Below are 181,033 nucleotides of genomic sequence, written 5' to 3'. Positions count from 1 at the left end.
CGACCGGTCAGGCCCAGGGTCTCCACGAGGGTGTTCAGCCACGCACGGTCCAGGGTCGCGCCGGCGAGCTCGACGGGCAGCGTGATGTTCTGCTCCGCGGTGAACATCGGCAGCAGGTTGAACTGCTGGAACACGAACCCGATCCGGTCGCGCCGCAGCCTCGTGAGGGCCTTGTCGTTCAGGCCGGTGATCTCGGTCTCGCCGAGGAACGCCTGTCCGCCGGTGGCGGAGTCCAGGCCGGCCAGCAGGTGCATCAGGGTCGACTTGCCGGATCCGGACGGGCCCATGATCGCGGTGAACCGGCCCTGCTCGAAGTCGACGTCCACGCCGTCCAGGGCGCGCACGATCGCCTCACCCTTGCCGTACGTCTTCGTCAGGGAACGGGCGCGCACTGCGGGCGACGACCCGGGCGCGTACACGGTGGTGTCCATGGGAAGGACGCTACGGACCGGGGGCACCCGACGGCGTCCGGCTCCGGGCTGGTCTTGGTCGGCCCCTGGGTCATACCCAGGTCGTACGACCCACCCTGACCAGCCCGGGGGCGTGCGTCAGTCCACGGCGTCGAGCTCGATGACGATGCCGTGCGCGGGGTGCAGCAGCGGGAGCCGCAGCCCGACTGCGCCCAGCGCCGCGCCGGGCACCTCGGCCGGCGCCTCACCCGGCGCCGCGAACAGTGGCGGGGCGTTGCGGGGCGGGTCGGCGGCCAGCGGCAGCGACACGCGGTACCGGCGTGCCGGGTCCAGGCCCGGCACGCGCAGCAGCGCGGGCAGCGACCGGTCGCCGGTCACCGACCGCACCACGCGCACCACCGCCCTGCTCCGGTCGGGCGCGACGACGACGGTCGCGCTCGTCCCCGTGTCGCCGGTCGGCGGGTGGTGCACGTCGCCGGCGTGCAGCAGCGGCCGCAGCCGCCGGTACGCGGCGATGCCGTCGCGCAGCCGCTCCAGCTCGTCCGGCGTGCCCGCCGTCAGGTCCCACTCGATGCCGAAGTGCCCGGTCAGCGCCACGGCGATCCGCAGGTCGAGCCCCGTGGCGCGCCGGGTCGTGTGGGCCACCGGCGGGCCGACGTGCGTGCCCACGAGCTCCGGGGGCAGCAGCAGCTCGGTCCAGCGCTGGATGGCCAGCCGCTCGACCGGGTCGTTCGTGTCCGAGGCCCACACCCGGTCCGTGTGCTCCAGCACGCCGAGGTCCACGCGCGCCCCGCCCGAGGCGCACGCCTCGATCTCCAGCCCGGGGTGCCGCGCCCGGAGCGCCGCCAGCAGCCGGTAGACCGCCGCCGTGTGCCGGTGCACGTTCGCCCGGCCGGCGGTCACGGCCTCGATGAGGTCCCGGTTCTGGTCCCACTTGACGTAGTCGAGCCGGTACTCCGTCACGAGCGCCGAGACCGCCTCCAGCAGGTGGTCGAACACCTCCGGCCGCGACACGTCGAGCACGAACTGGTTGCGCCAGGGCCGCACCTCGTTCTCCACCGGCTGCAGCAGCCAGTCCGGGTGCTCCCGCGCGAGCTGCGAGTCGAGGTTCACCATCTCCGGTTCGAGCCACAGCCCGAACTCCATGCCCTCGTCGCGCACGACGTCGACCAGCGGGTGCAGCCCGTCCGGCCACGGCTCGGGGTCGACGCGCCAGTCGCCCAGGCCGGCCGAGTCGTCGCGGCGGCCGAGGAACCAGCCGTCGTCGAGCACGAACCGCTCCACGCCGAGGTCGGCGGCGAGGCGGGCGAGCCGCTGGAGCTTGCCCAGGTCGTGGTCGAAGTAGACGGCCTCCCAGGTGTTCAGCGTCACCGGGCGGGGCGTGCGCGGGTGCCCCGGGCGGCCGCGCACGAACCGGTGGAACCGCTGCCCGACGCCGTCCAGACCCCCGTCGCTCCACACGAACAGGGCGGCCGGGGTGCGGAACGAGGCACCGGGCCCGACCGTGATCTCGCCCGGCCGCAGCAGCGGCCCGGCGCCGAGCACCGTGCGGCTCTCGGGCAGCGCGTCGACCCGGTGCACCGAGTCGCCGCTCCACGCGAGGTGCACCGCCCACACCTCGCCCCGGCCGTCGTCGAACCCGGGGGTCCCGAGCGCGAGCACGAGCGGGGAGTCGTGCCCGGTGCGGCCGCGGCGCGACTCGCGCGCGTGGCTGCCCTGCGCGAGCGGACGGCGCTGCGGCGTGCGCTCGCGCGTCCAGCGCCCGGAGAAGTCCAGGACCTCCGCCGCGAGGTCGCCGACCGGCAGCGTCGCCTCCAGGATCGCGAGGTCGACCGGCTCGGCGCCCGTGTTGTGGAGCTCGTGCGCCACGGCGAGCACCCCCGACGGATCGAGGGCGAGGTCGACGACGACGCGCAGCCCCACAGCCTCGGCGGTGACGCGCAGGTGCCGCTCGTCGCCGTCGGCCGCGGTGCGCCGCCAGCGCGGCAGCAGCGCCCGGCGGCCCACGTGCCCGGCGAGGCCCGGGCGGCCCTCCCAGCCGTCGTGCTCGCCGGGGAGCACCGTGAGTGGCCACGGCGCATCGAGCGCGCTGGGCGACGCCGGGCGCGCCACCGACCGCAGCAGCCGCCGGGCGTCGTCCGCGCCGAACGGGCCGACGTCCCGGCCCCAGTGCACCACCTCCGGCAGCCCGTCCCGCGGCAGGGCGACGACGACGCCGACGCCGGCCGCGCGCAGCACGTGCACGCGCGGGCCGGCGCCGGGGTCGGCGCCGGTCAGCTCGGTGCCGGCAGGGCCGGTCACCTCGGTCGCGTCGAGCGTCACTCGGCGGCGCTCTCGCGCAGCACGACCACGCGGCCCGCGGGCACGAGCGCCGCGCCGTCGAACGTCGTGTCGTCCAGGAGCGAGCGGCCGGACACGGCCACCGTCTCGTCGGCGTCGGAGTGGTTGACGAGGAACAGGACGTCGCCGTCCGGCGTCCGCCGTCGGACCGCCTCGATCCCCGTGCCCGCCTCGACCGCGCGGGGCAGGCCGAGCTCGTCGATGAGCCGGTCGGCGATCCGCGTGGCCGAGTCGAGCGGGAGCTGCGCCGACACGTACCAGGCGGCGCCGTCGCCGACGGCGTTGCGGGTCACGGCCGCCCGGCCGGCGGAGTCCCCGTCGGCGTAGGTCACGACCGCCTCGGCACCGTGCAGGTTGGTGTCCTCGCTCCAGTCGGTGACCTCGCCGCCGTCGGACAGGCGCACCGTCTCGTCCGCCTGCAGCGGGCGGAACTCCTCGGTCGTGACGCCGAGCAGGTCGCGGAACGCGCCGGGGTAGCCACCGCCGCGCACGCGGCTGGTCTCGTCGACGACGCCCGAGAGGTACGTGACGAGCGCCGTGCCGCCGCCGCGCACGAACGCGTCGACCCGCGCCGCCTGCGCGTCGGAGACCACGAGCAGCGTGGGCAGGACCACGAGGTCGTAGCCGTCGAGGTCGGCGTCGACAGGAAGCACGTCGACCAGCACCTGCCGCTGCCAGAAGACCCGGTGCCAGAGCCGGGTCTCGCGGGAGTACCGCAGGGCGCGGTGCGGCTTGAGCCCCTGCTGCAGCGCCCAGGCCGACTCCTCGTCGACCAGGAGCGCCACCTTGGCCGGCTCCACCGGCGAGCCCGCGATGCTCCGGAGCCGCCGCAGCGCGTCGCCGAGCCGCACGACCTCGCGCCACACGCGGCTCTCCGTTCCGGCGTGGGGCAGCATCGCGGAGTGGAACTGCTCGGTCCCCGCGGTCGAGGCCCGCCACTGGAAGAACATCGCGCCGTCCGAGCCGCGGGCCACGTGGGCGAGCGCGTTCCGGAGGATCTCGCCGGGTGCCTTGGCGCGGTTGCGCTGCTGCCAGCTCGGCGCCCCGGTGGAGTGCTCCATGAGCAGCCACGGCGTGCGGTCGGCGGCCAGGCCGCGCATCCGGTCGGCCGCGAAGGCGAGGTCCTGCTCGCGCACCGGGTCGTCCACGATCGTGTAGTGGTCGTTCGCCACGACGTCGACATGCGCGGCCCAGTCGGAGTAGTCGACCACATGGCGGCCGGAGCCGACCATGAAGTTGGTGGTGACGGGCGCTTCGCTGTGCGCACGGAGCACGGCCGCCTCGGCGAGGTAGTGCTCGAGCAGCTCGTCGGAGGAGAACCGCTCGTAGGCGAGGAACAGCCCCGGGTTCACCTTGTGCTGCTCGCTCCGGGGCGGCTCGATGTGGTCGATGTCCGCGAAGGTGTGGCCCCAGAACGCCGTGCCCCACGCGGCGTTGACCGCCTCGACGGTGCCGTACTCCGCCCGCAGCCACTCCCGGAACCGGGCCGCCGACACGTCGCACCAGCACCGCCCGTTGCCGCCGCCGAGCTCGTTGCTCACGTGCCACAGGCGCACCGCGGGGTGGTCGCCGTAGCGCTCGGCCAGCGCGGTGGTGATCCGCAGCGCGTGCTCCCGGAAGACTGGTGAGCTCGCGCACCAGCCGAGCCGCCCGCCGGGTTGCTCCCGCACGCCGTAGGCGTCGACCGGCAGCACCTCCGGGTGCGCGTGCAGCAGCCAGCTCGGCGGCGCGGCGGTCGGGGTGGCGAGGTCGACGGCGATGCCGGACTCGTGCAGCAGCCCGATGATCTCGTCGAACCAGCCCCAGTCGTACTCGCCCTCGCGCGGTTCGAGCAGCCCCCAGGAGAACACGCCGAGAGTGACGATGTTGACGCCCGCCTCGCGCATGAGCCGCACGTCCTCGCGCCACACCTCGGGCGCCCACTGCTCGGGGTTGTAGTCGCCGCCGTAGCTCAGGCCGTCGGTCGGCCAGCCGGTCAGGGCGTGGCGGGTGGGGGGTCGTTCGGTAGCGCGGCGGGCCATGGGGCATCCCCTTCGATGTCGGCGAGGAGGCAGTCGCCTCCTCGCTCAGACTTGTCGAGAACCCGGGCGTTTGTCAATCTGTGAAACAAACATGAGGCGGCGGACTCAGAACTGGAGCATCGTGCGGATGCCCAGCACGGCCCCTCCGCGCGCCCACTCGTCGAACTGGAACGGCTGGATGTCCAGGGACAGCGGGGGGATGCCGGGGGCGCGTACCTGTTCGATCGTCGCGTACACCTCGTCGCCGGCGAGCTCCATGACGACCAGCCCGTCGCCGGCGAGCACGATCTTCTCGGGGTCCAGGGCGTTGGCCACCGTGCCGATGAGCACGCCGAGCGCATGGCCCGCGTCGGTGAAGGCGCGCCGGGCGCCCGCATGGCCGTCGCGCGCGAGCTCGACGGCGCCGGCGAAGTCGAGGCCGGGGACCCGGAGCGCGTCGACGATCGCAGCGTTCGGCAGCAGTGCGCTCACGCAGCCGCGGTGTCCCTGGCCGCAGATGGGCCCGGCGGAGTCGACGGGCAGGTGGTCGAGCCTGCCGGCGCGCCCGTGGTGGCCGGTGACGACGCGGTCGTCGACGACGAAGCCGGTGCCGACACCGGCGCCGACGGTGATGAGTGCGAGCGAGCTGCAGCCCACGCCCGCACCGAACCAGTGCTCGGTGGCAGTGAGCGCGCGCACATCGTTCTCCGCGCTCGCCGGGATGCGGAGCCGGGCGGTCAGCCGCTCGGCGAGATACACGTCGACCCAGCCCAGGAACTGGGACTTCTTGACGACCTGCCGGCCGTCCAGCAGGGTCAGGTCGCCCGCGAGAGCGACGCCGCAGGCGACGATCGTGCCGTACTCCTCGACGAACCGGGCGTGGATGACGGCGATCTGGTCGATCACCGCGTCGGGTTCGCGCGAGCTGATGGGCTCCTCGTGGACGGCCACGATGCGCGCGCCGAGGTCGGTGACGACTGCGAACACGGTGTCCCCGGTGAGCTTCACCCCGAGGAAGTGCCGCGCGTCGTGCCGCACGACGAGCAGCTCGCTCGGGCGCCCGGTCGCGCCGCGCAGCTCGACGGCGCCCTCGGCGACGAGCCCGTGGTCCATGAGGGCCCGGGTGGCCCGGGTCAGGCTCGCCCGCGACACACCGAGCCGCCGTGCGATCTCGGCACGGGGCAGGGGTCCGTGGATGAGCAGCTCGCGCAGCACGCCGCGCTCGGCGTCGGCCAGCACCGGCCACACAGCCGCGCTCGACGGCACCTCGGACTGGGCTCGCGACATCCCGCACCTCGTCTCCTCGCCCCGGATCCTAACCATCTTCCGAGGTCGAACGGGCCGCATCGCCTCCAGCGGCGAAAAGCGTCTTTGTTTCACTGATTGACAAAGCATGCCCCCGCCGCCATGCTTTGGTCCAGTTGGCGCATGATCGCCGACTCGCACCCGTCAAAGGAGACCCCCATGCGAATCAGACCCCTCGTGGCGTCCGCGACCGCCGCCGTCAGTGCTGCCGCCGTCCTGACCGGCTGCGGCGCCGCCGGCGGTGCCGGTACCGACGGGCCCGTCACCCTGGAGCTCTGGTCCTGGACCGCCGAGGGCCAGAGCGTCGTCGACCAGTGGAACAGCGAGAACCCGGACATCCAGGTGAAGCTGACCGATGCCGGTGGCGGGGACGAGTCGTCCCAGAAGCTGCTGACCGCGTCGCGTGCCGGGAACGCCCCCGACCTCGCGCTCGTCGAGTACACGACCCTCCCGTCCCTGATCGTCGCCGACGTCCCGCAGGAGATCACGGACTATGTGGGCGACGTGCAGGACGCCTTCACCGAGGGCACCTGGGCCCAGACGACGTTCGACGGCGCCGTGTTCGGCGTGCCGCAGGACGTCGGCCCGATGGCGTTCGTCTACCGGACCGACCGCTTCGAGGAGCTCGGCGTCCCCGTGCCCACGACGTGGGAGGAGTTCCGCACGGCGGCGGCCGCCGTCAAGGAGGCCGACCCGGACGCCGTCATCACGAGCCTGCCACCCACGGAGTTCGGCTTCTTCGCCGGCGTCGCCACGCAGGCCGGCGGCGAGTGGTGGTCGGTGGACGGCGACGAGTGGACGGTCGGGATCGCCGACGAGGCGTCGCTCGAGGTGGCCGACTACTTCGAGGAGCTCGCCACCGACGGCCTCATCCAGACCGAGCCGCTGCTGACCCCGGAGTACAACGCCATGGTCAACGCCGGCACGATGCTCTCCTGGCCCTCGGCCGTCTGGGCGCCGAGCGTGATCGAGTCCGTCGCCCCCGACACCGCCGGCAAGTGGGCGATGGCGCCGCTGCCGCAGTGGACGCCCGGCGACAAGGCGGTCGCCTACCAGGGTGGCTCAGCCCTCGTCGTGACGAAGGACAGCGAGCACCCCGAGGAAGCGGCCAAGTTCGCCACCTGGCTCAATGCCAGCGAGGAGGGCAACGGCCTGCTCCTGGACACGCAGAGCCTTTACCCGGCCTCGGACGAGGGCCAGGAGATGGCGGAGAGCAACGACCCGCCGAGCCTCATGCCGCAGCAGAAGGACTTCTACTCGGTCGCCGCTGACATCTCGTCCGACACCGTCCCGGTGACCTGGGGGCCGGACGTGAACCTCGCCAAGTCGGTGTTCGAGGACGAGCTGGGCAAGGCCATCAAGAACGGCACACCCTGGCGTGACGCGTTCGTCGCCACGCAGGACGCGGTGGTGGCCGACATGAAGGAGACCGGGTTCACTGTGAGCAACGGCTGAGGACGGCAACGATGTCGACCACCGTGCAGGCCCCACGCCGCCGTCCCCGACGGTGGCAGGTCGCGCCCTACCTGTTCACCGCCCCCGCGGTGATCCTCTATATCGCCTTCATGCTCGTCCCGGTCGGCTACGCCGTCTGGCTGAGCCTGCGTGCCTACCGCATCGAGGGGGCGCTCCTGGGGCGCAAGACCGACGTGTTCGTCGGCCTCGAGAACTATGCCGCCGTGCTGACCAACCCCGACTTCGCCGCCGGGTTCGGTCGGCTCGCGGTCTACGGCATCATCGCGGTGCCCCTCACGCTCGGGCTGGCGCTCCTGTTCGCGCTCGTGCTGGACACCCCGGCCGCGCGGCTCAAGCGGTTCGGGCGCACGGCGATCTTCATCCCCTATGCGGTACCCGGCGTCGTCGCCGCGCTGCTGTGGGGCTTCATGTACCTGCCGAGCACGAGCCCGTTCTCGTACCTCACGCGGGCGGCCGGGCTGGGCACCATCCCGTTCCTCGAGGAGCCGGGGCTGTTCGGCTCGCTGGCGAACATCGCGGTCTGGGGCGGCGTCGGGTTCAACATGATCATCATCTACACGTCGCTGCGGAGCATCCCGAGCGAGATCTACGAGTCCGCCCGTCTCGACGGCGCCAGCGAGACACAGATCGCGCTGCGGATCAAGGTGCCGCTCGTGGTGCCGGCCCTCGTGCTCACCGGCGTGTTCTCGCTGATCGGCACCCTGCAGCTGTACAGCGAGCCCGCGACCCTGCAGCCGATGACGAGCGCCATCTCGAACACCTGGGTCCCCCTGATGACCATCTACCGCGACGCCTTCGGGACCGACGACCTGCCCCAGGCCGCCGCCGCGTCCACCGTGCTCGCCGTCGGGACCGTGCTCGTCTCGGTGATCATCCTGCGGATCGTCAACCGCAAGCGCATGGGAGTCGAACGATGACCACCACCACCACCGCCCGCCCGGGACCGGCGGCGACCGCCGGACGGCGTCCGTCCGACCGCGCACGCACCCGCAGGCGCCAGGGAGGCTGGGGCGTGCTGCCCACGATCGTGCTGCTGGTCGGCGCGATCTACTGCCTCATCCCCGTGATCTGGGTGTACGTGGCCGCGAGCAAGACCCGCGGCGAGCTGTTCACCACGTTCACCTTCGCCCCCGGCACCGGGCTGTGGGAGAACCTGGTCGCGCTGTTCGCCTACGAGGGCGGGCAGTACCTCCTGTGGTGCCTCAACTCGCTGGTCTACTCCGGCGTCGGGTCGCTGCTGTCCGTGCTCGTCTCGACCATGGCCGGGTACGGCCTCGCGAAGTACGAGTTCCGCGGCCGCTCGTTCCTGTTCCTGTCGATCCTCGCCGGCGTGCTCATCCCGGGGATCGTGCTCGCGGTGCCGCAGTACCTGCTGCTGTCGCAGCTCGGGCTCGTCGGCACCCACTGGTCGGTGCTGCTGCCGAGCATCATCAGCCCCTTCGGCATCTACCTCTCGCGCGTGTACGCGATGTCGGCGGTGCCGCAGGAGACCCTGGAGGCCGCGCGCATCGACGGCGCGGGGGAGTGGCGCATCTTCCAGACCATCGTGCTGCCGCTCATGGTGCCCGGCATGGTCACCGTGTTCCTGCTGCAGTTCATCGGCACCTGGAACAACTTCCTGCTGCCCTACATCATGCTGTCGGACCAGGACCTGTACCCGCTCACCGTCGGCCTGTTCACCCTGCTCGCGAAGGGATCGGGCTCGCCCGCGCTCTACTCGGTGGCGATCACCGGCGCCGCGGTGTCGATCATCCCGCTGCTCGCGCTCGTGCTGTTCCTGCAGCGCTACTGGCGCCTGGACCTCGTGTCCGGCGGGCTCAAGGGGTAGCGCCGCCCTCTCCACCTTCTCTGTTCGACCTGAAGTGTTCGACCTGAAACGAGGACCATGCAGATCCATGACCTGGGCGGCGACGCCTGGACCGTTCGAGCCCTGTCCGGACCCGTGCCCGAGCAGCTGCGCGAACGGCTCACGACCGGCGTCCCGGCGACCGTGCCCGGCGTGGTGCATCTCGACCTGCTCGCCGCACAGCTCGTCCCCGACCCGTACGACGGGGAGAACGAGGCGGCCCTGCAGTGGATCGGGCTGACCGACTGGGAGTACTCGCGCACCTTCGAGTGGGCGGGCACCGGCGAGGCGCGCACGCAGCTCGCGGCCGACGGTCTCGACACCGTCGCGACGGTCACCCTCAACGGCGTCGAGGTCGGCCGGACGGCGAACCAGCATCGCAGCTATCGCTTCGACGTCGCCTCCGCGCTGCGCGAGGGGCAGAACGAGCTGCGTGCCACGTTCCGCTCGCCCGTCGAGTACGCCCGCGAGCAGGAGCTGGTGCTCGGCGAACGGCCGCACGTGAACCACCACCCCTACAACGCCATCCGCAAGACGGCGGCGAACTTCGGCTGGGACTGGGGCCCCGACGTCGCGACCTCCGGTATCTGGAAGGCGCTGCGGATCGAGAGCTGGTCGGGGGCGCGGATCGCGAGCGTACGCCCGCTCGTCACCCTGGACGGATCGACGGGGCGGCTGACGGCGCACGTCGCGCTGGACTGGGCCGGCTCCGACCCTGCCGGCTCCGACCCCGTCGACGTGTCGCTCGACCTCGAGGGCAACGCCCTGTCGGCCCAGGCGCGGCCCGGAGCGGCCGAGGTCGTGCTCGAGCTCGAGGTGCCCGACGTCGAGCCGTGGTGGCCGCGCGGCTACGGCAAGCAGCGGCTCTACCCGCTGACGGTCACCGTTCCCGGGCAGCAGTGGGAGTCGCGTGTCGGCTTCCGGGACGTCGCGCTCGACACGACGCCGGACGCCGACGGCACGCCCTTCACGATCGTCGTCAACGGTCAGCCGGTGTACGCGAAGGGCGTCAACTGGATCCCGGACGACACGTTCTTCCCCCGCATCACGCGGGCCTCCCTCGGACGCTCGCTGACCGACGCGGTCGAGGCGAACGTGAACCTCGTCCGCGTGTGGGGCGGCGGCATCTACGAGAGTGAGGAGTTCTACGACCTCTGCGACGAGCTCGGGCTGCTGGTCTGGCAGGACTTCCTCCTGGCCTGTGCCGCGTACTCCGAGGACGAGCCGCTGTGGAGCGAGTTCGAGGCCGAGGCGCGCGAGGCCGTGACCAGGCTCACCGCGCACCCGAGCCTCGCGCTCTGGAACGGGAGCAACGAGAACATCGTGGGCTGGGTCGACTGGGGCTGGCGCCCGCGGCTCGCCGGCGCGACCTGGGGCGACGGCTACTACACGGAGCTGTTCCCGCAGATCGTCGCCGAGCTCGCCCCCGGCACGCCCTACTCGGCCGGCAGCCCGTTCGGCTTCTCGAAGTACGTGCACCCCAACGACCCGGCTCACGGCACCGTGCACATCTGGGACATCTGGAACCAGGTCGACTACACGCACTACCGCGGCTACCGGCCCCGGTTCGTCTCCGAGTTCGGGTTCCAGGGCCCGCCTGCCTGGTCGACCCTCACCGCCGTCGTGCACGACGAGCCCCTCGATCCGTTCGGCCCCCAGATGTTGGTGCACCAGAAGGCGAACGACGGCAACGGCAAGCTCGAACGCGGCCTGGGCACGCACCTGCCGCGACCGGGCGACATCGACACCTGGCACGCGACCACCCAGCTCAACCAGGCCCGGGCCGTCGCCTACGGGATCGAGTGGTTCCGGTCGCTGTTCCCGCTGAACACCGGAGCGATCGTCTGGCAGCTCAACGACTGCTGGCCCGTCGTCTCGTGGGCCGCCGTCGACGGGCTCGGCCGCCGCAAGCCGCTCTGGTACGCGCTGCGCAAGGCTTTCGCCGACCGGCTGGCGACGATCCAGCCGGCCGGCGAGGGCGCCACCCTGGCGCTGCACAACGACACCACCGAGCCGTGGAGCGCCCACGTCGTGCTGTGCCGGATCACCCTCGACGGCACCGAGCTCGCCCGTCACGAGACGGAGGTGCTGGTCGAACCGCGCACCCTGGAGCGACTCGAGCTCGGTGCCGACCTGCTCGCGCCCTCCGATCCCGGTGGAGAGCTCGTCGTCGCCGAGCTGTCGACAGGCGAGCGTGCGCTGCACTACTTCGTCGAGGACACCGAGCTCGCTCTGCGCGACGACGCCCTCACCGTCGAGACCGCGCGCGACGGGGACGAGGTGGTGCTGCGACTCAGCGCCACGTCCGTGGTCAAGGACGTCGTCGTGCACGCCGACCGGGTCGACCCGGAGGCAACAGCGGACGAGTCCCTCGTCACGGTGCTGCCCGGCGAGACGCGCGAGGTGCGCATCCGCACCTCCGCCGAGCCCGAGGCACTCACCTCGGCCCCGGTCCTGCGCTCGGTCAACGACCTCGTCTGAGACGACTACCTGGTGCAGAACGCGTCTCGCTGCTGATTCCCATGTCGAACGTAGGGTCGGTCGCTGCACGTGGGCGCACGCAGCGACCAGCCCTACGTTCGGCCACCCTGGTCGAGGTCGCCGGCCGGCGGGCGGTCTCAGGCGTCCCAGGCGATCGTGAACTCGGCCAGGTCGATCTTGCCGTCCTGGTCGTGGTCGGCCTTGCCGAAGATCTGGTCGAGGTCCTTGTCCGTGGTCTCCTCGCCGCGCGTGGCCATGGCCTGGCGGAACTCGTCCGCGGTGATGCGGCCGTCGCCGTCGGAGTCGAACTCGACGAAGGTCCGGGTGAGCTCGTCGGCAGCCATGCTGATACCTCGCAAAGTCGGAAACGATTCGGAGAGTATGCAACCACATATCGGTTTGATCGGTCGTTGAATTGCTGGGCGGTAAGTCCGATACGGTGCGGCGTGCCGAACGTCGAGACCCGGAGGTCCGGACCATGAGGTTGTACGCCGCCGCGCCCGCCAGGGGCGCCCGCCAGGTGCTCGGTGACCTGCTGCTGCTCGCCTGGATCGGGGCCTGGGCGTGGGCCGGCCGCGAGGTCTGGGCGGCGACCCTGGAGCTCGGCCGGCCCGGCCGCGCGACGGCCGGCGCCGCCGACGACATGGCCGCCCGGTTCCACGACGTCGAGGGCCGCATCGACGGCATCCCCGGCGTGGGCGACGACCTGGCCGCGCCCTTCGGCGGCGCCGCGGACGCCGCCGAGAGCCTGGCTGAGGCGGGCCGCTCCCAGGCCGAGACGGTGGCCGACGTCGCGCTGCTCGCCGGGCTCGCGGTGTTCCTCGTCCCGGTGCTGCTGGTGGCCGTGCTCTACGTGCCGCTGCGGGTGCGGTTCGTGCGGCGGGCGAGCGCGGGCCGCCGGCTGGTCGGGGCCGACCCGGCGCTGCTGGCGCTGCGCGCCCTGACGAACCAGCCGCTGCGGGCCCTGACCAGGATCTCCGACGACCCGGTGCGCGCGTGGCGGGACGACGACCCCGACGTCGTGCGGCGGCTGGCCGACCTGGAGCTGCGGGCGCTCGGTCTGAAGCGGTAGCCGGGCTCAGGAGGCGGGCGCGGTCCGCGTCGCTCGCAGCCGGTCCGTCCCGGCGAGCAGGTCGCTGAGCCCGCCGCGGGCGTCCTCGATCACGAGGGCCTCGGCGGCCGCGGCGTCGCCCGCGCGCAGCGCGGTGACGAGCGCCCGGTGGGTGGCCCAGCGCTCCATGCCGAACTCGTCGTCGTGCGCGACGCGCTCCAGGCGCCGCGCGCGCTGCTCGGGGCGCGAGAAGACCCGGGTCTGGTCGAGCAGCCGCACCAGCACGGGGTTGCCCGCGCAGGCGTCGACGGTGTCGTTGAACTGCTGCATGACGTCCAGGAGCTGGTGGAGCTGCCGGGTGACGTCCTCGCCGGACCGGTGCCGCTGCCGGGCGACGATCAGCAGGTCGTCGGCCTGGTCGAGGAGGGCGTCGAGCCGGTCGAGCCGGTCCGGCGTCGCGTGCCGCGCGGCGAACCGCGCGACCATGCCGCGCAGCGCCACCTCGACCTCGGCCAGGTCCTGGACGGCGGTGTCCCCGATGGGCGAGACCTTGACCGTGCGGGGCCCGGTCCGCTCCAGCAGGCCGTCCTGCTCGAGCCGCCGGATCGCCTCGCGCACCGGCGTGGGGCTCACCGAGAGCCGTTCGGCCAGCCCGCGCTCGGTCACCTTCTGGCCCGGGCGGAGCTCGCCGGTCGTGATCGCGTCGCGGATGGCGCGGTAGGACCGGTCGGCGAGCGTGTTGCCGGCCAGGGCTGCCAGGGCTTCGGAGGTCACAGCCCCATCCTAGGCCCGTGCTATCGCAGCCCGCTTTTGCAACCGTTGACAGTTTTGCTATAGCAAAAGTACGGTGAGCCCGACACGCCGACGTGGCCACGACGAGGTGGCAGAGGGAGAAGGTTCCATGTCCACCACCGCGCCGCCGGTGCGGCACGCGCAGACCAGGATCACGTTGCTGGTGGCGCTGGCCGTCTTCGCCCAGGAGTCCACCTGGAACTTCTACGACGCCCAGGTGCCGCCGCTGCTGCGGGAGCACATCACCAGCGCGGCGCTGGTCGGCTTCCTGATGGGCATGGACAACCTGCTCGGCGTCTTCGTCCAGCCCTGGCTCGGCAACCGCTCCGACGGCACGCGCACGTCGTGGGGCCGCCGCATGCCGTACCTCGTGGTCGGCATGCCGGTCGCCGCCCTGCTCTTCCTGGTGCTCCCGCACGTCGCCGCGTCGCTGCCGCTGCTGGTGGCGGTCATGTTCTGCTACGCGCTGGTCGCCAACGCGTTCAAGCCGATCGCCGAGTCGCTGGTGCCCGACTTCGTGGCGCCCGAGAAGCGGAGCCGGGCCAACGCCGCCGTCAAGATCGCCTCCAGCCTGACCGTGATCGTCGCCGCGCTGATCAGCATCCTCGTCGTCGACGAGCACCCCGGGATCGCGTTCGCCATCCCGTCGGCGCTCATGCTCGTCTCGATCGTGGTGCTCGGCCTCACGGTGCGCGACAGCCGTTCGCCCGGCTACCAGGCGGCCCTGGCCGAGGACGCCGCGGACGCCGCCGCACCCGCACGGCCGGGCGTGCGCCGGGTCGTGCTCGACATCGTCCGCGACCCGGACCGCAGCCGGCTGCTGATGATGGTCGCGATCCTGCTCTTCGGCAGCGCCTGGTCGGCGTCGCGCGCCCTGGCCACGCCCTACGGCATGGAGGCGCTCGGCCTCTCCCGCGGCGACGCCGGCGGTCTGCTCCTGCCGAGCGGCGTCGCGTTCCTGCTCGCCGCCTACCCGACCGCGCTGCTCGCCGAACGCATCGGCCGGCTGCGGACCATGATGATCGGGATGTCGCTCTTCGCCGCGGCGATGGTGGTGGGCACCGTGGCGCAGACCCCGGCGGGCACCGTCGTCGCCTTCTGCGTCGGTGCCGCGGGCGCCGCCGCCTTCCTGGTCAACGCCGTGGTGGTGCTCTGGAACCTGGCCCCCTCGGCGCGCGTCATGGGCACCTACGCCGGGCTCTACGCCGTCGGCTGGGCCGGCGGCGGGTTCGTGGGCCCGGCGCTGGTGGGCGGCATGGTCGACCTGACCGGCTGGACGCTGATGCTCCTCGACGTCGCCGTCGTCGCGGTGCTCGGTGTGCTCGCCGTCGCCCGGGTCGAAGCCCTGCAGCGGCGCACCGACACCGCGAAGGCGGTGTGAGCGATGACCCGCGTGCTGATCACCACCGACTACCTGCGCCCCGGCGACGACGTCGACCGTTACCTGCGGTCCGCCGGCCTGGAGACGGCGCACCGGCCGCTCGTGGGGCGCCGCGACCCGGAGGATCTGGTCGCCGCGCTCGACGGCGTCGAGGCGGCCCTGGTGGCCAACGAGCCGATGACGGCCGACGTGCTGTCGCGGGCCCCGCGCCTGCGCGTCGTGGTGCGCACCGGCGTGGGTTACGACTCGGTCGACGTCGCGGCCGCCGCCCGCCGGGGCGTCACGGTCAGCAACCTGCCCGGGATCAACGCCAACGCCGTGGCGGAGTACACGCTCGGCCTGCTCCTGGCCGCGGCCCGGCGCCTGGTCCAGAGCGCACGGGGCGTGGCGGACGGCGGCTGGCCACGCGTGGACGGGCACGAGCTGCGCGGCGCCACCCTCGGGCTGATCGGCTACGGCGCGGCCGCCCGCGCCGTCGTGCCCCTCGCGCGTGCGTTCGGCATGACCGTGCTCTGCACCACCCGCGTGCCGGAGCCGGAGCGCATCGCGGTGCCCGCGGAGCCCGTCGAGTTCGTCGACCTGGCAGAACTGCTGGCCCGGTCCGACTACGTGTCCGTCCACACCGCCCTCACCGACCGGACCCGCGGCCTGATCGGACCCGCCGAGCTGCGGCAGATGAAGCCCACCGCCGTGCTCGTGAACACCGCCCGCGGCGCCGTCGTCCAGGAGCGGGCCCTCGTGGACGCCGTCCGCGACGGGGAGATCGCCGGGGCCGCGCTCGACGTCGTCACCGAGGAGCCGCTCCCCGCGGACGACCCGCTGCGGGGCGTGGACGGCATCGTCGTCTACTCCCACATGGCCGGGCAGACCGCGCAGGCGCGCGCCGCCGCGGGCCTGGAGGGCGCGGCCGAGCTCGTCGCGGCGCTCGCGGGCCGCCCCCGGTACGCCGTCAACGCCCACCTGCTCGCCGTCCCGGCGACGACCCCCGAGGAGACCGCATGACCAGCAGCCCACCCGAGTTCCGCATCGCGGTGATCCCCGGGGACGGGATCGGGACCGAGGTGATCCCGCCCGCCCTCCAGACCCTCGACCTGGTGGCCGCCCGGCACGGGTTCGTGCTGCGCTACGACCACCTCGACTGGTCGTGCACCCGTTACCTGGTCACCGGCGCGATGATGCCGGACGACGGGCTCGACCGGATCGCCGGGCACGACGCCGTGCTGCTCGGGGCGGTGGGGTGGCCCGGCGTGCCCGACCACGTCTCGCTGTGGGGGCTGCTCATCCCGATCCGGCGGCGGTTCCGCCAGTACGTCAACCTGCGGCCCATCCGGGTCCTGCCCGGGCTGCCGGGCCCGCTGCGGGACGCGGGCGCCGTCGACCTCGTCGTGGTGCGCGAGAACGTCGAGGGGGAGTACAGCGAGATCGGCGGGCGCCTGAACCGCGGCCTGCCCGACGAGATGGCCGTCCAGGAGTCGGTCTTCACGCGCCCGGGGGTCACCCGCATCGTGGACCACGCCTTCGAGCTCGCGGCGACCCGGCGCGGCGACGTCACGTCGGCGACCAAGTCGAACGGCATCGTGCACACCATGCCGTTCTGGGACGAGATCGTCCGCGAGCGCGCCGCCCGGTACCCCGGGGTCACGTGGCGGCAGGAGCACATCGACGCCCTGGCCGCTAAGCTCGTGCTGCGCCCGTCGGCGTACGACGTGATCGTGGCGTCCAACCTGTTCGGCGACATCCTCAGCGACCTCGCCGCCGCCGTCGCGGGCAGCATCGGCATCGCCCCGGCCGGCAACATCGACCCCTCCCGGCAGTTCCCGTCGATGTTCGAGCCCGTGCACGGCTCGGCCCCCGACATCGCCGGCCAGGGCATCGCCAACCCGGTGGGCGCACTGTGGTCCGCCTCGATGATGCTCGACCACCTGGGGCAGCCCGGCGCCGCGCGGGACGTCATGGCGGGGATCGAGACCGCGCTCGCCGACGGCGGCGTGCGCACCCCCGACCTCGGGGGCACCGCGACCACCCGGGAGATGACCGACGCCGTCCTGGCCGCGATCACCGCAGCGCCCACCGGCGCGTGACAGAGATGAGAACCATGGACAACGCACCCGCCGGCTCCGTCCGGATCCTCACGCCGAGCGGCATGCTCGGCGCGGGCTGGGACGAGTCGACGATCGAGCGCGGCCTCGCGCTCGGCGTCGACGTGATCACCCTGGACGGCGGCTCCACCGACTCCGGCCCCTACTACCTGGGGTCGTCGACCCCCAAGACCGCCGCCCAGGCCGTGGCCCGCGACCTGCGCAGCCTGCTCAAGGCCGCGGCCCGCGCCGACGTGCCGCTGATCATCGGCTCGTGCGGCACCAGCGGCACCGACTCCGGCGTCGACTGGGTGGCCGGGCTCGCGGCCGGGGTGATGGCCGAGGAGGGGCTGGACCTCAAGGTCGCCCGCATCTACAGCGAGCAGGACGCCGCGGACCTCAAGGAGCACCTCGACGCCGGCCGGATCCACGCCCTGCCGCCCCTGGGGGAGCTGAGCGCGGAGACCCTGGAGAGCTGCACCCACGTCGTGGGCATGATGGGCCACGAGCCGATCGTCGAGGCGCTCGAGGCCGGAGCGCAGGTGATCCTCGCGGGCCGGGCCACCGACACGGCGCTCGCCGCGGCGTACCCGCTGCTCAAGGGGATGCCGGCCGGCCCCACCTGGCACGCCGCGAAGATCGTCGAGTGCGGCGGGCAGGCCACGACCAACCCGCGCACGGGCGGGGTCCACACGACGATCGACGCCACCGGGTTCACCATCGAGCCGCTGGACCCGGAGACCGCGTGCACACCGCGGACGGTCGCGGCCCACATGCTCTACGAGACCGTCGACCCGTTCCAGATGCGCGAGCCCGACGGCACGCTCGACGTCCGCGACGCCGTCTACACGGCGCTCGACGAGCGGACCGTCCGGGTCGAGGGCTCGCGGTTCCACGTCGCCGACCAGCACACCGTCAAGCTGGAGGGCGCCCGGATCACGGGCTACGAGACCATGTCGTTCTCGGCGATCCGGGACCCGCTGATCCTGCGGGACATCGACGCCTGGGCGGACCTGATGCGCACGATGATCCGGCAGTGGGTGAGCGGCACGCTGGGCCTGGCCGACGACGAGTACGCGTTCGACCTGCGCCTGTACGGCCACGACGCGGTGCTGGACGACCTGGAGCCCGAGAGCGGGCCGCCGCGCGAGGTGGGCGTGATGCTGCTGGTCGACGCGGCCGACCAGGCCACGGCGACGGCGGTCGCCAAGCTCGTCAACCCGCTGATGCTGCACCTGCCGACGCCCGCCATGGGCTACCTGCCCAGCCTCGCGTTCCCGACCTCGCCCGCGGAGGTCGAGCGCGGCGCCGCCTACGAGTTCGTGCTCAACCACGTGGTGGACAGTCCCACCCCGACCAGCCTGTTCCGCATCGAGTACGGAGTGCAGCGATGACCGACCCCCTGACCAGACCCACCAGCCCCACCGTCGCCGACCTCGCCCACGAGGTGCGGTCCAAGAACGCCGGCCCGTTCTGGGTCACCATGGAGCTCTTCATGCGCGACGCCGCCGGCTACCGCGTCGTGGCCGACGAGGAGTTCATCAACGAGGACGTGGTCGCCGGCCTGTACGGGGTCGAGGCGAGCGCGGTGCGGATCTTCCGGATCCCGTCCCTCGACGTCGTCAAGATCTCCTTTCCCCGGCCGGTCTCGCAGGGCTCGCTCCGGGACCGGGACGTGCATGCGGGGCAGCACCACGTCCCGCTCGCGCTGCTGCGGGTTCCGGAGGGCGCCCCGGCGCGTGGATAGGCTTGCGGCGTGGATCACTCAGCGGCTCAGGGCGTCCGACGTGTCGACTTTCTCCCCTGGGAGTACGACCCCGCCTCGGCGGAGGGCGCGGCGCAGGCGGCCCGGCAGCGCGAGCTGGTCGACGCCGGGGCGCAGCTCGGGGCGGGCGTCTTCGTCGCCCCGAACGCCGCGGTCTACTGCGACCGGCTCGCTCTCGGCGACCGCACCTACGTCGCGGCGCTCGCCTACCTCTCGGGCGACCTGACGATCGGGGCGGACTGCTCGGTCAACCCGTTCGCCGTCGTGCGCGGGGAGATCCGGATGGGGGACGGCGTGCGGATCGGCGCGCACACCTCGATCCTCGGGTTCAACCACCAGATGGCCAACGACCGGCCGGTCTTCCAGCAGGGCACCTGGAGCAAGGGCATCACCATCGGCGACGACGTCTGGATCGGCTCGAACGCCACGATCCTGGACGGCGTGACCGTGGGCGACCACGTCGTCGTCGCGGCCGGCGCCGTCGTCACCAAGAACGTGCCCGACTGGGCCGTGGTCGCGGGCAACCCCGCGCGCGTGCTGCGCGACCGCCGCGCGGAGACGAAGGGCGCGACCGCCGGTGACCTCGCCGCCCGGCTGGCGGCCTTCGGCGACCGCGCCCGGGAGCAGGCCGGCGACGTGCTGGCCCGCTGCTTCGAGGACGGGCGGTTCGTCGACCGCCCGTCCGCCGCCGCGGGACCGCTGCCCCTGGCCGTCCGCCCGTGGGCGGACGCCGTCGAGATCGCCGACCTGCTGCTCGGCACCCCGCCGCCCGGGTTCGACGCCGCCGACCTGGTCCGGCGGCTCACCGCCCGCCAGGACCCCGCGACCGGGCTGATCCCGGAGGGCGACCTCTCCGACCGGGGTCTGTCGGCCGGGACCGCCGAGCAGCCGGACGCCGCGGACGAGCCGCTCTCGCCCACGGACGGCGCCGCGGCCTACCACGTGCTCAGCGTCGGCTACGCGGTGCGGCTGCTCGGCGCACGCCTGCCGCACCCGGTCCGCGCGGTGCACGCGCTGGGCGACCGCGACGTCGTCGCCGCCCTGGAGGCGCGCGACTGGGGCGCCCAGGCCTGGGGGAGCGGCGCCGCCGTCGACTCGCTGGCCACGGCCTGCGCCCTCAACATGGCCGACTTCTCCGAGGAGCTGCCCGACGGCGGCGTCGGCCCCCTCCACGGGCTGCTCGGCTGGCTGACCGCGCGGGCGAACCCCGCCACGGGCCTGTGGGGCGCGCCGCAGCCCGTGCCGCGCTGGCTCCAGGCGGTCAACGGGTTCTACCGCCTGACCCGCGGCTCGTACGCCCAGTTCGGGCTGCCGCTGCCCTACCCCGAGGCGGCGGTCGACACGGTGCTGGAGCACGCGGCCGACCCCGTGCTCGCGACTCCTGACGGCTACACGGCCTGCAACGTCCTCGACATCGTGCACCCGCTCTGGCTCGCGGCGAAGCAGACCGCGCACCGGCGCGCCGAGGGCGAGGCCTGGGCGCGCGACCAGCTCGACCGGGCGCTGGAGAACTGGGCCGACGGCGCGGGCATCGCGTTCGCCCCGCGCGGCGACGGCCCCGACGGCGTCCCCGGTCTGCAGGGCACCGAGATGTGGCTGAGCATCGTCTGGTACCTGGCCGACCACCTCGGCGTCGCGGACTCCCTCGGCTACAGGCCGCGGGGCGTGCACAACCCCGACCCGCTGGTGCGGCTGACGCCGGTCGACGAGGCGGGCTGACCGGGCCGGACCGCGGCGAGGTCAGGTGTTCTGGACGGCCGCGATCGCGATGGCCGCGCTCGCGGTGGTGACCGCGATGGTGGTCCTGAGCACGGCCTCGCCGGCGGCGGCCGCGCCCCAGTCGCCCTGCTCCAGCTCCTTGCCGCGCGTGTAGACGGCGCCGGACCAGGGGATGTCGCGGTGCAGCGTCGGCAGGCTGCCGCTGGCCGAGAGCAGGGCCGCGAGCACCGCGGTGCGCGGGTCGGGGTCGGCGCCGTCGGCCAGCACGGGACGCACCGCGGCGACGAGCTCCGCGCGGCGGGGCGTGCCGCCGTCGGTCAGGGCGGTGGTGGGGATGAACCCGAGCGCCTTGCGCTTCTCGCGGCCGACGTGGCCGCGCTCGACGAGCCGGTCGAGCAGCGGCTCGCGCAGCCGCGGGCCGGCCTCGGCGAGGAACGTCTGCGCGCCGCGTGGCTTCTCGACGAGCAGCTCCCAGCGTTCGCGCAGCAGCGGGTCGGCGGGTGGGCTGCCGGCGTTCGCGGTGATCCGGGGCCCGGTCAGGCCGGGCTTGCCGTCGATCTCGACGTGGTCGCCCACCGCGAGCTCGGTGAGCACCGCGCCCGCCAGCGTGTAGAAGAGCGTGTTCTCCCCGGCGATGGTGCCCGACCGGGGGTCGAACAGCAGCAGGAGCAGGTCCTCGGCGATCAGCGCGGTGTCGGGCGTGGTCGGTGCGGTCAACGTCTCGTCCGTTCGTCGGGGTCGGCTGGTCGGGGCGTCCGGTCCACGACGAGCTCCTCGTCGTCGAGCCGTTCGTCAGTCTGTCCGGTGACGATCAGGTGCGCGCGGTAGAGCACCTCGAGCTGCGCCGGGTTGTAGAACTCGCGCAGCGCCTGCACGACGGCGCTCCCCGTCAGGCCGGGGCCGTGCAGCGAGTGCGAATCGGCGTCGCCGAGCGCGGGGTAGGTCGCAAGCTGCTGCCGCATGATGGGCGCGATCCGCTCGGCGAGCGCCTGCCGGGTCGCGCGGTCCGCGTCGGCGGGCAGCGTCTCGAACTGGTCGTCCGCGTCCGTGTGCGGCTGGTCGTGCATCAGGTCGCGCAGCGCGTCCATGGCGTCGTCGTCGAACACCTGGGCGTAGATCATCAGCATGGAGCGGTCCACGTCGGTCAGGTCGCGCGCAACGGCGCTGAACCCCACCGGCAGGTCCGCCGGGGCGCGATGGCGCAGGATGACCGCCAGCTCCGCCCGGACGCGCTGGAGCCGGGTGATCGTCGCCTCCAGCTCGGAGTCGAGCACGCGGAGCGCCTCGTCGGGATCCTGGTCGGCGCGGCTCATCGTGGCGATCTGCGCGAGCGGCACGCCGAGGTCGCTCAGCCGCTTGATCTGCAGCAGCCGCACCAGGTGCGCGGTCTCGTACTGCTTGTACCCGTTCGAGCGGCGGGCGGGCTCCTCCAGCAGGCCGATCTCGTGGTAGTGGCGGACGGCCTTGATCGTGGTCCCCGCGATCTCCGCGAGCTGGCGGGTGCTCCAGGCCACTGTCCGCTCCTCTCGGTCCGCCGGCGGACCGCCGGCAGACACCAGTCCAAACCATGCCCCCGGGGCACAGTCAAGCGGAGCGGATGTCGTCCGGCGGGCCGCCGCCGACGTCAGAACTGGCCGGGCACGTAGTCCCCGGCGGGCTGCCGGTTGATGACGTTGATCCGGTTGTAGGCGTTGATGATCGCGATCAGGGAGATCAGCGCGGCGAGCTGGTCCTCGTCGTAGTGCGCGGCGGCCCGGGCCCAGGTCTCGTCGGAGACGCCGCCCGAGGCGTCGGCCAGGCGCGACCCCTCCTCGGTCAGCTCCAGGGCGGCCCGCTCGGGCTCGGTGAACACGGTGGCCTCCCGCCAGACGGCGACCAGGTTCAGCCGGAGCTGCGTCTCCCCGGCGGCCGCGGCGTCCTTGGTGTGCATGTCGGTGCAGAAGCCGCAGCCGTTGATCTGGCTCGCCCGGATCTTCACGAGCTCCTGCGTGACGGCGGGCAGGGTCGAGTCCACGACGAGCTTGTTCGCGGAGTTGATGTGCCGCAGGACCTTTCCGGCGAAGGGGTTACCGAAGAAGTCGATCCTGGCGTCCATGTGTGTGCTCTCCTTGGTGAGGGTGACGGCCCGCGTCGCGGGTCCGCACACCTGACCGGGACCGGCCCACGAATGTGACCGGCCGCCCACGACACCTTGTCTGCCCCTGGCGAATCTCCTCCCGGCATGCCCGTCGCGCGGTGTCTGATGGGACCTATGGACGATCAGGAGGCACTGGACGCCTACTCGGCGGCGATCGTGCGCGTGGTCGACGCCGTGCTGCCGTCGGTCGCGGCGGTCTCGGTGCGGACGGCACGCGGGGCCGGGGCCGGCAGCGCCTCGGTCGTCCCGGGCGAGCGGCTGCTGCTCACGAGCGCGCACGTCGTCGAGTCGGCCACCGACGTCCGGGCTTCGTTCTCCGACGGCTCGGAGGTCGCCGCGCGGGTGATCGGCCGGGACCCGCTCTCCGACCTCGCCGTGCTGCGTGCGGACGACGACGTGCCGCCCGCCCTCCCGCTGGGGGACGCGGCCGGCCTGCGGGTGGGGCAGCTCGTCGTCGCCCTCGGCAACCCGCTCGGCCTGGCGGGCAGCGTCACGGCCGGGATCGTGTCCGCGCTCGGCCGGTCGCTGCCCACCGGGGCCGGCCGGATCATCGACGAGGTGGTGCAGACCGACGCGGCGCTCAACCCGGGCAACAGCGGCGGAGCGCTCGCGGACACGTCAGGCCGGCTCGTCGGCGTCAACACCGCCGTGGCGGGCATCGGCCTGGGTCTCGCGGTGCCGGTCAACGCCACGACCCGGGCCATCATCGACACCCTGGTCCGGGACGGGCGGGTGCGGCGCGCGTGGCTGGGCATCGCCGGCGCGCAGGTGGTGCTGCCCGAGCCGGTCGCCGAACGGGTCGGCTCCCGGACCGGCATGCAGGTGGCGCAGGTCATCGCGCGGTCCCCGGCCGACCTCGCGGGGATCCGGCGCGGCGACATCCTCGTGGCGATCGACGGCTCGACCGTCGTGACGACCACGGCCGTGCAGCGCCTCATGGTGGGCGACGCGATCGGGCGGCGCACCGAGGTGACGGTGTGGCGCAACGGCGCCCTCGTCGACGCGGTGGTGCTCCCGCAGGAGCTCGTCACCTCGCCGTGAGGGCACCGGGCGCCGTCGTCACACCGCCGCGGCCGCGTCCGCCAGGAGCCGGGCGAGCTCCGCCGGGCGCGTGAACATGGGCCAGTGGCCCGAGTCGATGTCGACCAGGTCGACGCGCTTGGCGCGCGCGAGCTCGGGCACGTCGCCGGCGTCGATCCACTCCCGCGCCTGGGCGGGCGTGAACTCGGGGCACACGACCACCACGGGCACGTCGAACCGGCGCTCGTCGCTCAGGTGCACCACGCCGCGGGCGACCCCCTCGGGGACCGGGACGGCCTTGGCCGCGAAGGTGCTCCGGGCCGCCTCGTCCAGGTCGTCGGAGTCGGGCCCCGCGAACGGCTCCCAGCCGGGGAACGGCATCACGCCGTCCGTGACGGGGAACAGGTCGGCGTAGGGCTTGCCGTCGTCCCACGGGAAGCCGCCGATCTGGACCACGCCGGCCACCGCCTCCGGGCGGGCGTCGGCCGCGAGCCACGCCAGGGTGCACGCCGCTGAGTGCCCCACGACGAGCGGCCCGCCGGACGCCGCGTCGACGGCCGCGACCACGGTGGCGACCTGGTCCGCGAGCGTGGCGTCCGCCCGGCCGTCGCCCTGGCCGGGCAGCGTGACCGGCACGGGCCGGTGGCCCAGCGCCTCGAGCTGCGGGACGACGTCGTCCCAGGCCGAACCGTCGAGCCAGAGGCCGCCGATGAGCAGGATGTCCATGATTCTCGTCTCCCGGGCTGATCCCGTGCTGGGTGGTGGATACGGTGCGGTGCGATCCCCGCGAACACCACGTTAGGACCGGTTCCGGACGTTCCGCTTCCGGATCGAAAATCCCGCGCGAAGCCGATGAGTTTGCCGCCACGCTCCCGTCCAACCCGTAGAACCCACCCCACACACCCCGCCCGCAGGACGCCGCACCGCGCGGCCACCACGACAGGAGATCCACCGCATGCGCACCATCGTCGCCACGCACTTCGTCTCGCTCGACGGCAAGGTCGACCCGACCGGGGGCGACCCCGAGCTGCACGACACCGCGTGGACCTTCAAGACCGTCGACATGGTCCCCGAGGCCTACGAGCTCAAGGGCCGCGAGCAGGAGGAGGCCGGGGCGCTGCTGCTCGGCCGCACCAGCTACCAGATGTTCGCGCCGGTCTGGCCGGACATGGCCGAGTTCACGCGCTACAACGAGCTGCCCAAGTACGTCGTCTCGACGACCCTCACCGACGCGGACCTCACCGACAACTGGGGTGAGACCACCATCCTGCGCTCGCTGGACGACGTCGCCCGGCTCAAGGAGACCGACGGCGGCGAGATCCAGGTGCACGGCAGCGTGTCGCTCACCCGGGCGCTCGCGGACGCGGGCCTCGTCGACTCCTACCACCTGCTGGTCTTCCCGGTGCTCCTGGGCCAGGGCAAGCCGCTGTTCAGCGACACCGACAAGCCCGCGCAGAAGCTCCGGCTGGTCGAGCACGAGGCGTACAGGAACGGCGTCCAGAAGCAGGTCTTCGACGTCGTGCGCTGACGGCATAGCCTGCAGGGGTGCCGTCCGAGACCAGCCCCACCGCCCGCGCCCTGCGCGCCCTGGAGATCCTGCAGACGCGCCCGGGCACGACGGCGGACGAGCTCGGGGACCGGCTCGGCGTCACGGAGCGGGCCGCCCGCCGGTACGTCGAGATCCTGCGTGAGGCGGGGATCCCCGTCACCTCGGCCCGGGGGCCGCACGGTGGCTACCGGCTCGGGCGGGGCACCCGGCTCCCGCCGGTCACGTTCACGCAGACCGAGGCGCTCGGCCTGGTTATGGCCGTGCTCGACAGCCACCCCGAGGCCGACGACCTCGTCAGCACCGCGCTCGGCAAGGTCATCCGCGCGCTGCCCGAGGACGTCGGCCGGCAGGCCGCCACCCTGCGCGAGCACGCCTCCGCGGCCCCGGACCGGTACGCGGCCCGCCCCGACACCGCCGTCACCAGCGAGCTCGTCGCCGCCGTCGCCGCCCGACGGCGCGTGCTGGTCACCTACCGCGGCGAGTCCGGCAGCGAGTGGGTCGCCGAGGTGGACCCCTGGGCCGTCGTCGTGCGCTACGGGCGCTGGTACCTGCTGTGCCACTCGCACCGCGCCGACGCCGTGCGCACCTACCGCGTGGACCGGGTCATCGCCGTCGAGCACACGGACCGGCCCTTCGAGCCGCCCGCCGACCTCGACCCCGTCGCGGCGCTGGAGGAGCACCTCGGCACCGGCTGGCAGTTCACCACGCGCGTCGTGTTCGACGCCCCGCTCGCCGACGTCGCCCCCTGGGTCGGCGCGCAGATGGGCCGCCTCGAAGCCGTGGGGGAGGACCGGTGCGTCCTGACGGGCACCACCCGCAACCCGGCCATGTACGCGCAGGAGTGGCTGGCGAGCGTGCCGTTCGCCTTCCGGGTCGAGGACGGCCCCGAGCTGCGGGCCGCGGTCGCGACGCTCGCGGAGCGGCTGGCGGCCGCGGTCCGGGACTCGTAGCACCTGCGGTCCCCCTGGTCAGTGGTGGGCCCGGCGCTCCAGGTCGCCCAGGGTGGCCGGGAGGTCCGCCAGGGCGGACAGGGCCCGGCCCTGGCACAGGTCCACCACGCCGTCGTAGGCGCGGGCGTCGTCCGTGTGCGCGCGGGCGTGGTCGCGGACGTGCTCGGCGAGGAGCAGCGCGTCGCGGTGGTCGCCCAGCACGGACTGGATCCGGTGGCCGACGGCGCCCAGGTCCTTGGTCCTGCCGCCCAGCAGCCCGACCGGCTCGCGGGTGACGGCGTCGCAGGTGTGCCGCAGCCTCCGCGCCGCCTTGCGCAGCTCGTGGGCGGCCTCCGGGTCCGCGAGCCGGGGCGCGGCGTCGAGGGTGCGCGCCGCCTGCCGCCGCACTGTCCGGCGGGCCGCCTTCCTGGCCGGCCGCCCCGCCCGGTCGCCGAGCCGGGGCAGGGCCGCCCACTCGGCCAGCAGCCGGTCCAGGTCGCGGCTCTGCTCCGACCGGATCCAGCGCACCGCCTCCGCGTGGGCGTGCAGATGGGCCGTCCGCAGCGGGTCGACGAGAGCGGAGCGGGCGGCGTCGTCCAGTCCCGCGGTGTCGGACGCCGCGGCGGCCTGCTGCGCCCGGACCTCCAGGTCGCGGGCCTTCCCCAGCACGTCGCCGAGCTCCTTGAGCCGGGACCGGAGCACGGCCGCGGCGTCCCGGTCGAGGTACCTGCGGAACGCGGCCAGCACGTTGCGCAGGCGCCGTACCGACGTGCGCAGGCGGTGCACGGCGTCGGGCTCGTCGGCCAGCGCCGCGGGGACGTCGTCGTGGATCCGGCGCACCAGGTCGCCGACCGCGAGGGTCAGCAGCTCGCCCGCGGTCCCGGGGCGCGTCGTGCCGGCGTCAGAGGTGGCGATCCCGCCAGGCTACCGCGCGTCATGCGACGGGGGCCCGGACGACACCATCTGGGGCCGTCGATGGTGATCATCGGCCCGGTCGTCACGCTGCTGACGATGGTCGTGCCCTTCCTCTGGGCCGGTACCGCAGCTCAGGGCAGGATCGAGTCCACGTAGCCGCCGTCCACCCGGACGGCGGCTCCCGTGGTCGCGGAGGCGAGCGGCGAGCTGAGGTAGGCGACCATGTTCGCGATCTCCTCCGGCTCGATGAGCCGCTGGAGCAGCGACTGCGGGCGGTACAGCCGCATGAACACCCGCTGCGCCTCCTCCCAGGGCAGGGTCTCGTCCACGAGCTCGTAGACGAAGTTCTCGACGCCGCCGGTGTGGGTGGGGCCGGCGATGACGGAGTTGACCGTCACGCCGGTGCCCGCCGCCTCCTTGGCGAAGCCGCGGGAGACGCCCAGCAGCGCCGTCTTCGAGACGCCGTAATGGATCATCTCGGCCGGGATCACGATGGCCGAGTCGCTGGCGATGTTCAGCACGCGTCCCCAGCCGCGCGCCGTCATGCCGGGCAGCGTCTCGCGGATCAGGCGGACGGCCGCCAGGACGTTGACCTCGAAGTACCGGCGCCACTGGTCGTCGTCGATGTCCAGCGGCGGCACGCTGCCGAAGATGCCCAGGTTGTTGACCAGCACGTCGACGTCGCCCACGGCCGCGAGCACCTGCGCGGCACCTGCCGCGTCGGTGACGTCGCCGGTCGCCGCGACGAGCTCGCGGTCCGCCGACTCCTCGAGCAGCTCGTCGATCGTGGCGACGACGCCGTCCGGGCGGCGTCCGTTGATCGCCACCCGGGCGCCCGCGTCGGCGAGCTTCGCGGCGATCGCCCGCCCGATGCCCTGGGTCGAGCCGGTCACCAGTGCGGTCCTGCCGGTCAGATCGATCTGCATGCTTCCCCCTGCTGTGTCGTGACGGCTCTACCCGGTGCACCCAGACTGAACCATCCGGCACGGCGCGCAAGCGCGGTGTCTGCGTCCATATGGAAGGTTTTGTAGTGCGTGACCTCGCGGGTGCCGTTGGCCCTGGGTGGGTCAGGTGGGGTGGGTCCAGGAGAGGTCGGGGTGTCGGGACCGGGTGCGGGCTCGAGCAGGTGACCGGCTGGGTCGATTCGCCGGGCGTGGTTGGTGGGGTGGTGGGCTGGGTCGGTAGGCGATCGCGCTGTGGGTGGGGGTGGTGTGGCAGCCGATCTGGTAGCGGCTGCGTGGGGTGTGGCCGGGTGCGGGGCCGGTCATGCCGACGGCGGGGGTCCAGGCTGGTGTCGTGGTGCGGTCACGGGCTGCGGCTGGGCTTGGAGTGTGGTCGGTCTCGTTGGCTGCTGGTCCGTTTTCGGGCGCACTGGGGTGCTGGCCGGGGTCCGTGGCGCTGGTTCTGGCTGGTGTTGGTGGTGGGGGCGCGATCGAGACATAGGTGTGCCCCGTGGGTGTGATGGTCTCGACGGCGTGCCGGCCGTGGAGCTGGGTGGTTTTCTGTGACCAGCCGGGTGCCTGCTTGGCGTGGTTGCATCTGGCGCATAGGCCCTGGCCGTTGTCGAGGCTGGTCGGGCCGCCCTCAGCGTGCGGGGTGATGTGGTCCAGGTGTCTGATCGGGGCGTCGCACCAGGTGGTGGCGCAGATCCCCTGCTCCCGGGCGCGGAGAAGGGCGGCCAGGCCGTGGGGGTGGAACCGGGACGTGGAGGTCGTGGCCAGCAGCCGGCCGTGGGGGTTGACGTAGATCGAGCGCAGCCACGCGGTGTCGGTGTCGATCGCGTGCGCTGCCAGGTGGCGGGCGACCGGAGCCGGGACGACGCCCACACCCGCCGGGGCTCCCTCGACCACCACGGCGGGCTGGTCACCGTTAGCCAGGAGGGTGTCGTCCGAGACCAGGAGGTTGATCGTGACTGGCACGTCCTGGGCGTGTCCGGACTCGCGTCCGGTGGTGCGTTCGATGAGGGTGTCGGCCATGATCTGCCCCGCACTCCGCTCATCACCCGCCGCTTTGACAGCGTCTGCGTGGGCCTTGAGCTGGGCGTAGGCCTGCACGCCCTCAGCCATCGGGACCAGGGCGGTCAGGTAGACCATCAGGTCGGGTGCGGGCCGCACCGACACCCGCCGCTCCGACACGGCCTTGGCGTTGCGCTTGACGCACGCGTGCACGTCCAACTGGGCGGCCAGTTCCTTGATGCGTGCGATCAGGCGGCGTGTGCCCATCCGGGCCAGCTCGGCCAGATGCGCTGGGCCGCAGATCTCCTCGTCGATCAGGGCGCGGTGTTCCAGGGTCAGGTGGGAGGTCTCGCGGACCAGGAGCGTGGCGCGCCACGGGGAGAGCACCCCGGACTGCAACGCGGCGAAGGTGCGGGGCATCTGGGTGACCCAGACCCGGGACGTGCTCACGAACCCGGCCCCGGCGTGCGGGCTCACCCGCAGCGCGGCACCGACCTGGTTCGGGACACCGCGTCCGCGCCGCTCGGACCGGATGCTCTGCCGGGCCTCCTCGGTCCGGGTTGCCTCGTCCAACACGACCGCCAGCCGGGCCTGCGTCGCGGTGATCGTGTTCTTGACGGCCTCCAGCTCACCGAGCAGGTCGACCCACTCGGCCTGTACCGCACCGGAAACAAGAGCACCTGGCCCGGTGTCAGTGGCACCGGGCAGGATCATGCCTGCCAGTAGTTCCCGCACCGCCCGCACGCCCGCCACGTCAACGACCCCGCCGGGCGCGGACGCGGGCGCACCGGACGGCACGGCACCACCGCGCTGCGGAGCACCACCGTGCTGCGGAGCGCCGTCGGGCAGCACCGAGCGCGCAGGCTGCTCGCCTGCCGCCGTCAGCATCTCACCCGTTCGCGTCATGCCATCAACATATGGCACACCCGTTCGCATCGCTCGTCGAACCAACCCGATCTGCCAACAGCAGAACTGGCAGTTCGTCTTGTGGACAAGTCTTGGAACTCGGCGGCCGGCGGCCCCGAACGGGCGGGCCGTCTCGTCGATCACGCCAGACGCTCGTCGCGGGGACGGAAACCTCAGGAACACCCGCGCCGGCCACAGCACAGGACCGCGCAGCACAGGACCAGGCAGCGCAGGACCAGGCAGCGCGGAGCGACGCAGTGCCGAGCCGGGCAACAGTCCCGTTCGGTTGAAGACCGCACGGCACAGAGCCGGGCAGTGCAAGGTCGAGACGAGTGCGCCTATCACCGGTGAGGCGAGCAGCCTCCAACACCGCTCCGAGCCGCGTTCCTGCGCGGTCCCCGCCGCCCCGCCGCCCCGGGACGCCAGGCGACCGGGGTACCGGACTGCCGAAAATCGTGAGTTCGACACTCCCAAGTCGCAGCACGTTCAGACGTAGGGCATCAAACTTCGCTGCATCAGCGTCAGCGTCAGCACTTCACTTGCCGCCGGAGCCTGACCCCTTCGACCACCGACCCCTGTAATCAACCCTCTAGTCGTCCGCGCGGGACCAGCGGTCCCAGAGCCAGAGCAGGAAGACCAGTAGCAGGAACGCGGGGATGCCCGCGATGCCGAGCCGCGTGAACCAGTCCGACAGCTCCGCGCCGAAGCCCGGTCTTGCGCCGTCCGCGCTGCTGGGTCCGTCGGAGCCGGAGTCGACGGCGCCGCCGCCGGTGCCTCCGCCGTTGTTGTCGCTACTGCCGCCGTCTTCCTCGGCACCGTCGGCGGTGCTGTCGGGACCGGCGGGGGAGTCGGCGGGCGCGCCGTCACCTGTCGCGGTGTCGACGCCGTCGTCGGACGAGTCGCTCAGCGTGCCGAGGTTGTCGAGCCACGTCGACACAGTGCCGGCGATATCGCGGGCCGAGTCCTCGACAGCGGTCAAGCCGTTGTCGTCCGCTCCGTCACCGCTGCCCGCGCCGCCCCCGCCACCCGCGCCGCCCCCGCCTCCCGCGCTGCCCGCGCCGCCCCCGCCGCCCCCGCCACCAGGGTTGGCGACCGACTCCGCGGCCGGCGGGTCGTCCGGCTGGTTGGCCACGAGCGCCGCCGCACCGCCACCGAACGCGAGCGCGGCGAGCACGCCCGCCACGATCGCGGCCTCCTTCTTGCCGAACGACGGCTTCGCGCCGCCCGCAGCCCCGGCCGCCCCCGCACCGGCTCCGGCACCCGCGCCCGCCGCACCGGCCACCGCGGCGCCCAGCGCACCCGTGGCCACGGCGCCCGCGACGAGGTGTTGTCCCAGGTCGCGCAGCATCCACGACACCTCGCGCACGTCCGTGAACGCGCGCGTGCACTCGGCGCAGCCGTCCATGTGTGCCTCGACCCGGGCGCGACGCCGGGGGAGCAGCCGCTCCTTGAGGTAGTCGTGCATGGCGGCGCGGGTGGTGCGGCACTCGGGTTCGTTGACGGTTTGTGCGTGGGCGGCGGCGAAGGCGCCGGCGAGGCGTTCCTCGGCACGGCGCAGCCGCATGGTCACCGCGTGCGGACGCACGCCGAGGTCGCCGGCGATGTCCGCGACGGCCATGTCGTGGACGTGGCGGTCCAGGAGGATCTTGCGGTCGTCGTCGGCCAGGTCGGACAGCGCGGTGCGCAGCATGGAGACGTCCGCCTCGCGTTCGGCGTCCAGCTCGGCGCCGGCCACCGGCGGTGTCAGGGCATCGAGGGTGTCGTCCTCGACCGGGCGTGCCCGCCCGGCCTCGCGGGTCATGGAGATGGCCTCGTTGACCGCGGCCCTGCGCCAGTAGGGGGCGGGGTCGTCGATGGTGCCGCCGGTGGAGACGATGCGGACCATCTTCTCCAGCGCGCGGCTGGTCGCTTCTTCGGCGTCGATGCCGGGTACGCGTGCTGCGACGGAGCGCACGACGTTGGGCCGGTGCACCACCCAGTCGTCAAGCTGCATCGCGCGTGCGGCAGTCATACCGGTCCATCCCCTCCCGTTCGGGGACCATTCCACCGAGGCCGGGCACCGGCCGCGCGACGAAAAGCAGAATGTGCGTCAACGCACGATCGCCTTGACGGGCGGCGTACGGGCATCTAGTTTGAGTGAAACTTCACGTAAATCTGGAGGGGTGCCATGTCGGATCCGAGGCTCGAGAAGCTGATGCGCGCCAACCTGCTGGAGGTCTTCGGCGAGCGTGACCCCGCTCGCCGGGTGGAGGCGATCCGCCGCACGTACACCCAGGACGTGGTCTTCGCCGACGCGGAGGGTCAGGTGGAGGGGCACGAGGCGCTCGACACGAAGGTGCGGGAGATCCAGGACGGAGCGCCGGGTCTCGTGTTCCGCACGGACGGGGACTTCTACCAGGTGCAGGACATGGGCTACCTGGCGTGGGCGCTCGGACCCGAGGGGGCGCCGCCGGTCGTCCGCGGGACGGACATGGGCTTCGTCCGCGACGGACTGCTCGCGAAGGTCTACACCGTCCTGTTCCGCTGAACCGCATGGGCGGGTACGAAGTCCCTCCTGAGTCGCCCTTCGCCTTCCTCGACGACGACCAGGCGCGCGCCTGGTACGCCTACATGAAGGTGCACCTGCGCCTGCGGTACGAGATGAACCACCAGCTCCAGGCCGACGCCGACGTCTCCCTGGCGGACTACGACGTCCTGGTCGCGCTCACCAGTGACCAGGACGGGAGGATGACGGTCTCCGACCTGGCCACGCGGATCGGTGCCGAACGAAGCCGGGTGTCCCACCAGGTGCTGCGCATGGCTCGCCGAACCCTGGTCGAGGTCACCCCGAGCGTGCACGACCGCAGGGCGACGGACGTCACCCTGACCGACGAGGGGCGTGCCCTGCTCGGACGGGCCTCGCCGGGGCACGTCGCGTTCGTGCGCTCCGTCTTCCTCGACGCGCTGTCAGGCGCGCAGACCCGGCAGCTGGCGAGCGCGTTCGAGGGCATCTACGACCACCTGATCGCGCACGGGTCGCTTCCGCGCCCCGCGGATCATCCCTGAGCGACGGCCTGGCATCCGGGACCGAAGTACGGCAGGTCGGGCGCGACCGCCCCGGCCCCGATCGCGGCCGCGCTGAACGGATGGCACAGCAGGGGCAGCACCGCGGCGGGGTGCGAGAGCGTGAACGGCATCAGCTCGTCAGCGACGGCGGAGCACGAGCCCGCGCACGTACGACGCCTGGCCCGCGTGCTGCAGGTCGTCGTTCACGACGCTGACCAGCCGGACGCCGAGCGTCACCGGCGGGTCCCACCGCGTGTCGACCACGCGGTCGAGGTCCTCGTCGGACAGCCGGTTCAGGTACCGCACCGTCTGGTCGTGCACGGCGTCGTGGTACGCCGTCAGCAGGTCGCCGGAGGGGACGCGGACCGCGGCGACCTGGTCGGCGTCGTGCCGGTATCCGGTCTCCTCTGCCGGGAAGGGCAGCCCGAACCGGCGGTCCCAGCCGTCGTCCGACCAGATCTGGCTGGTGCCCGCGGCGTCGGCGACGTGGTCGTCCTGGACCCGGGTCAGGTGCCAGACGAGCCACGCGACGGAGTTGGACCCGTCGTCGGGCCGGAAGGCGAGCTCGTCCGCGGTCAGTCCCCGGACCGCGCCGTGCACCGTCTCCTTGATCCGGCCGAACGCGTCCACCAGCAGATCCGTACCCCGCATCGTTCCCCCTCAGGCCTCGACGTCGCGTGCGGTGCCACGATGCCACAGCGCCGCCGACGGCGGCTGCCCAGCCCCACCGACGGCGGCTGCTCAGCCCCGCCGACGCCGCACGCTCAGCCCGCCGAGAGCCGGATCATCACCTTGCTGCTGTCCCGGCCCGCGGCGGCCGCCAGCGCCGCGCCGGCCTCCTCGATGCCGAACCGGTGGGTGATCACGCCGGACACGTCCAGCCCGTCGCGCAGCGCGTCGAGCGCGTCGCTGATCTCCTCGACGAACCGGTAGGCGCCGATCCACGTGATCTCGCGGGTCACGAGGTCGCCCAGGGCGGCGGGCGCCGCGGTGCCGGGCAGGTTGCCGACCTGCACGAGGGTGCCGCCGCGGGCCGTGGCCCGCAGCACGCCGCCGAGCGCCGCGGGGGCGCCGGAGGCCTCGAAGACGAGCTCGCTGTCCGGCGGCAGCAGGTCACCGCCCGCCACGTTGAGGACGTGGTCGGCGCCGAGCTCCTTGGCCACGGCCAGGGAGGCGTCGGAGACGTCGGCCGCGGTCACGGAGGCGGCGCCGGCGTGCTTCGCGGCGGCCACGACCAGGCACCCGATGGGGCCGGCGCCGTTGACCACCACGTCGCGCCCGACGACGGCGCCGGCCCGGCGTACCGCGTGCATCGCCACGGCGAGCGGCTCGGCCAGCGCGCCCAGCTCCGTGCCGACGCCGTCGGGCAGACGGCGGAGCTGAGCCGCGGGGACGGCCCGCAGCTCGCTGAACCCGCCGTCGGTGTGGGGGTGGAAGGCGGCAGACCCGAAGTACCGGACCTGCGAGTGCAGGTTGGTGCGTCCGGCCAGCCGCTCGGGCAGCACGGACTCGGCAGTGGCCTGCGCCGGGTGCACCGTGACCGCGGTGCCCGGCGTCCAGCCGGTGACGCCGGGGCCGCTCGCGACCACGCGCCCGGCCACCTCGTGGCCCAGCACGAGCGGGTCGCGCAGCACGGCCGTGCCCGAGGCGCCGTTCTTCCAGTAGGCGACGTCGGACCCGCAGACGCCGCCCCACTCCATGGCCACGACGACCTCGCCGGGCCCGGCCACGGGGTCGGGACGCTCCTCGACCCGCAGGTCACCGGCGCCGTGGACGACGACGGCCCTCATGCCGCGTCCTCGAGCTGGACCAGGTCGCGCCCCTGGGTCTCGGGCGCGAGGCGCGCCGCGACCAGGGTGATGGTCGAGTAGACGATGAGCATCGCGGCGATGGGCCACCAGCTCCCGGTCGCGGCGGTCAGCGACGCCGCGATGACCGGCCCGATCGCGGTGGCGAGGATGCCGCCGATCTCCTTGGACAGGGCGAGCTGCGTGAACCGGGTGCGGGCGCCGAACAGCTCCGCCATCGTCACGCTCTCCAGGGCGAACAGGCCCAGCACGCCGAGGTTCAGGCCGGCGATCATGCCGAACAGGAGCGCGGCGGTGCTGCCGCTCGTGATGAGCAGCATCATCGGGAACGCGAACGCGATGGTCAGCAGGGAGAGCGCGGTGTAGATGGCGCGGCGGCCGAACCGGTCGCCGAGCATGCCGACCAGCGGCACGGTCGCGAAGCCCGCGATGGAGCCCCACATGATGGCCTCGGTGGGCAGCGCCCGGTCCGTGGCCAGGCTGGTGGCGATGTAGCCCACCAGGAAGGTCTGCACCAGGCCGGAGTTGCCGGCCTGGCCGAACCGCAGGGCCAGGGCCAGGAAGAACGCCTTGCCCTTGCGCTGCGCCAGGGCGGCCTCCAGCACGGGCGCGGTCTCGGTCTCCTTGACCTCGGCACGGGTCAGGGCGACGCCGTCGACGACGTCGGGGCGGGCCTCGAAGACCGGGCTCTCCTTGACGTTCCGGCGGATCCAGACGGCGAAGATCATCAGCACGAAGCTGAGCAGGAACGGCAGGCGCCAGCCCCACGACAGGAGCTGTTCCTCGCTGAGCACGACCAGCAGCAGGGCCCAGAGGGCGGAGGCCGCCAGGGTGCCCGAATTGGTGCCGAGCGAGACCAGCGAGGCGACCAGGCCGCGCCGCTTGACCGGCGCGTACTCGGCGAGCATCACCGTGGCGCCTGCGATCTCCGCGCCGGCACCGAAGCCCTGGACGAGCCGCAGCGCGACCAGCAGGATCGGCGCGGCGATCCCGATCATCTGGTAGGTCGGCAGCACGCCGATCAGCGTGGTGGACACGCCCATGAGCGCGATGGTCAGGAACAGCACCTTGCGGCGTCCGATCCGGTCGCCCATGCGGCCGAAGTAGACGGCGCCCGCGAGCCGCGCGACGTACCCCACGCCGTAGGTGGCCATCGCGGCGATCAGCGCGATGGCGGGGCTGACCCCGGGGAAGAAGATCTGGTTGAAGACGATCGCGGCCGCCAGCGAGTAGAGCTGGAAGTCCATGAACTCCATGGCCGTGCCGAGCCAGCCGGACACGGCGGCCCGGGTCAGGTCCTTGGTCGACCGGGTCACTGCGTTGCCCGGCGAGGTGTTCCCCGGTGAGGTGTCGCCCGGTGAGGTCATAGCGGTGTCCGCCATGGGAGGTGCTCCTTGACTTCTTTGACTGACGTCATTGTCCGAACGGCCGCGTCGGCCGATGTGTGGCAGGCCTTGTATGTAAGCAGCGTCCACAAGCCTGTGTCAACCGTCGGTGGCGTGGAAGAGCGCGTCGTCTCGTCTAGACTCCGGGCATGGGGCAAGCCTCGACCCGATCCAACCGGAGCGTCGTCTACGAGACGCTGCGGCGCAAGGTGCTCACGCTGGAGCTCGCTCCGGGTGCCTCCCTGTCGGAGAACGAGCTCGCCGCGTCGCTCGGCGTGAGCCGTACGCCGGTGCGGGAGAGCCTGATCCTGCTCGGTGAGGAGGGCCTGGTCCGGGTCTTCCCCAAGGTCGGGTCCTTCGTCTCCCGGGTCGACGCCGAGCGGGTCGCGGACGCGCAGTTTCTCCGCGAGGCGGTCGAGCTGGCGGCGTTCGACGACATCCCCGAAACCCTCGACCCCGACCTGCTCGCGGAGCTCCGGGCCAACCTGGAGCAGCAGCGCGAGCCCGGGCTCGACATCGAGCGGTTCTTCGCGCTCGACGAGGCGTTCCACCACGGTCTGCTGCGGCTGAGCGGGCACGGCAGGGCCTGGTCGACGGTCGTGGCGGCCAAGGGGCACCTGGACCGCGCACGCCGCCTCGGCCTGCACGAGACCAACGGCGTCGGCCGGTTCGTGGACGAGCACCATGCCATCCTCGACGCCGTGGTCGCCGGTGACATCTCCAGCGCCCGCGCCAGCCTCCGGGCGCACCTGCGCGCCGTCTTCGACGACATCGAGAAGACCCGGCAGCGCTCGCCCGAGCTGTTCGCCGCGGACGACGGGACCGTGCCCGTGCGCCGCAGCATCGCGGTCTGGGAGTAGCCCCTCCCTGCCGCCCGGGCGAGCGGTCCGGCGACCCCGTGTACTACCAGGGGGGTACACAGGAGTCATCGCTGGGACGATTCGCGGGCGCCCGTGGTGGACCAGAGTCGGTCACGTCAACATCTCCGGCACCACGAGAGAGGCGGCCGACGTGGCCTCCCCATTGATCACCGTCAGCAACCTGCGCAAGACCTACGGGTCCGGCCCCAGCGCCTTCGAGGCGCTCAAGGGCCTCGACCTGGACATCGCCGAGGGCGAGTCCCTGGCGATCGTCGGCAAGAGCGGCTCGGGCAAGTCGACCCTGATGCACCTGCTCGCCCTGCTCGACCGGCCCACCGCGGGCACCATCACCCTCGACGGCACCGACACCTCGCGGCTGTCCGCGCGGCAGCTCAACCACACCCGCAACAGCGCCTTCGGGTTCGTCTTCCAGCAGTTCTTCCTCAACGCCCAGGCCAGCGTGCTGGACAACGTGACGCTCCCGCTCAAGATCGCCGGCGTGCCGCGCCGCGAGCGCACCGCCCGCGGGATGGCGGCGCTGGCCCAGCTCGAGCTCGACGACAAGGCGGGCAACCGGGCCAACGACCTGTCCGGCGGGCAGAAGCAGCGCGTGGTCATCGCCCGGGCGCTGATCAACACGCCGCGCGTGATCTTCGCCGACGAGCCGACCGGCAACCTCGACACCGCCACGGGGACGGTCGTGGAGGACATCCTCTTCGACCTGAACCGGCGCCAGGGAATCAACCTGGTGGTCGTCACGCACGACGAGGAGCTCGCCTCCCGCTGCGACCGCAGCGTCTACATCCGCGACGGCCGCGTGGCCGCGCACGCGGAGGTGGCGGCATGAGGGCGCTCGACGTCGTCACCACGGCGTTCCGCAACGCGTTCCGGTCCCGGTTGCGGACCGGCCTGACCGTCCTGGCCATCTTCATCGGCGCGTTCACGCTGTCGGTGACCAACGGCCTGGGTACCGGCATCAACCGGTACATCGACGACACGGTGGCCTCGGTGGGCGTCGACGACGTCATGACCGTCACCGCGACGAACGAGGACGCCCCGGCCGACGGCGGTCCCGCCGAGTACGACCCCGACCAGATCGCGGTCGAGGGGCCGCCGGGGGCCACGACGACCGCCCTGACCGACGACGACATCGACACGATCGCCGGCATCGACGGCGTGCTGTCCGTGGAGCCGGTCAAGAACGTCACCACCGACTACGTGCAGCACGACGGCGGCGACAAGCTCCAGCTCTCGATCTCCCAGTTCGTGCCGGGGATGAAGGTCGAGCTCGCGTCCGGCACCCAGGTCGACCTCGACGCCGCCGACCCGCAGGTCGTGCTGCCCGAGAGCTACCTGGAGCCGCTGGGCCTGGGCACCGCGGCCGACGCCGTCGGGCAGACCGTCGTGCTGGCCGTCACCGACGGCACCGGCACGCAGGTGACCACCGAGGCGGACGTCGTGGGCATCGCCGAGCCCGGTGTCATCAGCATGGCCGGGGCGATCCCCAACGACACGCTCGCCGAGACGCTCTACGACCTGCAGACCACGGGGGCGCCGGAGGCGGAGACCGCGCGGTACGCCCAGGCGTCCGTCTCGTTCGACGCCGCGGCGGGCGACGAGGCGACGCAGGCACTCAAGGACCGGCTGGAGGACGCCGGCTACACCGCCAGCACCCTGGAGGACCAGCTCGGCACGATCACCTCCGTGATCGACGCCATCGTGCTCGTGCTCAACGGGTTCGCGGTGATCGCGCTGGTCGCGGCCGCCATCGGCATCGTCAACACGCTCTTCATGGCGGTCCAGGAGCGCACCCGCGAGGTGGGGCTCATGAAGGCGATGGGGCTGTCCAGCCCGCGCGTCTTCGCCCTGTTCAGCATCGAGGCGGTGGTCATCGGCCTGGTCGGCAGCGCCCTGGGCGTGCTCGCCGCGATCGGCGTCGGGCAGCTCGTGGGCGGCGTGTCCGGGGACCTCCTGGCGAACCTCCCGGGGCTCACCCTCATCGCGTTCGACCCGGTGACGGTCGCCGCCGTGGTGCTGGGCGTCATGGCCATCGCGTTCGTCGCCGGCACGCTGCCCGCCCTGCGGGCCGCCCGGCAGGACCCGATCTCCTCGCTGCGCTACGAGTGACCGGACGGCGGGCGGCGCCTTCGCCGGGCGGCGGAGCAGGCGTGCGGCTACTTTTCAGGTCATGGACTTCTGGGACGACGGCGGCGTCCTGACCGGCCCGGCCCGATGCTCGTAGCCGCGCTGTGGGGTGCGGTCGGTGCGGCGGCGCTGCTCGTCGGCGCCCTCGTCGCCTACGCCGGGGCGCCGAGCCGCCGGTTCATCGCCGTCGTCATGGCGCTCGGCGCCGGCCTGCTCATCGGGTCGGTCGCCTTCGAGCTGGTCGACGAGGCGGTCGAGACCGCGTCCGTCGCCCTGGTGGGGCTCTGCACGCTGGTGGGCGCCGCCACCTTCACCGTGGGGGACTGGTGGCTGGGGCGCAAGGGCGGCGGCGGACGCAAGGACGCGGGCGGGGCCCAGGCCGACGGCGCCCCGCTCGCGATCGTCTTCGGCTCGGTGCTCGACGGCGTCCCGGAGTCGTTCGTGCTGGGCCTGACGGTCCTGGAGGGCAACGTGAGCGTCGCCCTCCTGGCGGGCATCGTGCTGAGCAACTTCCCCGAGGGCCTGTCGTCGTCCAGCGGGCTGCGCGCCACGGGCTGGGCGCGGTCAAGGGTGCTGTGGATGTGGTCCGTCGTCGTGCTGGTCTCGGCGGTGAGCGCCGCGCTCGGCTATCTGCTGCTCGACCCGGCCAGCGGGCGCACCGGGGCGGCCGCCCAGGGCTTCGCGGCCGGCGCGCTCCTCGCGATGGTCTCGAACACCCTCCTGCCCGAGTCGTACAAGGTGGAGGGCGTGGCGACCGGTTCCCTGGTGGCGATCGGTTTCGCTGTCTCCCTGATGCTGTCCGCACTCTGACGGCGCGGCCGGGCGCCCCCGCCGTCACGCAGCTCACCCGTTCTGGGGGAGTCCGGCCGGCGACGCCGCGGCGAGCATGGGGTCACCCGAGCAGACCGCGGCCCGTGCCGCCGACCCGAAGGAGGCAGCGTGGCTGACGCACCGAACATCCTTGTGATCTGGGGCGACGACATCGGGATCACCAACATCAGCGCCTACTCCGACGGCGTGATGGGGTACCGCACGGAGAACATCGACCGGATCGCCGCCGAGGGCGCGCGGTTCACCGACTACTACGGGGAGCAGAGCTGCACCGCGGGCCGGGCGGCGTTCATCACCGGGCAGAACCCGTACCGGACGGGGCTGACGAAGGTCGGCATGCCGGGCGCGAAGGTCGGTCTGCAGCCCGAGGACCCGACGATCGCCACGGCGCTCAAGGAGCAGGGCTACGTGACCGCCCAGTTCGGCAAGAACCATCTCGGCGACCGGGACGAGCACCTGCCGACCATGCACGGGTTCGACGAGTTCTTCGGCAACCTCTACCACCTGAACGCGGAGGAGGAACCGGAGCTGGACGACTACCCGAGGCCCGAGGAGTTTCCCGACTTCCGCAAGAACTTCGGTCCGCGCGGGGTCCTCCACTCGTGGGCGAACGGCGACGGTACGCAGCGCATCGAGGACACCGGGCCGCTGACCCGCGAGCGCATGCGGACGGTCGACGAGGAGTTCCGTGACGCGGCGCTCGGCTTCATCCGGGACAAGGCCGGCGGAGACCGGCCGTTCTTCGTGTGGTTCAACTCCACCCACATGCACTTCCGCACCCACGGCAAGCCCGAGAGCAAGGGCCGGGCCGGACGGTGGCAGTCGGAGTACCACGACACGATGCTCGACCACGACGACGTCGTCGGCAGCCTGCTGGACGAGCTGGACCAGCTCGGCATCGCCGAGGACACGATAGTCATCTACGCCACGGACAACGGCCCGCACATGAACAGTTGGCCCGACGCCGGGATGACGCCGTTCCGCAACGAGAAGAACTCCAACTGGGAGGGTGCCTACCGCGTGCCGGCGATGGTGCGCTGGCCCGGCAGGATCGAACCCGGCACCGTGCTGAACGGGCTCTTCAGCCACAACGACTGGTTCGTGACCCTGCTCGCCGCGGCCGGGGAGCCGACGATCGCCGACAAGCTGCGGGAGGGGACCGAGCTCGCCGGCACCCGGTACAAGGTGCACCTCGACGGCCACGACCAGCTCCCCTACCTGACCGGCGCCGCCGAGGAGTCGCCGCGCCGGCACTTCTTCTACGTGTCCGACGACGGCGACCTGACCGGGCTGCGCTTCGACAACTGGAAGATCGTGTTCCTGGAGCAGCGCGCGGCCGGGACGCTCGACATCTGGCTCGAGCCGTACGTCGAGCTGCGTGCGCCGAAGATCTTCAACCTGCGCACCGACCCGTTCGAGCGCGCCGACATCACGTCGAACTCCTACTTCGACTGGATGCTCGACCATGCGTGGCTGCTCGTACCCGCCCAGGCGTACGTGGCCAGGATGCTGACCACGCTGGCCGAGTTCCCTGCCCGTCAGGAGCCCGCGAGCTTCAACATCGACCAGGTGCTGGCCAAGCTCCAGGCCGGTCTACCGAACACGTGACGGCCCCGGTGGACGGCGCCCGGACCGCCGAGGACGTGCGGCTCGGCGGCGGGCTGTTCCGGATGGGCTCCGACGACCACTACCCGGAGGAGGCGCCTGCGCACCCCGTGCGCGTCGACGGGTTCCGGATCGACCGGTTCGCCGTCACGAACGCCCGGTTCGACGCGTTCGTCGCGGCCACGGGGTACGTGACGGTGGCCGAGCGGCCGCTGGACCCGGCGCTCTACCCGGGCGCGCCGCCCGAGAACCTCGCGCCCGGGTCCATGGTGTTCACCCCGACCCCCGGACCGGTGGACCTGCGCCACCTCAGCCAGTGGTGGGCCTGGGTACCCGGGGCGTCGTGGCGCCGGCCGGAGGGGCCCGGCTCCGGGATCGACGAGCGTGGCGACCACCCCGTGGTCCAGGTCGCCCACGAGGACGCCGCCGCGTACGCCGCGTGGGCCGGGGCGGGCCTGCCGACGGAGGCCCAGTGGGAGTACGCCGCCCGGGGCGGCCTGGACGGCGCCGGCTTCACCTGGGGTGACGAGGCCCGGCCCGGCGGACGCGTCCTGGCGAACACCTGGGACGGGCCGGACTTCCCGTGGCGGTCGACCGGAGGGTCCGGCTTCACACGGACGGCCCCGGTGGGGTCGTTCCCGCCGAACGGGTACGGCCTGTTCGACATGGCGGGGAACGTCTGGGAGTGGACGGCGGACTGGTGGACCGGCCGCCACCCCGCGGCGGCACCCGACGCGTGCTGCGCGCCCGTGAACCCGCGCGGCGGGGACGCCGACGCCAGCCGGGACCCGCGTCAGCCGCAGTTCGCCGTGCCCCGCAAGGTCATCAAGGGCGGGTCCTTTCTCTGCGCCGACACCTACTGCCGCCGCTACCGGCCCGCCGCGCGCCGGCCGCAGGCCGTCGACACCGGGATGAGCCACATCGGCTTCCGCTGCGTCCGTGACGACGCGGCCCCCGCTGTTCCGCCAGGCACCACTCTCCTTGGAGTCGCACCATGACCGACGTCGGCCAGCTCCCCTCGTGGCGTCCCGGCGGCACCCGGGACGCCCTCCTCGGGTTCCTCGACCAGGCCCGCTCGATCCCGCGCGACGAACGGGTCGCCTACTTCGACAACGACGGCACGCTGTGGTGCGAGCGCCCCACCTACGTCCAGTACGAGTTCTACGTCGACGCGCTGCGGCGGCGGGTGCGGGAGGATCCGGCGCTCGCCGGCGAGGCCGAGTTTCGCGCGGTGCTCGCGGGCGACACCGCCGCGGTCGGGGAGATCGGGCTCGAACGCGTGGCGCTGGCACTGGCCGGCCTCTTCCAGGGGCTCGACCCGCGGGCGTTCACACGCGAGGCCCGGACCTTCCTCGACACCGGCGCCCATCCCACCCTGGGCCGGTCGCTGAGCGCCGTCCGCTACCGCCCGATGCTCGAGCTCCTCGACGCGCTGCGGGCGCTGGACTTCACCGTCGGGGTCGTCACGGGCGGCGGCACCGAGTTCGTCCGTGCGGTCAGCCAGGAGCTGTACGGTGTGCCGCCTGAGCTGGTCGTCGGGACGATGATCGCGTACGACCTCGGGCAGGACGCCGACGGCCGGCCCGCCCTGCGGCGCACCGCCCGGGTGCTGGGCGACGTCAACGAGGGCGCCGCCAAGGTGACGAACATCCAGACCCAGCTCGGCAGGCCCCCGGTGCTCGCGGCCGGCAACTCGGCCGGGGACCACGAGCTCCTCGAGTGGGCGGCGGCCGCCGACGGGCCGCACCTCTCGCTCCTGGTCGACCACGACGACCCCGAGCGGGAGTTTTCCTACGCCAGCCAGGCCCAGACCTTCGAGGCGACGGAGCCCGTCACGGCGACGGCCGACCGCCTCGGCTGGACGACCGTGAGCATGAAGGACGACTGGGTCTCGGTGTTCGTCGAGGACGAGCCACCGCGCTGACACCCCGGACCGACGCCGGGCGCCAGGACTCACCCGACGCGGGTGAGGCCGGACGGCGCCGCCGGAGGGACCGTGCAGACAAGGCTCACGGGGCGACCCGTACCAACGGCAGAAGGGCGTGGACATGAGGCGGACAGCAGGGGTCCTGGTCGGACTGATCCTCCTGGGAACGGCCGCGTGCTCCAGCGAGACACCGGAGGAGAACACGGCGCAGGCCTGCAGCGCGGCCGAGGAGCTCTCGACGGCGCTGGACAACTTCGACACGACGCTGACCCCCGACGCCACCGTCGCCGAGGTGCAGTCCGCGCGGGACGAGGTGCGCCAGGCGTGGCAGGCCTTCGACTCGGCCGCGTCCGACGTCGCGCAGGACCGCGGCCAGGCCCTCGACGACGCGTGGGAGAGCTTCAACGGGGCCGTCAACGACATCGAGGGGGACGCGACGGTCTCCGAAGCGGTGGACTCCCTCAAGGACGATGCCACGGCGGTGAAGGACGCGCGCGACTCGATCACGGAGGAGCTCGGCTGCTGAGCTAGTTCTGCTGCCGGCGGCGACGGCGGCGCGCGGCGTCGTCGTCCTCGACCGTGTGCCACCTGCTCGGGTCCCGCAGCATGCTCGACTCGATGAGTGCGTGCCGCCGGAGATAGGTGTTGGCGGTCGCCTGGATCGTCGCGGCGACGGGCAGCGCCAGGAACGCGCCCAGCGCCCCGAAGACGGCGCCGAACCCGAGCACCACGAGGAAGCTCACGGCGGGGTTCATCTCCAGGGCCCGCGCGGAGACCTTCGGGGAGAAGTACAGGTTCTCCAGCTGCTGGTAGCCGATGATGAAGGCGAGCACCGCGAGCGCCTGGGGCAGGCCCTGGGACGTCAGCGCCACGGCGACCGGCAGCGCGCCGCCCAGGTACGTGCCGATCGTCGGGACGAACTGCGACACCACGCCCACGAAGACCGCGAGCGGCAGGGCGTACGGGGTGCGCATGACGAGCAGGAAGACGAGCGTGAAGGCGCTGGAGAGCGCGGCGAGCACGACGCGCGAGCTGATGAAGTCCGAGACCTTCACCTGCGTGATCTCCCACAGCGTCAGGACCTCCTGCTGGCGCGCGGGCGTGAGCCAGCGGCAGACCGCCACACGCAGCCGTGGACCTGCCGCGAGCAGGTAGTAGGTCACCAGCAGGATGGTCAGCGCGGCGAACACGCCACCGACCAGGGTGGTGCCCACCAGCAGGGCGCCGGAGGCGACGTCGTCGCCGAACTGAGTCAGGACGTCGCGGAGGAGGTCGTCGGAGTCCGGCATGACGACGTCGAACTGCTCCGCGACCCGGTCCTGGAGGCCGGCGTAGATGTCGGGCACGGTCTCCAGGAGCTGGAGGAGCTGCTGGACGAAGAGGTTGCCGAACAGTGCCAGGACCACCGCGACCAGGAGCAGGGACCCCAGCAGCGCGACGGCCGCGGCCGCTCCCCGGCGCCAGCCGTGCCGGACGCACCAGACCACCGGGGGTTCGAGGGCCAGCGCGACGAAGAACGCGATCAGCACGTCGACCGCCAGCCCGCGCAGGGCGCCGATCGCGTACCAGCCGAAGGCCCCGAGGTAGACGGCCGCGACCACCATGAGCAGCGCCCGGGGGAGCCACCGCGGGGGACGGCGCGAGGCGGGGTCTCCTCGCCGTGGGCCGGTGCCGGGGCGGTCGGCCGGATCCGTCATGTCCTCGCCTCCCGGTCCGTGCTCGCGGTGCTCGTCCCGTTGGTGTCGTTCGCCTCGTTCGCCGCGGCCACCGCGGCGTCGACGGTCGGCAGGACGCGGCCGTCCTGGTCCGCGCCCGCCCACCAGCGGGAGGCGAGCGCCCGCCGGTGCACCTCCGGCGGGAACGCCGCCAGCAGGAGCGTCGTCCCCTCGCGGGCGAGGTCGGCGTCCAGCCCTTCGAGGGCGTCGAGCAGCGGGATCGTCACCTGGCGGACGGCGGAGCCCTCCAGGACCACCGCGCGCGGAGCCGGCTTCGCGCCGAGGACGGCCGCGAGGACGGCGTCCTGGGTGGGCCGTGCGTTGCCGGTGTAGATCGTCACGTCGAGGTGCAGCAGCACCAGCCCCGGGAGCGGGTGCGCGGCGCCGCCGGGTGGCGGGTTGGGGGTCCAGCCGCCGCCGGGTTTCGGGTAGAGGGGGCGTGCGGCGTTCTGGCTCAGCCCCCGCAGGACCAGCCCGAGGGTCAGCACGACGCCGGCCCCGACTGCCGGGAGCAGGCCGGCGGTGAGCCCGATCGCCGTGGTGACCACGGCCACCCAGAACTCCGTCGGGTCGATCCGGAACAGCCGCACGTACTCGGCCGGCGACACGAGCCCGACGACCGCGACCAGGACCAGGGCGCTCAGCGTCGCGGCCGGCAGGTCGTCCAGGACCGGCCCCAGGAAGAGGGCGACGAGCACGGCCAGCGCGGCCGTGGTGAGACCGGCCACCTGGGTGCGGGCGCCCGCGCCGAGGTTGACCGCGCTCTGCGAGAACCCGCCCGCCGGAGGGAGGCTCTGGCTGAGGCCGCCGCCGAGCGCCGCGACGCCGGCGGCGAGGAGCTCCTGGTCGCTGTCGATCGCGGGCTCGGACCGCTGCCGCTGGGCACGGGCGACCAGGACGGTCTCCAGGAAGGCCATGACGGCGATGGCCAGGGCGGCGGGGACCAGGCCGGCCACCTCGCCCCAGACGGGCAGGCTCACGCCGGGCAGGCCGTCCGGCACGGACTCGATGAGCGCGAGCCCGCGCTCCTCGACGTCCGTCCACGCCACCAGCATGATCGAGGCCGCCACCACGACCAGGGCGCCGGGGACGCGGGGTGCCCAGCGCCGCAGGACGACGAGGGTGGCGACCGCGCCGACGGAGACGGCTGCGGTCAGGACGTGCGTCTCGGGCAGGGCCGAGACGGTCTCGGCGAGCCGGCCGAAGAACCCGGTGGCCTCGGACTCTCCCGTCAGGCCGAGGAGCGTCGGGAGCTGTGTCACGGCGACGGTGAGCCCGACGCCCGTCTTCACCCCGGTCAGCGTCGCGGGGCTGATCTGCTCCACGAGCGGGCCGAGCCGGAACAGCCGCATGGCCAGCAGGCACACGCCGACCAGGGCCGTCAGGGTGAAGGCGGCCCCGAGCAGCGCGTCCGGTGCCGTCGTCGCGAGCGCCGACGCCGTCAGCACGGCGATCGTCGACGTGGTGGACACGCTCAGCGTCCGGGAGCCGCCGAGGAGCCCGTACAGGAGGGCCGGGACCATGCAGGTGTACAGCCCGACGGAGACCGGCAGGCCGGCGATGGTCGCGTAGGCCATGGCCTGCGGCACGACGACGACCCCGGCGGCGAGCCCCGCGACGACGTCCGCGCGGAGCCATACCCGGCGGTACCCGCGGAGCGACGGGACGAGCCAGCGGGGCGGTGCCGAGGTCGCTTCCACACGGGTCAGCCAAGCGGGGGACTCGTGCGGTGTGTTCACCTGCTTCGGGTGAGGTGACGGGCCGGGCCGCGTGCGGATGATCCACGCAGGTGACGCGGCGACGAGGAGACCGACATGGCACGGGAGTTCCGGGGCAGGATCGAGCTGGACGTCCGCGACTCGCAGGGGGACTGGGAGGCATTCCTCCCGCAGAAGGCGCCGGCGGGCGCTCCGAACGTGCTGGTCGTGCTGTACGACGACACCGGCCAGGCCGCCTGGTCACCCTACGGCGGGCGGATCCGGATGCCCACGATGGACCGCCTGGCGGCCGGCGGCCTGACCTACTCGCAGTGGCACACGACCGCGCTGTGCTCGCCGACCCGGTCGACGTTCCTCACGGGGCGCAACCACCATCTCAACGGGTTCGCGACCATCTCGGAGAGCTCGACGGGGTTCCCCGGCTACAGCTCGCACATCCCGGCGTCGAACGCGACCATGGCGAACGTCCTGCGCGACGCGGGCTGGAGCACGTTCTGGGTGGGCAAGAACCACAACGTCCCCATCGACGAGTGGACCTCGGGCGCCTCGAAGAAGAACTGGCCGCTCGCCCAGGGGTACGACCGCTTCTACGGGTTCATCGGCGGCGAGACCAACAACTGGTACCCCTCGCTGGCCGAGGACAACCACTACGTCGACCAGCCCTACGGCCCGGAGGAGGGTTACCATCTCTCCAAGGACCTCGCCGACCAGGCGCTCCGGATGATCCGGGACGTCAGGCAGACCGAGCCGGACAAGCCCTGGTACCTGTGGTTCTGCCCGGGCGCCAACCACGCCCCGCACCATGCCCCGCAGGAGTACGTCGACAGGTACAAGGGTGCGTTCGACGACGGCTACGAGGCCTACCGCGAGTGGGTGCTGCCGCGGATGATCGAGCGCGGCATCCTTCCGGAGGGCACCGAGCTCACCGACGTCAACCCGATGCCCGACGGCACCTTCACCCAGACCGACCTCGTGCGGCCGTGGGCGGAGCTGTCCGCCGAGGAGCGGGCGATGTTCTGCCGCATGGCGGAGGTCTACGCGGGGTTCTCGGAGTACACCGACGCCCAGGTCGGTCGCATCGTCGACTACCTCGAGGAGTCGGGGCAGCTCGAGAACACGATCATCCTGTACTGCGCCGACAACGGGGCCTCGGGCGAGGGCAGCCCCGACGGATCGGTCAACGAGGGCAAGATCTTCGGCGGCTACCCCGACGACGAGGCGCAGAACCTCACGATGGTCGACGAGCTCGGCACGCCGAACACCTACAACCACTACCCGACCGGCTGGGCGATGGCTTTCTCGACCCCCTACCGGATGTTCAAGCGCTACACCTACCAGGGCGGCGTCTGCGACCCGCTCGTGATCCACTGGCCGGCCGGCATCCGGGCGCGGGGCGAGGTGCGCAACCAGTACCACCACTCGACCGACATCGTCCCGACCATCCTCGACCTGTGCGGCGTCGAGATGCCCCACACGTACGACGGCGTCGAGCAGAACCCGCTGTCCGGCGTGTCCATGGCCTACACCTTCGACGCCGAGCCCGACGCGCCGACGCGCAAGCGGACCCAGTACTACGAGATGCTCGGCAGCCGTGGCATCTGGCACGAGGGCTGGAAGGCCGTCACGGTGCATGGTCCCATGTCCGGGATGAGCGGGTTCGAGAACGACACGTGGCAGCTCTTCCACACCGACGTCGACCGGGCCGAGGCGCACGACCTCGCGGCCGAGCACCCCAACAGGCTCAAGGCGCTCAAGGCGCTCTGGATGGACGAGGCGCGCGCGAACGACGTGCTGCCGCTGAACGACCTGCAGATCATCGGCAGCCCGAAGGACTTCGAGACGTTCGTGCAGATGGAGTTCCACATCCCCGTGCCGCCCAGCGGCCGGTACGTCTACTACCCCGGGACGTCGGAGGTCCCGGAGCGCTCGGCGGCGAACGTCCACGGCGTCTCGTACAAGGTGCTGGCCGAGCTGGACCTCACCCCGGGCGCCGAGGGCGTGGTCTTCGCCCACGGCTCTCGGTTCGGCGGCCACGCGCTCTTCCTCAAGGACGGCGCCGTGACGTACGCCTACAACTTCCTCGGGATACCGCCCGAGACCCATGTCTCCGCGCCGCTGCCGGGCGGCGGCAGGCACATCATCGGCGTGGACTTCGCCAAGGAGCGGACGGGGGAGTACCGGGAGGCGATCGGCCCGCTGCGGCTCTGGATCGACGACGAGATGGTCGCCGAGCAGGAGATCAGGACCGTGCTGGGCCACTTCTCGCTGTGCGGCGAGGGCCTGTGCATCGGCTACGACAGCGGGGACGCCGTCTCCAGCGCGTACGCCGGCTCGCGGTTCGAGCTCACGGGCGGGACCATCCACAAGGTCGTCTTCGACATCGCCGACGACGCCTACGTGGACGCCGAGGCGCACCTCCGGGCGGCGATGGCCCGCGACTGACGCCGGTCGTCAGAGCAGGTGGAAGCTGCGCGCTATCTTGAGCGCCTCGCTCCGGCGGGACGCCGCGAGCTTGGTGTACAGGCTGGACACGTGCGTCTTGACGGTGTTCTCCGAGACGAACAGCGCGGCGGCGATGTCGGCGTAGGTCGCGCCGCGGGCCAGCTCGTTGAGCACCTCGCGCTCGCGCGGGCTCAGGGCCGGCGGGGCGAGGGCCTGGCTCACCTCGCCGAGCTCGCGCGGCGTCGCGGTCGTCGAGGCGTAAGCGGCCGTCACGTCCGGCCGTCCGGCCGCCGTGGCCGCGAGCTCGTGCACCCAGGGCGTGGCGGGCCCCTCGACCCGGCGGCGCAGCAGAGTCGCGATGGGTGTGCCCTGGCGGGCCCAGCCGAAGAAGGGTGAGGCGTTCCGGCGGGCCTCGGTGGCGGAGATCGCTTCCGCCAGGCAGTCCTGGGAGCGCGCCGGGTCACCCAGCGCGTCGAGCAGCTGGGCCTCGCACGCCAGCGCCAGCGCGCGGGTGGGCGGCTGGGAGTAGGTGGCGTCCGCCGAGGCGGCCTCGAACGCGACCGCCGCTCCCCGGCGGTTGCCGTCGCGGTCGGCGCGCAGCCCCTGCACGAGCGCCGCCTCGCCGACGGCGCCGAGGGACTCGAGAGTGGCGTGCAGCGACTTGAGCGTCTCGCGGTCGCTCGCGAGCGTCGCCACGAACGCGCGCTCCACGAGCAGCGCGACCCGGAGATGCTCGGGGAGCTGGTCGTCGGTCAGGTGCGGGCTCTCCCCGGGAGTGGCGAGGATCCGCTGCGCCTCGACGACGTCGCCCGCCAGCACCGCCTGGCGGGCGTCCCAGATGCGGAACCAGAAGCGGGTGCACAGGTCGGCGCCATGGCAGCACGTGTCGATGACCGGCGCCTCGGCCGGTCCGGTCGCGGACGGGACGTCGAGCAGCCGCGCGAGCAGCCGGGCGAGACCCGCCCGCACCGTGACGAACCGCGACGTCCGGGCCCCCGGGCCGTCCGCGGCCACGAGCACCTCGTTGGCGAGCTCGACGCACGCGCTCTCGCGGCCGCGCATGTACTGGGTGAAGGCGAGGTGGCTCAGGGCGCTGACCCCGAGCGGCGCGAGGCCCTGGCTGCGCGACAGGCTGACCGCCAGGGTCAGGCTGGTCTCGGCCTCGGTGAGCTCGCCGAGCCAGTTCTGCGTGGCGCCCAGCTCGGCCGCCAGCACCGGCAGGACGTCGGCGTTGGCCTCGCGCACGGTCGGCCGGGTCTGGGAGGCGACCACCACGCGCTTCGCGTGGCCGACGGCGGCGTAGGCCGGTTCGAGCCCGAGCGCGACCCGCCACAGCCGCACGCACGCGATCGACGCGTCCAGGCCGTCCGGCCCGCCCGCCAGCCAGGACGGCGACCAGCGTCGCTGGGCCGCCAGCAGGCGGTCGCCCCAGTGCCGCGCACCCTCCAGGTCGTCCCGGATCCAGCAGTCGAGCGCGATGGCGAACCAGATGTCCGGCCGGTGGTCGACGATCTCGGGCTGGGTCCGGACGAACTCGCCCACGTCGTCGTGCTCGCACTGGTTCAGCACCATGCGCACCCCGTCCTGGGCCAGCACGTCGGCGGCCTCGGTGGGTGCCCCGACCCGGACGAGCCGGGCGAAGGCCTCGGCGAGGTTGCCCCGGGCGATGTCGAGCTTGACGGCACGGATCACGGTGGCGCGGGCCCGGGCGGCGTCGACGCCGCCGACGGCGAGCCGCCGCTGGACCACGTCCGCCAGGAGCGGGTGGACCCGGAAGCCGCCGGTCGCCGGCGACTCCGCGGCCGGGGCGGCCGGCGGGCACCGGTAGTCCTCGCGCATCACCAGCAGGCCGGTGTCCTCCAGCTCGCTGAGGATCTCGCCCGCGTGCTGGTCGTGGGACAGGTGGGCCGCCGCGGGCACGCTGATCACGCCGTCGCCGGCGATGCACAGCAGGAGGTGCCGCTGCCGCGGCGTCAGGGTGCTGAAGACCTCGCCCGCCACCCGGGTCGCGATCGGCGTCACGTCCTGGGCGAGCTGGCGGGCGGCGGCCACCGGGTCCGGTGCGGCGCTCAGGTCGCGGGCGGTGAGCACGGCAGCGGCGCACCAGCCGTCGGCGTGCCGCGTCACGGCCTCGACCACCCGCGGGTCGTCGGTCCGGGCGTGCGCCGAGACGAGCGAGGCGCTCTCGGCGTCGCTCAGCCGCAGCAGGTCGCCCCGCAGGAACGTGAAGTTGCCGAGGAGCTCCGGGACGAGCCGGGTCAGCGGCAGGAACCAGTGGCTCAGGAGGAGGACGCGCATGGACTCAGGGGCGACGTTCAGCCGCTCGTCGATGCGGCGCAGTGCCGCGGGCGGTAGCTGGTGGGCGTCGTCGATCACGACCAGCGGCAGCATCCCGCCCTGCTCGTCGGGAGCGGCCGTGCCGTCGAGGGTCGCGTCGAGTCGTTCGGCCGTCCACGAGTCGTCGGCGCAGATCCAGACGGCGTCGCCCGCGCGCGCCGATCCCGAGCGCTGCAGCCACCCGGCCACCCCCAGCGTCTTGCCGGCTCCCGACGGTGCGACGAGCACCGTCACCGAGCCCTCGACGGCCTCGTCGAGCCGCTGCCACAGCCGCAGCCGGGGGACGTAGATCCGTGGCAGGTGAGGCGTGGCGCGGTCCCCGGCCGGGCGGTAGGCCCGGTCCGAGGACCGCGGGGCGTGGGCCGGGCGGGGCACCCGCGGTGCGAAGGCCCCGCTGCGCGGGGTGACCGTGCTCGGTTTCGAAGGCATTCCGCGGCGTCCTTCACTCGAATGTGAAGTGGCGGCCGCCCCCCAGCCGCCGATCCGGGACGGAGGAACGCCCCAGACCTCATGTCCGCGCATTTCCGGAGATCACGAACTTCGGTTCATTGTCCGTAACGCGCTTACCGACAATGATGCTCGACGTCGCCCCGCGGCGCATGAGGAATGGTTATTTCACCCGATGGGGCGTGCTAATTGCCTCGTGCGAGGAGAGTGCTCAGCGCCCAGATCACGGCAATGTTGAACGCGAGAATTACCAGGCTCCATATGGGGTAATAGGGTATGAATGCAAAATTCGTGAAGCTCGCGACAACGGCCAGGATGATTCCGACAAAATAGGCCCACTTCTGTGCGGCGAGCACTCCGATCCCGGTGGCCACGGCGATGGCGCCGATGACGATGTGGATCCAGCCCCAGCTCGTCATGTCGAGCTTGTAGACGTACTCGACGCCCGACACGTACACGGTGTTCGAGGCGAGCGCGGCGATCCCCTGGAGAACCTGGAACGCACCCACGATCAGGAGCATCGTCCCGGCGAACGCCGCGGTGGTCATCGCGGCGGACCCCGAGGTCCCGGGGTCGTACTGTGCCCCGGGATAGGTTCCGGGGGGATAGTACGACCCCGGGATCGGGTCGGGCCCGGCTTCGTGTGCACTGGTCATGATCGCTCCTTGGTCCGTCAGTCGGCCTCGCCGAAGACCTCGCGCAGCGCGGCCTCCTGCTCGGTGTTGAGGTTGGTGAAGATGAGCTCGGGGGCTTCCTGGCCGGCGAACGCGTCACGGATCTTGTCCACGACGGCGTCCGTGGACATGATGAAGAGCGCCGATGTCCCCGGCGTGATCTCGTCCCGTACCCGGTTGATGAAGCCGTCGTCGATCCCCACGTCCGTGAGGGAGCCGCTCAGGGCGCCCGTGGCGGCGCCGATGGCGGCGCCGAGCAGCGGGACGAAGAACAGGAGGCCGAACAGCATCCCCCAGAAGGCGCCGCCGAGGGCACCCTTGCCGGTGAGTGACTCGAGCTGCTGGGTCTTGGGCTTCTTGGCCCCGGGCTCCCAGTACACGGTCGCCGCGTCGCGGACCGTGATGAGGTTCTCCTTGGCGAGCTGCTGGATGGTCCTCGATGCGGTGTCCGCCCCCCCGCTGGTCCTGAACTTCCAGACGGTGAGTGTGGCCTGGGACATGTGAGGCTCCTTCGGGCTGGCGTGCGCGTGGGCTGGCCCTTGCTACTCCACTGCTCGCGCGAGCCCCTGACCTCACCCGTTCCCGGTGAACCTGCTCACGCGGGCCCGTGGTCGGCGCGGCCGGCCCGGACGGCGTCGTCGAGCGTGGTGTAGAGGTGTGGCTCGCCCTTCGCGCCGATCCGGGCGAGGACGTCGCGTACCTGGCCGATGCCCTCGGCGAGCGCCAGGTCGCACCCGTCGCCCTGGAGGTCGGAGCGGAGCTGGACGAGCATCGCGGCTGCCGTCACGTCGATCGACGGCGTGGCGCGGCCGTCCAGGACCACGAGCCGCAGGCCCGGGGTCTGCGCCGCCAGCTCCCGCACGCGGAACCGCACGTACTCGGCGTTCGCGAACAGCAGGGGTGCCTCGACGCGGACGGCGAGGATCCCGGGCACGGCCGGGTAGCGCGGGTTGCGGGCGGCGTCCACCCAGGGCCGGCCGGGCTCGTCGCCGACGGGCGCCAGGGTCGCGATGCGGGGCCGCGAGGTCCGGGCGAGCAGCAGGATCAGGGACACGGCGATGCCGATGACGAGCCCGGGCAGCGTCTCGAAGACCAGGACGCCCAGCAGGGCGGCCGCCGCCCCCATGAAGTCGGCCCGGGCGGTGACCTGGTAGACGCGCGCCATGCGGCTCGTCCGGACGCGCCACAGGCGGCGCAGCGACCGCACGTCGACCAGCTCGACGACGGCGGCCACCACGACGGCGGCCAGCGTCGCCTCGGGCAGCCGCTCGAAGAGGCCGGTCAGGAACAGGAGGGTGACGACGGTCAGCGCCGCGGCCGTCAGGGCCGAGAACTGGGAGCGGGCGCCGGCGCCGGCGCTCACCGCGGTCTTCGACAGGCTCCCGTTGACGACCATGCCGGACAGGAACCCGGAGCCGAGGTTGGACAGCCCCAGGCCGACGAGCTCGCGGTTGGGGTCGATGTCGTAGCCCTGGCCCGCGGCATAGGTCTTGGCCGCCCCGAGGCCCTCGGCGAAGCCGACCAGCATCAGGCCCACGGCGCCGCCCAGTATCTCCGCGAACTCCGGTCCCGTCACGTCGGGGATCCCGGCCTGCGGCAGACCGGCGTCGATGTGCCCGACGACGGCCAGGCCGCGGTCGTCGAGCCCGAACAGGACGGTGGCGCCGATCGCCAGGAGCACCACGACGAGCGAGCCGGGCAGCAGCGGCATCGTGCGGCGCAGGACGACGAGGGCGGCGAGGCTCGCCAGGCCGACGACGATGGTGAGCGCGTCGATGTCGCCGAGCTGCCCCAGCACGGCCCACGTCTTCTGGAAGAAGTTGCCGGAGCCGCCGTCGACCCCGATCAGGTCGGGGACCTGGCCGATCATGATCGTCAGCGCGAGGCCGATGATGAAGCCCTTGAGCACGGGCTCGGAGATGAAGGCGGCGAGGAAGCCCAGGCGGAGCAGGCCCGCGAGGACCGCCACGATCCCGGTGGCCAGGGCGAGCGCGGTGGTCAGCGCCACGGGGTCGCCGTCGCCCGCGATGCCCGCCACGATCCCGGCCGAGAGCGCGGCCGTGGCCGACATCGGCGACACGACGAGCTGGCGGGAGGTGCCGGCGAGGGCGTAGAGCGCCAGGGCGGGCACCGCGGCGTAGAGGCCGACCACCGGGGGCACACCGGCGATCGCGGCGTAGGCGAGCGACTCGGGGACCAGCACCGCCCAGACCGCGAGGCCGGCCAGGAGGTCCGGGCGCACCGACGTGCGCCGGTAGCCCGAGAACGACGGTGCGAGGAATCTGGTCACGGACGGTTCCCCTCTCCGTGGTGCCGGGTCTGGGCAGACCGTAGGCAAGGGCGGTGGCGCCCCAGGTCACCCGGAAGGGGTGACGCCCCTGGTGGTGCCCCGGTGGGCGCTAGGAACCCGCCTGACCGTTCGCGGACCCCGTCGAGCCGCGCCGCTGGACGGTGCGTCCGACGACCGCGAGCGCGGCCCAGACCGCCAGGGACAGGACGACGCCCGCCGTCGAGTCGGGCCGCCAGAGCTCGCCCGCGGCGTCGGCCCAGAGGCGCCCCACGCCCGAGAGCACCAGCGCCGCGCCGCCGATCGCCGTCGCCCAGACGAGGAACGGCCGCTGGTAGCGGCGGGCGAGCAGCGCGCACACGAACGCCACCGCGGGCACGACGATCACGGCCAGGAGCACGTCGGCGCTGCCACCCTGGACGAGCACGAACAGCTTGGCGCCGATCACCGCGCCGACGCACAGGCCGCCGACGAAGAAGAGGAACCGGGCGGCGATCAGCGTGAGCGTGAACGCCAGCACCCCGCCGCCCAGGGCGACCAGCAGCACGGTGCCCGTGTCGGCGTTCATCGCCTCGGCGAGGGTCCAGGCCACGCCGAAGCCCGCCGTGAACACGGCGAGGCGGACCGAGCGGGTTCCCGCCAGGCACAGGACCAGCCCGACGAGGATGGCGGCAAGGGCGGACATCAGGTGCCCGCACCAGGATCGGGTGGCGGCACGGCGCCCTCCCGCCTCGCCCGCGTTCCGGCGGCCCGGCGTGCCCGCGACGCGGGGAGCGCAGGGAGATCGTTGTCGGTCACACCTCATCGTCGGCGGCCGGCGCGCCCGGGTGGTCACCCTGTTCGGGTGACCGCGCCCTCGTCGCCGGAACCTAGCCTCGGCCGCACGGCCGGTCGGTCCGGTCCCGGACGGAGGTGGTCTCGTGGGTGCCGCGATCGGTCAGTCGCTGCCCGTCGCCGTGGGTGTGCTCGTCAGCCCCCTGCCGATCGTCGCGGTGGTGCTGATGCTCGTCAGCGATCGGGCGCGCGCCAACGCGCTGGCCTTCGTCGTCGCCTGGTTCCTGGCGGTCCTCGTCCTGGTCGGCGTCGTCGCGCTGCTCACGGGCTCCGCCACGTCCGACGACGACGGGCCGGCCGCCTGGACCGGCTGGCTCAAGATCGTCCTCGGCGTGCTGCTGCTCCTGGTGAGCGTCCGCCAGTGGCGCGGCCGGCCCCGTGGCGACGCCGAGCCGCCGGCGCCGAGGTGGATGTCCGCGATCGAGCAGTTCACGCCGGTGCGCTCCGCGGGGCTCGCCGTGCTGCTCGGCACGGTCAACCCGAAGAACCTGCTCCTGGTCGTCTCCGGCGGCGCCGCCATCGCCGCCGCGGCACCCGACGACACGAGCGCGACCCTCGTCGCGGCGCTCGTGTTCGCCGTGGTGGCCAGCGCCGGCGTCGTCACGCCCGTCGTCATCTACTTCGCCATGGGTGACCGGGCCGCGGCGGTCCTCGACGAGCTGAAGACGTGGATGATCCACAACAACGCGGCGATCATGGCCGTCCTTCTGCTGGTTATCGGTGCGAAGATGCTGGGTGACGGGATTTCCGTCCTATGAAATCCGCATTCTCTGAGGTGGTAGCCCGGGGAACCCATTCGTAGCGTCGGGCGCATCCGCTGACTCGTTCGACCTGAACTCCGAGGGGTCCTTGCATGATCGGCAGGCGAGCATTCCTGGCAGCTCTGGCGGCTGTCTCCCTGGCGGGCGCGGTCGTGGTGCCCGTCCTGGCCCCGGCGCGTGCCGTCGCCGCGACGCTGCAGCCGTCCGGCCTGCAGACCGGGATGGTGCTCGACGGCACCACCGCCCCGGCGAGCCCGCCCGACACGTTCCGCTGGGGTGACTTCATCACCGACGTGCAGCCGGACAGCAGCTTCACGTTCGAGCCGACAGGGCCGTACGTCACCGCCCAGGGGAACAGCTCGACGGGGATCGTCCAGGCCGGCTTCCGCTGGGACAACGGCTCCGCCACCAACGCGTGCGACGCCGATCCGGACGAGACCGGCGCGCCGCCGAGCCAGAACCCGGCCACCAATCCGTGGAGTCCCGGGTCGGCCAACCCGAACGACAAGGGCGACCTGTGCTCGACCGGGTACGGCGTGGAGGTCGTCACCGACCCGTCGGGCGCCCCGCACACGATCCTCTACGGGTACTGGACGCGCCACGTGGGCAACGGCGAGGTCAGCATCTTCCAGAACCTCGAGGGGCCGCAGCCCGGCCGGTGCGACGACGTGCTCCTGGAGTTCGACTACGCGTCCGGGGGTACGACGGCCGTCGTCCGCCGGTGGACCCCGGCGGCCGGCGACGGCTGCGCGAACGTCCTCGGTGCGGGGACCTGGACGGCCCAGCCCGGCACCGTCGACTTCGACTGGGCCGTCGGGGTGCGCAGCGAGGGTCCGCCGCTGACCAACCAGCCGTTGGAGACGTTCGGCGAGTTCGCGATCGACCTGAACACCGCCGGCCTGTTCTCGCCGGCGCAGTGCGCCAGCTTCGAGGTCTCCGAGATGTTCACGCGGACGGGCAACTCGCCCCAGGCGAACATCCAGGACTTCGCCGACCACGGCCCGGACCGCCTGAGCATCGCCAACTGCGGTTCCCTCACCGTCACCAAGGAGACCACCCCGGCGATCACCGGCAGCGACGACGAGTTCGGGTTCACCGTGGACAGCGACACCGGGCCGGTGCTTCCCGGCCCGCCGGTGGTCGAGACCCTGACCGGCACCGTCGCGAGCGGGGAGACCGCCACGTACACCGGGGTGCTGGCCGGGTCGGCCTTCTCGCTCGCGGAGACCGACATCCCGCCGCCCTGGACCCTGCAGTCGCTCGTGTGCACCGTGATCCCGGCGGCGGGCGGGCCACCCGAGCAGTACGTGCTCGACGACCCGTCGGACCGGTTCCCTGTCACCCCGGGGAACACGACGGACTGCGTGATCAGCAACTCCGCCGCCGTCGTGACGGTCACCAAGCAGACCGAGCCCGACGGCGCCGCCGGAGACTTCTCGTTCGACGTCACCGGTCAGGACCCGGTGACGCTGAGCGACGGCGAGAGCGCCTCGTTCCCGGTGCCGACGGGCCAGCCCGTGACGCTGGCGGAGGCCGAGGCGGCGGGGTGGCTGCCGCCGGAGATCGACTGCACGTCCGCGTTCACCCAGGACGAGCGGTCGGCGACGGTCGTTCCCGTGGCCGGCGAGAACATCGAGTGCACGTTCACGAACACGCAGCTCGGCACGGTGATCGTCTCCAAGGAGGCGCACGGCGTGGACGGGCGGACGTTCGACTTCACCAGCGACATCCCGGGCGGCGAGGAGTTCTCCATCGACGTCGAGCAGGGGGACGGGACGCTGTACGAGGAGGTCATCACCGACGTCCCGGCGGGGACGTACACGATCGAGGAGCTGGCCGACGACGGCGACCCGGCGACGCTGCTGGCGGACCTCTCCTGCACCTACGGCGGCGCCGACCACTCGGGCGACCCGGCGACGCGCGCCATCGACCTCACGGTCCTGCCCGGCGAGACCGTACGGTGTTTCTTCACCAACACGCTGCCCGGCTCCGTCACGGTGATCAAACGGACCGTGCCCGTCGAGTTCGACCAGGAGTTCGACTTCGTCTTCACGCCGCCCGACGGCGACCCCACACCGTTCACCCTCAACGGGAACTCCGAGCCGCCGAACGTCGCGCTGCAGTCGTTCCAGGGGCTGACCGAGGGCGTCTACACGGTCACCGAGCCCGCGGACGAACCCGGCTGGGCGCTGACGGACCTGGACTGCAACGACGAGTTCTGGACGCCCACGGACGACGGGCGCGGTGTCGAGATCGACCTGCCCGAGAGCGGCGTCATCGTCTGCTTCGTGACCAACACGGCCGCCCCGGCCTCGGTGTCGCTCACCAAGACGGTGGCCGGCGCGGGCACCGGCCTCGAGTGGTCCTTCGACTTCGAGCTGGTCGACGCCCAGGGCACCGTCGTGACCAGGTCGGCGACGGCGCAGGCGCCGACCGTCGACTGGGCGGACGTCGTGCCGGGCGCGGTGTACACGCTGCGGGAGGCAGGCGAGACGCCCGCCGGCTGGACCCGGGGCGAGATCGCCTGCGACGGGCTCACCGACCTCGACGGCGCGCCGGGGTTCCAGGTCCAGCTCACGCCGGGCCAGGCGCTGACGTGCGGGGCCGAGAACACCGTGACGCCGTCGTCCGTCAGCGTGGCCAAGGTGGCGACGGCGATCGGGGGCGAGCTGCCGTGGGAGTTCGACCTCGGCATCGACCCGCTCCCCGAGGGCGGGACCTCGCCCCAGACGGTCTCGGGCACGGGGCAGTCCGGGGGGATCGTGAGCTGGTCCGGGCTGCTGCCGGGGCAGACCTACTCCATCACCGAGGCGCAGGTCCCGGGATGGACGGCGCAGACCGACTGCGCCGGGATCACCGACATCGAGCCGGACAGTCCTGGCCTGCAGTTCGTCGCCCCGGTCGGCCAGGACCTGACGTGCACGTTCGTCAACAGCGCGGTGCAGGGGAGCGGAACGCTGACCAAGACCGCAGTGGGCGGCGACGGGTCGTTCGAGTACGTGCTCACGGACCTCGACGGCGCGGTCGACCTGGCGACGGTGCCGGTCACGACGACCGACGGCACCGTGACGGTCGAGCTGCCCCAGATCGTCCCCGGGGTGCGGTACTCGCTGGTCGAGTCCGACGCCGACGGATGGATCGAGGGCGACCTGACCTGCACGATCACCCCGGCTGACGGCGGTGGTCCGGTCGTGATCGAGGACCTGAGCGAGTTCTCGGTGAACCCGGGAGACGTCGGGGACTGCCGCGGCGAGAACACCCGGACGGGCACGATCGTGGTGGCCAAGGCCGTCACGGACGGCGACGGCGAGTTCGACTTCACGGGTGACTGGCAGGACCCGCCGGAGTTCTCGATCGTGACCGAGGACGGAGTGGGCACGCAGACGTTCGCCGACGTGGACCCCGGCTCCTACACGGTGACCGAGGTGCCGCAGGACGGGTTCGAGACCACCGACCTGACCTGTGTGGACGGTGACCCGGACGGCGTCGCCTCGGGCGCGGCCGGGCTGGTGGGTTCGATCGAGCTGGACCCGGGCGAGACGGTGACGTGCACGTACACGAACGCGCCGTGGGGGATGCTCCTGGTCGACAAGCAGACGAGCCCGGCGGGTTCGCCGCAGGAGTTCGGCTTCACCTGGGGGCCGGCCGGGGACGCCGGCGAGGCCTTCGCCCTCACCGACACGGACGAGCCGTTCGCGACCGGGCCGGTGGAGCCGGGGGCCTACCAGGTCGGCGAGGACCCTGTGCCCGGGTGGACGCTGACCGACATCACCTGCACGGGTTCGGGCGGGGACGTGGTGGTCGACGTCCCGGACGTCACGGTCGACGTGGGCCTGGGCGAGACCGTGCTGTGCACGTTCGCGAACACCGCCGTGCCCGGCAGCATCACCGTCGGCAAGACGGTCGCGGGCTGGGCCGAGGGCGCCCCGTGGGCGTTCGACCTGGTGCTGACCGGTCCGGACGGGCCCGACACCGCGACGGTGAGCGACCAGGAGCCCACGGCGACCTGGGCGGACCTGGAGACGGGTGCGTCCTACAGCCTGGACGAACCTGGACCGGGCGCCGGCTGGACGGCGGAGCTGACGTGCTCCGGTACGGCCGACGAGGACCTCGGGACCGCCGGGTTCCAGTTCACGGTGACGCCGGGGCTGGTCGTGTCGTGCGAGGCGGTCAACACCGCGGCCCCGGCGGACGTGTCCGTGACCAAGACGGTCGAGGGCGCAGGTCCGCTCCTGGAGTGGTCGTTCGACCTGACGATCTCGCCGGACGACGCCGCCGAGCCCGCGACGCAGACCGTCACGGGCAGCGGCACGGGAGCGGGGTCGGTGTCGTGGTCGGAGCTGGTGCCCGGCACCGAGTACACGATCACGGAGGTGGAACCGGGCGCCGGGTGGACGCCGGGCGCCGTGACCTGCACGGGTGCGGAGGACGCCGATCCCGACGCGGACGGGTTCCAGCTCGTGGCCCGGCCGGGGGCGTCAGCGGGGTGCGCGGTGACCAACACCGCCGACGCCGTGACCGGCACGCTGACCAAGACCACCGTCGGCGGTGACGGCACGTTCGACCTCGTCGTGACCCCGCTGCCGGACGGCGATCCCGTGACGATCCCGGTGACCACGTCCGGCGGGACCGGCACCGTGGACCTCCCGGAGCTCGAGCCGGGCCGGTCGTACTCGATCACCGAGGTGCAGGCGGACGGCTGGCAGCTCACCGCCGCGGGGTGCACGGGTGCCGACGGGCAGGCGGACACCGACGGGGGCGTGACCGTGGAGGTCGGCCTGAGCAATGTTCTGACCTGCACGTTCGAGAACGGGGTGCCGGCCCCGACTCCGACGCCGACCCCCACTCCAGCGCCGACCCCGACGCCTGTTCCTCCGCCGGACGACGACCCGGCTGCTCCGCCGGCGGGTGCCCCGGGGGCGGGGCTCTCACCGACCGGGGCCGACCTGGGCGGCGTGCTGTCGGCGATGGTGGTGTTCCTGACGCTGGGCGTCGCCCTCCTGCTCGGGGCGCGGGCGCGCCGGAGGTCCCAGCCCGGCTCGTGACGGCGTCGAACGGCGCACCGCGTGCTTCGCCGGACCGGTGTTCCCGTATGACACCCGACGCATGCGGAATGCGGCATCCCGGGTGAATATGTGCCGGTGCCGAATGTGACTGTGGAGCAGGGTGGGGCAAAGGGCCTCGAAGTGGACGCTCGGGTGGTAGGCGTGGACATCGGCGGCACGGGTTCCCGCCTCCGGTTCAGCTCCGGGCGGGGCGGCGTGTCCTACGAGGTCACCGGGCCGCCCGCCACCGTCGTGGGCGGGCGGTCGACCGTGCCCGAGGTGGTGCGCGAGCTGTGCCGCGGCTTCGCCGCCCGGTTCGGCGGGCGTCCGCGGGTGTCGGCCGCCGCCGTCGGGATGCGCGGGTTCCGCTCCCAGACGCAGTCCGGGACCCTCGACCCCAACCGGGTGCACGACATCCTGTCCGAGGAGCTGCGGACCAGCTCGACCGCCGTCTCGAGCGACGCGGTCACGGCGCACCTGGGCGCCATCGGCACCGGGTCGGGCGCCACGCTCGCCGTCGGCACGGGTGCGGTGGCCGTGGCGTGCGACGACGTCGGCCGATGGCATCTCGCCGACGGGATGGGGCCGCACGTGGGCGACAACGGCGGCGGCGCCTGGATCGGACGGCGTGGCCTGGACGCCGCGGCCCGGTCGATGGACGGCCGCCGCATGGGGGCGTCGCCGGGCCTGGTCCGGGCCGCCGAGGAGCACTTCGGACGACGGGAGCGGTGGGCGGCCGTCAACGACGTGTCGTTGTTCGCCGGGTTCGCGCCCCAGGTCATCACGGCGGCGGACTACGGCGACCTGGCGTGCCGCGAGATCCTCGACGAGGCCGCCCGGTCCCTGGCGGACGGGCTGTGCGCGGTGCTGAGCCATCCCGGCGTCGTGCCGGTGGCGGTCACCACGGGAAAGCTGCTGATGCACGCGCCGACGCTGCGGTCGATGGTGATCCAGCACCTCCTGGAGAAGCGGGACGACGTGCGCGTGCAGCCCAGCGCCGGCCTGCCGCTCGACGGCGCGCTCGCCCTGGCGCGCATGATGGCCGCGCACCCGAACGTCGTCCAGGAGCACGTGCCGCTGCTGGCGGTCCGGATCGGCGTCGCGCCCCGGCCGGACGACTCCGTCACGCTCCCGCGAGTGGTCCTCCCCGCCGTGCGGCCGCTGCGGGAGGCCAGTGAGCCCACCGCCTGGGCGGTCGAGGTCCGGTCGGACTACGAGTGGTCGGCCGAGCAGGCTCCGGAGGACGGCCTGACCCCGACCGCCCGGACGGCCCGGACGTCTCCGGCCTCGGCGGCCTCCGCCGTCTCGGCCGCCTCCGTGACCGACGCCGTGGTGCCGCTCACGGGCGAACGGCTCGTGGTCGGCCGTGCCTCGCGCAGTCGTGGCGTGGTGCCGGACATCGTGTGCGAGGACACCGGCGTCTCGCGCCGGCACTGCGAGATCGCCTGGTCGGAGGGCGGCTGGAGCGTCGTCGACCTCGGGTCGGCCAACGGGACCTATGTCGCGGCGCGCGGTGACGCGCTGCCCACCGAACCCCTGCGTCCGGGGGAGCGCCGCTGGCTGGCCGACGGCGACCGCATCTACGTGGGCGGCTGGACCTGCCTCACGGCGCGCGCCGTGACCGCGAGCGTGCGCTGAGCTCGTCGGCGCACTGGAGCGCCGGCGGACGGTGGGTGGTTGCCGGCTCCGACGGTGGGTGTCGTCCCCGCGGGAATCACCTGGACCCGTCGTGTCGCGGCTCCTAGGTTGACCGCATGTCCGGAACCGAGCTCGCCCGCGCGTACTGGGCCGACGTCGTCCGCCCGATCCTGGACCGGAAGCTGCCGGACGTTCCGCGTGCGGCCGCCCGGCTCGGCTCCGGCTCGGACGTGCTGGGCCTGGACGACGACACCTCGCGGGACCACGACTGGGGCCTGCGGCTGACCCTGCTGGTCCCCGCCGGACGGGTCGGTGACGTCGACGAGGCCCTCGCGACGGCACTCCCGGCGTCGTACCGGGACCTGCCCACGGCGTTCCCGGTCACCTGGGACCCGACCGTCCGGCACCGGGTCGAGGTGGCCGCGCCCGTCGACTTCGTCCGCTCGCGCACGGGGCTCGACGTCGGCGACGGCCTTGGGGTCACCGACTGGCTGTCGCTGACCGGGCAGGCCGCGCTGGAGGTGACGGCGGGGCCGGTGTTCGAGGACGTGCCGGGGGAGCTGACCACGCTGCGCGAGCGGCTCGCGTGGTACCCGCACGACGTCTGGCTGCACGTGCTGGCCGCCGAGTGGACGCGCGTCGAGCAGGAGCTGCCGTTCGTGGGGCGCACCGGGCAGCGCGGGGACGACCTCGGCTCCCGGATCGTCACCGGGCGTCTGGTGACGGCCCTGGTCCGGCTCGGGTTCCTCCTGGAGCGGGTCTGGCCGCCGTACCCCAAGTGGGCGGGCACGCTGTTCGGGCGGCTGCCCGTGGCGTCGTCGGTCGGCGGCGAGCTCGCCCGCGCGCTCGCGGCCGCGACCTGGCAGGAGCGGGACTCCGCCCTGCGCGCGGCGTGCGAGGCGCTGCACGCGCGACAGCGCACCGTCGGGCTGCCCGCGCTGGACGGCCCGGTGTGCGAGGACTTCTACGACCGGCCCTTCACGGGCCTGCGCGGCGTGGCGGGCGCACTGCGCGCCGCCGTCACCGACCCGGAGGTGCGGGCGCTGCCGCACCGCGGCGGCGTCGAGCAGTGGGTGGACGACGTCGGGACGCTCACCGACGCGGGTGCGCGCGGGCGCCTGGCCCGGGCCGCGCGGGCCTGAGCGGCGCGGTCCCGCACGGGCCGAACTCATCCGCCGGCGTTCTCCTGCAGCGCGGGGCAGGCGCCGCCGGGCTCGGTCAGCAGCTCGAAGTGCCAGATCTCGTTGGAGTACACCTGGCACAGCCCGTACTCGGTGCCGTGCTGGATGAGCCAGTAGGCCCCCTCGGTCGGGCCGATGTCGATGGCCTTGCCGCTCACGTGCTCGGACAGCTCGGGCGTGCTGACCCGCTCGCGGGCGGCCTCCAGGCTGCCGTACTCCCGGACGGCGTCGTCGAGCAGCTGCTGCTGGTAGGCGGGGCTGCGCCAGCCGCTCGTGACCCAGAAGTCGATGCCGTCGTCCGCGGCGTCGGCAGCGGCCTCGCGGACGGCGGCGTCGAGGTCGGCGTCGAGGTTGGTGACCGCCGGGAGGTCGTCGTCGAGCGTCGCCGCGCCGTCCGGGATGTCGCCGCCGGCCAGGCCGGTCGACCCGGCGCCGTCCGACCCGGGCCGGCCCCGGTCGAGCACCTGGTCGACGGCCTGCACGACCGGCGCGTCGCCCCGGTCGAGCAGGGGATAGACGCCGAACACCGCGGTGAGCCCCACGGCGGCGACCACGAGGGTGAACGCGACCGGGCGGCGGGTGCGCCGCGGCCGGGGGACGTGCCGGGGCGGGCCGCCGACGCGCGCCGGCGGGTGGGCCAGTTCGTATCGAGTCATGTGCCCAGCCCACCGGGGCCGACGTTGCCAGGGCGTCTCCGCTTTTCGATACGCCCCGGATATGTGCTCGCCGGTAGCGTGTGCTGACATGCGCGTCTTGGTGGTGGAGGACGAGCCCTATCTCGCCGAGGCGATCCGCGACGGGCTCCGGCTGGAGGCGATCGCCGCCGACGTCGCGAACGACGGCGCCGCCGCGCTCGACCTGGTGGCCGCCAACTCCTACGACGCCGTGGTGCTCGACCGGGACGTCCCCGTGGTGCACGGGGACGAGGTGGCCCGCCGGGTCGTCGCGGAGCATCCCGTGGTCCGGATCATCATGCTGACCGCGGCCGGCGAGCTGACCGACAAGGTGAGCGGCTTCGAGCTCGGCGCGGACGACTACCTGACCAAGCCGTTCGCGATGCGCGAGCTGGTGCTCCGGCTGCGCGCGCTGGCCCGGCGGCCGGAGGCGACCACCCCGCCCGTCGTCGAGCTCGGGCCGGTGCGGCTGGACCCCTACCGCCGCGAGGTCTACCGCGACGGCCGGTACGTCGCGCTCACCCGCAAGCAGTTCGCCGTGGTGCAGGTGCTCATCGACGCCGGCGGCGGCGTGGTGAGCGCCGAGGAGCTGCTCGAACGCGCCTGGGACGAGAACGCCGACCCGTTCACCAACGCCGTGCGCATCACCATCTCGACGCTGCGCAAGCGCCTGGGCGACCCCTGGTTGATCCACACGGTGCCCGGCGTCGGGTACCGGTTCGGGGAACAGTGACCACGCCCGCCGTCGGGCAGCGACGCGCCGGGCTGTCGGTGCGCCTGCGGCTCACGTTGAGCTACGCGGGGTTCCTCGTCCTGGCGGGCGCGGCCCTGTTCGCCGCGCTCCTGCTGGTGCTGCGGTACGTGCCCGACGAGAACCTCATGGTCCAGGACGGCGGGGGGTTCGCACCCAGCCGCTCCGACCTCCTCGACGTCGCCGTCCCGCTGTCGGTGGCGGCGGTCGGCTTCCTCGCGCTCGTCGGCCTGGTCGGCGGCTGGATCCTGGCGGGCCGGATGCTCCGGCCCCTCGACCGGATCAGCGAGGCCGCGGCGCTCGCGGCGGACGGTTCCCTCGCCCACCGGATCGTCCTGGAGGGGCCCGACGACGAGCTGCGCCGGCTCGCCGACACCTTCGACATGATGCTCGCCCGGCTGGAGCGCTCCTTCGAGGAGCAGCGGCGGTTCACCGCCAACGCGTCGCACGAGCTGCGCACGCCCAACACCGTGGTCAAGGCGCTGCTGGAGGTGGCGCAGGCGGATCCGGCGGGCCGGGACGTGGATCGCCTGCTGAGCCGGCTGCACGAGACCAACGAGCGCTCGATCGTGATGGTCGAGTCCCTGCTCCAGCTCGCCCGGCTCGATCACGAGAGCCTCCGGACCGAGCCCGTCGACCTGGCCGACGTCGTCCGCGAGGCCGTCCGGGCGTGGCCGGAGCTGGGCGCCGCGCCGGAGCTGGTCGTGACGCTCGACGACGCACCGGTCCACGGCAACCGGGTGCTGCTCGGGCAGCTCGCGGGCAACCTGCTGGGCAACGCCGTGCGGCACAACCTCGCCGCGGGCGGCCAGGCCTGGGTCGGCACCCGGCTCGACGACCGCCGTCGTCCGACGCTGGTGGTGGAGAACACCGGGGCGCCGCTCGACCCCGCGGTGGTCGCGACCCTGGCGGAGCCGTTCGTGCGCGCGGACGCCCGGACGCGCCGTCCGGACCGCGCCGGGGGCAGCGGGCTCGGGCTGTCGATCGTCGCGTCGATCGCCCGGGCCCACCACGCCGAGCTGACGCTCCGGGCCCGCCGGGACGGCGGTCTGGTCGCCACGGTCACCTTCCCGCCGACCTGAAGCACGTGTCAGACGTACAGGTCACCCGGGTGACCTGTACGTCTGACACGTGGCACTACGCGCTCTGGAGCTGCGGGTAGAGGTCGCTCAGCGGGCCGGACAGGGCGGCCTTGACCCGGCGGCTGGTGTCGTCGGCGAGCACCTCGGGCTCGCCGGCCTCCAGCCCGTCGAAGATCGCGGCCACGATGTCGCGCGGGTCCTCCTTCGGCACGTCCAGCCGCTCGATCATGGGCGTGTCCGTGTACCCGAGGTGGGCACCGAGCAGGTGCGTCCCCTGGCCCAGCAGCTCCACCCGCAGCGCGTTGCTGAACGACCAGAAGGCGGCCTTGGTCGCCGAGTACGTGCCCATGGCGAGCCAGCTCAGCGCGGAGTGCATGTTGATGATCGCGCCGCCGCCGTTGCGGGCCAGGACCGGCGCGAACGCCTGGGTGACGCCGAGCTGGGCGAACACGTTGGTCTCGAACACCGCGCGGACGTCGTCGAGCGGCGTGGTCAGCGTGGGCCGTCCGCCGTCGGAGATCCCGGCGTTGTTGATCAGGACCGTCGTGTCGGCGGCGAGCTCGGCCGCGGCCGCGACCGACTCGGGGGAGTTGATGTCCAGCGGCAGCGGCACGACGCGTGGGTCGGTCCACTCCCGGGGCGTGCGGGCGCTGGCGTACACCTTGGTGGCGCCACGCAGGAGGGCCTCGGCGACGAACGCGCGGCCGAGGCCGCCGTTCGCGCCGGTGACCAGGACGACGGCGTTCTTCAGATCAGTCATCACGAGCTCGCTTTCATGAGGATGTTCGATGTGGTGCTGGTCGGGGCGGTGTCGAGCGGGGCGGGGAGCGGTTCGGGCGCCACGGCCCGTGCCCGCACGGTGAGGACGGCGGCCAGCGCGAGAGCGATGACGGTCGCGCTGCCCACGACGAGCGCGATCTGCAGCCCGTTCGCGGTGGCCAGGCGGCCGACGGCGAGGGCCGTGCCCGCCTGCACGAGGTAGGCGACCAGGTAGGCCGACGACGTCGTCGCGGCGCGGTGCTCCGCGGGCGCGCTGCGGGTGACCAGGGTGACGCCGCCGGAGAACAGGAGGCTGTAGCCGGCGCCGCCGATCAGGGAGTACAGGACCAGCGCGGTCATCGAGTGGGTGGCGCCCGCGACGATCATCAGGCTCTGTGCGGCCAGCGCGGCGACGGCGCCGAGCCGCAGCGCCGTCGGGGCGCGCAGCCGCCCGGTGAGCAGCGCGACCACGCCGATGGCGGCGGCGGAGATCGCCAGGACCACGCCGTTGACGAAGGCGTCGTCGGACCGCACGGTGTCCCGCGCGAACTGGGCGCCGATGCCGAGGAAGATCGCGCCGAGCGCGTAGGCGGCGCTGACGCCGAGCGCACCCGCCACGAACGGCAGCCGGTGGCGCGGTACGGCCAACGGCCGGGGACGCCAGCCGTGCGCGGCGGTGCGCAGCCGGCGCGGCAGGTACCACGCGGCCACCACGGCGACGACGACGCCGGCGAGCAGCACCCCGTAGCCCGCGTGCAGCGGGTTGGTGCTGAACTGCACGGTCGCGCCGCCCACGAGCAGCGCGGTGATGAGGCCCACCGAGGACGCGCCGGCGGTGATCGCGCCGGTGCGGTCGCGGGTGTCGTCCGCCCCGGCGGAGGCGATCACGCTCGTGGCCGGGCCGAGGCTCAGCCCCACCCCGACGCCCATGAGCGCGCGGCCCACGAGCAGCAGCGCCAGGTTCGGCGCGAGCAGGAACGTGAGCCCGCCGAGTCCGAGGAACCCGAGGCCGGCCAGGATCGCGCCCCGGTTGCCCACGGTCTCCGAGACGCCGCCGAGCAGGAGGAGCGTCGCGATCAGGGCGACGGGGTAGGCGGCGAACACGGTGGTGGTGACCGCCGTGGTCAGATGCCACTCGGCCGCGTAGACCGGGTAGATCAGCGTCGGTGCCGCCGACGCCCAGAGCGCGAGGGCCACTGCGGCCGCCGCCGCCCAGCGGCTGCCGCGTGACGCCCAGGTGAAAGTCATCGAGGTTCCTATCTGAGTTGGGAATCACAACCTAGCACCTGGATTGGAAATGACAACCTAGATAGGATGTGGGCATGAGCACAACGCCCCGCGAACGCAACGCCCGCTGCTCCGTGGCCCGGAGCCTGGAGATCCTGGGGGAGAAGTGGACCCTGCTCGTGGTCCGCGAGGCCTTCTTCGGCTACACGCGGTTCGCCGACTTCCGCGCGCGGCTCGGCATCGCGCCCGACGTGCTCACGGCTCGCCTGGAGACTCTGGTCGAGGGCGGCGTGCTGGAGCGCCGGCCGTACCGAGACGCGGGTCAGCGGCAGCGCGACGAGTACGTGCTCACCGAGGCGGGGGCGGAGCTCAAGACCGTCCTGGCGGCGTTCGCGGCGTGGGGCGACGTGCACCGGCCCTCGGGCTTCGGGCCGTCGGTCGTGTACGTCGAGGAGGCCACGGAGCAGCCCGTCCGGGTCGCCTTCCTGACCGAGGACGGGCGGGAGCTCGCGCCCGACGCCGTCTCGGTGGTGCCGGGTCCGGGCTCGCTGACGACGGCGGCCTGAGCGGCCGCCGCGTCAGGCTCCCCCCGGGGTCAGCCCGCCTGGGTCTCGTGCAGGGTCGCGTACCTGCCGCCGTGGGCGACCAGGTGGTCGTGCGTACCCTGCTCGACGATCCGGCCGTGCTCCAGCACGATGATCCGGTCGGCCTGCCGGATCGTGGAGAGCCGGTGCGCGACGACCAGCGTCGTCCGCCCGCGCATGAGGCGGCCCAGCGCCTCCTTGACCAGGGTCTCCGACTCGGTGTCCAGCGCGCTGGTGGCCTCGTCCAGCAGCAGCACGCGCGGGTCGCGGACCAGCGCGCGGGCGATCGCGATGCGCTGCCGCTGCCCGCCGGACAGCCGCGCCCCGCGCTCGCCCACCACGGTGTCCCAGCCGTCGGGCTGCGCCTGCACGAAGTCCAGCGCGTTGGCGTCCCGCAGCGCGGCGCGCACGACGTCGTCGGACGCGTCCGGCAGGCCGTAGGTGACGTTGTCGCGGATGGTGCCCTCGAAGAGCACCGACTCCTGCGGCACCACCGAGACGTGGCGGCGCACCGTGCGCAGGTCCAGCTCCTGCGCGTCGACGCCGTCCACGAGCACACGGCCCGACGTCGGCCGGATGAAGCCGAGCACGAGGTTGAGCAGCGTGGACTTGCCCGAGCCGGACGAGCCCACGAACGCCACCGTCTGGCCCGCGGGGATCGTGAGGGTCACGTCGTCCAGGGCGTCGTCGTCGGCGCCGGGGTAGCGGTGGTGCACGTGGTCGAGGGTCAGCTCGCCGCCGACGGCGTCCACGGTGCGGCGGCCCTCGTTCTCCTCCAGGTCGGGCTCCTCCAGCACCTCGGCGACGGAGCGCACCGACTCCATGCCGCGCGCCGTGACCGGGAGGAGCATGAGGAGCTGGGTGAGCCCCTGCGTCAGCAGCGTGAAGTAGCTGGAGAGCAGCACCACCTCGCCGGCCGTGATCGGCAGCAGCCCGGTGAGCGAGAAGACGGCGGCGAGCGCGAGGCACGTGACGCCGAGCAGCTGCATGGTCACCCAGGACAGCGACGCGACGCGGCCGTTGAGCATGTCGAGGTGCAGGCCCGCGCGGCGCACGCCGTCGGCGCCGGCGGCCAGGCGCGTGACCGCCGTCTGCTCCAGGCCGTGGGCCCGGGTGATCGGGATGAGCGAGGCCATCTCGCCCACGCGCGAGGCGAAGCCCTCGACCTCCCGGCGGAACCGTTCGTTGCGGTCCCGCGAGCGCCGGGCCGTGAACCAGCGCAGCCCGAGCGCGAGCGGTACGGCCAGCAGGTAGACGGGCAGGAACTGCGGCACCTTGAGCGCCGTCATCGTCACGGCGCCCACCAGCACCATCAGCGAGGAGAGCAGGGGATGGGTGACCTGCTGGAGCATCACCTCGATGTTCTCGACGTCGCGCACCACCTTGGACTGCACCACGGACGAGCTGGCGCGCGAGTGGTACCCGATCGACAGGCTCTGCAGGCGGGCGGCGAGCGCGTTGCGCAGCCCGGCGCCGGTGTCGCGCACCACCGTCATGAAGCTGCGCGTGTAGACCAGGTGGTTGGGGAAGTTCTGCAGCAGCAGGACGGCGGCCACGGCGAACCAGACCAGCACGTCGCGGACGTCGCCGCCCGTGGCCACGATGTCGATGACGGCCGCCGTGACCACCGGCAGGAACCACATCGGGATCTCCTTGACGGTGAACGCCGCGACGGCCACGGTCATGCGGCCGGGACGCCGGGCGAGCAGCCGCAGGATCGACCGTGCGGGCTTGGTGCTGTCGATCAGGATCGGGGTGGTAAGCGCTTTCTCGGCAGCCATGCCGCCCATCGTAATCCTTGGCGTCAGGGCGAGGTTGGGGGCAAGTGTGCCGCTGACGGTTGTGTGTACCGTGCACCGTCAACTGTGTGACATCGGGGATGCGCGTCCTGGCGGAGTATCGGAATTGACGGCGCTAAAGTAGAGCGGGCGTGCCGCCTGCGGCTCTGCTCGGCGTGTGCTTGTTCGTTCGGCGCAGACCGCTTCGCGTTTGGTTTTTGGTGCGCCGACCAACGGGCCGCCTGGTCTGCATGACTGGCCGTCCTAGGACTTGCGGCGCGGCAGTATGATCCGGTAGACGTGGCGAGCAACCTCCTGGCCATTCCGAACCAAGCGGAGAAGTGAATGCTAACTCATTTAGAAGTCGACGGGTTTAAGAACCTGCTTGACTTCTCCGTGGACTTTGGCCCATTTACCTGCATTGCGGGGCCTAACGCAATCGGCAAATCGAATGTATTTGATGCTATACAGTTTCTATCTCTGCTGGCAGATAAGACATTCGTCGAGGCGGCTGCGGAGCTTAGGACACCGGGAACCCCCGCGGCCGATCTCGCCAGCCTCTTCTGGGCAGGGGCGAATCCCGGAGCGAGAATGCGCCTTGGTGCCGAATTTATTGTTGACAGGCATGTTCAGGACGACTTTGGCCGCGACGCTAGTCCTACAGCCACGTTTCTGCGATACGATCTAGAACTGGAATACGTAGCGGCTGCAGACGGTATCGGTGTGGGTGGAGACCGCATGCGGTTGATTGCGGAGGAGCTGGGCTACATCACCCTCGGAGATGCCGCCAAGAGAATTCCCTGGGAGCATAGTAAACAGGCCTTTCGTGATGCGGTCCTGATGAACCGCCGAAGGGGCAGCGCGTACATCTCAACGACCGAAGACGATGGTGCACGAATCATCAACGTTCATCAGGATGGGGGCAGCCGCGGGCAAACACGCAAATCCCCGGCCGCGCGGGCGCCTAGGACCGTAATGAGCACGACGACGACCAGTGATGACCCTACAGTTCTCGCTGCTCGCCGTGAAATGCAGGGTTGGCGCAATCTCGCGCTTGAGCCCTCGGCGCTACGGAGACCGGACAATGTGACCGATCCCGACGTGATGACTGAGAATGGCGAGCATATGCCTGCTGCGCTCCGCCGAATTGCTGCGCGAAGGGGCCCCGACGCGCTTGCGGCCGTAACTGCGAGCGCTGCTGCTTTGACCGATGTGCGTAGCGTTGATGTGGACATCGACCCCCAGAGGCAAACGCTCACTCTTAGGGCTTCGATCCGTTCTGGGCCAGACCTACCGGCTCGGAGCCTGTCGGACGGGACGCTGCGCTTCTTGGCATTATCCATCATGGCGAATGATCCAGACTACACTGGTCTGATTTGTATGGAAGAGCCCGAGAACGGAATCCATCCCGCACGAATTGAAGTGATGGCCGATTTGGTACGGGGCATTGCGGTCGATCCGAATGAAGCCCCCGGTGATGATAACCCAATGCGTCAAGTGATCGTCAATACGCATTCACCGCGATATGTGGAAGCGCAGCACGCTGCAGACCTGCTTTTTGCTGAGAATGCAACTGTTCTACGAGACGGGCGAAGAGCGACCACTCTCCGGTTGCTTCCATTGCGGGGCACTTGGAGAGACGTGAAGAACCAGGCGGCGCTCACGCAGAAGGATATTCAAGTCTTCCTCGAGTCTGACGAGGAAACGCAACTTAGGCTGGATCTCGGGCTGGTGGAGCAGTGAGCACGAGCCTGACTTTTTTCTTCTTGTGTGAGGGCACGTCGGACGAAGCGCTAGTTGAGCACTTGGAGACGCTCATTTTGCGGGAAGGCGTCAGCGAGGCTTTGGGAATCCCTCGCTCGGGCAGTGCGCCAGTCTTGGAGAAGTTGAAGGCGTTGCGAGATGAAGAAAATACCTTCGACCTTGTTCTTGTGCATCGTGATGCGGATGGTCGGGACTCGAGCATGAGGATTACTGAGATCGAATCTGCATTGAATGAGACAGGTCTTGCAGGTTGTCCTGTCGTTCCCGTGCAGATGACTGAAGCATGGCTTCTAGTTGACGAGCAGGCAGTTCGGGATGCGGTCGGACGCCCGTCGGGTAAGGAGCCGCTGGGGCTGCCGAAGCTCAAAGGGATTGAAAACACACACGATCCGAAGGCAGTCCTGAAGTCGGCTCTCATGGCTGCAACCGGCACGACCGGCCGTAAACACCGACGCGCGGTGACTCAGTGGTCGACAAGTCGGCGGATCCTTCTTCAGCGACTCGACGTGGACGGGCCGGTCCGCGAACTTGAGTCTTGGCAGCGCCTGGAGCGTGACCTATCGGCGGCTGTCAGGGAGTTAGTCACTGGCGAGGTCGATAGTTAGTCCGCCCTACCGGCCACACTGGTGCCTTCTTGCCGCGTAGCGGCGAGGGTTGGTGTTGCAGAAGGACCTAGGCAGCCTCTTGCTGGGACAACTAGGACGGGCCACCCGGTCGCCGGTGGCCCGTCCGGCCTTTTGATCGCGTCGGCGCTTACCGGGTCATGAGGCGGTACTGCGCCGCCACCTCTCTCGACGTGATGGCGCGGTCCAGGAGCTGGATCGTGTCCATGCGGCAGTTGCAGGGGTTCCGTTCCTGCGTGTCCTGCGGAAAGCTGCCGCCGATCTTGATGCCGCGGGGCGTCGTGGCCGACGTGCCGGTGCCGTCCACCTGCCACGGGTCGCCGTCCACCACGTAGAAGCCCGGCACCCGCTCACCGTTGCGGTACAGCGCCATCTTCCCGGTGGTGTAGTCGAACGTCGCGGCCAGGTGCACCCACTCGTCCTGCGGCAGCAGGGTGCGCCAGTCCTCGCTCGCGGCGAAGGTCTGCGACGCGCCGCCGTCGAGCCGCCGGCCCAGGGCGACCAGCCGCAGCTCGCCGTCCACCTGGATGATCTCCAGCAGCGCACGCACGCCGTGCCCGTCGGAGTCGCCGCTGAGCAGACCCGCCAGGCCCACGGCGTTGTAGTAGTCGTCCGGGTTGGCGGTGGTGGTGTTCGGGCTCGGGTTCTGGCCGGTCATCTTGACCCAGCCCGCCACGGTGATCCCGTCCACCCCATTGAACGCCGCCAGGGTGCTCACCCCGTTGGCGTTGAAGACGCCCGCCTTCCAGTCGTCGTTGCCCGCCGTCAGCGGGTTGATCTGGCCGAGCTGGATCGAGTTGTTGCTGCCCGGGTAGGCGCCGTCCGCCACCCGCATGTCCTCCCCGCCGTTGATCAGGTTGAGGTAGGTGCGCGACAGGCCGCGGTCGATCTCCACGGCCCCGTCCTGCTGGAACGGGTGCTCGAAGTCGTAGAAGCTCACGGAGTTCTTCTCCAGCGAGCGCGGCACGTCCTGGGGCACGGGCGCGTGCACGGTGTCCACGATCTTCCAGATCTTGCCGTTCGCCTTGGCCACCAGGTACAGGTCGCCCGACGCGTCGCGGCCCATCCGCAGGTCGGCGCGCTCGTCACCCGTGAAGTCGGGCATCCTCTTGCGGGTGCCGTCGGTGTCGTAGAGCGCGAGCTCGTACATCTGCGCCTCGGGGCGCCCGCGCCGCATCTGCGACTCCTTGGCGTAGAACACCCGCCCCTCGACCAGGTCGGTGAACAGGTACTTGCCGTTCAGCGCCGGCAGGTCGCGCCCGCGGTAGACGAACCCGCCGCTGATCGCGTACCCGCTGTCCGCCGTGCACGACCAGCCGGGCGGCGGGTCGTGGTCGTAGGCCACCACGGGATAGGTGAAGCCGAGCTCGTCGTCGTTCTCCGGCAGCGGGTAGAGGTTGCACCGGTCGGCGGCGTCGAACACGTACCTGCCCTCCCGGTCGCCCCAGCCGAAGTTGTCACCGGCCTCGACGTCGTACACGGCCTCGATCGCGTGCTCGCCGATGTGCCCCAGGAACATGCGGCCGGTCTTCGTGTCCCAGCTGAACCGGTGCGGGTCGCGCATGCCGATCGCGTAGATCTCGCCGAGCGTGCCCGGCGTGTCCACGAACGGGTTCGACTCCGGGATGCCGTACGTGCCGCCCGGCCCGTTGGTCCCCGCCGGGTCGATGCGCAGGATCTTGCCGGCAGGCGTGTCCCGCTCCTGCGGCACGCCCGTGCCGACGCCGATACCGCCGTCGCCCACCGCGAGGTAGAGCAGGCCGTAGTCCTCGTCCCCGGGTTCAGCGGTCGGGTTGAAGTCGATCTGCTGGATCGCGTGCACCTGACCCGCGAAGCCCAGGCGCATCACCTCCCGGCTCGTCCCGGAGAACACGTCGGCGTCCGGGTCGTCCGCCACCCACTCCGTGACCACCGCGTGCAGGAACGTCGGGGTCTGCGCCGGGTACGTGGTGGGGTCCGACGGCGGCCCGGCATTGCCGGGGCGCTCGCTGTGCACCGTGTAGAACGTGCCGTTGTGCTCGAAGTCCGGGTGGAACGCCGCGAACCCGAACCCGCTGCCCATGCCGCGTCCCGAGAAGAACTCCGGCGCGAACCGGGCCGCCACGTCCAGGTAGACACGCGGCTCGCCGTCCTCGACGAGGTACAGCGGGCCGTTGAGGTCCGGCACGTACAGGCGGCCCGAACCGTCCGGCAGCTCCCCGATGCCGTTGATGCGGGCGTGCCGCATCAGGCGCCGGTCGACGGGCGCCGGGATCGGCTCCGTCTTGGGGAACTGCGCGTACTCCTGGAGCACGAGGCCGATCGTCGACTGCTTCTCCTCGGGGGCCGGGTCCTCGATCGGGTCGCCGACCGGGGCCGCCGCCGTGGCGTCAGCGGCGGGAGCCGCCGCCGTGGCCAGCGTCGCCGTGGTCAGGCCGGTCAGCGCGGTAGCGGTGATCGCCACCGCGGCGACCGCCGACCGCCATCGTTGTCTGGTGCGCATGGTGCCTCCTGAATGTCGTCGTCGTCATTGCGGAGTGCTGTGCGTGACGTGGTGCGATGACCTACCGGCAGAACGGCCGTTCGCCGGCCGCGCTGAGGATGCCGCCCACCACGTGGGTCTTGAACGAGTCGGCGCCCGGGAGCGTCGAGTCCTCGGTCCACGCGGCCGGGTCGTGGCCGAGCGAGGTGACCCACGCGCGACCGCCGTCGTAGTACTGGCACCACGAGACCGGGTGCTCGCCCGCGTGCCCGGGGTGCCCGTTGAAGCCGGTGCCGGAGCCGATCGTGCCGGTGTCGACCTCGGCGAGGAACCGCACGCCCGTGGGGAACGGTTCGAGGTTGTACCACTCGTCCCGGAAGTCCCACCGGCGGGGCAGGTCCTTCGTGGAGGCGTCGCGGCGGTCCACGGTGAGCACCTGCCCGTCGCGGTGCGGCCCGTGGTCGTAGAAGTTGGCGCCGCCGAGCAACCCCTGGAACCACGGCCAGTGGTACATCGCGCCGAGCGTGTTGTGCACGGCCACGAAGCCGCCGCCCGAGCGGACGTACTGCAGCAGGGCCGTCTGGGACGCGTCGTCGAGCATGGTGCGCGAGTTGCTGAGGAACACCACGGCGTCGTACGGCGCGAGCTTGGCCGGGGCGTCGAGCTGGCGCACGTCCTCGGTCCAGTCCACCTCGAACCCGTACTCCCGCCCCCAGCGGACCACGGCGTTCTGTGCGACGTGCGCCGAGGTGAGCGGCGGGTTCATCCCGGCGGGCAGCAGCGGTCCGAGGTGGGCGTGCCGCGAGACACCGGTCGCGGTGAACACCAGCACGCGCACCCGCCCGTCGCTGGTGCGGGGCAGGTCCCAGTCGTTGTAGCAGGCCGGGTCCGTGCCCCGGCAGACGCCGTAGTCGGCGATCTTGTCCTGGTAGGGGTCCTGGCGGCCCGCGGACGACGGCGGCCCGCCGCCCGCCGCGCCGGACGACGCGGTCCCGCCGGACGTGGCCGGCGCGAGGTGCAGGCCGGCGAGCAGCGCGGCCAGGATCGCCAGGCCGAGCACGACCTGTCCCGCACCGCCGAGCGACTTTCCGAGCATGGTTCTGAGCGACATGACGGTTCTCCTTTGAACAGCCAGCAGTCAGTCCTCACGGGGAGGGGTGGGGCTTACGAGACCTCCTTCGGACGGCCGCCCAGGTAGAGCTGGGCCAGGCGGGGGTCCGCGAGGAGGTCGGGGGCGGGGCCCGTGATGTGCACGCGGCCCAGGTCGAGCACGCAGCCCACGTCGGCGGACTCCAGCGCCCGCCGCGCGTTCTGCTCCACGAGCAGCACGGCCGTGCCGGCGTCGCGCATGCGCCGCACCTGCTCGAACACGACCGCCGTCGCCTTGGGGTCCAGCCCCATCGACGGCTCGTCCAGCAGCACCACCTTGGGCCGCACCATGAGCGAGCGGGCGAACTCGACCTGCTTCTGCTGCCCGCCCGACAGTGCGCCCGCCAGGGCCGACCACCGCTCGCCGACCAGCGGGAACAGCCCGGTCACGAAGTCCGTGCGGGCCTCGACCTCGGACCGGTCGCGCACGGTGTAGGCGCCGAGCAGCACGTTCTCGGCCACGGTCATCTCGGGGAACACGCTGTGCCCCTGCGGCACGTGCGACAGCCCGGCGGCCAGGAGCTGCTGCGGCGAGCGCCCGGTGACGTCCACGCCGTCGACCACCACCTGCCCGGCGCGCGGCTTGAGCAGGCCGCTGGCGACCTTGAGCGCCGTCGACTTGCCGGCGCCGTTCGGCCCCACGAGGCAGACCACGCTGCCGGGCGCCACCGTGACGGACAGCCCGCGCAGCACGAGGGCGGCGCGGCCGTAGCCGGCCTGCACGTCGGTCAGGCGCAGGAGGGGTTCGGCCGCGGGGCCGGGTTCGGCGGCCTGGCCTGCGGTCGCCTGGGGTGCGAGTTCGGACTCCAGCTCAGACTCCAAGGTAGGCCTCCAGCACCTGCGGGTCGTCCTGCACGACGGCGGGGGTGCCCTGCGCGATCGGGCGGCCCCGGTCGAAGACCACCACGTGGTCGCTCAGGCCCATGACCAGCTCCATGTTGTGCTCCACGATGATGAAGGTGCGGCCCTCGGCGTTGAGCTCGCGCACCAGGTCGGCGATGCGGTCCACGAGCGCGGGGTTCACGCCGCCGGCCGGCTCGTCGAGCATGATCGTGTGCGGGTCGCCCATGAGCACCCCGGCCAGTTCCAGCAGCTTCTGCTGCCCGTAGGAGATGTCGCGGGCCTCGGCGTGCTCCAGGTGGTCGATGCCCACGCGGGCCAGCAGCTCGCGGGCCCGGGCGACGTCGTCCGGGTTGCGCATGCCGCGCAGCCGCTCCAGCAGGCCGTGCGGCTGCACCGCGACCAGCACGTTCTCCAGCACCGTGAGCCGCGGGAAGACGCGGCAGAGCTGGAAGCTGCGACCGATCCCGGACCGGGCGATCCGGTGCGGGGCGAGCCCGGTCACGTCGCGGTCCCGGTAGGTCACCGTCCCGGCGTCGGGCCGGATCATGCCGGTGACGCAGTTGAAGAACGTGGTCTTCCCGGAGCCGTTGGGCCCGATCAGGGCGTTGATCTCGCCGTCGTGGAACGCCACGGAGGCGCCGTCGACGGCGCGGACGCCGCCGAACGACTTGGTCAGGCCCTCGGTGGTGACGGAGCCGATGGTCGGGGGGCTGGTGCTCATCGTGTTGCCTCCTCGCGCTGCCGGGCCAGCTCCTCGGCGCTCACCTCGCGGATCGACGCGGCGCGGCGCCGCCGGTTGAGGAACGAGGTCAGGGCCGGGATGACGCCGTCGGGCATGAACAGGACGACCAGGCCCAGCAGGATGCCGGTGGCGACCAGGTGGAACTGCGTGTCGCCGTACTGCGACTTGAACACCTCGACCGCGTACCCGACGACCACGGCGCCGAGCAGCGGGCCGAACAGGCTGCGCACCCCGCCGAGCAGCGACATGAGCACCATGTAGGTGCCGACCAGGATCGAGAACTGGAAGATCGGGTCGAGGTAGCCGAACCAGAGCGCGTACAGACCGCCGCCCAGGGCGGTGAAGAACGCGCTGGTCACCAGGGCGGTGAGCTTGTAGGCGAAGGTGGGCACGCCGAGGGCCTGCGCCTTGTCCTCGTCCTCGCGGATGGCCTTGAGTCCGGCGCCGAGCCGGGAGCGCTCGATGGCCCACCAGGTCAGCAGGGCCAGCGCCAGGAGCACGGCGTGCAGGTAGAAGAACCGCTCGTGCTGCTCGGGCCGCAGCACGTCCGGGCCGAACGGCCGGGGCACGCGCAGCCCGCCCGAGCCGCCGGTGAACGTGTGCCAGCTCTGGAACGTGAGCTGCAGGATGAGCACCAGGGCGATCGACACGATCACGAACGAGGCGCCGCGCACCCGTAGAGAGGCGATGCCGACCGGGATGGCGATCAGGGCCACGATCAGTGCCCCGACCACGAGCGCGAGCCACGGGTTCAGCCCGGACCGCAGGATCAGCAGCGCTGTGGCGTACCCGCCGAGGCCCGAGTAGGCGGCGTGGCCGAGCGAGATGTAGCCGGTGAACCCGCCCACCAGGTTCCAGGACGTGGCGAGCACGGCGTAGCTCAGGATCACCACGCCCACGGACAGGATGAACGGGTCGGGGGCCAGCGACGGGAACAGGAGCACGACCACCACGAGGGCGAGCAGGGCGGCGATCCGGACCACGCGCGCCGTCGTCGGGCCGGAGGCTCTGGTACCGCTAGAAGCGTTGGGCAAGGCGACCTCCGAAGAATCCCTGCGGGCGGATCATGAGGGTCACGAACAGGGCCAGGTAGAACACGGTCTGCGCCCAGGTGGTGCCGAGCGGCACCTGCAGCAGGCTCGCGGCCACACCGAGCAGCAGGGCCGCGATGGCTGCCCCGGGGATGCTGCCCAGCCCGCCCACGACGATGATCGCCATGAGCGGCCCGATCCAGTGCCAGTGCAGCGACGGGTAGATCGTGTAGTCCAGCGCGAGCGCCGTCCCGCCGACGGCGGCCGTGGCCAGCCCCAGCCCGAAGCCGAGCCCGGCCACGCGGTCGGTGTCGATGCCGATCAGGCGCGCGGCCTCCGGGTGCTGGGTGGTGGCCCGCAGCGCCCGGCCGAACGACGTCCGGCGCAGGATCAGGTACAGCGCGCCGAGCGACAGCGCCGCCAGGCCGAACGCGATGAGCTTGACCACGGCGATGCTGACGCCCGCCACCTCGATGCTCGTGCCCGAGTAGCCGAGCTGGATGCGGCGCTGCGTGCCGGTCCAGACGAACCCGAGCAGGCCCTCGATCGTCAGCGCCACGGCGAACGTGAGGAGCACCGACATGGTGGTCAGCGTGATGGGCCGCAGCCGGGACACCAGGAACCGCTGCATCCCGTACCCGACCACGAAGAACAGCGGCACGGTGACGACCAGGGACAGGAGCGGGTCGATGCCCGTGCGCTCGTGGAAGTACCAGGCGAGGTAGGCGGCCAGGATCAGGAACGCCGAGTGGGCGATCATGACCACCCGCATCACGCCGAAGTACAGGGTCAGGCCGGCGGCGAGGAGGGCGTAGAGCCCACCCAGGAGGACGCCGAGCACCAGGCTCTGCGCGAACAGGGCACCGGTCATCGGGTCACCACGCGGGCTTCGGGTGCACGAGGTCGGCTTCCTTGACGTCGTCCGGCAGCACGATCTTGATCTCGCCGTCCACGTACTGCTGGATCAGGTGGGCGCTCTGCGGCCGGCCCTGCGCGTCCCAGCTCAGCGGCCCGACGACGGTCTCGACCTCGTTCTCCTTGAGCCACCCGATGAGCTGCTCCTGGCACTCGGGGCTCGGGTCGGCGCAGCCCACGGCCTCGACCGCCGCGGCGACGACCTGGCCCGTGGTCCAGGCGTTCGCCTCGTCCTCGGCGGGCGGGGCGTCGTGCTCGGCCGTGTAGAACTCCACGAACTCCTGGTTCGACGGGTAGGGCGCCGTGGGCGTGTACCCGGTGGGGGCGAGGATGCCCGCGGTCTTGTCGCCGATCGCCGCCGGGAACTCCGCGTTCGTCGGCGCGCCGGAGATCGCCGCCATCTGCGGCTGGTAGTCCTGCTGCTGGAGCGCGACCACCAGGTTCACGCCGTCCTGGTACTGCGAACCCACGATCAGCAGGTCCGCCTTCGAGTCCGCGATCTTCGCGGCGATGCCGCTGAAGTCGGTGGTGTTCGGCGGGTACACCTCGTCGACCAGCACCTCGATCCCGGCCTCCGCGAGCTGGTCGCGCAGGCCGTACGCGGTGCCCTGGGCGAACGGGTCGTCCATCGAGGCCACGGCGATCGTCTTCGGCCGCTCGTCCTCGGGCAGCGCCAGGATGTACTCGGCCAGGTGGTCGTAGTGGTCGTCGGCGATGGCCGGCGCCGCGTAGAACAGGTTGTCGAAGCCCTGCTCGAAGACCTCCGCGGCGGCGCCCGCCGGCTCCACGAACAGGAAGCCGTAGTCCTGGGCGACCTGCGCCGCGGGCACCACGAGCCGGGTCGAGAACGGCCCGAAGACCAGGTCCACGCCGTCCTGGTTGATGAGCCGCTCGTAGTCCGAGGCGACCCGGTCCGCGTTCGACTGGTCGTCGACGATGACCAGCTCGACCTGGCGGCCCAGCAAGCCGCCGTTCTCGTTGACATGCTTGGCCCAGGCCTCGTAGCCGCGCTGCACCCCCTTGCCCGGCTCGGCGAAGTCGCCCGTCAGGGGGAGCGAGACGCCGACGACGATCGGGTCGTCGGGGCCGGCGGCCTCACCGCCCTGCTCCGGGCTCGCCAGGCAGGCGGACAGGGACAGTGCCGAGGCCGCGGCGATTGCCGCTACCGTCAGGCGTCGGGTTGCTCTCATGGTCCACTCCCTTGTGGGTCCACATCATCGTGGGCAAGCGCTTCCGTAACCGCTTACGGCACTCTAGGAACTGGGACGCTGTGTGACAAGGGTGTTGGCACCATCCATTACCTGTCGCTTTACCTGTGGCGAGGAGATTCGATGCGCAAGCACACCGCCGGGCTCCGCCTGGTCGACGTCGCAGAGCACGCCGGCGTGTCCATCGCGACCGCCTCCCGGGCCCTGTCCGGGGCAGCGGGGGTGTCCGAGGCCCTCGCCGAACGGGTGCGCGCGGTCGCGGCCGAGCTGGGTTACGTCGCGAACGTGCACGCGCGCTCCCTGGCGAGCGGCGCCAGCCCGTCCGTGGGGCTCGTGGTCCACGAGATCGGCGACCCGTACTTCGCCGAGATCGCCAGCGGCGTGCTGGAGGTGGCCGGCGCCCACGGCCGCATGGTGCAGATCTGCCACACCGGACGCGACCCGCATGCCGAGGTGGCCCAGCTGCGGGCGCTCGCGGGCGCGGGCGTGGGGATCATCGTCGTGGCCGGCTCCGGGCACCTCGACCGCGACGTCCAGGCGCAGATGAAGGCGCAGGTGCAGACCTTCGAGGCGTCCGGCGGGCGGGTCGCCGTCATCGGCCGGCACCCCCAGCTCGGCGTCGACGCGGTGGTGCCGGCCAACGTCGCGGGCGGCCGGGCCATCGCCGAGCACCTGCTCCAGCTCGGGCACCGGAACATCGCCGTGGCGGCCGGGTCGCGGCGGCTGGCCACCATGGCGGACCGGCTCGCCGGCGTCGAGCAGGCGCTCGGCGCCCACGGCCTGCGGCTCGCGGACCTGCTCGTGGTCGAGGCCGCGTTCACGCTCGACGGCGGCAAGGACGCCGCCCGCCGCATCCTCGACACCCGCCCGGACGTCACGGCGATCCTCGCCCTCAACGACGACATGGCCGTCGGCGTGCTGTCGGTGCTGGGGGAGCGGGGTGTCGCGGTGCCGGGCGACGTCTCGGTGACCGGGTTCGACGACGTGTCCGTGGCCGGCCACCTGTCGCCCGCCCTGACGACGGTGCACCTGCCGATGAAGGAGATGGGGCGGCAGGCGCTGGAGCTCGCCCTCCTGCCGCGGGCCGCCCGCGCCCGCCGTCGCACGGCGGAGCAGCGGCTGATGGTCCGGGCGTCGACGGCGCCGGTCCGGGGCTGAGGCTGCTCTCCGGGGAGAGCACGATGCGGACGGAGGGGTAACGGAGAGGTAGCACTGTTCCCTCTCCGTTACCTCTCCGTCCGCGTGTTGCTTCACCGACGCCGGCGAACGGCCGGACTGCGGCCCGTCAGGCCGGGCGCCGGCCGGCCGGTCAGGTGGCCGGGACGAGCCAGCTCGGGTCGAACCGGCGGAGCACCACGGCGCACGGCGAGTCGTTCAGCTGGGCGATCGTCGGGTTGGCGGTCTGCACCCGGCGTGCCTCGACGAGCGCGAGGACGATGCCGCTACCCGTCGAGGTCAGCGCGGAGTAGCCACCCTCGCGCAGGTCGCCGACCTGGTTTCCCTCGCTCGCCAGAGGGTCGGTGCTCAGGAACCGCTCGTAGGCGTTGGGCCACGTCTCGCCGTTGTCGGCGCTCGCCCGGAGCTTCATCTGGTAACGGTTGCCCACCGTCTGGCTCGCGGAGTTGAGGTGGATGAGGAAGTGGTTGCCGTTGATCGTGTGCGAGATCTGGGCCGCGTGGGCTCCGGGGTCGATGATCTGGGCACGCCAGTACTCGCTGCCGAACTGCTGCCAGCTTCCCGGGTTGCCGATCGCGATCCGGCGCGTGTGGGGGAACGTGCCGCCGTCCGTGATCTCCGAGTCCAGGGCCCGGTAGTTCAGGATCAGCTGTCCGTCCGAGCGCTCCGCCACCGTTCCCTCGCCGTACGGGAGGTTGGCCAGCCCCTGGGGGAGGCCGCTGCTCGCCCAGTCACCGCCCGGAGCCTTGATGAGCAGGCGTCCGCGGGCCGGGACCACGAGGGTGCCGTCCGGGCGCTGGATCCCCTTGCCGGGGCCGATGAAGTCGTTGCCGCCCGCGGTGCGGTTCAGGTCCGCCCGCAGGACCGGGCTGGTCCAGGTTGCGCCGTCGTCGTTCGACGTCGCGATGTAGACGTCGGGGTCGACCTGGTAGTCCGCGCTGTCCTGCCGCCGCAGCATGAAGCACGTCAGCTGCCCCGTCGTCCGGTCGTGGACCAGGGTCGGGTTGGTCCAGCTGCGCGACCCCGCGCCCGCCAGCGCCGTCGCGACGCTCCAGCTCACACCCGAGTCCGTGGACCGCCGCAGCAGCAGGTTGAAGTTACCGCTGGCGTCGAGGTTCCCGTCCGGGCGACCCTCCACGATCGCGATCACCACGCTCGTCCCCGGGACCGCGAAGATCGCGGGGATCCGGCACGAGTGGTAGTTGCCGTTGCCGCTCTCCTTGGGGATCGACGCGGCTCCGGCCTCCGCGTCCCCGAAGAGCATCTTGCTCTCCATGCCGTCCGGGTCCAGGGCGAACGCCCGCTGTGGGGACGCCACCCCCACTCCCGTGAGTCCGAGCGCGGCCACACCGGCCGCTCCACCGAGAAACATCCGACGCGAAAGCGTCATGCCCCATCCCTCACAGACCTCGTTGGAAGACGCCGGCCGGGCAGATCGTGCTCGGCCGACCGGGCACAACGTTGCATTCCGAACCAACGGGGCGTCAAGGAAAGGTGCAGAACGATGAAAGCACCATCCAGGTGGCGCAGGTCTTGACGCATGCCGATATGGGTATATGTTTGAGCCATGGCACGAGCAGCGACCACGACCGACGCGTTCAACGCGGTGGCCGAGCCGCGCCGCCGCGAGATCCTCGACGCCCTGGCCGGCGGCGAGCTCGCGGTGGGCGACCTGGTCGAACTGCTCGGGCTCGCCCAGCCGCAGGTGTCCAAGCACCTGCGGGTGCTGCGGGAGGTGGGGCTGGTGGACGTGCGCGACGACGGGCGCCGCCGGCTGTACCGGGTCAACGGCGCGCCGTTGCAGGCCGTCCACGACTGGGTCGCCCGGTACGAGCGGCTCTGGAACGAGCGCTTCGACCTGGTCGACGACGTGCTGGGCGAGCTCGAGGACGCAGCTGACGAAGCAGGAACCGGACAAGGAGACTGACATGACCACCACGACCAAGGGCAGCGCCGTCCTGACGCTCCCGACCGAAACCGAGATCCTGGTCACCCGGGAGTTCAACGCACCGCGCCGTCAGGTGTGGCGGGTGCTCACCGAGCCGGAGCTGATCAGGCGCTGGTGGGCCGGGCAGCGCGGCACCGTGACCGAGGCGACCGTCGACCTGCGGGTCGGCGGGTCGTGGCGGTACGTGATGACCGCGAACGAGGGCTTCGAGGTCGCGTTCCACGGCGAGTACCGCGAGATCGAGGCCCCGGAGCGCATGACGCACACGGAGGTGTTCGAGGGGATGCCCGACGGGGACTCCGAGCCCAGCCTGAACCACTACACGCTCACCGAGCACGACGGACGGACCACCCTGACCGTCCGCACGATCGTCTCCAGCAAGGAGATCCGCGACATGATCATCGCCACGGGCATGGAGGGCGGCATGCAGGAGGGCTACGACCTGGTCGAGGAGCTCGCCGTCGAGCTCGCAGCCGCCTGACCACGCCGCTGACCCACGCCGTCGGCCGGGCGCTCACCGTCCGCGACCGCATCACCTTCGAGGCCCGAGTTTCTTCGCTTTGACCGGTGTCAAAGCGAAGAAACTCGGGCCTCGAAGGTGAGCAGGCCTACGCCGGACGCCGGCCCGAGCGCAGCAGGGCCGACGCCGCGGCGAGCAGCACGAGCATCAGCACCCCGAAGGCGAGCACGGCGGCCGACGTCGGGACCACGCGCAGGAGGACCGCGAGCAGCACGACCGGCAGCGACATGCCGGCGTAGGCCGCGAGGAAGAGCCCGGCGAGGGCCTCGGCGCGCGACCCGCCGGCCGCGACCGAGACCACCGTGCCGACCCCCGCCTTGAACAGCGTGCCCGCACCGGCCCCGGTGACGATCCCGCCGACCACGAGCACCGGGAAGATCGCCGTGAGCATCGCTCCGACGATGAGCACGAGACCCGCGGCCAGCAGCGTCACCCCGAGCGTGTGCTGCGCCCGGGTGCTGCGCCGGCCCGTCGCGATCTGGGCCAGGGCGGCGGAGCCGAACACGGCGAACGCGACGAGCCCCGTCACGGTGTGGGACGTGACGTGCAGGTCGTGGGCGAGGAACGACGGCGCCAGCGAGGTGAACAGCCCGAACATCGCGAAGCTGACGAAGCCGGCCATGAGGGCGCCCGTGTACAGGCCGCGGGACTCGGCCGGCACCGTCACGCGCTGCGGCCGGTAGTGCCAGGGCTCGCCCACGGCGTCGACGGTCTCGGGGACGAGTGTCATCAGCAGCAGCCCGACGACCAGCGCGAACAGCAGGACCAGGTACGGGGTGCGCAGGGGAGCGGGGGCGACGTCGGCCAGGAGGCCGGCGACGAGCGGACCGAGGCCGATGCCGCCCAGGTTGGCCGCCGTCGAGATCATCTCGGCGTGCCGGCCGGCGGGCCTGCCCGCCGCGGCGCGCGAGGCGGCGTGCAGCTCCGTCATGTGGGCCGTCGCGGTGGCGGTCAGGAGGCCGATGCCGAAGCCCGAGACGAGGCGGGCGAGCAGGAGCGGCGTGAGGTCCGTCGACGTCAGGAAGACCAGCCCGGCGAGCACGTTCAGCAGCACCGCGGGGGCGATCAGGCGCAGGCGTCCGAACCGGTCGGACAGGTGGCCCGCGAGGAACAGCGCGGCGATGACGCCGACCGCGTACGCGGCGAAGACGAACGTGACCGCCAGCGGACCGAAGCCTTCCCGCTCCTGGTAGATCACGTACAGCGGGGCCGGGGCGCCGGCGAAGGCCATCGTCACGGCGAAGACGTAGGCGATGATCCAGAACCCGCGGGCGTGGTGCCGGCGCGGGCGGGTGTCACCCGCGGGGAGCGAGGGCTGGGTGCGGGCCGCCCGTGCCGGCTCGGGCCGGGCCTGCGTGCCGGACGGCGGTGTGGTGCTGGTCGAGAGTGTCACGCCTCGATCGTGCCGAGCCCGACTGATCGTGTCCAACGAATCTTTGCGAAGCCAGTTATCGCGATCTGCGATAGTGAGTTGGTGCAGCCTCATCAGCTCCGGTACTTCGTGGCGATCGCCGAGACGGGCAGCTTCACCGCCGGTGCGCAGCGCGCCCGGGTGGTGCAGTCCGCGGCGTCCACCGCCGTCAGACAGCTCGAGCGCGAGCTGGGCTGTGCCCTGTTCACCCGGGGCCGCCGCATCGCGCTCACCCCCGAGGGCGAGGCGCTGCTGCCCCGGGCACGGGACGTGCTCGCGGCGCTGGACGCCGCCCGGGCCGCCGTCGCCGCCACGCGCGGGCAGGTCGCCGGGACGGTGAGCCTCGGCATGATGAACCACCTCGCCGGCTTCGACCTGGCGAGCCTGCTGGCCGCCTTCGGGCGCGCGCACCCCGCCGTGGTGGTGCACGCCCGGCAGACGGCGACCGGCTCCCGGGGCAGCCTCGACGCCGTGCGCAGCGGCGACCTCGACCTCGCGCTCGTCTCCACGGCCGGCGAGACCGTCCCCGGGATGCGCCTGCGCTACCTGGACAGCGAGCCGATCCGGTTCGTCTGCCACCGCTCCCACCCGCTGGCGGGAGCGGGTTCGGTGCGGCTCGCGCAGATCGCGGACGAGGCCTTCATCGACTCGCCCGTGGGCTGGGGCAACCGCGCGGTGGTCGACGGCGCCTTCGCGGCCGCCGGCCTGCGCCGCGCGATCCAGACCGAGGCGACCGACTTCGAGCTCGGCCAGGCGCTGGTGCGCGAGCGGCTCGGCGTCATGTTCGTCCCGGCGTCCGCCGTGTCGCCGGACCCGCAGCTCGTCGCGCTCGACGTCGAGCCGGCGCTGACGTGGACGGTGCGCCTGGCCCACTCGGCGAGCCGTCCGCTGTCGGCGGCCGCGGCGGCGCTCGCCGCCGAGCTGGAGCGCGGTGGGCGCGGCGAGCCGGCTGCCGGCTAGCGCACGGGAGCGCTGCTGCGGCCCTGCTCGCGGCCGCTCAGCTCGGCGTCGAGCGTGGCCTGCGCCACGCGCATGCCCTCGGCGTAGACCGGGTCCTGCAACCGCTGCCACATCACGTCCTCCGGGACGTCCTCGACGTGGCTGACCACCCACCAGATGTTGCCGAAGGGGTCCCTGACCCGTCCGCCGCGCTGGCCGAAGGCGTTGTCGTCCAGCGCGGTGACGACGGCGGCGCCCGCGGTGACCGCGCGGTCGAACGCCGCGTCGGCGTCCGGCACGAACACGCGCAGCAGGCTCGGCATGACGGGCCACTCGGGGCGCCGGTCGAACGCCAACACAACCGTGTCGCCGACCCTGATCTCGCCGTGGCCGATCAGCCCGTCCTCGGTCGCGACGCGCGCCAGCTCCTCGCCGTCGAACGCCTGCGTGACGAAGTCGAGGAACGCCCCGGTGTCGTCGGTGACGACCCACGGGGCGACGGACGTGTATCCGGCGGGGGCGGCGCTGGTCTGCTCGGGCATGACTGGTCCTCTCGGGGCGGTTTGCTTGATACGACGACGGTAGGCCGGGAAGAGGTCAGTTCCTGTCCTGCACCGGAGACGAGGCGCCGGACCGCGTGGTTCGCGCGGGCAACTATGTAAGGTGCAGGTATCCCCCTCGCGCCGCGCGGAGCCCGTGCTGCGGGCTACCCACGCGCGCCGAGCACGTCCCCTCGTCGAAGGATCGTCTGCCCCACATGAGATTCCGCTTTCCCCCTGGCGACCGCTCCCGGCTCACCCGCATGCCGAGGCCGGGTGTGGTCATCGCGGTGCTCGCGTTCGCCGGCATGGGGGCGTCGTTCATGCAGACGATCCTGCTGCCGATCCAGGCGGAGCTGCCGGTGCTCCTGGGCGTCTCGCGTGACGTCACCGCCTGGGTGATCACCGTGACCCTGCTGGTGGCGGCCATCTGCACGCCCATCTCGGGGCGGCTCGGTGACATGTACGGCAAGAAGACGGTCGCGCTCGCGCTGCTCGGCCTGCTGGCGCTGGGCTCGGTGGTCGCGGCGCTGTCGCCGTCCGTGGTGCTGCTGATCGTCGGGCGAGCACTGCAGGGCATGGGCATGGGCGTGGTGCCGCTCGGCATCTCGATCCTGCGCGACGTTCTGCACCGCGACCGGCTCGGGTCGGGGATCGCGCTGGTCAGCGCGACGCTGGGCGTCGGCGGCGCGCTCGGCCTGCCGATCAGTGCGTTCGTCACCGAGCGCTACGACTGGCACGTGGTGTTCTGGGTGGCGGCCGGCATCGGCCTGCTCGCGCTGGTGCTGGTCGCGTGGGTCGTGCCCGTCAGCACGCTGCGCACGGGCGGCAGGCTCGACGTCGTCGGCGTGCTCGGCCTCGCCGTGGGCTTGACCGGGGTGCTGCTGGCGGTCTCGCGCGGCAACGACTGGGGCTGGGGATCGCCGCGCACGCTCGGGCTCCTGCTCGGCGGTCTCGTGGTCCTGCTGGTGTGGGGCTGGTACGAGCTGCGTATCGAGGAGCCGCTCGTGGACCTGCGGGTGACGGCGCGCGGCACGGTGCTGTTCACCAACCTGGCCTCGATCGCGATGGGCTTCGCGCTGTTCGCCTCCAACGTGGTGTTCCCGCAGCTCCTGGAGCTGCCGACGGCGGCGGGCGGCCTGGGGCTGACCCTGATGCAGGCCAGCCTGATCCTCATGCCGTCCGGCCTGGTGATGCTCGCGATGTCGCCGGTCTCGGGGCGGCTCGCGCACCGCTTCGGGGCCAAGCCGCTGCTCGCGTCCGGGGCCGCCGTCATCGCGGTCTCCTACGTGATCGCCGTCGTGGTCGACCTCGACGTGTGGCACGTGCTGGTCGTCAACATCGTGGTCGGCGTCGGCATCGGCCTGGGGTTCGCGGCGATGCCCGCCCTGATCATGCAGGTCGTGCCGTCGCACGAGACCGGCGCCGCGAACGGGCTGAACACCCTGATGCGATCCCTGGGCACGACGTCGGCCGCCGCCGTCGTGGGCGGGGTGCTCGCCGCGGGCGGCGCGCAGTACGACGGCGTCCCGGTGCCGTCCGGCGACGCGTTCCGCACGGCCCTGCTGCTCGGCCTCCTCGCGGCGCTCGTGTGCACGGTCCTGGCGCTGCTGATTCCGCGGCCGAAGCCGCCCGTCGACGAGCACCCGGCCCTGCCGGACGGGGTGCTGTAGCGGGGCAACGCCCTGCGGATCAGCGCTCTCCGGCAGGCCGCCGCGTCGTCGGCATGGCAGGCTGTGCGCCATGTTGAGAACGACTCTCGTTCGCGTTCGCACGCACGGAGCGTGCTGACGTGGCGAACCTGTTGATGATCGAGAGCTGGCTCCAGTCGACCGGCCTGATGCTCCCGCCCCTCCTGCGCGACGCCGGCCACGTGTACGTGCTGATCACCCGCGACCCCGGCCTCTACCGGCTGCCCGACGGCGCACCCCACCCGGTCCTGGCGCTCGCGGCCGAGGTGGTCGTCGCCGAGACCAACGACGAGGACGCCCTGCTCGCTGCGGCGCGCGAGCTCGCCGCGCGCCGGCCGGTCGACGGCGTGCTGACGACCTGCGACTACTACCTGCCCGCCGTCGCCCACGTCGCGGAGGGCCTGGGCCTGCCCGGGGCGCCCGCCGACGTGCTGCGCACCGCGACGCGCAAGCACCTGGTGCGGCACGCGCTCGCGGCCGGGGGAGTGCCCGACGTCCCGTTCGCCGTGGCGGCCACGTGGGACCAGGCGCGCAAGGAGGCCGCGAGCCTCGGCTACCCGCTCGTGGTCAAGCCGGTCGACATGAACTCCGGCACGTCGGTGCGCAAGGTGGTCGACGAGGCCGGGCTGGCCGTGGCCTTCGCCGAGGCGACCGGTCCCGAGCACAACACCCGGGACCAGCCGCTGGAGCGGCTGGCGCTGCTCGAACGGGTCCTCGAGGGCCCGGAGTACAGCGTCGAGTCGGTGACCCGCGACGGCGTGACGCGGGTGCTCGGCATCACCGCCAAGTCCGTCGCCGAACCCGGCGTCGAGGCGGGGTCGGGCTTCGTCGAGTCGGGGCACCTGTTCCCGGCCCCGCTGGCGCCCGGCGAGCAGCAGGCGATCGAGGCGCACGTCGTCGCGGTGCTCGACGCCGTCGGGCTGACGCACGGCATCAGCCACACCGAGGTGCGGCTCACCGCGGCCGGACCCCGGCTGATCGAGCTCAACCCGCGCCAGGGCGGCGGGTACATCTTCGAGCTGGTGCGTCTCGTGACGGGATTCAACCCGCTGCGGGTGCTGGTGGACCTGGCGCTCGGGCGCGAGCCGGTGCCCGGCCCGTCGGCCGCGACCAGCGCGGCGGTGACGTTCCTGCTCGCGCCGGCGGACGGCGTCGTGCGCGAGGTCCGGGGCGCCCAGCGGCTGGCGGACGACGAGCGCGTGCTCGGCCACGAGACGCCGGCACCCGGCCGCGAGGTGCGGCCGGGCGACAACAACGAGCGGATCGGGCACGTGCTGGTCGCGGACCCGACCGGGCACGCGGCCAAGGGCTGGGCCGACGAGCTCGCGGCCGGGGTCGACGTCCGGGTCGAGGCGGGCGCGCTCGCGCGCTGACCCGCGGCCGTGCCGCCCTCATGTACGACGAACGCCCCGGCGCCGGGAGGCGCTGGGGCGTTCGTGGTTCCGCGGGATGCGTGCGGACCGTGATCAGTCGTGGGTGATCAGTCGTGCGCGATCAGTCGGGGACGATCAGGCCGCGCCGGACCGCGGGCACCAGCCGCGCGGGGATGCGCACCTGGCGCCCGTCCGCGGTCACCGCGACCAGGTCGGGCACCTGGGCCGTCCACTGCGCCCGCCGCGACCGGGTCCGCGACCGGGACATCTTCCGCTTGGGGACCGTCATCGATCAGCGCTCCTCGCGGAAGTCCACGTGCTGCCGCGCGACGGGGTCGAACTTGCGCAGCACGAGCCGGTCGGGGTCGTTGCGCCGGTTCTTGCGGGTCACGTAGGTGAACCCGGTGCCCGCCGTCGAGCGGAGCTTGATCACGGGTCGCAGGTCGGTACGCGAGGCCATCAGTTACCACCCTTGCTGTCGCTGCTCTTGTTGTGCTTGGCGTAGCGCTGCCGGAACTTCTCGACGCGTCCGGCGGTGTCGACCACGCGGGCCGAACCGGTCCAGAACGGGTGGCTGGCGCTGCTGATCTCGACGTCGACCACGGGGTAGGTCTGGCCGTCGGACCACTCGATGGTCGCCGTGGGGCGGCCCGGACCGGAGTCCGTGCTGCCGGCGAGCGTCGAACGCGTCAGGAACGTGAAACCGGCGCTCGCGTCCCGGAAGACCACGGGGCCGTAGGTGGGGTGAAGGTTCTGCTTCATGGCTTGTCTCCTTGTCCTCAGCCCTGGCGCGCCTTCCAGCGCGGGTTGAGCTTGTTGATCACGAACGTCTTGCCGTGCCGGCGCACGACCTTGGCGCCGGGCTTGTCCTTCAGGGACCGCAGTGATGCGCGAACCTTCATGTGTCACTCCTTCGTAGCGGGTGGGCGACGGCGGGGCCGTCGGGGGTGCCGGCCGGTCTCACCAGCTCGACTTGGTCACCCCGGGCAGCTCGTCCCGGTGGGCCATCTCGCGCAGGCGGATCCGGGACAGCCCGAACTTCCGCGAGTACGCGCGGGGCCGTCCGTCGACGGCGTCGCGGTTGCGCAGCCGGGTCGGGCTGGCGTCACGCGGCTGACCTGACAGCTCCGCGGCGGCAGCCTGGCGCTCCTCGGCCGGCAGGTCCAGCCTGCGGAGGGTGCGGCGTAGCTCCGCGCGGCGCTCGGCGTACCGGGCGACGAGCTCGCGCCGCCGTTCGTCGGCGGCGATCTTCGACTTCTTGGCCATCAGACCTTCTCCCCTCTGGCCAGGATCTGGGCGACGACGACGTCGATGCCCTTGCGATCGATGGTCTTGATGCCCTTGGTGCTCACCCGCAGCGTGACGTTGCGGCCGAGCGACGGGACCCAGTAGCGCTTCTTCTGGATGTTGGGGTCGAACCGCCGCTTGGTCCGCACGTGGGAGTGCGAAATCGAGTGGCCGAACCCCGGCACGGTGCCCAGCACCTGGCATCTGGCTGACACATGACCTCCTGTCGCGACGGACTGGCCGCCGCTGGTGAGAACCGTTCTCATATCGCGCTACAGTGAACCAGAACTGAGAACGGTTATCAATTATTCCGGGGGCAGCCCCCCGGGCGAGGAGGCAGCATGTACCGAACCGGAGACGGCCGCGGAATCATCCCGGTGAGCGTCCTGGCCACCATCGACCCCGTGCTGCGCGACTCCGCGCTGTTCGGGTTGCTCACCGACACACCCGGCGTCGTCGCCGCCCGGCACGACATCTACGAGGACCACCTGCGGCGCGTCGTCCTCGACGCCACCGGCGTCATCGAGGACGTGCTGGTGCCGCTGGAGCACGCCTGCCTGTCCTGCGCCGTCCGCGAGGACGCCGTCCCCACCATCGCGCGCCTCGCCCGCGACGGCCGCTGGTCCCACGTGCTGCTCGCGCTCCCCATCAGCGCCGAACCCCTGCCCGCGGCCCGCTCGCTGGCGGCCGTGGCCGCACCCGGTGGCGCGCTCGACCACACGCGCATCGCCACGTCCTTCACCGTGGTCGACGCCGACACCCTCCAGCACGACCTGCTCGGCGACGACACCCTGCTCGAACGCGGCATCGGCCTCACCAGCGGCGACGAGCGCTCGGTGGGGGAGGCGCTCGCGGCTCAGATCGAGCAGGCGGACCTCGTGGTGGCGCACGGCTCGCCGGCCGGGCTCGCCGGCGTCTCGCTGCCGCCCACGGCGTCGGGCCTGCTGGACCGGCTGCGCGGCGCCGGGACGCGCCGCGTGAACGGGCTGCACGCCCTCACGGCCGCCGGGCTCGCCGCCGCCACGCACTCGCCGGCTCGCGCAGAGCACCGGGCGCACCCGCTCGGGGCGGTCGTCGTCACCGGTCCGGGCGGCGTGCCCGACGACCGGAGCTGGACGCTGGAGCTGCGCTCACCCCTGCCGTTCCACCCGGAGCGGCTGCTGGAGCACATCGAGTCGCTCGGCGCGGGCGGGCTGCGGGCCCGCGGTGTCTTCCACGTGGCCGACCGGCCCGGGCTCGCCTGCCTGTGGGACGGTGCGGGCGGTCAGCTCGCGGTCGGCGACCTGGGCCCGTGGTCGGAGGTCTGCGCGGGTACGCCGCCGCACACCCGGATCGTGGTGGTCGGGGTCGCTGACTCCGGGCCGGACGACGAGCGGCGCCGCCTGCGGGAGGCGTTCCACGCGGCTCTGTGCACGCCCGAGGAGGCCGCCGCCGGCGTCGAGTGGCTGTGGCGCGAGGACCACCTGGCCCCCTGGCTGGGCGCCCGCACCGCCTGACCCGCCCGCCCGCCGCCCGCCCGCCCCGTTGAGTGCTGGATATTCGCCCTTCCGGAGGCGCTGGAGGGGCGAATACCCAGCACTCAACGGGTCTGTGCGGGGCGGTGGTCAGCGGGGGCAGAGGTAGGCGGCCGTCCGCGGGCGGACGCCGTCGGGGCCGGTCCAGGCGGCCGGACCCGACGCGACCCGCACCCAGCCGAGGCGTTCGTACAGGCGGACGGCCGGCCCGCAGTCGTCCACGACGTCGAGCACGAGCCGCCGTCCGCGCCGCGTGGGCGTGTCCTCGACGCGCTCCAGCAGGGCAGAGGCGATACGGGAGCCGCGCGCCTTCGGCGTCACGAACAGGCGGCTCACGCCGGCGAGCCCGGTCACGGACGTCCGCGCGGCGGCCGCGAGCTCCTCAATGTGCTCGACGCCGTCCGCGGCGACGAGCATGACGTGGCCGACCACGACGCCGTCGGCCAGCGCGACCCATGCCCCGATCCACCCCGCCGGAGTGAGCCACGCGACCGGGTCGTCGGGCCAGACCATGGGGTAGCCGTCGCTCTCGTGCACCTGCCGCAGCGCCTCGACGACCCGGTCGAGATGAGCCGAGTGGCGCTGGGCGATCAGGAGGTCGGGCACGGGCTCAAGGTATCCGACGCCCGGTGGGACCGGCGCCCGGGCGTCGGACCGCGGCCGTCGTCCTCACCGGAAGTGTCCCCGCTTGACGGCCAGCCGGATCGCCGTCCGGTAGCCGGAGGGCAGGTTCAGGGCGTCGGCCTCGCCGGGCGTGACGAGGACCAGTTCCTTGTGCTCGTCGCTGAAGGTGGGCGCGGCGTCGCCGTCGTACTCGGCGAGGAGCGTCAGGACGAAGACGTGGCGGTGCGGGAACACGCGGTAGACCCAGCTGTGGACGGGGTCGCCGACCGTGACGTCCCAGGCGAGCTCCTCCTGGATCTCGCGGGCCAGGCACTGCGCCGGATCCTCGCCGAGGTCGAGCTTGCCGCCGGGCAGCTCCCATTCGTCGCGTTCGTTGCGCAGGAGGGGGAGCCGACCACGCCAGCCGATCACCGCCTTGACCGAGACCGGGAGCTGGTACTCGAAGTACCCCGGATTGCGTTCGACCAGGTAGGGCTCCTCGGGGGAGCGGGTGTTGAGCATGGGACCGTCCTACCGCACCGGCCGCTCACGCACGATCTCGGCGCGTCCGTCCGGCGCGCCGGCGGATGCTTCTCCGGACGATTGTTCAACCTTTCTGGACGATTGTTCAAAATGCGGTGAGGCCCTTTCCCGGAACTCCGGAAAAGGGCCTCACCGTGTATCTCAGTCGTTTCTCACGGCGCTGGCGTCAGCGTCATGTTCATCCGGCCGGGAGCGGGACGGGGAGCGGGACGGGCAGCCCGCCGCCGAGGGCGCCCAGCAGGGTGCTGAGCAGGCCGCCGACCGCGTCCAGCAGCGAGCTCAGGAGGCCGCCGGTCGGCAGGGGGACCGGGAGCTCCGGGATCGGGAGGTCGTCGACCGGAAGGTCCGGCACGGGGAGGTCGTCGACCGGGAGGTCCGGAACCGGGAGGTCGTCGATCGGGGCGTCGACCGGGAGGTCGGGCACCGGTGCGTCGACGGGCAGATCCGGCACGGGTGCGTCGACCGGCAGGTCAGGCACCGGAGCATCGACGGGAAGGTCGGGGACGGGCGCGTCCACGGGAACGTCGGGCACCGGTGCGTCGACCGGTACGTCAGGGACCGGTGCGTCCACAGGAACGTCCGGCACGGGTGCGTCGACGGGAACGTCGGGCACCGGTGCGTCGACCGGGGTGTCGGCTGCTGGGGCGTCGACGGGAGCGTCGGCTGCCGGGGCGTCGACCGGATCGGTCGCGCCGATGAGGTGGGCCGCGGGCAGGTAGGCCCCCGGCTGCACCATCGCGCTCGCACCTGTTGCTGCCGTGCAGACCAGGCCGGCCGAGATGGCCAGCACCGTTCCCGCCCGACTGATGACACGGAATCCTCGGATCATTGTGTTTCCCCTCGAATCGCTCCGCCGGAACAATGGTGTTGCACGCAGGCGTGGGTTCACCGCGAAATAGCGTCAGACGGGGTTTTCATCCTGTCAATCGGAACGTGACCTGGAACACCCGGAATGAAACAAGACATTCCAGGACCGAACTCTGCGACAGGTCGTCATTAATAGCCGTAACCCCGACATCACAACGGTGATATCTCGTGGTTGCCTGGAAGCCGCCCGGGTGGTTCCGGGGCAGGACAATTGCCTTGGCTCGACGCCGCCCGGGTGCGTACCGTCGCCGCCGATGAGCACTCCGAAGCGACAGGTGCGGGCCGTCCACGACGCCGACACGATCACCGTCTATCAGGCCTACCCGCCCGCGATCGCCGACGCCGCCCTGCGGGCCGGCCTGTTCGTGCCGCCGTTCAAGCGCGAGCGGATGACCTGGGTCAAGCCGTCGTTCTGCTGGATGATGTACCGCTGCGGCTGGGCGACGAAGCCCGGCCAGGAGCGGGTCCTCGCGGTGCGCATGTCGCGCACCGGCTTCGAGCAGGCTCTCCGCACGGCCGCCCTGAGCCACTTCGACCGCTCGCTGCACGACGACGCCGCGGCCTGGGCCGCGCAGAAGGCGTCCAGCCCGGTGCGGGTGCAGTGGGACCCGGAGCGGACGCCGTCGGGCCGTGCGCTGGAGCACCGGTCCCTGCAGGTCGGGATCGGCGGCGTGGCCGTGGACGCCTACGTGGACGAGTGGGTGGTCGGCCTGGAGGACGTCACCGACCAGGTCCGCGCCTGGCGCGCCGAGCTGATGGCGGGCGGCTCGCCCGCGTTGCCGCAGGAGACGCCGTACACGTTGCCGGCGGACGTGGCGGCACGGATCGGGGCGGACGGATAAAGCCCTCGGTGCGCAGGGGCCCGCCGTGCCACGATCCCGCCCATGACGACGACGACCTTGTGGCGACCGACCGGGCCGCGTGAGCTGGCCCTGGTCGAGGAGTCGGGCTGGCGCGCCTGGCCGCCGCGGCTGCCGGACCAGCCGATCTTCTACCCGGTGCTGAACGAGGGCTACGCCACGCGCATCGCGCGCGACTGGAACGTCCGAGCCAGCGGTGTGGGCTACGTGACGCGGTTCGACGTCGCCACGGAGTTCCTCGACCGCTACGAGGTCCAGCAGGTCGGCGGGCGGACGATCCTCGAGTACTGGATCCCCGCGGCGGACCTGGGCGAGCTGAACGCCAACATCGTGGGGCGGATCGAGGTCGTGGCGGAGTTCCGCTGACGCCCGCTGTTCCGGGCGTGCGGCGCTAGACCTGCGGGCGGAGCGTCGCGAAGCTGCGGTCGAGCAGCTCGCTCGCGGTGGTGCCGTCGTCGGCGTTCGCCCAGGTGGTGAGGGCGACGTCGAAGCAGGCGAGCGCCGACTGGACGATGATCTCGGCGCGGAACGCGGCGTCGTCGTCGGGCAGGCGGGCCGCGACGAGCGGTGTGAGCATGCGCGCCCACAGGAGGTGCTTCTCCAGGCTGCGGGCGCGCAGCGACGCTGCGCTGACGAGCACGCGCATGGCGAGCTTGCCGCGGTCGTCGTCGCCGCCCCGGTGGGGCGCCTGGCTGACCAGCGCCTCGAAGGCGATGCGGAGCGAGTCCCAGACGGGCTCGTCCTGGGGGCGGCCGGCCAGGACGTCGCGCACGAACTCGCCGCCGCGCGCCGGGTCGCCGATGACGACGTCCTCCTTGGCGGGGAAGTAGCGGTGGAAGGTGCGCGCGGACATGCCCGCCGCAGCGGCGATCTGCTCGACGGTCACCTGCTCGAAGCCGCGCTCGGCGAACAGCTCGAGCGCGATCTCGGTGATGCGCGCGCGCACGGCGTCGCGGCTGATCTCGCGCAGGCTCTGGCCGCTGCTCGGTCTGCTGCTCGTCGTGCTCGACATGCCCTCAGAGTAGCGCTGATGTCACTTGTGTCAGGCTCTGACAGAAGCGGCGTATGCTGACACTCGGGTTCGAGCCGGGTTCTCGGACCCGAACCTCGACCAAGGAGTGGGAACCATGGAGCAACGCACGCTGGGCACGCAGGGTCTGACTGTCTCCGCACTGGGCTACGGCGCGATGGGGACGGCGATGGCCTACGGGCCGACGGACGACACCGAGTCGATCGCGGCGATCCGTCGCGCCCACGACGAGGGTGTGAACTTCTTCGACACCGCGGAGCTGTACGGCTGGGGGGTGGGGGAGAAGCTGCTCGGCCACGCGCTCGCGCCGATCCGGGACGAGGTGGTGATCGCGACGAAGTTCGGCTTCACGTCGACGTACGGCTCCGACTCGCGTCCCGAGCACATCCGCGAGGTGGTCGACAACAGCCTGAAGAACCTCGGCGTCGACACGATCGACGTGCTCTACCAGCACGTCCCCGACCCGGCCGTTCCGATCGAGGACGTCGTGGGCGTGATGCAGGAGTACGTGGAGGCCGGCAAGGTCAAGTACCTCGGGCTCTCGAACGCCGACGAGGACACGATCCGCCGGGCGCACGCCGTGCATCCGATCTCGGTGCTGCAGAACGAGTACTCGATCTTCGCCCGCGACTCGGAGCCGCTGCTGCCGGTGCTGGAGGAGCTTGGCATCGGGTTCGTCGCCTTCTCGCCGCTGGCCCGCGGCTTCCTCAGTGGCGCTGTCCGGCCCCGGAACGAGCTCGACGCGAGCGACGTGCGTCAGATGATCGGCTGGTGGGCGCCGGAGAACTTCGGCACCAACGTGGAGATCGCACGCCGGCTGACCGAGGTCGCAGCGGACAAGGGGATCACGCTCTCGCAGCTCGCGCTCGGCTGGCTGCTGGCGCAGCGGGACTACGTGGTGCCGATCCCGGGCTCCCGCGATGCCGGCCGGGTCAGCCAGAACAACGCCTCCGCGCAGGTGCGGCTCACCGCTGAGGACCTCGCGCGCATCGCGGAGATCGCGCCCGACGGCGGGGCGGGCAGCCGGGGGCGCTGATCTCGTGCTGGCGCCTGCGGCGGGCGGCGCCTCGTGGTGCCCGCCCCGACCCGTGGTGGGACGGGGCGGGCGCCGTCACATCCGGTCGGGCGCGGCGAGACCCAGCAGGTCGAGCCCGGTCGCCAGGGTGCGGCCCGTCAGCTCGCACAGGGCCAGACGGCCTGCGCGGACGGCGTCGTCGTCGGCCCGGAGGACCGGGCACCGGTCGTAGAACTCGGTGTACGCGCGGGCCAGGTCGAACAGGTAGCCGGCGAGGCGGTGCGGTTCGAGCGTGACGGCGACGTCGTCGAGCGTCGCCGCGAGCTCGTCCAGCGTGAGGGCCAGCGCCCGTTCGGCCGGGTGCAGGGGGAGGGTCGGGTCGACCGGCCGGCCGAGCTCGACCCCGGCGTCGGCCGCCTTGCGCAGGATCGAGCGGACGCGCGCGTACGCGTACTGGAGGTAGACGCCGGTGTTGCCGTTCAGCGCCACCATGCGGTCGACGTCGAAGACGTAGTCCTTGGTGCGCGTGTTCGACAGGTCGGCGTACTTCACCGCGCCGATGCCCGCCGCCTGCGCCACACGCTCGAACTCCTCCGGCGTGAGCCCGTGGTCCTTCTCGGCCAGCTCCGCGCGGGCCCGCTCGACGGCCTGGTCCAGCAGGTCGTCGAGGCGCACCGTCCCGCCGTCGCGCGTCTTGAACGGCTTGCCGTCAGCGCCCAGCACGGTGCCGAACGGGACGTGGGTCGCGGCGACGTCGTCGGGCAGCCAGCCGGCGCGGCGGGCGACGTCGAAGACCATCCGGAAGTGCAGCGCCTGCCGCGCGTCGACGACGTAGAGGATGCGGGTGGCGTGGTACTCCTCGACGCGCAGGCGCACCGTGGCGAGGTCGGTGGCGGCGTAGCCGAATCCGCCGTCCTTCTTGCGCACGATGAGCGGGACGGGATCGCCGTCGGGTCCGACGACGCCGTCGGTGAAGGCGCACAGGGCGCCGTCGGAGTCGACGGCGATGCCCTGGGCCACGAGCTCGTCGACGACGCCCCGGAGGTCGGCGTTGTAGCGGGACTCGCCGTCGGCGTCGGCCGGGGTGAGCAGGATGCCGAGGCGGTCGTAGACGGCCTGGAAGGCGGCCTCGGACTCGGCGACGAGCTCGCGCCAGGTCGAGAGCGTGGCTTCGTCACCGGACTGGAGCAGGACGACACGGGCCCGGGCGCGGTCGGCGAAGCCAGGGTCTGTGTCGAACGCGGCCCGGGCCGCGCGGTAGAGCGCGTCCAGGGCGGACATGGAGGCCTCGCCCTGCCAGGTCCGCTCGGGGTGCTCGTCGATGAACTGGATGAGCATGCCGAACTGGGTACCCCAGTCGCCCACGTGGTTCTGGCGGATCACGGTCGCGCCGAGGTGCGCCAGGACGCGGGCCAGGGTGTCGCCGATGATCGTGGAGCGCAGGTGGCCCACGTGCATCTCCTTGGCCACGTTGGGCGCGGAGTAGTCGATGACGGTGCGCTCGCCGTCGTGCGTCGTGGCGATGCCCAGACTCTCGTCGGCGAGGCGCGCGGCGACCTGCCGCCAGAGGGTGGCGGCCGGGACGGTGAGGTTGAGGAAGCCGGGGCCGGAGACCTCGGCGGTGACGGCGGCGTTGGCGACGCCCTCGGCCTTGGCCTCGGCGACGGAGCCGCCGAGGCGGTCGGCCGTGGCCGTGGCGAGGTCGCGCGGGGCGCGTCCCACGCGCTTGGCGACGGCGAGCGGTCCGTTCGCCTGGAAGTCGGCGCGGTCGGATCGTCGGACCACCGGGTCGGTGCCGGCCAGCTCGGCCGGGAGCACCTCGGTCAGGGCGGCCCGGACGGCCGCCTCCACCTGGTCCTTGATCGCGACGACGTGGGACACGCGGGGCTTCTCCTCGTGGGGTGTGTGGGGTGGTGGGCCCGGCCCTGGGGTGGGCGGGTCGGGTCAGTCTAGGGATCGCCGACGGCGTCGTCCCGATGTATTACGCGGGCCGGATGGCGGGGGTGCGACCTGGTGTGGGCGACGGCATGGATGGACGCCGCGAACGACGTGATCTCGCCCCTGCTCGGCCTGCCGCGTCTACCGGTCGCAGAACTGCCCGCCTACTCCGGTGACATCGGGGACGACAGCTTGCAGTGGAAGACGAGGGCGCTGGTCCGGAGCGCGGCCGGGCGGCCGTTCGTGTGGGTGGATGACGTGATCGGGGACGCCGACCGGTTGTGGGTCGCGGACGAGCACCCGGGAGCGGCGCTCCTGCACCGGGTGGACTCGGCGTACGGAGTTGCTGCTGCCGACCTGGCCGTGATCGCGGAGTGGTTGCGCACGACACGGACTGACCCGTGACGGGTCAGCAGGCGCTCCGCCAGGGCTCGGCGACGACCTGGGCGTCGTCCGCGTACAGGATGCGGCCTGGATCGATGGTCCGGATCTCGCGCCAGCCGACGCCGTACCGGTCGAGCAGGTCCAGGTAACCACGAGTGAGGTCGAGCAGCTCGAGCGCGTCGGCGCGGAAGAACGCGCGCGCACCGGGGTGCCGGTCGCGGTCGTAGACGCTCGGGGTGACGGATGCCGGGTCCGCGTAAGCCGCGTTCATGAGGTCGTTGTGCGTGCGCCACCAGGCACGGTCCGCCGCCGACAGCCGCCCGGAGTGCGCGAGGCCGTTCGCCAGTGCGAAGACACCCGGGTAGGACATACGGCGGTTCGGTTCGCTCGCCTGGAAGCGGACGTAGTCCACGAGCGGCTGCAGGTCGTCCAGCCTGCCGGTGATGTCGGCCCAGTCGTCATCCGGGGTCGCGGTGAGGTCCTGGTACCGGGCGCCCAGCACGAAGTCGTCGACGAACGTGGCGAGATCGTCGGTGAGCCGGCGGAACGCGGTCCCGTCACTCCAGTGGCCGCCGGGTTCGCCGTCGACCAGCCACACGGAGCTGTCGTCGTCGTTCACGACGAGCAGGTCGACGTCGTTCACGTCGCCGACCACGTGCCAGGTACCCGGCGGCGGGTCCTGCCCCAGGGCGAGTCCGGCGAACGGGTCGTACCCCGACAGCAAAGGCCCCTCGTTCAGCCGGACGACGCCGAGCACGAAGCCGTTGGCGACCCGGAGCAGGTCGGCGTGATCGGGGTGAACGCCGGTTGGCAGGTCGACTGCTGGTCCCCAGACCTGGTGGTTCATCGCCAGGCCATCGTCGCGCTCCAGCAGGAGGCGCACCTGGACCAGGCGCCGGGCTACGGTCTCGGGCAGGGGCACGAGGCGAGGATAGGGCCTAGCCCTCCAGCCGCTCCTGAAGCACGACGGTCACGTCATCGCCCTCCTCCTTGCCGATCGCCCTGCGCACGTCGGCCTTCACGGGCAGCTTGTGGGTGCCGTCGCCCAACGCCATGAACGAGCTCCGGAACGGGTGGCCGTCGATCGTGCCCCGTACCTTGACCAGGCCGCGCGTGCCGAAGAAGTCGACGGACCCCGGCCACACGACGTAGGTCCAGCCGCCCTTGTCCGGGCCCTTCTGCAGGGTCGCGGTGAACTGCTCGTGCATCCCGGTACCGTCCGTTCGCCAGCCGTCGATGAGGTTCCACGATGGCACGGCGTCGCGAGACCGCCAGCGGTCACGACTCCAGCCACCGCAGGATCGCCAGCACCCGCCGGTTGTACCCGTCCGCCGCCACCAGCTCGAGCTTGTCGAAGATAGCGTTCGAGTGCTTCTCCACCGCCGAGGTCGAGATGAACAGCGCTCGGGCGATCCCCGCGTTGGTCCGCCCCTCGGCCATCAGTGCCAGCACCTCCCGCTCTCGCTCGCTCAGCATCCCGAGCCGGTGCGACGTGTCCCGGAACAGCTGCCCCACCACCTCGGGGTCCAGCACCAGGCCCCCGGACCGCACCCGGTCGAGAGCCTCCAGGAAGTCGTCCACGCCCATCACGCGGTCCTTGAGCAGGTAGCCGACGGCGCGTGCGTCCTCGCCCAGCAGCACCTGCGTGAACTGCCGCTCGACATACTGCGAGAGCACGAGGATGCCGACGTCCGGCCAGCGCTCCCGGATCGTGGCCGCCGCTCGCACGCCCTCGTCGGTGTGGGTCGGCGGCATGCGGACGTCCAGCACGACGACGTCGGGTCGCTCGGCCGCCAGCCGGTTCAGCAGGCCCTCCGCGGAGCCGTAGGCAGCGACGACGTCGTGGCCCTCGTCCGCCAGGAGGCTGCGGATACCTTCCCGCAGCAGGGTGGAGTCCTCGGCCAGCATCACGCGCACGGCAGCGTCACCTCGATCCGTGTGGGGCCGCCCACCGGGCTTTCGATGGTCAGTGCGCCACCCGCGGCGGCCGCACGGCCGGCCAGCCCGGCGAGCCCGTGGCCAGGGCGGGGTGCTGCGCCGCCCCCGCCGTCGTCGCTGATCACCACGCGCACGATGTCGGCCTCCGGGTTCGTGTCGTCGGCGAGGCGCACCGTCACCCGTGCCCCCGCGGCCCCCGAGTGCTTCGCCACGTTCGTCAGCGCCTCCGCCACCACGTAGTACACCGTCGTCTCCACCGCGGCCGGCAGCCGCACCGGGACCGCCCAGTCCAATGCCGTCGGCACCGCGGTGTGCGACACGAGCTGTCGCAGCACCGGCTCCAGCCCGTGCGTGTCCAGCGTGGTGGGTCGTACCCGCCAGGCGACGTCGCGCAGGTCGGTCACCAGCTGCTCCGCCTCGCGCCCCGCCTGCTCCAGCAGCAGGGAGCCCGCCGAACCGGGCCCGGCCAGCCGCCGTGCCCGGTTGACCAGCAGCCCGAGGGCCACGGCGCGCTGCTGCACGCCGTCGTGCAGGTCCCGCTCGATACGGCCGCGTTCCGCGTCGAGCGCCGACAGCAGGTCCGCGCGACTGACCGTCAGCTCCTCGACCTGTGCCGCCAGGCGTTCGCTGCGGCTCGGCGACAACCACCGGGCGGCGGTCCACCGGTCCAGCAGGCCCACCCCGAACAGTCCCATGAGGTCCAGGTACAGCAGGATCGCGCCGATGGGCACCAGGACGATCACGTCCCACGTGGAGAGACCGTCGCCCTGGACCGCCGCGTCCACGGTGAGGCGCACGTCGAACAGCCAGGACGCCAGGCTCACGACCACACCGAACACGCCGTACGCCAGCAGCCCCAGCACCAGCAGGCTCAGCGAGCTCATGCCGACGCGCAGCGCGAGGTACGCGGGGGCGCGCCAGGAGGTGAGCGGGGCGCCGTCGTCGGACCAGTCGAAGAACCGGACCGCGCGCCGGCGGTGCCACGCGACCACGGCACGAACCGGCCCGGGTGGCGCCGGGCGGCCGGCCGTCACGAGCGCCAGCACCGCGCAGAACAGGTCGGCCGGCCAGGTGACGGCGCCGAGGGCAGCACCCCACATCACCCGTGCGGGGGTGCTGTGTCGAGCGGCGGGGGCTGGGTTCACCTCGCCAGGATAGGGACGGCGGCGGCCGGGCGGACTGCGGAAAACCACACGTCACCTGCGGCATACCCCCACGCTGTGACGGACTACCACAGTCCGCCGACCCTCCGCGGCCGAATAGCGTAGGGGCATGACGACACAAAGCTTCGCCACGACCGTCGCCGACTGGGCCGTCGGGCTCATGGAGACCCTCGGCGCACCGGGCGCAGGCGTAGCGATCGCCCTCGAGAACCTCTTCCCGCCCCTTCCGAGCGAGGTGATCCTGCCGCTGGCAGGCTTTACAGCGGCGCAGGGCACCCTCGTGCTGTGGCACGTGCTCGTCTGGACCACGGCGGGGTCGGTGGTCGGTGCGCTCCTCCTGTACGGGCTCGGCGCGTGGCTCGGGCGGGACCGCCTGCGCAGCATCGTCGACCGGATGCCGCTCGTGAAGCTGGAGGACGTCGACAAGGCGGAGACCTGGTTCAACCGGCACGGCGACTGGGCGGTGCTCATCGGCCGCGTCATCCCGATCGTGCGCAGCCTCATCTCCATCCCGGCCGGTGTGGAGCGCATGCCGTTGTCACGCTTCCTGCTGTTCACGACGCTCGGCTCGGGCGTGTGGAACACCCTGCTGGTCGGCGCCGGCTACCTGCTGGGGGACCAGTGGCACATCGTCGAGGAGAGCGTCGGCGTGTTCCAGAAGGTCGTCATCGTCGTGGCCGTCCTGCTGATCGTGTGGTGGCTGGTCAAGACGCTGCGCAACCCGGACCGGCCGCGCCATGCCCGCCAGCGCTGATCGGGCATGATGCAACCGTGACTGACGACCGCACCGCCCAGACCCTCCGCTCCATCGCCCCCTACCTCGCCGACTGGGCCTCGTTCCAGGCCGCGTACCACGGCATCCCCGGCCTGCAGCTCGCCGTCGGACGCCGCGGCGAGGTGTTCGTCGACCTCGCCTGGGGCAAGGCCGACGTCGAGACGGGGGAGGACCTCACCAGCGACCACCTGTTCCGTGTCGCGTCGCACTCCAAGACGTTCACCGGCGTCATGGTGATGCAGCTCGTGGAGCGCGGCGAGCTGCGGCTCGACGACCGGGTGGGCGACCTCGTGCCGGAGCTGGACGGCTCGCGCGCCGCCGGCGTCACCGTCCGGGAGCTGCTCGGCCACCAGGCCGGGATCATCCGCGACTCCTCCGACGGCGACTTCTGGCAGCACCACCGGCCCTTCCTCGACCGCGCCGAGGTGCTGGAGTGCGTGCGCGCCGAGGGCGTCGTGTTCGAGCCGAACGAGCACTTCAAGTACACGAACATCGGGTACAGCCTGCTCGGGATCATCATCGAGCAGGTCACGGGCAAGACGTACGACGAGGTGGCACGCGTCGCCGTCGTCGAGCCGCTGGGCCTGACGCGGACCGGGACCGAGCTGGACCCCGCCCGTGCCGCCGAGTACGCCGCCGGCCACACCGGGCGGATCGCCCACGGCGACGCACGCCGGGTCATCCCGCACGTCGACACCCGTGCGATGGCCGCGGCGACCGGCTGGTACTCCACGGCGACGGAGATGGTCCGCTACGGCGCCGCGCACGTGTACGGCGACACGACCCTGATCAGCGACGCCAGCAAGCGCATCATGCAGCGCGACGAGTCCCGGGTCGCGGTGCGCGGCAAGGAGCTCGGCCGCTACGGCGTCGGCATCGAGGTCGGCAAGGTCGGGGACCGCGAGGTCGTCGGCCACTCCGGCGGCTACCCGGGGCACATCACCCGCACCTGGATCGACCCCGTGGACGGGATCGTGGTCTCCGCCCTGACCAACGCCGTCGACGGCACCGCCGGGCAGATCGCCAACGGCGTGATCCAGCTGATCAACCTGGCGCTCGCGGCGGCGGACGAGGTGGCGGCCGGCGGGGTCGTCGCGGGTGCCTCCGGCAAGGGCGGCGACCCGGCGCCGGGAGTCCCTGCGGACGCGCCCGTCGGGCGGTTCGCCAACCTGTGGGGCGTGGCCGACGTCGTGGACCTCGGCGGGATCCTGCACACGATCAACGTGCGCGCCGCCGAGCCCGCCGAGGTCGCGCAGCGGCTGGTCGTGTCCGACGGCCGGCTGGTGCAGGAGCCGGTCGCCGGGTTCGGCACGGTGGGCGAGCCGGTCCAGACGGACCGCGACGCCGACGGAGAGATCGTCTCGGTCCGCATCGGCGCGATGACGTCCTGGCCGATCGAGCAGTACCGGAGCCGCACGGCCGGGTAGCGCCGGACGACGGGGTGGTGACCCCCGCCTCGCGGTAGCGTTGTCAGGTGACTTTCAGCGAGGGCGGGCAGTTCGAGGGCGGCCGGGTCCGCAAGGGCGGCGGGCGCCGGGGCGCCGTCGGCGCGGGTGTCGGCGGCGGTGCGGCGCTCGTCATCGCGCTCCTGTACATGGTGCTGACCGGCAACAGTCCGGCCGACATCCTCGGGACCACCACCGACAGCGGGGGCGGCGGCGAGCAGGGCTACATCGGCGCGTGCACCGCCGAGCAGGCGAACGCCGACCCCGAGTGCCGGCTCAACGCCGCCGTGGACTCGCTGGACGTCTACTGGGCCGAGACGCTCCCGGAGCAGGGCGGCGTGGAGTACGAGCTGCCCGAGGTCGTCAGCTTCACCGGTGCGGTCGACACCGGCTGCGGTTCCGCGACGTCGGCCACGGGGCCGTTCTACTGCCCGGCCGACACGACCGTGTACGAGGACCTCTCGTTCTACGACCAGCTCTCCAGCCAGTTCGGCGCCGAGGGCGGGCCGCTGGCGGAGATGTACGTGACGGCGCACGAGTTCGGGCACCACATCGAGAACCAGCTCGGGCTGTTCGAGCGGGCCGACCGGTCGGGCACCGGCCCCGAGTCGGACTCCGTGCGCATCGAGCTCATGGCGGACTGCCTCGCCGGGATGTGGGCCGGCAACGCCGCGACCACCGAGGACCCGGACACGGGCGTTCCGTTCCTTCAGCCCATCTCGCAGGCGGAGCTGGAGCAGGCGCTGTCCGCCGCCGCGGCCGTGGGCGACGACAACATCCAGCGCCGCTCCGGCGGCGACGTGAACCCCGAGGCGTTCTCGCACGGCTCCAGCCAGCAGCGCGTGCGGTGGTTCTCGATCGGCTACGACGGCGGCACGATCCAGGACTGCAACGCCCTGGACGCGCGCACCCTCTGAGGTTACGGTGGGCGGCATGCACCTCAGCGCACGCACGACGACGCCGGACCCCTCCGGCGCGCGCTGACCTGCTTTCAGCACCCAGGCCCCGGAGCTCGCTCCGGGGCCTTTGCCGTGCACGACGACGGCACCGGGGCGGCTCCACCATCGAAGGAGCACCGTCATGAACGCCCCCGCACCGAACCAGCGGTCTCAGGCACCCGCCGTCCTCGACCACCGTGCCCTCGGCCGCGACATGCGGATCTTCGACACCAGCCCGCTGGTCGGGCCCGGCCTGCCGCTGTGGCTGCCCGCCGGCGCGGCGATCCGGTACGAGCTGGAGCAGTACGCGCGCGAGGTCGCGCTGCGCACCGGCTGCGAACCCGTGTACTCGCCGGTGCTCGGCAAGCGGTCGCTGTACGAGCGCTCGGGCCACTGGGCCAAGTTCGCGGACGACATGTTCCCGCCGATGTACCTGGGCGGGAACGCTGACAGCTCGGGCTCGGCTCCCGACCTCGACGGCAGCCCGGACGCGGACGCCGACCCCCTCGTGCTGCGCCCCGCCAACTGCCCGCACCACGCGCAGATCTATGCGTCCGAGCCGCGCTCGTACCGCGACCTGCCCGTGCGGTACTCGGAGCTCGCGTCGATGTTCCGCGCCGAGCGGTCGGGGGTGCTGTCGGGGCTGAGCCGGGTACGGCAGATCAACCTGGACGACGCACACGTCTTCTGCCGTCCCGACCAGGTCGGGGCCGAGGTGCGCACCGCGCTGGCCGCCGTCCTGGAGGTGCTCGACACCCTGGGCATCGAGGTGGCGTACCTGCGCCTGTCCGGCCGGGACACCTCCGAGCGGTGGCTCGGCGCGCCCGAGCGGTGGGCCGCGGCAGAGGAGGCGCTGCGCGCGGTGCTCGACGACGTCGCCTCGCCCGCCGGCCTGCCGTGGCACGCCGAGGCCGGTGAGGCGGCGTTCTACGGCCCCAAGATCGACGTCCAGGTGCTCGACGCGCGCGGCCACGAGGAGACCCTCGCCACCGTCCAGCTCGACTTCAACCAGCCCGAGCGGTTCGACCTGACCTACGTCGCGGCGTCCGGCGAGCGCGAGCGGGTCGTGATGATCCACCGCGGCACCGTCGGCGCGATGGAGCGGATGGTCGCGTTCCTCCTGGAACGGCACGGCGGACGGCTCCCGTTCTGGCTCGCGCCCGTGCAGGTCTGCCTGCTGCCACTGCCGGACGCCCCCGACCAGCTCGTCGACGATCTCGCCGCGGACCTGAGGGCCCGCGGCCTGCGGGTCCGGGTGGAGCGGGAGGGGTCGCTGGGCAGCCGGATCCGCAAGGCCCGGCAGCGGCGGGACGCGCTGCTCGGCGTGCTGGGCGCGCGCGAGGTGGCGGCGGGTGCGCTGGCGGTGACCGATCCGGCGTCGGGCGCCAGGGCCTCGGTGCCGCTCGCCGAGCTGGGCGACCGCCTGGCCGAGGCGGCCCGCAGGCGCGTGCCGCGGGTCAGCCTGTGAGCGTCGCCGGGCCCGCGGTCCCGGCGGCGCGTCGCCGGCCTGTCACCGCGCCCAGGTCCGCCGGTCGCGTGCCGCCAGGTGGACGATCTCCAGCTCGCGGTCGGTGAGCACCGGCCGGTGCTTCTCGAGCCAGGGCACGAGCTCCCGGGCCGTCAGCACCTCGACGCCCTCGCGCGAGCCCTCGACACGGGGTTCCTTGGTGCGCACGAACACGATGACCGGCTGCACCGTGATCGGCACGCGCGTGGCCCGGCGCAGGATCTCCTGGGCGCGGCGCGCCTCGTTCCAGGCGGCCTCGGCGGTGACCTCGTGCGCGGGCCGGTAGATCGTGTGGATGGTGAAGACGCCCCCGGGCCCGATGACGAGCTGGTCGAGCTCCAGGGCGCCGCCGTCGGACTGGACGGACTGCAGCACCCGCCAGACCGGGCGCCGGGCCACGAGCTTCCAGAGCTCGTCCGCGGCGGCGCGGGCCCCGGTGATCCGGTGCCGCATCTCGCGGTGGTGGGCGTCGGGGTTGCGGGTCAGCCGGCCTCGCAGCACGGCCACGGCGTGCTGCCGGAAGTACGTGCGGCGCCGCGCGATCAGGTGCTTCGCCGGCCGGTTGGCCGTGAGGTCGTCACCGCCCGTCAGACGGCCCGCGCGCAGGTGCGGCAGAGCGTCGGCGACGGTGACTGGAACGCTGGAGGTCTCAGTGCCCATGGGGCGGACGTTACGTCCGCGTTGCCGTACGCGCGCGTCCTGGCGGTGAAGCGATCACTCGTCCTTGGTCTCGCCCCTGCTCCCGTGCCGGGCGTCCTCGGCGTCGGCCGCCGCACCTCCCGGGAACGCCTTGCGCGCCACCAGCACCACGACCAGCGCGGCGACCACGAGCACCGCACCGGTGTAGGGGACGGCGGCGACGCCCGCGCCGTCGAGCACGAGCGCGCCGAGCGCCGCGCCGCCGCCGATGCCGATGTTCGCCGTCGCGTTCACCAGCGCCCCGACGACGTCGGGCGAGGCCCCGCGCGTCCGGATCGCCGCGGTCTGGAAGACGGCGGCGACGGCGCCGAAGCCGATGCTCCACACGGCCGCGGCGACGAGCGTGCCCACCGTCGCCGGGAACACGATCCCGAGGGCGAGCACACCGCACGCGACGACGGACAGGGTGATCACCGTGGTCTGCCGGGGCCGGACGTCGAGCCGCGTGGCGGCGAACGCGGCCCCGATGAGCCCGAGCGCCCCGATCAGCAGCAGCGCGGGGCCGAGCGCCGCGGTGGCGAGCCCGGCGGCCAGGAGCAGCACGGACACGTAGGTGTAGACGGTGAAGTGGCCGAGGTAGGCCAGCGCGTTGGCCGTGGTGACCTGGGCGAGCGCGGTACGCCGGGCGCCGCGGGCGGCGTCGTCCGGGGGAGCGCCGCCGCCTGGGACGGAGGGCAGCAGGAGGGCCGTGAGCACGCCCGCGACGGCGCACACGCCCGTCAGGACGAGGAACGCGTCGCGCCAGCCGACGGCGGTGCCCAGCGACGTCGACAGCGGGACGCCCAGGATGAACCCGGCCGACGCGCCCAGGGTGACGAGCGCCAGGGCCCGTCCCGCGAGGTGCGGCCGCACCAGGCGCGACGCGTACCCGATGCTCACCGAGAAGAAGACGGCGTGCGCCGCCCCGCCGAGCGCCCGGGCCCCGGCGACGACCGCGAAGGTGGGGGCGAGCGCGACGATCACGTTGCTCGCCGTGTAGACGGCGAGGGTGCCGAGCAGCACGGTCTTGCGCGGCAGCCGGCGCGTCGCCGACGTCAGCGGCAGGGCGAGCGCCGCGACCATGAACGCGTACGCGGTGACCAGGAGGCCCGCCACCGACTCGGAGACGGCGAGGTCGTCGCTGATCAGGGGGAGCAGGCCTACCGGGACCAGCTCGGTGGTGACGGCGACGAACGTGGCGAGGGCCAGCGCGAACAGGCCGCCGGCCGCGTCGCGGACGTCGCCGGGCTGCCAGGCGGCGGGCCGGGAGCTGGGTGCGGGCATGGGCTCCATGGTGACATTCGTCGCGACCTGCCCGTTGCCGGACCCGCACCCCCTAGACTGGTCCGGCCCCCGCCGCCGTGGGCCGATCCACCCTGCCACCATCCCCCTGACCGTGAGGAACACCTGCGTGATCACTGCCCATGGCGTCGAGCTGCGCGTCGGCGCGCGCGTGCTGCTGAGCGAGGCCACCTTCCGGGTCGCCTCGGGCGACCGGATCGGCCTGGTCGGCCGCAACGGCGCCGGCAAGACCACGCTGACCAAGACCCTCGCGGGCGAGACCCAGCCCACGGGCGGGCAGATCGTGCGCGGCACCGACATCGGCTACCTGCCCCAGGACCCGCGCACGGGCGACCTCGAGGTCCTCGCGATGAACCGCGTGCTCTCGGCGCGCAACCTCGACCGGGTCATCACGCAGATGCGCGAGACCGAGGGCGAGATGGCGTCGGCCGACCCGGACACGCAGGCGGCAGCGCTGGAGCGGTACCCCAAGCTGGAGGCGCGGTTCCTCGCGGCCGGCGGGTACGCCGCCGAGTCCGAGGCGCAGATCATCACGGCCAACCTCGGCCTGGACGAGCGCGTGCTGGGCCAGCCCCTGAGCACCCTCTCCGGCGGTCAGCGCCGCCGGATCGAGCTGGCGCGCATCCTGTTCAGCGGCGTCGAGACGCTGCTGCTGGACGAGCCCACCAACCACCTCGACGCCGACTCGATCATCTGGCTGCGCGACTACCTCAGGGCGTACAACGGCGGGTTCATCGTGATCAGCCACGACGTCGACCTGCTGCGCGCCACGGTGAACAAGGTGTTCCACCTGGACGCCAACCGGGGTGAGCTCGACCAGTACAACATGGGCTGGGACACCTACCTGGAGCAGCGCGAGACGGACGAGCGGCGTCGTCGGCGCGAGCGGGCCAACGCCGAGAAGAAGGCGGGCACGCTGCTCGCCCAGGCCGAGAAGATGCGCGCCAAGGCGACCAAGGCGACCGCCGCGCAGAACATGATCAAGCGCGCCGAGAAGATGCTCGGCGGCCTGGAGAACGAGCGCGCCGCCGACCGCGTGGCCAAGCTCCGGTTCCCGACGCCGGCGCCCTGCGGGCGCACGCCGCTCACCGCGAGCGGGCTGTCCAAGGCGTACGGCTCCCAGGAGGTGTTCGCAGGCGTGGACCTGGCGATCGACCGTGGGTCGCGCGTCGTGGTGCTCGGTTTCAACGGTGCCGGCAAGACGACGCTGCTGCGCATCCTCGCGGGCGTCGAGGCCCCGGACACCGGCGAGGTCGAGCCCGGGCACGGGCTCAAGCTCGGCTACTACGCCCAGGAGCACGACACGCTCGACATGGACGCGACCGTCGTCGAGAACCTGCGGCACGCCGCGCCCGACCTGACGGACACGCAGGTCCGCTCGGTGCTCGGCTCGTTCCTGTTCAGCGGGGACGACGCCGAGAAACCCGCCCACGTGCTGTCCGGCGGCGAGAAGACGCGTCTGGCGCTGGCGACGATCGTGGTCTCCGGCGCGAACGTCCTGCTGCTCGACGAGCCGACGAACAACCTCGACCCCGCCTCCCGGGCCGAGATCCTCGGGGCACTCAAGACGTACGAGGGCGCGGTCGTGATGGTGACCCACGACGACGGCGCCGTCGAGGCCCTGGAGCCCGAGCGCGTGCTGCTGCTGCCCGACGGCGACGAGGACCTCTGGAACGACAGCTACCAGGAGCTCGTCTCCCTGGCCTGACGCTGCCCCCCGGGGAGGGCTCCGGCGCACGGGACGGCGTCCGCCGTCGCGCCTCGTCGACCGCCCTCAGCGCAGCTGTGACTCGATCAGCGCGTCTTCCTCGTCCTCGGCGGTCGGACGGCGCTCGCGGGCCGGCCTGCGCGCCCGCACGCCCTCGCCGTCGGACGCCTCGCCGGAGGCCAGCAGCAGGTCGCCCGCGGACACGTTCTCGCCGCGCAGCGCCCCGCGCTCACGGCGCCACAGCACCACGTACCCACCCACGGCGCCGAGCGCGAAGATGGCCCACTGGAACGCGTACGAGAGGTGCGACCCCGGGTCGGTGTCCGGCTTGGGCAGGCTCGCCAGCGCCACGTCGGCAGCGGGTTGCTCCGACCGGAGCGCGCCGTACGCCCCGACGGTGCGGCCCTCGGCCCAGCCGGGTCCGTCGGGCCCGGCGTCGAGCACCTGGGCCGTCGAGATCGCCTGGACCTGGCCCGGCTGCGCGCCACGGTCCGACGGCGGCTCGTCGGCGCGCAGGGACACCACGACGGTCACCGTGCCCGAGGGCGGGTCGGGGACGGCGTCCGGGCCTCTCGCGTCACGGCCGAGCGGCACCGTGCCGCGGTTGACGACCATCACTATGTCCTGGCCGTTCGGCAGGCGCGCCTCGAACGGCACCAGCACGTGATACCCGTTGCGGCCCGCGACCGGCCGGTTGCGCAGCAGCACGGTCGCGTCCGTGACGTAGTGGCCCTCGAGCTCGACCGGGCGCCAGACGTCGGAGTCCGGCACCACCGCACCCGGTCCGGGCAGGATCTCGTCCGCGGGCACCGCGGGCGCCGACCAGTTGTTCTCGATGAGGTCGATCTCGACCTCGCGGGACTCGTAGCGGTTCCATTGCCAGCGTCCGGCGACCAGGCACAGTGCGGCCAGCACCACGGCGGCCACCGCCAGGATCACCCACTGGCGGGTCGTGCGCGGTCCGCGCGGGTCGTCGGGCGACTGGGGGCGCTCGGCCACGGACGCCTGGCTCACGAGGCCCGGTCCAGTTCCGTCACCGGAACGGTCTGCTTCCAGAAGGACCGCGCCCCCAGGAACTGCTCGAGGTGCTCCCGGTGCTCGTCGCACGCGAGCCACACCTTGCGCCGCTGCGGCGTGTGCAGCTTCGGGTTGTTCCAGAGCAGGCCCCACACGGCCTCGTCGCGGCAGCCCTTGGCGCTGCAGATCAGCTCGCCGTCGGGAACGGCGTCGGGCGTCGCGCCCGTCAGTCCCAGCACGTCCATCAGTCGTCCACGTGGTTGATCACGCGGCCCGAGCCGTAGCTCAGCCGTCCGGTCCCGTCGTCGGTGCCCTTGTCGTCGGGACGGTCGTCCGCCGGGCCGCCCTGCCCGCCCTGGCGTGCGGCCGGGGGCGCGTCCTCGGGCAGCTCCTCGAGCATCGGGGCCGCCTGCGGCGTGACGGGGGAGGTGTCGTGCGTCGTGTGGTCCCGCCCGGCGTTGGCGATCAGCACCGCGGAGTACGGAAGCACCACCGCGGCGGCCACCAGGGCCCAGCGGATCCAGCCGTCGACCAGCACGGCGCCGATGATGCAGACCACACGGATGGACATCTGGATGAGGTAGCTGCGCGTGCGGCGCGCCTGGTCCACCGCCAGCGGCTCGGGGGCCGAGGTGATGGAGGGAACCGGCTCGCTCATCCTGCCAGTCTACGTGCGTCGGACGCCGTCGGACACGATGCCGACGCACCTCACACGACCCGGCTCGCGCCGGATACGCTCGGAGTTGTTGTAGAAAACCGACAAGGTCCGGTCCATCCCTGTGGCCCGGCGCGCGCGGCGCCCGTGCGACGCGCGGGGTAGCGTCGCAGCGGACCCGGATCGACCCAGGTACCGGCCGCGGCCCCAGCCTCGCGCGGCCCTTTTGCGCAAAGCCCAGCATCGAGGAGCTTCAGGTGACCACCATGCCCGCCACTCAGAGCATTGCCGCAGGTCCGACCGGCCGTGTCGTCGTCGTGACGGGTGCCGCACGCGGCATCGGCCGCGCCATCGCGGAGCGGTTCGTCGCCGACGGCGACCGCGTCGCCACGATCTACCGCGGCGGCGAGCTGCCCAAGGGCGTGGAGCCCTACGTGGCGGACGTCACCGACACCGCGGCCGTCGACGCCGCGTTCGCCGCCATCGAGGCCGACATGGGCCCGGTCGAGGTGCTCGTGGCCAACGCCGGCGTGACCAAGGACCAGCTCCTCATGCGCATGAGCGACGAGGAGTTCGAGACCGTCATCGACGTGAACCTCAAGGGCACGTTCCGCTGCGTGCGCCGCGCGTCGAAGGGCATGATCCGGGCCCGGAAGGGCCGCATCGTGCTGCTCGGCTCGATCGTGGGCCTGTCCGGCGGCCCCGGCCAGGTCAACTACTCGTCGTCGAAGGCGGCCCTGGTCGGCATGGCCCGCTCGATCACCCGCGAGCTCGGGACGCGCGGCATCACCGCGAACGTCGTCGCCCCCGGGTACGTCGAGACCGACATGACGGCCGCGCTGTCCGAGGACGTGCGCAACGGCTACCTGAAGTCGATCCCGGCCGGCCGGTTCGCCACGCCGGACGAGGTGGCCTCCGTGGTCTCCTTCGTCGCGTCCGACTCCGCCGGCTACGTCACGGGTGCCGTCATCCCCGTCGACGGTGGCCTCGGCATGGGGCACTGACCCGTAGTCTGACGCCGCTGCCTGCGGTTTCGCCCGTACATATCCAACACTCTCGGCATCGAGAACGGCGCGGAGTTTCGTCCCGCGCAGCAATCCGCATTACGCTCGCACCCAGCACAGGGGTTGCTCCGGCACGCCTGCGCCTGATCGGAAGGACAACATGGGTCTCCTCGAAGGTAAGAAGCTGCTCGTCACGGGCGTGCTGACGGACTCGTCGATCGCATTCCACGCCGCCCGGCTCGCCCAGGAGGAGGGCGCGGAGGTCGTGCTCTCGTCCTTCGGACGGCAGATGAAGCTGACCCAGGCCTTCTCCAAGCGTCTCCCCGTCGAGGCGCCGGTCGTGGAGCTGGACGCCACCAGCCAGGAGAACCTCGACGCGCTCGCGGACGCCGTGCGCGCGGAGGGCTTCGAGCGGCTCGACGGCGTGGTGCACTCGATCGGGTTCGCGCCGCAGTCCGTCATGGGCGGCAACTTCCTGTCGGGCACCTGGGAGGACGTCGCCACCGCGCTGCACGTCTCCACATTCTCGTACAAGTCGATCGCGGTGGCCGCCAAGCCGCTGATGACCGACGGCGGCGCCGTCGTCGGCCTGACGTTCGACGCGCAGTTCGCCTGGCCCGTCTACGACTGGATGGGCGTGGCCAAGGCCGGTCTGGAGTCCGCGAACCGCTACCTGGCGCGCGACCTCGGCCCTGAGGGAATCCGCTGCAACCTCGTCTCGGCTGGGCCCATCCGGACCACCGCCGCCAAGTCCATCCCGGGCTTCGCGACGATGGAGGACGCCTGGCCGACGCGAGCCCCGCTCGGCTGGGACCAGACCACCGCAGAGCCGGCCGCGCGCGCCGTGGCCGCCCTGCTGTCCGACTGGTTCCCGGCAACGACAGGCGAGATCGTGCACGTCGACGGCGGCGTGCACGCCATGGGCCAATAGATGGGCAGGAGGCACTGATGGGCAGAGCGTCGGGCGCGGAGCCCACCACGACGCCGTCACGGCGTCTGGTGTTGCTCCGGCACGCGAAGGCGGAGCCGGCGTCGGAACTTCCCGACGAGTCGCGGCCACTCGCCCTGCGTGGCCGGGACCAGGCAGGGAAGGTCGGCGCGGCGCTGGTCGCGTCCGGCCTCGTGCCCGACGCCGTCCTCGTCTCCGGGGCGCTGCGGACGCGGCAGACCTGGGACCTCGTGCGCAAGCACCTGGGCGAGCCGTCGGTGGCCTTCACCGACGACCTGCTCGGTGCCATGCCGCGCGGCGTCCTCGCGCTGGTGCGTGAGCTGGACCCGGCGGCGCGGACCGTCCTGGTGATCGGTCACGAGCCCGCGATGGCGGGCACGGCCGAGCTCCTGGCCGGTCCCGGCTCGGAGGACGGCGCCCTCGCGCAGGTGCGCGTCGGCGTCCCGACGGCGACCTACTCGGTGCTGGAGGCCGACCTGGCCTGGGCGGACTGGGACCGCAAGACGGCCCGCCTGACGGAGGTCACGCGCCCGGCCTGACCCGCCGCACTCGCCCCACCTGCCCCACCCGAAAGCCCCCGTTGAGTGCGGGATATTCGCCCTTTTCTGTGTGCCAGAAGGGCGAATATCCCGCACTCAACGGGGGCTTCGGTGGTCTCAGAGGAGGGCCAGCAGGTTGTCCAGGCGGTCCTCGATCACGTGGGGGGCCTGGTCGCGGACGACCGGCTTGGCGTTGAAGGCCACACCGACGCCGGCGACGCCGATCATGTCGAGATCGTTCGCGCCGTCGCCCACGGCGACCGTCTGCTCCAGCGGAACACCGACCTGCGCGGCCCACTCGCGCAGCGTCGCGGCCTTGGCGGCCCGGTCGATGACGGGGCCCACGGTGCGGCCGGTCAGCACACCGTCGGCGACCTCGAGCCGGTTGGCCCGCACGAGCTCGATCCCGAGCTCCCGTGCGATCGGCCCGGCGACCTCCTCGAACCCGCCCGAGACCAGCCCGAACGCCCAGCCGCGCGCCTGGCACTCGGCCACGAGCTCCCGGGCGCCAGGCATCAGCTCGACCGCCGCGCGCACCTTCTCCAGCGCCTCGACGGGCACGCCGGCCAGCGTCGCCACCCGCTCCCGCAGCGACCCGGCGAAGTCGAGCTCGCCCCGCATCGCACGCTCGGTCACGGCCGCCACCTCGTCGCGGGTGCCCGCGTGCTCGGCGATGAGCTCGATGACCTCCTGGCGAAAGAACGTGGAGTCGGCGTCGGACACGATGAGTCGCTTCACGCTCACCAGTGTGCCGGAGGCCCGGGTCTCCCCGGGCCGCCGTCGCACATGGTGAACACGGTCAGTCCACGACCGTGCCCTTCGGGACCACCACCAGCCCCGACTCCGTCACCGTGAAGCCGCGCGCCCGGTCCTCGTCGTGGTCGACGCCCACGCGGGCCCGCTCGTTGATGATCACGTTCTTGTCGACGATCGCCCGGTGCACGTGCGCGTAGCGGTGCACCTGGACGTCGTCCATCAGCACCGAGTTGGACACGTTCGACCACGAGTGGAGGTGCACGCCGGGGGACAGGACCGACCCGGCCGCCTGCGCCCCCGAGATGAGCACGCCCGGCGACACGATCGACTCCGCCGCGTGCCCCATCCGGCCCGGGCCCGCGTGCACGAACTTGGCCGGCGGCAGCCCCGTGTAGCCCGTGTACAGCGGCCACTCCATGTTGTAGAGGTTGAAGACCGGGTGCACGGCGATCAGGTCCGTGTGGGCGTCGTAGAACGAGTCGATGGTGCCTACGTCGCGCCAGTAGTCGCGGTCCCGGTCGGTGGAGCCGGGCACGTCGTTGCGGATGAAGTCGTAGACGCCCGCCTCACCCTGGGCCACGAACGCCGGGATGATGTCGCCGCCCATGTCGTGCCGCGAGTCCGGGTCGGCGGCGTCCCGCGTCACGGCCTCGACCAGCGCGTCGGCGTCGAACACGTAGTTGCCCATGGAGGCCAGGACCTCGCGGGGCGAGTCCGGCAGGCCCGTGGGGTCGGTCGGCTTCTCCAGGAACTCGCGGATCTTCGTGGGGTCGCCCGGGTCCACGTCGATGACGCCGAACTGGTCGGCCATGTCGATCGGCTGCCGGATCGCGGCGACCGTCGCACGCGCCCCCGACTCGATGTGCGCGTCCACCATCTGCGAGAAGTCCATGCGGTAGACGTGGTCGGCGCCCACCACGACCACGATGTCCGGACGCTCGTCGTCGATGATGTTCAGGCACTGGTAGATCGCGTCGGCGCTGCCGAGGTACCAGTGCTTGCCCACGCGCTGCTGCGCGGGGACCGGCGCCACGAAGTTGCCCAGCAGCGGCGACATGCGCCACGTCTTGGAGATGTGGCGGTCCAGCGAGTGCGACTTATACTGCGTCAGCACCACGACGTGCAGGTACCGCGAGTTGACGATGTTGGACAGGGCGAAGTCGACCAGGCGGTAGATACCGCCGAAGGGCACGGCGGGCTTGGCGCGGGCGGCGGTCAGCGGCATCAGCCGCTTTCCCTCGCCGCCGGCGAGGACGATCGCAAGGACGCGGGGGGCGGAGGCCATACGGTGAGATTAGGGCCTTTCCGGCCGTAACGTCAGGTGGCACGCTGAGACTTCGCGCACGCTAGGTTGGCACTGTGCCCGACGTTCCCGCCGCCCCCCGCCCCGCCCCCGCCCCGGCCACCACCGGCCGGCCCGCTCGTGCGCTCCGCGTGGACCTGCTCACCCGCGAGTTCCCGCCGCACGTCTACGGCGGCGCCGGCGTGCACGTCGCCGAGCTGGCCGCGGTCCTGGCCCAGCACGCCGACGTCCGCGTGCGCTGCTTCGACGGCCCGCGCGACGCCGCGACCGAGGCGTCCGGCGTCACCGGCTACACGACGCCGACCGCGCTCGCGGACGCCAACGCGGCCCTGGCCACCCTGGGCACGGACCTCGTGATGGCCGACGACGTCGCGGGCGCCGACCTGCTCCACTCCCACACCTGGTACGCCAACATGGCGGGACATCTCGGCGGCCTCCTGCACGGCGTGCCGCACGTCGTCACGGCGCACTCCCTGGAGCCCCTGCGGCCCTGGAAGGCCGAGCAGCTCGGCGGCGGCTACGCGCTCTCCTCGTGGGCCGAGCGCACCGCGTACCTCGGCGCCGCCGGCGTCATCGCGGTCTCGGCGGGCATGCGCGCCGACATCCTGCGCGTCTACCCGGAGCTCGACCCCGAGCGCGTGCACGTGGTGCACAACGGCATCGACCTGTCGGGCTGGCGGCGGCCCGACGCCGACGACGCGACGGCGCAGGCCGACGCCGCCGCGACCGTGCGCCGCCACGGCATCGACCCCGACCGGCCCGCGGTCGTCTTCGTGGGCCGGATCACCCGGCAGAAGGGCCTGCCGTACCTGCTGCGCGCGGCCGCCGAGCTGCCGCCCGAGGTGCAGCTCGTGCTGTGCGCGGGCGCGCCCGACACCCCGGAGATCATGGCCGAGGTGCTGGTCCTGGTCGAGCGCCTGCGCGAGACCCGTACCGGCGTGGTCTGGATCGAGGAGATGCTCCCGCGGCCCGACCTGATCGCGGTCCTGGGCGCGTGCACCGTCTTCGTCTGCCCGAGCGTCTACGAGCCGCTCGGCATCGTGAACCTGGAGGCCATGGCCGTGGGCCTGCCCGTGGTCGGCACGGCCACGGGCGGCATCCCCGAGGTGGTCGACGACGGGGTGACAGGCCTGCTGGTGCCCATCGAGCAGTCCGACGACGGCACGGGCACCCCGCTCGACCCCGACCGGTTCGTGGCCGACCTCGCGGACGCGCTGACCCGCGTCGCGACCGACCCGGCGACCGCGGCGGCGATGGGGGCCGCCGGCCGCCGTCGGGCGGAGGAGCACTTCACCTGGTCCGCGATCGCGGACCGCACCATGGACGTCTACGAGCGGGTGCTGGCGGGCGCGTAGCGGTCGGGCGACGCCCGGCGGTCAGGCGATCTGGCCGTAGGTCGCCGCGCTCATCGCGTGGCGGGCCGTGCGGTCCACCTCGCGCAGCGCCGTGGACCGCTGGTCGACCTGGAAGACGTTCACCGCGCCGCCGTCGTCCACCGTGCCCAGCGCGACGATCGCGCGCAGCCGGCTCGCGAGGTCCAGCACGCGGGCGCGCCGCCCGTCCAGGTGCGGCACCGGCCACGACGACGTGCTCGCCGAGCGGATCCGTTCGATCGCGTCGGCCGCGTCGTCGCGCCAGCGGGCGACGTCGAGCTGGTCCAGGGCGTCCGTGGCCGTCATCAGGCTCGTGCGCAGCTCGCGCTCGGCGTCGGCGACCGAGCCGATGGTGCCGTGCACCAGCGTGGTCCACGTGGGGACCGGCACCACGTGCCACGTCACCATGTGCCCGGGCTCGATGTGGCTGCCGAACGCCTGCACCCGCGGCACGGCGGCCCAGCTCCCGGCGGGTGTCGTGACCACCACGCACTCGCCGGCCTCGGTGGCCTCGTGGTTCGCGGCGGCCGGGACGCCCGCGGCGTCACCCGGCGCGGGCAGGAGCGCGCAGACCTCGCGCGGCCCCTCCGTCCACGCGGTGAAGAGGGTGTCGAGGTCTGTTCCGTCGGCAAAGCCTGCTAGCCCCTCCACGGTGTGCGGCTCGTCGTCGCCCACCACGGACTTCACGGCGTCCGAGGTGTCGCCTATGCCCTGCAGCCACAGGGCGAGCAGCACGCTCCGGGGGAGGTCCTGATCGGTGTCCACCGCAGCACTGTAAATGACGGTCGACCAGGTAGGGTCGGTGCCCATGAGCTCGGTTCTCCATCTTGCGGGCGTCACCGTCCGTCGCGGCACCTCGACCATCCTCGATTCCGTGGACTGGCAGGTGAACGAGGGGGAGCGCTGGATCGTTCTCGGGCCCAACGGCGCCGGCAAGACGACCCTGCTCCAGATCGTCGCCGCGCGCCTGCACCCGACGTCGGGCACGGCGAGGATCCTGGACGCGACCCTCGGCCGGGTCGACGTGTTCGAGCTGCGCCCGCGCATCGGCATCTCCAGCGCGGCGCTCGCCGAGCGGCTGCCGACGGCGGAGACCGTCCGCGACGTGGTGCTCACCGCCGCCTACGGCGTGACGGGGCGCTGGCGCGAGAGCTACGACGAGCTCGACGAGCAGCGGGCGAAGGACCTGCTCTCGGCGTTCGACGTCGACCACCTGGCCGAGCGCACCTACGGCACCCTCTCGGAGGGCGAGCGCAAGCGCGTGCAGATCGCCCGGGCCCTGATGACCGACCCCGAGCTGCTGCTGCTCGACGAGCCCGGCGCGGGTCTCGACCTGGGCGGCCGCGAGGAGCTGGTGGCCACGCTGGCCGGGCTGGCGAGCGACCCGGCCTCCCCGGTGCTGGTGCACGTGACGCACCACGTCGAGGAGATCCCGCCGGGCTTCACGCACCTGCTGCTCATGAAGAAGGCCGGGATCCAGGCCGCCGGCCCCATCGAGGAGGTCCTCACCGCGGACAACCTCTCGGCGGCCTTCGGGCTGCCGCTGGTCGTGGCCCACGGCGGCGGTCGCTGGCTGGCGCGCGCCGCCCGCTGACCGCATCTCCCGGCGTCTCGAACCTGCAGTGTTCAGGGCCCTCAGGAAAAGAGTTTGAAACGGCGATTTCACTACCGCTGTGTCAGTGGTCCTTGGTAAAGTCCGGGCAAAGGTCCGAGGTAGCGGTAATTTCACCGCGAGGGCCCGCCGTCGGAGAGGTTCCGGCGGCGCCCGGTCGCCAACCGGTGTGGACGCTCGGAGGGAGCAACCCATGGCGTGGTTGTGGTGGGTAGGGGCGGCGCTGGTCTTCGCGCTGATCGAGCTCTTGTCGTTGGACTTCGTCTTCATCATGTTCGCCGGCGGGGCGCTGGCCGCGGCCGTCGCGAACGGCGCGGGCGCGCCGCTGTGGGTCCAGGCCATCGTGTTCGTGGTGGCGTCGGTGGTGCTGCTCGTGACGCTGCGCCCCACGCTGATCCGGCACCTGCGCAACAACACGCCCAAGTCGCCCACCAACGCCGAGGCGAACGTCGGCCGTACGGCGTCGGTGGTCCAGGAGGTCAGCACCGCGTCCGGGCTGATCAAGCTGAGCGGTGAGGTGTGGAGCGCGCGGTCCGTGCCCGGGTCGCCGCTGCTGCCCGCCGGCACTAGCGTTCGTGTGGTCCAGATCGACGGCGCCACCGCCGTCGTCGAGCCGGCGTAACCGCCTGGCGCCTGGGCGCCCTTTTGTGTTGTCCCCAGACAGTCCAAGTCAGAAGCGTGTAATTCGCCTGCGGGCCAAGGCGCCCGCGTAAGGAGACGTCGTGGAGTCATTCGGGCAAGTCCTGCTCTATCTGATCATCGCCCTGGTGGTGATCGTCGGTATCGTCGCGGTGATCCGCGCCGTGCGGATCGTTCCTCAGTCGGTGGCGCTCGTGGTCGAGCGCCTGGGTCGGTACTCGAAGACGCTCGACCCGGGCCTGCACGTGCTGGTGCCGTTCGTGGACCGGGTTCGCGCCGGCGTGGACCTGCGTGAGCAGGTCGTCTCGTTCCCGCCCCAGCCCGTGATCACCAGCGACAACCTGGTGGTCGAGATCGACACCGTCATCTACTTCCAGGTGACGGACGCCAAGTCCGCGGTCTACGAGATCGCGAACTACATCACCGCCATCGAGCAGCTCACCGTGACCACGCTGCGTAACGTGATCGGCTCGATGGACCTCGAGCAGACGCTGACCAGCCGTGACCAGATCAACGGCCAGCTGCGCGGTGTGCTCGACGAGGCGACCGGTCGATGGGGCATCCGCGTCAACCGGGTCGAGCTCAAGTCGATCGACCCGCCGCCCTCGGTGCAGGGCTCCATGGAGCAGCAGATGCGTGCCGAGCGTGACCGCCGCGCCGCGATCCTCACCGCGGAGGGTGTCAAGCAGTCGGCCATCCTCACGGCCGAGGGCCAGAAGCAGTCCGAGATCCTGAAGGCCGAGGGTGACGCCCAGGCGCAGATCCTGCGCGCCGAGGGTGAGTCGCGAGCGATCCTCCAGGTCTTCGAGGCCATCCACCGCGGTGACGCGGACCCGAAGCTGCTGGCTTACCAGTACCTGCAGACGCTGCCGCAGATCGCGAACGGCACGTCCAACACCACCTGGGTCATCCCCACGGAGTTCACCGCCGCGCTGGGCAACATCGCCTCGGGCTTCGGCGGCGGCGCCGGCCCCGCGGTCCCGCCGCCCCCGCCGGGCGAGGGCCCCTCGGGTCCGCGCCTGCCCATCGACTCCGTGCTGGACGAGCCCCTGCTGCCGGACCCCGCCGAGGCCCTCGCCGAGGCGCAGCGGCAGGCCGAGGCCGCCACGGCCGACGCGACGAGCGCCGGCACCCGGTCGGGCGAGCCGTTCGACACCGAGTCGGAGCGCGGCCAGCGCCCCGGCGACTCGACGCCGCCCCCGCCGGCGCCCCCGGCGCCGCCGGCCGGCTGACCACAGTGGCCGGCTGACCGCCGCACCCGGCGAGCGGCTCCGCTGAGCCGAACCCGCCGCCAGCAGGTCACGGAAGCCCTCCGGTGCTCGCACCGGAGGGCTTCCGGCATGTCCGGCCCCGGGTCTGCCGTGGGCGTAGACGAGTTGCGGAGTGAGCGCTCACTCAATTACTGTCGGCGTCATGGACAACGGACGGACGCGGGCACCCCGCATGTCTCCCGAGGACCGCAAGGCCGCCATCGTCAACGCGGTGCTGCCGCTGGTCGCCGAGCGGGGGCACGACGTGACCTCGCGCGAGCTGGCCCAGGCCGCCGGGGTCGCGGAGGGCACGCTGTTCCGGGCGTTCGGCGACAAGACCGAGCTCGTGGGCGCGGTCGCCGTCGAGGGACTGGCGCGGGCCGGCCAGCCGGAGCAGACGCTCGCCGAGCTCACCGGCATCGACCCCGGGCTGCCGCTCGAACGGCGCCTGGAGCTCGTGATCGAGCTGGGGCGGCACCGCGTGTCCGAGGTCATGCGGTGGATGTCCGTCCTGCGCAGCATGGCGTCGTCGCCCGGCGGTCCGGGTATGCCGTTCGGCGCGCCGCCGAGCGCGTCCGGCGCCGCGGGCGGGTCCCTGCCGGTGGCGCCGCCGGGCCCACCGGGCCCGCCCGGCCAGCGGGTCGTGACGCCGGGGCCGCCTCCCGGCGCCAGGTCCGTCGCCGACCAGCACGAGCGCATGCTCACCTACCGCAAGACGCTGCTGGAGCAGCGGGCGGCCCAGCGCGCGGCTACGGTCGAGGGGATCACCGCCGTCCTGGCGCCGGACGCGCACCGCCTGCGGGTCCCCGTCGAGGTGGCGATCTCGCTGGTCGAGTCCGCGATCGCGGGCGCACACCTGCGGATCGACCACCTGCAGCCCGCGGTGCCGGCCGACGTGCTGGCCGACGCCCTCGTGAACGGCCTCGCCGGCCCGCCGAAAATGCCTGGCCCCGAAACCGTGGAAGGTGCAGCCTCCACTGCGGGAGCCGGTGCACCAGGTTCTCCAACCCCCAGCCCTGAAGGGAACTCTTGATGCTCGTCACGCTCGCCCGGAAATATCTGGGCCCGTACCGCTGGGCGGTGGTCGCGGTGCTCGTCCTGCAGCTGGTGCAGACGCTCGCGGCCCTGTATCTGCCCAGCCTCAACGCCGACATCATTGACAACGGCGTGGTGCCCGGTGACATCGGGTACATCTGGAGCACCGGCGGCTGGATGCTGGTCGTGTCGCTGGGCCAGGTCGTCGCGTCGGTCATCGCCGTCTACTTCGGCGCGCAGGTCGCCACGGCCTTCGGCCGGGACCTGCGACGCGACGTGTTCCACTCGGTCCAGACCTACTCCGCGCGGGAGATGGCGCAGTTCGGGGCGCCGACCCTGATCACGCGCGGCACCAACGACGTGCAGCAGGTCCAGATGACCGTGCTGATGACGTTCACCATCATGGTGATGGCGCCGATCATGCTGGTCGGCGGCGTGATCCTGGCGCTGTCGGAGGACGTCTCGATGTCGGCGCTGCTCCTCGTCATCGTGCCGGTGCTGGCCGCCTCGGCGGGCGTCATCGTGTGGCGCATGGTGCCGCACTTCCGGCGCATGCAGAAGCGGATCGACGCCATCAACTCCGTGCTGCGCGAGCAGATCACGGGCCTGCGTGTGGTGCGCGCCTTCGTGCGCGAACGGCGCGAGACCCAGCGCTTCGGCGTGGTGAACGAGGAGCTGTTCGACACCTCGCTGCGCGCCGGCCGCCTCATGGCGCTCACGTTCCCCGTGGTCATGCTGATCATGAACCTGGCCTCCGTGGCCGTGCTGTGGTTCGGCGCGCACGAGATCGAGGCGGGGGAGATGGAGATCGGCTCCCTGACGGCGTTCCTGAGCTACATCATGTACATCCTCATGGCCGTGATGATGTCCACGATGATCTTCATGATGATCCCGCGCGCCGCGGTCGCGGCGGAGCGCATCGGGGAGGTCCTGGACACCGAGCCGTCCGTCGTCGACCCGGAGCACCCGGTCGCCCTGCCCGGCCTCCGCGTCGCGGAGGACGGTTCACCGGAGAGCAACGGATCGCCCGCCAGTGCGGGTCCGCGCGGCCGCGTCACCTTCGAGAACGTCGGGTTCGGGTACCCGGGCGCCGAGGAGCCCGTGCTGCACGACCTGACGTTCACGGCCGAGCCGGGCCAGATCACCGCGATCATCGGCTCGACCGGTTCCGGCAAGTCGACGCTGCTCAACCTCGTGCCGCGCCTGTTCGACGCCACCGGCGGCACGGTCCGGGTCGACGGCGTCGACGTGCGGGACCTCCTGCAGCGCGACCTCGGGTCGCTCATGGGCCTGGTGCCGCAGAAGGCGTTCCTGTTCACCGGGACCGTCGCGGACAACCTCCGGTACGGCAAGTCCGACGCCACCGAGGACGAGATGTGGGCGGCGCTCGAGGTGGCGCAGGCGCGCGACTTCGTCGAGGCGCTGCCGGACGGGCTGGAGTCCGTGGTGGCCCAGGGCGGCTCGACGTTCTCCGGCGGGCAGCGGCAGCGGCTCGCCATCGCACGAGCGGTGATCCGCAAGCCCCGCATCTACCTGTTCGACGACAGCTTCTCCGCCCTCGACTACGCGACCGACGCCCGGCTGCGTGCGGCCCTGCGGCCGCAGACCGCCGACGCGACGGTGATCGTCGTCGCACAGCGCGTGGCGACCATCCGCGACGCCGAGCAGATCCTGGTGCTCGACCACGGCCGCATCGTCGGCCGCGGCACGCACGCGCAGCTGCTGGCGGACAACCCGACGTACCAGGAGATCGTGACGTCCCAGATGAGCTTGGAGGAGGCCGCATGATCGACGATGGCGGAGCCCTGATCATGCGTGCCGACCGGGTGCGGGTGTCCCGCAAGGTAGAGGAGGAGGCCGCGTGAGCAACGAGGAGACGCAGCCACAGGAGAAGAGCACGACGGCGGCGCCCGCCGTGCCCCCGCGCGGCCCCGGCGGCCCCGGGCGTGGCCCCGGCGGGGGCGGGCCGATGGGCATGGGGATGGGCATGCCCGTGCAGAAGCCGATGGACTTCAAGGGCTCGCTGCGCCGGTTCGCCGGCATGCTGCGCCCCGAGCGCCTGAACGTCGTGGTGCTCATGGTGCTGGGCATCGGCTCGGTGGCCCTGACCGTGCTCGGGCCCAAGCTGCTCGGCAACGCGACGAACGTGATCTTCGCGGGCGTCGTGGGCGCCCAGCTGCCCGCGGGCGTGAGCACCGAGCAGGCCGAGGCCGGCCTGCGTGCGTCGGGGCAGGACCAGATGGCCGACCTGCTGTCCGGCGTCGTGGGCGTGGTGCCCGGCCAGGGCATCGACTTCACGCTGCTGATGCAGACCCTCGGCTGGGTCGTGGCGGCGTACGTCGGCGCGTTCCTGTTCGGCTGGCTCCAGGCGCGCATCACCGCCGGCGTCGTGCAGCGGACCATGCGGGACCTGCGCGACCAGGTGGAGGCGAAGCTGCACCGCATCCCGCTGTCCTACGTGGACGCCAAGCAGCGCGGCGAGATCCTCTCGCGCGTCACCAACGACATCGACAACGTGGCCCAGACGACCACGCAGACGCTCGCGCAGCTCGTCACCGCCGTCCTGACGGTGATCGGCGTGCTGGGCATGATGTTCTGGATCTCGCCGGTCCTGGCGCTCGTGGCGCTGGTGACGGTGCCGCTGTCCGTGATCCTCACGGCGCAGATCGCCAAGCGCAGCCAGCCGCAGTTCGTGGAGCAGTGGGCGGCCACGGGGCGCCTGAACGCGCACATCGAGGAGTCGTTCACCGGGCACGCGCTCGTGAAGGTCTACGGGCACCAGGAGTCCACGGCCGAGGCGTTCGCGAAGGAGAACGGCTCGCTGTACTCGTCCAGCTTCAAGGCGCAGTTCATCTCGGGCACGATCCAGCCGGCGATGGGCTTCCTCGCGAACCTGAACTACGTGATCGTGGCGGTGATCGGCGGCCTGCGCGTCGCCTCGGGCACGCTGTCGCTGGGTGACGTGCAGGCGTTCATCCAGTACTCGCGCCAGTTCACCCAGCCGCTCACGCAGGTGGCGTCGATGATGAACCTGCTGCAGTCCGGCGTGGCCTCCGCCGAGCGGGTGTTCGACCTGCTGGACGCGCCGGAGCAGTCGGCCGACCCGGCCGAGTCGAAGAAGGTGGAGCCCGTCCGCGGGCGGGTCGCGTTCGAGGACGTCACGTTCTCGTACACGCCCGAGCAGCCCCTGATCACCGGGCTGAACCTCGTGGCCGAGCCGGGGCAGACCATCGCCATCGTCGGGCCCACGGGCGCCGGCAAGACGACGCTGGTCAACCTCCTCATGCGGTTCTACGAGGTGGACGGCGGGCGCATCACCCTGGACGGCGTGGACACGCGCGACATGTCGCGCGACGACCTGCGCTCCTCGGTCGGGATGGTGCTCCAGGACACCTGGCTGTTCAAGGGCACCATCGAGGAGAACCTCCGGTACGGCGTGCCCGACGGCGTCACGGTGGACGAGGACGGGTTCCTCGCCGCCACCCGCGCCACCCACGTGGACCCGTTCGTGCGGACCCTGCCCGACGGCTACGACACCGTCGTGGACGAGGAGGGCTCGTCGGTCTCGGCGGGCGAGAAGCAGCTCCTCACGCTCGCACGGGCGTTCCTGGCGGACCCGGCGATCCTCGTGCTCGACGAGGCGACGTCGTCCGTGGACACCCGCACCGAGGTGCTGGTGCAGGAGGCCATGAACCGGCTGCGCAAGGACCGGACGTCGTTCGTCATCGCGCACCGCCTGTCCACGATCCGCGACGCCGACGTGATCCTCGTGATGGAGCACGGCGACATCGTGGAGCAGGGCTCGCACGACGACCTGCTCGCCGCGAACGGCGCCTACGCGCGCCTCTACGCGAGCCAGTTCGCGGCCCCCGTCGTGGAGGAGCCGGCCGCGACGTGACGGGCGCGCGGCGTCTGCGGGCGCCGTGGAGACGACCATGCGGTTGCTGCCAGAACCGGACCGATTCTGGCAGCAACCGCATGGTCGTTTTCCGTTGACCAGCACGGGCATATCGTGTTTCGATAGTATCGAAAAACGATATGACGATCGAAAGGTGGCGACGATGACACAGAGATGGCTCAGTGATCCGAGACCGGACTTCGTGGTGCTGGCGCTCGCGGGCGGCCTGGCCGTCGTCGCGGGGATCGTGGCGATCGTCCGCGAGCTGGCGCGCATCCTGCCCAATCGCGACGTCCCGGTGCGGGTCGACCTCGACGGGGTGGCGCACGAGCTGGTCCTGAACCGCACGGTGGCGGCCGAGGCCACCGAGGCGGTGGTCCGCGTCTCCGGCCTGGAGGGCGCACCGTTCGCGCTGGTGCTGGCCGCCGCGGTGCTGCCGCCGGTCACGACGCTGGTGGTCGCGGCCTGCTTCGCCCTGCTGGGCTGGTCGTTCTACCGGGGCGAGTTCTTCGGCCGGGGGAACCTGGTGGCGGTCAACGTCGCGGCGGCGGTCCTGGTCGCGGCCTCCCTGTTGATCCCGTCGCTGCAGGGGACGGCGGCGAGCAGCGCGCTGGCGAGCGCCGGCGCCGGGACCGGCCAGGCCGTGGTGCTGGGCCTCGACATGAGACTGCTCCTGGCCGGCTTCCTGCTCGGCGCCGTCGGGTACGCGTTCCAGCGGGGGTCGCGCCTCAAGCGCGACACGGAGGGCCTGGTCTGATGCCGGCGGACGAGGACGACGCCCGGGTGCACTGTCGGCTCGACGAGCTCCTGGCCGAGCGCGGCATGACGCTGGCCCGGCTCGCCGAGCTGGTGGGCGTCACGGTGGTGAACCTGTCGGTGCTCAAGAACGACCGCGCCCGTGCGATCCGCTTCTCCACCCTGACGGCGATCTGCGACGCCCTCGGCTGCACCCCGGGCGACCTCCTCGTGGTCCTCCCTGAGGAGGCCGCCTCCTGAGCCCGATCGGGCGGGTCAGCTGGCTGCGGCCGCGTGCGGGTCCGTCGTGTTGAGGGCCGCCACGACCTCGGCGTAGTCGCCGCGGACCTCGCCGTAGCGGAGGAACTTGACCCGTTCCACCTGGATCTCGTGGGCGTCGGGCCGGCTCTCCAGCAGCGCGAGCGCCTCGTCGACGAACTCGTCCAGCGGCATGGCCTGCGGGTTGGTGTCCTGCCCGGGCATCAGCTCGGTCTGGACCGACGGCGGCACCAGCTCCACCACGGACACGCTGGTGCCGGCGAACTGCAGGCGGATGCTCTCCGAGAGCATGTGGACGGCGGCCTTGGAGGCGTTGTACGACGGCGTGACACCGAGCGGCGTGAAGGCCAGGCCCGACGACACGGTGAGGATCGTCGCGTCGGCCCGGCTCTGCAGGTGCTCGGTGAACGCGGCGATCAGCCGGATCGGGCCGAGCAGGTTGGTGGTGACGACGGCCTCGGCGTCCGCGAGGAAGCCCGGGGTGCGCCAGTCCTCGGCGCGCATGATCCCGGCCATCGGGACCAGCACGTTCACCGCGGGGAACCGCTCGATCACCTCGGCGGACGCGGACGCGATCGAGACGGGGTCGCTCGTGTCGACGCGCACGGTGCCGAACCCGTGCTCCGCGGCGAGGGCGTCGAGCGCCGTCGCGTCACGGCCGCCGATGATCACGGTGTTGCCCCGGGCCTGGAGGCGGATCGCGAGGGCGAGGCCGATGCCGCGGGTGCCGCCGGGAAGGAAGATGGTGTTTCCGTAGGTGTTCATGGCTCCACCGTGCGGCCCCGGCGTCGGCGGCGGGAGAGACCCGGTGAACCAGGGACCGGCGGTCCCTGGTTCGCTCCGGGAGCGCGGCGCAGGATGAGGGCATGAACCGCGCAGCCCTCGCCGACTTCCTCCGCCGACGCCGGGAGGCGCTGCGCCCGTCCGACGTCGGACTGGTGCCCGGACCACGTCGCCGGGCCCCCGGCCTGCGCCGCGAGGAGGTCGCCGCCCTGACCGGGATGTCGGTGGACTACTACGCGCGGCTGGAGCAGCAGCGCGGGCCGCAGCCGTCCGAGCAGATGCTCGCCGCCCTGGCGCGGGCTCTCCGCCTGACCGCCGACGAGCGCGACTACCTGTTCCGGCTCGCGGGGCACGGCGTGCCGCGGCGCACGCCGGCCGACTCCCACGTCGCGCCCGCCCTGCTGCGGGTGCTGGACCGGCTCGAGGACACCCCGGCGCTGATCGTCTCGGGCCTGGGCGAGACGCTCGTGCAGAACCGCCTCGCCGAGGCGGTGTTCGGCCCGGCGCCCACCACCGGCCTGGCCCGTAGTTCCGTCTACCGGTGGTTCACCGACCCGGCGTCCCGGGACGTCTACCCGCCCGAGGACCACGACCGCCAGGCCCGGAGCCAGGTCTCCTCCCTCCGGGCGGCCCACGCGGCGGCGGGGCCCGGCTCGCCCGCCGACGAGGTGCTGCGCGTCCTGCTCCGGCAGAGTCCCGAGTTCGTCCGGCTCTGGGAGCTGCACGAGGTCTCCCGCCGGTTCGAGGACCACAAGACGCTGGTGCACCCGGAGCTGGGCCGCATCGACGTGGACTGCCAGGCGCTGTTCACCGAGGACCAGTCCCAGGCCCTCCTGGTGCTGACCCCCGCGCCGGGCAGCGCGGCCGAGGAGAAGGTCCGGCTGCTCGCGGTCCTGGGGCACGAGACGTTCGCCTAGGTGCGAGGATCGTCCCCGTGCACGACGACGAACGCTGCCCCTGCCTCTCCGGCGACACCTACGGCGCCTGCTGCGGGCGCTACCACTCCGGCGCCGCGAACGCCCCGACCGCCGAGGCCCTGATGCGCTCGCGCTACTCGGCGTTCGCGGTGGGGGACGACGCCTACCTGCTGGCCACGTGGGCGCCGGACACCCGGCCGGACGACGCGGGGATCGGCGACGAGCAGTGGCGCCGCCTCGACATCCACCGCACGGAGCGCGGCGGCCCGTTCGACACGAGCGGCGTCGTCGAGTTCACCGCCTTCTACCGCAACCCGGTCACGGGCGTGCGCGGCAGCCTGCACGAGACCAGCCGGTTCGTCCGCGAGGGCGGCCGATGGTTCTACGTCGACGGCGCCCGGGAAGCCCTCGACCGCTAGGGCCGGTCAGATCCAGCCCTCCTCCCAGGCGCGGTGGGCCGCCGCGTGGCGGGTCGCGACGCCGAGCTTGGCCATCGCCGAGGACAGGTAGTTGCGCACCGTGCCCGGCGCGAGGTGCACGGTGGCCGCGATGTCGGCCACGGGGGAGCCGGTCCGGGCCGCCCGCAGCACCTCCAGCTCGCGGTCGGTCAGCGGGCACTCGTTCTCGGTGAGCGCGGACGCCGCGATCTCGGGGTCCACGTACCGGTGACCGACGGCGACGTCGCGCACGATCTGGGCGAGCCGCGCCGCGGGCGTCGACTTGGGCACGAACCCGCTCACCCCGGCGGCCAGCGCCCGGCGCAGGACGGCGGGGCGGGCGTGCCGCGTGACGATGATGATGCGGGGCGGCGTGCCGCCGGCGTCGGCCAGGATCTGGCCGGCGGCGTGCAGCCCGTCGGTGGGCGGCATCTCCAGGTCGAGCACCGCGACGTCGGGCCGGTGCTGTCCCGCCAGCCGGACCGCCTGGGTGGTGGTGGCCGCCTCGGCCACGACGTGCAGGTCCTCCTCGAGGTCGAGGAGGGCGCACAGCGCGCCGCGCAGCAGCTCCTCGTCGTCGGCCAGCAGCAGGCGGATCATCCGGTCACCGTCGCGGTCACCACGAACCGGTCGTCGTCGCTGACCCACGACAGGCGGCCGCCGACGGCGTCGAGCCGCTCCGCCAGCGAGGCCAGCCCGGTCCCGTCGCCGGCCACGACAGGACGCGCGCCGTCGTTGTCGATCACGAGACGCGCGCCGGCGTCGTCGGGGACCAGGACGATCGCCGCGCGCGTGGCGCTGCTGTGCCGCAGCACGTTGGTCGTGGCCTCGCGGACCACCAGGCCCAGCAGGCTGCGCGGCGCCTGGGGGAGGGCGGCGGCGAGGCCGGCGTCGACGTCGGCGTGCACCTCCACGCCCGCGGCCGTCAGCACCCTGGACGCGTTGGCGATCTCCGCGTCGAGCGTGGTGCGCCGGTAGCCCTGCACCAGGGCGCGGGTCTCGCGCAGGGCGTCCCCGGCGAGCTGCTGCACCTCGCGCATCTGCTCCGCGGCGCGCGCCGGGTCGGCCTCCGCCAAGCGGGCGGCGAGCTCGCTCTTCAGGGCGATCACCTGGAGGTGGTGCCCCTGGATGTCGTGCAGGTCGGCGGCGAAGCGGAGCCGCTCGTCCGCCACGGCGAGCTGTCCGGCCAGCCGCCGGGCGTCGTCCAGCCGGGCGGCCACCTGCCAGCCGCGGAGCATGCCGAGCATGGCCGGGCCGAACGCCACGACCATGAGGGCGGGCATCCACACCGCGTGCGCCACGTTGGGCTCGCCCGTGGCCAGCGCCGTGAACAGGCCGATCGCGGGCAGGACGAGCAGCGCGAGGCCCAGCGCCTGCCACGCCCGGCGGGCGGGCAGGAACATCACCAGCACCGCGATCGTGGCGGCGGGCGCGATGGACCAGATCCCGAAGTTGCCGACGGCGAGCGGCACCGCCGCGGCGACCAGGGCCGCGCCGGCGGCGGTCACGAGCCACCCGGCCGACGGCGCCCGGTCCCGCATCCGCCGCCCCAGCAGGACGCCGCACGCCACGATCGTGGTCGCCGTGGACAGGCCGGTCAGCGCACGCAGCCCGGCGGGGACGTCGGGGTCCAGCACCCAGTCGCCGACGGCGAAGCCCAGCACGCACGCCACGGTGCCCGCCAGCCCCCACCAGACGTTGCGGCGGAAGCTCGCGAGTCCGCTGCCGCCGTCGTCCGCGACGGCCCGGCCGGTGCTCATGACGCCATCCTGCCAGCGCCGACGCCGGTCCGGGGCGCGCCGCGACGCCCTGATGACATCTGTCATACGGGCTCGTGACATGTGCCCGCGCCCGGGTGCGGTCCGGCACTACTGGCGCTCCTCGTCGCGCGACAGCGTGGAGATCAGCGCGGCGAGGAGCGCCGCCCGGAGCGAGGAGACGGAGCGATGACGGAGACGACAGGCCGGGTCACGGCCGCAGGTTCGATGACGGTGCCGGTCAGGGGAGACGGCACGGGCGACACCGCGTCGCCGATGGTGGGCCACCCGGCCGCCCACGGGATGGCGCACCCGGACCACGACACCGCACCCGTGTCGCGGGCCCGGACGGTCGGCAGGTTCCTGGCGCACCTCGCCGAGATGGTCGTGGTGATGGTGCTCGGCATGCTTGCGCTGGCCCCGGCGTGGGACCTGGCGGGCGCCGTCCTCGGCGTCGAGGTGGCGTTGGCCCGGCCGGACGTCGGGGCGGTGGTGATGGTCCTGGACATGGTCGCGGCCATGACGGTGTGGATGCGGGTGCGGCGGCACGGCTGGGCCGCGATCTGGGAGATGAACGCCGCGATGGCGGCGCCGTTCGCGGTGCTGCTCGCGCTGTTCTGGGCCGGGGTCGTGACAGCGGGTGACCTGATGCTCTGGGGCCACGTGCTGATGGTGCCGGCCATGGCGGGGGCGATGCTGCTGCGCCCTGCCGAGTACACGCAGCACGTCCACGGGTTCGACCTGGCGTGGCTGAGGGGCCGGTGGCCCGTGCTGCTCGGGCTGGCGCTGCTCGCCCTGACGATCGCGGGCGGCGTGGGCGGTCTCCCGCCGTGGCTGATCCTGGGGGTCGCCCTCGTGTACCCCGTGGTGGGCCTGGTCCGGAGCAGCATCCGGGGCCGGTCGATGGTGCTGCTGCAGGCGGCCGGGCTCGCGGTGTTCGCGGTGGTCGCGCTGCTGGCCACGGCCTTCGCCGGGCAGGACACCGGGGCGTACGTGGTCGCGGCGGGCCTGGTGGGCCACGCGGTCTGGGACGCGTTCCACCACCGGGCCGGCGCGGTCGTGTGGCGCTGGTACGCCGAGACCTGCGTGGTCTACGACCTCCTGCTGGCCGCGGCGGTGGTCGCGGTGACGTTCGCCCCCTGATCCGGCGGCGTCCCAGGTCAGCCCGCCCGGCCGGGTCCTGCGTGATTCCCGCAGGATCCGGCCGGGCCGCGCGTGGCGGCACGCCCGGCGACGTCGGGCACCCCTACGTTGGGGCGCTATGGACAGCGCGCCCGGAACCCGGCCCGGTACCCCGCCACGCATCCTCGAGCTGCGGATCCACGGCATCGCGAACACGCTGCCGTACGGGGCGCTCGGCCTGCCCCGGGACGAGGTGACGCAGTCCGACGGCGACGGCCTGGGCAGCTTCTGGGTGCCCACGCCGGACGCCGAGGCGCGGGACCGGGCGCTCCCGCCCGGCGACGTCCATGCGATCCGGCCCGACGTGCGCCGCGAGGCGTACTCGTGGGGCGCGATGGCGCGCCTCGGCGGCCTGCCGTTCGGTGGCCTGCTGGGCGTCGTGGGGACGGTCGCGGTGCGCCTGCTGTGGGCGGCGATGGTCCCGTTCGGCCTGGTGAACGCCGCGTACTGGGCCCGTCGCATCCCGGCCCCGGCTCCTGCGGCGCACCGGCCCGCGGCGCGCGACACGCCGACGGGCAGCCTGCGCCCGGACCCGACGGCCGCCCTGACCCGCGTGTTTTCGCTCGGGCTGACGCTGCTGTTCGTCTCGGCCGTCGCGACGGTGGCGATGTCCGTGATCGGCACGCGGTGCATCGGGCTGGCCACCCCCGGTCCCGACGCCGTGGTCCCCGTCTGCGCCCGCATCCCCGACGCCCTGTACGGCCTGGCCCGGCTGGACGTCGGCGACCGACTGGCGCTCCTGTCCCTCGCCCCGGTGCTGCTGGTCGCGGTGCTCGTGGCCGTGGCGCACGGCGGCCAGGTCCGGTTCGAGTCGAAGTTCTCGGTGATGCGCGCCGGGCGCACCGTGCCGCCGTCGGGCCCGCCGCTGCACCGCGCGGGCTTCTGGTCGCAGCGCTCGGGCTCGGGCCTGCTGTGGGCGCACCTGGGCGCGGCGCTCGCCCTGACGGGGCAGTACCTCACCTGGACGCGCTACGCCGACGCCGGCCTGCCGGCCCCGGCCCTGCCCCTGGCGGCCCTGGTCGTGATCCTGGGGGCGTGCGGGTTCGTCGCCCTGCGCACCGACGACGACGGCGTCCAGGCGGTCACCCCGCGCTGGAAGGGCCGGGCCGGGCTCGCCGTGTTCGCCGCCGGGCTGCTGGTCTGGCTGCTGGCGTGCGCCGCCTGCGTCGCCGGGCCGCAGCCGGGGCGGATGCCCGCCCTGATCGGCCTGGACCTGGTGCCCGCGCTGCTCGGCGTCGGCATGGGCGGCATCGCCGCGACGGGCCTCGCGTGGCGCACCGCGCGCAGCACCCGGGCCGTCGCGGCGTGGACGGTCGTGCCGGTGGTCGCCACCGCGTGCGTCGGTGTCGTGCTGGTCACCCAGCCGGGCCCGGTGCTGCGCCACCTGCTCGTGGCCGTCGCGCTGGTCGCCGTGCTGAGCCCCGTGGCGGTCGTGCTGGCCGCGATGCTGCTGCGGCGCCGGGCCGCCGAGGGCTGGAACGGCGCCGGGCCGGGCGTGTTCCTGCTGGTCTCCGTCGCGGCGGCGACCGTGTACTCCAGCCTGCTGGTGCTCGGCGTGCAGTGGGCCCTGCGCAGCGGCGAGCACCCGGCGCCGGAACCGCTCGGCGGCGGCCTGGTCGGCGTCGCGCGCACCGTGCCCGACCCCGACCTCGTGCGGGTCCCGCCGGTCTACACCGAGTTCGGCACGGCGTCCGTGGTGATCGCGCTCGTGTTCGTGGTGCTGCTGGTCGTGGCGGCGGCCGGGCCGTACGTCATCGACACCCTGCGCTCGCGGGCGCTCTGGATCCCGGGCGCGCCGAACACCCTCGGGCCGCCGTACGGTCCGGCGGTGCCCGCCTGGCGGGCGGTCGCCGACGCCCCGGACCCCGACGGCGGAGCCAACCCCGTGCTGGAGCGCGTGCTGCGGGGCCGGCAGGTCGCGGCGATGTCGCACCGGGTGGAGCTGGCCGTCGGTGCCCTGGCTGCCGCGTGCTACGTCGCGGCCCTGGTGGCCCACATCCCGCTGATCGCCCAGCACGACGGCACCGGGGCCGTCCGGGTGCCGCAGTGGCTGTCGTCGCTGGCGGTGCCGGCGCTCGGGGTGCTCGCGGTGACGCTGGTGGCCAGCGCGCTGGCGGGCGCCTCGGGCGGCGTCCCGGGCCGCCCGTGGGGGCTGCTGTGGGACCTCCTGTGCTTCCTGCCGCGCAGCGCCCACCCGTTCGGCCCGCCGAGCTACGCCGAGCGCGTGGTGCCCGAGGTGCGCTCACGCGTGGACGCCTGGCTCACCGGCGCCGACATCGCCGACGACGCCGAGCGCGCGCGGGTGGCCCCCGAGCGCCGCGTGGTGCTGTCGGGGCACTCGATGGGCGGCGTGCTGGCGGCCGCTGTCATCCTGATCCGGGCGGGCAACCCGGTGACCGACGCCGCGTCCGACACCCCGTCCGGCCGCCCGTCCGACAGCGCGGACGGGCGTCTCGGCCTGCTGACCTACGGCGTGCAGCTGCGGCCGTTCTTCGGCCGGTTCTTCCCCGACCTCCTGGGGCCGACGACGACCGGCCTGCCGCGGAGCACCGGCCCGGCCTGGTCGGCGGACCCGTGGGGCGGGCAGGTCGAGGCCGCCGCGCACGCGGAGCGGGCCGCAGGTTCCGGACCCGGGGCCGTTCCGGCGGCGCCGTTGACGCCGGAGGGCCCCGAGCCCGGTTCGGGGGAACAGGTCACGCTGCTGTCGCTGCTGACCTGCGGTGCGAAGAAGCCCGCGTGGGTGAACCTGTGGCGGCGCACCGACTTCCTGGGCTTCCCGGTGATGGGCTACGGGGAGAACGACGTCGACCGCGGCGCGGAGGAGATGGACCGGTCGGCCTATCTCTTCGCCGTGGCGGCGCACTCGGGGTACCCGGCGTCGTGGGCGTACCACGAGGCGCTGGGCGAGGTGATCGATCGGTTGAGGCGGCTGACGCCGGCCGGGCAGTCGGGTGCCCAGCCGGCGGTCACGCAGCGAGGGGAGCCGGGCTGACGACGTCGCGGAGCCGGGCCAGCGCGGACTCGAGGATCTGCGCCACGCGCTCCTTGGTCACGCCGAGACGGCGGCTGATCTCGTCGAGGGTGCGCGTGGTGCCGTCCAGGAGGCCGAAGCGCATCTCCAGGACCCGGGCCTCGACGGCGTCGAGGTGGGCCAGGGCCTGCCGGACGCGGCGGCGCAGCAGGTTCTGCTCGGGGGTGGGCCCGCTCGTGCGCTCGGCCTGCTCGGCGGCGGCGACGGCGCGGACGATCGAGCGGCGTACCCAGCGGTGGGCGTACGCGGCGAACGTGCCGTGCGCGGGGTCGTACGAGTCGGCGGCGCGAACCAGGCCGACGTTACCCTCTTGCACGAGGTCCATGAACGGCAGGCGGCCCGCGTAGGAGCCGGCGATGGCCGGGACGAGGCGGAGGTGGGCGAGGACGAGACGCTCCTTCGCGTATTGCCCGTCCTTGACCCTGGTCTCGAGCTGTGCGCGCAGGCTCGGGGAGACCGCGGTGGCGTCGAGAGTGCGCGCGGCGTCCGCTCCGGCGACTGCTCGCTCGAGGAGGGACTCCAGCTGCGCATCGTCCAGCGACGGCGTGCGCTCGATCATTGCCGCGTAGGACTGCGGCAACGCCGGGTGCGGGGCGGGTTCCTTGCCGCGGCGCGAGCGGGGAGACCGGGAGTTCCTGGTAGTTCTCATCGCAGCTCTCCTGTTGAGTGAGACGAACTTTCCTTGCCCGGAGAATATGGAGTCTTGGTGCTCCGAGGGAAGAGGGGAGAGTTTCGCTGTGAGAGATAACGGGATGATAACGGTGTGCCAGCCGGCTGCCGCGCGGCAACACGCGTTCCAGGCAGGACAGCCCGGGCCCGCTCAAGGAGACTCGTGCCATGGGCCCGCGCGCCTTCCGCTGGGTGTTGCACGTCGACCTCGACCAGTTCCTGGTCGCGGTCGAGATCCTGCGGCGCCCGGAGCTCGCCGGGCGACGGGTCATCGTGGGCGGCCGCGGCGACCCGACGGAGCGGGCGGTGGTCTCCACCGCGTCGTACGAGGCGCGGGAGCTCGGCGTCGGGTCGGGCATGCCGCTGCGGGTCGCGGCCCGCAAGGTGCCGGACGCGATCATCCTGCCCGTCGACCACGAGGCCTACCTCGAGGCCTCCGGGCACGTGATGGACACCCTCCGCGGGCTCGGCACGGCGGTCGAGGTGCTCGGCTGGGACGAGGCGTTCCTCGGCTGCGACGCGGACGACCCGGAGGCGGTCGCCCGCCAGGTGCAGGAGGCGGTCCTCGACGCCACCGGCCTGCACTGCTCGGTCGGCATCGGCGACAACAAGATCCGCGCGAAGATCGCCACCGGGTTCGGCAAGCCCGCGGGCATCTTCCGCCTCACCGAGCAGAGCTGGTTCGACGTGATGGGCCGGCGGCCCACCATCGACCTGTGGGGCGTCGGGCCGAAGGTGTCCAAGCGCCTCGCGGCCCACGGCATTCAGACCGTCGCGCACCTGGCCGCGGCCGACGGCGACGCGCTGGTCGCCGAGTTCGGGCCGCGCATGGGCGCCTGGTACGGCGACCTGGGCCGGGGGCGCGGCTCCGCCGTCGTCGACGACACGCCCTGGGTGGCGCGCGGGCACAGCCGCGAGACCACCTACCAGCGCAACCTCACCACGCCCGAGCAGGTGGAGGCGGCGCTGCGGGACCTGGTCACGCAGGTGCACGCCGACACCGAGGCGGAGGACCGGCCCGTCTTCCGGGTGGGCCTCAAGGTGCGCTACGCGCCCTTCTTCACCCGGGACCGCTCGAAGAAGCTCCCGGCCCCGACCCGGTCGCTCGAGGAGCTGACCGCCGCCGTCCTCGCCCTCGCGGAGGACATGGAGCCGGGCCGCGAGGTACGCCTGCTCGGCGTCCGCGCCGAGATGGTGATGCCCGACGACGGCGACCCTGTCGAGCGGACCCCCGTCCGCGGGCGGATCTGACCGGACCGTCAGGGAGAATGGGTCGGTGACCACCCTCGACGTCGTCCGCATCGACGACCCCGCCGACGAGCGCCTGGCCGACTACAACAGCCTCACGGACGTGGTCCTGCGCTCCAAGCACGAGCCGGCCAAGGGGCTGTACATCGCCGAGAGCTCGACCGTGATCCGGCGGGCGCTCGCGGCGGGGCACCGGCCGCGCTCGTTCCTCATGGCGCCCAAGTGGCTCGACTCGATGAGCGAGGTGATCGCTCGGTCCGGCGCCCCCGTCTACGTCGCCGAGGAGCCGCTGCTCAAGGAGATCACGGGTTTCCATCTGCACCGCGGCGCCCTGGCCGCGATGCACCGGCCGCCGCTGGCGGGCGTGCACGAGCTGCTCGCGGGGGCGCGGGGCGGGGCAGGCGCGCGGCGGGTGGTGATCCTCGAGGACATCGTCGACCACACCAACGTCGGGGCTGCCATGCGTGCGTGCGCGGCCCTGGGCGTCGATGCCGTGCTCTTCACGCCGAGCTGTGCGGACCCCTTGTACCGGCGTGCCGTCAGGGTCTCGATGGGCACCGTGTTCCAGATCCCGTGGACAAGGATCGATCCTTGGCCGGGCGGCATCGAGACGCTGCACGATCGCGGCTTCACGGTGGCCGCCCTGGCGCTGGAGGACGACTCGATCTCGTTGGATGACCTGGTGGCGAATCCTCCCGAGAAGCTTGCGCTGGTGCTCGGCACGGAAGGCGACGGCCTGAAAGCCAGCACGATCGCCAACTGCGACCTGACCGTTCGGATCCCCATGTCCGGGGGAGTGGACTCGCTGAACGTCGCATCGGCCGTTGCTGTAGCCGCATGGGCGACGCGCGTGCCGGACGACGGGCACTGACTCCTCGTCGAGGAGGACTCGGTCCGGATCGTGGAGCGGACGTTCTCGATCGACCCAGACGGCTCGCCCACCTCGACAAGGCTCGGGCTGCGTCGTGGCCGTGATTCTGGCCGCTGCCTTGGCTGGTAGGGGATCGGGCCGTTGCGGGGGTCGGTGTGGCAGCCGATCTGGTAGCGGCTGCGGGGTGTGCGGCCGGTGCTCGGACCCGTCATGCCGACCGCGGGGGTCCAGGCCGGGGTGGTGGGTTGTTTGGGGGCGGGTGCCTGGCCGTAGGCGGGTCGGGTGGGGCCGGTCGCCGCTGCTTCAGCGGGCAGGATTGCGGCGGCGCGAACCACGGTCGTGTCGCGGACTGTGGTGCGAACCAGCGCATCACGAGCCGGTGTTGCATTGCCGGTCGTTACCGGTGCGGGTGGTGTGGGCGCGACCGAGACATACGTGTGCCCCGTCGGCGTCACCGTCTCCACCGCGTCGCGGCCGTAGACCTGGGTGGTCTTCTGCCGCCAGCCCGGTGCCTGCTTCGCATAGTTGCACCGGGCACACAAGCCGTGCCCGTTGTCGAGGCTGGTTGGTCCGCCCTCCACAAACGGGGTGACGTGGTCCAGGTGCCGGATCGGGGCGTCACACCACGTCGTAGCGCAGATCCCTTGTTCCCTCGCCCGGAGAACGGCGGCCAGACCCATCGGATGGAACCGGGACGTCGGCGTCGTCGCCGCCAGGCGACCGTGCGGGTTGACGTAGATCGATCGCAGCCACGCGGTGTCGGTCTCGATCGCATGCGCCGCCAGGTGGCGGGCGACCGGCGCCGGGACCGTACCCACACCCGCCGGAGCGCCCTCCAGCACCACACCGGGCTCGTTACCACCGGCCAGCAGGGTCTGGTCGGAGACGAGCAGGTTGATCGTGACCGGCATATCACCCGCGTGGCCAGGCTGACGGGCGGTGACGCGTTCGATCAGGGTGTCGGCCATGATCTGCCCGACCCCACGTTCGTCCCCGGCCGTCTTGGTCGTCTCGGCGTGAGCCTTCAGCTGGGCGTAGGCCTGCACACCCTCAGCCATCGGGACCAGGGCCGTGAGGTAGACCATCAGGTCCGGGGCCGGACGCACCGACACCCGCCGCTCAGTGACCGCCCTCGCGTTGCGCTTCACGCACGCGTGCACATCCAACCGGGCGGCCAGCTCCTTGATCCGGGCGACCAGGCGGCGCGTGCCCATCCAGGCCAGCTCCGCCAGACCGGCCGGTCCGCAGATCTCCTCATCGATCAGCGCGCGGTGCTCCACCGTCAGGTGGGACGTCTCCCGCACGAGCAGGGTGGCCCGCCACGGCGACAACACCCCCGCCTCCAGGGCCGAGAAGGTGTGCGGCATCTGCGTGACCCACACCCGGGCCGTGCCCAGGAACCCGGCACCCGCGTGCGGGCTCACCCGCAACGCAGCACCGACCTGGTTCGGCACCCCACGACCCCTGCGTTCGGACCGGATGCCCTGCGCTGCCTCTTCGGCCCGTGTGGCCTCATCCAACACCACGGCCAACCTCGCCTGCGTCGCCGTGACCGCGTTCTTCAACGCCTCCAACTCACCAAGCAGATCCACCCACTCCGCCTGCGCCCGCGGCCCGCTTCCACCTGGGCCAGCCTCGGTACCCGCACCGCTGTCAGTGGTCCTTGGCAGGATCATGCCCGCCAACGCCCGACGCACCTCCCGCACACCGGCAGCATCCACCGCCGCGCCATTGACAACCCCGGCCCTTGAGATGTCACCGACCACGCCCGGCTTCTCCCCGACCAGCTCTGCCGGATCCAAGGGCAGCACCGAACCGACGGGCGACTCATCGCCCACCAGTACCGGAACCACCCTCGGCCGCGTCATGCCATCAACCTATGACACGCGCGTTCGAACCGCTCGCCGAACCGACCCCGTCTGCCAACAGCGGAAACCCGATACCCGCCTTGCTCGCAGACCCGTGGACACATGCCACATCGAGGTGGTGGGCCTGGTGGTGCGCAAGCCCGACGGCGGGCGGCGTCGACTCCCTCGACGCCGCCGCGCCGGCTCAGAGCAGCTGGGACCGGCGGGGCGCGGCGGTCTCGCGCTGGAGCTCGTCCTGGCGGCCCTGCCAGCCCTTGAACTTCTCCTGCGCCTCCATCTCCTGGGGGCTGGGCGCCAGCCCGACGACCAGGAGCATCATGATCGTGCTGACCGTGACGCCGATGATGAGCGGGCCTAGGAGCGCTCCCACACCGATGCCGGTGTCGATCGGCATGATCGCGTCGGTCTCCTCGGCCCGCATGGCCGCCATGCCCGTGTAGTGCATGCCGGAGACGGCGAGGCCCATGATCACCGTCGCGCCCGCGCCGGCGGCGAAGTTGCGCACCTTCGCCGAGAGCCAGAGGCCCGCGGTCGCGGCGACCACTCCGATGATCACCGATGCGATGACGGTCGGGATGTCGTAGGTGATCTCGACGCCCACGTGCAGGGCGCGCATGCCGAGGTAGTGCATGGCGGCGATGCCCAGGCCGGTGATCAGGCCGCCCGCGACCAGGGCGACCGGCCCGACGCCCGCGGTGCGGACGATGAAGAGGCCGAGGCCCACGACGACGATGGCGAGCAGGCCGCTCGCCAGCGTGAGCGGTACGTCGAAGCGGGTCTCGGTGCCGCGCACGTAGAAGCCGAGCATGGCGACGAAGTGCATCACCCAGATGCCCGTGCCGCCGATGGAGATCGCGCCGAGGCCGAGCCAGGCGACGCTTGCGAATCCATGGGCCACGCGGGCGCGGGCCGTACAGGTCAGGCCGACGGCGCAGCCGGCGCACGAGAGCAGGAACGAGAGGACGGGGGTGACCCAGCCCAGCGCGAAGTGGTCGATCATGATGTCGTTCTCCAGCGAGTGCAGTGAGGGGGGTGCGACCCGCCGTCGCTCGAGGACGTCGCAGGGATGTCGCACGGACATCGAAGCGGTTCGGATCGTCGCCAAGTTAGCGGGTCTATGGGACGACATGCACTGTTTGTACAGGGTTAATTTCACCGACGAAGGGGTGATCTTTTCGCGCCGCGGGGCGCAGCATTTCCCTGGGATTCCGTTCCTCGCCGACGTCGCGCCGCCGGTGTGACGCAGGTCCCGTCCCACGCTCCGGAGGGGGCGGAACAGGCCCGGCAAAGTTAGGTTAGGCTCACCGTCGTGACCACCAAGACCGAGGGGCTCGACGTCAAGCCCTCGCGAATGTTCGATGTCCAGGTCGCGCGCGTGACGCGCCTGTGCCCGTCCTTCGTTCGCTTCACCTTCACGGGCCCGGACCTGGACAAGTTCGCGGACAACGGCCGCGACCAGCGCATCAAGCTGCTCCTCCCGTCGCCCCAGGGCGGCTGGGACGCCCTGCGCCGCGACGACCCCGACTGGTACGCCGCCTGGCGCATGCTCCCCGACGAGCACCGCAACCCGATGCGCACCTACACGGTCCGCACCGTGCGGCAGAACCTGCGCGAGGTCGACGTCGACGTCGTGATGCACGGTGACACCGGTCCCGCGTCCCGCTGGGCACTGACGGCGGCCGCCGGCGACCCCCTGGTCATCATGGGTCCCAACGCGGAGTACGACGGCGTGCACGGCGGCGTCGAGTTCGCCCCGCCGGCCTCCAGCCACGCGCTGCTGCTGGCCGGTGACGAGACCGCGGTGCCCGCCATCGCCGCCATCTGCGAGTCCCTCCCCGGGGACGCCGTGGGCGAGGTCTTCCTCGAGGTGCCCCACCCCGAGGACGGCTGGCAGCTCGGCGCGCCCGAGGGTGTGCGCGTGCACTGGCTGGCCCGCGACGGGCGCGAGCACGGCGACGTGCTGGTCCCGGCCGTCCAGGCCGCCGCCGACCGGCTGCTCGCGATGGGTGTGCGGCCGTCGTCGGACACCTCGCCCGCGCTGACCGCCGCCGGCGTGGACCTGTCCGGCGAGGCGGACGACGTCGACATCGACACGGGCATCCTCTGGGAGGTGCCGGTCGACGAGGCGGGCCGCCCCCTGGCGCAGGACACCGTGCTGTACGCGTGGCTCGCGGGTGAGGCGGGCGTCATCAAGACGCTGCGCCGGTACCTCGTCAACGAGTGCCAGGTGGACCGCAAGTCCGTGGCGTTCATGGGCTACTGGCGCAAGGGCCGCGCGGAGAACTGATCCCGCGGCGTACGAGCCCACGAACCGCGTCGACCGTGCCGGTCGACGCGGTTCGTGGGCTCAGCGCAGGACGCCCAGGTCCTCGACCACCTCGACGCCCGGCATGACGCAGAGCAGCGGCCCGGGCATGAGCAGCTTGGAGCGCCGCACGCCGGACCCCATCAGCGCCATGGTGCCGTCCTGCGTGAACCGGGAGTCGACGAGCACGCGGTAGTGCTCCGGCAGGCCCACTGGCGTGATGCCGCCGTACTCCATGCCGGAGTCGGCCACCGCGCGGTCGGTCGGCAGGAACGACGCCTTGCGGACGTCGAGCAGCTTGCGCACGCGCTTGTTGACGTCGGCGAACGTGCTGGCGGGCACCACGCAGGCCGCGATGCGCTCCTCCTCGGCCCGCTTGCCGGCCACCAGCACGCAGTTGGCCGAGGCCTCCGGCGGCAGGTCGTGCAGCTCGTTGAGCGTCGCGGTGTCGGCGTGGTCCGGGTCGATCTCGGTGACCGCGACCTGGTTGGCGACCCGCTCGTCGGCGGCGGCCCAGGCGGCCAGCGCCGCGCGGACGGGCTCGGCGAGGAGCTCCGGGTGGTCGAGCGCGGGCGCCCAGGCGAGGTCGCCCAGGGTCGGCAGGGTGGCGTTGTCGCTCATCGGCTGTACGTCGCCGTCAGCGTGGCGCGGCCCAGCAGGTGGAAGTACACGTTGAACGCCACCTGCGCGTTGGTGCTGTCCGGCCCCAGGCCGAGCTCGCCGGGCGCCACGTCCAGCGCGTGCACGGCGAAGATGTACCGGTGCGGGTGGTCGCCGGGTGGCGGGCCCGCGCCCTCGAAGCCCGGGGTGTGGCCGTCGCTGCGGGTCTGGAACGCTCCGGCGGGCAGCCCTGAGCCGTCGGGTGCGCCCGCGCCGGTCTCCAGCGACGTCACGTCGGCCGGCAGGTCGCCCACGGTCCAGTGGTGGTAGCCCATCGGCGTCGGCGCGTCCGGGTCGTAGCAGGTCACGACGAACGACCTGGTGCCCTCGGGGTAGCCGCTCCACTCCAGCGCGGGGGAGATGTTCCGGTCGTGCGCGGCGTGCGCGTCCGGCATGCGCTCACCGTCGATCAGGTCGGTGCTCTTCAGCTCGAAGACGGCGGGCGCGGGCAGCAGCGTGTACGGGTCCGGCGGGTAGGGACGAGTGAAATCCATGGGGCTCACTCTGTCAGGTGACACGGAGCAGGTGGCGGAACGCCGTGCGGGCTCGCGCCGGGCTGGGCTCGTCGCCGGTGATGAGGTCCGCGTAGGTGAGCGACTCCGAGACCCGCACCAGCAGGTAGGCCAGCTCCTCCGGCGTGATGGTGCCGCCGAACGGCTCGTCGCCCAGGTCGCGGACCACGAGCCACTCGACGGTCGCGACGAAACGGCGCTGGATCGGGCTGTCCGCCGTGGTGAGCAGGCGCAGGGAGCGGGCCGGCTCGCGGCGCAGGAACGCGCGGAAGTAGTCGGCCACGATCAGGTCGTGCGCGAACGTGGTCAGCAGGTCCGCGAGCCGCTCGGCGCCGGTCAGGTGCTCGGTCGCGTGCTCCGCCTGCACCAGCGTGGGCACGGCGAGCGACCACAGCACCTCGGACAGCAGGGCGTCCCGGTTGCCGACCCAGCGGAACACCGACGTGCGGTCCACGCCGAGCTGCGTGGCCAGCGGGCCCATGTCGATGCGGTAGCCCTCGATGAAGGTGTCCCGCGCCAGGTCGAGCACCCGCTGCGCCTCGGGGTGCGTGGCCAGCCGGGCGGACAGCCGGCTCGGCGCCGCCTGCAGCCCGACCGTCGCGATGCTCGACGTCGTGGTCGTCATCAGGTCATCCAACCGCTGGACCGGCGTCCCGTGCAACACAATGCAGAATGATGCATACGGGACATCCCTCTCTGAACAGCACCCTATCCCCGGGCGTCGGGGCGTGCTACGGTCCCCATGCAAACCGACCAGACGGTACGGAGGTGCGCGTGGCTGACGACGACGTCGCCGAGGGGTCCGGGAGCGAGGCCGGGTACGGTCCCGAGGGTGGGACCGGGCGCAGGTTCGCGGGCCGCGTCGCGCTCGTCACCGGGGCGAGCCGGGGGATCGGGCTCGCGATCGCCCGCCGGATCGTGGCCGAGGGCGGCCGGGTGGTGCTCACCGGCCGCTCCGCCGACACGCTGGCCGAGGCGGTGGCCGGGCTCGGTGCGGACCGCGCCCTGGGCGTGGCGGGCAAGGCGGACGACGCCGAGCACCGCGCCGAGGCCATCGCGCGGACGATCGAGCGCTTCGGGCGGCTGGACCACCTGGTGAACAACGCCGGGATCAGCCCCGCCTACGGGCCGCTCGCGGGGCTGGAGACGGGCGTGGCCCGCAAGATCCTCGAGGTGAACGTGATCGCGGCGCTGGAGTGGACGCGGGAGGCGGTCGCGGCCGCGGGGGCGACGGCTGGGTCCGCCCTGCGCTCCGTCGTCAACATGGCGTCGCTGGCGGGCACGACGTCGGCCACGAACATCGGCTTCTACGGCGTCTCGAAGGCGGCCCTGATCAACCTGACGGTGCAGCTCTCGGACGAGCTCGCCCCGGCCACGCGGGTCAACGCGCTCGCGCCCGCCGTCGTGAGGACGCGGCTCGCGCGCGCCCTGTACGAGGGTCGCGAGGAGGAGGCGGCGCGCGCCTACCCGTTGCGGCGGCTCGGGGAGCCGGACGACGTGGCCGGGCCCGCCGCCTTCCTCCTGTCCGACGACGCCGCCTGGGTCACCGGCCAGACCCTGCTGGTCGACGGCGGGGCGAGCGTGCGGGCGGCGTGGTGAGCCGCCCGGCGACGGCGCTCGCGGTGAAGGATGTGCCCATGCGCACCACGAACGTCCACGACCAGGTCCTGCGGGCCGCCCTCGACCTCTTCGCCTCGCAGGGCTACGCGACCACGAGCGTCCAGCAGATCGTCGCCGCCGCGGGCGTCACCAAGGGCGCCATGTACCACTACTTCGCCTCCAAGGACGACCTGCTGTTCGCGATCTACGAGCGGATGCTGTCGCTGCAGAAGGCGCGGCTCGACCAGCTCGTCGCGGCGGGCGAGGAGCGAGGCGACGACGTGGAGCAGGTGCTGCGCGCCGTCTGCGAGGACGTGGTGACCACCTCGATCGAGCTGCTGCCCGAGGGCACCGTGTTCACCCGCAGCCAGCACATGCTCGCGCCGGAGCGGCAGGCGGAGGTCAAGCGGCGCCGTCGGGCGTACCACGACGACTTCCAGGCGCTGCTGGAGCGCGGGATCAAGGAGGGCGTGTTCCGCGACGACGTGCCCACCGCGGTGCTCATCGCCAACTTCTTCTCCGACGTGCACTACCTGCCCCAGTGGTACTCGCCCACGGGGCCCGAGACCACCGCCGAGGTGGCGGAGCAGCTCACGGAGCTGTTCCTGCGCGGCATCAGACACAGCAGCAGGAAGGACTGAGACGTGAACCCACCCACGGCGATGAAGGCGTGGCGCGTGGTCTCCCACGGGGAGCCCGAGCAGGTGATGGAGCTGCACGACGTACCGGTGCCCGAGCCCGGACCGGGCGAGGTACTGGTCCGGGTGCGGGCCGTGGCGGTGAACTTCCCCGACGTCCTGCTGGCGCGCGGCGAGTACCAGGAGCGGCCCGAGCTGCCGTTCGTGCCGGGCATCGAGCTGTGCGGCGACGTCGTGGCGCTCGGGCCCGGCGTGGCCGAGGGCGAGCGGCTGCGGGTGGGCGACCGCGTCGTCGGCTCGAAGATCGGGGTGCTGGCGCAGTACGCGACGGTCCCGGCCCAGGCGGTGCACGCGGCGCCGTCGGCGCTGGACGACGCCCAGGCCGCCGCGCTGACGATCGCTTACCAGACGGCGTGGTTCGGGCTGCACCGGCGGGCCGGCCTGCGGGCGGGCGAGACGCTGCTGGTGCACGCCGCCGCGGGCGGCGTGGGCACGGCCGCGTGCCAGCTCGGCGCTGCGGCCGGCGCGCGCGTGGTCGGGGTGGTGGGCAGCCCGGAGAAGGTGGCCGCGGCCCGCGCCGCGGGCGCGGACGAGGTGTTCCTGCGCGACGACGACTGGGTCGGCGCGCTGCGCGGCGGTGTCGACGTGGTGTTCGACCCCGTGGGCGGCGAGTCGTTCGAGCGCTCCACGCGCTGCCTGGCGTTCGAGGGGCGGATCGTGGTGGTCGGGTTCGCGAGCGGGGGGCTGCCGAAGGTCCGGGCCGACCTCGCCCTGGTGAAGAACTACGGGGTGCTCGGCCTGCACTGGGCGCTCTACCAGCAGCGGCGGCCCGACCTCGTGGACGTCGCGCACACCGAGCTGGAGCGGCTCGCCGCGACCGGTGTGCTACGCCCGGCGCTGGGCGACGTGGTCGGGTTCGGCCAGGCGCCCGCCGTGGTGGCGCGGCTGGCGGGCGGCGCGACGACGGGGCGGCTCGTGGTCCGGGTGGCCGACGACGCGGTGGTCGGCGACGGGGAGGTGGCGGCATGACGGCCCCGGGGGCGGGCCCGACCGTCGCCGCGCTGTACGACCTGACCGGCCGGGTCGCCCTCGTGACGGGCGCGGCGCGCGGCATCGGCGAGGCGTACGTGCGGATCCTGCACGACGCCGGCGCGCACGTGGTGATCACCGACGTGCTGGACGCCGCGGGCCGGGCGCTGGCCGAGGAGCTGGGGGAGCGGGCCGGGTTCGCGCACCTGGACGTGACCGACGAGGACGCGTGGGAACGGGTCGTGGGCCAGGTGGTCGACGAGCTCGGCGGCGTGGACGTGCTGGTCAACAACGCGGGCATCGCCAACGCGGCCCCGATCGAGCACTTCACGCTCGCCAAGTGGAACGCCGTGATGGCGGTCAACGCCACGGGCGTGTTCCTGGGCTGCCGGGCGGTGGTGCCCACGATGAAGGCGGCGGGGCGCGGCTCGATCATCAACATCTCCTCGGTGGAGGGGCTGCGCGGGAGCTGGAGCCTGCACGGGTACACCGCCTCCAAGTTCGCGGTGCGGGGCCTGACCAAGTCGCTCGCCGTGGAGCTGGGCAAGGACGGGATCCGGGTCAACTCGGTGCACCCCGGCCTGGTCCTGACCGAGATGAGCGCACGGATCGACCCCGACGCGCTGGTGATCCCGCTCGGCCGGCCGGGGGTGCCCGCCGACCTGGCGGGGACCATCCTGTTCCTCGCGAGCGAGGCGTCGGCGTGGATCTCCGGCCAGGAGATCGTGGTGGACGGCGGCATGACCAGCGGGATACCGCACCGGTAGGACGGCCGCCGGCCGGTCGGCGGCGGCGTTCTGGGCCCCCAACAAACCGGCCGGTTGGTTTCTCACCCACCCATCCGACACGAAGAGGTGCCGATGACGGAGCGCAAGCGCGTGGCGCTCGCCCGCGCCCTGGTCACCCGGCCGCGGCTGCTGCTCCTGGACGAGCCCGCCGGCGGGCTCGGTCCCGCGGACATCGACCGGCTCGCGGGAACCGTGCGCGACGTGTCCGGCGCCGGCTGCTCCGTGCTGCCGGTCGAGCACCACGTCGACTTGGTGACGGACGTGGCCGACCGTGTGGTGGTGCTCGACTTCGGGCACGTCATCGCCGCCGGCACGCCCGACGAGGTGCGCCGCGGCCCCGCCGTCGAGGAGGCCTACCTCGGCATGCCCGCCGGGACCGGGGCCTCGGAGCAGACGGCATGAGCACCCTGACGATCGAGCGCCTCACCGTCGGTCCGTCTACGTGGCCTTCGCGATCACGTCCGCCACCGGGGAGAACGAGGGCATCCCGGTCACCGAGTGACCGGGGTCCGGCGAGGGCGCCGCACCGGAACCAGAACCACCGCAGGGAAGGGGAACCATGACGAACGAGCTGCCCGGCCTGGACGTCGTCGGCCTGTCCGCCTGGCTGGCCAGGGAGCACCCGGAGCTCGCGGGTCCGGACACCGGCCCGGGCCCCGGGCTGACGGCGACCCTCGTCCCCGGCGGCCGCAGCAACCTCACCTACCGGGTGGACGGCGCCGCCCGTCCGCTGGTGCTGCGGCGCCCGCCGCTGGGGCACGTGCTGTCCAGCGCGCACGACATGCGGCGCGAGCACCGCGTCATCACCGCCCTGGCGGGGACGATCCCGGTGCCGCCCACGGTGGCGGTGGTGGACGACACCGCCGCCGCCGAGGTCACGGGCACCGTGTTCTTCGTCATGGAGTACGTGGCCGGCGCCGCCCTGGCCCGGCCCGAGGACAACGCGGCCTGGACCCCCGCGGGCCTGGGCCGGCTCGCGACCGAGCTGGCCGAGGTGCTGGCGGACCTGCACGGCACCGACCCCGTCGCGGTCGGGCTGGCCGACTTCGGCCGGCCCGCCGGGTACCTGGGCCGTCAGCTCAAGACCTGGCGGCGCCAGTACGACGCCTCCAGGTCGCGGCCCCAGCCGCTCCTGGACACCCTCCAGGAGCGGCTGGCGGACGCGGTGCCCGACGACGGGGCGCGCTCCGGCATCGTGCACGGCGACTACCGGCTCGACAACGTGCTCGTGGCCGGGCGGCCCGACGCGCCCCACGTCGCGGCGGTGCTGGACTGGGAGATGGCCACGCTCGGCGACCCGCTCGTGGACCTGGGCATGCTCGGCATGTACTGGGACATCCACGAGCTGACGCGGGCGGCCGGCGTCGTCGGCGTCGCCGGGGCGATCGTGCCCGGCGCGGGCTACCCGGACTTCGCCGAGGTCATCGACGCCTACGCGGCCCGCGCCGGCATCGCCGTGCCGGACCTGGCCTGGTACCGGGCGTTCGCCTGCTACAAGCTCGCGGTCATCCTCGAGGGCATCAACTACCGGTTCACCGGCGGCCAGACCGTCGGCGCCGGGTTCGACACGATCGGCGCCCTGGTGGCGCCGCTGGCCGCCGAGGGGCTGGCCCGGCTCGGCGTCGCGACCGGCGGCGTCGTCCCGTCCCGTCCCGCCACCACGGAAGGGGGAGCCTGATGGACTTCGCACCCGACGAGACGACCCGGGAGGTCACCGGCCGGGTCCGGGACTTCCTGGCGGACGACGTGCTGCCCGCCGAGCCCGTGCTCGCCGCGCAGCTCGCGGCCACCCCCGACGACTGGTCGTTCCGGCCCGTCGTGCGCCACCTGCAGGCCACGGCCCGCGAGCGGGGCCTGTGGAACCTGTTCGGCGGCCTGACCAACCTGCAGTACGCCCCCGTGGCCGAGCTGACCGGGTACAGCCCCCGGCTCGCGCCCGTCGCCATGAACTGCGCCGCGCCCGACACCGGCAACATGGAGCTGCTCGCCCACTTCGCCACACCCGAGCAGCGCGAGCGCTGGCTCGACCCGTTGCTGGACGGCGCGCAGCGGTCGGCGTTCTGCATGACCGAGCCCGGCGTCGCGTCGTCGGACGCCACGAACATCGCCACCCGCATCGTGCGCGAGGGCGACGAGTACGTGATCACCGGCCGCAAGTGGTTCGCCACGGGCGCGATGAACCCGGACTGCGGGCTGCTGGTCGTGATGGGCAAGACGGACCCGGACGCGCCCCGGCACCGGCAGCAGTCCATGGTGCTCGTGCCCCGCGACACCCCCGGCGTCACCGTGCTGCGCGGCCTGACCGTGCTGGGCTACGACGACCGCGACCACGGCGGCCACGCCGAGATCGTGTTCGACGACGTCCGCGTGCCTGCCACCGCGCTGCTGGGCGGCGAGGGCGACGGGTTCGCCATGGCCCAGGCCCGCCTCGGGCCCGGCCGCATCCACCACTGCATGCGCGCCCTCGGCACGGCCGAGCGGGCGCTGGACCTGGTGCGCGAGCGCGCCGCCGAGCGGGTCGCGTTCGGCCGGCCGCTCGCCGACCAGGGCGTGGTGCGCGAGTGGGCCGCCACCTCCCGCATCGAGATCGAGTCGCTGCGCCTGCTCGTGCTCAAGACCGCCTGGCTCATGGACACCGTCGGCAACAAGGCCGCCATGACCGAGATCCAGGCCATCAAGATCGCGGTACCCCGCGCCGTCGGGCAGATCCTGGACCGCGCCGTCCAGGTGTTCGGCGCCGCCGGGGTCTCCGGCGACCACCCCCTGGCCGAGCTGCTCGCCGGCGTCCGCACCCTGCGCCTGGCCGACGGGCCCGACGAGGTGCACCTCGCCTCCCTCGGCCGGGCCGAGCTCCGCCGTCGCGCGCCCTACCTGGCGCGGCCCTCCGCAACCCCGTCAGCCCCGTCAACCGTCGAAGGAGACCCGACATGACCCCAGCACCCGCCGCCGCGCCCGACCCCGCCGTCGACGGACCCGGCTACGGCACCCTGTCCGTCGCGAGCATGCTCGCCGAGACCGCCCGCCGGTACCCCGGCCGCCCCGCCCTGTACTTCCTGGGGCAGGCCACCAGCTACGGCGACCTCTGGGACCAGACCCGCGCGTACGCGGGGGCGCTCGCGGCCCGGGGCATCGGGCCGGGCTCGCGCGTGGCGATGATCGTGCCGAACGTGCCCGACTTCGCGCGCGTCTACTACGCCACCCTCGCGCTCGGCGCCGTCGTGGTCCCGGTGCACCTGCTGTTCCGCACCGACGAGATCGAGTTCGTGCTGCGGGACGCGGGGGCCGACGTCGTGGTGGTCGCCGCCCCGATGCTGGCGGAGGCCGCCCCCGCGGCCGCGCGGGCCGGCGTGCCGCTGCTGACCGTGCTGCTGCCGCAGGACGCCGCCCGCCGGCTCGCCGACCAGGGCACCCCGGTGGGGCGGCTGGAGGACGAGGCGGCCGCGGCCACGCCGATCGAGCGGCACGCGAGCGTCAACCCCCTGGCCGCGGCCACCATCCTGTACACGAGCGGCACCACGGGCACGCCCAAGGGCGCGGTGGGCTCGCACCTGGCGATGGTCGAGCAGGTGCACTGCTCCCTGATCGACTCGTTCGACCTGCGGCCCGACGACGTGGTGTACGGCGGCCTGCCGTTCTTCCACTCGTTCGGCCAGATGGCGGTGCTCAACATGGCGTTCCGGCGCGGCGCGTCGATCGTGCTGCTGCCCCGGTTCGACCCGGACGAGGCCCTGGAGCTGCTGGTGGCGCACGGCGCGACCGTGTTCACGGCCGTGCCGACCAACTTCGCGGGCATGGTCGAGGCGGCCCGCCGGTCGGCGGCGCGGCCCCCGCTGCGGTTCGCCGTCTCCGGCGGTGCGGCCCTGCCGGTGGCGCTGCTGGAGGCGTTCGAGGAGGCGTACGGCGCGCAGGTGCACGAGGGGTACGGGCTCACCGAGACGTCGCCGTCGTGCACCTTCAACGTGACGTCCGAACCCATCCGGCCCGGGACCGTGGGCCGCCCCATGTGGGGCGTCGACGTGGCCGTGGCGGTGGCCGAGGTGGAGGACCGGGTCGAGCTGCTGCCCGCCCCGGCGCCGGGCTCCGCGGCCGGGGAGCAGAGCGAGCTGGGCGAGATCGTGGTGCGCGGGCACAACCTGATGAAGGGGTACCTGGGCCGCCCGGACGCCTCGGCGGCCGCCGTCGTGGACGGGTGGTTCCGCACCGGCGACCTGGGCACCGTCGACGCGGACGGCATCGTGACGGTCGTGGACCGCAAGAAGGACATGATCATCCGCAACGGCTACAACGTGTATCCCACGGAGGTCGAGGCGGTGCTGGCCCGCTACCCGGGGGTCGCGCTGGCCGCGGTGTTCGGCGTGCCCGACGCCGCGCGCGGGCAGGAGGTGCACGCCGCCGTCGTGCCGTCCTCCGGGGCCGACGTGGACCCGGACGCCGTGGTCGCGTACATGAAGGAGCACGTCGCGGCGTACAAGTACCCCCGCGTGGTGCACGTCTCCCCGGACCTGCCGCTGGGCCCGAGCGGCAAGGTGCTCAAGCGCGAGCTGACGGCCCGGCACTCGGCCCCGGACCTGGCTCGGGAGGGGTGACGCCGAGGTGGTGCTCGACCGCGGCGCGGATCACGTCCGGCACCGGCACGGGTCGGCGCGCGGCCTGGTCCACGAAGACGTGCGTGAAGCTGCCCGTCGCGTACGCCTCGCTCCGGTCGGGCGCGCCCGCGCGCAGGATCGCCAGGTCCCAGGTGAGCGAGGTGCGCCCGAGGCGCCCGACGGCGACGTCGACCTCCAGCTCCTCGGGGAACGACGCCGGGGCGAGGAACTCGCACGAGGAGGCGCGGGCGAGCCCGATCACGGCGCCCGCCGGGTCCAGGTCGGTGTGCCTGATGAGCCAGGTGTTCACCGCCGTGTCCATGGCCTCGTAGTAGACGGTGTTGTTCATGTGCCCGTACTGGTCGTTGTCGTTCCAGCGCAGCGGGAAGGGGTGCCGATAGCCCATCGAGGCAGCGTAGCCCGGCCCCCAGGGGTCGGTGCAACATCCCCAAGAATGATGCATACTGGACATGCAGATCGACGATGATCGGAGGACCGATGACGCTCGCACCCGAGCCACCCGCCACGGACCTGCTGGAGGCGGACTTCTACGCGTTCCAGGACCTGCTCACCCCGGCCGAGCAGAAGAAGGCCCTGGCCGTCCGGGAGTTCATGGAGCGCGAGGTGCGCCCCATCGCGGACGACTACTGGGAGCGCGCCGAGTGCCCCGTGCACCTGTTCAAGCCCTACGCGCAGCTCGGCACCGTCGGGTCGGGCTGGGCCGAGACGCAGGGGGAGGACACCTCGGCCGTGTTCCGCGGCTGGGTGGGCATGGAGACGGCGCGCGTCGACTCCTCGTTCTGCACCTTCATCGGGGTCTCCGGCGGCCTGGCGATGACCTCGATCGGCCTCGGCGGCTCCGCCGAGCAGCGCGAGCAGTGGCTGCCGCCCATGGCGGCCGGCGACGTGATCGGCGCGTTCGGGCTCACCGAGCCCCTGGCCGGCTCCGACACCGCCAAGGGCCTGCGCACCACCGCCACCCGCACCGGCGACACCTGGGTGCTCAACGGCGCCAAGCGCTGGATCGGCAACGCCACGTTCGCCGACGTCGTGGTCATCTGGGCCAAGGACACCGCCGACGACCAGGTCAAGGGTTTCCTGGTGCGCAAGGGCACGCCCGGCTTCACCGCCACCAAGATCGAGCGCAAGCAGTCCCTGCGCATCGTGCAGAACGCCGACATCGTGCTCGACGGCGTCCGCGTCGACGAGGCCGACCGCCTGCAGCACATCAACAGCTTCCGCGACGTCGCCAAGGTGCTGCGCATCACCCGCGACGGCGTGTCCTGGCAGGCGCTGGGCACCATGATCGGCGCCTACGAGGCCGCCGTGGCCTACACCAGGCAGCGCGAGCAGTTCGGCAACCCCATCGCCAGCTACCAGCTCATCCAGGACAAGCTCGCCACGGCGTACGCGAACGTGACGGCGAGCTTCGCCATGTGCGTCCGCGTGGCACAGCTCCAGGACCGCGGCACCCAGACCGACGCCCACGCCGCGATGGCCAAGGCGTTCGTCACCACCCGCATGCGCGAGACCGTCGCGCTGTGCCGGGAGGCGTGCGGCGGCAACGGGATCACACTGGATCACGGCGTGGCGCGGTTCTTCGCCGACGCCGAGGCGGTCTACACGTTCGAGGGGACCAAGGACATGAACCAGCTCATCGTGGGCCGCGCCATCACCGGCCACGCGGCGTTCGTCTGAGGGCGCCGCCCACCTGGCTCACCACTGGCTCAAGGAGGAGCACATGACCGAGGCCTACATCGTGGCCACCGCGCGCTCGCCCATCGGGCGCGCGCACAAGGGGTCGCTGAAGGACGTGCGCCCCGACGACCTCGCCGCCGAGATGGTGCGCGCCGCCGTCGGGCGGGTGCCGGGGCTGGACCCGGCGCGGATCGACGACCTGCTGCTGGGCTGCGGCCTGCCGGGCGGCAAGCAGGGCATGAACCTGGCGCGCATCGTCGCGGTGCTGTGCGGCTGGGACACCGTGCCCGGCGCGACCGTCACGCGCTACTGCAGCTCCAGCCTGCAGACCACGCGCATGGCGTTCCACGCGATCAAGGCGGGCGAGGGCGACGTCTTCGTCTCCGCGGGCGTGGAGTCCGTCAGCTCGTTCGCGACCGGGTCGAGCGACTACATCCCGGGCGTGGACCTGCACAACCCCGTCTTCGCCGACGCCCTGGCCCGCACCGAGAAGCGCGCCGGGGCCGGCACCGGCCTGTGGACCGACCCGCGGCTGGAGGGCGTGCTGCCCGACGCGTACATCTCGATGGGGCAGACGGCGGAGAACGTCGCCGCCCTGCGCGGCATCACGCGCGCCGAGCAGGACGAGTTCGCCGCCCGCAGCCAGCAGCGTGCGCAGGCCGCCGTCGCGGCCGGCTTCTGGGCCCGGGACATCACGCCCGTCACCCTGCCCGACGGCACGGTCGTGTCCGCCGACGACGGCCCGCGGCCGGGCACCACCGTGGAGAAGCTCGCGACGCTGGAGCCGGTGTTCCGCCCCGACGGCAGCGTCACCGCGGGCAACGCCTGCCCGCTGAACGACGGCGCCGCCGCGGTCGTCGTCGTCTCCGGCCGGGTCGTCGACGAGCTCGGTCTGACGCCGCTGGCCCGCATCGTGTCCACCGGGGTCAGCGGGCTGTCCCCGGAGATCATGGGGCTCGGCCCCGTCGACGCCAGCCGGCAGGCGCTGCGCCGCGCGGGGCTCACGGTCGACGACATGGACCTCGTGGAGATCAACGAGGCGTTCGCCGCGCAGGTGGTCCCGTCGGCGCGCGAGCTAGGCGTGGACGAGGAGCGGCTGAACGTCAACGGCGGCGCCATCGCCGTGGGCCACCCGTTCGGGATGACCGGGGCGCGCATCACCTCCACCCTGATCAACGCGCTCGCGGACACCGGCGGCCAGTACGGTCTGGAGACGATGTGCGTGGGCGGCGGGCAGGGCATGGCGATGGTGCTGGAGAAGCTCTGAAGGGAGCAGGCGTGCGGATCACCGGTGCGGTGCTGGAGCGCTGCGGCGCGCCCGCGCCCTATGCGGAGTCCCGGCCGGTCACGGTCGGGCCGCTGGAGCTCGACCCGCCGGGTGACGGCGAGGTGCTGGTGCGCATCGAGGCCGCGGGGCTGTGCCACTCCGACCTGTCGGTCGTGGACGGCAACCGCGCCCGGCCGGTGCCGATGCTGCTCGGCCACGAGGCCGCCGGCGTCGTGGAGGCGACCGGCCCCGGCGCGCGCCTCGCCGTCTGGCAGCGGGTGGTCATGACGTTCCTGCCGCGCTGCGGGCAGTGCGCGCAGTGCGCCACCGACGGGCGGCTGCCCTGTGGGGTGGGGTCGGCGGCCAACGCGGCCGGGACGCTCGTGGGCGGCGGGCGCCGGCTGCGCCGGGCTGTCCCGGCCGGGTCCGGCGAGGCCCAGGAGGTGCACCACCACCTCGGCGTGAGCGCGTTCGCGAGCCACGCCGTGGTCTCCGAGACCTCCGTGGTGCCCGTGGACCATGACGTCCCGCCCGACATCGCGGCCCTGCTCGGCTGCGCGGTGCTGACCGGCGGCGGCGCCGTCGTCAACGCGGGCCGCCCCGCCCCGGGCGACCGGGTGGCCGTCGTGGGGCTCGGGGGTGTGGGCATGGCGGCGCTCCTGGTGGCCGTGGCGCTCGGGCACGAGGTCGTGGGCGTCGACGCCGTGCCCGCCAAGCTCGACCTGGCGCGCGAGCTGGGCGCGACCCTCGCGGTCGGGCCGCAGGAGGCCGCCGACCAGGGGCTGCGCGCTCCCGTGGTGATCGAGGCGGCGGGCTCGGCCCGCGCGTTCGAGACGGCCTACGCCGTCACGGCCCCGGGCGGCACCACCGTCACGGTGGGGCTGCCCCATCCCGACGCGCGGGCGAGCATCTCGCCGCTCAGCCTCACCGCCGAGGCCCGCACCGTGGTGGGCTCCTACCTCGGCTCGGCCGTGCCGAGCCGCGACATCCCGCGCTACGTCGAGCTGTGGCGCGCCGGGCGGCTGCCCCTGGAGCGCCTGGTGTCCGACCGCATCACCCTGGACGACCTGCCCGCCGCGCTGGACCGCCTCGCCTCCGGCGCGGCGCTGCGGCAGCTCGTGATGTTCTGACCTGAGAAGTTCACGCAACGAGAGGAAACCCTGATGACTCGTACAGCCATCGTCACCGGAGCGGCCCGCGGCATCGGCGCCGCGACGGCCCGCCGGCTCGCGCAGGACGGCTTCGCCGTCGCCGTCCTGGACCTCCTGGAGGACCAGGCGAAGACCACCGCGGAGGCCATCGTGGCGGACGGCGGGCGCGCGCTCGCCGTCGGCGTCGACGTCGCCGACGAGGACTCGGTCGCCGCCGCCGTCGCCCGTGTCACCGCCGAGCTGGGCGCGCCTACCGTGCTGGTGAACAACGCCGGGATCCTGCGCGACAACCTGCTGTTCAAGATGTCGGTGGGCGACTGGGACGCGGTGCTGGGCGTGCACCTGCGGGGCGCGTTCCTGATGACGCGGGCCGTGCAGGCGCACATGGTGGAGGCGAAGTACGGCCGCATCGTGAACCTGTCCTCGACGTCGGCGCTCGGCAACCGCGGCCAGGCCAACTACTCGGCGGCCAAGGCGGGCATGCAGGGCTTCACCAAGACCCTGGCGATCGAGCTCGGCAAGTTCGGCGTCACGGCGAACGCCGTGGCGCCGGGCGTGATCGAGACCGACATGATCCGGGAGACGGCCGAGCGCATCGGGGTGTCCCTGTCCGACTACCTGAGCGTGGCCGCCAAGGACGTCCCCGTGGGCCGCGTGGGCCAGCCCGAGGACATCGCGAACGCCGTGTCGTTCTTCTGCGCCGAGCAGTCGGGGTTCGTCTCGGGCCAGGTGCTGTACGTGGCGGGTGGGCCCAAGGCATGAGCACCGGCGTGGACGGCGTCATCGCCGTCGACTCACCGGCCGACCTCGCCGACGCCGTGGGCCGGACCGCCACGGGCGAGTGGTTCGAGGTCACGCAGGAGCGGATCGCCGCCTTCGCCGACGCGACCGAGGACCACCAGTGGATCCACCTCGACGCCGAGCGGGCGGCCGCCGGGCCGTTCGGCTCCACGATCGCGCACGGCTACCTCACCCTGTCGCTGCTGCCGCACCTGGCGTCCTCGCTCGTCGAGGTGGGCGGCGTCGCCATGGTGATGAACTACGGCATGGACCGGCTGCGGTTCCTCAGCCCGGTGCCCTCGGGCGCGCGGGTGCGGGCCGTCACCGAGATCCTCTCGGCCGAGCCGGCGGCGGCCGGCGTGCGGCTCGCCTCGAAGGTCACCGTCGAGATCGAGGGGGCCGAGAAGCCGGCCCTGGTCGCGCACACCCTGTCGCTCTACGTGCTGGAGACCTGAGGGCTCCTGCGGCCCGGCCGAGCGCTGGGCTGTTGCGACACGACATCTGTTGCGGAACGACACGAGGTACCGATCCCGGTTCGGGATCGGTACCTCGTGTCGTTCCGGTCAGATGCTCTTGACCGAACTGTTCGGCACAGCCCGACCTGTCGAGCCCGCCGCAGTGTTGCGAACAGATGGTTTGACAGGTGCGCCGCGGAGCGATGTACTGGTGTTCTATCGAACATGTGTTCGTAAGTGCTCCACCACCGGTCTCTCGCCGGCAGGCACCATCGCTGGAGGGACATGACCGTCGTAACCATCTCCTCGAAGGCCGGGACCGACGCCAGGCAAGCCGGCACCGCCGACACCGTCACGAAGCACGCGCAGGCGCTCGCGGCGCTGCGGCACGCCGAGGCGCGCACCGGCGTGCGCAAGCAGGCCACGGCCGCGCGGACCGCCGTCCAGACCGTCCGCGCCGAGCAGCCCGGCGAGCCGCGGCGGGTGCAGGTCCGGGCGCTGCGGGGCGGGCTCTCGACCGAGCCCGCGTCCGCGGTGGGCGACCGGTCCGCGGCGAGCCCCGCGCCGTCGTCGGGCAGCCGGGTGAGCGGAACCGCCGGACCGGGTGAGGGCGCGCGCGTGCTGCCCGTGCACCCGCACCTCGCGACCCTCCTGCCCGACGGCGGCCTGCGGTCCGGGACCACCGTCGCGGTCCGGGGCTCGACGTCGCTGCTGCTCACGCTGCTCGCCGAGGCGTCCCGCGACGGGGCCTGGACGGTGCTGGTCGGGTACCCGGCCGCCGGGATGGCCGCCGCGGCCGACGCCGGGTGCGACCTGACCCGCACCCTGGTGGTCCCGCTGCCGGCCGGGTCGGGGGTGGACGCGCCCGCCGTGCTCGCCGCGCTGATCGACGGCATGGACCTGGTGGTGGTCGGGCCGGAGGTGGCGCTGCTGGACCAGGACCGCCGCCGGCTGTCGGCCCGCGCCCGGGAACGAGGAACCGTGCTGGTCCCCACCGCCCCGTTGAGTGCTGGATATTCGCCCCTCCAACGGCCCTCGACGGGGCGAATGTCCAGCACTCAACGGGACGCGGGGGACTGGGCGGGGGCCCACGTGGTGCTCGAGGCCACGGGAGGGGCCTGGTCGGGGGTCGACGGCGGGGTGGGCTGGCTGCGACGTCGGACCCTGCGGGTGCGGCGCACCGGGCGGGGGAGCGCGGCGCGTCCGGTGCACCTGGACGTGGAGGTGCCGGTGTGCCGGACGGGCCCGGGCGGCCTGGCCGGGGTGCACGACGGCGTCGAGACCTCGGGCGTGACCGAGATGCGCGCCGGTGCCGAGATGCCGGACGTCGTCGGGATGGTCGCCGGGGACGCCGAGGCGCCGGACGAGGCCGTCGAGAGCCGGCCGCCGCTGGAGCTGGTGGGATGACGGCGTCCGGGGCCGCGACCCGCACCGCCTGCCTCTGGGTGCCCGACTGGCCGGTCGTCGCCGCCCTGGTCGTCGCCGGCCTGGGCCCCGAGGTGCCCGCCGCCGTCACGGGCGGTCCCGGCGGGCGGATCGTCGCGGTGTCCGCCCCCGCGCGCAGCGCCGGGGTGCGCCGCGGCATGCGCCGTCGCGAGGCCCAGGGGCGCTGCCCCGACCTGCAGCTCTGGACCGCCGACGACGCCCGCGACGCCCGCGAGTTCGAACCCGTCGCCGTGGCCGCCGAGACCGTGGTCTCCGGGCTGGAGATCGCCCGCCCGGGACTGCTCCTGCTGCCGTCGGGCGGCGCGGCCCGCTACCACGGCTCCGAGCACGACCTGGCGCGCGAGCTGACCGAGCAGGTCGCCGTCCGCACCGGCCACGAGTGCCAGGTCGGGGTCGCGGACGGTTTCCTGGCCGCCGTCCTGGCCGCGCGGGACGACGCCGTCGTGCCGCCGGGGGACTCCCGGGACTACCTCGCGCCCCGTCCCGCCGCGGTGCTCGTGCACGCCCGGCCCGCCGACCGGGCGCTGACCGAGCTGGTCGACCTGTGGCGCCGCCTCGGCGTGCGCACGCTCGCGGACCTGGCCGCCCTGCCCGACGCCGCCGTCGCCGCCCGGTTCGGCGACCTCGGTGTCTGGGCGCAGCGCCTCGCCCGCGGGCAGGACGTGCGCCCGCCCGCCCGGCGCCGGCTCGTCGAGGACCTGACCGTCACCGAGGAGCTGGACCCGCCGGCGCACCGGGTCGACGTCGCGACCTTCGCCGCCCGCCGCCTGGCCGAGCGACTGCACGACGACCTGCACCAGCGCGGCCTGGCGTGCGGCCGGCTGCGGATCACGGCGCGCGCCGTCGACCCGGTCACGGGCGAGGCCCGCACCCTGGAGCGGCTGTGGCGCACCGACGACACCCTCGGCGGGCTGTCGGCCGCCCGGATCACCGACCGCGTGCGCTGGCAGCTCGAGGGCTGGCTCACGGCGTCGTCCCTCGGGCAGGGCGAGCAGCCCGCCCCGATCGCGGGCCTCAGCCTGGCGGCCGAGGAGGTCGCCCCCGCCGGAGCCCTGCAGCCGCGCCTCTGGGGGCCTGGTGCGGGCGAGGACCTGCGCGCCCGCCGCGCCGTCGAGCGTGTGCAGGCCCTGCTCGGCGGCGACGCCGTGCTCACCGTGCGGCTCCAGGGCGGGCGCGACCCCCGCGACCGCGTGCAGCTCGTGCCCTACGGCGAGCAGGTCCCGCCCGAGCGCGACCCCGACCGGCCCTGGCCCGGCGCCCTCCCGCCCCCGGCGCCGTCGGTCGTGCTGCCCGAGCCCGTGCCCGCGCACGTGCTCGACGCCGACGGGCGGCCCGTCGTCGTCGGCGTGCGGCTGGCGGTCAGCGGCGAACCGGCCCGCGTGGTGGTGCCGGGGGAGGCGGCGGGCGGCGGCTCGGACGGTGCGGACGGCGGTGCGTCCGGCAGCGCGGACGACGACGGCGCGTGGGCCGGTCTCGACGCCGCCGTCGTCGACTGGGCCGGACCCTGGCCGGTCGCCGAACGGTGGTGGACGTCCCGGGGCAAGCGCCGCGTGTTCCTCCAGGTGGTGGTCGACGGCCCCGCCGGACGGCCGGGGGAGCTCACGCTCGGCCTGCTGCTGTCGTCGGCGGCGGGGGCCTGGTCCCTGGAGGCCCTCTATGACTGAGCCCGTGCCGTACGCCGAGCTGCACGCGCACTCCGCGTTCAGCTTTCTCGACGGCGCCTCCCACCCCGAGGAGCTCGCCGCCGAGGGGGCTCGGCTCGGGCTCAAGGCGCTCGCGGTCACCGACCACGACGGGCTGTACGGGGTGGTGCGGTTCTCGGAGGCCGCGAAGAAGGTCCAGCTCCCCACCGCGTTCGGGGCGGAGCTGCACCTGCCGGCCCCGGCCGGCGTGGGCGACGCACCCGTGCTCGACCCGCCCACGGGGATCCCCGATCCGCGCGCGACGCACCTGCTCGTGCTGGCGCGCGGGCCGCAGGGGTACCGCAACCTGTCGAGCGCGATCGGCACCGCGCACCTCGACGCGGGCGTCAAGGGTGCCGCGAACTACACGCTGGAGGGGCTGGGCGAGGCGGCGTCGGGCGAGTGGCTGGTCCTGACGGGCTGCCGCAAGGGTCCGGTCCGCCAGACCCTGATGGTCCCGTCGGGGAACCGGAGTGATCGGTTGGCGGGTGGGCGGCGGGAGCTGGCGCGCCTGGTCGATGTGTTCGGGCGGGACAACGTGGTCGTCGAGATCACCGCGACCGGCGACCCCCGCGACGCCGACCTGCACGCCGCGCTCGCCCTTCTCGCACAGGAGGCGGGCCTGCCGCTCGTCGCCACCACCGCCGCGCACTACGCCCGCCCCCGGGACGCCGACCTGGCGGGCGCCCTGGCCGCCGTCCGCGCCCGGTCCAGCCTGGACGACCTGGACGGCTGGCTGCCCGGCGCGCCCACCGCCCACCTGCGCAGCGGTGCGGAGATGGCCCGCCTGCACCGGCTGCACCCGCAGGCCGTGGCGACGGCGGCCGCGCTGGGCGCCGAGTGCGCGTTCGACCTGGAGCTCATCGCGCCGAACCTGCCGCCGTACCCCGTCGGGGAGGGGCACGACGAGGCCTCCTGGCTGCGCGAGCTCACCCACCGCGGCGCGACCGCCCGCTACGGACCGCGGGAGAACAACCCGAAGGCGTGGGCGCAGATCGACCACGAGCTGAGGGTCATCACCGACCTGGGCTTCCCCGGGTACTTCCTGGTGGTCTACGACCTCGTGGAGTTCTGCCGCACCCACGGCATCCTCGCGCAGGGCCGGGGCAGCGCGGCCAACTCCGCCGTCTGCTACGCGCTGGGGATCACCGCCGTGGACGCCGTCCGGCACGAGCTGCTGTTCGAGCGCTTCCTCGCACCGGAGCGGGACGGCCCGCCGGACATCGACATCGACATCGAGTCGGTGCGCCGCGAGGAGGTGATCCAGTACGTCTACGAGCGGTTCGGGCGTACGCACGCGGCGCAGGTCGCCAACGTCATCTCCTACCGGCCGCGGTCCGCGGTGCGCGACGCCGCCCGCGCGCTCGGGTACGACGTCGGCCAGCAGGACGCGTGGTCCAAGAGCATCGAACGCTGGGGCACGCTCAAGCCGAGGGCGACCACTTCGCCGTCGGGCACCTCGGGGCCGCCGCCGGACGGCGCCCCGGGCGCCGGACCCGCCCCGCAGAACCGGACCGCCGCCAAGGACGCCCGCATGACGGCGCTGTGGGGACCGGGCGAGGGCGGTGCCTTCGTCGACGTGCTGGCGCAGGAGGCGCGCGCCCCGGGCGAGCCCCGGGAGCGCGCCGACGACAGCCACGACGTGGTGCCGTTCCGCACCCCGCCGTCGGCGGCGCAGGAGGGGGAGATCCCCGACGACGTGCTCGACCTGGCCGACCGGATGCTCCGCCTGCCGCGCCACCTGGGCATCCACTCCGGCGGCATGGTCATGTGCGACCGTCCGGTGATCGAGGTGGTACCCGTCGAGTGGGCCCGCATGGAGGGGCGCACCGTGCTCCAGTGGGACAAGGAGGACTGCGCCGACGCCAAGCTGGTGAAGTTCGACCTGCTGGGCCTGGGCATGCTGACCGCCATCCGGTACGCGTTCGAGTTCATCGAGGAGCACACCGGGGAGCGGCCCACGCTGCACGGCCTGCCGCAGGACGACCCCGCCGTCTACGACCTGCTGTGCGCGGCCGACACCGTGGGCGTGTTCCAGGTCGAGTCGCGCGCCCAGATGGCGACGCTGCCGCGCCTGCGGCCGCGCACGTTCTACGACATCGTCGTGGAGGTCGCGCTCATCCGGCCCGGCCCCATCCAGGGCGGGTCCGTGCACCCGTACATCGAGCGTGCGCGCGGGCGGGAGCCCGTGTCGTACCCGCACCCGCTGCTGGAGAAGTCCCTGAGCCGCACCCTGGGCGTGCCGCTGTTCCAGGAGCAGCTCATGCAGATGGCGATCGACGTCGCCGGGTTCTCGGGCAAGGAGGCCGACCAGCTGCGGCGGGCCATGGGGTCCAAACGGTCGGTCGAGCGCATGGAGGCGCTGCGCGAACGGCTCTTCGCCGGGATGACGGCCAACGACGTGCCCCCGGACGTGCAGGAGGAGATCTTCGAGAAGCTCAAGGCGTTCGCCGACTTCGGCTTCCCCGAGTCGCACGCCTACTCCTTCGCGTACCTGGTCTACGCGAGCTCGTGGCTCAAGGTGTACCACCCGGCCGCGTTCTACGCGGGGCTGCTCGCGGCCCAGCCCATGGGGTTCTACTCCCCGCAGTCCCTCGTCGCAGACGCGCGCCGGCACGGGGTGCGCGTGCTGCGGCCCTCGGTCGCGGCGTCGCGCGTGCTCTCGTCGGTCGAGCGGGCCGACGGAGAGCTCGTGGTCCGCATGGGACTGGAGTCCGTGCGCGGCATCGGCAAGGACAAGGCGGAGGAGATCGTCGCGGCGCGGGACGCCGCCGGCCTCGCGGGGTTCGTGTCGCTGCGGGACCTGGTGCGGCGGGTCGAGCTGTCGACGGTGCAGCTCGAGGCGCTCGCGACCGGCGGCGCGCTGGAGCCGTTCGGCGTCGAGCGCCGGGCGGGGCTGTGGGCCGCGGGAGCCCTGGGCCAGGAGGGGCCGACGACGCTGCCCGGCGTCAGCGTCGGCGTCGACGCCCCGATGCTGCCGGGGATGAGCGAGGTCGAGCTGTCGCAGGCCGACGCGTGGGCGACCGGCGTCACGCCCGACTCGTACCCGACGCAGCACGTCCGGCCGGGACTGGAGACGGCCGGCGTGCTCACCGTGGCCCAGGCGATGGTGACCGAGCCGGGACGCCGGGTCGCCGTCGGCGGGGTGGTGACGCACCGGCAGCGGCCGGGCACGGCCGGAGGCGTGACGTTCCTGTCCCTGGAGGACGAGACGGGTCTGCTGAACGTGATCTGCACCGTCGGGCTGTGGCAGCGGTTCCGCCGGGTCGCGCGGTCGGCGCAGGCCATGGTGATCCGGGGGCGGATCGAGGCCGCCGACGGCGCCGTCAACCTCCTGGCGGAACACCTCGCCCCGCTGACGCTGGCGGTCCCGGGGCGGTCGCGGGACTTCCGGTAGGCGCCCGGCGGCGTCAGCCCAGGTACAGCTGGCCCGTGCTGGTGGCCCACAGCGCCGCCGAACCCGCGCCGACCAGCACGGCGGAGATCACGTAGAACCAGATCTTCATGCGGTGCCCGGTGATGCGCAGCAGCACGGCCAGGCCGAACGCGGCGACCGCCAGGGCGGGGGCGGCGAGGAACGGGTCGCCGCCCTGCGCGTCCTGGGTGACCAGCACGTACACGGCGCTCAGGAGCAGCAGCCGGGGGACCCAGCGCAGCAGGGCGCCGAGCAGCCGGACCGGCCACGGCCTCCGCCGCGGCGCGACGGGGGCGGGTGCCGGCGTCCGCGGCTGCTTGCCTGGCCGCGCACCCTGCTGGCCGCCCGGCTGCACCTGCTGCCTGCCGGGCGGCACGGCCTGCTGCCCGCCCGGCGGCATGCTCTGCGGTCGCACGGCGGTCCGCTGTGCGGCGGCGGGCGGCCGTACGGGCTGCCGAGTCGGCTGAGCGGTCGGCGGTGCGCCCTGCTGCCTCGTCGGCTGTGCGACGGGCGGTCTGCCGCCCGGCTGCACGGCCGGCATCGGCCGGGTGGCGCGCAGGGACGGGCTGGGCGCGGCCTGCGGGGCGGGGCCGAGGTGCTTGACCGGGCTCTTGCGCGGCTGGTACGACTGCGGCGGCGGAACCTGGCTGCGCACCACCTGGGTCGCGGCGGCCGACGGCGGCGTCGCGGCGGTGGACCCCGCGGACGACCCGACCGGGGTCACGGACCGCGGCCGGCTGGTGACGGGGGCGCGCTTGCTCGCCGGCGCGGGCTCGGGGCTGCGGAAGGCGCGCCAGCCGCGGAGCGTGTCGGCGTGCCCCTCCGGGGGAGTGGCGACCCGCCAGCGCATCGCCAGCCAGATCCAGTCCTTGATCTCGGCCGGGGTGCGGCCGCCGGCGACCTCCGCGCCGATCTCCGCGACGTGGTCGGCCACGACCTGCTCGGCGGCGCCGTCGAAACCGTCCGCGTGCACCTCGGTCAGCACGCTCATCAGCGCCCGGTCGTAGACGAGGGCGTGCCAGGGTTCCGGGACGCGGGTGGGCGTGATCTCGTCCGACCGGTCGAGCTCACGCCGGAGCACCCGGGTGCTGCCCCGGCCGGGCAGGATGTCCGTCGAGGGCAGCGTGGCGACCTCGGCGGCCGTCACGCCGTCGCTGACGAGCTGCGAGGTGAGCAGGAGCGTCGGGTCGGGCGTCGCGCTCGCGATCCGGGCGCGCACCACGCTCGCGATGTTCTCCAGCGGCGGCCGGTGGTTCGGCTGGTACCGCGTCATGGCCAGGACCAGGGACTGCAGGTGCCGGTCGATGGCCGGGCGCTCGGGCAGGGGATCGTCGTCCGGCACGACGCCGGCGGGCTCCTCCTCCACGAGGTCGGCCGGCGTCAGGTCCCGGCCCAGGAAGTTCAGGTCCAGCGGCAGTGCGCCCGTGCTCGCGTACACCAGGAGCAGGCCCAGGCTGTACACGTCGGACCGCGGGTGCACCCGGCGTCCGAACAGCTCGGGCGCCATGTAGGCCATGGTCCCGGCCGGTTGCGTGGAGGTCGCGGCGTCGAAGACCTTGGCGATGCCCAGGTCGATGAGCACGGCGCGGTCGCCGTCCACCATGATGTTCGCCGGCTTGAGGTCGCGGTGCAGGCAGCGCTCCTCCTGCAGCACGAGCAGCGCGTCGACGATCTGCCGGGCCAGGTGCAGCGCCTCGGGGCCGGACAGCGGCCCATCCTCGCGCACCCGGTCGCGCAGCGTGGTGCCGGGCACGAGCTCCATCGCGAACCAGGGCTGCGTCGCGTCCAGACCGGCCTCGACGAAGCGCGGGAAGCCCCGGCCGTCGAGCCGTTCCAGCAGGTGCGCCTCCTGGGCGAAGCGCTCCCGGGCGTCGTCGTGCAGGCCGGTCAGGACCTTGAGGGCCACCTCGGTGCCGTCGTCGGCCTGCGCCCGGTACACGTGCGCGAAGCCGCCGTGACCCAGCGCCTCGGCGAGCGTGAACCGGCCCAGGCGCTCCCCGCTGGCGGGGATGCGCCGCACCGGCCGCATCGGCAGCGCGGCGGCGCGCGGGGCGGGGGCGGCGGGCTCCGCCAGCGGGGCGGCGGCGGGCTCCGCCGGCGGGGTGGGCGGGAGCTCCGGGGTGGAGTCCGCGGCGGGTTCCGGATCCGGCAGGGGCGCGGGCGCCGGCGTGGGCTCGGGCTCGGGCTCCGCGGCGGACGCGGCCTCGTCGAGTTCTGTGTCGGCCTCGGCCTCGGCTTCGGCCTCGGCCGGCTCCGCGACAGCGGCAGCCTCGGTCGTCTCGGGGGCGTCGGCCGGCTCCGGGATCTCTGCCTCCGCGATCTCTGCCTCCGCGACCTCTGCCTCCGCGACCGGCGGGTCGGGGACGGGCCCACGTTCCGCCAAGGGCTCGAGGTCGCGTCCCGAGGACGGCTCAGGCTCCGTGACGGGCTCACGTCCGGTGGCCGGTTCGGGTCCCGTGGCCGGCTCAGGCTCGACCGGGGCCGCTCCGGGCTCGGCCACGTCGTCCGCGCCGGGCGGCGCGGGTACGGGCGCGAGCTCCCTGGTCGGCTCCTCGGCCGGTTCCTCGGTCGGCGGCGCGGGGACCGGCGCGAGCTCCGGGGTCGGCGGGGGGCCTGCTGCGGGCTCGGGCTCCGTTGACGGGACCGGACCGGGGCCGACGGCCGCTGGCGCGACCTCGCCGACGCCGGGTGCTGGTGACGTCATGCCGGAAAACCTACCAGCGGACCCCTGCCGATCGGAGGAAAGTCCGCGCCGGGTCCGCAACCTGTCGACCACAGCAGTTGCTGCCGGAGCAGCCCCGATCCGGCAGCAACTGCTGTGCTCGACCTAGACACCCTGGGTGCGGTACCAGGCGATCTTCTCCCGCAGGCGTTCCTGCTGGCTGCGCAAGGCGTCGATCGACTCCTGGACCCGCCGGTCGTGCTCCTCCAGCAGCGCGACGCGCGCGGCCAGGGTCGCCTCGTCGAGCGACAGCTCGGCGTAGCGCTTGAGGTCGGCGATCGGCATGCCGGTGTCGCGGAGGCAGTGCACCAGGTCGAGCCAGCCCAGGTCGTCCTGCGTGTAGGTGCGGTGCCCGCCCGACGTCCGCGCGATGGGGCGCAGGATGCCCTCGCGCTCGTAGTACCGCAGCGTGTCGATGCTGAAACCGGAGACCTCGGCGGCCTGCGCGGGCGAGTACGTGATCATGTTCCGATCCTGCCCTTGACCTGGAGCGCGCTCCAGGGTTTTCGCTGCTCTCATGACCACGACCCGGAGCGCCACCCAGCACACCACCCTTCACGACACCCCACCCGCCGCACGCCTGGTGCTCGGCGCCATGATGTTCGGCACCGCCGTCGACGAGCCCACGTCGTTCGCCCTCCTCGACCAGTTCGTCGACGCCGGCGGCCGCTGGATCGACACCGCCGACTGCTACTCCTTCTGGGCGAGCGAGTCCGGCTACGGCGGGCAGAGCGAGGAGGTGCTCGGCCGCTGGCTCGCCGCGCGCCCCGGCATGCGCGACCACGTGCTGCTCTCCACCAAGTTCGGGGCCGAGCCGCGCGACGCCGCCGACTGGCCCGCCTCCCGCACCGGTCTGTCGGCCGCCGCGGTCCGCGAACAGCTCACCCGCAGCCTGCGCCGGCTCGGCACCGACCACGTCGACCTGGCCTGGGCGCACATGGAGGACCGCTCGGTCCCGGTCGAGGAGACCGCGGACGCCTGCGCGGCCCTCGTGTCCGACGGCGTAGTGGCCCGGATCGGCACCTCGAACCACCCCGCGTGGCGGGTCGAGCGGGCCCGGCGGCACGCCGTCGGGCGGGACAAGGAACCGTTCAGCGTGGTGCAGCACGCCTACAGCTACCTCCAGCCGCGCCCGGGCACGCTCACGGGGAACCACCGGTTCGGCTGGCTCGACGAGGAGCTGGTCGACCTGGCCGCCGTCGAGCACCTGGACGTCTGGGCGTACACGCCCCTGCTGTCCGGCGCGTACGACAACCCGGCCAAGCCGATCCCCGAGGTCTTCGACCACCCGGGCACCGCCCGGCGGCTGGCCGTGCTCGACGACGTCGCGGCCGAGCTCGACGCGTCCCGCGGCCAGGTGGTGCTCACCTGGCTGACGGCCCGCGGCATCCACCCGATGCTGGGCGGCAGCAAGCCGCCCCAGCTGGAGTCGGCGCTCGCGGCGATGACCCTGCCGCTCACCCCGGACCAGGCAACCCGCCTGACGGCGGTAGACGTCACCCCGCCCGCCTCCTGACCGTTGAGTGCTGGATATTCGCCCTTCTGGCACACGAAAAAGGGCGAACATCCAGCACTCAACGGGTCAGGAGAGGTCGATCGTCAGCGGCTCGAAGGGGGTCGCCACCGGGTAGCTGCCGCCCCAGAGCTTCGCGCCGTCCTCCGTCAGGTCGACCTGCGCCCAGGTGAGGCGGGCGCCGTCGGCCGACCGCTCGGGCGCGCCGGCCAGGCGGAACGCGACCGTGCGCACGTCCGACTCGCGGTCCCGGATGGACATGGTCCAGTCGGGACCGCCGTCGGCGGGGGCGACGACCTCGATGTCGGCGACCTCGCCGACGAACGAGCCGAAGTGCCCGATGAAGATGACCGAGCCCGTGAACGCGAACGACGAGGAGTCCGCGGACACCTCAGGAGTACGTTCCGGGTCGAGCGGGAAGTGGAACGAGGCGCCGCTGCCGCCTACTGCGTCGTCCTGCACGATGCGGCCGCCAGGCGCCCCCATCACGTACATCAGCAGGCTTGCCTTGATCTCCCAGTCCAGATGAGCCACCCGAGAACGGTACTCCACCTGGCGATTTCTACCGCTTTGCGCCGGGCGGATGGGTGCGGCAGAAGCCGCGGACGGCGTCGTTCACTGGCTCGGGACGCTCCAGGTTGCTCATGTGGCCGGTGCCCTCGACCACGACGAGCGTCGCGTCCGGGATCGCCGCCTCGAACCGGCGCGCGACCCCGAGCGGGGAGCGCGCGTCCAGGCGTCCCCAGATCAGCAGCGTGGGGACGTCGATCCGCGGCAGCAGGTCGGCAAGATCGGCCTCGGCCATGATCTCCAGCTGCTGGGCGAGGGTGGCCGGGCGCACGTCGGCGGCGATGTCCGCGAGCAGCGGCACGAGCTCCGGCGGCGGGTCGCCGGCGAACAGCCCGGGAAAGGCGAGGCCGAGCTCCACGGGAGGCGCGGCGAGCATCCTGCGTGCTCCGGCGATCCGCGCTCGCACCTCGGCGGCGGGCAGCGACCCCTTCCAGCCGGCGTAGGTGTCGACCAGGACGAGAGTCGCGACCAGCTCGGGCCGACGGCGGTAGAGCTCGAGCGCCACGGTGCCGCCCCAGGACCGGCCGGCGACGTGCGCGGGTCCGAGCCCCATCGCCTCGATCAGCGCGGCGAGCCCGTCCGCGAAGCCGGCCAGCCCGAAGCCCTCGGGCAGGTCGGACGATCGCCCGGCGCCCGGCTCGTCCCACGCCACGACCGTCAGCTCGTCGGCCAGGCCGGCGAGCTGGGGCCGCCAGATGCGGCAGTCCTCGGCGGCGCCGTGCACGAGGACCAGGGGCGGCCCCTGGCCGGCCCGCTCGTAAGCGATCCGAAGCCCGCCCACCCGGATGAAGCCCACCCCTGGACCGTACGTGCGCCAGGGCGGGCGTGCAGGGGCGCCGGCGGGCGTCGCCGGGCGTTCACGTCGTCGTCGCCCTCCTGACGGCGCGTCGCCACGACCCGGCCACGGGACCTGTCCAGGCTCAGCCGTATGAGGACCACCCCACGCGGCGTCGTCGCCGCCCGCACCGCCGCAGCCCTCGCCGTGACCCTCGCGGGCACGCTGGCACTGGGCGCCGCACCGGCGTCCGCCCTGAGCGCCACGGACGACGGCGCCAAGGCCGCCGCCGCGGATGCCGCCGGCCGCCCGGCCGGCCACGACCGCACCTTCGACCTCCAGGCCCACCGGGGCGGCATCGCGCTCACCGTCGAGAACACGCTCCCGGCGTTCGACAACGCCCTCGCGCTCGGGGTCAGCACGCTCGAGCTGGACGTGCAGATCACGCAGGACGGGTATGCCGTCGTGACCCATGACCGCGACCCGAGCCCGGCCAAGTGCGTCGACACCGAGCCGGCGTTCCCGGGCGACCCCGAGTTCCCCTACGTGCCGAACAAGACGTACATCAAGGACCTCACGCTCGCGCAGGTCCGCACCCTCGACTGCGGGTCGCTGCGCCAGCCGCAGTTCCCCGGGCAGGAGCTGCACCCGGGCGAGCGGATGCCGCTGCTGTCGGAGGTCCTGGCGCTGGTCAATCGGCACCGGGCGCACCAGGTCAAGCTCAACATCGAGACCAAGGTCGAGGCGGGCGCCCCCGAGCAGACGGCGCCGCGCGAGCAGTTCGTGCAGGTCGTCGCCCGTGAGGTGCGCAAGGCGCGGCTGGTCGACCAGGTGACGATCCAGAGCTTCGACTGGGGCTCGCTGATGCGGATGAGCCAGGTCGAGCCGCGCTTCGGCCTGGTGGCGCTGACCAACGGCCAGCAGTTCCTCCAGGTCGGCGTCGAGGGCGCGTCGCCGTGGCTCGGCGGCCTGGACATCGACGACTTCCCGGGCTCGATCCAGCAGAAGTTCGTCGCGGCCGCCGCCTCGTTCGACGCCGACGCCGTCTCGCCCGTGCACGGCGACCCGCAGGGCGGCAGCGTGTCCGACCCGGGCTACGTCCCGTTCACGACGCCCGAGCTCGTCCGCGCCGCGCACCGCGCCGGCATGGACGTGATCCCGTGGACCGTCGACGACCGCGCCACGATCGAGTCCCTGATGGACATCGGCGTCGACGGCCTCATCACCGACCGGCCGGACCTGCTGCGCACGATCATGGCGGAGCGCCACCTCAAGCTCCCGAAGCGCTACTGACGCGCGCGGGTCAGCCCGCGGCCGTGTCGTGCTCGCCGGTCCCGGCGCGGGGCGCTGCCCGACGGCGTTCGCGGCGTCCGCGGGCCAGCTCCGTCGCCAGGGCGTCGAGCGGCTGGGCAAAGGTGTCCTCGAAGCGCGCGAGCCAGGCCTGGGCAGCGGCGGTCCCGGCGTCGTCCACGGCGTAGAGGCGGCGCGTGCCCTCGGCGCGCACCCGCACGAGCCCCGCCTCGCGGAGCACCCTGAGGTGCTGCGAGACCGCGGGCTGCGTGATGCGCACGCGCGCCTGCAGCGCGGTGACCAGGGCCCCGGCAGGCTGCTCGCCCGCGACGAGCAGCTCCAGCAGCCGACGTCGGACCGGGTCGCCGAGCGCCTCGAACACACCGGCCCGGGCCGCGTCGAGCGCGCCGGGGGGACCGGCGTCCGGTCCACCGTCGTCCGCCGGCGCGGCCGCGGCCGGCACTCAGGCCTCCGGCGTCGGGGGCGGCGTGGTGTAGAAGGCCAGCGTGCGCTCGCCCGCGGCCCGCGCCGCGTCTGCGTCGTCCCCGCCGGCGATCGCGGCGTCGGCCCAGCCGGCGCTGGCGTGCCGGGCGAACTCGACCCCTTCGGGGGAGAGGGCCCACGCCTCGGACTCCTTGGGGTCCATCGTGGCGCCGGTGGCGAGGTGCAGGCCAAGCCCGAGGAGGCCGAGGTCCCAGCCGACGCCGACGGCGCCCGGGCCGTACTGGGTCCAGAAGTCGGGGTCCACGGGGGACTCGTGCACCAGCTCGAGGGTGGTGCCGCCGTCGGCGGGCGTGAGGGAGACCTCCACCCACGAGACGCCGCCGCCGAACTCCCACGTGACGGCGAACGACTCGGGCGCGTCGCAGCGCTCGACGAGCCCGCCGGCGTTGCCCTCGAGCTGGTAGCGGCCGCCGACGCTCAGGTCGCCGCTGACCGGCATGAACCAGCGGGGGATGCGGTCGGGTGACGTGACGGCCTGCCAGAGGTCCGACTGCTCGGCGTCGTAGGTGCGCCGGGCGACGGCGATCTTGGTCGGGGTGCCGTCCCGGCTGCCGTCGCGGACCTCGCGGGAGACGAGGCCGGCGGTGGCGACGGGGTCGATGGTGATGGACATGCTCACTCCTTCAATAAGTAGACACTTATATTAGGTCACAGGTCCGGCCGGGAGGCAAGTGCCGAGGCGCGGGTGCCGTTGCGGTCCAAAAGAGTGTGCCAAGCGGCGACTGTGCGCGAGTGTCGGTGACGCGGAGTAGGTTCCGAGAATGGCCCCTGAGGAGAAGGCCCGCATCGCGGTGGTGCCCGCCACGGCCGACCGGTTCGACGACATCGCCCGCGTCCTCAACCCGACCGGGCGCGAGCAGGCGTGCTGGTGCATGCACTGGCGCGCCCCGGCCAAGGAGGACGTCACCACGCGCGGTGCGCGGCTGCGCGAGCTGACGGAGCAGGAGCCCGTGCCGGGGATGCTCGCCTACCTCGACGGTGACGGCGGTGGCGAGGTCGCCGGCTGGCTCGGCTTCTCGGTGCGATCGGCGGCGCGGTCGCTGCAGCGGTCGCGCGTGCTACCGGTGGGGGAGCCGGAGACCTGGCCCACCACCTGGGTGTTCATGTGCGTGACGGTGCGCGCGGGTCTCCGCAGGCAGGGGGTCGCCCAGGCGCTGCTCGACGCCGGGGTCGACTACGCCGCGGCCCACGGCGCGACGGCGCTGGAAGCCTTCCCCGTCGAGCCCGAGGACGGGCGGCGGGTGCCGGTGAGCGCGGCGTTCGTCGGCACCGTGGCGATGTTCGAGCGAGCGGGCTTCGACCGGCTGGCGCCGACCGACGCCACGAGCGGACGGCTGACCCGCTGGCACATGCGGCGGGAGATCGCCGCGGCCTGAGGGCCCGCGGACCTACTCCTCGACCGGCACGACCACGCACAGCTCGAAGGTGTCCCGGCCCCGCCGCACCAGGTAGCGCGCACGGTAGGCCGCGGCCTCCGAGGCGTTCTCGTCCTTGAGGCTCCAGCGCACGTCGACCCACAGCAGCGCGTCGCCCACCTGCTCGACCGCCTTGATCTCCGGCACGGCGGCGACCAGTCCCTGCTCCCGGTAGGAGCCGAGCATGCCGCCGAGGCCGGCCCGCGCGGCCTCGGCGTCGGGCACCACGACGGAACGGTCGGCCTCGACGATCACCGCCGGTTGGGCGAGGCCGTCGGCCAGGGCGTCCAGGTCGCCCGTCCCGAGCGCGACGCCGTGGCCGACGAGGAACGCGAGCAGGTCGTCGTGGTCGTACGGGGTACTGGTCATGCCCTCACGGTAGCCGGGCGGCGTGCGCGATCGCCTGGTCCAGGTCCGTCCAGAGGTCCTCGACGTCCTCCAGCCCCACGGACAGCCGCACCAGGTCCGGCGAGATGCCCGCCTCCTTGCGGGACACCTCGTCCATGATCCGGTGGGTCAGCGACGCCGGGTGCTGGATCAGGCTGTCCACGCTGCCCAGGCTCACGGCCGGGGTGATCAGCCGTACGGCGGAGACCAGGGCCACCGGGTCGGCGGAGGTCTCGAACGACACCATCGCCCCGCCGATGCTCGGGTAGTGCACCCGGGTCACCCGCGGGTGCTCCCCGAGCCGGCGGGCCAGCTCCGCCGCCGTGGCCGCCGCCCCGCGCACCCGCACCGGCAGCGTCGCCAGCCCGCGGAGCAGCTCGTACCCCGCCATCGGGTGCAGCATGGCGCCGGTGACGAACCGGACCTGGCGCAGCGACCGGGCCAGCTCCTCGTCGCAGGCCACGACGCCACCCATGACGTCGCCGTGCCCGCCCAGGTACTTCGTGGCGCTGTGCAGCACCATCGCCGCCCCCTGCTCCAGCGGTCGCTGCAGCACCGGTGTGGCGAACGTGCTGTCCACCAGCACGGGCACCGGCGCGCAGGCGTCGGTCAGGGCCCGCAGGTCCACCTCGTCGAGCGTGGGGTTCGCCGGGCTCTCCACGACCACGAGCCCGGTCCGGCCCGTGATGGCCGACGCCGCGTCCTCGGGCGCCGCCCACGTCACCGAGGTGCCGAGCAGCCCGGAGTCGAGCAGGTGGTCGGTGGTGCCGTACAGCGGCCGCACCCCGACGACGTGCGGCCGGCCCGCCGCGACCTGGGTCAGCAGGCATGCCGACAGCGCGGCCATGCCGCTCGCGAACGCGACCGCCGCCTCCGCGCCCTCGAGCTCGGCCAGGGCGTTCTCGAAGCGGCGCACCGTCGGGTTGGCGACGCGGCCGTAGACGGGCGGACCGCCGTCGTCGTGCCCCTCGGCGAACTCGTCCAGGCGCGTGGCCTCGCCGACGACGTCGTACGACGGGTAGGTGGTGGACAGGTCGATCGGCGGGGCATGGAGCCCGAGCGCGGCGAGGTCGTCCTTGCCGGCGTGGACGGCGCGCGTGGTCCAGGAATGTATGCTCATGGGTGACTATCGGCATTCCTGCTGTCCGACGACGTCCCGGCGTGCTAGATATTCGGGCCATGACCCAGAACGTGCTCCTGGATTCGGTGGACCGGGCGCTGCTGACCGAGCTGCAGAACGACGGGCGTCTCTCCAACAAGACGCTCGCCCAGCGGGTCGGCGTCGCGCCGTCGACCTGCCTGGCGCGCGTTCAGCGGCTGCAGAACGCTGGAGTGATCCGCGGGTACCACGCCGCGATCGACCCGGCCGCCGTCGGGTGCGGGCTGCAGGCCATGCTCATGGTGCGGCTGACCACGCACTCGCGGCCCCTGCTGGGGCCGTTCGTGGAGTGGGTGCGGCGGCTGCCGCAGACCCGGGCCGTGCACCACGTGTCGGGGCCGGACGACTTCCTGATCAACGTGGCCTGCGCCGACACCGACGAGCTACAGCGCCTGGTGCTCGACCTGACGGCGCGCGGCGAGGTGGGCCGGGTGCAGACCGACCTGGTGTTCTCCTCCTGGACCTGCGGCCCGGTCACCCCGGCGGAGTAGCCCGTGTCAGACGTACGGGTCACCCGGGTGACCCGTACGTCTGACACGGGGCGCTACTGACGCCGCGGCGCGCGGGTGTTCAGAACGCCTGCGCCAGGAGGTCGGCGAAGAGGGCGTCCGGGTCGACGTCCAGCCCGCGGGCGATGAACCAGTCGGACACGGTGCGGCAGTCGCGCAGCAGCACGTCGCTCGAGAACGGGTTGGCCGCCAGGTCCACGACCTGCGGCAGGTCGATGATGACCAGCCGCTCGCCGTGGGCCAGGATGTTGTACGGCGACAGGTCGCCGTGCGCGAACCCGAGCCGGGCCAGCACGGACATGCCGTGCGTGAGCTGGTCCCAGTACGACTCCAGCAGGTCGTCCGACGGGCGCGCCCGGGTCAGGCGCGGCGCGGCGACCGCCTGGGTGCGGCCCAGCTCGTCGGTCTCCTCGGTGCCGATGAACTCCATCAGCACCTCGGTCCCGTCGATCTGCACGGGGTAGGGCACCGGCGCGCCCGCCGACCAGGCCTCGCGCAGGGCGATGAACTCGGCGTCGGCCCACTGGGTGGCCGACACCGCGCGACCCCAGGCGGACTTGCGGTCCTCCATGGCGCGCTGGTCGCGCGTGCGCCGCACGGTGCGGCCCTCGGTGTACTCGGACCCGCGGTGGAACTGCCCGTGCTCCAGGCTGCGGTACCGCTTGGCGACCAGCAGGCAGCGCGTGGCCGCCTGGTCGAGCGCCAGGTCCGGGGCGTCGTCGGACGCCGGGCCGGCGCCCTCCGGAACGGCGCGCTCCACGAGGAACGCGTCGGCCTCCTTCCCGGTCTTGAGGATGCCGAGCTCGGTGTCGAGCGCGGCGTCGCGGGTGACGACCCATTCCGGCAGCGGCTCGGGCCCGCGCTGCCCCTTGGCGACGGAACGCCAGGTGGACCAGCGCTGCCCGGGGCCGGGCTGGGTGGGATCGGTCTGGTCGTGGTCGTGCGCGACGACGCCGGCCGGGTGCCGGTCGGCGCCGTCCTGAACCGTGCCGTCACGCTCGAACGCGTCGGGCTCGTCGGAGCCGAACCCGTCGGCCTCGAACGTGCCTGGGTACGGGCCTTCGAGGTCCTCGCGGCCGACCCGCACGCCGCGGGCGGACCGACGCTCGTCGTCGGCCGGTCGGTCGTCGGACTGCTTGCCGCCCCGGCCGGCTGCGCGGATCAGGACGGACTTCTTCGGTGCTTCGGGAAAACGGGGCAAGTCGGTGCTCCTTGATGCGGGAGCACCGCCGGATCAGTCCCGGGTGCTCCTGGTGACAGTGGCGTCTGCTGCCGCGAGGGCAGCTGCGCGAACGACGTCGTCCATCACTGCCTCCTTCCTGTCCGCACCGTGCCCGAACGCACGTGCCGGAGCCGTTTCCACTACCTGAGCTGGCCGGTCAGCGAGCGCCTCAGGGGTTGGCCCGGTGACCGTGCGAGGAGCATGGCACGCGGCGCCGAGGAAGCGCACCTGTTTTTTCCGGGGCCGGTTCGGCACTTTATCTGAGCGTTCGGCAGTTGGCATCGAGATCGGCACAGGCCTGTGCCGATCTCAGTGCCAACTGCCGAGTCGAAAAGGCAAACTGCCGCGGTCAGGACGGCGGTAGCAGGGGGTTGACGCGCGCCCGCTGGAGCACGTGGGGTGGCAGGTGGGCTGTGAGACGGGCGAGCATCGAGGGGACGTCTCTGCGGTCGGACGCCGTGACGCGTTCCACGGCGACACCCGTCCGGCGGATCGCCTCGGCGCGCCCCTTCTCGCTCATGAACTCGCGCGCGGGGTCGTGACCGGTGCCGACGCCGTCCGGTCGGTACTTGATCAGGCCGTCGAACTCGACGCCCAGGTTCCACTGCTCATAGCCGAGGTCGGTGTGGAACAGGCCGCTGTCGGTCGGCACGGCCATCTGGGTGACCGGCCTGGGAAGGCCGGATCGCAGCATCTCGTAGCGCACCCAGGTCTCCCAGGGTGAGTGCGAGCCGCCGTCCGCCAGCTCGAGGACCAGCCGGGCGCGCCGGACGCCGCGCCGCTCGGCCCGGGCGCCGAGCTCCACCAGGAGCTCGGCGCGATCGATGTCGTGGCTCAGCGCGAAGTCCGCGATGACGAGGGCCTCCAGCGGGTGCAGCGCCAGCGCGCAGTCCACGACGGTACGCACGAGCGACGTCACCGGAAGACCGTGCACGGTGGTGACGGCGTAGGCCGGGACGGTGCCCACGTGTCGGGCGATGTCCTTCGCCGCGCGGCTCGAGGGGCGGTAGCGCTGGTAGACGTGTGTGCGGTCAGGCACGGTCCAGACGGGGCACCCCAGAAGGAGCGCCGCCGTCGTGTGGCTGAACACCACGTTCGAGCGGAGCTGCCGGTGTAGCGCCCGGGCGCGGGCGAGCTCCCGGTTCCGCTTTTCGCGCGGAGCCGATGCGGGACCGTCCGCCCGGATGTCGTCCGGGTCGCAATAGGCACCCCGCCGGATGCGGGTCAACGAGCCCTGGCGGCTGGCGAGTGCCAGCTGATTCTTGTCCTGCTCGCGCGCCAGGAGCACTTCGGGGACGGCGACGCCGTCCTGGGTAAAGGTCACTTTCATGGACACGAGCGTGGCGGGCGCGCGCCGCTCAGGTGTCGCCGTGCCGGACGCCCTGTGCACCAGGTGGCTTCGACCCTGCCTGTGGTCGCACTCGAAGCGTTGCGCCTCGGTGCCCAGGGACGTCTGGGCGGCGTTCGCGATCCGGCCCCGCTACGCGACGAACGACGAGAACGGCACTTCGCGCCGGGGACCGGGGACCAGGTACTGGGCGCCGGGTACTGGGCGCTTTGCGCCGGGCACCGGTCGCGGGATCGCCCCCTGCGACAGAGCCCAGCAGCCCGCACGTTCGGCACTTCGCTGAGCGCTCGGCAGTTGGCATCGAGATCGGCACAGGCCTGTGCCGATCTCGATGCCAACTGCCGAGCCTGCGGGGCAAACTGCCGACTTCCGAGCCCG

Annotated in this window: 170 protein-coding genes and 1 pseudogene; 89 read left to right on the top strand and 82 right to left on the bottom strand. The window is 72.9% G+C overall.

What is annotated here, in order from left to right; all coding sequences use genetic code 11:
• The 4 genes from AB0I29_RS20550 to AB0I29_RS20535 form a co-directional block, all read right to left on the bottom strand.
• The coding region (locus tag AB0I29_RS20550; protein ID WP_357485030.1) for an ATP-binding cassette domain-containing protein at positions 1–431 on the bottom strand (431 nt) is incomplete at its 3' end.
• A 117-nt stretch (positions 432–548) separates the two neighbouring features.
• Positions 549–2,732, bottom strand: a complete 2,184-nt coding sequence (locus AB0I29_RS20545) for an alpha-galactosidase (RefSeq protein WP_357485027.1) — start codon at positions 2,730–2,732, stop codon at positions 549–551.
• A complete protein-coding gene (locus AB0I29_RS20540) occupies positions 2,729–4,771 on the bottom strand; it encodes a beta-galactosidase (protein WP_357485024.1) in 2,043 nt (680 codons plus the stop codon). The genes AB0I29_RS20545 and AB0I29_RS20540 overlap by 4 nt, the downstream gene beginning before the upstream one ends.
• Before the next feature lie 105 nt (positions 4,772–4,876).
• Positions 4,877–6,037: an ROK family transcriptional regulator gene (locus AB0I29_RS20535; RefSeq protein WP_285106598.1), complete on the bottom strand. Its 1,161-nt coding sequence runs from the start codon at positions 6,035–6,037 to the stop codon at positions 4,877–4,879.
• A 177-nt stretch (positions 6,038–6,214) separates the two neighbouring features.
• Between AB0I29_RS20535 and AB0I29_RS20530 the strand changes: the two genes are divergently transcribed.
• The 4 genes from AB0I29_RS20530 to AB0I29_RS20515 are packed head-to-tail and all read left to right on the top strand — an operon-like array spanning position 6,215 to position 11,858.
• Positions 6,215–7,510: a sugar ABC transporter substrate-binding protein gene (locus AB0I29_RS20530; RefSeq protein WP_357485019.1), complete on the top strand. Its 1,296-nt coding sequence runs from the start codon at positions 6,215–6,217 to the stop codon at positions 7,508–7,510.
• A gap of 11 nt (positions 7,511–7,521) precedes the next feature.
• Positions 7,522–8,448, top strand: coding sequence for a sugar ABC transporter permease (locus AB0I29_RS20525; RefSeq protein WP_357485015.1), 927 nt, complete (start codon positions 7,522–7,524; stop codon positions 8,446–8,448).
• Complete coding sequence (locus AB0I29_RS20520) at positions 8,445–9,359, top strand: carbohydrate ABC transporter permease (protein WP_285106603.1); 915 nt, start codon at positions 8,445–8,447, stop codon at positions 9,357–9,359. The genes AB0I29_RS20525 and AB0I29_RS20520 overlap by 4 nt, the downstream gene beginning before the upstream one ends.
• Positions 9,360–9,416: 57 nt before the next feature.
• Positions 9,417–11,858 (top strand): glycoside hydrolase family 2 protein, encoded by a 2,442-nt coding sequence (locus tag AB0I29_RS20515; protein WP_357485010.1) that lies wholly within the window; start codon positions 9,417–9,419, stop codon positions 11,856–11,858.
• Positions 11,859–11,995: 137 nt separating this feature from the next.
• On the opposite strand, the gene AB0I29_RS20510 is transcribed toward AB0I29_RS20515, so the two are convergent.
• Complete coding sequence (locus AB0I29_RS20510; protein ID WP_285106608.1) at positions 11,996–12,202, bottom strand: EF-hand domain-containing protein; 207 nt, start codon at positions 12,200–12,202, stop codon at positions 11,996–11,998.
• A gap of 134 nt (positions 12,203–12,336) precedes the next feature.
• On the opposite strand from AB0I29_RS20510, the gene AB0I29_RS20505 reads away from it, so the two are divergent.
• On the top strand, positions 12,337–12,930 hold the full coding sequence (locus AB0I29_RS20505; RefSeq protein WP_357485005.1) for a hypothetical protein: 594 nt from the start codon (positions 12,337–12,339) through the stop codon (positions 12,928–12,930).
• 6 nt (positions 12,931–12,936) lie between these two features.
• Here the strand turns inward: AB0I29_RS20505 and AB0I29_RS20500 are convergent, their stop codons facing one another.
• Positions 12,937–13,683, bottom strand: a complete 747-nt coding sequence (locus AB0I29_RS20500; RefSeq protein WP_357485001.1) for a GntR family transcriptional regulator — start codon at positions 13,681–13,683, stop codon at positions 12,937–12,939.
• 127 nt (positions 13,684–13,810) lie between these two features.
• On the opposite strand from AB0I29_RS20500, the gene AB0I29_RS20495 reads away from it, so the two are divergent.
• The 6 genes from AB0I29_RS20495 to AB0I29_RS20470 are packed head-to-tail and all read left to right on the top strand — an operon-like array spanning position 13,811 to position 20,644.
• Positions 13,811–15,082, top strand: a complete 1,272-nt coding sequence (locus AB0I29_RS20495) for an MFS transporter (protein WP_357484998.1) — start codon at positions 13,811–13,813, stop codon at positions 15,080–15,082.
• A gap of 3 nt (positions 15,083–15,085) precedes the next feature.
• On the top strand, positions 15,086–16,084 hold the full coding sequence (locus AB0I29_RS20490) for a phosphoglycerate dehydrogenase (RefSeq protein ID WP_285106616.1): 999 nt from the start codon (positions 15,086–15,088) through the stop codon (positions 16,082–16,084).
• Positions 16,081–17,163: a tartrate dehydrogenase gene (locus AB0I29_RS20485; protein WP_357484993.1), complete on the top strand. Its 1,083-nt coding sequence runs from the start codon at positions 16,081–16,083 to the stop codon at positions 17,161–17,163. The genes AB0I29_RS20490 and AB0I29_RS20485 overlap by 4 nt, the downstream gene beginning before the upstream one ends.
• 14 nt (positions 17,164–17,177) lie before the next feature.
• Positions 17,178–18,554: an acyclic terpene utilization AtuA family protein gene (locus tag AB0I29_RS20480; RefSeq protein WP_285106620.1), complete on the top strand. Its 1,377-nt coding sequence runs from the start codon at positions 17,178–17,180 to the stop codon at positions 18,552–18,554.
• Complete coding sequence (locus AB0I29_RS20475; protein WP_285106622.1) at positions 18,551–18,907, top strand: DUF4387 domain-containing protein; 357 nt, start codon at positions 18,551–18,553, stop codon at positions 18,905–18,907. Before AB0I29_RS20480 ends, AB0I29_RS20475 begins: the two co-directional genes overlap by 4 nt.
• A 9-nt stretch (positions 18,908–18,916) precedes the next feature.
• Positions 18,917–20,644 carry an acyltransferase gene (locus AB0I29_RS20470; protein ID WP_357484988.1) on the top strand — a complete coding sequence of 576 codons (1,728 nt, stop codon included), beginning with the start codon at positions 18,917–18,919 and terminating at the stop codon, positions 20,642–20,644.
• 21 nt (positions 20,645–20,665) lie between these two features.
• On the opposite strand, the gene AB0I29_RS20465 is transcribed toward AB0I29_RS20470, so the two are convergent.
• The 3 genes from AB0I29_RS20465 to AB0I29_RS20455 all read right to left on the bottom strand — a co-directional run bounded on the left by AB0I29_RS20465 (position 20,666) and on the right by AB0I29_RS20455 (position 22,739).
• Entirely contained in the window at positions 20,666–21,361 is a 696-nt protein-coding gene (locus AB0I29_RS20465; RefSeq protein ID WP_357484985.1) for a GPP34 family phosphoprotein, read from the bottom strand.
• Complete coding sequence (locus AB0I29_RS20460) at positions 21,358–22,158, bottom strand: MerR family transcriptional regulator (RefSeq protein WP_357484982.1); 801 nt, start codon at positions 22,156–22,158, stop codon at positions 21,358–21,360. Before AB0I29_RS20460 ends, AB0I29_RS20465 begins: the two co-directional genes overlap by 4 nt.
• A gap of 110 nt (positions 22,159–22,268) precedes the next feature.
• Positions 22,269–22,739 (bottom strand): carboxymuconolactone decarboxylase family protein, encoded by a 471-nt coding sequence (locus tag AB0I29_RS20455; RefSeq protein ID WP_285106630.1) that lies wholly within the window; start codon positions 22,737–22,739, stop codon positions 22,269–22,271.
• A gap of 156 nt (positions 22,740–22,895) precedes the next feature.
• On the opposite strand from AB0I29_RS20455, the gene AB0I29_RS20450 reads away from it, so the two are divergent.
• Entirely contained in the window at positions 22,896–23,822 is a 927-nt protein-coding gene (locus AB0I29_RS20450) for a trypsin-like peptidase domain-containing protein (protein ID WP_285106632.1), read from the top strand.
• 18 nt (positions 23,823–23,840) lie between these two features.
• On the opposite strand, the gene AB0I29_RS20445 is transcribed toward AB0I29_RS20450, so the two are convergent.
• Complete coding sequence (locus AB0I29_RS20445; RefSeq protein WP_357484978.1) at positions 23,841–24,527, bottom strand: alpha/beta hydrolase; 687 nt, start codon at positions 24,525–24,527, stop codon at positions 23,841–23,843.
• A 229-nt stretch (positions 24,528–24,756) separates the two neighbouring features.
• On the opposite strand from AB0I29_RS20445, the gene AB0I29_RS20440 reads away from it, so the two are divergent.
• Complete coding sequence (locus tag AB0I29_RS20440) at positions 24,757–25,329, top strand: dihydrofolate reductase family protein (RefSeq protein WP_285106635.1); 573 nt, start codon at positions 24,757–24,759, stop codon at positions 25,327–25,329.
• Positions 25,330–25,346: 17 nt separating this feature from the next.
• On the top strand, positions 25,347–26,300 hold the full coding sequence (locus tag AB0I29_RS20435) for a WYL domain-containing protein (protein ID WP_285106638.1): 954 nt from the start codon (positions 25,347–25,349) through the stop codon (positions 26,298–26,300).
• An 18-nt stretch (positions 26,301–26,318) separates the two neighbouring features.
• On the opposite strand, the gene AB0I29_RS20430 is transcribed toward AB0I29_RS20435, so the two are convergent.
• The 4 genes from AB0I29_RS20430 to AB0I29_RS20415 form a co-directional block, all read right to left on the bottom strand.
• A complete protein-coding gene (locus AB0I29_RS20430; protein WP_285106639.1) occupies positions 26,319–27,119 on the bottom strand; it encodes a CHAD domain-containing protein in 801 nt (266 codons plus the stop codon).
• A 206-nt stretch (positions 27,120–27,325) separates the two neighbouring features.
• Positions 27,326–28,120, bottom strand: coding sequence for an SDR family oxidoreductase (locus AB0I29_RS20425; protein ID WP_285106652.1), 795 nt, complete (start codon positions 28,118–28,120; stop codon positions 27,326–27,328).
• A 141-nt stretch (positions 28,121–28,261) separates the two neighbouring features.
• The gene (locus AB0I29_RS20420; protein ID WP_357485047.1) at positions 28,262–29,863 is read right to left on the bottom strand and encodes a DUF222 domain-containing protein; all 1,602 of its coding nucleotides are present in this window, start codon (positions 29,861–29,863) and stop codon (positions 28,262–28,264) included.
• Between the two features lie 781 nt (positions 29,864–30,644).
• The gene (locus AB0I29_RS20415; RefSeq protein WP_357484972.1) at positions 30,645–32,066 is read right to left on the bottom strand and encodes a sigma-70 family RNA polymerase sigma factor; all 1,422 of its coding nucleotides are present in this window, start codon (positions 32,064–32,066) and stop codon (positions 30,645–30,647) included.
• Between the two features lie 156 nt (positions 32,067–32,222).
• Here AB0I29_RS20415 and AB0I29_RS20410 point away from each other — a divergent pair, with 156 nt between their 5' ends.
• Together AB0I29_RS20410 and AB0I29_RS20405 are read left to right on the top strand one after the other, a co-directional pair.
• A complete protein-coding gene (locus tag AB0I29_RS20410) occupies positions 32,223–32,582 on the top strand; it encodes a nuclear transport factor 2 family protein (RefSeq protein ID WP_357484969.1) in 360 nt (119 codons plus the stop codon).
• Positions 32,583–32,587: 5 nt separating this feature from the next.
• Positions 32,588–33,100 (top strand): MarR family transcriptional regulator, encoded by a 513-nt coding sequence (locus AB0I29_RS20405; RefSeq protein WP_285106656.1) that lies wholly within the window; start codon positions 32,588–32,590, stop codon positions 33,098–33,100.
• Here the strand turns inward: AB0I29_RS20405 and AB0I29_RS20400 are convergent.
• From AB0I29_RS20400 to AB0I29_RS20385, 4 genes are all read right to left on the bottom strand, one after another.
• Positions 33,091–33,231: a DUF4184 family protein gene (locus AB0I29_RS20400; protein WP_357484965.1), complete on the bottom strand. Its 141-nt coding sequence runs from the start codon at positions 33,229–33,231 to the stop codon at positions 33,091–33,093. The genes AB0I29_RS20405 and AB0I29_RS20400 overlap by 10 nt on opposite strands.
• A 7-nt stretch (positions 33,232–33,238) precedes the next feature.
• Positions 33,239–33,751 (bottom strand): DinB family protein, encoded by a 513-nt coding sequence (locus tag AB0I29_RS20395; RefSeq protein ID WP_285106660.1) that lies wholly within the window; start codon positions 33,749–33,751, stop codon positions 33,239–33,241.
• Positions 33,752–33,864: 113 nt separating this feature from the next.
• Positions 33,865–34,890, bottom strand: a complete 1,026-nt coding sequence (locus AB0I29_RS20390; RefSeq protein WP_357484961.1) for an L-idonate 5-dehydrogenase — start codon at positions 34,888–34,890, stop codon at positions 33,865–33,867.
• Entirely contained in the window at positions 34,887–36,275 is a 1,389-nt protein-coding gene (locus AB0I29_RS20385) for an MFS transporter (protein ID WP_285107068.1), read from the bottom strand. The genes AB0I29_RS20390 and AB0I29_RS20385 overlap by 4 nt, the downstream gene beginning before the upstream one ends.
• A gap of 167 nt (positions 36,276–36,442) precedes the next feature.
• Between AB0I29_RS20385 and AB0I29_RS20380 the strand changes: the two genes are divergently transcribed.
• From AB0I29_RS20380 to AB0I29_RS20345, 8 genes are all read left to right on the top strand, one after another.
• Complete coding sequence (locus AB0I29_RS20380; RefSeq protein ID WP_285106663.1) at positions 36,443–37,153, top strand: GntR family transcriptional regulator; 711 nt, start codon at positions 36,443–36,445, stop codon at positions 37,151–37,153.
• 151 nt (positions 37,154–37,304) lie between these two features.
• The gene (locus AB0I29_RS20375; protein ID WP_285106664.1) at positions 37,305–38,000 is read left to right on the top strand and encodes an ABC transporter ATP-binding protein; all 696 of its coding nucleotides are present in this window, start codon (positions 37,305–37,307) and stop codon (positions 37,998–38,000) included.
• Positions 37,997–39,280 (top strand): ABC transporter permease, encoded by a 1,284-nt coding sequence (locus AB0I29_RS20370; protein ID WP_357484956.1) that lies wholly within the window; start codon positions 37,997–37,999, stop codon positions 39,278–39,280. The genes AB0I29_RS20375 and AB0I29_RS20370 overlap by 4 nt, the downstream gene beginning before the upstream one ends.
• 105 nt (positions 39,281–39,385) lie before the next feature.
• Positions 39,386–40,108 carry a ZIP family zinc transporter gene (locus AB0I29_RS20365; RefSeq protein ID WP_285106667.1) on the top strand — a complete coding sequence of 241 codons (723 nt, stop codon included), beginning with the start codon at positions 39,386–39,388 and terminating at the stop codon, positions 40,106–40,108.
• 129 nt (positions 40,109–40,237) lie between these two features.
• A complete protein-coding gene (locus tag AB0I29_RS20360) occupies positions 40,238–41,737 on the top strand; it encodes an arylsulfatase (RefSeq protein ID WP_285106669.1) in 1,500 nt (499 codons plus the stop codon).
• Positions 41,734–42,732: a formylglycine-generating enzyme family protein gene (locus AB0I29_RS20355; RefSeq protein WP_285106671.1), complete on the top strand. Its 999-nt coding sequence runs from the start codon at positions 41,734–41,736 to the stop codon at positions 42,730–42,732. The genes AB0I29_RS20360 and AB0I29_RS20355 overlap by 4 nt, the downstream gene beginning before the upstream one ends.
• Positions 42,729–43,658 carry a haloacid dehalogenase-like hydrolase gene (locus tag AB0I29_RS20350; protein ID WP_357484950.1) on the top strand — a complete coding sequence of 310 codons (930 nt, stop codon included), beginning with the start codon at positions 42,729–42,731 and terminating at the stop codon, positions 43,656–43,658. The genes AB0I29_RS20355 and AB0I29_RS20350 overlap by 4 nt, the downstream gene beginning before the upstream one ends.
• A 124-nt stretch (positions 43,659–43,782) precedes the next feature.
• Positions 43,783–44,187 (top strand): hypothetical protein, encoded by a 405-nt coding sequence (locus AB0I29_RS20345; protein WP_285106674.1) that lies wholly within the window; start codon positions 43,783–43,785, stop codon positions 44,185–44,187.
• 1 nt (position 44,188) lies between these two features.
• On the opposite strand, the gene AB0I29_RS20340 is transcribed toward AB0I29_RS20345, so the two are convergent.
• Positions 44,189–45,358: an AI-2E family transporter gene (locus AB0I29_RS20340; RefSeq protein WP_357484946.1), complete on the bottom strand. Its 1,170-nt coding sequence runs from the start codon at positions 45,356–45,358 to the stop codon at positions 44,189–44,191.
• Positions 45,355–47,076, bottom strand: a complete 1,722-nt coding sequence (locus AB0I29_RS20335) for a SulP family inorganic anion transporter (protein ID WP_357484943.1) — start codon at positions 47,074–47,076, stop codon at positions 45,355–45,357. Before AB0I29_RS20335 ends, AB0I29_RS20340 begins: the two co-directional genes overlap by 4 nt.
• A 114-nt stretch (positions 47,077–47,190) precedes the next feature.
• Between AB0I29_RS20335 and AB0I29_RS20330 the strand changes: the two genes are divergently transcribed.
• Positions 47,191–49,536: an arylsulfatase gene (locus AB0I29_RS20330; protein ID WP_357484940.1), complete on the top strand. Its 2,346-nt coding sequence runs from the start codon at positions 47,191–47,193 to the stop codon at positions 49,534–49,536.
• A gap of 9 nt (positions 49,537–49,545) precedes the next feature.
• Here AB0I29_RS20330 and AB0I29_RS20325 read toward each other — a convergent pair whose 3' ends face one another.
• The 5 genes from AB0I29_RS20325 to AB0I29_RS20305 all read right to left on the bottom strand — a co-directional run bounded on the left by AB0I29_RS20325 (position 49,546) and on the right by AB0I29_RS20305 (position 55,966).
• Positions 49,546–52,302 carry a LuxR C-terminal-related transcriptional regulator gene (locus AB0I29_RS20325; protein WP_357484937.1) on the bottom strand — a complete coding sequence of 919 codons (2,757 nt, stop codon included), beginning with the start codon at positions 52,300–52,302 and terminating at the stop codon, positions 49,546–49,548.
• Between the two features lie 203 nt (positions 52,303–52,505).
• Positions 52,506–52,976, bottom strand: a complete 471-nt coding sequence (locus AB0I29_RS20320; RefSeq protein ID WP_285106684.1) for a hypothetical protein — start codon at positions 52,974–52,976, stop codon at positions 52,506–52,508.
• A gap of 17 nt (positions 52,977–52,993) precedes the next feature.
• Positions 52,994–53,494 (bottom strand): DUF1269 domain-containing protein, encoded by a 501-nt coding sequence (locus tag AB0I29_RS20315; protein ID WP_285106686.1) that lies wholly within the window; start codon positions 53,492–53,494, stop codon positions 52,994–52,996.
• Positions 53,495–53,589: 95 nt separating this feature from the next.
• The gene (locus AB0I29_RS20310) at positions 53,590–55,284 is read right to left on the bottom strand and encodes a SulP family inorganic anion transporter (protein ID WP_357484932.1); all 1,695 of its coding nucleotides are present in this window, start codon (positions 55,282–55,284) and stop codon (positions 53,590–53,592) included.
• A 109-nt stretch (positions 55,285–55,393) separates the two neighbouring features.
• On the bottom strand, positions 55,394–55,966 hold the full coding sequence (locus AB0I29_RS20305) for a DUF4203 domain-containing protein (RefSeq protein WP_285106689.1): 573 nt from the start codon (positions 55,964–55,966) through the stop codon (positions 55,394–55,396).
• A gap of 235 nt (positions 55,967–56,201) precedes the next feature.
• Here AB0I29_RS20305 and AB0I29_RS20300 point away from each other — a divergent pair, with 235 nt between their 5' ends.
• From AB0I29_RS20300 to AB0I29_RS20285, 4 genes are all read left to right on the top strand, one after another.
• On the top strand, positions 56,202–56,873 hold the full coding sequence (locus tag AB0I29_RS20300; protein ID WP_285106690.1) for a GAP family protein: 672 nt from the start codon (positions 56,202–56,204) through the stop codon (positions 56,871–56,873).
• Positions 56,874–56,968: 95 nt separating this feature from the next.
• Positions 56,969–61,921 carry a hypothetical protein gene (locus AB0I29_RS20295; protein ID WP_357484927.1) on the top strand — a complete coding sequence of 1,651 codons (4,953 nt, stop codon included), beginning with the start codon at positions 56,969–56,971 and terminating at the stop codon, positions 61,919–61,921.
• A gap of 141 nt (positions 61,922–62,062) precedes the next feature.
• Entirely contained in the window at positions 62,063–63,559 is a 1,497-nt protein-coding gene (locus AB0I29_RS20290; RefSeq protein ID WP_357484924.1) for a BadF/BadG/BcrA/BcrD ATPase family protein, read from the top strand.
• Between the two features lie 116 nt (positions 63,560–63,675).
• On the top strand, positions 63,676–64,701 hold the full coding sequence (locus AB0I29_RS20285) for a DUF4037 domain-containing protein (protein WP_357484921.1): 1,026 nt from the start codon (positions 63,676–63,678) through the stop codon (positions 64,699–64,701).
• A gap of 26 nt (positions 64,702–64,727) precedes the next feature.
• Here the strand turns inward: AB0I29_RS20285 and AB0I29_RS20280 are convergent, their stop codons facing one another.
• Positions 64,728–65,396 carry a M15 family metallopeptidase gene (locus AB0I29_RS20280; RefSeq protein WP_357484918.1) on the bottom strand — a complete coding sequence of 223 codons (669 nt, stop codon included), beginning with the start codon at positions 65,394–65,396 and terminating at the stop codon, positions 64,728–64,730.
• 88 nt (positions 65,397–65,484) lie between these two features.
• Between AB0I29_RS20280 and AB0I29_RS20275 the strand changes: the two genes are divergently transcribed.
• Positions 65,485–66,147, top strand: coding sequence for a response regulator transcription factor (locus tag AB0I29_RS20275; protein WP_285106697.1), 663 nt, complete (start codon positions 65,485–65,487; stop codon positions 66,145–66,147).
• Positions 66,144–67,247 (top strand): HAMP domain-containing sensor histidine kinase, encoded by a 1,104-nt coding sequence (locus AB0I29_RS20270; RefSeq protein ID WP_357484915.1) that lies wholly within the window; start codon positions 66,144–66,146, stop codon positions 67,245–67,247. Before AB0I29_RS20275 ends, AB0I29_RS20270 begins: the two co-directional genes overlap by 4 nt.
• A gap of 55 nt (positions 67,248–67,302) precedes the next feature.
• Here the strand turns inward: AB0I29_RS20270 and AB0I29_RS20265 are convergent, their stop codons facing one another.
• Together AB0I29_RS20265 and AB0I29_RS20260 are read right to left on the bottom strand one after the other, a co-directional pair.
• Positions 67,303–68,007, bottom strand: a complete 705-nt coding sequence (locus tag AB0I29_RS20265; protein ID WP_357484912.1) for an SDR family oxidoreductase — start codon at positions 68,005–68,007, stop codon at positions 67,303–67,305.
• A complete protein-coding gene (locus AB0I29_RS20260; RefSeq protein WP_285106701.1) occupies positions 68,007–69,254 on the bottom strand; it encodes an MFS transporter in 1,248 nt (415 codons plus the stop codon). The genes AB0I29_RS20265 and AB0I29_RS20260 overlap by 1 nt, the downstream gene beginning before the upstream one ends.
• 74 nt (positions 69,255–69,328) lie before the next feature.
• On the opposite strand from AB0I29_RS20260, the gene AB0I29_RS20255 reads away from it, so the two are divergent.
• On the top strand, positions 69,329–69,799 hold the full coding sequence (locus AB0I29_RS20255) for a helix-turn-helix domain-containing protein (RefSeq protein WP_285106703.1): 471 nt from the start codon (positions 69,329–69,331) through the stop codon (positions 69,797–69,799).
• A 29-nt stretch (positions 69,800–69,828) separates the two neighbouring features.
• Here AB0I29_RS20255 and AB0I29_RS20250 read toward each other — a convergent pair whose 3' ends face one another.
• Positions 69,829–71,598, bottom strand: coding sequence for an ABC transporter ATP-binding protein (locus AB0I29_RS20250; protein WP_357484907.1), 1,770 nt, complete (start codon positions 71,596–71,598; stop codon positions 69,829–69,831).
• Between the two features lie 342 nt (positions 71,599–71,940).
• Here AB0I29_RS20250 and AB0I29_RS20245 point away from each other — a divergent pair, with 342 nt between their 5' ends.
• Both AB0I29_RS20245 and AB0I29_RS20240 read left to right on the top strand, forming a co-directional pair.
• On the top strand, positions 71,941–73,338 hold the full coding sequence (locus AB0I29_RS20245; RefSeq protein ID WP_357484904.1) for an AAA family ATPase: 1,398 nt from the start codon (positions 71,941–71,943) through the stop codon (positions 73,336–73,338).
• Positions 73,335–73,964 (top strand): hypothetical protein, encoded by a 630-nt coding sequence (locus AB0I29_RS20240; RefSeq protein WP_357484901.1) that lies wholly within the window; start codon positions 73,335–73,337, stop codon positions 73,962–73,964. The genes AB0I29_RS20245 and AB0I29_RS20240 overlap by 4 nt, the downstream gene beginning before the upstream one ends.
• 148 nt (positions 73,965–74,112) lie before the next feature.
• Here the strand turns inward: AB0I29_RS20240 and AB0I29_RS20235 are convergent, their stop codons facing one another.
• The 7 genes from AB0I29_RS20235 to AB0I29_RS20205 all read right to left on the bottom strand — a co-directional run bounded on the left by AB0I29_RS20235 (position 74,113) and on the right by AB0I29_RS20205 (position 82,313).
• Positions 74,113–76,464 carry a PQQ-dependent sugar dehydrogenase gene (locus AB0I29_RS20235; protein ID WP_357484898.1) on the bottom strand — a complete coding sequence of 784 codons (2,352 nt, stop codon included), beginning with the start codon at positions 76,462–76,464 and terminating at the stop codon, positions 74,113–74,115.
• A 61-nt stretch (positions 76,465–76,525) separates the two neighbouring features.
• On the bottom strand, positions 76,526–77,554 hold the full coding sequence (locus AB0I29_RS20230; RefSeq protein WP_357484895.1) for a ThuA domain-containing protein: 1,029 nt from the start codon (positions 77,552–77,554) through the stop codon (positions 76,526–76,528).
• Positions 77,555–77,607: 53 nt separating this feature from the next.
• Positions 77,608–78,414, bottom strand: a complete 807-nt coding sequence (locus AB0I29_RS20225) for an ABC transporter ATP-binding protein (RefSeq protein WP_357484892.1) — start codon at positions 78,412–78,414, stop codon at positions 77,608–77,610.
• Complete coding sequence (locus AB0I29_RS20220; RefSeq protein ID WP_285106710.1) at positions 78,404–79,156, bottom strand: ABC transporter ATP-binding protein; 753 nt, start codon at positions 79,154–79,156, stop codon at positions 78,404–78,406. The genes AB0I29_RS20225 and AB0I29_RS20220 overlap by 11 nt, the downstream gene beginning before the upstream one ends.
• The gene (locus AB0I29_RS20215; RefSeq protein WP_357484888.1) at positions 79,153–80,211 is read right to left on the bottom strand and encodes a branched-chain amino acid ABC transporter permease; all 1,059 of its coding nucleotides are present in this window, start codon (positions 80,209–80,211) and stop codon (positions 79,153–79,155) included. The genes AB0I29_RS20220 and AB0I29_RS20215 overlap by 4 nt, the downstream gene beginning before the upstream one ends.
• On the bottom strand, positions 80,195–81,079 hold the full coding sequence (locus AB0I29_RS20210; protein ID WP_357484885.1) for a branched-chain amino acid ABC transporter permease: 885 nt from the start codon (positions 81,077–81,079) through the stop codon (positions 80,195–80,197). Before AB0I29_RS20210 ends, AB0I29_RS20215 begins: the two co-directional genes overlap by 17 nt.
• A 4-nt stretch (positions 81,080–81,083) precedes the next feature.
• On the bottom strand, positions 81,084–82,313 hold the full coding sequence (locus tag AB0I29_RS20205; RefSeq protein WP_357484882.1) for an amino acid ABC transporter substrate-binding protein: 1,230 nt from the start codon (positions 82,311–82,313) through the stop codon (positions 81,084–81,086).
• A gap of 141 nt (positions 82,314–82,454) precedes the next feature.
• On the opposite strand from AB0I29_RS20205, the gene AB0I29_RS20200 reads away from it, so the two are divergent.
• Complete coding sequence (locus tag AB0I29_RS20200; RefSeq protein WP_285106718.1) at positions 82,455–83,489, top strand: LacI family DNA-binding transcriptional regulator; 1,035 nt, start codon at positions 82,455–82,457, stop codon at positions 83,487–83,489.
• 151 nt (positions 83,490–83,640) lie between these two features.
• Here the strand turns inward: AB0I29_RS20200 and AB0I29_RS20195 are convergent, their stop codons facing one another.
• Positions 83,641–84,897 (bottom strand): sialidase family protein, encoded by a 1,257-nt coding sequence (locus AB0I29_RS20195; RefSeq protein WP_357484878.1) that lies wholly within the window; start codon positions 84,895–84,897, stop codon positions 83,641–83,643.
• A 177-nt stretch (positions 84,898–85,074) separates the two neighbouring features.
• On the opposite strand from AB0I29_RS20195, the gene AB0I29_RS20190 reads away from it, so the two are divergent.
• Positions 85,075–85,434, top strand: a complete 360-nt coding sequence (locus tag AB0I29_RS20190) for a metalloregulator ArsR/SmtB family transcription factor (RefSeq protein WP_285106722.1) — start codon at positions 85,075–85,077, stop codon at positions 85,432–85,434.
• 1 nt (position 85,435) lies between these two features.
• Positions 85,436–85,936, top strand: coding sequence for an SRPBCC family protein (locus AB0I29_RS20185; RefSeq protein WP_357484874.1), 501 nt, complete (start codon positions 85,436–85,438; stop codon positions 85,934–85,936).
• Between the two features lie 127 nt (positions 85,937–86,063).
• Here AB0I29_RS20185 and AB0I29_RS20180 read toward each other — a convergent pair whose 3' ends face one another.
• Entirely contained in the window at positions 86,064–87,368 is a 1,305-nt protein-coding gene (locus AB0I29_RS20180) for an MFS transporter (protein ID WP_357484871.1), read from the bottom strand.
• Between the two features lie 81 nt (positions 87,369–87,449).
• Between AB0I29_RS20180 and AB0I29_RS20175 the strand changes: the two genes are divergently transcribed.
• Complete coding sequence (locus tag AB0I29_RS20175; RefSeq protein WP_357484868.1) at positions 87,450–88,346, top strand: LysR family transcriptional regulator; 897 nt, start codon at positions 87,450–87,452, stop codon at positions 88,344–88,346.
• Here AB0I29_RS20175 and AB0I29_RS20170 read toward each other — a convergent pair.
• Positions 88,343–88,867: a VOC family protein gene (locus AB0I29_RS20170; RefSeq protein ID WP_357484865.1), complete on the bottom strand. Its 525-nt coding sequence runs from the start codon at positions 88,865–88,867 to the stop codon at positions 88,343–88,345. The two genes, AB0I29_RS20175 and AB0I29_RS20170, sit on opposite strands and share 4 nt — an antisense overlap.
• 260 nt (positions 88,868–89,127) lie before the next feature.
• Here AB0I29_RS20170 and AB0I29_RS20165 point away from each other — a divergent pair, with 260 nt between their 5' ends.
• Together AB0I29_RS20165 and AB0I29_RS20160 are read left to right on the top strand one after the other, a co-directional pair.
• Positions 89,128–90,537 (top strand): MFS transporter, encoded by a 1,410-nt coding sequence (locus AB0I29_RS20165; protein ID WP_285107070.1) that lies wholly within the window; start codon positions 89,128–89,130, stop codon positions 90,535–90,537.
• Between the two features lie 119 nt (positions 90,538–90,656).
• Positions 90,657–91,928 carry an ATP-grasp domain-containing protein gene (locus AB0I29_RS20160; RefSeq protein ID WP_357484862.1) on the top strand — a complete coding sequence of 424 codons (1,272 nt, stop codon included), beginning with the start codon at positions 90,657–90,659 and terminating at the stop codon, positions 91,926–91,928.
• A 121-nt stretch (positions 91,929–92,049) separates the two neighbouring features.
• Here the strand turns inward: AB0I29_RS20160 and rpmF are convergent, their stop codons facing one another.
• Genes rpmF through rpmB form a run of 6 tightly spaced genes read right to left on the bottom strand, consistent with a single transcriptional unit; the run spans position 92,050 to position 93,430 of the window.
• On the bottom strand, positions 92,050–92,217 hold the full coding sequence (gene rpmF, locus AB0I29_RS20155) for a 50S ribosomal protein L32 (protein WP_357484859.1): 168 nt from the start codon (positions 92,215–92,217) through the stop codon (positions 92,050–92,052).
• 3 nt (positions 92,218–92,220) lie between these two features.
• The gene (gene rpmG, locus AB0I29_RS20150) at positions 92,221–92,388 is read right to left on the bottom strand and encodes a 50S ribosomal protein L33 (protein ID WP_285106734.1); all 168 of its coding nucleotides are present in this window, start codon (positions 92,386–92,388) and stop codon (positions 92,221–92,223) included.
• The gene (locus tag AB0I29_RS20145; RefSeq protein WP_357484855.1) at positions 92,388–92,690 is read right to left on the bottom strand and encodes a type B 50S ribosomal protein L31; all 303 of its coding nucleotides are present in this window, start codon (positions 92,688–92,690) and stop codon (positions 92,388–92,390) included. The genes rpmG and AB0I29_RS20145 overlap by 1 nt, the downstream gene beginning before the upstream one ends.
• A gap of 17 nt (positions 92,691–92,707) precedes the next feature.
• The gene (gene ykgO, locus AB0I29_RS20140; protein WP_020013141.1) at positions 92,708–92,830 is read right to left on the bottom strand and encodes a type B 50S ribosomal protein L36; all 123 of its coding nucleotides are present in this window, start codon (positions 92,828–92,830) and stop codon (positions 92,708–92,710) included.
• Positions 92,831–92,888: 58 nt separating this feature from the next.
• The gene (gene rpsN, locus AB0I29_RS20135; RefSeq protein ID WP_357484850.1) at positions 92,889–93,194 is read right to left on the bottom strand and encodes a 30S ribosomal protein S14; all 306 of its coding nucleotides are present in this window, start codon (positions 93,192–93,194) and stop codon (positions 92,889–92,891) included.
• Complete coding sequence (gene rpmB, locus AB0I29_RS20130) at positions 93,194–93,430, bottom strand: 50S ribosomal protein L28 (RefSeq protein WP_285106740.1); 237 nt, start codon at positions 93,428–93,430, stop codon at positions 93,194–93,196. The genes rpsN and rpmB overlap by 1 nt, the downstream gene beginning before the upstream one ends.
• Positions 93,431–93,556: 126 nt before the next feature.
• Between rpmB and AB0I29_RS20125 the strand changes: the two genes are divergently transcribed.
• Positions 93,557–94,711: a GTP-binding protein gene (locus AB0I29_RS20125; protein WP_357484847.1), complete on the top strand. Its 1,155-nt coding sequence runs from the start codon at positions 93,557–93,559 to the stop codon at positions 94,709–94,711.
• Between the two features lie 108 nt (positions 94,712–94,819).
• Here AB0I29_RS20125 and AB0I29_RS20120 read toward each other — a convergent pair whose 3' ends face one another.
• The 3 genes from AB0I29_RS20120 to AB0I29_RS20110 all read right to left on the bottom strand — a co-directional run bounded on the left by AB0I29_RS20120 (position 94,820) and on the right by AB0I29_RS20110 (position 96,704).
• Positions 94,820–95,335, bottom strand: coding sequence for a GNAT family N-acetyltransferase (locus AB0I29_RS20120; RefSeq protein WP_357484844.1), 516 nt, complete (start codon positions 95,333–95,335; stop codon positions 94,820–94,822).
• A gap of 63 nt (positions 95,336–95,398) precedes the next feature.
• Positions 95,399–95,854, bottom strand: coding sequence for an NUDIX domain-containing protein (locus tag AB0I29_RS20115; protein ID WP_357484841.1), 456 nt, complete (start codon positions 95,852–95,854; stop codon positions 95,399–95,401).
• A 199-nt stretch (positions 95,855–96,053) separates the two neighbouring features.
• Positions 96,054–96,704, bottom strand: a complete 651-nt coding sequence (locus AB0I29_RS20110; protein WP_357484838.1) for a hypothetical protein — start codon at positions 96,702–96,704, stop codon at positions 96,054–96,056.
• A gap of 292 nt (positions 96,705–96,996) precedes the next feature.
• Between AB0I29_RS20110 and AB0I29_RS20105 the strand changes: the two genes are divergently transcribed.
• Together AB0I29_RS20105 and AB0I29_RS20100 are read left to right on the top strand one after the other, a co-directional pair.
• The gene (locus tag AB0I29_RS20105) at positions 96,997–97,584 is read left to right on the top strand and encodes a DUF4291 domain-containing protein (protein ID WP_357484835.1); all 588 of its coding nucleotides are present in this window, start codon (positions 96,997–96,999) and stop codon (positions 97,582–97,584) included.
• A gap of 42 nt (positions 97,585–97,626) precedes the next feature.
• Complete coding sequence (locus AB0I29_RS20100) at positions 97,627–97,968, top strand: hypothetical protein (protein WP_357484832.1); 342 nt, start codon at positions 97,627–97,629, stop codon at positions 97,966–97,968.
• 25 nt (positions 97,969–97,993) lie between these two features.
• Here AB0I29_RS20100 and AB0I29_RS20095 read toward each other — a convergent pair whose 3' ends face one another.
• A complete protein-coding gene (locus AB0I29_RS20095; protein WP_357484829.1) occupies positions 97,994–98,614 on the bottom strand; it encodes a TetR family transcriptional regulator in 621 nt (206 codons plus the stop codon).
• A gap of 115 nt (positions 98,615–98,729) precedes the next feature.
• Here AB0I29_RS20095 and AB0I29_RS20090 point away from each other — a divergent pair, with 115 nt between their 5' ends.
• Entirely contained in the window at positions 98,730–99,668 is a 939-nt protein-coding gene (locus AB0I29_RS20090; RefSeq protein ID WP_357484826.1) for an aldo/keto reductase, read from the top strand.
• 75 nt (positions 99,669–99,743) lie between these two features.
• Here the strand turns inward: AB0I29_RS20090 and argS are convergent, their stop codons facing one another.
• The gene (gene argS, locus AB0I29_RS20085; RefSeq protein ID WP_357484823.1) at positions 99,744–101,528 is read right to left on the bottom strand and encodes an arginine--tRNA ligase; all 1,785 of its coding nucleotides are present in this window, start codon (positions 101,526–101,528) and stop codon (positions 99,744–99,746) included.
• 132 nt (positions 101,529–101,660) lie between these two features.
• On the opposite strand from argS, the gene AB0I29_RS20080 reads away from it, so the two are divergent.
• Positions 101,661–101,990 (top strand): hypothetical protein, encoded by a 330-nt coding sequence (locus AB0I29_RS20080; RefSeq protein WP_357484820.1) that lies wholly within the window; start codon positions 101,661–101,663, stop codon positions 101,988–101,990.
• 4 nt (positions 101,991–101,994) lie between these two features.
• Here the strand turns inward: AB0I29_RS20080 and AB0I29_RS20075 are convergent, their stop codons facing one another.
• The 4 genes from AB0I29_RS20075 to AB0I29_RS20060 form a co-directional block, all read right to left on the bottom strand.
• A complete protein-coding gene (locus AB0I29_RS20075; RefSeq protein ID WP_357484817.1) occupies positions 101,995–102,891 on the bottom strand; it encodes a hypothetical protein in 897 nt (298 codons plus the stop codon).
• A gap of 16 nt (positions 102,892–102,907) precedes the next feature.
• Positions 102,908–103,177 carry a DUF1905 domain-containing protein gene (locus AB0I29_RS20070; RefSeq protein ID WP_357484814.1) on the bottom strand — a complete coding sequence of 90 codons (270 nt, stop codon included), beginning with the start codon at positions 103,175–103,177 and terminating at the stop codon, positions 102,908–102,910.
• Positions 103,178–103,247: 70 nt separating this feature from the next.
• Positions 103,248–103,877: a response regulator transcription factor gene (locus tag AB0I29_RS20065; RefSeq protein ID WP_350224598.1), complete on the bottom strand. Its 630-nt coding sequence runs from the start codon at positions 103,875–103,877 to the stop codon at positions 103,248–103,250.
• Positions 103,877–105,052: a histidine kinase gene (locus AB0I29_RS20060; RefSeq protein WP_357484811.1), complete on the bottom strand. Its 1,176-nt coding sequence runs from the start codon at positions 105,050–105,052 to the stop codon at positions 103,877–103,879. Before AB0I29_RS20060 ends, AB0I29_RS20065 begins: the two co-directional genes overlap by 1 nt.
• A 127-nt stretch (positions 105,053–105,179) precedes the next feature.
• Here AB0I29_RS20060 and AB0I29_RS20055 point away from each other — a divergent pair, with 127 nt between their 5' ends.
• From AB0I29_RS20055 to thrS, 4 genes are all read left to right on the top strand, one after another.
• Positions 105,180–105,824 carry a DedA family protein gene (locus tag AB0I29_RS20055; RefSeq protein WP_357484808.1) on the top strand — a complete coding sequence of 215 codons (645 nt, stop codon included), beginning with the start codon at positions 105,180–105,182 and terminating at the stop codon, positions 105,822–105,824.
• Positions 105,825–105,841: 17 nt separating this feature from the next.
• The gene (locus tag AB0I29_RS20050) at positions 105,842–107,272 is read left to right on the top strand and encodes a serine hydrolase domain-containing protein (protein WP_357484805.1); all 1,431 of its coding nucleotides are present in this window, start codon (positions 105,842–105,844) and stop codon (positions 107,270–107,272) included.
• A gap of 47 nt (positions 107,273–107,319) precedes the next feature.
• On the top strand, positions 107,320–108,207 hold the full coding sequence (locus AB0I29_RS20045; protein ID WP_357484802.1) for a neutral zinc metallopeptidase: 888 nt from the start codon (positions 107,320–107,322) through the stop codon (positions 108,205–108,207).
• Positions 108,208–108,370: 163 nt separating this feature from the next.
• On the top strand, positions 108,371–109,696 hold the full coding sequence (gene thrS, locus AB0I29_RS20040) for a threonine--tRNA ligase (RefSeq protein WP_357484798.1): 1,326 nt from the start codon (positions 108,371–108,373) through the stop codon (positions 109,694–109,696).
• Between the two features lie 42 nt (positions 109,697–109,738).
• Here thrS and AB0I29_RS20035 read toward each other — a convergent pair whose 3' ends face one another.
• A complete protein-coding gene (locus tag AB0I29_RS20035) occupies positions 109,739–110,395 on the bottom strand; it encodes a hypothetical protein (RefSeq protein WP_357484795.1) in 657 nt (218 codons plus the stop codon).
• 54 nt (positions 110,396–110,449) lie between these two features.
• The gene (locus AB0I29_RS20030) at positions 110,450–111,697 is read right to left on the bottom strand and encodes an MFS transporter (RefSeq protein WP_357484792.1); all 1,248 of its coding nucleotides are present in this window, start codon (positions 111,695–111,697) and stop codon (positions 110,450–110,452) included.
• Positions 111,698–111,824: 127 nt separating this feature from the next.
• On the opposite strand from AB0I29_RS20030, the gene AB0I29_RS20025 reads away from it, so the two are divergent.
• A complete protein-coding gene (locus tag AB0I29_RS20025; protein WP_285106786.1) occupies positions 111,825–113,423 on the top strand; it encodes an ABC-F family ATP-binding cassette domain-containing protein in 1,599 nt (532 codons plus the stop codon).
• 66 nt (positions 113,424–113,489) lie between these two features.
• Here the strand turns inward: AB0I29_RS20025 and AB0I29_RS20020 are convergent, their stop codons facing one another.
• The 3 genes from AB0I29_RS20020 to AB0I29_RS20010 are packed head-to-tail and all read right to left on the bottom strand — an operon-like array spanning position 113,490 to position 115,098.
• A complete protein-coding gene (locus tag AB0I29_RS20020; protein WP_357484788.1) occupies positions 113,490–114,437 on the bottom strand; it encodes an SURF1 family protein in 948 nt (315 codons plus the stop codon).
• Positions 114,434–114,685 carry a hypothetical protein gene (locus AB0I29_RS20015; RefSeq protein WP_285106789.1) on the bottom strand — a complete coding sequence of 84 codons (252 nt, stop codon included), beginning with the start codon at positions 114,683–114,685 and terminating at the stop codon, positions 114,434–114,436. Before AB0I29_RS20015 ends, AB0I29_RS20020 begins: the two co-directional genes overlap by 4 nt.
• Positions 114,685–115,098, bottom strand: a complete 414-nt coding sequence (locus AB0I29_RS20010; RefSeq protein WP_285106791.1) for a DUF3099 domain-containing protein — start codon at positions 115,096–115,098, stop codon at positions 114,685–114,687. Before AB0I29_RS20010 ends, AB0I29_RS20015 begins: the two co-directional genes overlap by 1 nt.
• Positions 115,099–115,361: 263 nt before the next feature.
• Between AB0I29_RS20010 and fabG (AB0I29_RS20005) the strand changes: the two genes are divergently transcribed.
• From fabG (AB0I29_RS20005) to AB0I29_RS19995, 3 genes are all read left to right on the top strand, one after another.
• On the top strand, positions 115,362–116,099 hold the full coding sequence (fabG, locus tag AB0I29_RS20005; RefSeq protein WP_285107072.1) for a 3-oxoacyl-ACP reductase FabG: 738 nt from the start codon (positions 115,362–115,364) through the stop codon (positions 116,097–116,099).
• Positions 116,100–116,259: 160 nt separating this feature from the next.
• Positions 116,260–117,030: an enoyl-ACP reductase FabI gene (gene fabI / locus AB0I29_RS20000; RefSeq protein WP_020013108.1), complete on the top strand. Its 771-nt coding sequence runs from the start codon at positions 116,260–116,262 to the stop codon at positions 117,028–117,030.
• Between the two features lie 17 nt (positions 117,031–117,047).
• Positions 117,048–117,587: a histidine phosphatase family protein gene (locus tag AB0I29_RS19995; RefSeq protein ID WP_285106793.1), complete on the top strand. Its 540-nt coding sequence runs from the start codon at positions 117,048–117,050 to the stop codon at positions 117,585–117,587.
• 117 nt (positions 117,588–117,704) lie between these two features.
• On the opposite strand, the gene serB is transcribed toward AB0I29_RS19995, so the two are convergent.
• Entirely contained in the window at positions 117,705–118,331 is a 627-nt protein-coding gene (gene serB, locus AB0I29_RS19990) for a phosphoserine phosphatase SerB (RefSeq protein WP_285106794.1), read from the bottom strand.
• Positions 118,332–118,386: 55 nt separating this feature from the next.
• Entirely contained in the window at positions 118,387–119,628 is a 1,242-nt protein-coding gene (gene glgC, locus AB0I29_RS19985) for a glucose-1-phosphate adenylyltransferase (protein ID WP_285106795.1), read from the bottom strand.
• Positions 119,629–119,777: 149 nt separating this feature from the next.
• On the opposite strand from glgC, the gene glgA reads away from it, so the two are divergent.
• Positions 119,778–121,001, top strand: a complete 1,224-nt coding sequence (gene glgA / locus AB0I29_RS19980) for a glycogen synthase (protein ID WP_357485038.1) — start codon at positions 119,778–119,780, stop codon at positions 120,999–121,001.
• A 21-nt stretch (positions 121,002–121,022) separates the two neighbouring features.
• On the opposite strand, the gene AB0I29_RS19975 is transcribed toward glgA, so the two are convergent.
• A complete protein-coding gene (locus AB0I29_RS19975) occupies positions 121,023–121,784 on the bottom strand; it encodes a hypothetical protein (protein WP_285106797.1) in 762 nt (253 codons plus the stop codon).
• A 43-nt stretch (positions 121,785–121,827) separates the two neighbouring features.
• On the opposite strand from AB0I29_RS19975, the gene AB0I29_RS19970 reads away from it, so the two are divergent.
• From AB0I29_RS19970 to AB0I29_RS19935, 8 genes are all read left to right on the top strand, one after another.
• Complete coding sequence (locus AB0I29_RS19970; RefSeq protein ID WP_285106799.1) at positions 121,828–122,613, top strand: ABC transporter ATP-binding protein; 786 nt, start codon at positions 121,828–121,830, stop codon at positions 122,611–122,613.
• 211 nt (positions 122,614–122,824) lie between these two features.
• Positions 122,825–123,253 carry an NfeD family protein gene (locus AB0I29_RS19965; protein WP_285106800.1) on the top strand — a complete coding sequence of 143 codons (429 nt, stop codon included), beginning with the start codon at positions 122,825–122,827 and terminating at the stop codon, positions 123,251–123,253.
• A 100-nt stretch (positions 123,254–123,353) separates the two neighbouring features.
• Positions 123,354–124,502 carry an SPFH domain-containing protein gene (locus tag AB0I29_RS19960; protein WP_357484777.1) on the top strand — a complete coding sequence of 383 codons (1,149 nt, stop codon included), beginning with the start codon at positions 123,354–123,356 and terminating at the stop codon, positions 124,500–124,502.
• A gap of 181 nt (positions 124,503–124,683) precedes the next feature.
• Positions 124,684–125,553, top strand: a complete 870-nt coding sequence (locus AB0I29_RS19955; RefSeq protein ID WP_357484774.1) for a TetR/AcrR family transcriptional regulator — start codon at positions 124,684–124,686, stop codon at positions 125,551–125,553.
• Positions 125,553–127,343 (top strand): ABC transporter ATP-binding protein, encoded by a 1,791-nt coding sequence (locus AB0I29_RS19950; protein WP_357484771.1) that lies wholly within the window; start codon positions 125,553–125,555, stop codon positions 127,341–127,343. Before AB0I29_RS19955 ends, AB0I29_RS19950 begins: the two co-directional genes overlap by 1 nt.
• Before the next feature lie 199 nt (positions 127,344–127,542).
• A complete protein-coding gene (locus tag AB0I29_RS19945) occupies positions 127,543–129,453 on the top strand; it encodes an ABC transporter ATP-binding protein (protein WP_357485035.1) in 1,911 nt (636 codons plus the stop codon).
• Positions 129,454–129,616: 163 nt separating this feature from the next.
• Complete coding sequence (locus AB0I29_RS19940; RefSeq protein ID WP_357484768.1) at positions 129,617–130,210, top strand: hypothetical protein; 594 nt, start codon at positions 129,617–129,619, stop codon at positions 130,208–130,210.
• Complete coding sequence (locus AB0I29_RS19935; protein ID WP_285107078.1) at positions 130,207–130,449, top strand: helix-turn-helix transcriptional regulator; 243 nt, start codon at positions 130,207–130,209, stop codon at positions 130,447–130,449. The genes AB0I29_RS19940 and AB0I29_RS19935 overlap by 4 nt, the downstream gene beginning before the upstream one ends.
• Before the next feature lie 15 nt (positions 130,450–130,464).
• Here AB0I29_RS19935 and AB0I29_RS19930 read toward each other — a convergent pair whose 3' ends face one another.
• Entirely contained in the window at positions 130,465–131,232 is a 768-nt protein-coding gene (locus AB0I29_RS19930; protein ID WP_357484765.1) for an SDR family NAD(P)-dependent oxidoreductase, read from the bottom strand.
• 101 nt (positions 131,233–131,333) lie between these two features.
• Here AB0I29_RS19930 and AB0I29_RS19925 point away from each other — a divergent pair, with 101 nt between their 5' ends.
• Together AB0I29_RS19925 and AB0I29_RS19920 are read left to right on the top strand one after the other, a co-directional pair.
• Entirely contained in the window at positions 131,334–132,167 is an 834-nt protein-coding gene (locus AB0I29_RS19925; protein ID WP_357484762.1) for a helix-turn-helix transcriptional regulator, read from the top strand.
• Between the two features lie 17 nt (positions 132,168–132,184).
• Positions 132,185–132,586, top strand: coding sequence for a YchJ family protein (locus AB0I29_RS19920; protein WP_285106812.1), 402 nt, complete (start codon positions 132,185–132,187; stop codon positions 132,584–132,586).
• Positions 132,587–132,592: 6 nt separating this feature from the next.
• Here the strand turns inward: AB0I29_RS19920 and AB0I29_RS19915 are convergent, their stop codons facing one another.
• Both AB0I29_RS19915 and AB0I29_RS19910 read right to left on the bottom strand, forming a co-directional pair.
• On the bottom strand, positions 132,593–133,204 hold the full coding sequence (locus AB0I29_RS19915; protein ID WP_357484758.1) for a response regulator transcription factor: 612 nt from the start codon (positions 133,202–133,204) through the stop codon (positions 132,593–132,595).
• Positions 133,201–134,364 carry a histidine kinase gene (locus tag AB0I29_RS19910; protein WP_357484755.1) on the bottom strand — a complete coding sequence of 388 codons (1,164 nt, stop codon included), beginning with the start codon at positions 134,362–134,364 and terminating at the stop codon, positions 133,201–133,203. The genes AB0I29_RS19915 and AB0I29_RS19910 overlap by 4 nt, the downstream gene beginning before the upstream one ends.
• 186 nt (positions 134,365–134,550) lie before the next feature.
• On the opposite strand from AB0I29_RS19910, the gene AB0I29_RS19905 reads away from it, so the two are divergent.
• Positions 134,551–135,504, top strand: coding sequence for a hypothetical protein (locus AB0I29_RS19905; protein ID WP_357484752.1), 954 nt, complete (start codon positions 134,551–134,553; stop codon positions 135,502–135,504).
• 118 nt (positions 135,505–135,622) lie between these two features.
• A complete protein-coding gene (locus tag AB0I29_RS19900; protein WP_357484749.1) occupies positions 135,623–138,535 on the top strand; it encodes a hypothetical protein in 2,913 nt (970 codons plus the stop codon).
• Here AB0I29_RS19900 and AB0I29_RS19895 read toward each other — a convergent pair.
• Positions 138,510–139,223, bottom strand: coding sequence for a sigma-70 family RNA polymerase sigma factor (locus AB0I29_RS19895; protein ID WP_285106822.1), 714 nt, complete (start codon positions 139,221–139,223; stop codon positions 138,510–138,512). The genes AB0I29_RS19900 and AB0I29_RS19895 overlap by 26 nt on opposite strands.
• A gap of 188 nt (positions 139,224–139,411) precedes the next feature.
• On the opposite strand from AB0I29_RS19895, the gene AB0I29_RS19890 reads away from it, so the two are divergent.
• Together AB0I29_RS19890 and AB0I29_RS19885 are read left to right on the top strand one after the other, a co-directional pair.
• The gene (locus AB0I29_RS19890) at positions 139,412–140,494 is read left to right on the top strand and encodes a DNA polymerase IV (RefSeq protein ID WP_357484744.1); all 1,083 of its coding nucleotides are present in this window, start codon (positions 139,412–139,414) and stop codon (positions 140,492–140,494) included.
• Between the two features lie 25 nt (positions 140,495–140,519).
• Positions 140,520–141,362 carry an RNA methyltransferase gene (locus tag AB0I29_RS19885; protein ID WP_357484741.1) on the top strand — a complete coding sequence of 281 codons (843 nt, stop codon included), beginning with the start codon at positions 140,520–140,522 and terminating at the stop codon, positions 141,360–141,362.
• Positions 141,363–141,481: 119 nt separating this feature from the next.
• On the opposite strand, the pseudogene AB0I29_RS19880 reads toward AB0I29_RS19885, so the two are convergent.
• Positions 141,482–143,038: pseudogene (locus AB0I29_RS19880) on the bottom strand (DUF222 domain-containing protein); the annotation flags it as partial.
• Between the two features lie 376 nt (positions 143,039–143,414).
• Positions 143,415–144,230 carry an MHYT domain-containing protein gene (locus tag AB0I29_RS19875; RefSeq protein WP_357484738.1) on the bottom strand — a complete coding sequence of 272 codons (816 nt, stop codon included), beginning with the start codon at positions 144,228–144,230 and terminating at the stop codon, positions 143,415–143,417.
• 309 nt (positions 144,231–144,539) lie between these two features.
• On the opposite strand from AB0I29_RS19875, the gene AB0I29_RS19870 reads away from it, so the two are divergent.
• The gene (locus tag AB0I29_RS19870) at positions 144,540–145,517 is read left to right on the top strand and encodes a siderophore-interacting protein (RefSeq protein ID WP_357484735.1); all 978 of its coding nucleotides are present in this window, start codon (positions 144,540–144,542) and stop codon (positions 145,515–145,517) included.
• 60 nt (positions 145,518–145,577) lie between these two features.
• Here AB0I29_RS19870 and AB0I29_RS19865 read toward each other — a convergent pair whose 3' ends face one another.
• The 3 genes from AB0I29_RS19865 to AB0I29_RS19855 are packed head-to-tail and all read right to left on the bottom strand — an operon-like array spanning position 145,578 to position 147,332.
• On the bottom strand, positions 145,578–146,156 hold the full coding sequence (locus tag AB0I29_RS19865; protein ID WP_285106831.1) for a YbaK/EbsC family protein: 579 nt from the start codon (positions 146,154–146,156) through the stop codon (positions 145,578–145,580).
• The gene (locus AB0I29_RS19860; RefSeq protein WP_357484730.1) at positions 146,153–146,689 is read right to left on the bottom strand and encodes a YbhB/YbcL family Raf kinase inhibitor-like protein; all 537 of its coding nucleotides are present in this window, start codon (positions 146,687–146,689) and stop codon (positions 146,153–146,155) included. Before AB0I29_RS19860 ends, AB0I29_RS19865 begins: the two co-directional genes overlap by 4 nt.
• A gap of 13 nt (positions 146,690–146,702) precedes the next feature.
• Positions 146,703–147,332, bottom strand: coding sequence for a QsdR family transcriptional regulator (locus AB0I29_RS19855; RefSeq protein WP_285106834.1), 630 nt, complete (start codon positions 147,330–147,332; stop codon positions 146,703–146,705).
• 149 nt (positions 147,333–147,481) lie between these two features.
• Between AB0I29_RS19855 and AB0I29_RS19850 the strand changes: the two genes are divergently transcribed.
• The 8 genes from AB0I29_RS19850 (at position 147,482) to AB0I29_RS19815 (ending at position 155,347) form a co-directional block, all read left to right on the top strand.
• Positions 147,482–148,306 (top strand): SDR family oxidoreductase, encoded by an 825-nt coding sequence (locus tag AB0I29_RS19850; RefSeq protein WP_357484726.1) that lies wholly within the window; start codon positions 147,482–147,484, stop codon positions 148,304–148,306.
• 38 nt (positions 148,307–148,344) lie between these two features.
• Positions 148,345–148,947 carry a TetR/AcrR family transcriptional regulator gene (locus tag AB0I29_RS19845; protein WP_357484723.1) on the top strand — a complete coding sequence of 201 codons (603 nt, stop codon included), beginning with the start codon at positions 148,345–148,347 and terminating at the stop codon, positions 148,945–148,947.
• Between the two features lie 3 nt (positions 148,948–148,950).
• On the top strand, positions 148,951–149,973 hold the full coding sequence (locus AB0I29_RS19840) for an NADPH:quinone oxidoreductase family protein (RefSeq protein ID WP_357484720.1): 1,023 nt from the start codon (positions 148,951–148,953) through the stop codon (positions 149,971–149,973).
• Positions 149,970–150,740 (top strand): glucose 1-dehydrogenase, encoded by a 771-nt coding sequence (locus AB0I29_RS19835; RefSeq protein ID WP_357484717.1) that lies wholly within the window; start codon positions 149,970–149,972, stop codon positions 150,738–150,740. The genes AB0I29_RS19840 and AB0I29_RS19835 overlap by 4 nt, the downstream gene beginning before the upstream one ends.
• Before the next feature lie 93 nt (positions 150,741–150,833).
• A complete protein-coding gene (locus AB0I29_RS19830) occupies positions 150,834–151,163 on the top strand; it encodes an ATP-binding cassette domain-containing protein (protein ID WP_357484714.1) in 330 nt (109 codons plus the stop codon).
• Between the two features lie 157 nt (positions 151,164–151,320).
• Positions 151,321–152,439, top strand: a complete 1,119-nt coding sequence (locus AB0I29_RS19825) for a phosphotransferase family protein (RefSeq protein WP_357484711.1) — start codon at positions 151,321–151,323, stop codon at positions 152,437–152,439.
• A complete protein-coding gene (locus AB0I29_RS19820) occupies positions 152,439–153,692 on the top strand; it encodes an acyl-CoA dehydrogenase family protein (protein WP_285106851.1) in 1,254 nt (417 codons plus the stop codon). Before AB0I29_RS19825 ends, AB0I29_RS19820 begins: the two co-directional genes overlap by 1 nt.
• Entirely contained in the window at positions 153,689–155,347 is a 1,659-nt protein-coding gene (locus AB0I29_RS19815; protein WP_357484707.1) for an AMP-binding protein, read from the top strand. Before AB0I29_RS19820 ends, AB0I29_RS19815 begins: the two co-directional genes overlap by 4 nt.
• Here AB0I29_RS19815 and AB0I29_RS19810 read toward each other — a convergent pair.
• Positions 155,292–155,753: a thioesterase family protein gene (locus AB0I29_RS19810; RefSeq protein ID WP_357484704.1), complete on the bottom strand. Its 462-nt coding sequence runs from the start codon at positions 155,751–155,753 to the stop codon at positions 155,292–155,294. The genes AB0I29_RS19815 and AB0I29_RS19810 overlap by 56 nt on opposite strands.
• 92 nt (positions 155,754–155,845) lie before the next feature.
• Here AB0I29_RS19810 and AB0I29_RS19805 point away from each other — a divergent pair, with 92 nt between their 5' ends.
• The 8 genes from AB0I29_RS19805 to AB0I29_RS19770 all read left to right on the top strand — a co-directional run bounded on the left by AB0I29_RS19805 (position 155,846) and on the right by AB0I29_RS19770 (position 167,223).
• Positions 155,846–157,045, top strand: a complete 1,200-nt coding sequence (locus AB0I29_RS19805; RefSeq protein ID WP_357484701.1) for an acyl-CoA dehydrogenase family protein — start codon at positions 155,846–155,848, stop codon at positions 157,043–157,045.
• Between the two features lie 43 nt (positions 157,046–157,088).
• The gene (locus AB0I29_RS19800; RefSeq protein WP_357484698.1) at positions 157,089–158,312 is read left to right on the top strand and encodes an acetyl-CoA C-acetyltransferase; all 1,224 of its coding nucleotides are present in this window, start codon (positions 157,089–157,091) and stop codon (positions 158,310–158,312) included.
• Between the two features lie 11 nt (positions 158,313–158,323).
• Positions 158,324–159,442 (top strand): zinc-binding dehydrogenase, encoded by a 1,119-nt coding sequence (locus AB0I29_RS19795; protein ID WP_357484695.1) that lies wholly within the window; start codon positions 158,324–158,326, stop codon positions 159,440–159,442.
• Positions 159,443–159,475: 33 nt separating this feature from the next.
• On the top strand, positions 159,476–160,225 hold the full coding sequence (gene fabG / locus AB0I29_RS19790) for a 3-oxoacyl-ACP reductase FabG (protein ID WP_285106861.1): 750 nt from the start codon (positions 159,476–159,478) through the stop codon (positions 160,223–160,225).
• Positions 160,222–160,698 carry a MaoC family dehydratase gene (locus AB0I29_RS19785; RefSeq protein WP_285106863.1) on the top strand — a complete coding sequence of 159 codons (477 nt, stop codon included), beginning with the start codon at positions 160,222–160,224 and terminating at the stop codon, positions 160,696–160,698. The genes fabG (AB0I29_RS19790) and AB0I29_RS19785 overlap by 4 nt, the downstream gene beginning before the upstream one ends.
• A 285-nt stretch (positions 160,699–160,983) precedes the next feature.
• Positions 160,984–162,105 carry a hypothetical protein gene (locus AB0I29_RS19780; RefSeq protein WP_357484690.1) on the top strand — a complete coding sequence of 374 codons (1,122 nt, stop codon included), beginning with the start codon at positions 160,984–160,986 and terminating at the stop codon, positions 162,103–162,105.
• Positions 162,102–163,808: a DNA polymerase Y family protein gene (locus AB0I29_RS19775; protein WP_357484687.1), complete on the top strand. Its 1,707-nt coding sequence runs from the start codon at positions 162,102–162,104 to the stop codon at positions 163,806–163,808. Before AB0I29_RS19780 ends, AB0I29_RS19775 begins: the two co-directional genes overlap by 4 nt.
• The gene (locus AB0I29_RS19770) at positions 163,801–167,223 is read left to right on the top strand and encodes an error-prone DNA polymerase (RefSeq protein ID WP_357484684.1); all 3,423 of its coding nucleotides are present in this window, start codon (positions 163,801–163,803) and stop codon (positions 167,221–167,223) included. Before AB0I29_RS19775 ends, AB0I29_RS19770 begins: the two co-directional genes overlap by 8 nt.
• 13 nt (positions 167,224–167,236) lie before the next feature.
• Here the strand turns inward: AB0I29_RS19770 and AB0I29_RS19765 are convergent, their stop codons facing one another.
• A complete protein-coding gene (locus AB0I29_RS19765) occupies positions 167,237–169,945 on the bottom strand; it encodes a protein kinase (RefSeq protein ID WP_357484681.1) in 2,709 nt (902 codons plus the stop codon).
• Positions 169,946–170,068: 123 nt separating this feature from the next.
• Positions 170,069–170,428, bottom strand: coding sequence for a MerR family transcriptional regulator (locus AB0I29_RS19760; RefSeq protein ID WP_285106870.1), 360 nt, complete (start codon positions 170,426–170,428; stop codon positions 170,069–170,071).
• 52 nt (positions 170,429–170,480) lie between these two features.
• Here AB0I29_RS19760 and AB0I29_RS19755 point away from each other — a divergent pair, with 52 nt between their 5' ends.
• Positions 170,481–171,479, top strand: a complete 999-nt coding sequence (locus AB0I29_RS19755; RefSeq protein ID WP_357484676.1) for an aldo/keto reductase — start codon at positions 170,481–170,483, stop codon at positions 171,477–171,479.
• 66 nt (positions 171,480–171,545) lie between these two features.
• Here the strand turns inward: AB0I29_RS19755 and AB0I29_RS19750 are convergent, their stop codons facing one another.
• Positions 171,546–172,010 carry an HtaA domain-containing protein gene (locus tag AB0I29_RS19750; protein ID WP_285106875.1) on the bottom strand — a complete coding sequence of 155 codons (465 nt, stop codon included), beginning with the start codon at positions 172,008–172,010 and terminating at the stop codon, positions 171,546–171,548.
• Positions 172,011–172,038: 28 nt separating this feature from the next.
• Entirely contained in the window at positions 172,039–172,842 is an 804-nt protein-coding gene (locus AB0I29_RS19745) for an alpha/beta hydrolase (RefSeq protein ID WP_285106877.1), read from the bottom strand.
• A 132-nt stretch (positions 172,843–172,974) separates the two neighbouring features.
• On the opposite strand from AB0I29_RS19745, the gene AB0I29_RS19740 reads away from it, so the two are divergent.
• A complete protein-coding gene (locus AB0I29_RS19740) occupies positions 172,975–174,114 on the top strand; it encodes a glycerophosphodiester phosphodiesterase family protein (protein WP_357484671.1) in 1,140 nt (379 codons plus the stop codon).
• 10 nt (positions 174,115–174,124) lie between these two features.
• On the opposite strand, the gene AB0I29_RS19735 is transcribed toward AB0I29_RS19740, so the two are convergent.
• Positions 174,125–174,574 (bottom strand): metalloregulator ArsR/SmtB family transcription factor, encoded by a 450-nt coding sequence (locus tag AB0I29_RS19735; RefSeq protein ID WP_350224597.1) that lies wholly within the window; start codon positions 174,572–174,574, stop codon positions 174,125–174,127.
• Positions 174,575–175,228, bottom strand: a complete 654-nt coding sequence (locus tag AB0I29_RS19730) for an SRPBCC domain-containing protein (protein WP_285106880.1) — start codon at positions 175,226–175,228, stop codon at positions 174,575–174,577.
• Between the two features lie 148 nt (positions 175,229–175,376).
• Between AB0I29_RS19730 and AB0I29_RS19725 the strand changes: the two genes are divergently transcribed.
• Positions 175,377–175,991 carry a GNAT family N-acetyltransferase gene (locus AB0I29_RS19725; RefSeq protein ID WP_285106882.1) on the top strand — a complete coding sequence of 205 codons (615 nt, stop codon included), beginning with the start codon at positions 175,377–175,379 and terminating at the stop codon, positions 175,989–175,991.
• Between the two features lie 12 nt (positions 175,992–176,003).
• Here AB0I29_RS19725 and AB0I29_RS19720 read toward each other — a convergent pair whose 3' ends face one another.
• Entirely contained in the window at positions 176,004–176,399 is a 396-nt protein-coding gene (locus AB0I29_RS19720) for a hypothetical protein (protein ID WP_285106884.1), read from the bottom strand.
• A gap of 4 nt (positions 176,400–176,403) precedes the next feature.
• Entirely contained in the window at positions 176,404–177,537 is a 1,134-nt protein-coding gene (locus tag AB0I29_RS19715; protein WP_357484664.1) for an aminotransferase class I/II-fold pyridoxal phosphate-dependent enzyme, read from the bottom strand.
• A gap of 59 nt (positions 177,538–177,596) precedes the next feature.
• Between AB0I29_RS19715 and AB0I29_RS19710 the strand changes: the two genes are divergently transcribed.
• Positions 177,597–178,067, top strand: coding sequence for an Lrp/AsnC family transcriptional regulator (locus tag AB0I29_RS19710; protein ID WP_357484661.1), 471 nt, complete (start codon positions 177,597–177,599; stop codon positions 178,065–178,067).
• A 79-nt stretch (positions 178,068–178,146) separates the two neighbouring features.
• Here AB0I29_RS19710 and AB0I29_RS19705 read toward each other — a convergent pair whose 3' ends face one another.
• On the bottom strand, positions 178,147–179,286 hold the full coding sequence (locus AB0I29_RS19705) for an RIO1 family regulatory kinase/ATPase (RefSeq protein WP_357484658.1): 1,140 nt from the start codon (positions 179,284–179,286) through the stop codon (positions 178,147–178,149).
• A 370-nt stretch (positions 179,287–179,656) separates the two neighbouring features.
• Entirely contained in the window at positions 179,657–180,637 is a 981-nt protein-coding gene (locus AB0I29_RS19700; protein WP_285106892.1) for a hypothetical protein, read from the bottom strand.
• Positions 180,638–181,033: the final 396 nt, after the last annotated feature.

Source organism: Promicromonospora sp. NPDC050262 (assembly GCF_040655935.1).
GTDB lineage: Bacteria > Actinomycetota > Actinomycetes > Actinomycetales > Cellulomonadaceae > Promicromonospora.
This window is presented reverse-complemented; position numbering and strand designations above follow the sequence as displayed.

Excerpts from the sequence above, each read along its gene's own strand:
- AB0I29_RS20540 (WP_357485024.1), bottom strand. The coding sequence starts at position 4,771 with ATGGCCCGCCGCGCTACCGAACGACCCCCCACCCGCCACGCCCTGACC.
- AB0I29_RS20535 (WP_285106598.1), bottom strand. The coding sequence starts at position 6,037 with ATGTCGCGAGCCCAGTCCGAGGTGCCGTCGAGCGCGGCTGTGTGGCCG.
- AB0I29_RS20530 (WP_357485019.1), top strand. The coding sequence starts at position 6,215 with ATGCGAATCAGACCCCTCGTGGCGTCCGCGACCGCCGCCGTCAGTGCT.
- AB0I29_RS20525 (WP_357485015.1), top strand. The coding sequence starts at position 7,522 with ATGTCGACCACCGTGCAGGCCCCACGCCGCCGTCCCCGACGGTGGCAG.
- AB0I29_RS20520 (WP_285106603.1), top strand. The coding sequence starts at position 8,445 with ATGACCACCACCACCACCGCCCGCCCGGGACCGGCGGCGACCGCCGGA.
- AB0I29_RS20515 (WP_357485010.1), top strand. The coding sequence starts at position 9,417 with ATGCAGATCCATGACCTGGGCGGCGACGCCTGGACCGTTCGAGCCCTG.
- AB0I29_RS20510 (WP_285106608.1), bottom strand. The coding sequence starts at position 12,202 with ATGGCTGCCGACGAGCTCACCCGGACCTTCGTCGAGTTCGACTCCGAC.
- AB0I29_RS20505 (WP_357485005.1), top strand. The coding sequence starts at position 12,337 with ATGAGGTTGTACGCCGCCGCGCCCGCCAGGGGCGCCCGCCAGGTGCTC.
- AB0I29_RS20495 (WP_357484998.1), top strand. The coding sequence starts at position 13,811 with ATGTCCACCACCGCGCCGCCGGTGCGGCACGCGCAGACCAGGATCACG.
- AB0I29_RS20490 (WP_285106616.1), top strand. The coding sequence starts at position 15,086 with ATGACCCGCGTGCTGATCACCACCGACTACCTGCGCCCCGGCGACGAC.
- AB0I29_RS20485 (WP_357484993.1), top strand. The coding sequence starts at position 16,081 with ATGACCAGCAGCCCACCCGAGTTCCGCATCGCGGTGATCCCCGGGGAC.
- AB0I29_RS20480 (WP_285106620.1), top strand. The coding sequence starts at position 17,178 with ATGGACAACGCACCCGCCGGCTCCGTCCGGATCCTCACGCCGAGCGGC.
- AB0I29_RS20475 (WP_285106622.1), top strand. The coding sequence starts at position 18,551 with ATGACCGACCCCCTGACCAGACCCACCAGCCCCACCGTCGCCGACCTC.
- AB0I29_RS20455 (WP_285106630.1), bottom strand. The coding sequence starts at position 22,739 with ATGGACGCCAGGATCGACTTCTTCGGTAACCCCTTCGCCGGAAAGGTC.
- AB0I29_RS20450 (WP_285106632.1), top strand. The coding sequence starts at position 22,896 with ATGGACGATCAGGAGGCACTGGACGCCTACTCGGCGGCGATCGTGCGC.
- AB0I29_RS20445 (WP_357484978.1), bottom strand. The coding sequence starts at position 24,527 with ATGGACATCCTGCTCATCGGCGGCCTCTGGCTCGACGGTTCGGCCTGG.
- AB0I29_RS20440 (WP_285106635.1), top strand. The coding sequence starts at position 24,757 with ATGCGCACCATCGTCGCCACGCACTTCGTCTCGCTCGACGGCAAGGTC.
- AB0I29_RS20425 (WP_285106652.1), bottom strand. The coding sequence starts at position 28,120 with ATGCAGATCGATCTGACCGGCAGGACCGCACTGGTGACCGGCTCGACC.
- AB0I29_RS20420 (WP_357485047.1), bottom strand. The coding sequence starts at position 29,863 with ATGATCCTGCCCGGTGCCACTGACACCGGGCCAGGTGCTCTTGTTTCC.
- AB0I29_RS20415 (WP_357484972.1), bottom strand. The coding sequence starts at position 32,066 with ATGACTGCCGCACGCGCGATGCAGCTTGACGACTGGGTGGTGCACCGG.
- AB0I29_RS20410 (WP_357484969.1), top strand. The coding sequence starts at position 32,223 with ATGTCGGATCCGAGGCTCGAGAAGCTGATGCGCGCCAACCTGCTGGAG.
- AB0I29_RS20405 (WP_285106656.1), top strand. The coding sequence starts at position 32,588 with ATGGGCGGGTACGAAGTCCCTCCTGAGTCGCCCTTCGCCTTCCTCGAC.
- AB0I29_RS20400 (WP_357484965.1), bottom strand. The coding sequence starts at position 33,231 with ATGCCGTTCACGCTCTCGCACCCCGCCGCGGTGCTGCCCCTGCTGTGC.
- AB0I29_RS20395 (WP_285106660.1), bottom strand. The coding sequence starts at position 33,751 with ATGCGGGGTACGGATCTGCTGGTGGACGCGTTCGGCCGGATCAAGGAG.
- AB0I29_RS20390 (WP_357484961.1), bottom strand. The coding sequence starts at position 34,890 with ATGAGGGCCGTCGTCGTCCACGGCGCCGGTGACCTGCGGGTCGAGGAG.
- AB0I29_RS20385 (WP_285107068.1), bottom strand. The coding sequence starts at position 36,275 with ATGACCTCACCGGGCGACACCTCACCGGGGAACACCTCGCCGGGCAAC.
- AB0I29_RS20380 (WP_285106663.1), top strand. The coding sequence starts at position 36,443 with ATGGGGCAAGCCTCGACCCGATCCAACCGGAGCGTCGTCTACGAGACG.
- AB0I29_RS20370 (WP_357484956.1), top strand. The coding sequence starts at position 37,997 with ATGAGGGCGCTCGACGTCGTCACCACGGCGTTCCGCAACGCGTTCCGG.
- AB0I29_RS20365 (WP_285106667.1), top strand. The coding sequence starts at position 39,386 with ATGCTCGTAGCCGCGCTGTGGGGTGCGGTCGGTGCGGCGGCGCTGCTC.
- AB0I29_RS20350 (WP_357484950.1), top strand. The coding sequence starts at position 42,729 with ATGACCGACGTCGGCCAGCTCCCCTCGTGGCGTCCCGGCGGCACCCGG.
- AB0I29_RS20345 (WP_285106674.1), top strand. The coding sequence starts at position 43,783 with ATGAGGCGGACAGCAGGGGTCCTGGTCGGACTGATCCTCCTGGGAACG.
- AB0I29_RS20340 (WP_357484946.1), bottom strand. The coding sequence starts at position 45,358 with ATGACGGATCCGGCCGACCGCCCCGGCACCGGCCCACGGCGAGGAGAC.
- AB0I29_RS20330 (WP_357484940.1), top strand. The coding sequence starts at position 47,191 with ATGGCACGGGAGTTCCGGGGCAGGATCGAGCTGGACGTCCGCGACTCG.
- AB0I29_RS20325 (WP_357484937.1), bottom strand. The coding sequence starts at position 52,302 with ATGCCTTCGAAACCGAGCACGGTCACCCCGCGCAGCGGGGCCTTCGCA.
- AB0I29_RS20320 (WP_285106684.1), bottom strand. The coding sequence starts at position 52,976 with ATGACCAGTGCACACGAAGCCGGGCCCGACCCGATCCCGGGGTCGTAC.
- AB0I29_RS20315 (WP_285106686.1), bottom strand. The coding sequence starts at position 53,494 with ATGTCCCAGGCCACACTCACCGTCTGGAAGTTCAGGACCAGCGGGGGG.
- AB0I29_RS20305 (WP_285106689.1), bottom strand. The coding sequence starts at position 55,966 with ATGTCCGCCCTTGCCGCCATCCTCGTCGGGCTGGTCCTGTGCCTGGCG.
- AB0I29_RS20295 (WP_357484927.1), top strand. The coding sequence starts at position 56,969 with ATGATCGGCAGGCGAGCATTCCTGGCAGCTCTGGCGGCTGTCTCCCTG.
- AB0I29_RS20285 (WP_357484921.1), top strand. The coding sequence starts at position 63,676 with ATGTCCGGAACCGAGCTCGCCCGCGCGTACTGGGCCGACGTCGTCCGC.
- AB0I29_RS20280 (WP_357484918.1), bottom strand. The coding sequence starts at position 65,396 with ATGACTCGATACGAACTGGCCCACCCGCCGGCGCGCGTCGGCGGCCCG.
- AB0I29_RS20275 (WP_285106697.1), top strand. The coding sequence starts at position 65,485 with ATGCGCGTCTTGGTGGTGGAGGACGAGCCCTATCTCGCCGAGGCGATC.
- AB0I29_RS20265 (WP_357484912.1), bottom strand. The coding sequence starts at position 68,007 with ATGACTGATCTGAAGAACGCCGTCGTCCTGGTCACCGGCGCGAACGGC.
- AB0I29_RS20260 (WP_285106701.1), bottom strand. The coding sequence starts at position 69,254 with ATGACTTTCACCTGGGCGTCACGCGGCAGCCGCTGGGCGGCGGCGGCC.
- AB0I29_RS20255 (WP_285106703.1), top strand. The coding sequence starts at position 69,329 with ATGAGCACAACGCCCCGCGAACGCAACGCCCGCTGCTCCGTGGCCCGG.
- AB0I29_RS20250 (WP_357484907.1), bottom strand. The coding sequence starts at position 71,598 with ATGGCTGCCGAGAAAGCGCTTACCACCCCGATCCTGATCGACAGCACC.
- AB0I29_RS20245 (WP_357484904.1), top strand. The coding sequence starts at position 71,941 with ATGCTAACTCATTTAGAAGTCGACGGGTTTAAGAACCTGCTTGACTTC.
- AB0I29_RS20235 (WP_357484898.1), bottom strand. The coding sequence starts at position 76,464 with ATGCGCACCAGACAACGATGGCGGTCGGCGGTCGCCGCGGTGGCGATC.
- AB0I29_RS20230 (WP_357484895.1), bottom strand. The coding sequence starts at position 77,554 with ATGTCGCTCAGAACCATGCTCGGAAAGTCGCTCGGCGGTGCGGGACAG.
- AB0I29_RS20220 (WP_285106710.1), bottom strand. The coding sequence starts at position 79,156 with ATGAGCACCAGCCCCCCGACCATCGGCTCCGTCACCACCGAGGGCCTG.
- AB0I29_RS20210 (WP_357484885.1), bottom strand. The coding sequence starts at position 81,079 with ATGACCGGTGCCCTGTTCGCGCAGAGCCTGGTGCTCGGCGTCCTCCTG.
- AB0I29_RS20205 (WP_357484882.1), bottom strand. The coding sequence starts at position 82,313 with ATGAGAGCAACCCGACGCCTGACGGTAGCGGCAATCGCCGCGGCCTCG.
- AB0I29_RS20200 (WP_285106718.1), top strand. The coding sequence starts at position 82,455 with ATGCGCAAGCACACCGCCGGGCTCCGCCTGGTCGACGTCGCAGAGCAC.
- AB0I29_RS20195 (WP_357484878.1), bottom strand. The coding sequence starts at position 84,897 with ATGACGCTTTCGCGTCGGATGTTTCTCGGTGGAGCGGCCGGTGTGGCC.
- AB0I29_RS20190 (WP_285106722.1), top strand. The coding sequence starts at position 85,075 with ATGGCACGAGCAGCGACCACGACCGACGCGTTCAACGCGGTGGCCGAG.
- AB0I29_RS20185 (WP_357484874.1), top strand. The coding sequence starts at position 85,436 with ATGACCACCACGACCAAGGGCAGCGCCGTCCTGACGCTCCCGACCGAA.
- AB0I29_RS20170 (WP_357484865.1), bottom strand. The coding sequence starts at position 88,867 with ATGCCCGAGCAGACCAGCGCCGCCCCCGCCGGATACACGTCCGTCGCC.
- AB0I29_RS20165 (WP_285107070.1), top strand. The coding sequence starts at position 89,128 with ATGCCGAGGCCGGGTGTGGTCATCGCGGTGCTCGCGTTCGCCGGCATG.
- rpmF (WP_357484859.1), bottom strand. The coding sequence starts at position 92,217 with ATGACGGTCCCCAAGCGGAAGATGTCCCGGTCGCGGACCCGGTCGCGG.
- rpmG (WP_285106734.1), bottom strand. The coding sequence starts at position 92,388 with ATGGCCTCGCGTACCGACCTGCGACCCGTGATCAAGCTCCGCTCGACG.
- AB0I29_RS20145 (WP_357484855.1), bottom strand. The coding sequence starts at position 92,690 with ATGAAGCAGAACCTTCACCCCACCTACGGCCCCGTGGTCTTCCGGGAC.
- ykgO (WP_020013141.1), bottom strand. The coding sequence starts at position 92,830 with ATGAAGGTTCGCGCATCACTGCGGTCCCTGAAGGACAAGCCCGGCGCC.
- rpsN (WP_357484850.1), bottom strand. The coding sequence starts at position 93,194 with ATGGCCAAGAAGTCGAAGATCGCCGCCGACGAACGGCGGCGCGAGCTC.
- AB0I29_RS20125 (WP_357484847.1), top strand. The coding sequence starts at position 93,557 with ATGTACCGAACCGGAGACGGCCGCGGAATCATCCCGGTGAGCGTCCTG.
- AB0I29_RS20115 (WP_357484841.1), bottom strand. The coding sequence starts at position 95,854 with ATGCTCAACACCCGCTCCCCCGAGGAGCCCTACCTGGTCGAACGCAAT.
- AB0I29_RS20110 (WP_357484838.1), bottom strand. The coding sequence starts at position 96,704 with ATGATCCGAGGATTCCGTGTCATCAGTCGGGCGGGAACGGTGCTGGCC.
- AB0I29_RS20105 (WP_357484835.1), top strand. The coding sequence starts at position 96,997 with ATGAGCACTCCGAAGCGACAGGTGCGGGCCGTCCACGACGCCGACACG.
- AB0I29_RS20100 (WP_357484832.1), top strand. The coding sequence starts at position 97,627 with ATGACGACGACGACCTTGTGGCGACCGACCGGGCCGCGTGAGCTGGCC.
- AB0I29_RS20095 (WP_357484829.1), bottom strand. The coding sequence starts at position 98,614 with ATGTCGAGCACGACGAGCAGCAGACCGAGCAGCGGCCAGAGCCTGCGC.
- AB0I29_RS20090 (WP_357484826.1), top strand. The coding sequence starts at position 98,730 with ATGGAGCAACGCACGCTGGGCACGCAGGGTCTGACTGTCTCCGCACTG.
- AB0I29_RS20070 (WP_357484814.1), bottom strand. The coding sequence starts at position 103,177 with ATGCACGAGCAGTTCACCGCGACCCTGCAGAAGGGCCCGGACAAGGGC.
- AB0I29_RS20065 (WP_350224598.1), bottom strand. The coding sequence starts at position 103,877 with ATGCTGGCCGAGGACTCCACCCTGCTGCGGGAAGGTATCCGCAGCCTC.
- AB0I29_RS20055 (WP_357484808.1), top strand. The coding sequence starts at position 105,180 with ATGACGACACAAAGCTTCGCCACGACCGTCGCCGACTGGGCCGTCGGG.
- thrS (WP_357484798.1), top strand. The coding sequence starts at position 108,371 with ATGAACGCCCCCGCACCGAACCAGCGGTCTCAGGCACCCGCCGTCCTC.
- AB0I29_RS20035 (WP_357484795.1), bottom strand. The coding sequence starts at position 110,395 with ATGGGCACTGAGACCTCCAGCGTTCCAGTCACCGTCGCCGACGCTCTG.
- AB0I29_RS20030 (WP_357484792.1), bottom strand. The coding sequence starts at position 111,697 with ATGCCCGCACCCAGCTCCCGGCCCGCCGCCTGGCAGCCCGGCGACGTC.
- AB0I29_RS20015 (WP_285106789.1), bottom strand. The coding sequence starts at position 114,685 with ATGGACGTGCTGGGACTGACGGGCGCGACGCCCGACGCCGTTCCCGAC.
- AB0I29_RS20010 (WP_285106791.1), bottom strand. The coding sequence starts at position 115,098 with ATGAGCGAGCCGGTTCCCTCCATCACCTCGGCCCCCGAGCCGCTGGCG.
- fabG (WP_285107072.1), top strand. The coding sequence starts at position 115,362 with ATGCCCGCCACTCAGAGCATTGCCGCAGGTCCGACCGGCCGTGTCGTC.
- fabI (WP_020013108.1), top strand. The coding sequence starts at position 116,260 with ATGGGTCTCCTCGAAGGTAAGAAGCTGCTCGTCACGGGCGTGCTGACG.
- AB0I29_RS19995 (WP_285106793.1), top strand. The coding sequence starts at position 117,048 with ATGGGCAGAGCGTCGGGCGCGGAGCCCACCACGACGCCGTCACGGCGT.
- glgC (WP_285106795.1), bottom strand. The coding sequence starts at position 119,628 with ATGGCCTCCGCCCCCCGCGTCCTTGCGATCGTCCTCGCCGGCGGCGAG.
- AB0I29_RS19970 (WP_285106799.1), top strand. The coding sequence starts at position 121,828 with ATGAGCTCGGTTCTCCATCTTGCGGGCGTCACCGTCCGTCGCGGCACC.
- AB0I29_RS19965 (WP_285106800.1), top strand. The coding sequence starts at position 122,825 with ATGGCGTGGTTGTGGTGGGTAGGGGCGGCGCTGGTCTTCGCGCTGATC.
- AB0I29_RS19955 (WP_357484774.1), top strand. The coding sequence starts at position 124,684 with ATGGACAACGGACGGACGCGGGCACCCCGCATGTCTCCCGAGGACCGC.
- AB0I29_RS19950 (WP_357484771.1), top strand. The coding sequence starts at position 125,553 with ATGCTCGTCACGCTCGCCCGGAAATATCTGGGCCCGTACCGCTGGGCG.
- AB0I29_RS19945 (WP_357485035.1), top strand. The coding sequence starts at position 127,543 with ATGCCCGTGCAGAAGCCGATGGACTTCAAGGGCTCGCTGCGCCGGTTC.
- AB0I29_RS19940 (WP_357484768.1), top strand. The coding sequence starts at position 129,617 with ATGACACAGAGATGGCTCAGTGATCCGAGACCGGACTTCGTGGTGCTG.
- AB0I29_RS19930 (WP_357484765.1), bottom strand. The coding sequence starts at position 131,232 with ATGAACACCTACGGAAACACCATCTTCCTTCCCGGCGGCACCCGCGGC.
- AB0I29_RS19925 (WP_357484762.1), top strand. The coding sequence starts at position 131,334 with ATGAACCGCGCAGCCCTCGCCGACTTCCTCCGCCGACGCCGGGAGGCG.
- AB0I29_RS19915 (WP_357484758.1), bottom strand. The coding sequence starts at position 133,204 with ATGATCCGCCTGCTGCTGGCCGACGACGAGGAGCTGCTGCGCGGCGCG.
- AB0I29_RS19910 (WP_357484755.1), bottom strand. The coding sequence starts at position 134,364 with ATGAGCACCGGCCGGGCCGTCGCGGACGACGGCGGCAGCGGACTCGCG.
- AB0I29_RS19905 (WP_357484752.1), top strand. The coding sequence starts at position 134,551 with ATGACGGAGACGACAGGCCGGGTCACGGCCGCAGGTTCGATGACGGTG.
- AB0I29_RS19900 (WP_357484749.1), top strand. The coding sequence starts at position 135,623 with ATGGACAGCGCGCCCGGAACCCGGCCCGGTACCCCGCCACGCATCCTC.
- AB0I29_RS19895 (WP_285106822.1), bottom strand. The coding sequence starts at position 139,223 with ATGAGAACTACCAGGAACTCCCGGTCTCCCCGCTCGCGCCGCGGCAAG.
- AB0I29_RS19890 (WP_357484744.1), top strand. The coding sequence starts at position 139,412 with ATGGGCCCGCGCGCCTTCCGCTGGGTGTTGCACGTCGACCTCGACCAG.
- AB0I29_RS19875 (WP_357484738.1), bottom strand. The coding sequence starts at position 144,230 with ATGATCGACCACTTCGCGCTGGGCTGGGTCACCCCCGTCCTCTCGTTC.
- AB0I29_RS19865 (WP_285106831.1), bottom strand. The coding sequence starts at position 146,156 with ATGAGCGACAACGCCACCCTGCCGACCCTGGGCGACCTCGCCTGGGCG.
- AB0I29_RS19860 (WP_357484730.1), bottom strand. The coding sequence starts at position 146,689 with ATGGATTTCACTCGTCCCTACCCGCCGGACCCGTACACGCTGCTGCCC.
- AB0I29_RS19855 (WP_285106834.1), bottom strand. The coding sequence starts at position 147,332 with ATGACGACCACGACGTCGAGCATCGCGACGGTCGGGCTGCAGGCGGCG.
- AB0I29_RS19845 (WP_357484723.1), top strand. The coding sequence starts at position 148,345 with ATGCGCACCACGAACGTCCACGACCAGGTCCTGCGGGCCGCCCTCGAC.
- AB0I29_RS19835 (WP_357484717.1), top strand. The coding sequence starts at position 149,970 with ATGACGGCCCCGGGGGCGGGCCCGACCGTCGCCGCGCTGTACGACCTG.
- AB0I29_RS19830 (WP_357484714.1), top strand. The coding sequence starts at position 150,834 with ATGACGGAGCGCAAGCGCGTGGCGCTCGCCCGCGCCCTGGTCACCCGG.
- AB0I29_RS19825 (WP_357484711.1), top strand. The coding sequence starts at position 151,321 with ATGACGAACGAGCTGCCCGGCCTGGACGTCGTCGGCCTGTCCGCCTGG.
- AB0I29_RS19820 (WP_285106851.1), top strand. The coding sequence starts at position 152,439 with ATGGACTTCGCACCCGACGAGACGACCCGGGAGGTCACCGGCCGGGTC.
- AB0I29_RS19815 (WP_357484707.1), top strand. The coding sequence starts at position 153,689 with ATGACCCCAGCACCCGCCGCCGCGCCCGACCCCGCCGTCGACGGACCC.
- AB0I29_RS19810 (WP_357484704.1), bottom strand. The coding sequence starts at position 155,753 with ATGGGCTATCGGCACCCCTTCCCGCTGCGCTGGAACGACAACGACCAG.
- AB0I29_RS19805 (WP_357484701.1), top strand. The coding sequence starts at position 155,846 with ATGACGCTCGCACCCGAGCCACCCGCCACGGACCTGCTGGAGGCGGAC.
- AB0I29_RS19800 (WP_357484698.1), top strand. The coding sequence starts at position 157,089 with ATGACCGAGGCCTACATCGTGGCCACCGCGCGCTCGCCCATCGGGCGC.
- fabG (WP_285106861.1), top strand. The coding sequence starts at position 159,476 with ATGACTCGTACAGCCATCGTCACCGGAGCGGCCCGCGGCATCGGCGCC.
- AB0I29_RS19785 (WP_285106863.1), top strand. The coding sequence starts at position 160,222 with ATGAGCACCGGCGTGGACGGCGTCATCGCCGTCGACTCACCGGCCGAC.
- AB0I29_RS19780 (WP_357484690.1), top strand. The coding sequence starts at position 160,984 with ATGACCGTCGTAACCATCTCCTCGAAGGCCGGGACCGACGCCAGGCAA.
- AB0I29_RS19775 (WP_357484687.1), top strand. The coding sequence starts at position 162,102 with ATGACGGCGTCCGGGGCCGCGACCCGCACCGCCTGCCTCTGGGTGCCC.
- AB0I29_RS19770 (WP_357484684.1), top strand. The coding sequence starts at position 163,801 with ATGACTGAGCCCGTGCCGTACGCCGAGCTGCACGCGCACTCCGCGTTC.
- AB0I29_RS19765 (WP_357484681.1), bottom strand. The coding sequence starts at position 169,945 with ATGACGTCACCAGCACCCGGCGTCGGCGAGGTCGCGCCAGCGGCCGTC.
- AB0I29_RS19760 (WP_285106870.1), bottom strand. The coding sequence starts at position 170,428 with ATGATCACGTACTCGCCCGCGCAGGCCGCCGAGGTCTCCGGTTTCAGC.
- AB0I29_RS19755 (WP_357484676.1), top strand. The coding sequence starts at position 170,481 with ATGACCACGACCCGGAGCGCCACCCAGCACACCACCCTTCACGACACC.
- AB0I29_RS19740 (WP_357484671.1), top strand. The coding sequence starts at position 172,975 with ATGAGGACCACCCCACGCGGCGTCGTCGCCGCCCGCACCGCCGCAGCC.
- AB0I29_RS19730 (WP_285106880.1), bottom strand. The coding sequence starts at position 175,228 with ATGTCCATCACCATCGACCCCGTCGCCACCGCCGGCCTCGTCTCCCGC.
- AB0I29_RS19725 (WP_285106882.1), top strand. The coding sequence starts at position 175,377 with ATGGCCCCTGAGGAGAAGGCCCGCATCGCGGTGGTGCCCGCCACGGCC.
- AB0I29_RS19720 (WP_285106884.1), bottom strand. The coding sequence starts at position 176,399 with ATGACCAGTACCCCGTACGACCACGACGACCTGCTCGCGTTCCTCGTC.
- AB0I29_RS19715 (WP_357484664.1), bottom strand. The coding sequence starts at position 177,537 with ATGAGCATACATTCCTGGACCACGCGCGCCGTCCACGCCGGCAAGGAC.
- AB0I29_RS19710 (WP_357484661.1), top strand. The coding sequence starts at position 177,597 with ATGACCCAGAACGTGCTCCTGGATTCGGTGGACCGGGCGCTGCTGACC.
- AB0I29_RS19700 (WP_285106892.1), bottom strand. The coding sequence starts at position 180,637 with ATGAAAGTGACCTTTACCCAGGACGGCGTCGCCGTCCCCGAAGTGCTC.